Annotated in this window: 166 protein-coding genes and 3 riboswitches (1 of these 169 cut by a window edge); of the genes, 59 read left to right on the plus strand and 107 right to left on the minus strand. The window is 42.0% G+C overall.

All coding sequences use genetic code 11. From position 1 onward, the window contains the following. Positions 1-55: 55 nt before the first annotated feature. From D1164_RS09105 to D1164_RS09240, 25 genes are all read right to left on the minus strand, one after another. Positions 56-487: a hypothetical protein gene (locus tag D1164_RS09105; protein WP_119349667.1), complete on the minus strand. Its 432-nt coding sequence runs from the start codon at positions 485-487 to the stop codon at positions 56-58. Between the two features lie 30 nt (positions 488-517). Next, the gene (locus D1164_RS09110) at positions 518-988 is read right to left on the minus strand and encodes a hypothetical protein (RefSeq protein ID WP_119349668.1); all 471 of its coding nucleotides are present in this window, start codon (positions 986-988) and stop codon (positions 518-520) included. Between the two features lie 237 nt (positions 989-1,225). Continuing rightward, positions 1,226-2,038: an SGNH/GDSL hydrolase family protein gene (locus tag D1164_RS09120; protein WP_206610967.1), complete on the minus strand. Its 813-nt coding sequence runs from the start codon at positions 2,036-2,038 to the stop codon at positions 1,226-1,228. 15 nt (positions 2,039-2,053) lie between these two features. After that, the gene (locus D1164_RS09125) at positions 2,054-3,205 is read right to left on the minus strand and encodes a sialidase family protein (protein ID WP_206610968.1); all 1,152 of its coding nucleotides are present in this window, start codon (positions 3,203-3,205) and stop codon (positions 2,054-2,056) included. A 20-nt stretch (positions 3,206-3,225) separates the two neighbouring features. Further along, entirely contained in the window at positions 3,226-4,383 is a 1,158-nt protein-coding gene (locus D1164_RS09130; RefSeq protein WP_206610969.1) for a sialidase family protein, read from the minus strand. Further along, a complete protein-coding gene (locus D1164_RS09135; RefSeq protein ID WP_119349671.1) occupies positions 4,370-5,164 on the minus strand; it encodes an SGNH/GDSL hydrolase family protein in 795 nt (264 codons plus the stop codon). Before D1164_RS09135 ends, D1164_RS09130 begins: the two co-directional genes overlap by 14 nt. 6 nt (positions 5,165-5,170) lie before the next feature. Next, positions 5,171-6,250 (minus strand): Kelch repeat-containing protein, encoded by a 1,080-nt coding sequence (locus D1164_RS09140; protein WP_119349672.1) that lies wholly within the window; start codon positions 6,248-6,250, stop codon positions 5,171-5,173. Positions 6,251-6,287: 37 nt separating this feature from the next. Further along, positions 6,288-7,595: a sialidase family protein gene (locus D1164_RS09145; RefSeq protein WP_119349673.1), complete on the minus strand. Its 1,308-nt coding sequence runs from the start codon at positions 7,593-7,595 to the stop codon at positions 6,288-6,290. A gap of 96 nt (positions 7,596-7,691) precedes the next feature. Continuing rightward, complete coding sequence (locus D1164_RS09150) at positions 7,692-8,855, minus strand: sialidase family protein (RefSeq protein WP_119349895.1); 1,164 nt, start codon at positions 8,853-8,855, stop codon at positions 7,692-7,694. Positions 8,856-8,871: 16 nt separating this feature from the next. After that, positions 8,872-10,416, minus strand: a complete 1,545-nt coding sequence (locus D1164_RS09155; RefSeq protein WP_119349674.1) for a sulfatase family protein — start codon at positions 10,414-10,416, stop codon at positions 8,872-8,874. Positions 10,417-10,505: 89 nt separating this feature from the next. Further along, a complete protein-coding gene (locus D1164_RS09160; RefSeq protein WP_119349675.1) occupies positions 10,506-11,981 on the minus strand; it encodes a RagB/SusD family nutrient uptake outer membrane protein in 1,476 nt (491 codons plus the stop codon). A gap of 11 nt (positions 11,982-11,992) precedes the next feature. After that, the gene (locus tag D1164_RS09165; protein ID WP_119349896.1) at positions 11,993-15,469 is read right to left on the minus strand and encodes a TonB-dependent receptor; all 3,477 of its coding nucleotides are present in this window, start codon (positions 15,467-15,469) and stop codon (positions 11,993-11,995) included. A gap of 177 nt (positions 15,470-15,646) precedes the next feature. Next, positions 15,647-16,657 (minus strand): FecR family protein, encoded by a 1,011-nt coding sequence (locus D1164_RS09170; RefSeq protein WP_119349676.1) that lies wholly within the window; start codon positions 16,655-16,657, stop codon positions 15,647-15,649. A gap of 126 nt (positions 16,658-16,783) precedes the next feature. Beyond that, positions 16,784-17,377 (minus strand): RNA polymerase sigma-70 factor, encoded by a 594-nt coding sequence (locus tag D1164_RS09175; RefSeq protein ID WP_119349677.1) that lies wholly within the window; start codon positions 17,375-17,377, stop codon positions 16,784-16,786. Between the two features lie 28 nt (positions 17,378-17,405). Next, positions 17,406-18,896 (minus strand): TolB family protein, encoded by a 1,491-nt coding sequence (locus D1164_RS09180; protein ID WP_119349678.1) that lies wholly within the window; start codon positions 18,894-18,896, stop codon positions 17,406-17,408. Positions 18,897-18,953: 57 nt separating this feature from the next. Continuing rightward, positions 18,954-19,952, minus strand: a complete 999-nt coding sequence (locus D1164_RS09185) for a GntR family transcriptional regulator (protein ID WP_147372114.1) — start codon at positions 19,950-19,952, stop codon at positions 18,954-18,956. After that, the gene (locus D1164_RS09190; protein WP_119349680.1) at positions 19,933-21,222 is read right to left on the minus strand and encodes a DUF6786 family protein; all 1,290 of its coding nucleotides are present in this window, start codon (positions 21,220-21,222) and stop codon (positions 19,933-19,935) included. Before D1164_RS09190 ends, D1164_RS09185 begins: the two co-directional genes overlap by 20 nt. A 328-nt stretch (positions 21,223-21,550) precedes the next feature. Next, positions 21,551-23,332, minus strand: coding sequence for an L-fucose isomerase (locus tag D1164_RS09195; RefSeq protein ID WP_119349681.1), 1,782 nt, complete (start codon positions 23,330-23,332; stop codon positions 21,551-21,553). A 553-nt stretch (positions 23,333-23,885) separates the two neighbouring features. Beyond that, positions 23,886-26,132, minus strand: a complete 2,247-nt coding sequence (locus D1164_RS09205; protein ID WP_119349683.1) for a TonB-dependent receptor — start codon at positions 26,130-26,132, stop codon at positions 23,886-23,888. 8 nt (positions 26,133-26,140) lie between these two features. Further along, complete coding sequence (locus tag D1164_RS09210) at positions 26,141-28,939, minus strand: bifunctional YncE family protein/alkaline phosphatase family protein (protein WP_119349684.1); 2,799 nt, start codon at positions 28,937-28,939, stop codon at positions 26,141-26,143. A 554-nt stretch (positions 28,940-29,493) separates the two neighbouring features. Continuing rightward, positions 29,494-31,107, minus strand: a complete 1,614-nt coding sequence (locus D1164_RS09220; RefSeq protein ID WP_119349897.1) for a sulfatase family protein — start codon at positions 31,105-31,107, stop codon at positions 29,494-29,496. Positions 31,108-31,333: 226 nt separating this feature from the next. Then, positions 31,334-31,747 carry a DUF134 domain-containing protein gene (locus D1164_RS09225; protein WP_119349685.1) on the minus strand — a complete coding sequence of 138 codons (414 nt, stop codon included), beginning with the start codon at positions 31,745-31,747 and terminating at the stop codon, positions 31,334-31,336. Between the two features lie 2 nt (positions 31,748-31,749). Beyond that, positions 31,750-32,823, minus strand: a complete 1,074-nt coding sequence (gene aroC, locus D1164_RS09230) for a chorismate synthase (RefSeq protein ID WP_119349686.1) — start codon at positions 32,821-32,823, stop codon at positions 31,750-31,752. A 90-nt stretch (positions 32,824-32,913) separates the two neighbouring features. Then, the gene (locus D1164_RS09235; RefSeq protein ID WP_241558272.1) at positions 32,914-33,501 is read right to left on the minus strand and encodes an FKBP-type peptidyl-prolyl cis-trans isomerase; all 588 of its coding nucleotides are present in this window, start codon (positions 33,499-33,501) and stop codon (positions 32,914-32,916) included. A gap of 233 nt (positions 33,502-33,734) precedes the next feature. Beyond that, positions 33,735-35,669: a DUF4465 domain-containing protein gene (locus D1164_RS09240; RefSeq protein ID WP_172594396.1), complete on the minus strand. Its 1,935-nt coding sequence runs from the start codon at positions 35,667-35,669 to the stop codon at positions 33,735-33,737. A gap of 106 nt (positions 35,670-35,775) precedes the next feature. Beyond that, positions 35,776-35,957, minus strand: a riboswitch (cobalamin riboswitch). 150 nt (positions 35,958-36,107) lie between these two features. Between D1164_RS09240 and D1164_RS09245 the strand changes: the two genes are divergently transcribed. From D1164_RS09245 to tssO, 10 genes are all read left to right on the plus strand, one after another. After that, positions 36,108-38,567: an ATP-dependent Clp protease ATP-binding subunit gene (locus D1164_RS09245; protein WP_119349688.1), complete on the plus strand. Its 2,460-nt coding sequence runs from the start codon at positions 36,108-36,110 to the stop codon at positions 38,565-38,567. 45 nt (positions 38,568-38,612) lie between these two features. Then, entirely contained in the window at positions 38,613-39,056 is a 444-nt protein-coding gene (locus D1164_RS09250; protein ID WP_119349689.1) for a type VI secretion system contractile sheath small subunit, read from the plus strand. A 34-nt stretch (positions 39,057-39,090) separates the two neighbouring features. After that, positions 39,091-40,476: a DUF5458 family protein gene (locus tag D1164_RS09255; RefSeq protein WP_119349690.1), complete on the plus strand. Its 1,386-nt coding sequence runs from the start codon at positions 39,091-39,093 to the stop codon at positions 40,474-40,476. A 40-nt stretch (positions 40,477-40,516) separates the two neighbouring features. Next, complete coding sequence (tssD, locus tag D1164_RS09260; protein WP_119349691.1) at positions 40,517-40,906, plus strand: type VI secretion system tube protein TssD; 390 nt, start codon at positions 40,517-40,519, stop codon at positions 40,904-40,906. A 134-nt stretch (positions 40,907-41,040) separates the two neighbouring features. Further along, complete coding sequence (gene tssD, locus D1164_RS09265) at positions 41,041-41,463, plus strand: type VI secretion system tube protein TssD (protein ID WP_119349692.1); 423 nt, start codon at positions 41,041-41,043, stop codon at positions 41,461-41,463. An 18-nt stretch (positions 41,464-41,481) separates the two neighbouring features. Then, positions 41,482-43,275 (plus strand): type VI secretion system Vgr family protein, encoded by a 1,794-nt coding sequence (locus tag D1164_RS09270; RefSeq protein WP_119349693.1) that lies wholly within the window; start codon positions 41,482-41,484, stop codon positions 43,273-43,275. Positions 43,276-43,299: 24 nt separating this feature from the next. Beyond that, on the plus strand, positions 43,300-43,590 hold the full coding sequence (locus D1164_RS09275) for a PAAR domain-containing protein (RefSeq protein ID WP_119349694.1): 291 nt from the start codon (positions 43,300-43,302) through the stop codon (positions 43,588-43,590). 72 nt (positions 43,591-43,662) lie between these two features. Continuing rightward, positions 43,663-44,580, plus strand: a complete 918-nt coding sequence (locus D1164_RS09280; RefSeq protein ID WP_119349695.1) for a hypothetical protein — start codon at positions 43,663-43,665, stop codon at positions 44,578-44,580. Between the two features lie 154 nt (positions 44,581-44,734). Continuing rightward, complete coding sequence (locus D1164_RS09285; RefSeq protein ID WP_119349696.1) at positions 44,735-45,616, plus strand: TssN family type VI secretion system protein; 882 nt, start codon at positions 44,735-44,737, stop codon at positions 45,614-45,616. Continuing rightward, positions 45,600-46,256 (plus strand): type VI secretion system TssO, encoded by a 657-nt coding sequence (tssO, locus tag D1164_RS09290; protein WP_119349697.1) that lies wholly within the window; start codon positions 45,600-45,602, stop codon positions 46,254-46,256. The genes D1164_RS09285 and tssO overlap by 17 nt, the downstream gene beginning before the upstream one ends. An 18-nt stretch (positions 46,257-46,274) precedes the next feature. Here the strand turns inward: tssO and D1164_RS09295 are convergent, their stop codons facing one another. The 8 genes from D1164_RS09295 to D1164_RS09330 all read right to left on the minus strand — a co-directional run bounded on the left by D1164_RS09295 (position 46,275) and on the right by D1164_RS09330 (position 59,831). After that, positions 46,275-49,649: a PKD domain-containing protein gene (locus D1164_RS09295; protein ID WP_172594397.1), complete on the minus strand. Its 3,375-nt coding sequence runs from the start codon at positions 49,647-49,649 to the stop codon at positions 46,275-46,277. A gap of 53 nt (positions 49,650-49,702) precedes the next feature. Further along, complete coding sequence (locus D1164_RS09300; RefSeq protein WP_119349699.1) at positions 49,703-51,541, minus strand: type VI secretion system baseplate subunit TssF; 1,839 nt, start codon at positions 51,539-51,541, stop codon at positions 49,703-49,705. A gap of 49 nt (positions 51,542-51,590) precedes the next feature. After that, the gene (locus D1164_RS09305; protein WP_172594398.1) at positions 51,591-52,019 is read right to left on the minus strand and encodes a GPW/gp25 family protein; all 429 of its coding nucleotides are present in this window, start codon (positions 52,017-52,019) and stop codon (positions 51,591-51,593) included. A 20-nt stretch (positions 52,020-52,039) separates the two neighbouring features. Continuing rightward, entirely contained in the window at positions 52,040-53,176 is a 1,137-nt protein-coding gene (locus D1164_RS09310; protein ID WP_119349701.1) for a hypothetical protein, read from the minus strand. 45 nt (positions 53,177-53,221) lie between these two features. After that, a complete protein-coding gene (locus D1164_RS09315) occupies positions 53,222-54,172 on the minus strand; it encodes a type VI secretion system baseplate subunit TssG (protein ID WP_119349702.1) in 951 nt (316 codons plus the stop codon). Between the two features lie 297 nt (positions 54,173-54,469). Further along, complete coding sequence (locus D1164_RS09320) at positions 54,470-55,510, minus strand: DUF5074 domain-containing protein (RefSeq protein ID WP_119349703.1); 1,041 nt, start codon at positions 55,508-55,510, stop codon at positions 54,470-54,472. Next, positions 55,507-57,462 carry a TonB-dependent receptor plug domain-containing protein gene (locus tag D1164_RS09325; protein WP_172594399.1) on the minus strand — a complete coding sequence of 652 codons (1,956 nt, stop codon included), beginning with the start codon at positions 57,460-57,462 and terminating at the stop codon, positions 55,507-55,509. Before D1164_RS09325 ends, D1164_RS09320 begins: the two co-directional genes overlap by 4 nt. 5 nt (positions 57,463-57,467) lie before the next feature. After that, complete coding sequence (locus D1164_RS09330; RefSeq protein WP_119349705.1) at positions 57,468-59,831, minus strand: T9SS type A sorting domain-containing protein; 2,364 nt, start codon at positions 59,829-59,831, stop codon at positions 57,468-57,470. A gap of 72 nt (positions 59,832-59,903) precedes the next feature. Next, a riboswitch (cobalamin riboswitch) is annotated at positions 59,904-60,084 on the minus strand. A gap of 78 nt (positions 60,085-60,162) precedes the next feature. Here D1164_RS09330 and D1164_RS09335 point away from each other — a divergent pair. Further along, a complete protein-coding gene (locus D1164_RS09335; RefSeq protein ID WP_119349706.1) occupies positions 60,163-62,496 on the plus strand; it encodes a TonB-dependent receptor in 2,334 nt (777 codons plus the stop codon). 94 nt (positions 62,497-62,590) lie between these two features. Here D1164_RS09335 and lgt read toward each other — a convergent pair whose 3' ends face one another. Continuing rightward, positions 62,591-63,409: a prolipoprotein diacylglyceryl transferase gene (gene lgt / locus D1164_RS09340; protein WP_241558273.1), complete on the minus strand. Its 819-nt coding sequence runs from the start codon at positions 63,407-63,409 to the stop codon at positions 62,591-62,593. A gap of 57 nt (positions 63,410-63,466) precedes the next feature. Further along, positions 63,467-66,787: a preprotein translocase subunit SecA gene (gene secA / locus D1164_RS09345; RefSeq protein WP_119349707.1), complete on the minus strand. Its 3,321-nt coding sequence runs from the start codon at positions 66,785-66,787 to the stop codon at positions 63,467-63,469. Between the two features lie 407 nt (positions 66,788-67,194). Between secA and D1164_RS09350 the strand changes: the two genes are divergently transcribed. The 4 genes from D1164_RS09350 (at position 67,195) to D1164_RS09365 (ending at position 71,258) form a co-directional block, all read left to right on the plus strand. Next, positions 67,195-68,160, plus strand: coding sequence for a LuxR C-terminal-related transcriptional regulator (locus D1164_RS09350; RefSeq protein ID WP_119349708.1), 966 nt, complete (start codon positions 67,195-67,197; stop codon positions 68,158-68,160). Between the two features lie 197 nt (positions 68,161-68,357). Then, positions 68,358-68,924 carry an NADPH-dependent FMN reductase gene (locus tag D1164_RS09355; RefSeq protein ID WP_119349709.1) on the plus strand — a complete coding sequence of 189 codons (567 nt, stop codon included), beginning with the start codon at positions 68,358-68,360 and terminating at the stop codon, positions 68,922-68,924. Next, positions 68,921-70,171: an MFS transporter gene (locus tag D1164_RS09360; RefSeq protein WP_119349710.1), complete on the plus strand. Its 1,251-nt coding sequence runs from the start codon at positions 68,921-68,923 to the stop codon at positions 70,169-70,171. The genes D1164_RS09355 and D1164_RS09360 overlap by 4 nt, the downstream gene beginning before the upstream one ends. A 148-nt stretch (positions 70,172-70,319) precedes the next feature. Further along, positions 70,320-71,258 carry a ketopantoate reductase family protein gene (locus D1164_RS09365; protein WP_119349711.1) on the plus strand — a complete coding sequence of 313 codons (939 nt, stop codon included), beginning with the start codon at positions 70,320-70,322 and terminating at the stop codon, positions 71,256-71,258. A 115-nt stretch (positions 71,259-71,373) separates the two neighbouring features. On the opposite strand, the gene D1164_RS09370 is transcribed toward D1164_RS09365, so the two are convergent. The 25 genes from D1164_RS09370 to dacB all read right to left on the minus strand — a co-directional run bounded on the left by D1164_RS09370 (position 71,374) and on the right by dacB (position 108,489). Then, entirely contained in the window at positions 71,374-74,946 is a 3,573-nt protein-coding gene (locus tag D1164_RS09370) for a family 78 glycoside hydrolase catalytic domain (RefSeq protein WP_119349712.1), read from the minus strand. A gap of 339 nt (positions 74,947-75,285) precedes the next feature. Then, on the minus strand, positions 75,286-75,624 hold the full coding sequence (locus tag D1164_RS09380) for a type II toxin-antitoxin system RelE/ParE family toxin (RefSeq protein WP_119349714.1): 339 nt from the start codon (positions 75,622-75,624) through the stop codon (positions 75,286-75,288). Beyond that, entirely contained in the window at positions 75,618-75,863 is a 246-nt protein-coding gene (locus D1164_RS09385) for a hypothetical protein (RefSeq protein ID WP_119349715.1), read from the minus strand. The genes D1164_RS09380 and D1164_RS09385 overlap by 7 nt, the downstream gene beginning before the upstream one ends. A gap of 547 nt (positions 75,864-76,410) precedes the next feature. Next, on the minus strand, positions 76,411-77,730 hold the full coding sequence (locus tag D1164_RS09390) for an ATP-binding protein (RefSeq protein WP_119349716.1): 1,320 nt from the start codon (positions 77,728-77,730) through the stop codon (positions 76,411-76,413). 23 nt (positions 77,731-77,753) lie between these two features. Further along, complete coding sequence (locus D1164_RS09395; protein ID WP_147372116.1) at positions 77,754-78,602, minus strand: hypothetical protein; 849 nt, start codon at positions 78,600-78,602, stop codon at positions 77,754-77,756. 19 nt (positions 78,603-78,621) lie between these two features. After that, positions 78,622-79,593 (minus strand): tetratricopeptide repeat protein, encoded by a 972-nt coding sequence (locus tag D1164_RS09400; protein ID WP_172594400.1) that lies wholly within the window; start codon positions 79,591-79,593, stop codon positions 78,622-78,624. A gap of 12 nt (positions 79,594-79,605) precedes the next feature. Continuing rightward, positions 79,606-83,583, minus strand: coding sequence for an eCIS core domain-containing protein (locus tag D1164_RS09405; RefSeq protein ID WP_206610970.1), 3,978 nt, complete (start codon positions 83,581-83,583; stop codon positions 79,606-79,608). Positions 83,584-83,603: 20 nt separating this feature from the next. Next, positions 83,604-85,160: an OmpA family protein gene (locus D1164_RS09410; RefSeq protein WP_119349719.1), complete on the minus strand. Its 1,557-nt coding sequence runs from the start codon at positions 85,158-85,160 to the stop codon at positions 83,604-83,606. 35 nt (positions 85,161-85,195) lie between these two features. Then, positions 85,196-85,540, minus strand: coding sequence for a hypothetical protein (locus tag D1164_RS09415; RefSeq protein ID WP_119349720.1), 345 nt, complete (start codon positions 85,538-85,540; stop codon positions 85,196-85,198). Next, positions 85,540-87,495: an eCIS core domain-containing protein gene (locus D1164_RS09420; RefSeq protein ID WP_119349721.1), complete on the minus strand. Its 1,956-nt coding sequence runs from the start codon at positions 87,493-87,495 to the stop codon at positions 85,540-85,542. The genes D1164_RS09415 and D1164_RS09420 overlap by 1 nt, the downstream gene beginning before the upstream one ends. Before the next feature lie 40 nt (positions 87,496-87,535). Next, positions 87,536-89,065, minus strand: coding sequence for a contractile injection system tape measure protein (locus tag D1164_RS09425; protein WP_147372118.1), 1,530 nt, complete (start codon positions 89,063-89,065; stop codon positions 87,536-87,538). A 1-nt stretch (position 89,066) separates the two neighbouring features. Further along, the gene (locus D1164_RS09430; protein WP_119349723.1) at positions 89,067-93,170 is read right to left on the minus strand and encodes a PKD domain-containing protein; all 4,104 of its coding nucleotides are present in this window, start codon (positions 93,168-93,170) and stop codon (positions 89,067-89,069) included. A 10-nt stretch (positions 93,171-93,180) separates the two neighbouring features. Further along, positions 93,181-95,910: a hypothetical protein gene (locus D1164_RS09435; protein ID WP_119349724.1), complete on the minus strand. Its 2,730-nt coding sequence runs from the start codon at positions 95,908-95,910 to the stop codon at positions 93,181-93,183. Then, positions 95,898-99,098, minus strand: coding sequence for a baseplate J/gp47 family protein (locus tag D1164_RS09440; protein ID WP_119349725.1), 3,201 nt, complete (start codon positions 99,096-99,098; stop codon positions 95,898-95,900). Before D1164_RS09440 ends, D1164_RS09435 begins: the two co-directional genes overlap by 13 nt. A 12-nt stretch (positions 99,099-99,110) precedes the next feature. Then, positions 99,111-99,518 (minus strand): GPW/gp25 family protein, encoded by a 408-nt coding sequence (locus tag D1164_RS09445; protein WP_119349726.1) that lies wholly within the window; start codon positions 99,516-99,518, stop codon positions 99,111-99,113. Positions 99,519-99,527: 9 nt separating this feature from the next. Then, on the minus strand, positions 99,528-99,821 hold the full coding sequence (locus D1164_RS09450; protein WP_119349727.1) for a PAAR domain-containing protein: 294 nt from the start codon (positions 99,819-99,821) through the stop codon (positions 99,528-99,530). A 1-nt stretch (position 99,822) separates the two neighbouring features. Next, the gene (gene vgrG, locus D1164_RS09455) at positions 99,823-101,568 is read right to left on the minus strand and encodes a type VI secretion system tip protein VgrG (RefSeq protein WP_119349728.1); all 1,746 of its coding nucleotides are present in this window, start codon (positions 101,566-101,568) and stop codon (positions 99,823-99,825) included. Between the two features lie 2 nt (positions 101,569-101,570). Continuing rightward, a complete protein-coding gene (locus D1164_RS09460) occupies positions 101,571-102,287 on the minus strand; it encodes a CIS tube protein (RefSeq protein WP_119349729.1) in 717 nt (238 codons plus the stop codon). A 1-nt stretch (position 102,288) separates the two neighbouring features. Next, complete coding sequence (locus tag D1164_RS23760; protein WP_172594401.1) at positions 102,289-102,447, minus strand: DUF5908 family protein; 159 nt, start codon at positions 102,445-102,447, stop codon at positions 102,289-102,291. A 1-nt stretch (position 102,448) separates the two neighbouring features. Beyond that, positions 102,449-102,880, minus strand: coding sequence for a phage tail protein (locus D1164_RS09465; RefSeq protein ID WP_119349730.1), 432 nt, complete (start codon positions 102,878-102,880; stop codon positions 102,449-102,451). Positions 102,881-102,883: 3 nt separating this feature from the next. Then, a complete protein-coding gene (locus D1164_RS09470; protein WP_119349731.1) occupies positions 102,884-103,318 on the minus strand; it encodes a phage tail protein in 435 nt (144 codons plus the stop codon). 34 nt (positions 103,319-103,352) lie between these two features. Continuing rightward, on the minus strand, positions 103,353-105,272 hold the full coding sequence (locus D1164_RS09475) for a phage tail sheath family protein (RefSeq protein WP_119349732.1): 1,920 nt from the start codon (positions 105,270-105,272) through the stop codon (positions 103,353-103,355). Between the two features lie 19 nt (positions 105,273-105,291). Next, a complete protein-coding gene (locus D1164_RS09480) occupies positions 105,292-106,167 on the minus strand; it encodes a hypothetical protein (RefSeq protein WP_119349733.1) in 876 nt (291 codons plus the stop codon). Beyond that, positions 106,164-106,760 (minus strand): DUF4255 domain-containing protein, encoded by a 597-nt coding sequence (locus D1164_RS09485; RefSeq protein ID WP_119349734.1) that lies wholly within the window; start codon positions 106,758-106,760, stop codon positions 106,164-106,166. The genes D1164_RS09480 and D1164_RS09485 overlap by 4 nt, the downstream gene beginning before the upstream one ends. 289 nt (positions 106,761-107,049) lie before the next feature. Next, on the minus strand, positions 107,050-108,489 hold the full coding sequence (gene dacB, locus D1164_RS09490; RefSeq protein WP_119349735.1) for a D-alanyl-D-alanine carboxypeptidase/D-alanyl-D-alanine endopeptidase: 1,440 nt from the start codon (positions 108,487-108,489) through the stop codon (positions 107,050-107,052). A gap of 54 nt (positions 108,490-108,543) precedes the next feature. On the opposite strand from dacB, the gene crcB reads away from it, so the two are divergent. Both crcB and D1164_RS09500 read left to right on the plus strand, forming a co-directional pair. Then, positions 108,544-108,924, plus strand: coding sequence for a fluoride efflux transporter CrcB (gene crcB / locus D1164_RS09495; protein WP_119349736.1), 381 nt, complete (start codon positions 108,544-108,546; stop codon positions 108,922-108,924). 11 nt (positions 108,925-108,935) lie between these two features. Further along, on the plus strand, positions 108,936-109,295 hold the full coding sequence (locus D1164_RS09500; RefSeq protein WP_119349737.1) for a DUF190 domain-containing protein: 360 nt from the start codon (positions 108,936-108,938) through the stop codon (positions 109,293-109,295). An 85-nt stretch (positions 109,296-109,380) separates the two neighbouring features. Here the strand turns inward: D1164_RS09500 and D1164_RS09505 are convergent, their stop codons facing one another. Next, positions 109,381-110,067: a hypothetical protein gene (locus D1164_RS09505; protein ID WP_119349738.1), complete on the minus strand. Its 687-nt coding sequence runs from the start codon at positions 110,065-110,067 to the stop codon at positions 109,381-109,383. Positions 110,068-110,141: 74 nt separating this feature from the next. Further along, positions 110,142-111,617, minus strand: coding sequence for a proline--tRNA ligase (gene proS, locus D1164_RS09510; protein ID WP_119349739.1), 1,476 nt, complete (start codon positions 111,615-111,617; stop codon positions 110,142-110,144). Positions 111,618-111,719: 102 nt separating this feature from the next. Here proS and D1164_RS09515 point away from each other — a divergent pair, with 102 nt between their 5' ends. From D1164_RS09515 to D1164_RS09530, 4 genes are all read left to right on the plus strand, one after another. Then, positions 111,720-113,087 carry a hypothetical protein gene (locus tag D1164_RS09515; RefSeq protein ID WP_147372120.1) on the plus strand — a complete coding sequence of 456 codons (1,368 nt, stop codon included), beginning with the start codon at positions 111,720-111,722 and terminating at the stop codon, positions 113,085-113,087. Between the two features lie 52 nt (positions 113,088-113,139). Further along, positions 113,140-114,636 carry an OmpP1/FadL family transporter gene (locus tag D1164_RS09520; RefSeq protein WP_119349741.1) on the plus strand — a complete coding sequence of 499 codons (1,497 nt, stop codon included), beginning with the start codon at positions 113,140-113,142 and terminating at the stop codon, positions 114,634-114,636. A gap of 343 nt (positions 114,637-114,979) precedes the next feature. Beyond that, positions 114,980-116,290: a DUF5723 family protein gene (locus D1164_RS09525; protein ID WP_119349742.1), complete on the plus strand. Its 1,311-nt coding sequence runs from the start codon at positions 114,980-114,982 to the stop codon at positions 116,288-116,290. A gap of 115 nt (positions 116,291-116,405) precedes the next feature. Beyond that, positions 116,406-117,680, plus strand: a complete 1,275-nt coding sequence (locus D1164_RS09530) for a DUF819 family protein (RefSeq protein WP_119349743.1) — start codon at positions 116,406-116,408, stop codon at positions 117,678-117,680. A gap of 49 nt (positions 117,681-117,729) precedes the next feature. On the opposite strand, the gene D1164_RS09535 is transcribed toward D1164_RS09530, so the two are convergent. Genes D1164_RS09535 through D1164_RS09545 form a run of 3 tightly spaced genes read right to left on the minus strand, consistent with a single transcriptional unit; the run spans position 117,730 to position 123,022 of the window. After that, a complete protein-coding gene (locus D1164_RS09535) occupies positions 117,730-119,418 on the minus strand; it encodes an MBOAT family O-acyltransferase (protein ID WP_119349744.1) in 1,689 nt (562 codons plus the stop codon). A 1-nt stretch (position 119,419) separates the two neighbouring features. Beyond that, positions 119,420-120,853, minus strand: a complete 1,434-nt coding sequence (locus D1164_RS09540) for a GDSL-type esterase/lipase family protein (RefSeq protein WP_119349745.1) — start codon at positions 120,851-120,853, stop codon at positions 119,420-119,422. Positions 120,854-120,886: 33 nt separating this feature from the next. Next, entirely contained in the window at positions 120,887-123,022 is a 2,136-nt protein-coding gene (locus tag D1164_RS09545) for a S9 family peptidase (protein ID WP_119349746.1), read from the minus strand. Between the two features lie 133 nt (positions 123,023-123,155). Here D1164_RS09545 and D1164_RS09550 point away from each other — a divergent pair, with 133 nt between their 5' ends. Continuing rightward, positions 123,156-124,301 carry an MFS transporter gene (locus D1164_RS09550; RefSeq protein ID WP_119349747.1) on the plus strand — a complete coding sequence of 382 codons (1,146 nt, stop codon included), beginning with the start codon at positions 123,156-123,158 and terminating at the stop codon, positions 124,299-124,301. Between the two features lie 68 nt (positions 124,302-124,369). Here D1164_RS09550 and D1164_RS09555 read toward each other — a convergent pair whose 3' ends face one another. Further along, a complete protein-coding gene (locus D1164_RS09555; RefSeq protein WP_119349748.1) occupies positions 124,370-126,196 on the minus strand; it encodes a vWA domain-containing protein in 1,827 nt (608 codons plus the stop codon). A gap of 201 nt (positions 126,197-126,397) precedes the next feature. Between D1164_RS09555 and D1164_RS09560 the strand changes: the two genes are divergently transcribed. The 8 genes from D1164_RS09560 (at position 126,398) to D1164_RS09595 (ending at position 132,222) form a co-directional block, all read left to right on the plus strand. Then, complete coding sequence (locus D1164_RS09560; protein WP_119349749.1) at positions 126,398-126,985, plus strand: RNA polymerase sigma factor; 588 nt, start codon at positions 126,398-126,400, stop codon at positions 126,983-126,985. Beyond that, positions 126,982-128,262, plus strand: a complete 1,281-nt coding sequence (locus tag D1164_RS09565; protein WP_119349750.1) for a carboxypeptidase-like regulatory domain-containing protein — start codon at positions 126,982-126,984, stop codon at positions 128,260-128,262. Before D1164_RS09560 ends, D1164_RS09565 begins: the two co-directional genes overlap by 4 nt. Continuing rightward, on the plus strand, positions 128,259-129,005 hold the full coding sequence (locus tag D1164_RS09570) for an SDR family oxidoreductase (RefSeq protein WP_119349751.1): 747 nt from the start codon (positions 128,259-128,261) through the stop codon (positions 129,003-129,005). Before D1164_RS09565 ends, D1164_RS09570 begins: the two co-directional genes overlap by 4 nt. Before the next feature lie 127 nt (positions 129,006-129,132). Next, entirely contained in the window at positions 129,133-129,351 is a 219-nt protein-coding gene (locus D1164_RS09575) for a transposase (RefSeq protein WP_172594402.1), read from the plus strand. 17 nt (positions 129,352-129,368) lie between these two features. Then, a riboswitch (TPP riboswitch) is annotated at positions 129,369-129,465 on the plus strand. Between the two features lie 64 nt (positions 129,466-129,529). Continuing rightward, complete coding sequence (locus D1164_RS09580; protein ID WP_119349752.1) at positions 129,530-130,249, plus strand: class I SAM-dependent methyltransferase; 720 nt, start codon at positions 129,530-129,532, stop codon at positions 130,247-130,249. Position 130,250: 1 nt separating this feature from the next. Further along, entirely contained in the window at positions 130,251-131,306 is a 1,056-nt protein-coding gene (locus tag D1164_RS09585) for an AIR synthase family protein (protein ID WP_119349901.1), read from the plus strand. Further along, on the plus strand, positions 131,297-131,947 hold the full coding sequence (locus tag D1164_RS09590; protein ID WP_119349753.1) for a thiamine phosphate synthase: 651 nt from the start codon (positions 131,297-131,299) through the stop codon (positions 131,945-131,947). Before D1164_RS09585 ends, D1164_RS09590 begins: the two co-directional genes overlap by 10 nt. Then, entirely contained in the window at positions 131,944-132,222 is a 279-nt protein-coding gene (locus D1164_RS09595) for a Trm112 family protein (RefSeq protein ID WP_119349754.1), read from the plus strand. Before D1164_RS09590 ends, D1164_RS09595 begins: the two co-directional genes overlap by 4 nt. Before the next feature lie 98 nt (positions 132,223-132,320). Here the strand turns inward: D1164_RS09595 and D1164_RS09600 are convergent, their stop codons facing one another. Beyond that, a complete protein-coding gene (locus tag D1164_RS09600) occupies positions 132,321-133,124 on the minus strand; it encodes a DUF4249 domain-containing protein (protein ID WP_147372122.1) in 804 nt (267 codons plus the stop codon). Positions 133,125-133,187: 63 nt separating this feature from the next. Further along, positions 133,188-135,512, minus strand: a complete 2,325-nt coding sequence (locus tag D1164_RS09605; protein ID WP_119349756.1) for a TonB-dependent receptor — start codon at positions 135,510-135,512, stop codon at positions 133,188-133,190. Positions 135,513-135,637: 125 nt separating this feature from the next. Between D1164_RS09605 and D1164_RS09610 the strand changes: the two genes are divergently transcribed. Beyond that, positions 135,638-137,794 carry an elongation factor G gene (locus tag D1164_RS09610; protein ID WP_119349757.1) on the plus strand — a complete coding sequence of 719 codons (2,157 nt, stop codon included), beginning with the start codon at positions 135,638-135,640 and terminating at the stop codon, positions 137,792-137,794. A 72-nt stretch (positions 137,795-137,866) separates the two neighbouring features. Here the strand turns inward: D1164_RS09610 and D1164_RS09615 are convergent, their stop codons facing one another. After that, positions 137,867-138,157: a DUF721 domain-containing protein gene (locus D1164_RS09615; RefSeq protein WP_119349758.1), complete on the minus strand. Its 291-nt coding sequence runs from the start codon at positions 138,155-138,157 to the stop codon at positions 137,867-137,869. Beyond that, positions 138,154-139,260 (minus strand): DNA replication/repair protein RecF, encoded by a 1,107-nt coding sequence (recF, locus tag D1164_RS09620; RefSeq protein ID WP_119349759.1) that lies wholly within the window; start codon positions 139,258-139,260, stop codon positions 138,154-138,156. Before recF ends, D1164_RS09615 begins: the two co-directional genes overlap by 4 nt. A 178-nt stretch (positions 139,261-139,438) precedes the next feature. Here recF and D1164_RS09625 point away from each other — a divergent pair, with 178 nt between their 5' ends. Together D1164_RS09625 and ribH are read left to right on the plus strand one after the other, a co-directional pair. Continuing rightward, the gene (locus D1164_RS09625; RefSeq protein WP_119349760.1) at positions 139,439-140,125 is read left to right on the plus strand and encodes a tetratricopeptide repeat protein; all 687 of its coding nucleotides are present in this window, start codon (positions 139,439-139,441) and stop codon (positions 140,123-140,125) included. A gap of 55 nt (positions 140,126-140,180) precedes the next feature. Further along, a complete protein-coding gene (ribH, locus tag D1164_RS09630) occupies positions 140,181-140,669 on the plus strand; it encodes a 6,7-dimethyl-8-ribityllumazine synthase (protein WP_119349761.1) in 489 nt (162 codons plus the stop codon). Positions 140,670-140,734: 65 nt separating this feature from the next. Here ribH and D1164_RS09635 read toward each other — a convergent pair whose 3' ends face one another. From D1164_RS09635 to D1164_RS09650, 5 genes are all read right to left on the minus strand, one after another. After that, complete coding sequence (locus D1164_RS09635; protein WP_119349762.1) at positions 140,735-141,118, minus strand: hypothetical protein; 384 nt, start codon at positions 141,116-141,118, stop codon at positions 140,735-140,737. A gap of 153 nt (positions 141,119-141,271) precedes the next feature. Continuing rightward, positions 141,272-141,967 carry a phosphopantothenoylcysteine decarboxylase gene (locus tag D1164_RS24020; protein ID WP_317126926.1) on the minus strand — a complete coding sequence of 232 codons (696 nt, stop codon included), beginning with the start codon at positions 141,965-141,967 and terminating at the stop codon, positions 141,272-141,274. Continuing rightward, positions 141,940-142,500, minus strand: coding sequence for a flavoprotein (locus tag D1164_RS24025; protein WP_241558274.1), 561 nt, complete (start codon positions 142,498-142,500; stop codon positions 141,940-141,942). The genes D1164_RS24020 and D1164_RS24025 overlap by 28 nt, the downstream gene beginning before the upstream one ends. Positions 142,501-142,514: 14 nt before the next feature. After that, positions 142,515-142,847 carry a DNA-directed RNA polymerase subunit omega gene (locus D1164_RS09645; protein WP_119349763.1) on the minus strand — a complete coding sequence of 111 codons (333 nt, stop codon included), beginning with the start codon at positions 142,845-142,847 and terminating at the stop codon, positions 142,515-142,517. A 3-nt stretch (positions 142,848-142,850) separates the two neighbouring features. Further along, a complete protein-coding gene (locus tag D1164_RS09650) occupies positions 142,851-143,708 on the minus strand; it encodes an outer membrane protein assembly factor BamD (protein ID WP_241558275.1) in 858 nt (285 codons plus the stop codon). A gap of 88 nt (positions 143,709-143,796) precedes the next feature. Between D1164_RS09650 and D1164_RS09655 the strand changes: the two genes are divergently transcribed. Beyond that, the gene (locus D1164_RS09655; protein WP_119349764.1) at positions 143,797-145,050 is read left to right on the plus strand and encodes an aminotransferase class I/II-fold pyridoxal phosphate-dependent enzyme; all 1,254 of its coding nucleotides are present in this window, start codon (positions 143,797-143,799) and stop codon (positions 145,048-145,050) included. 61 nt (positions 145,051-145,111) lie between these two features. On the opposite strand, the gene D1164_RS09660 is transcribed toward D1164_RS09655, so the two are convergent. Next, positions 145,112-147,130 carry a thioredoxin domain-containing protein gene (locus tag D1164_RS09660; RefSeq protein WP_119349765.1) on the minus strand — a complete coding sequence of 673 codons (2,019 nt, stop codon included), beginning with the start codon at positions 147,128-147,130 and terminating at the stop codon, positions 145,112-145,114. 157 nt (positions 147,131-147,287) lie between these two features. Here D1164_RS09660 and D1164_RS09665 point away from each other — a divergent pair, with 157 nt between their 5' ends. Next, positions 147,288-147,809 carry an FKBP-type peptidyl-prolyl cis-trans isomerase gene (locus D1164_RS09665; RefSeq protein WP_119349766.1) on the plus strand — a complete coding sequence of 174 codons (522 nt, stop codon included), beginning with the start codon at positions 147,288-147,290 and terminating at the stop codon, positions 147,807-147,809. Positions 147,810-147,891: 82 nt separating this feature from the next. Here the strand turns inward: D1164_RS09665 and D1164_RS09670 are convergent, their stop codons facing one another. Then, the gene (locus D1164_RS09670; RefSeq protein ID WP_119349767.1) at positions 147,892-148,644 is read right to left on the minus strand and encodes a DUF4197 domain-containing protein; all 753 of its coding nucleotides are present in this window, start codon (positions 148,642-148,644) and stop codon (positions 147,892-147,894) included. Between the two features lie 123 nt (positions 148,645-148,767). Further along, positions 148,768-150,603, minus strand: a complete 1,836-nt coding sequence (locus D1164_RS09675; protein ID WP_119349768.1) for a YgiQ family radical SAM protein — start codon at positions 150,601-150,603, stop codon at positions 148,768-148,770. A gap of 108 nt (positions 150,604-150,711) precedes the next feature. On the opposite strand from D1164_RS09675, the gene D1164_RS09680 reads away from it, so the two are divergent. After that, positions 150,712-152,511 carry a GNAT family N-acyltransferase gene (locus D1164_RS09680; protein WP_119349769.1) on the plus strand — a complete coding sequence of 600 codons (1,800 nt, stop codon included), beginning with the start codon at positions 150,712-150,714 and terminating at the stop codon, positions 152,509-152,511. A 3-nt stretch (positions 152,512-152,514) separates the two neighbouring features. Here the strand turns inward: D1164_RS09680 and D1164_RS09685 are convergent, their stop codons facing one another. Then, on the minus strand, positions 152,515-153,084 hold the full coding sequence (locus tag D1164_RS09685; protein WP_119349770.1) for a cupin domain-containing protein: 570 nt from the start codon (positions 153,082-153,084) through the stop codon (positions 152,515-152,517). A 499-nt stretch (positions 153,085-153,583) separates the two neighbouring features. Here D1164_RS09685 and D1164_RS09695 point away from each other — a divergent pair, with 499 nt between their 5' ends. The 4 genes from D1164_RS09695 (at position 153,584) to D1164_RS09710 (ending at position 156,699) form a co-directional block, all read left to right on the plus strand. Next, a complete protein-coding gene (locus tag D1164_RS09695) occupies positions 153,584-153,946 on the plus strand; it encodes a four helix bundle protein (RefSeq protein ID WP_119349772.1) in 363 nt (120 codons plus the stop codon). Between the two features lie 610 nt (positions 153,947-154,556). After that, the gene (locus tag D1164_RS09700; RefSeq protein WP_119349773.1) at positions 154,557-155,489 is read left to right on the plus strand and encodes a DUF368 domain-containing protein; all 933 of its coding nucleotides are present in this window, start codon (positions 154,557-154,559) and stop codon (positions 155,487-155,489) included. Then, complete coding sequence (locus D1164_RS09705) at positions 155,486-156,229, plus strand: shikimate dehydrogenase family protein (RefSeq protein WP_119349774.1); 744 nt, start codon at positions 155,486-155,488, stop codon at positions 156,227-156,229. Before D1164_RS09700 ends, D1164_RS09705 begins: the two co-directional genes overlap by 4 nt. Next, a complete protein-coding gene (locus tag D1164_RS09710) occupies positions 156,226-156,699 on the plus strand; it encodes a low molecular weight protein-tyrosine-phosphatase (RefSeq protein ID WP_119349775.1) in 474 nt (157 codons plus the stop codon). The genes D1164_RS09705 and D1164_RS09710 overlap by 4 nt, the downstream gene beginning before the upstream one ends. A gap of 8 nt (positions 156,700-156,707) precedes the next feature. On the opposite strand, the gene D1164_RS09715 is transcribed toward D1164_RS09710, so the two are convergent. Continuing rightward, on the minus strand, positions 156,708-157,415 hold the full coding sequence (locus D1164_RS09715) for an MgtC/SapB family protein (protein WP_119349776.1): 708 nt from the start codon (positions 157,413-157,415) through the stop codon (positions 156,708-156,710). Between the two features lie 351 nt (positions 157,416-157,766). On the opposite strand from D1164_RS09715, the gene D1164_RS09720 reads away from it, so the two are divergent. Further along, a complete protein-coding gene (locus tag D1164_RS09720; RefSeq protein ID WP_119349777.1) occupies positions 157,767-158,003 on the plus strand; it encodes a hypothetical protein in 237 nt (78 codons plus the stop codon). A gap of 87 nt (positions 158,004-158,090) precedes the next feature. Here D1164_RS09720 and D1164_RS09725 read toward each other — a convergent pair whose 3' ends face one another. The 6 genes from D1164_RS09725 to D1164_RS09750 are packed head-to-tail and all read right to left on the minus strand — an operon-like array spanning position 158,091 to position 163,677. Next, positions 158,091-158,834, minus strand: a complete 744-nt coding sequence (locus D1164_RS09725) for an RraA family protein (protein WP_119349778.1) — start codon at positions 158,832-158,834, stop codon at positions 158,091-158,093. A gap of 43 nt (positions 158,835-158,877) precedes the next feature. Next, positions 158,878-159,651, minus strand: coding sequence for an SDR family NAD(P)-dependent oxidoreductase (locus D1164_RS09730; RefSeq protein WP_119349779.1), 774 nt, complete (start codon positions 159,649-159,651; stop codon positions 158,878-158,880). A gap of 1 nt (position 159,652) precedes the next feature. After that, positions 159,653-160,477, minus strand: coding sequence for an SMP-30/gluconolactonase/LRE family protein (locus tag D1164_RS09735; RefSeq protein ID WP_119349780.1), 825 nt, complete (start codon positions 160,475-160,477; stop codon positions 159,653-159,655). Positions 160,478-160,483: 6 nt separating this feature from the next. After that, positions 160,484-161,674 (minus strand): enolase C-terminal domain-like protein, encoded by a 1,191-nt coding sequence (locus D1164_RS09740; RefSeq protein WP_119349781.1) that lies wholly within the window; start codon positions 161,672-161,674, stop codon positions 160,484-160,486. After that, positions 161,661-162,428 carry an IclR family transcriptional regulator gene (locus D1164_RS09745; protein WP_119349782.1) on the minus strand — a complete coding sequence of 256 codons (768 nt, stop codon included), beginning with the start codon at positions 162,426-162,428 and terminating at the stop codon, positions 161,661-161,663. The genes D1164_RS09740 and D1164_RS09745 overlap by 14 nt, the downstream gene beginning before the upstream one ends. A gap of 1 nt (position 162,429) precedes the next feature. Continuing rightward, on the minus strand, positions 162,430-163,677 hold the full coding sequence (locus D1164_RS09750; RefSeq protein ID WP_206610971.1) for an MFS transporter: 1,248 nt from the start codon (positions 163,675-163,677) through the stop codon (positions 162,430-162,432). 299 nt (positions 163,678-163,976) lie between these two features. On the opposite strand from D1164_RS09750, the gene D1164_RS09755 reads away from it, so the two are divergent. The 16 genes from D1164_RS09755 to D1164_RS09830 all read left to right on the plus strand — a co-directional run bounded on the left by D1164_RS09755 (position 163,977) and on the right by D1164_RS09830 (position 188,606). Continuing rightward, the gene (locus D1164_RS09755; RefSeq protein WP_119349783.1) at positions 163,977-166,973 is read left to right on the plus strand and encodes a SusC/RagA family TonB-linked outer membrane protein; all 2,997 of its coding nucleotides are present in this window, start codon (positions 163,977-163,979) and stop codon (positions 166,971-166,973) included. Positions 166,974-166,993: 20 nt separating this feature from the next. Continuing rightward, positions 166,994-168,436 carry a RagB/SusD family nutrient uptake outer membrane protein gene (locus D1164_RS09760; RefSeq protein ID WP_119349784.1) on the plus strand — a complete coding sequence of 481 codons (1,443 nt, stop codon included), beginning with the start codon at positions 166,994-166,996 and terminating at the stop codon, positions 168,434-168,436. 118 nt (positions 168,437-168,554) lie between these two features. Then, a complete protein-coding gene (locus tag D1164_RS09765) occupies positions 168,555-170,996 on the plus strand; it encodes an alpha-N-acetylglucosaminidase TIM-barrel domain-containing protein (protein WP_119349785.1) in 2,442 nt (813 codons plus the stop codon). Beyond that, on the plus strand, positions 170,974-173,427 hold the full coding sequence (locus tag D1164_RS09770) for an alpha-N-acetylglucosaminidase TIM-barrel domain-containing protein (RefSeq protein ID WP_119349786.1): 2,454 nt from the start codon (positions 170,974-170,976) through the stop codon (positions 173,425-173,427). Before D1164_RS09765 ends, D1164_RS09770 begins: the two co-directional genes overlap by 23 nt. A gap of 1 nt (position 173,428) precedes the next feature. Next, entirely contained in the window at positions 173,429-175,678 is a 2,250-nt protein-coding gene (locus D1164_RS09775) for a hypothetical protein (protein WP_147372124.1), read from the plus strand. A gap of 27 nt (positions 175,679-175,705) precedes the next feature. Next, positions 175,706-176,770, plus strand: a complete 1,065-nt coding sequence (locus D1164_RS09780) for a hypothetical protein (protein ID WP_206610972.1) — start codon at positions 175,706-175,708, stop codon at positions 176,768-176,770. Positions 176,771-176,825: 55 nt separating this feature from the next. After that, the gene (locus D1164_RS09785; RefSeq protein ID WP_119349788.1) at positions 176,826-177,872 is read left to right on the plus strand and encodes an alpha-amylase family protein; all 1,047 of its coding nucleotides are present in this window, start codon (positions 176,826-176,828) and stop codon (positions 177,870-177,872) included. A gap of 15 nt (positions 177,873-177,887) precedes the next feature. Then, positions 177,888-178,643 carry a sugar isomerase domain-containing protein gene (locus D1164_RS09790; RefSeq protein WP_119349789.1) on the plus strand — a complete coding sequence of 252 codons (756 nt, stop codon included), beginning with the start codon at positions 177,888-177,890 and terminating at the stop codon, positions 178,641-178,643. A gap of 15 nt (positions 178,644-178,658) precedes the next feature. After that, the gene (locus D1164_RS09795; RefSeq protein ID WP_147372126.1) at positions 178,659-179,387 is read left to right on the plus strand and encodes a hypothetical protein; all 729 of its coding nucleotides are present in this window, start codon (positions 178,659-178,661) and stop codon (positions 179,385-179,387) included. A gap of 10 nt (positions 179,388-179,397) precedes the next feature. Next, positions 179,398-180,474, plus strand: a complete 1,077-nt coding sequence (locus D1164_RS09800; RefSeq protein WP_172594403.1) for a Gfo/Idh/MocA family protein — start codon at positions 179,398-179,400, stop codon at positions 180,472-180,474. Between the two features lie 12 nt (positions 180,475-180,486). Beyond that, entirely contained in the window at positions 180,487-182,313 is a 1,827-nt protein-coding gene (locus D1164_RS09805; RefSeq protein WP_119349792.1) for a sodium:solute symporter family protein, read from the plus strand. Positions 182,314-182,376: 63 nt separating this feature from the next. Further along, a complete protein-coding gene (locus tag D1164_RS09810) occupies positions 182,377-183,804 on the plus strand; it encodes an alpha-amylase family glycosyl hydrolase (RefSeq protein ID WP_119349793.1) in 1,428 nt (475 codons plus the stop codon). 39 nt (positions 183,805-183,843) lie between these two features. Beyond that, positions 183,844-185,193 carry an endo-1,4-beta-xylanase gene (locus D1164_RS09815; RefSeq protein ID WP_119349794.1) on the plus strand — a complete coding sequence of 450 codons (1,350 nt, stop codon included), beginning with the start codon at positions 183,844-183,846 and terminating at the stop codon, positions 185,191-185,193. Between the two features lie 55 nt (positions 185,194-185,248). Continuing rightward, the gene (locus D1164_RS09820; protein ID WP_119349795.1) at positions 185,249-186,799 is read left to right on the plus strand and encodes an endo-1,4-beta-xylanase; all 1,551 of its coding nucleotides are present in this window, start codon (positions 185,249-185,251) and stop codon (positions 186,797-186,799) included. 248 nt (positions 186,800-187,047) lie between these two features. Continuing rightward, positions 187,048-187,764 carry a deoxyribose-phosphate aldolase gene (deoC, locus tag D1164_RS09825; protein WP_119349796.1) on the plus strand — a complete coding sequence of 239 codons (717 nt, stop codon included), beginning with the start codon at positions 187,048-187,050 and terminating at the stop codon, positions 187,762-187,764. A gap of 41 nt (positions 187,765-187,805) precedes the next feature. After that, complete coding sequence (locus D1164_RS09830) at positions 187,806-188,606, plus strand: hypothetical protein (protein WP_206610973.1); 801 nt, start codon at positions 187,806-187,808, stop codon at positions 188,604-188,606. Positions 188,607-188,696: 90 nt separating this feature from the next. On the opposite strand, the gene D1164_RS09835 is transcribed toward D1164_RS09830, so the two are convergent. Then, entirely contained in the window at positions 188,697-191,795 is a 3,099-nt protein-coding gene (locus D1164_RS09835; RefSeq protein ID WP_147372128.1) for a DUF5107 domain-containing protein, read from the minus strand. Between the two features lie 104 nt (positions 191,796-191,899). Between D1164_RS09835 and D1164_RS09840 the strand changes: the two genes are divergently transcribed. After that, complete coding sequence (locus tag D1164_RS09840; protein ID WP_119349798.1) at positions 191,900-193,174, plus strand: hypothetical protein; 1,275 nt, start codon at positions 191,900-191,902, stop codon at positions 193,172-193,174. 414 nt (positions 193,175-193,588) lie between these two features. Next, positions 193,589-193,861 (plus strand): hypothetical protein, encoded by a 273-nt coding sequence (locus D1164_RS09845; RefSeq protein WP_119349799.1) that lies wholly within the window; start codon positions 193,589-193,591, stop codon positions 193,859-193,861. 146 nt (positions 193,862-194,007) lie between these two features. Here D1164_RS09845 and D1164_RS09850 read toward each other — a convergent pair whose 3' ends face one another. The 20 genes from D1164_RS09850 to D1164_RS09945 form a co-directional block, all read right to left on the minus strand. Continuing rightward, positions 194,008-195,525, minus strand: coding sequence for a sodium:solute symporter family protein (locus D1164_RS09850; protein WP_119349800.1), 1,518 nt, complete (start codon positions 195,523-195,525; stop codon positions 194,008-194,010). Between the two features lie 454 nt (positions 195,526-195,979). After that, complete coding sequence (locus tag D1164_RS09855) at positions 195,980-198,073, minus strand: hypothetical protein (protein WP_119349801.1); 2,094 nt, start codon at positions 198,071-198,073, stop codon at positions 195,980-195,982. 142 nt (positions 198,074-198,215) lie between these two features. After that, a complete protein-coding gene (locus D1164_RS09860) occupies positions 198,216-198,947 on the minus strand; it encodes a GDSL-type esterase/lipase family protein (RefSeq protein WP_119349802.1) in 732 nt (243 codons plus the stop codon). Between the two features lie 202 nt (positions 198,948-199,149). After that, on the minus strand, positions 199,150-200,793 hold the full coding sequence (locus D1164_RS09865; RefSeq protein ID WP_119349803.1) for a RagB/SusD family nutrient uptake outer membrane protein: 1,644 nt from the start codon (positions 200,791-200,793) through the stop codon (positions 199,150-199,152). Between the two features lie 18 nt (positions 200,794-200,811). Further along, the gene (locus tag D1164_RS09870; protein WP_119349804.1) at positions 200,812-204,213 is read right to left on the minus strand and encodes a TonB-dependent receptor; all 3,402 of its coding nucleotides are present in this window, start codon (positions 204,211-204,213) and stop codon (positions 200,812-200,814) included. A 114-nt stretch (positions 204,214-204,327) separates the two neighbouring features. Then, positions 204,328-205,335, minus strand: a complete 1,008-nt coding sequence (locus D1164_RS09875) for a FecR family protein (protein ID WP_119349805.1) — start codon at positions 205,333-205,335, stop codon at positions 204,328-204,330. 70 nt (positions 205,336-205,405) lie between these two features. Continuing rightward, complete coding sequence (locus tag D1164_RS09880) at positions 205,406-205,966, minus strand: RNA polymerase sigma-70 factor (protein WP_119349806.1); 561 nt, start codon at positions 205,964-205,966, stop codon at positions 205,406-205,408. Between the two features lie 297 nt (positions 205,967-206,263). Continuing rightward, positions 206,264-206,782, minus strand: coding sequence for a hypothetical protein (locus D1164_RS09885; protein WP_172594404.1), 519 nt, complete (start codon positions 206,780-206,782; stop codon positions 206,264-206,266). A gap of 27 nt (positions 206,783-206,809) precedes the next feature. Then, positions 206,810-208,357: a Gfo/Idh/MocA family protein gene (locus D1164_RS09890; RefSeq protein WP_119349807.1), complete on the minus strand. Its 1,548-nt coding sequence runs from the start codon at positions 208,355-208,357 to the stop codon at positions 206,810-206,812. Positions 208,358-208,430: 73 nt separating this feature from the next. Then, on the minus strand, positions 208,431-209,378 hold the full coding sequence (locus D1164_RS09895) for a hypothetical protein (protein WP_119349808.1): 948 nt from the start codon (positions 209,376-209,378) through the stop codon (positions 208,431-208,433). Between the two features lie 154 nt (positions 209,379-209,532). After that, a complete protein-coding gene (locus D1164_RS09900; protein ID WP_119349809.1) occupies positions 209,533-210,372 on the minus strand; it encodes an alpha/beta hydrolase in 840 nt (279 codons plus the stop codon). After that, positions 210,369-212,066, minus strand: a complete 1,698-nt coding sequence (locus tag D1164_RS09905; RefSeq protein WP_172594405.1) for a right-handed parallel beta-helix repeat-containing protein — start codon at positions 212,064-212,066, stop codon at positions 210,369-210,371. The genes D1164_RS09900 and D1164_RS09905 overlap by 4 nt, the downstream gene beginning before the upstream one ends. A gap of 322 nt (positions 212,067-212,388) precedes the next feature. After that, a complete protein-coding gene (locus D1164_RS09910; RefSeq protein WP_119349811.1) occupies positions 212,389-214,047 on the minus strand; it encodes a RagB/SusD family nutrient uptake outer membrane protein in 1,659 nt (552 codons plus the stop codon). A gap of 19 nt (positions 214,048-214,066) precedes the next feature. Further along, positions 214,067-217,321 carry a TonB-dependent receptor gene (locus D1164_RS09915; RefSeq protein ID WP_172594406.1) on the minus strand — a complete coding sequence of 1,085 codons (3,255 nt, stop codon included), beginning with the start codon at positions 217,319-217,321 and terminating at the stop codon, positions 214,067-214,069. Positions 217,322-217,515: 194 nt separating this feature from the next. Beyond that, a complete protein-coding gene (locus D1164_RS09920; protein WP_172594407.1) occupies positions 217,516-218,502 on the minus strand; it encodes a FecR family protein in 987 nt (328 codons plus the stop codon). Positions 218,503-218,656: 154 nt separating this feature from the next. Beyond that, a complete protein-coding gene (locus D1164_RS09925; protein WP_119349814.1) occupies positions 218,657-219,283 on the minus strand; it encodes an RNA polymerase sigma-70 factor in 627 nt (208 codons plus the stop codon). 416 nt (positions 219,284-219,699) lie between these two features. Further along, positions 219,700-221,649: a GDSL-type esterase/lipase family protein gene (locus D1164_RS09930; protein WP_119349815.1), complete on the minus strand. Its 1,950-nt coding sequence runs from the start codon at positions 221,647-221,649 to the stop codon at positions 219,700-219,702. A 390-nt stretch (positions 221,650-222,039) separates the two neighbouring features. Beyond that, on the minus strand, positions 222,040-225,039 hold the full coding sequence (locus D1164_RS09935; protein WP_119349816.1) for a T9SS type A sorting domain-containing protein: 3,000 nt from the start codon (positions 225,037-225,039) through the stop codon (positions 222,040-222,042). A gap of 373 nt (positions 225,040-225,412) precedes the next feature. Then, positions 225,413-228,898, minus strand: a complete 3,486-nt coding sequence (locus D1164_RS09940) for a T9SS type A sorting domain-containing protein (protein ID WP_119349817.1) — start codon at positions 228,896-228,898, stop codon at positions 225,413-225,415. A 131-nt stretch (positions 228,899-229,029) separates the two neighbouring features. Beyond that, a protein-coding gene (locus D1164_RS09945; protein WP_119349818.1) for a T9SS type A sorting domain-containing protein crosses the window boundary here: on the minus strand, positions 229,030-230,686 show its 3' portion. Its footprint extends 332 nt past the window's final position; only the last 1,657 of its 1,989 coding nucleotides appear in the window; its start codon lies off the right edge, out of view; it ends in the stop codon at positions 229,030-229,032.

Below are 230,686 nucleotides of genomic sequence, written 5' to 3' on the forward strand. Positions count from 1 at the left end.
AAAATCCGTCCTCCATTTTTTGATTTATCATTTCTCTGGTTTTTTTATAGTTATCTTATGGTTTTTTTATGGTTATCTTACAACTGGCATTATCGCAATCAATCTCAGAGGTATATGTATACCCCAGACCCTCGGCAATGGGTTTATACAGTGCCGGGCAATGGTCGCAATAAGAATGATAGGGGGTCATATGTTTAAGCTCCAGAAGCATCCCTTTGGAAGGGCACTTGTGCAAATCAATACTGAATTCCCCTTTGTCTTCATCCAGTATCATGGTAAAATCGGCTGCTTCTTCATTCAGCGAATGAGACCAGTAGTCAAAAGCTCCGGCCAGCCCTTTTTCCTGCATCAGTCTTTGAAGCGAATCCGTTAAATACAAATCGGATAACTCGCTCCAGAATTTTTCCAACTCTTTTCTTCCCCCCAGGTTTTCAATAAATTTAAAGCCCTCGCTGTAGGCCGGGATAAACTCCGTACATGAAATCATTTCTTTTTCCTTTTGATTTGGTGAATACTTTTACTTCCTCCTGAATACCTGTTTGCAGGCCCCTGTTTCTTCATCGAAATATTCCAGCTCGTATTTAAACGGGGTATTCCTGCACACCCTTTCATAGATGGTACGATACGTTTCAACGTAATAAGGACAGGGCGTATCCCCTTTCTCCTTAATCCGGGTGATTCCGGGACAGGCGTCCTGTTCTATCTCCAGGATGTTCTCTCCGCAGTGCATTTTTACCGGCCACTCTTCTTGGGCATAGATATCCGTAAAGTAGTTGTTAAGCGCACGGATGCTGCCCGACATCAATTCATCGTTGACAGGCTTATAGTAAGCATCAGCATACTGGGTTAAGTAGTTGACCATCTCCTCCCTGCCAAAATTGTTGTAAATGTACTTTAACAATATATTCATTGACACGTGAAAGTCCTTGTGCAGATACTTGTTATCCGAGGCTTTGCGTGTCATCACCTTTCTGCCTTGTGAATTCATATTTTTATTGTCTTGTTAAAAGAGCACGAATATATAATTATCTTTTCTTGATAATATATTTCAAACTCTGTTTATTTAGGCATTGTCACGAAATAACTTGACCGTCCAGGCTTGTTCTTTTGCACGCTAACTGCGTTAAAAAGCCTCGCCGTAGCTGTTGCTATGTCTGTGTTTTTTGCCTTGTTACCGCACAAAATAACGTCGCCTGTTTTGTTCAACTTATCTTGTAATAATACCTTAGTGTTCTCCTTCATAATAGGGTGCGCCACATGTAGAGGCGTTCGGATCAAAAATGGATAGCTCTTTAAACATCAGCCGGGCTATTTCAGCATGCCCCTCCCCGTTTGGATGAAGCGGATCATTCAGCCATTTTTTAAAAATGGCCGTTTCTCCCCGGCGCTGAATTTCATTCTGCCAGTAAGTATAATTGTCAATGAGTACAACTTTCTTTCTTCCGGCCAGCTTTTGCATTACCGATACATATTCATCTATCCGTCTTCTCTCCTGTGCCTTTTCCTTAATAATAACATTGGGAGTATGGAACACAGGGATAGCCTTTAACTCCCGAATTAAAGTTACCAATGAATCAAGGTTCTGTTCAAAAACACCGGGACTTATATCCCGGGATTTTGCACAATCATTTGTTCCAATCATCAGAGAAACCACATCCGGATTAAACTGTCCTATTCTCCAGTCAAAATCGTCCAGAATATTCTGTGTTGTATTTCCGCTAATACCGGTATTAATAATAACATCTCTCACACGCCCTATTTCCCATCTAATCCGTTCTGCAAAAACTTCGGGGTAAGATCTGAAACCATGGGTATGCTTTGCACCATGGGTGATGCTATCCCCGGTAAAAATCCATTTAACGGGCGTTTTCCCGTCAAGTAATTTCCTTAACGCAACAATGTCATCTCCTTCCCTGGTATTGGAAGTATGAAACAGGGAATTTGGAAAAGCAAAGGGCGGCAGAAATAAAGCCGCACCCAACATCTGAGATGAAATGTTTGCTAAAAATCTGCGCCTCGAAAATTTACGTTTCTCCATTAAGTTTTGTATAAACTATTTATAGATCCATTTATTATCCAAAAGGGTAAGGTCGGTGACAGACAGCCCTGTTCCCTGCGACCTGCTGCCGGCACAGTTGCTCAGCAAAACATGCTTTTTATCCACAAAGTGAATAGCAATATAACAGTACCACCCGTCCGGGTCGTCGTTTACATTTTTAATATAATTCCAGGTTTTTCCCTCGTCTTTCGAAATGGCAGTTGTCAGGGGCGTTCTTTTTCCCTTTATCTCAGGGTTGGAACCATCGTTATTGTTCCACACCAGCAGCCAGTCACCCGTTCCGGGAATCCTCTCAATGGTAGCAGGAGACAGCGGAGAAGGAATATTACTCGCTTCAACATGGCTCCAGGTTTTCCCTTTATCAGAAGAATATGAGAGTTGCTGGAATCCTCCACTTGCCCGAATGTACATCATGATACGTCCGTCTTTCATTTCAATCAAACCGGGCTCCTGGGTTACAACATCGGTAGTATTGGGAACCTTCGCACTGGATGTCCAGGTTTTTCCATTATCGTCAGAATAATAACTGAATAGATCGGCCTGGTTTTTCCACTCTCCACCGGGGGTATGCAAGGCAACAGCCATCATCAACCTCCCGTCTTCAAGCTGGATAACCCGGTCGTTATTCAATACGAAGTATCCTTTTTTATCTGTAATGCAGGCGACAGGTTCGCTCCAGGTTTTTGCTTCATCTTTTGAAATACGCATCATGGGAATACAATCTACAGTCGAATTTTTTCTAAGGTAAAACAATGCTATTTCTCCGTTTTGCAACCGCAACAATGAAACAGACATCACATTCATTCCCCCTTCATTTTTTACAATAACTTCATCCTCTTGTGTCCAGGTTTTTCCCCCATCTTCAGAAAAACGACCAGCAAGAAAAGCGGGATCATGATCACCGCCAGACCCTGCGGTATAGTGGCTGTAAACAAACAACATTCTCCCGTCTTTTAAATTTACAAAATCGCCTTCACTGTTACGGGGATTATTTTCAGAAGGAGATAATTTTAAAACTGTTTTAGGTTCATTAACACGGGCATTTGCTTTTTTTGTACCCAAAAAAGCTCCCCATACAACCACAGCTAAAGTAAAAACAACCAAATATTTCAAATGACTGTTTTTCATAAATTTTGATTTTCTCATTTCATTAAGTTTAAAACTATTTATTGATTATATATCCAATTCCTGCTAAGTTTTGAAATATCTGTAACAGATAATCCTGTTCCCTGCGATCTGCTTCCGGCGCAATAACTTAACAATAAGTTATCCTGGTCCACAAAATGGATTGCAATATAGCAATACCATCCGTCGGGATCAATATGAATATTCTTAATATAATCCCACGTTTTTCCCTCGTCTTTCGAAATGGCAGTTGTAAGGGGCGTTCTTTTTCCCTTTATCTCAGGGTTGGAACCATCGTTATTGTTCCACACCAGCAGCCAGTCGCCGGTTCCGGGTATCTTCTCAATGGAAGCAGGAGACAGCGGAGAAGGAATATTGCTCGCTTCAATGTGGCTCCAGGTTTCCCCTTTATCTGAAGAATATGAAAGTTGTTGAAATCCTCCGGTTGCCCGGATAAACATCATGACACGCCCGTCGTTTAATTCGATAAGACCCGGTTCCTGGGTAATTAAATCCGTTGTATCCGGCACCTTCGCGCTCGATGCCCATGTTTTCCCATTGTCATCAGAATAATAACAGAACAACTCACCCTTTTCCTGAAAATCGTCACCATTGTTGTTATGCAACGCTACCGGCACCAATATCCTTCCGCTCTCCAACTGTATTACCCTGTCGTTATTCAATACAAAGTACCCGCTTTTATCCGTAATCACAGAAATTGGCTCGCTCCATGTTTTGCCCTCATCCTTTGAGATACGCATTTGAGGTGTACAATCCGTAAGTGAATTCTTTCTGCCATAAAACAAAGCAATATCCCCATTTTGTAACCGCAACAATGAAACAGACATCACATTCCTGCCACCTTCATTGGGAACAACCGTTTCATCCTCCCGGGTCCATGTTTTCCCTCCATCACTGGAATAACGGGCGGCAAGGTGCGCTGGTGCATGATCACTCGAAGAATCGCCGCTAAAGCGACTGTATATATAAAGAATCCGGCCATCCTTAAGATTCACAAAATCGCCTTCGCTGTTACGTGGATTGTTTTCAGAAGGAGATAATTTCAGCACCGTTTCGGGTCCTTCGATATCTGAACCTTTTTTTGTACCGCTGGAACAAGCGAATACAGTTAAAAAAACAGAAACTAAAAACATTGCCTTTTTCAGGTGGTTAAATTTTAATGAGCTACCTTTTTTCATCGTTATCTATTTTTACAGTTTTTACAATTGCTTTGGTTAACTCGCGGGCAATCAACTCATGTCCCAAATCATTGGGATGGACACCATCCAGCATGAGGCCCTCGTAACTTTCTCCTGTCCTTTTTTCATAATCGACAAACAGTTTGTAATTATCAACCAGCCCCAGTTTATACTTATCGGCCAGGTTCCTGACAACCCTTACATATTTCAGCAACCTTTTATTTTGAAAATTCTCATACCTGTTTCCCAAAATATTAGGTGCAACTAAAATTACTTGTGTTCCTCTGTCCCGGAGCTGATTTATCATATACTCCATGTTTTTTCTGTACATACCAAGAGGAATTCTCGATTTACCATTCCGTTTGTTGCTGTCTATATGGGCATCATTTGTTCCAAAACCGATAATAACAATATCGGGATTGTATGCCAGTACATCCGACTCAAACCGGTCGAGTGCATGTTTAATCTTAAATAGGTTATTGTCTGTTATATGCCCGGTGTGGCTTCCCGGTATTCCTGAATTAATTACCTCTGCCGTAATTCCGTGTTCCTGTAGATCTTCCGGTAAACGTTGGGCATATACTTTGTCAATCGTTTTTCGTGTAGCTGTAATTGAGTTTCCAAATGCAACAATGGTTAATGGAGAAGGAGATACTTGAAGTTTTTCTTTACTTTCCGCCTCTTTACTATTTTCACCTTTTACTGTTGTCAGGAATGGGTACCCTGTTACCGTAATAACAAAGAGGACCAAATAACTTAGCACTTGACTGGACCTTCTCATAGAAACTTACTTAGTCAATGATTTAATTTCGATAACAGAAACTTTTTCTGTCCGGTTTTTATTTGAATCGGGCTCTCCTCCAACCAACCAATAATGGTTTTCATTCACTTTTATCAAAGGAGCAGTTGCCGAAGGAATAATCAAATGGCCAACTTCTGTCATGCTAGAATTGTCCGGATCGATTATCCAAATACCATCGTGTACCATTCCATCTGCCCTGCCTGTTACTAAAAGATGTTTTTCATTTACCGGCTGGGCTACCCAGGCGTACCCTTTTAATGGCAAATCGGTTAGTTGCTTCCACTCGTCCTTTTCCGGTGTATAGCGGTACAAATCGTTGAGAGGCTCCAGCGGGGAAAATCCCTTCAGTCCCCCTATCAAATACAGATATTCTCCGCAGGCAACCAACGCAGACAATACTCTTCCGGCCCCGGGGACAGCCTTACATTCTTTCCACCCCTTTTCAATATAATTCAGATCCAGGCACCACATGCTGTTAATTGATTGGTCTTTTACAGAACCACAGGTTACATAAAATGTATTATTCAAAATAGCTCCTGCCCCGAAAATCACAGCTTCCGGCAAATCTGGCAAAGACTTCCATTTGCTTTCTTTGTTTAGAGCGTTCAACCAATAAACTTCTTTTGACCCTATTTCTCCATCACCCGTTCCGCCTGCCAAATAAAGGCCTGTATCATTGCAGCCAAACGCTGAATATGCCAACGGTTTGGGCAAACCAGGCCCTTCCATCCATTGCCCATCTTTGTATAAAACCGTGTTCTTCAACCAGTATTTCGTCGCTTTATCTTTACTCCAGTTCGTTCCACCAGCAACAATTATATGGCCATCTATTATACCCCCTGCATGGCCTCCCCGGGCCCACTCAACCGGAAGAAAAACTCCATCGGTAACAGAACAACTATATTTTTCCTTTAAGTCGTTTTGATTTACTCCAACTAATTTCATGTTATTTTCCCCTCTGTTTTTATCCTTAGCGATATAATGCATACCATTTCCGGGAATAATACAGGCGATAAAAAACCCCACAAAAACCCAAACTTTCATTCTTAAGCTAAACCCATTCATATTTAAAATAAATCACAATTTTCAACTGCGTTATCCTTCAGCTAACTACTATTTTACAAGACAAAATTCGGTAAACCTCGTTCTCTTTATCAAACTGTCCGAAAATATAAAGCCATTCGTTATCAGTTAATTTCAGGAATTGCCCATTCATTGCATTATAATAGTTATTAAACTGATTTCCTTCCGGATCTTTCTGAATTATGTATTCAGACTGCCATGTTCTTCCTTCATCAAAACTTCGGGCAAAGTGGAGTCCGTATAAATCAGGATTTGGCAAATCATACAGCTCCCGGGAATATGGAACCCTGCAAGCATGCAGCAAAGAACCGTCGGGTAAGGTTAAGCCAACCGCGGCGGCCCCTGTCCCTGCAATGTTTGTCAATTCATAATCCGACCATGTTTCGCCCCTGTCATTGCTTTCAGAACGAAAAAACCAGGTATCTTTGGGGCTTTCAGCTAGTCTCCCCAACTTTTCTCTTCCGCGAATAATAGAAACCAGTTTACCTTCATCCGTCAGAAAAAGACTCTGTTCGTTAAAACCGGCAACAACTTCGTTTCGATCCCTGATATTTTCGTCCCCCTCATAGGCGACATCACTGTATTTCCATGTAATGCCATCATCGTCGCTAGTAAGTACGCCACACCTCCAGTTCTCCCCTTTGTTTTTGGCCCCCCAGATTGTAAATATAATTCTGCCGTCGGGTAATTGCATCCCGCCGGTAACAAATTGCTCCCCCAAAAAAGTTCCACTGGAATAGCGGGTGTAGTTCCAATCTGGTGACTCCTTACTCTTTCGACCTATATTTAAAGTATGCGCTCTCCACTGCGGATCTTTTAATGCTCCCGAGCCTTTTTCTCCTTCAATAAACTGGTCGCCCGTAGAGATTAAAGTTCCTTTCCGGGTCGGTCCAAAAATGGTTAACCGTAACGCCTCCTTTTCCCATTCGTCAGGATTAACAAGAAGCTCTTCACCAAACAAAACCGGCTCAGACCATGTTTTACCCATATCTTTTGAACGGATTAAAAAAGGTCTTTTCCCGGTAGTCATGTCTCCATAAGTTCCTCCGGTAAAAACTCCAATCAATTCATTTTCAACAAGAATAAAACTGCCCCAAATCGTATTAAATCCCCGGGACTGGCCATCGTAAAAAATCCGGTAATCTTTTACCGTAACCGTTGTCGCTTTTTTCGGTACTGACTGACAAGACACTATCAGGAGAATAAAAACAGAAACAGGAAACACATATAAATGCTTGCATAAACAAACGAACTTATCCCTTTGCAAATAGTTTCCTACTAAAATCCTTTTATTGAACTGAGCTCTGTTTCCCCTGAATATTAACATACCTGATGTAATTTAAATTAAAAAAATGATTTTTTATCGCAACACCGAAGCTTTAGTCCTTAAACTTTTACAAAAAATATAAATTCTGCTTTCCTATTAAATAAAATCTTTCTCATACAGCTTAAAGCTCAGATAACCGCCAAACCCGGAGTAAGTAGTCGTTATCCAAATTTCCCCTGGTCGCGCCTCAAAAACCCGGGGATATGCAAGCCTTTTCACTTTGCTCTCCGGCGTTATACGGGCAACTACAACAGGCTCGCTCCAGGTTTCTCCATCATCATCTGAAAACATGATAGATAATTCCTCCCGGTTATTACTGTGCGCAACTTCGGATGACACACCATCGCCCCCGCTTAAAGGATAGGAATCTTTTCCTTCCGGATAAACCCGGTTCCATATAAGAAACAATCTTCCGCTTTGCAGTCTTTGCAAAAGACCGGGGGCAGAACTGGCGTCAATTTTTGTTGGTTTAAATTTTCCCCATGTCAACCCTTCATCTTCGGAATAAGCTTCCCAGAAAACTCCCCAGTTGGTACGCATCAGCATCCATACTCGCCCATCGTTAAGTTGTTCTATCGTGGCTTCGGTAACCCCACTATGATGGCCAACGCCTCCCAAATCAATAACATTTGATCGAATCCAGTTTAAGCCGTTTGTTTTTGATGTATAAGTAACTACGGTATGATGACCAGGATTATGTCTCATCATCATAGAAGTAAATATAATATTGCCATCTTTTGTTTCTATAATATCCCTGTTTGCACCGGTCCATTCATCATGAAGCTTCTGAAGATCCTGCCACGTTTTTCCTCCATCCAGGCTCCTGATTGCATACGTAGGAATGGTTGCACCCGGTGAGTCAGCAAGTTCTGAATTCCAACTCCAGTTTGCTCTTTCTTTATCATTGGCAAAGGCCAAAATAATTGTACCGTTACTGGTTCGAAACAGCACCCGCTCTATACGGATTTCAAACCGGCTTGAATCCGGGAATATGGAATATTTTGTCCATGTTTTTCCTTCATCTTTGCTTATGCAACTCATATTTTTCTCTATCGTCAGAATACTTTTGTCGTCCAAACGAACAAAAGGTCCTGTTTTCAATCCTGGCAGTTCCTCTGCTTTATCATGAATCCAGTACCCGGTAGTTGTAATTTTACCTTTTTGTTCTGTTGAATTCTGACTTTTTACATTATCATTTCCAAAAAATATAAATCCTGTGAGCAAGATACTTATTGCCAGTATTTGTTGTTTCCTTTTCATATCATTTATTTTTTTGTTAAAAACTATCACTTCTCCCTAAAACATATTCTCCGAAATATTCAGGGTATCGCCACTGGAAATCTGAATCTTTCTGATAACTATGGTTGGGGAAAAATTTATTTACTGAATCCACTTCTTCTTCCAGCATTTTCAGATTTTGTAATTCAAAGAGGGGATCTCTGCTATCTTTCTGCCAACTAAATAAAACGGTTTTCATTCTTTCCAATTCTTCTTTATAGCGAGGATTTGATGCAAGCTCATGAAATTCCCAGGGGTCGTTTAACAAATCATATAATTCAAAATCCGGAGGATTTTTCCATCTCATGTACACCTCTTGCATCTCAGTTTCCAGGGCCATTATTTCAGCAGAGGTGGTTCCCGAAATAACCTCAGGATAAATATGATCTGTATAAACAGAATAGTACGGATCCTCCCTGCCAGCATGAAGGTTATAGATTAATTTATACCGTTCCCCCCTTACGCTCCTTCGGGGATAAAAGAACATGGCAGTAGAGCCTAAACCATCCGCAAAAAGGTATTTCCGCCAGTCATCTTCCTTCCTGCCTTGTGCAAGGCCCAAAAGTGACCTGCCAGGCAGATTTTCATCGGGTTTGAGCTGAACGGCATCTAAAATAGTAGGAAGTATATCAATTGTTGAAACAAGGTTTCGTTTCACCTTACCTCCTTTTTTTATATGCCCGGGCCAATAAAATATTAAAGGAATCTTTAATGCTCCTTCGTAATTGGTCGTTTTACCTCTTGAAAACTGAGCCCCATGGTCACTCAAAAAAACAATCAACGTATTCTTTAACTTTTTCACCGAATGAAGGGAATCCAATAAAATTCCAACTGCTTCATCTAATCTGTCAATACTATTATAATAGTCAGCAGTAACATCTCTAAGTCTTTCTGTATTTACCCCTAAAAAAGGTAGGGTTTCTGTTACATCACCACCCTCAATCGGGTTCTTTGGCATACCTTCAACCTGACGCAACAAAGGAAAATGGGCATCGGGGTAATTCACCATTAAAAAATAGGGAGAATCTTCTGATTTTGTAAACTCAACCGCCTTAGCAGCATAGCTACTTAAATCTTTCTTCTCAAAGTTTGAGCTGGTCAGTTCGTGGAAATCAAACGGAATGGCAGATTCGGGATTAACATGTATTTTCCCTAAACATCCGGTCCTGTATCCTAAACTTTTTAAATAGACGGGTATTGTTTTGAATGGTTTATACATTCTGAATTTATGAGTGGCCAATCCCATTTGTCCATTTTGGTGCGGATAAAGACCGGTAAAAATGGAACTTCTGGATGGACTACAAACAGAATAGGTTGTGTAAGCATTTTCAAACGTTACCCCGCTGGAAGCCAGAAAGTCGATATTAGGGGTTCTTACAACAGAATTGCCATAACACCCTAAATCTTGGCCATGATCCTCCGAAACAATTAAAAGTATATTTGGAAGAGTTTCGGTCTCCTTTATTTTATGAGCTTTATCGCAACTTTGAAATGTGATAAAAAGAGTAAGGAGTCCAGCGATATAATGGTGATGCCCCAACATTACATATCAGATTTAGGTAAACAAAAGTTATCCAGATGAAATATCTTCATAATACATAAAAACACGCCACCTGGATAACTAAAATGCAACTAATTATATCCTGGATTTTGTGTTATTCTAGAATTTAGACTTATTGTTTGCAGAGTAATTGGCCACAGCAATAAATAAGTATCACTATCTCTTCCTTCCAGCGATGGAACTTTTTCAAAGGCTTTACCGAACCGCACCAAATCCCACCAGCGTTTGCCTTCGAATGCCAGCTCAAATAATCTTTCCTGAAGAATGGCTTCATCATTTTCTTCTTTTGTTCCATTTACAAACATATATTCGGCATACTTATCACCATAAGCTCTCTGACGAATTTCGTTCATTTCATCTGAAGGATCCTGGTTCAGAGCATTTTTAGCTTCTGCTTTCATCAACAGTAAATCAGCATACCGGTAAATAATAACATCATCTAAAAACTTCCGTATGCCGCCATCCACAAAACCTCTGCCTTTCAGCACAATCGATGTTAAAAAGGCGGAAGAACCATCTTCTTTCGAATAATAAATATTAAGAAAGCTTCCTGCCTTCCTTTGGTCATCATCACTAAACTGGTTTCTTATTAACGCCGTTGGAGCCCACCAGTTAAATCCTCCAGGAGGGCCAATTATCTCTCTATCCTGCTCGTTAATCGTAGAACTAACATCATTGGCATTAATATACATATCGGCAAAATAATTATTTGAAGCCTCAAGATCCTTAAAATTGACGGCCAGAATTACTTCCTTGTTACCTTTATTTGTATAACTAAAGATATCCTCATAATTATCAAGAAGTTCAACATCAGAATTGGCAGCATCATTCAAAGCAGTCAATGCAATATTAATATCCGAATCTCCGCCTCCCATTCTTTTGCCAGTCCAAAGATACACTTCCGCTTTTAGCATATTTAAGGCCGGTTTGGACCATATACTGCGGTTTGTATTATAACTATTATCAGCAAAAAGATTATTTGCCTGGTCTATATCGCTTTTAATAAATTCGAATATTTGCGCTACTGCTGTTCTTTCTTTAAATGTAGTTTCAGAATCATACCCTTCAATTGGCTCTGTTACCAGGGGAAGATCTCCCCACGTTTTTGCCATTACAAAATAGATATAGGCTCTCATGGCATATCCCTGAGCCACTATTTTGTTCTTGTCCCCCTCATTTGCAAATTCAATATCGGGTACATACTTAATAACCAAATTGGCATAATCAACAATCCGAAACATTTGCCGCCAATGCAGGTCGGCGTTAGATTCAGTTAACGTATTTTCAAAATACTTAATCCGGAAACTGGCATTTTGTAACCCGTGCCCCATAAGTTCGCTTCGGGCAGCCCCCAGTATTATTAAATCGGTCCGGGCAAACGTACGAAACTGGTTATACATACCATACAGTCCTCCTAATGCATCATCTTCTGTTTGCCAGAATGAATTTACCGTTATTACACTTTCGGGATCCGTTTCAATTAAATCCTTACATGAGTAATTGATACCAAGGACTAATATTAAGCTGATTATTAATATCTTTTTCATAATGTAGTTTTTTAAAATGATGCTTTAACTCCAAACTGTATCACCCGAGGTAATGGATATCTTCCATGGTCAATCCCGCCTTCTTCAGGAGAAAAGCCAGTGTAGTCAGTAAAATATTTCAAATTATTTCCTGTGACATTCAATCTCAGATTTTGAAGTCCGATGTCTTTATAAAACCTGTAAGGAACCTGATAGCTCAATGTCAGTTCTCTAATGGCCCAATAATCACCTTTCTCATAATTCTGCGAACTACCTGCACCATTATTTATATTACGGGGATCCCCTCTCCAATAGTTTGCCTGTGCAGCCTGATCTGCCCAATAGTAACGCGGAATATCCGTTTTATCCCCCTGATTTAACCAGGATCTCAGCACATCTGTTGTAGCATTAATATCCCCAACAAACTGGCCATTCATATTAGCCCGGGTATAATTATAAATAGTATGCCCGGTTGAATAATCCATTCTTAAATAAAGACTTAATCCTTTATAGTCCCAGGTACTAGATAAACCACCTGTCCATTTGGGATAAATATTTCCCATATAAACCCTGTCTTTCGTATCTATTATTCCATTATCGTCTTTATCCAGCCAGGCAACATCGCCACCAAATTTACTTTTGTCAGAGCCAGCCACCAATTCATCGTGAGGGCCAGCTGCCGCTTCTTCATCGGTAGCATACACATAGAGATACTTGTATCCATACAGTTCACCTAATCGGCCACCTTCCTGTAATCCACCTCTCCATGCATAATCACCCAATGAGGTATCATATATATAATATCCCCCAATCCGGTTATTGTCATTATCATTTTCCGGAAGCTCCAGAATCTTATTTTTATTGAGCGATGAATTAATTGAAACATTCCAGCTGAAATCTTTTTTGTCGATTACATTTACGCCTAACTCAAATTCAACTCCACTGTTTTCCAGACTCCCGAGGTTCGTATAAATACTGCTAAATCCAGACAAATAGGGAAGTGCCAATGAAGTAATCAAATTATCAGTTACCCGGTTATAATAATCAAATATAAACTGCACCTTATTGTCAAAAAGACCAGCATCAAAACCAATGTCCATTGTTTTTGATTGCTCCCATTGCAACGATTGGTTAGCCAATTCAGAATATTCTACCGCAGCTATCCCGTCATAGGTTGCACCTACGCTGTATTGTCCCTGTGCCTGAAAATCAGATAAATTACCCAGGTTACCATTTACGCCATAACTTGCTCTCAATTTGAATCTGCTTATCGTACTCAGGTTTTGCCAGAAATCTTCGTTGTGTAAATTCCATCCAACAGAAACTCCCGGGAAAAATCCCCATTTATTATGATCTCCCAGGTTCGATGCCCCGTCATAACGGGCATTTAATGTCACCAGGTATCTTTTTTCAAAGTCGTATGTTATCCTTCCAAAATAGCCAAAAACAACTTGCTCACTTCCATAGCTATACACACTAACCGGTTCTGCAGATGCATTCATGGTCGGAATTAAATCGGTAGCAGCACCCTTCCCTGATGCGCTTAAACTCCGGTTTTCTTTCTCGAAATAAGAAACCCCCAGCTTAACTTTTACATTATGTTTATCCATAAATATGTTATCATAACTTAATGTTGCATCAAACTGCTGTTGTCCCCATTTTGAGAATAAACCTGAGGCCTCGCGGGAATCCACAAATTGTGTAGGAGTGTTGTAGTATGCCTTCCGAAAAGCATTATTTTCAAAGATTTTATAAAACAAAGATGCCGTTGGTTCAAACGCAAGTTTAGGTGTAATTTGCCAATTCATTCCCCCGGATATTGTTATTATATTTTCTTCATTTTTACTATATCTTCTACTCATATGATATTCTGGATTACCCAACGAACTGTTATTCCCGGGCGCAAGAGTCCCATCTTCGTATTTATACTTTGCTGTTGGGGGTGTGGCGATAGAGCGCTCAAACAAATTATTTATACTATAAACTTCGTTATCGCTTGAACGACTGAAATTTAACCCGCCATACACATACAAATTATCCTTTAACTGAAGCCTTCCATTCAAATTTGTTGTCAGCCTTTTATAGTCGGTATGAATAGCGATACCTTCTATATCAGAATAACCAATCCCCATATTAAACGTCGCTTTCTCACTTCCTCCTGCGAAACTCAGGTAATGGTCATTTGAAATCCCTGTCCGGAATAAAATATCCTGCCAATCGGTATCCGAAAAAATAATGGTTTTGGACGGGTCTAAGGGATCTGGCATACTCTCCCAACCTTCATTCAATTTATATTCATTTTCCGATGTAAGATACTGAGGAGTAAATGCGGTATTATTTGTTAAATCATTTCCAATACCCTGTCCATGTGAACCTTCTAACCATGGTAATCTTTCAGGATGTTTTTCTCCGATTGCTGCCAAACCTAATCTTCCATAATAAATATAATCTCTTGCAGAAAGCACATCATATTTATCCCGAAGTTGTGACATGCCAAATGTGTAGCTGTAACTTATTACCGTTTTCCCGGCCGCTCCTTTTTTTAATGTTACAATAACAACACCATTAGAGGCACGAGCCCCGTAAATAGCAGTGGCTGCGGCATCCTTCAAAACCTGCATCGATTCAATATCAGATGTATTGATACCATCCATGTCTTCGCGAATCACTCCGTCAATAACATACAAAGGAGTAGCGCCATCCGGGCTGTTGATTGAAGTTCCTCCCCTAACAATAATCCTGGGGGAAGCACCGGGTTGTCCGGAGAGAGTCTGAACACGTACGCCTGAAACGGTACCTTGCAGCGCGGAGGCTGCATTCCCGAAAGTGGTATTTTCCAAAACCTTTGTATCCAATTTTGTAACAGAAGTTGTCAATATTTCCCTGGATTGGGTTCCATACCCCACTGCCACAACCTCATCCAGGCCAATTGTTTCTTCTTCCATAACAACAGTTAAAGTCGTTCTGCCTTCTAATGGTATTTCCTGTGTTCTCATCCCTACAAACGAAAACACCAGTATAACATCTTCAGGAATGTTTGCCATTGAATATTCCCCGTTTGCATTGGTTACGGTTCCCTGAGTTGTTCCTTTGACCACCACCGTTACACCAGGTAAAGGCTGGCCGTCAAAGTCGGTTACTTTCCCGGAAACCGATCGCTGTTGTCCTGTAACCAACAAATTATTCACCTTCAAATTGTTGGTATACATTGCTTCCGGATATAAAATAATATGCCGGTCATAAACCCCAAATTCAACCCCGGTTCCGGCAAAGATTACCGTTAAAGATTCTTCGATGGTTTTTTCCTGGATTTTAAACGTTACTTTCCGATCAAGATCAATAAACCCTGGGCTGTAAGCAAACCGAAACTCTGATTGGTTTTCAATCGCATCCAATACTTCGGCCACCTTCGCATCTTCCATGTCCAGCGAAAGCCTGGTGGTTTGACTGTACACACTTGCAGATAATTGCATCAGCCCTGCAACTAAGAACAAAAATGTCAATTTCATAAGCCTTAAACATTTTTTCCAAACCTGTCTGTCCGGCAGACAGGAATGAAGGATTTTTCCTTCCGCAATTCGGATTTTCTTCATAATTTTACATTGATTTAGTATAACAATCTATTTACCTCTTGCCGGAGGTAAGTAACAGGCCGGAGGTGTTGCCGCACCACCGGCTTTTTTTGTTTACCTTCGGACTTCTCTCATTTTTTGTTTATCTTCTTTTATCGTAATAATATGTCCCACCTGTTCTATTTTTACCGGTGTAATTCTCTCCATCAGATGTAAAATATCTTCCAACCCTTCATTCTGAATAGTGAAAGTATATCTCAGATCCTTTACCCCGGGAGTCAGTTCAAATGGCTGATTGTACCGTTTCTCCAACCGCTCCACCACCTCCTTAATGGGCAGGTCATAAATATTTATTATCCCTTCTTTCCAGGAAGTGTAGCGGGAAGTATTTACCATACCTGCAGTATATTGATTATACAGCGTATTGACCCGAACCCTTTCTCCTGGTTTTACATTACAAAAAGCATTGTCTGATTTGGGATGAAACAACTCCACAGAACCTTCTTCCAGCACCACCTCAACCGAACTCTCCGGAGAATAGGAATTCACATTAAACCGAGTTCCCAAAACCTTCACCTTTAATTCACCGCAATCAACAATTAATGGAATGGCCTTATTTTTCACCACATCAAAATAAGCTTCTCCTTTAAGGTTGACTTTCCTGTTGTTTGCAGCAAAAAAATTATTGTACGTGATCTTCGAACCGGAATTAAGCCAAACCACTGAACCGTCGGGCAACTCCACTTTCGATATCTGCCCGTTTTCTGTTACCACACCGGTATAGGTTTCAGGGACACCTTCAACTTGTGGGTCATTGGTAAAAAACCAGGCCAGACTTCCGATGCTAACCAAAAAGAAAAAAATGGCAGCTGCCCGTAGAAATCGATGCATCTTCCGGGTTTTCTGCCATTGATCATAACTTTTCTGCCAAAGTTGTGACTGGAGCCGATCCCAGCTTCTCTCGCCACCATCGGGAAACTGGTCGTGCCCCAGACGATTTTTCCAGTCTAACTTTAAACGATTAAATTCCAAATGATTTTCCTTTTGCCGTAACCATTCCAGCAGTTGCTGTAATTCTTTCCCGGTAGCACGGCCTTCAAAATATTTACTAATAATTTCTCTCATGATGAATGTTCTAAAAGGAATACAATCTCATACATAAAAACCCTACCCCCCAAGAGAGAAAAAAATGCAGCGAATTTCGATTTACTGCAAAAACAAAAAACGCGAATCGGAATTCGTGTCACCCGGTTATTCCAGCAGCATCGCAACAAGAACAACCAGAGTCGGATATTGCTTCATCAATTGTTCCCGGATCTGACTTTTGGCTTTTGCTATTTGTTTTTCTATCATTTTCTGGCTGATGCCCAACTCTTCAGCTACCTCTTTTTGCTTTCTTCCTTCGAGCTTGCATTGCACAAAAACAGTCTTCATCTTGTCAGGAAGATTGTTTATAGCCTCCCGAAACGACAGGACAAGCATTTCTTCGAGGCTTTTTTCTTCCTTTTCGTTTAAATCAAGTTGGTATAAATACTGCAATTCCTGTACATCCAGATTGTCCAAAGAAATTCTTCCCCAATCCAGCCGACTACTTTTCAGGTAGTTTAGGCAACGGTTACGCACCATCACAAAAAGCAGGCTTTCAATTCGCTTTCCTGTATTGATAGATTTGTGCTTTTCCCAAAAGGTTAAAAAACTTTCCTGGACAATGTCTTCCACTTCACTCTCATCCGAAATAAAAAGTTTACAATATCCTTTAAGGCGTGGATATAGCAAACGAAATACTTCACGAAATACTGCAGGGTTTCCTTTTTTTAGTTCAGACTTGGTTTTTACATCGAACATGTGCCGAAAATAGAAATTTTTTCACAATTCAATACGTGTAACTTACGAATGCTACCTTTTTTGAGTCGGGACTCCAGGATGGTACGTTTATAGTTCCCTGTCCGCCATAAAGAAAGGCAACGGATTTTATTTTGCGATCGGTAACCGACATTAACCGCAACATGACCCTTTGGTTTCGGGGATGGGAGCCGGCCGGAACTTCAGGCAAATAGGAAATCATCATCAGCCACCTGCCATCCGGAGAAGGGTGTGCAAACCAGTTCTGAAATGCATCATCAGTTACCTGTTGCTGCTCCGAACCATCGGGTTTCATACACCAAATTTCCATACTCCCGCTGCGTACCGAGTTAAAATAAATGATTTTTCCATCGGGAGAATATTCTGGTCCGTCATCAAGGCCTTTGGTTGTGGTAAGCCTGATTTCCTCCCCTCCTTCTGCCGGAATTTTATAAACATCGTAATTCCCATCTCTTTCGGCACAATAGGTCAGCCATCTGTCATCGGGCGACCAGCCATGCCAATAGGAAGGCCCTTTGGATGTAACCTTTTGGGGAGTACCTCCCTTCAACGGAACCGTATAAATTAGAGAATGTCTTTTTCCATCCTGGTCCGTATTATTACTGATTGCTAACATTTTGCCATCAAAAGAAATACCATGATCATTGTTGATGGAAGTTGCAAAACCGGTATTTATCTTTTCGGGGGTCTGTTTTTTTAAATCATATTTATATAAAATTCCTCCTGAATTGTAAATCAGGAACTTTCCGTCCCGCGACCAGTTTGGCGCTTCAATATGGGTTTCGGTTTCGTAAACCACCCGTCGATTACCGGTTTCAATGTTCAGAACCTCAAGCCTTGATGGAGATGGTTTTTGGTAGCCATTGTCTCCTTCCACAGCCGGTTTTTCCAACCGGACATTCCAAAATTGCGCCTTTTCAACCACTTTTTCGTTGTGCGAAGAAATAAACATCCCGGCTAAAACAGAAGAAGACATTTCCAGCTTAACCCTGCCAACTTCTGTCAATGGCTCCCCGTTCTTTGATAATCTGAGAATAAATTCATCGTCCTTTCGTTCCACCTGCACAAAATCAGGCACTTTTATTCCGGAAGCAATTTCCAATGTTTCATCGTTATCTTTTTCCCTGTACTGCAAGGCAGTAAATCCATCGCCATGAATTGCTCCATCCATATAAACAGCACCTTCTGTTTTCGAATTTCGAATCATTAACCCCATTTTCCGGTGAGGCTCAACACCTTCACCTAAAAATTTAAGATTAGCTGAAAGGATAAAATCTCCAGATACTTCCTGCGATACAAAATAAAACGCATCGCGCCCGTACCAAATATTGTAGCCTGATCCATGAAGAATAAACTGCTGTTTTTCCTTATCAAACTGAAAACTTCCCTTCAATTCAGGATTTCCGATGTCCATTCCGGAAAACCGCTGAAACATTTGTTGTGCCTGGATTGAACCCACTGTTGAAATCAGAAAGATCACAACGAACGCTACATCTTTCATAAAGGTTTAATTTTCTATGTTATCCCTTGCCTGTTACTCGTTGTAACAATCACCTTCTTATAATGACTCCCTCAAAATTAAAGAAGTTGGAAGAACTCGCGCTATTTTCTGTTTATTTTTTATAAAACCGGCTGCCAGGATTCCCATTTGTTCAAAGTTAGTGGAGATAACAGAAATTCCTCCTCCCACAATCTGTTTCATGGGAGTGTCGTTATAAGAAAGTACCCCTACATCTTTTCCGGGTTTAAAATCATTCTTTCGGCAAGTTTTAATCACCTCGACCAAATCAGCATCGCGAATGGTAAACCAAACCTGTCCTTTCCTGATTTCCGGAGATTGTGGTCGTTTGACTGTTTTAAAACGAATGTTATGTTTACGGCAAAAACGTTGGGTAGCCCAAACTGTTTCTGAAGGATGAGGGGTTTCTTTTTCGTCATAAACCAATACTAATTCATCATATTTTTTCAAGCGATGCCATCCTTTCTCCAAACAGCTTTCGACCGACTCCCCGAAATTCTGGATAATATAACTTACTGTTTCTGATAAAGGAGCTCCCATGTCAAGGATGAGCAATTTTTTAGGATCTATTTCTTCCAATGCCGGGTCTATCCCATCATGGTCAATATTCATTACTACATATGAATTGTAGCGTCCCAAACTGTTACGTATGAGTTGCTGAAATACCTCACGGTTGTAATGATGAAAAAGTAAATCAACAGAATATGTCTGGGGCAGATTTTGTCTGAACGAATTGTATAACTGCTCCTTAAAAGCGCTAAAATCATCGAGCAGCATAAACACTTTGTACGATTCTCCAGCTACATAATACCCTTTGGCAAGAGTTGATTCAACAAGTCCATTCTTCTTCAGCGCACTGTATGCCTTGAACACCGTATCACGCGAAAAGCCGCTTTCTGCGCTCAACTGATTTACCGATGGCAGGGCATCTCCTTCCTTTAACTCACCATTTCCTACAGCTTCAGTTATGGAGTGGACCAACAGCTGCATTTTGGTCTGTCCTGTCTGTTCCAGTATCTTAAAGGGAAGGCCTGGCACCGAAAACACTTTTAATTTCGTTCAGCGGAACATTAAAAACCTGCCGGCATACTGCATCCAACTCTTCTTCTTTTCCCTCAAAATGAAAAATGGACTGTTTGTATTCGGCACTTTCATTCGGATCAAGAGCCAATGCAGGCGAAGATGACTCCAACTCATAATACGATCCCCATTGTTCGCCACTTTCCGATGGACCATCATTATACGCATTAATCACATCACCTTCATAAGGATTCTTCTGATGTTCTTCCCAGGACGAATTAACATAGTCTGCCTGATCATCAGGAATATCACATTTTACAAGGGTCAAAACGTTGTTTTCTGAATCGTAGCTTCCAAAAACCGGTTCAGCCCGCCGCGGTGGAATCCCTATTTTGCCACGTTGTTGCCCGTCTCCTTTAAAATAGATCATCCCGTCGTCTACCTCCAAACGGTCATCGGGAATTTTACCAAAATAATCGTCTTTTACAATATAATCAGACTTTACATTGGCTTTGTATGGAAAAATCATGGTTAAAGAAGGGGAAGAAGGAAACATCCCAAGAAGCCACACAGAAAGCAAACCGGTTTCCTTTTTCCATGCTTCCTGTCCAATATTTTGAAGTTCATTAATTGATTCGTATCCTACTGTTTTTACATTTCCGGGGAGTGTAATACCGAGTTTTGTTTCAATCTGTCCTTTTCCCATTAATTCCACACGGCGGGTCAATTTAAAATCAAACTGAAAGTCACTGTAATTTTTCACCTGCATCGATTTCAAAAATACAGCAATCGAGTCAGTTGCAAGAAATACATCAAAGGGTTCGGTATCCAAACATGCCGGTGTATTCCAGTTCTCCAGTTTAAAAGAGCTTTTGGGTTCAAAAAACAGGGAAAACTGTCCGCCCTCCGGCCCTAACCAAAATCGCTCCTCACCACCTACAGGGTTAAATTGTTTCAGCACCTCGCCCGATTCAATCAGGTCATGGTTAATCCACCCGTAACTTTTTCCTCCCATTCCGTTGGATGTACTAGTCATTACCCTTCCCTGATATTTTAATGAAAGCATCAGGCGCGAATCTCCGTTTTTCAGTTCAACCGGTTCGGCATATTTTTTTAAAAAACCTGCATCGTATCCGTATGTGCCCTTTTCATATTCTTTCATTAAATCAACTTGCTCGGAATCCAGACTTATAACTTCCTGTCGGGGTATTTCTTCTTCCTGCTTCCATTTAAAATTTGTACAACCTGCCAGGAATATTAAAAAGACTAAAATGGTCAAATTTCTCATAACAATTACAATCAAAACATATATGGTTGGCCGCAAAGATAGAAATAAAGTAATAACAAAACGGTTCCTATTTCCGGCCTGCAGAGTTTAGTATTCAAAGTTTAATGTTTATTATATATAAAACTCCCTTTCCAACATTTCTATTTCCACATCACCCTTTTCAATCCATGAAAAAGACTTTGAATAGAACTATTCTGCCAGTTAGTTATGAGATATAATGAAAAACGTCATCTAATTCATGACGCAAAACAGAACAAAAAGTACCCCGAAAAGCTGAAATAATTCAGATCTTTTCGGGGCAAATTTATATAGAGGTATTGTAATCTGGTTATTTATAAAGCGGACCAAATTGCTGGCACGCACGGTAATCAGCACTTTCCTTTTCTTCGCCGAATGCATTCCATGCACTGGGTCTGAAAACCTGCTCTTCATCCACATTATGCATACAAACAGGGATGCGAAGAATGGATGCGAGCGTGATCAGATCGGCTCCAATATGTCCGTAACTAATGGCCCCGTGATTGGCACCCCAATTGGCCATTACCGAATACACGTCTTTGAAAGCTCCTTTACCGGTAACACGCGGCACAAACCAGGTTGTAGGCCAGGTAGGATTAGTCCGATTATCCAAAATTTCATGAACATCATTATCCAGTTCTACTGTATACCCTTCTGCAATTTGAAGTACAGGCCCCAGTCCTTTAACCAGGTTTACACGCGACATGGTTACCGGCATTTGCCCGGCAGTTTTGAACTGGCTGGAATAGCCACCTCCCCTGAAATACTCCCGATCAGCAGGACAGAAACGCGTATTTTCAAGGCAGCTTTTTACCTCTTCTTCGGTAATATCCCAAAATGGCTTCATCACCGGATTGCCTTCGCCGTCGTGTTGACGGGCTGTTGCGTCAAGCGTTGTTGATCCGGAATTAATCAAATGAATAATACCATCTTTTGCCACCCCGGTAAGCTCTTTTCCGGTAACCCGTTTTACAGCATCCGGGCTCCAGTAGGTGCGTACATCTGAGAAAATTTGTGCCGTGTTGGTCAGCAGGTGTCCAAACAACATAGGAACTGCATTGAGGCTGTCGTTTTCTGTAGCAAATACAAAGGCTTCACGAATGCCATTCCAGTCGAAAGAAGTATTCATTATCACTTCCGGGAAATCGCCGTTAGGATAATAGTCGGTCCACTGGCGTTGTCCCTGGAATCCTCCGGCAATTGCATTTCGCCCCAACGATTCTTCACCAAAACCAGCGTCTTTCAGGTTGGGGTTTCCAATCATCAGATCCCGGAAAATGAGGGTCATTTTTACCACAATCTCCCATTCCCAATCTTTACGTTCACGATCAACCTGAACTTCGGGTTTATTGTAGTCATCGCCTTCAATACAATTTTCTTTTGTCCATGCCAATGCCTTTTCGTACTCATCTTTGTCATAAATTCCCTCGTCAATCCGGCGTTTCACTTCGGTCATATCCACAAATTCAGTACGCATTCCAAGGTATTCCTGGAAAAATTCAGGATTTACCATCGACCCTGCGATCCCCATGGAAGTATATCCCAGGGAAAGGTATGATTTTCCTTTCATTTGCGCGACGGCCAGGGCAGCTTTCACAAAACGGAGAATTTTTTCTTTTACATCTTCGGGGATGGTTTCATCACCGGCATCCTGCACATCATGGCCATAAATACCAAACGCCGGTAACCCTTTCTGCGTATATCCGGCCAATGCTGCCGCCAGATAAACAGCTCCCGGACGCTCTGTGCCATTAAAGCCCCAAACCGCTTTCGGTATCCAGGGATTTGCATCCATCACTTCAGTTCCGTAACACCAGCAGGGCGTAACAGTCAGCGACACTTCTACCCCTTCGCGTTCAAACTGGTCGGCACACATAGCAGCCTCGGCCACTCCGCCAATCGTTGTATTCGAAATCACACATTCCACTTCTTCACCTCCCGGAAACCGAAGGTTCTCCTGAATAAGCAAAGCCGCTGCTTTGGCCATATTCATCGTTTGTTGTTCCAATGATTCACGAACACCCCGTTCGCGACCGTCGATTACCGGACGGATTCCTACCTTAGGTAACCTCCCTATTAATCTGCTTGCCATTTTATTATTTTTTGAAAATTTATGATTCTTTCAATACATACAAACTCATCAGTATATTAAAGAAACAGTAACACAATGATTATCAGAAAAGTCTTGTAACATGCACCTACCAGGGAATACCTGAAACGTGTACCTCTCATTAAACTGTGCTGAACTGTGCTGCAATATATAAAATTCTTTTTAGAATTCTTACAAATATTTTAGGCTGTACTCTTCATAAATTTTCCAGTACAGGAACAAAATGTAACCTAAACTCCTGCTTCTCAAAACAGCTGCACGAAAATAATAGGGAGACGGATTGCCTACCCCGATTTTGATACAAAAAATGAAACTTTTGACTTTTTGAAGCCCAATCGTTTTGACTTGAAAAAATACTCCATTAAATATTTCCAATCAGAATATTTCAGAAATTCAATTGAAACATTAAAACAGAAGAAACTGACTCCACTGATACACCAGCCGCTTATTTAAATATCCCCGCCTGAATTATGTTGCATTGTAGGTGTTTAATTCTTTTGACGAATGTCATAACGTGTAAATTTCACATCAGGCTCTAGAATTCAACCATTAAAGAGCTCCAGAAAGAACGGCCATACGAGTCAATTCCCGACCCATGAGTCCGGTATGCCTGGTTAAAAATATTTTGCAACCCTCCGTTAACCGAAAATTTTTTCCATAAATACCCTGCTTTTAAATTTAGAACTTTCCACCCAGGCGTTCCCTCTTTAGGAATGCGGTGGTCGTCAATATCGCCACCTGACAGCCTGTCTTGTTTTGCTGCAAATAGGAATTCCATTTCTCCAAAAATTGCTGATTTGTGATATTGAAGTGCCAATTTCCCGTTTAATGGAGGAATACGTCGCATGGGGGTATCGTCTTCAAGGTTTTTGCCGTAAAGCCATGTCAGGTTGTTAACAAATGAAAACTGCCTGTTGAGCTTAAAACCCGATTCAAATTCTATTCCTGAGATGTTCGACCGGGCTATATTTTCTTTTTTATAAACACGATCTCCATCAATGTATTCACTGCCCATGTAAGTCGCTTCAACTCTTTCAATCTGGTCTTTCAACCGGGTGCTAAATGCGTTCACTGCCATCGAAAAGCGCTCAGATGATTTTTTGTATCCGCCCTCTATGGTAAAGGCTTTTTCAGGAGAAAGGTCGATTGAAGGAATTTCAATTCCATAATCGAATAAACCAAAAGAGCTAATGTCATTGATATTCGGGGCCCGAAATGCGGAATGAGTCGAAAGAATGAATTGCTGCTCAGGTGAAGTGAAGTATTGTAGTGAAATGTTTCCTACCAACGAGTTGGGTTTAATTATCACTTTTCCAAATTCATCGTCTGTCGAATGAATGCGAAAGGTGTTAAAGCGTCCGCCAAAATTTACGTGGAATTTCTTCAGCTTCAGGGTATGCTGAGTGAAAGCGGCAAAACTTAGCATCGATGAGTTGTCCGGATAAAGTCCACGGCAGGTATTTTTTTCTCCGGTTTGAGTATTTGTTTCGGTTTTCCCCGATTCCACATTGTCGGAATAAAATTCGGCTCCGCTGACAGCTTCCCATATTCTGCTGAATGCAGAATAGCTTTCCAGTGAGAGCCCGTTGGTTTTAACCACATCGTTTTCCATCGTAAACGTAGCTGAATTTTCTTTTTGCTTTTTTCGGGTTTCATCGGAATATTGGTTCGAAACCGTAAGCTTCATTTTTTTGAGCCATGGGTTCTCGCTGAAATGCTCTATTTTGGCATAAGCCAGACGATGAATTTGGGGATCGAATGAGTATAACAGATAGCCACGCTGGGCGACTTGATCGTAACGGCCTACATCATTTTGAATGAGGTATTGGTAAGCTGATGTAATTTGCCAGTTGCTGTGAAAACGCATTTTTGCTTTCAGGGTTACGCCGGTTTCGTCGTAGCCCGAAGGACGTTCGTAACCAAGATCTCCTCCGGCAAAAATATCGCCGAAGTTTTTATAATTTACATTTCCCGAAACCGCAATATTTTTCGATTCGAATGATAATTCACCCAGGCCGGATTCTTCCATTCCTTTGTTCATGTATTTCACTTTGCCCCGGCCTCCCAGCCTCGGTTTCCCAGGGGCATATTCCGGAGAACGCGTAAGTACATTTATCACCCCGCCCAATGCATCGCTTCCATATAGTACTGAACCTTTGCCACGGATTACTTCCACATGATCAACCGAAAAAATATCGATGGTGTTGAAATACTGGTTTGGCCCATAACGAAAGGTCGCGTTGTTCAGTCTGATCCCGTCAATTAGCAATAGTGTTTGGTTGCCGGTAAGCCCCCGAACAAAAGGTGAACCTCCGCCATGATTAGTTTTTTGCATCCATACTCCTGTGACACCTGACAACGCATCTGCCATCGAACGGGGTGCATTGATTTTTAATTCCTGCGGGGTAATAACAGAAACAGCATCGGGAGTTTGGAAGGAAAGCAGCTCATTTCTGGAAGCTGTTACCACAATGCTTTTGTTTAGTTGAACTGAAACCGGTCGGAGCCGGATTTTTTGGTTTTTGCAGGAGGTTACTTCCTTTTCCTGTGTTTCAAAGCCCAAGCATGAAATTCGAAGAGAAATTTTTCCCGTGTCTAAAACATCTATAGAGAAAAACCCGCTATCGTTAGAAACGGTTCCCATCGTTGAATTTTTAACTGAAATATTTGCATGAGACACCGGTTCTTGAGTGTCACCATTTAATATAATTCCTTCGATGGATTGTGAAAAAAGCTGCATTGTTAACAATGCAGCTAACAGCATAATCACAATTCCCTTCATATTTTTTGTTAATTTTCTTTTTCTCTGTTTTTTAACCGATATTCCTCTCTTTCTTTGCTCTCCCTGATCATATCTTCTTTATTATCCATTTGTGGTGATTCCTCCAGTGCTTTCCAGTCAAAGTTTTCATCAAACGGATCAAGGGCTTTTTGTGGGTCGAATATCCGTGAATCAACAGGAATGGCGCTGTAAGGTGTAAAATCAGGTTTGTCATTAAAGAAGTCATGCAGGTCATTGGCTCCTGCGTCATATTGGTTGAGATACGGCATTTCAAGAATATTCCAGAAGGTTTTAAAAATACTTCCAAAACTGTAATGTACATGGCTCACATAGTTTTTCTTTACCCAGGGAGAAATGACCATCAGAACACTGCGGTGTGCATCTACGTGATCCACTCCGTTTTGTGCATCGTCTTCCGTAATAACAATCATCATATTTTTCCAGTATGGTGTGTGCGACAAAAATTCAACTATGCGTCCTACTGCCAGATCATTGTCGGCCATGTAACTTTCCCGGAACGGATACCCGGCTTCAGGCCGGTCACTTGCCCCATGGTCATTTGGAATAATAACTGTTAAGAGTGCCGGCATGGTATCTTGTCCGTTTATCCATTTTTCGTTGAATTCTCTTTTGAACATATCTATCCTAAATTGATCAGGAATAGCGGTATTGTATGTAGGATACTGCTTTGAGGTGTACTCCCAAACGGGTTGGGGTAGCGGAAAATTAATATAATGTTTTACCCCTTGGTATTTGTAAGTTGCATCGTAAACTGCTGGTTCGAACATGATACTGAAACCAAAATTAAAAAAGTCAATTTCATTACGTTCAAGATGATCCCACATAGAGCCTGCCTCGTTGTAATCTTCCGGATAAATGGCGCCGGCAGCACCATTCATTCCATATACCCCGGGGGCTTTCGAGTTGAATCTGAATCTGCGGTTTCCGCCGTAGCTCGCGGCCGTACTGGTTTCGCACCATTCGTTAGGATATGTATTTACCAGCCAGCGGTGCCCGTCGGCCGAAACATCCGCGTCCACATAAAAGTTGTCGGAAATCGCAAAGTCGCGGGCAAGCTTCAGGTGATTCACCATCACATCGACATTTTCTACCGATGCCGTATTGCTTTGGTTGTGAAACGATGCCCCTTTCCCGTACCTTGCCAGTACTGCCTCTCCTTCAGCATTTTCTATTTGCCCGAAGATTTCATCGTAAGTTCGGTTTTCTTTCGAGATGAAAACAATATGTTTTATCGGGCTCTTTTTTTCGCCAGGATAAAGCGGTATAGGATTGTTTTTTCGTTCTGCAAATTTTTCAGAAGAAGCTTTTTCAAAATGAAAATTGTTTGAAATGACCTGAGTTGTATAGGCTTTTAATTCTTTCTCCGACGGAATATCGAGCACTTCTACCGTTCCTTTCATCAGTGCACCAATATAACTTCCTTCCGGTCCGCGTTGGAATGTAGAGCCTCCATTGGGGCCACTGCCAAAACCTTTGGCATTTGAAACAATTAGTTTCTTTCCGTCGTTACTCACTTGCAGTTTTGCAGGAAACCATCCGGTGGGAATGTATCCCAGTACTTGCAGTTTTATGGCATCAATAACAGCAACTGCATTTATCCCTGAGCAGGCTACAAACAATTGTTGATTGTCGGGAGAAAGTGCCATTCCAAAAGGAATAACCCCGCGGAACTGCTTCACCCGGCTGTCGGGTTTCAGAAAAATAGTGTTTACTACTGTATCCTTTTCGATGGAAATTACTGAAATATTATCGTTGGTGCCATTACTTACAAACACGTAATCACCGGTCGCCACCAGCGAATTGGGGCTGGCTCCCCCAACAGCAGGGATGCCTTCCACCATCGCCCCCACCAGATGACCGGTTTTGGTTTTGGCAATCACTTCGGGATGCTCCGGATTTTTTAGGCTTACTGTAAATACCGAAAAGGCTTCCGGAGAATTCATTTCTCCCAGTCCCGGAATGTCTAAACTGTCGTTGTGTATGCCTTCCACCATTTCGTCACTTCCGTATGCAAACGCAGGATATTTCAACGCTTTCTCCACGACATTCCCGGAAGTAATGCCTTTTATCATGCTGTACTGAAACATGCCTACATTGGCAACATATACCTTTTTTTCATCGGGAGAGAGACAAATACCAAACGGGTAGCGACCTACCGGCACATTGTGTTCCAATTTCCCGGTTTCGGTGTCCGAAATCACCATCCTAAATCCAATCTGATCGACAGCATACAATTTTTTACCGTCTTTCGAAAGCACCAGATCTCCAATATAGCCATGAGAGTAATCCACACTATCGGAAACAAAAGAGCAATCAATGAATCCCTTTCTTTCTCCGGTTTGAATATCGAAAATATAAACTTTGTTTTCCTGTCCTCCCGCTACGTAAACAACACTATTGTCTTTTGAAACAGCAAGCCCCATAAATACTGATGCCAACACACCGCGATCGGTAGCCGGGCCCGGAGGAATTTGCTGCACTTCCGGATTTTCTGACAATATATTCCGGATAATGGTAATCGACAGGGGACTAGTGCCTGAATTGGCTGTAACCACTGTGCTCCCGTCGGGGCTGAGTGTTAGCCCGTAAGGATGGGGAGCTACTACAATGCTTTTGCCAGCGGGCGTTACCAACCTTCCGTTGGGAATTACTGTAGTTCCGGTTTTGTCGATACGGGTAAACCGTTCTCCGGCTGGTGCAGAGATGACCCAGGGATCAATTTCAGGCTTTGTGGTACACGATGCCAGAAAAAGAAGAACAACAAGGTAAAGAAATGTATTTTTCATAAAGCTAAATTGTTTGTTTAAAATGATGATGTTATTTCCCCTTTTTGCCAGGGTAATACAATTAAAAAGTAGAAGAATTCTTGTGGAAAATTAGTTTTCATTGATTTGATTTTTCAAATATAGTAACTTGCGGCTATTATCCTTTTCTATTGTATTTAAAATAAGGTTTCTGGTTCCATGCAGAATTAGTTAAATGAAGTTGAATAAATATCTGTAATAAAATAATTATAAATATTCTATACTTTCCAACGAGTAGAATTCGTTTCAAAACGTACTAATATAGTCTTGAATGCATCACCCCATGCGCTGGTTCTTTCAACAATAAATCTACATTTGTAGAATAATTCAGCAAATAAATAGTCGCTTGTTATTCCTTTTCTCCGGTTCTGGTTATAAGAACAGGGTTTTCGAATCATTGACACAACTTCAAAAACGGCTCAGCGACTTTGTCGTAACCCAAATACATCCGGGAACTGTGAAATCAATTACCCACGATGAAAAATACCTCAGCACTTTCAAGGCTCAGTTCGAAGTATAAATAATATAATAAAAAACTATTCTGCGGGGTTTGGAAATTCCCGCATTGGGCTGTAGCGAATGTACGAATCAAATATCTCCTTATCGGGTTCCACCACACGCGGGTCTTTTGATTTTCTCAACTCTGCCATCAATGCCTGTTTCAACTCTTCTTCAATAGTTTCATACCCTGAAACACCAGCCAGGTTTGTCAAATTATAAGGATCTTCTTTTACGTTGAATAACTCAAACTCAGCCCGCCTGGAGTGAGCCCAGTTAAAAAACGGACGAATATCCTCGTTCTCCCAATTTTCAATAATGAACGATTTTGTGGGAGCCGCATCAATGTCGGTAAAGGCCCATTCGGAATGATGCACTCCATTCTCGTCTATGCCATACATTGGAAACAGTTCTCCTCCAGATTTCGGTTTTATTCGTTGGGGTGCCCCTGCCGGCCAGCGTTCCGGTTTTATATTCCAAACCAACAGGTATTCCTGGCTGCGGATAGCACGCTGCGGATAGCCCCAGTTCAGATAACGGGAAGAAGAGTGGCGTTCACGGCCGGAAAAAACATACTTTTTCGAAGGATCCACCACGCCCTGTTTCTTTGATTTCAGAATGTGTAAAATACTCTTCCCGGAAACGGGCAGCATTCCTTCTGCATTTGTGCCGGTTATTTCCAGAATAGTCGGAGCTAAATCGGAAAAACTCACTACATCATCCACAACCCTGCCACCGGGAAATGCTTTCGGGTAACTTACAGCAAACGGAACATGAATTCCATATTCATAGCAGTTAGCCTTTGCACGGGGAAACGGCATCCCGTTGTCTGCAGTAACAATAACAATGGTATTATCTATTTCTCCTGTCTTCTCAAGGTATTCCAGCATACGCTGCAAATGGAGATCAAACCATTCAATCTCAACGGCATAATCCAACATATCGCCACGAATGATTTCATCATCGGGGAAAAAGCCGGGGACTTTTACATCAGCTGTACTCTTTTCAGTTCTCTTCCATGAATCCTGTTCGTAGGCGCGGTGTGGCTCATAAGCGCCGTACCAAAAGAAAAAGGGTTTGTCGTCACGAACATTTTCCATAAAATATTTGAAGTTTTCAAAATAATTCACCGGGCCAATTTCATCAGCTGTACGTTCATCGCCGGCCGCTCCCTTCTCATAGCGGATATTGCTATGGGCAATACCGGCTGCATCAGTGGCCCTCCAAAGGGAATCATTTTTATCGCGCGCATACTGAAAAGGCGAAACTCCTTTCCCCGTGCGTCCGGTTACATATCCATTGGCATCCAGCAGATCCACAAAAGGCACATATTTTTTCATCCAGGAAGAGGCATGTTGTCCCGACTGTTCGTTTTGCCAATGGTAGCGACCTGTAACAATAGCGCTTCGGGAGGGCGCGCACCCCGGCGAACCGGCAATACAATTTGTAAAATAGATGCCTTCGCGGGCTATCCGGTCGAAAGCCGGTGTATTCACAAACTCACTCCCTGCAAAGCTGGTGTGGACAAATGTCTGGTCGTCGCTGATAGCAAACAGAATATTGGGACGACGGGGTTGTTCTACCTGCTTTTGATTACATCCTGCCAGGGAAATAACACATAAAGAAATGACAGAAAGAAAAAGTATTTTCATTTTTGACTCATTTGTTTTACTCAGAACAATTCCGATAAAAATAACCAAATCAAAATGAAATACCTATGGGTAAACGGGATAAATTTCTTAACTTGTACATCTGAGTGCAATGGGCTCTGGTTTTATCACAACTTAGATGGACGCCACCGGGTAGAGGCCCGGTGGCTTTTATCAGGACAGGGACTTTTTTAAGTCCCTGATTTTTTAACGGTCAAGAATAAATTATCTACTGCGAATAGTATGCATTAAGAGTAATTACTTCGCTGGAACTACAAACCGGGCATTGCGGCTTGTCTTCAACATAATCATTGAAACTGGCCTGGCAGTCATTGCATTTAAACCAGTTTTCATCAAAATAAATATCACCGCCCCTGAAAATAATGTCACGCCCTTCAACAAAGGCAGTGGCCACCTTATTACGGGCTTCCTCATATATACGGGTCAGTGTGGGTCTGGAGACATCCATGTGAACGGCAGCTTGTTCCTGTGTAAGGTTTTGGTAATCGAGCAACCGGATAGCCTCATACTCTTCGAGCCGAAGAACGACTTCGTTGGATTTACGGCCACGAACGCCGTAAACCGACATCCCCTTAATGACAGGGGGAACCTGGATTCTTCTGTTTCTTTTTCTTCTGGGCATTTTCAAACTGAATTTAGTTTACTCAATAAAAAATGATCCGCCATAACCAAAGCGGCCATGGCTTCCACAATAGGCACTGCCCGCGGCAAAACGCAGGGATCATGCCTTCCTTTTGGGTTAATTGTTATTTCGTTGTTGTTTTTATCTACTGTATGCTGTTCTTTTAACAGCGTAGCAATGGGTTTGAAGGCTACATTAAAATAAATGTCTTCTCCATTTGAGATTCCACCCTGTATTCCTCCCGAATAGTTGGTTTTCGTATGAATACCTTCTTCGGTCCGAACAAACACATCGTTATGCTGCGAACCGCTCCATTTGGTTCCTTCAAATCCGGAACCGTACTCAAATCCTTTTACGGCATTAATGCCAAGCATGGCAAAACCGAGGTCGGCATGTAGTTTATTAAACACCGGCTCGCCCCAACCAGCCGGGACTCCCTTTACCACACAGGTAATTACACCGCCCACCGTATCGCGGTCTTTGGAAGCAGCTTCAATGCGGGCAATCATCTTTTCAGCCGTCTCAGCATCCGGACAGCGCACCATATTTTCCTCTGCTTTTGTAAGATCAAGTTCGGCATAAGACTTTTGTAATTTAACTTCGCCAACCTGCGAAACATAAGCCCGAATAGAAATACCTGGTTGAGCCAGCACCTGCTTTGCAATAGCACCAGCCACCACACGGGCAATGGTTTCACGGGCAGAAGAACGTCCTCCGCCACGATGATCGCGCGTACCGTATTTTTTTATGTACGTATAATCGGCATGCGACGGCCGGAACACATCCTTTAAATCGTTGTAATCTTTCGAATGCTGATCTTTATTCCAAACAGCAAAGGCAATAGGTGTCCCCTGGGTTTTTCCTTCAAAAATACCTGAAAAAAACTCCACCTGATCGGGTTCTTTACGCTGGGTAGTAATTTTAGACTGCCCGGGCTTCCGCCGCGCCAGATCATTTTGAATGAGTTCCAGATTCAGTTCAAGTCCGGCCGGACAACCGTCAATGATGCCTCCAATTCCTCTACCATGTGATTCACCGAAAGAGGTTAAACGAAATATATTACCAAATGTATTCATACCGAAAAAAATCCCGTTCCCTTTTATATTAAATCACAGTAAGGAAACGGGATTAAATTAATTATTTTGAACCAATAATCAAAATCTTAATTAACAACCACAACCACAACCGCCGTGATTATGATCCTCGTGGTCGGAACCGCAACCTCCATCGTCGGAGCCGCAACCTCCATCACCACATCCACAACCGCCTCCTGAAAGTATTTGTGCCAGCTCTTCATCCGACGCCTCACGCACTTCCAGAACTTTTCCGGCAAAGAAAAGGTCTTCACCAGCCAACGGATGATTAAAATCCATCTTAATCGTTTCGTCGTTTATCTCCAGTACCAATCCATTCAGGCGTTGGCCATTGCTACTCATCATTGGCACTGTATTTCCTACAGAAATCAGTTCATCATCGAAATTGCCGTCAACCAAAAAGACATGTTTGGGCAATTCCACGATTGCATCCTGATTTACATCACCATACGCGTCAGTTTTGGCTAATCGGATTGAAAAATCTTCCCCCGTCTTCAATCCCGACAGGTGCGATTCAAATTTGGGTAACATAAGGCCTGCACCAAATAAAAATTGCAGGGGCTTTTCTTCTGTTGCCCGTTCAATAACCTCTCCCCGCTCATCTTCGATATGTAAATCGTAGGTTAGCGTAACCATGGAATGTTTTGAAATCTCCAGCATAATTTCACCTTATTATAATTTTTAATCTCTAAAAGTATTTGATGCCTGACTGGTTTGTGCAATCAGGCGGGAAACTTCCAGGAAAATGATATTCCTATCGTTATTCATGGTTGTTTCTCTTTTCAATTTATGTGCAAATTAAGTGTTTTTATGTGACAGAACAAAATACCTTTCTATCCTTTTCTGAGAAATTTAACAAAGAAGCAGATCAAAATGTTGTCTGACAAAAAAAATCAATATTTAAGTACTTTTTGTGTTAACCTGTCTCTGTCCGTCTTTACAGACAGAAAATACAATCCGGCAGGAAGTTCTTTCAGGGCCGAAATACCAACCCTGCTTTGCCCGTTCAGGGATTGCTGATAAAGTATCCTTCCTGAACTTTCGGTTAAAATTAACTTCTCTGCGTTTCCGGGAACGTCAATAAAAAAAACATCTTTTACTGGGTTTGGATAAACATTCAGGTCAACAACTTCTTCTGCAACCGGAACAGAAACAGGAAATGTCATTATCACCTTAAAGGAATGCCAGACTTTCTTGCCATTCGACGTTCCGGAGATTGTTACCGTAGCTTCACCAGTCATTCCTTCTGTTACATTCAATGCCAACATGGTTTTCCCGGGTTCTCCCGGTTTTCCTGCCGTCACCACTGAACCCGTTATCAGAACGGGATTATCGATATATTCCAGCTTTAGTTCAATGGATGAATCGTCATTGTCAGGATCGGTAAATACCGAATCCAGTTCTACATAAAATACTTCATCCGAAACATTTTTATTGTCGAGCGTAGCAACCGGATTTTTGAGCACTGGTGGTAAATCCTGACGGTTTACCTGGTCGATACAAAAATAAGCCGGTGTGTTCATCCCCCAGTCGCCTAAGTCCGAAGAAGAAAGGCTGAAACGAAGCCCGGCAATTTGTCCCAGAGAAGAAAGGTCAACCCATTCCCAGCTATCCAAAATAAAATCTTCCGTATTATTTTCAAACCGGAAATCAGCCAGGTAATAATCGAACATCCCCGTTGTATCTCCCTTTTCCGAAATTCCTGCAATGGTTACTTTAAACCAGTCGGGATCGTTTCCATCCGCGCCGCCAAATTTTTTGGAATAGGCGTCGCCCTCCTTCATAGACAGATAGGCATACGTTGAGTTTGTTATATAAAAACCAGAAACCATTCCCGTTTCAAATTCGATTTCAGAATAAGGAGACGCATAGGAAACAGCATATGCATCGCTCCCCAGTGCCCCGTTTCCCGGAATGGCGCTGTACTGGTTATCCCATCCGGGCGTTTCATTGTTGGTGATTGTTGAGGCAGCAAAGCCAGCCCAACTGCCCCATGCACTGGTGTAATTATTTTTGAAAGAAAAACCGCCACTGGTGAAAGCTCCTGCACCATCAGATCCGTTGTAAAAACTTTCTGCGCCCAATTCCAAATCTTCCATTCCGGCTTCGGCAATTACGGCACCTCCGGGCGCAATTCCATTAAAATCGTCGATACAAAAATAGGCAGGGGTGTTCATGCCCCAGTCGCCCACGTCAGTAGATTCCAGGCTGAACTTCAACCGGGTTACAACACCCAAATCACTCAGGTCTACCCATTCCCAGGTGTTTACCAGGTAATCCTCATCCGGGTTTTCAGCTCTGAAATCGGCAAGAAAAAATTCCACCGTCCCTGTTTCATTTCCAAAAATGTCAACTCCGGAAACAATCAGCTTAAAATAATCCGGTTCGCCACCGTCAGCCCCACCGAATTTTTTGGAATACGCATCGCCATCCTGCATGGAGAGGTAGGTGTATGTGGAGTTCGTCACATAAAAACCGGCCTGTTCTGCCGGGTTTTCCAATTCCATTTCCAGCTCTCCTGCTAAAAAAGCTACGGCATAATTTTCCGAACCTTCCACACCGCCGGCAGTAATGGCACTGTACTGATTCCCGTAGCCTGCCGTGGTATTATCCTTCACATTCGAAACAGAAAAACCGGCCCAGCTTCCCCAGGCGGCATTGTAATCATTGGGAAACCAAAAGCCACCGCTGGCAAATCCCCCGGCCCCGTCAGAGCCATTGTACCAGGAACCGGGTTCCAGGGTAAAATCATCAAATGTTGCAACTTCCCGGGCACTTGCAGAAAACAGGGCTGCCCATAAACCCACCATCAGATAAAATTTTTTCATCGTAAAACTTTTTGTGATAAAACAAATCATTTTACAATACCAAAACTATGGGAAAAATATTAAGGTAATTTACCTCCAGCTTTTGATCCCGAAAGCTTACGATATTGTTTACTATTTTGAAATGTCAGGTCTTCTGGCTTACCCCGATTGGCAACGGCCTTCCCGTCCCTATAAACAGAGGAACAGTGGCGTCAGTTGTTGCCAACATGAAAGGATTACAGCTGCGGGTACAGCTCCGGATTTACACCGGATTCCCTAAAAGCGCATAACATAAATAATTTTACTTCTGCGCTTCAACTCTTTTCAGAGAACAATTCGGCCGTAAAAGTAGCTAATTTAAAAGAACTGTTGCATTAAAAAATAAATTTTTGTAATTTACGTAACGATTGTTTGAACAAATCTTCTAAGACAAAACATTTGAACTAAAAGTTCTACATCATGACATTTACCGGTGAATTAAAACAGGCAATTAACATTGCACAGTCTATTGCAAAAGAGTATTCGAATGGTGAATTCTCTCCGGCACATTTATTAAAAGCATTGTTACATAAAGATATTGGATTGACAGAATTACTCCTGGCCCTGGAACAGGATATCTATTACCTGGAAGAGTGGGCAGAAGTTCGGATTGAAGCCTGTTCCAAATCGGGAAATGTCCATGAAAACCCTTCGGGAGATAGTCAGGTACAAGCGGTTTTCAGGGAAGCAGATAACATAAGGCTTAAGTTGTCTAAAGAAGAAATCGATCCGGTTTCTGTATTGGCTGCATTGAGTACACCGGGAGTTGGTTTTAGTTACGAGCAGTTAAAAACTTTCACCCTTACCCAAAAACAAATTATTGACTACCTCCTTGAAGACAGTGAATTGCAACATGCAGTAGGTATTGATGATGACAGTAAAAATGAAGAAAAAAAACAAAAGCCATCACAAAATGCCCTGCTTAAATACTGTACGGATAAAAATGAAGAAGCCCAACAGGGAAAACTCGATCCGGTTGTAAGCCGCGATAATACAATACGGGAAATTATTGAAATACTTGGTCGCCGTAACAAAGCGAATGTGCTGATTGTGGGCGATGCAGGAGTAGGAAAAACTTCGTTGGTTAACGGTTTCACCCAAAATGTTGTTGAAGAGAAAGTGCCCGGAAGTTTACTCGGCGCTGTTGTTTTTGAGTTAGACTACGGAGCGTTGATTGCCGGAGCTTCTTACAAAGGTGAAATAGAAGATCGTTTAAAAAAGATTATCTCTGAGATACAGCAATTTGACAAAGCCATACTCTTTGTCGACGAAATTCACATGCTGCTTGATAAACAGGGAGGAACGGCGGGGGCCGCGAACCTGCTAAAACCGGAACTTGCCCGGGGAAACCTGACTATTATTGGTACTACAACCATTGAAAATTATACCAAATTCATTGAAACCGATGAGGCTTTTAACAGGCAGTTTGAGTTGGTAAAAGTTGAAGAGCCTGACGAAGAGACTGCCAAAAGGATGCTGAAAGAGATTGTTCCGAAATATGAAGAGCATCACGGACTAAAAGTGGACGAAGAGGTAATTACCGAGGCGATCCGTCTTTCGAAAAGATTTCTGAAAGAACAGCTACTTCCCGAATCGGCCATTGATTTGATTGACCACACCATGGCAGGAGTTCGGCTCATGGCTGATATATCGCCTGTAAAAATTGAAAAACTAAAGGCCGATTTAAACCAGTTTGCCGACGATAAAGAGGCTCATTTTGTCGAGCTGCAATGGTTTAGTTCCGATTTAAAAAATCAAATCTCTCCTATCCTGTTTTCCAAACTCGACGAGGAAGAAAACGGATTGCCTCTGGAATCGGGAACGGAAACATTCGGTTACTGTCAGAAAGTACTGGATAAACTGGAAGAAGTCGCAAAAGAAAAGGTAGAGTCTTTAAAAAAATCAGATATCGGGGCTATTGTCTCGGGCCGTACCGGAATTCCTCTCGGAAAAATTCAGTCGAAAGAGCGGGAAAAACTTCTGAATACGGAAGAGCACCTTCGCAAAAGGGTCATTGGACAGGACCATGCGTTGAAAAGTATTGCCGAAGCTATTCTTGAATCGCGTTCAGGGCTAAATAAAGCCGGGCAACCTATTGGCTCCTTCTTTTTCCTTGGCCCCACCGGAACGGGAAAAACCGAACTTGCCAAATCCCTTGCAGAATTCCTTTTTCAGGATGAATCTTTTTTAATCCGTTTCGACATGTCGGAATTTAAGGAAGAACACTCCGCCGCTTTATTGTATGGCGCCCCTCCCGGTTATGTTGGATACGAAGAAGGCGGGCTACTGGTAAATAAAATCAGGCAGAAACCCTATTCCATCGTATTATTCGATGAAATTGAAAAAGCACACTCCTCTGTTTTCGATATCTTTTTGCAAATTCTGGACGAAGGAAAACTTCACGACCGGCTTGGAAAAGAAGGAGACTTTTCCAATGCACTGATTCTTTTCACCTCCAACATTGGCAGCGATTATATTGTAGAATCGTTTAATAAAGGCGAAATTCCTCCTTCAGATACTTTAATGGAAATCATGAGCAACTATTTCCGGCCTGAGTTTTTGGGAAGGCTGACCGAAATCGTTCCGTTTGCTCCCATTAGCAAAAACAATGTGGTTAAAATATTTGACATTCATTTAAAAAGCCTCCTGAAAACACTCGACGACAAAGGGGTACAACTTGAAATAGATGACAATGCCAAAGAAAAGCTGGCACTCTCCGGATATACTCCCAAATATGGAGCACGCCCTATAGTCGGGGTTATCCGTTCGCAACTCAGAAGGCCCTTATCTCAGATGATTATTTCAGACAAAATAAAAAGGGGGTCGGTAGTCCGGCTGTCGCTGGATGAAAATGAAAAGGTTGTTTGGAAGACCGATTAGCCTAAAATTGTAAAACGAATTATTAACAATAATAAAAAGTACAGTATGCAAACTTACGGAATTGGCGGGACTGAAGTCCAGGGTGATGCAAATGAAGCAATCAGCGAAATTGCCCAAAACCGAACTTTAATGGTAGAAAAATTAACAGCCGATGCCCCTTTCAAACCAGAAATTGTGGAAGGGCTGACATCGATTGACGATGTGTTTAACCATTTCCAGCCTTCGGTTGATGTTGAATTTGAAGATGCCGATGGCAACGGGAAAGATGAAACCCTTAATTTCAAAGGGCTGGCTGATTTTGGCATAAACGGCATAACGGCCCAGAGTGATTTTCTGAAAGACCTGACCAGCCAGAAGGAACAGTTTCTAAAAATTGTAAAGCAGCTAAAAAGCAACAAACTTTTGCGAAAGGCGCTCGAAACCAAGGAAACAAAAGAGGCAATGCTGAATACAATTTATGCTTTGATTAAAGAGATTGAAGAAGCTTAGAACAATAAGAATCTGTAACCTTAAAATTGAAAAAATGGCACCACAGGAACAACAACAAAATATTGAACAATTCAGGGAAAAAGTAGTAGAAAAAACGAGTCAGGTTGAAAAACCAAAGGAGCTACTCCAGGAAAGCCTGGCGCAACTGTCAAAAGTAGGCGGGTTTGATTTAATGGAAGTGGCTATTGACGGAGCGCAAAACCTGAATCCGGAAAGAAAAGCAAGGAAAAGAATTTTCCTTTCCGAAGAATCGAAAAAGGAGGAAAGGGAACAGTTGAAAAAAACACTCCAGCTTTGGGCCGCTGTTCTTTCCTCATCCGACAACGTGATGGAGATGGTCGAAAGTTGTGAGCAAAGTGCGCAGCGGGCAGAAGAAACCCTCACAAAAAACCTGGCCAAAGCAACTGAAACCATTAAAGATCTGGAAAAATCCTACCGTTCGGTTGCCCTGTTCTTTAAAAATACCGGCAGTAATAAAATAAAGAATGTAACCTTTATGAACGCGGATGCGGAACAGCTGAAGGATCTGGACGATACCCGTTTTATAGATGCTATTCAGGATGAACTTGTAAATAATTACGACCGGCTTGATTTGCGCGACAACTACAGTTTGCTGGTTGTACCGGGATACCTGGGCTCAAACAAAGTAGTAGAAAAATGGGCAAAAATAGCACACGAAAATAAAGTGATGCTGGTAACCGATTTCGAACACCTCGACACTCCCGACGATGTAATGGAAATGTTTGAATCAGCCAACCTTACCGGCGGTGATATGTACCGCGCCAATGTGCTAATGACCTGCAACTACCTTGTTGGACGCGACAAATACAAAGAGCTTGGAGAAGAAGAAGAGCTTTATCTGCCTCCTTCTTCTGCCCTGGCCGGAACAATTTACCAAACCCTTATGTCGCAAGTGGCCGCCGGGAAAAAACATGGTAGTCTGAGCGAAGTGGACGGGGTATGTTTCGACCTGAAAAAAAGTGAAATTGCCAACCTCGAAAAACTGGGACTTGTACCGATGGTGAACGAATACGGAAAAGTGATGGCTTTCTCAGCCAAAACACTTTTTAGTGGCGATAACCTCGGACTTCAAACCTATTCGGTGGTGAGGGTTTTCGACTATGTAACCAAGGTGCTGATGGACTTCTTAAACCGCAGAGCTTTTGAAAATTTCAATACCAAAACCCGGAAAGAAATCCTGAGCCAAATCATCCGTTTCCTCGACAACATTACAGGCCCGGGCAAACTAATTGAAAAATTCTCCATTAAACGGTTTGAACAAGATAAAAATCAAAAAGACAGAATATATCTCGATATTCATATGACCCCCTATTTCCCTGCCAAAAACTTTATGATAAAAATGGACGGACAAAAAGGCGATGACGGAAACGAATGGGACACTGAATATGAACAAAATTAATTTTATTATTCATTTGGTTTAACCTTAAAATTTAAAAATTATGTCATTTAAAGCAACACTTGACGTGGACGGTAATCAATACCGCGTATTGAACTGCAGCTACAACTTGCATCAGGATTATGACAACACCGGCAGGCCCTCATCCATTACACGTGGAGGAGTGGTAAACCTGGTAGTAGAATCAACAGACGACACCAGCCTATTTGAATGGATGTGTGACAGCTACATGAAAAAAGATGCCAAAATTACGTTTAATAAACGCGACGAGGATTCCAAAATGAAAGAGCTCGAAATAACTGAGGCATATATGGTTAGCTACGAAGAATCATTCGATGACACAGGAAGCGGTGCCATGGTTCAATCATTTTCGCTTTCGGCCAGGAGCATCAAAATGGGCAATGGCGAACACGAAAATGAATGGGCCGTATAAAAATTGATGCTTTTAATTAACGAATAAAAGCCGGATAAACAGTCGGTTTATCCGTTTCTTAAAATTGGAAAAGTTGGTTATGAAACCAACTCTTGTAACATTGCTGGTTCGCTAATCAATTTTAATGTAAGATTATGTCATTAACCGCACGCCTTCATATAGAAGGCCACGAAAAAGAGCAGAGGGGGATAAAAGTTTTGTCATGTGATTACAGCTTTTCCCAGGACGTTGAAAACAATGGGCTAATCAGTTCATCGGTTCGTGCAGGGTTCATCAATGTCTCCATTCCGGGAATCAATGATGCCGAAATTGTTCAGTGGATGGTAAGCAGGAATATCCGGAAAAAGGGCAAAATCTCTTTTTTGGGAGTCAATGAATCGGGCGTTCCTCAGGAAAGTAAATCGATCGAGTTTGAAGATGCAATTCTGGTAAATTATAGCGAAGCATTTATCGATGAGTCGGATATGGTGATCCACCTAAGTATATCCGCACGCAAAATCACTTTATCGAACACGAAATGGGAAACCCAGTGGGATACAGACGAAAGTAGAGTTTAATATTAAAATTTATGAAACATGTCGCTACTTTCAAAGATTGACATTACCATCAACCAGAAGCCATTAAAAAACTTCCAGCAGGTTTCCATTAGTCAAAACCTTTATGGGATCGACAGGTTTGAGATTATCTGCCGTTACGATGCATACGAAGAGTTAGATGGTTTCTTAATCGAAAAAACAAAAGATTTCCTGGGTCTTCCCATTGTTATTCAAACAAAAACAATGGTAAAAGACGAGGAAAAAGACGGACTTAATTTTCGTGGATTTGTTACGGAAATCCAAAGTTCACGGAGTGCGATGGCTGATTACGACCAGATAATTATTTCAGGAGGAAGTTCTGAAATAGCTTTAAACCGTAAACCGACCAACCGCGCTTTTATTGATAATACGCTGGAAGATATCGTAAAAGAGGTTTTAAAAAAGTATGATCTCAAGTCAAAGATTTCTACCCGGAATAAAGAACGTTATCCTTACATTGTCCAGTTTGAGGAGAGTGACCTCGATTTTTTGAGACGATTGTCCATCAGGTATGGCGAATGGTGCTATTTTAATGGGCAAGAGTTCATTTTTGGAGAAATCCCTTCGGGGTCAAAATCGCATAAACTTACCATTGGCTCTAACCTGAAAAACTTTAAATATGAACTCAGGACAAACCCTGTAAAGTTTAGCCTTTACACATTAGATCCTCTGAAACTGGATGTTCATCAATACAAATCAGGGAACTCAAAAATTGAGGGAAACCTGAATATGTACGGAAAACATGCCCTCAAAATGTCTAAAAATCTTTATACTGAAGAAGGAAGGGATTACTACGAACATTTGAATGTGGATGAATCTGAATACAAAAAAGGGATTAATTTGGTAGGAGAAACGGAGGAGGCTGCAAATGCCATTAAGCTTACGGATTTGTCCGGAACATCAACAAACGGATTTCTTCAGGCCGGAGCGCTGGCAGAGGTTGACTGCCTGAAACAGGATGGTAAAGGCAAAATTGATTATGGGAAGTACCTGATTACTTCGGTACAACACGAAATGGATAATGCCCTCTCCTACCAGAATAGTTTTACGGCAATCCCTTCAGAAACTTCCATTCCTGAAAATACCGATCCCTATTTTGTTCGAACATCCCCCAGTCAGCTGGGTATGGTAGCCGATAACAAAGATCCCAAAAAGTTGGGACGGGTAAAAATAAGCTTTTGGTGGATGGAAGGGAAACAAGCTACTCCCTGGGTAAAAGTAACAGCACCTTTTTCGCATAAAAAAGCTGGTTTTTATTTTGTGCCTGCTGAAAACTCAAGAGTGTTGGTTGGTTTCGAAGATGGAGATGTAGAAAAACCTTACTGCCTGGGAACCCTATATGATGAAGATTCAAACCCTGACCCTGCCTGGGCTGGAAATACAAATGAAAAGAATGCAAAAATACATGCGATACGCACTTTTGCAGGGAACACAATTGAATTTCACGACACGGACGGGGAAGAACAAATAAGAATCTACGACACAAAGGGAAAAAACGAAATTACACTTAACAGTGCAAAGGGAGAAATAACCATAAAGGCATCAGATAAGCTTACACTTGAGGCGGACGAAATCGAAATTAAAGCAACCAACGGCATAAAGATTGAAGCCGGCCAGGGATTAGAGCAGAAAGCGACGGACATTACCACCGAAGCGACATCAGCTCTGAAGCAAAAAGGATTGACCATTGAGGCCCAGGCCAATACTTCATTTAAAGCCCAGGGAAGCGCCACCGCTGAGATTTCTTCAAGCGGGCAAACAACGGTGAAAGGCAGTATGGTTATGATTAATTAAAGTTCAACAAAAAAATTCAGAAGAATGCCACCTGCAGCAAGATTAACAGATATGCACACCTGCCCGATGGTAACGGGAACAGTACCTCATGTGGGCGGACCAATAATAGGTCCGGGCTGCCCTACCGTACTCATTGGTGGCATGCCTGCTGCCTGTGTGGGAGATGCGGCCACCTGTGCCGGGCCTCCTGACAGTATAGTTATGGGATCTGCTACTGTTTTGATTGGAGGAAAGCCTGCCGCACGAATGGGAGATGTAACATCGCACGGAGGAACCATTGTAGCCGGAAACCCAACTGTTATGATTGGGGGATAATTATATGACAGAAAAGCAAAAATTCTCACATATCCAGTATTGTAAATACAAGGGTATAAAGAAATCTGGTATATGATTTCTACGCTTGAAATAAAGCTGCTTAAAGATTTTGGGTTTACCAGTTATGCCCATTTTCAAAAATCTTTAAATATTCCTCCAAAAGGAAGATACAGAATCTACCATTTCAAGTGGCGGCTAATCATGATGTCCAAATACAAACTAGTCAATTCTCCCATAAAAAATGCGGTTATTACATTTTTTACACAATACGAAGATTATGTAATTAAAAACCAAAAGGGCAGTCTGGCAAACTGGCCTAAAAATGCAAAAGATCAATCTGAGTATTTGTTTGAACGACTGGTAACTCCCTGGAAACTAACAAAACATGGCAGTCTTTTGTTTTCCATAAAAGATCCCAGAAATACACTTTGGTTCAGGGCGTTGGATTTGCAGGAATTATTCAAAGCGCTGGATATTTGTTACAAAGAGTCCAAAAAATCAGGCGCAAAAGTAAAACCCTGGACATTATCCCTTAAATGGAATGAATGTGTAGCAACCTACAAGCAGAAAAGAAAAAGAGGAATTCTATGGGTTGGAAAAGATTATGATGTCGCCCTAATGCTCTGCGATAACATCATCTCAACATGGGATACAAAAACAGGAAATTGGAAACCGTGGAATAATGCCTGGTCGCGACTGGCCCACCAAAAGCTTTCCGGCATTATCAAATATGGATACATTGCCACTCCCAAAAACCAGGGTCTCATAAGCGATTCAATTATGAAAGGACTTGCTGCCATGCCCGGAACGCAGAAAAAAGAGGCCAGGTTTGATGATGTTTCAAACTTTGTGTTTAAAGAAGGATTATCAGGAATGAAACAAGCAGCTTTTATTATTGCTACCGCTTTTGCTGTGGGAGGATCCCGGGCGGCAAAAATTATCAACGGGTTTCATGAGCAGCATAGCATTCCAAAATGGTGGAAAAGATGAATGTATATTCTAACAGGAAGCTTTAATCACCCAATTTCCGTAATCGAATGACAAATGAATTCAATACACAAAAGGTTATTCTTCAAAAAAATCCATCCTCTTAGGAATTTAAATGATTCTTTCCTATTTTTATAACCTATTAAATTCATTGTAAATGAGCGGTACAAGTTTGGCATTAAAAATAGGTAGCCTCATTCTCGGATTGGGCGCTTATTTTGTTCTTTTCAAAAAGGTCAAGGGATTAAAAAAATACGGGATATCCAGTTTATTCTACGTGCTGGTGGTATCTATAATCCTTTCTTTGTCAACATTATTTCTACTCATAAAAACATCGACGGGAGAAATTACCAGTCTTATATTCGGACAGATTATTATCCTCTCAGTAGGTACACTCCATGTTTTTTTCGCAAAAAAACTACTTCCCTGGTATGGGGAGCAAAATTTTGGAATGCAATTGGTTTTTATTATTTGCACCCTGCTTTTCGGATATTTTTTTTCCAATCTTTCCCTCAGTTTTATCGTAGATTCTGATATTGAGTTTGTTTGGTACTTGTCTTTATTATGGTTTCTGGTACCGGTATTGTTAGACAGCACAATTGCCAAATTGCTGGAAGTTCCTCCCAGAGAATATAAAAAATGGCAGTATCCTGTGGATGTAACCATTGAAGATCCGACAGATGAAGAGATGGAAAATCCGGTTGTCATAAGTTTTGTGTTTCAAAAAAGCTCTTTGGCTTCTGAAGATACCACATTCAGGGCAAAGGCGCCACAGGAAATGACACTTGGAAGGCTCTTTTACTTTTTTATTGATGATTACAATAGCAGACATCCGGAAGCCCCTATCTCCATAGTGGATGAAAATAAACAACCAGACGAATGGATATTTTTCAAAGTAAAAAATAAACTCCTTCGACTAAAAAAAGCACTTGACCCTGACGATTCTATTTTTAGCAGCCGCATAAAAGAGAATGATGTGCTGATATGTACCAGAGTTAGTATGAACGAAAATTTTTCAAAAGATGAAGCCACTGAATAAAAAAGAACGGAACAAAGCATTTTATAAAGTTGTCGGTTTGTTCCTCATAAGTTTTATTATTGCAATTCTGCTTGGTTTTACCACCATGAATGCGGGCAGATTATCGGAACGCCAGTCAAAAGGGGAACTAAATAAACTGAAAAACCACCTGAAATTTCAGGAAGAGGTTTTTGCACCGAACGTGGGTGAAACAAACGTGCTGCTCTCCAAAATTCCTACATCTAAGGAAACGGGTGAAAACCTGGAAGTACTGAACCAGGATATTGCGGCATTACTGAGTCAGACTAAAAGCCAGATAGCCGAAGAAGAATCGTGGGAAACAAAAATGTACCAGGATGTTATTCAGTCGCTTTCCAATCTTCAGTTGGCGCTTAATAATCAGATAGAGCTCAGGGAAGAGATGGGTGATGCAAATAGTGCGGGACAAAAACTACAGGAGTGCATTGCAGAAAGAGATCGGCTTCAAACGCAGGTCAATTTACTCCAGGCTGCCAGTAGTGGTGGTGGTGGCGGTGGTGGCGGCGGAGCCAACGTTGCCCAACTGGAAAAAAATCTTAAAGAAGTAAATAAAGAGTTACTCAAATGCAACCTTGAAAACAAGGCGTTAAAACAGGAAATAGAAAAAATCAGGAACCGTTAAAATCAAAAGCACCCGGCATTATTTGTTTAGTTTCCCCCATGGATCGGTTTTTATAATCAAAGCCTTCATCTTTCCATTCACTTTTTGAGTGCCTGCAATTAAATACCCCCCATCTTCTGCGTTAACCAAATCCATTACAAACTGATCTCCCGGAAGGGAAAGGACTTCGTACCTTATCAATTCATTCCCGGATTTATCTACCCAATAGAGCGTAATGTCGTAATCAGAACCGGAATAACTATGACTGGCTATGGCATATCCATCATCAATCTTAATCATCGAAGGTTTGTATCTTAACACATCATCACTTTTTACCGAGCACGGTAGCAGGTTGGCACAGTCTGTAGGGCCACCATCTTTATCAACCAATGTAAAACTTATTTCATACATGTTACTGCGGATCTCTTCGCCTCTCAAAATGGCAAAACCTCCCTGGTAAGAATTTTCAATATCACATCCTATAATGTTCATTTCAGAACTAATCAAATGGATATCGCCATGCGCCCTCCTGTCTATTTTTCCAAAAAGGATAAGCAACGGTGATTTATCCTTCTCCTGCCAGTATCCGGTAATAGCAAATCCGCCATCGCTTGTTGGAATAATGTCGGTAAACATTTTGTTTCCCACGTATTTGAATGTCCGATCAGTAAACGGAACTATCCTCCCTGATTTATCTGCCTTTTGGAAAGAAATATCGAGTGGATACCGGCCCCCAACGGTATTGGCCGCTATTCCCAGTTCATTGTTTACAGCCAAAGCCAGTTGCGGATAGGCAAAGTCGGTTTTAAAATTTTGGTTTTCCTGAAAATATACAGGCTCCCCGGTTTTTAACGCGGGGTCAATTTCCATAATAAGAAGTTTACCGGACGGATCAAGGCCAACCATCATAAAGCTGGTTGCCTCCTGCGTCGGGATTATTTCGTAAACATAAAAATCAAAATCTTTACGGCCCGTTATTTTCCCGCTATTATCCAGTTTCAACACCGATGATCCCTTCCCATCCTGCTTCATTACAGCAAGGTATTCGTTTCCGGGTAAATTAACCAATGAAAGAACATTTTCATTTTCTTTATCAAAATCGTCCGATTTAATGTAGGTCGAATAGCTACTCTTAAAAGATATTTCTTTCGACGCCTGGGCTACCTCTCCCGTCTCTGAATTAGTTGCTTCAAGTGTAACAATATAATTCCCGGGCATCTGATAATAATGGCTGGGAGCCAGAGCAGTTGACTCATTGTTGTTCGAATCAAAATCGCCAAAATTCCATTTGTAAGTATCGGCATTGGAAGAGAGATTTTTAAATTCAGCCGTCAGCGGTGTAAATTCGCCTTTGAGGTTTATCTCAAAATCGGCTATGGGCGGTGCCTTTGGCTTGCTAACAACAACCGTCTTTTCAAAAACATCCTCCTTGCCAGAACTCTTGCTAAGCACTGCCAGCGTTACCTTGTATTCTCCCGGGCTTTGGAAAACATGCTCCGGATTCTTTTGGATGGATACATTTGAACTGCCGGAAGAAGGATCGCCAAAATCCCAGGCAAAACTATCGGCATTTTCAGAAGTATTTGAAAAAATAATTCTGGCCGGCGCCACATTTTTGCCCTCCGGAATTTCAATATTGAATCCGGCAACCGGCGACACTGCCACCTCTTCCTTTACTTGTTGTACTTCTGCAACTTCTGCCACCTCTGCCGATTTCTCTTCTTTTACCGGTTTGGGCTGACCGGTAACCACCACAAAATCAGTAAACGTATCCGTTTGATCAGCATTATCATTTTTGACAGTCAGGGTAACCTTGTACCTTCCCTCTTCAGAATAAATATGAACCGGATTTTTTAACACCGAAGTATTTTCATCAGAGTCCGGATCACCAAAATCCCAGGAAAAACTGTCGGCATTTGATGAACTGTCAGTAAACTTTACAATTGCCGGGGCCGGGTTATTATTATTTTCAACAATAAACTTAGCCGTTAGCGCAATTTCCGGCACAGACGGTGAAGTAACAACAACCCAATCGGTTGCCACACTCTCCCTGCTAAAGCCTGGACTTGAAGCTGTTAAAACAACCTTGTATCGTCCACCTTTTTTATACGTATGCGACGGCTCCTTTTTATCAGAAGTGTTCTCCTTTCCCGATTCCGGATCGCCAAAATCCCAGAAGAACCGGGTGGCATTCAGCGAATTATTATTAAAAATGACGGTAACAGGACCAATCATATTGTTGTTACTGACGGAGAAACGGGCCTCCGGTGGTTTGGGTAATTCATTGATGGTAATAACTTCTGAAAATGTAGCGGGCTTTTTCATCCCTTTGCCCCACGCCGACAATTGCACTTTGTAGGTACCTGGCTCCGAAAAAAGATGTGCCGGGTCTGTTTCTTCCGAACTGTTTTTATCGCCTGATGAAGGATCCGCAAAATCCCATCTGTATCTTTCTGCATTGCTGGATGTATTTTTGAAAGTTACGGTGGACGGCGCGGTTTCAGAAGACCTGGTATAAATAAACCCGGCTTCTGCAACCTTTTCTGATTCGACCACTACATCTTTTGTGATGGTATCAGTCAGGCCGCTAAAATTGTTCTTTACAATTAACTGAACCTTAAAGGTACCGGCATTTTTATACTTAACTGTTTCCTCTTTACTGTCTGATTCATTTTTACGCCCCAATGATGGGTCTCCAAAATTCCACCGATAGCTGTCCGCATTTTCCGAGGTGTTTTTAAAACTCACTTTGGCCGGTGGCAATTGGTTATTGTTGATAATATCAAAATCAGCGGTGACAGGATCATGCGTTTTAATTTCAATACTCTGATAATAGGTGCTTTCCATATTAAGCTGAGTATTCCGCGCAGTTAAGGAAATGGAAAACACACCTCCATTTTCGTAAATGTGCCTGGCATCTTTTTCAAACGACAGGTTTCTGACACTGGAAGTAGGATCTCCAAAATTCCACTGGTATTCGTTGGCATACGAGGAATTATTTGAAAATACCACTTCGCAGGGTGCAAATCCGTTATTCCCTACCGAAACGATTTTGAAAATTGCCTGCGGCTCATTCTCTTTGTATGCCAAAACTTCCACACTCACATTCCCAATATCCCCGCCAAAATCATCTTTGAAATACCACACAATTGCTTTCTCCCGGCCCGGACTAACATTGTTGCCCACATCACCATAAGCAGAAGAGGTTTTCACCTGACTTCCTCCGGAAGTAATAAACAAAACAACGCTAAACGACTTTGCCTCGTCCGTTTGGACCAGATCATAAGAGATAAGTAGTTTCTCGTCTGCCAGACTTTTGGAAACATTTGTGGCATAATTTTTCTGAGACATTACTGTTTTCCCTGCAAACAGCAACATTAGCGTTAAAGCAAAATAAGTTATACATCGTTTCATTTTCCCATATTTTTTAGCTATTCCACAACCATCTAAATCATTTCCGCAAAACATTATGTTGTAAAAACCCGGTACGGCAACAGATTGATCGAATCCTGTTTTAACCTGACCTTCAATGTTTCTGTTTTATGCCATAGTTCATCGCTTGTTAAACTGTTCTTTTCTTTAAACAAGAGGTGAATATCCAGTGTACGAACCATACCCTTTCCGGGCGAGTGTCCCAGTTCCACCCCCTTTTTTATCTCTACCGACTTTACATTGTTGCCAAATAATTCATAGCAGAGGGCTTTTATATCCTCAGCGGTAACAATCCTCCCTTTTGACAACAAAGACCGTCTTAAGGTATTCAACTTTTCTTCTTTTGTCAGTTTTTGCCTTCCTCCAACTGAATGGGTAAAAAGTTCCAGGCTTTTATCGTCCAAATCAACTCCCCTTAAAACAGAAAGACGTGACCCCGGACGAATATTATTTGCCTGTTCTCCGGCCACGGACCAAAACTGTACATTGATTTTATCATAATCAGAATTTGACTCCATAATAAGATATGAATTCAAATCATTGGCTACACCCGATGTATCAATGCGTTGTTGTAACCGTGATATAATCTGGTCGAGCTGTTTGAGCTCAAACGAAATCAAATCGGCTCCTTTCACAGAAAAAGCTGCCGCTTCGTCTCTGACCAAATCAATAAGATGCGCGATAGTTTCCCTGGCATCACGTGAATCAAAGCGTGCAATTCCTCCCTGTCTGACCAGGTATGTATTTTCACCCTCTGCACCATCCATCGAACTGCGCGGCGAATAAACCAGATCCCTGCTATCTGAAACTCTGGCTACGTCAAAAAATAAATCGTCGGTCAGCAACGGAATCACATTGGTTCCTTTCACAATGGAATGGGTATATTCATTCAACTCCCTGTTTACCAACGGAAAGCAATTCAAAGAAACCACCAAATCATCTATTTCCTCATCCGAAGCAGCCTGCGCCATATCAATCTCAACCCAAAGAATATCTTCGCTGAAAACATCCGGCTTTTCCTCAGAGAAATATTCCCCAAGCAAATTCGATGTACCCTCCAATCCGGCAAAATCCTTTAACAAATAGTCACCGTCTGACAGAGTCATAAAATTCTTTTCGTAAAAAGCATTAATAAATCCGGTGGCTTTAAATGAAATATTATTCTCCTTCTCCAGCAGGCGGGTAAGTGAGTTTTCAGAATCCGGTTCTGTTCCTGTTCCGTTTTGGAATAGCACCTCTTTCCCATTTATTTTCCATGTTGCATTTTGCAGTGAATGATAAAAACGCTCCTCCAGCACAAGATTTTTGAACGTGAAAAACAGCGTCAGCCCATCTAAAATTTCAATCAGCGGATCCATTTTAATTCCCAGATACAATGTGGAATTCCCGGCAGTGCTTTTTCGGGACGTTTCGGCCAGTATTTCCTTAAAACGGCCATCCACTCCATATAAATGTTTTCCGGCAAACAGATATTTAATTTCGCCGTTAAAAAGCGTAGTGCGTTTTGCCGGAGTAAACCAGATATCTTTTTTTGTGGCACCTTCCTTCCCGGGCAACTCCCTGGAAAAACTAAACTGATAATAATCATTTATCGTTACGCGGGCTTGCAATGGTTTTGCATAAGCGATGGCATGGGCAGGAAAATGGGTAAACATATTCTGCCTGAAAAGTACCTCAAGTAATTTGTCCACAACCCGGGCATCTGCCCTTTCTATCTCACGCGATGTATTGTATAGTTCTTCCGCAAGTGCCCCTAATATTAACCCCAGTACCGGATCAAATGAATTAATATCCTGTACATCGGGATAGCCCCAAATTTTTGAGGCATTTCTAATCATTCTTCTTTTTATGGAATCAATGGTATCAACCGGCATCTTTTCTGACTATTTTATTTTGATGAAAATCTCAAACAAGCATTTACACTTAATAGGAAAGCGGGCCAATGAAAAATGTTTCGAAATGCTGAAATGGTTCATTCGTTTTATCAATGACCCCGTTTATTATCATCTTTATTTGTGTCTTTATTCTTTTATTATGAACTTTTGTACTTATTTCAACCTGCTCAATTTGCAATTCAATAGACACATTTATTAACCTCTTCTCATTGTTACGAATAGAATCAAGAATAGATTTTTTCAGTTCATCTTTTAAATAATGGGTGTTGTAAATATTCTCGAAATCGTAATCAGAGATTTCTGTACCAAAAAACGGGTCGTGCCTGACTTCCCTGTATGAGGTAGCCGTAATTAAATGGATCATGTTATGGATCGATTTTTTCAGGTCGATCCGGCGAACTTCTTTTTGACTGATAATTTTGCTTATTGCAACCGGTATGTCAAGATAATCAGGCACGATCATTTTTTTAAGTTAGTTTAATCTGCTAAAAAGCTCCGTTTCGGCTTCTGTTCTTTTACAAAAATGTTGGTTTCCTTCTTTTTGCCAATGTAAGCCAACGACTCCAGCTTATCGAACAGAAGAGCAATAATCTGGATAAACTCAGTGAATTGTTCCACGCTAAAAAGGAGATCAAAATGCCGGTATTCAAAGTTGATACAATACACCAGCAATTTTTCAAAATCGCCCTGTTTCAGTTCCGACCAGTTGGTAAAATAGTTTAGCAGTTCTTCTTTGCTTGCTGCGGCATTTGAATCAATGGTATTTCTAATCACCCTGGCGGCGTTGGCAATATACATGAACAGATAAATTGGCGGCAAATCAGAAATCTCCCATTGCAAACGCAAATGATTCTCTGTTACATATCGGAGCAGGTTTTCTGAAAGAGACAGCACCGACCTGGCCAGGCTGGTATCCTGCTTTTTTTCATTTACCTTCCGGATAATACTTAGCAGATCGAGTTCGAGCTGACTAAAAAACTTCCCGGCTGATTCATAAAAACGTGCCAGTTCCTGATGGCTCTTTACCGTCATGCAGGGGGGAATATAGTCGTCATAAATTTCGGGAGTCCCGTTTTCTATTTTTAACTTCCCGATAAAAAATGAAGCTGGGTGAACTCCCTCTTTTGCCAGCTGTTTTTCCGACATAATACTTACTTTATAGGACGGAACGGCAAAAGGATACCGGGGTGGATCCTCCCGGGCATCCAGGTCTCCAAATGGCTGGCGGTTAAAGGGATCAACCGACAGTAGAATAAAATAATCATCCCCTTCTTCTTTGGCTGCCAATTCCAACTCCTTGGAAATGTCCACCTCCAGTTCAGGCAACTGATGTTCTTCCAAAATTTCAATTCGCGTGCCCCCCTGGCAAACTGCACGGCATTGAAAAATTTTTACCTTAAGAAACTTTTGGTTGTCAATTTTAATCACTGTTTTTTCTGCCCCTTCCGATTCAGCGCCCACAGGGAGTAATCCGTAATTTTTACTGTTCAAAAACAATCCCAAAACATCATTTAACCTGTCAGTAAATGCATTTTCCTGCTGAATAAAATGCTCTTTACTGATGTTCATTCCGTTTTCCCAGTTGACACTTAGGTACTTCAATTTTGGCGACATAATTTTATGTATGATTTAGTTATTTATTTTCATCTCAAAAAGCCACTACAGGACTGTGCTGTAACCCAAAAGCGAATTTTTGGTTTCCGGATCTAAAACAAAAGTCTTTTGCTTCTTGTCCGATACCAACTGGGTCTCAACATCAAGTTCTACCGGCATAAAATAACCGTAGAAACAATTCAACAGCCTGTCAGCCGCCCGGTTTTCAAAAAAGTCCCTGACATGGGTATTTTTCAGCGGCCCCACCTTCACCACCAGTCTGCCTATAAATCCCGAAGCCTTTTTACCGATAACCATATCTTTTCCCAGCTTTGACCAGCCTAAGGCGCCCCCCCGGGGTTTATCCTCAACTTCCGAACCGTTGAGCTCTTCCGGTTCCCAGGGGTCAAGTTCAATACTTACATCTTCTCCCAGAATGCTTTCAAGGCAACGGGCAGTGATATTGTAATTCCCGGCAATCTGATGGGCATAAGGCAAAAGCTTTATTAATCTCGAGGCGTACAACGGAGGAATTTTCCTGTCGATTTTCCAAAACCCCGGAATTAGCCCATTCAAAAAATCGGAATACAGTCGCCGGAGTACCTCTGTTTCTTTCTCTACCACATTCACATTCTGAAAAAAAATCTCATGTTCGAATGGTCTGAAAAATTTACGAATGGATTTCTCCTCCCCTTTAATTTTCATCGACTCTTTTGCCATATCATCCCCCGAAGCATTTTTGTTATCGGAGAAACTATGGAAAAGAGCCTCGGGAAGGCCATCGTATATTCCGGCTCTGTTTAAATGAACACTCAGCGACTCGTCGCCGTTTTCGAAATCCTCCACCTCACTTCGGTCAATATCAAAAGACCACTTCCGTTTAAAAGGCCCGTCGAATACCGCCAATACATCCTTTTGAGAAATATTGTCTTCTCCTAGCAGGCAAGAAATAACATATTCTGCCCTCAAATCAAAAAGCAAGGTGTTAATATATTCCGATTTCTCTTTTAAGTTCACTTAACTAGTTGTATAATATATCTTTTGTTTCAAAAAAGACCTTCTTTAATACAAAGGATTTAAGCGCCAATACATCCTTTATCAAGCGGGAAATACAAAAATTAATATGCCTGTTGACCCTTCTGAAGCAGGATGTTCATTTTGTTCAACAATTTAAAAAAAAATAGGGAATAATAAAAAAGAAATTTCGCTGCTTATTATTGCCTGCTTTTCAAGGGAATTCCGACCATTATCCGGAAAACCTTCACAAAAATTACATTGATTTTACTAAGTGAGTATGCTGTATTTGAGGCTATTTCATCGAAACATAAAATCGGAAGGGTTTATCCCTGCTTTAAACGAATCAATGACAGCCCCTCCCGGAGAGTAACGGTAAACAATGGCATCCTGGGTGTAGTCGATGGCATCGGAAACATATATTTCACCGTTCACCGGGTTAATACCAAAACTATAAAAAAGCTTTTTCCCTGCCGGAATGAATACGGAATCAGGCAGCTGTCTGCTGTTCACGGGCATTTTACAAATTCCTTTGTTTATGTAAAAAAGAGTATCGCCTGTTCCGTCTATTTCAAGGTCTGAGGGAAGCGCACCGGTTTCAAAACGATAAATCTGCTCTACTGTAAAAGTTAGTGGGTCGAGACGGCTCAGCGCCGGAAGGTCATTTCCTGCCGGAGAACCTTCGTAACCTCCGTCAGAGAGTACCCAGATTTTACCGTTCTTATCCACTTCCAAATCTCGTGGTTGGAGCGGAACCCTGATTTTGGTTATCATCTGATCGGTTTCGGTATCGATGACCAAAATATTTTGGTCAAAAGACCATGATGATACAAAAAGATATTTTCCAACCTGTACCATCTGTTCCGAGGAGTGTCCTTCCAGTTCGATACTACCTGTAACTTCCAGGGTTGAAGGATTAAACAGGGTAATATTCCCGGCATACAAATCAGATATATAAGCTTTCTCATCCGAAATAAAGTGAATATAACGTGGCGAATTTAGCCCTTCTACTGCCCCCTTAAATTCAACTGTGCGGGCATCCACCACATAAATTTTACCTGAGTTGTTGACCACTAAAAACAACTGGTTGTCGCGCAATGCCAAGGATTGTAATACATCGCCCAGGGGGGCGTTATTCCGGGCATAAAACAACTGGTTTGTTACAGTTTTCCTTTCGGGATGATAAAAGGAAAGCGAACCGTTCCCGTACATAAAATTCCCCTCACAGGCAATAAAAACACCGGATTCGGTGTCAAGATCAAAAAATACAGTTTCGACCGGCTCCTCACTGCATGACCAGATTACTGTCAGCAAAAAAGCTATTTTTATCCAATGCTTCATTCTTTTCGGTATTTGAATGCAACAGAAAATGTATAAAAGCGACCAGGCATAGGGCGCCACAAAATACTCTGATAATTCAGATCAAACAGGTTTTCAACGGCACATTTCAGGTTCAGCGAAAAATCCTTCCACAAAACCTGTTTACCAAAACTTAGCCGGCTCAGCCAGTAAGGATTCAGCACCTGCTCAAAATCCGATTCCTGATTGCTCGATCTGGTGAACCGCTTCCCTATCCCATTCAAATCGTATTTCAGGGTAAATTTTTTCCAGGTGCTGCTGAAATAGATTCCCCCTTTATGCTTCGGAATGTAAATCAACTGCTTGCCACGCGATTCATCTGCCGAACGTTCGGCATTCAGGTTAACAGTACTGGTAAACGCATAATTCCCTCCGGAACGAAACCGGAATTTTCGCCACTCCAGATCTGCGGTAAAGCTGTATTCGATTCCCTTCGACAATACGTCTTTTACATTGTTTGCTTCCCAGTAGTAAGCTCCGTTGGAAGCAGGGCGCCAGATAATCCAGTTTTCCACCTTCGACAAAAACCCGGTCAGTTCATTTGTAAAGACAACTTTTCCTATCCGAAAATCGCCGGCCAGGGAAACATCTCCCGTATAACCATCTTCGGGCAAAAGGTCCGGGTTACCACCGGGCAGCCAGTACAAATCATTGAGGGTAGGCTTGTGGTAGTTCCTGGCCACATTCGAACGTAAAATAACGGGCACTTCTCTGAAAACCTGCCACTCAACGCCGGCAGCAGGAATGAGCGGTACCACATGTTTGTCATAATTTTCGGATCGTATTAACACAAAAGCTGCCAGCCGTTCCGATGGTTTAAAGTGCAAATTGAACAATAGACTGGTTTCCAGCCGGTTTTCCTTGTATCCCCCGCTACTCACATTGTCTTTGGCCTCCACTTCATGGTAATTAACATCGACACTGACCGTTGCAAAGTATTGGTCGCTGAACTTCCTGAAAATCCGCAGGTGGTTCAGAAAACTTGTTTCCGAACTTTTGGAATCTGCATTTACAAACTGAAATTCCGGAGTTGCCCGGTAGTAGTCGAGTCGTGTAGTATTCAATCCGGAGAAAAAATGGTAATTCAATCCTTCAGAGTATTTTTTCCAGTCGTATTGCACTCTGAATTGCCGATCCTCCTGGTACTCTTCACGTTCACTTCCCTGGTAAGACATCAGCTGCGGCAGGTTGCGCTTGCTCTCCTGGTACCACAGCCGCACCCCCGACACTTTATTTTCAGCATGCCGAAGATAAAACTCCTGAAGAATACCGGCTTTCCGGTAATCAGCATTTTTCAGGGTATCATTTCTTTTGGGGATAACTCCCGAGTTGTAAAACGGGAAATCGTTTTCGGAGCCTTCATAAAATATTCTTGTAGAAGACTGGAATTGTTTCCCGCCCATTCCCAGTTTCAAAAACGATTTTCGCGAATGGAAAGAGCCGGTTTCGGCCATTCCCTCCAGATGCAACCGGGTACGCCAGTCAGGATTATTGCCTAAATGAATACTGCCGCCCAGGGCCCCGCTTCCCTTCGTAAGGGAACTGCCGCCATGCAACAGATAAATTTCATCGGTAAAGAATACCGGAAGCAGCGACAAATCAGCAAACCCGCGCATGGGCGAGTTCAGGTTCATGCCGTTCCACAGCACCTGGGTATGGGAGGCTGCTGTTCCACGAAAACTGGCAGTGGCTGCCGAGCCCCTTCCATAGGACTTTACAAAAACCGGTGAATAATCGGAAATCAGTTCCGAAAGATCGGTAGTCAGCGAAGAAACCCTTTGCAGCGAATCGGTGCGGGTAATTTTTAATCCTGCTTCTTCTACCCTCTTTTTAGCCAACACTTTTACCTCCTGTATCCGGACGGTATCCGTAAAGTTTTGGCCGTTTACAAATACACAAACCACTGAAAGGAGCAAAACCAATAATGTTTTCAATCCCCTCATTTTTTGATGATTTTGTGTGTTTCGGCCTCTCCTTTTTGAATGATTACAAGGTAATACATGCCAGATGGAAGTGAGGAAAGATCCATTTTCACCAAACCGGAAACAAGCTCTTTTTCAAAAAGAACACGGCCCGTAGGGTCAAGAATACGGGCACTGGTACCGCGGTTACCAGCAGTCTCAACTCCTTTTCCACCCTGAATAAACAGGTTATCCTCAACCGGATTTGGATAGGCTCGAAAAACTTTCCGGGCTATCGGGACAAGGCCTGTTGTTAACTTTTTGGAAATTAAAACAGCGTTACTCCCCGAGCTAACAATCAGCGGAGGTTCATTTTCCAACGTAAAAGCCACTTTCCCCGTTTCATCCGTGAAATAAGTACTACCCGCCGTAACTTCTGCATTTGAAACCGGGACAAAACCAGATTCAGAAATTACATCATTTGCCAGGCTGCACGATGTTTGTTCCAAGGTTATTTCAACCTCCTCACCTGTGAGCGCCGAATCTTTGCTGCTTAATAGCCGTGTGTAATTCCAGTCTTCGGAGATACCGGGTACGTGGTATAATGCAACGGTGTCGCCGTCTGCGATTTCTTTTTGGTCGAAAGTATTCAGAAACTGCTTGCTGTTCCAACGGGCAATCCAGGAGCGGGCAAATGCCGCAGGTTCGATTTTACCCCCCCAGCCGTAAGTGAAGAGGCCACCTTTTTCTACAGAATATAAATAAAGCTTCCCACTGGCAGCGTCATCGTCCCTGAAGCGGAATGCTGCTTCTGCTTTCTCCAATCCGGAAGCCAGCGCATGAAAAAGTGTCGGTTGGTTTAAACCGGAATAGTCCGATTGCCGGTTTTCCACCGCCTCATTCAAATTGCCTGCTTCTACTTCTATCCATTGAAAAGGCAACAGGTTTTCATCTTCCGTCATCAGCGTGAAATACACCCTGATTTTATCATCCGCTGAATACACATTCACCCGCACCTGCTTTTCAAGCGGAAACCCCTCTGCCGAGCATGTAAGTATTGTCTCTCCCGGCTGAACAGCTACAAAAATGAATGTACCTTCTTTTTCAATTACTTTTCCAACCAATGTATTGGAAGATAAAAACTGAACCGGCACACTGATCTTTTCCTGTTCATTATCAAAAACCTGCACATCCAAATCTATCGAATCTCCGGGGTACACCGATGAAAAATCGGACAGTAACCGGATAGAGTCTGGTATGACCACTTTCAGGGTTGTATATTCCACTTCCTCCCCGGCCGAAATTTCCAATACCGCCTCACCAGATGCATGTGCCAACAGCTTCCCTGTGGAGGCAATACGTATCACATTTTCATTTTGCGAAACTACTGAAACGGGCGTATTGATATTTCTGCCTTTTTCAAAATACCTGGCCTCCAGTTTCAGCGAATCCCCCTTCAACATTTTTAGCGGATGCCGGTAAACCACCAGCCGGTTTTCTTTTCCTGAAATTTCGGGACGTGGCTTAACGGCTTGCACCCAGGCCACATCAGTAGAAACTTCCCCCAACCATCCGATGCTTGCAAGATTCCCCGAAACAATTTTCACAAAATGAATGGAATCCAAATCCACGTAATTCCCCTGGGGGTCTATGGCCCAGGAAATGTCAACAGGATCGCCGCCCGCCCCTTCTGTTTCTATCGTATAAGGATTATCGGGTAATGTCACATCCACGTTTTGTTTACGCGGATAGGCATCGGCATACCCAAATACCGGAGGAAGTATTTTTAAACTATTGAGGTTGGAGCTGTCTATTTCGGTTGGGAACATAGTCCCTTCAAAAGTAACTGACTCCTGCGGATAGCCGGGAAAATTTTCCTCCAAGGGGTAATACTCCTGAAGATTAAAACTGTTGGCCCTAATCCAGCCGGTTTCACCCAGGTTATCTTTCCAGAAAATATCCCGGGTATCGGTCTTAAAATAAGTTACTGCGTAATTTTTCTTTGTTTTCGGATGAGCATGATGACTTCCGGCAATTTCGTACCAGGTTTCATCAGGCTGCCCGTTCTGGTTTTCGTCTGCCATCACCCAAATCACTCCGGGCTCTGACGATCCGGCAAAGGCATTCCCGAAAACAGTAAAGTCGATCCCGTACGGATTATCCGGGTGATTAACACAGGCCTTTTCAAAACCCAGTACAATGTACCCGCCAAAACTTCCCAGCGAAACCATTTTGGTGGTATCCCCGGTCATTTTTTGGGCTGCCTGCGGCGTACCAATGTTTTCCATGTTCATGTGCTGTCCCGGCGCTGGCCGGTACTCAATAAGGCGTTTAGCCGCACTTTGCGAAAAGCCACACATGGCTGACGCCATAAAAACAGATAGAATTGTAATTTTTTTCATTCCCCTTGGTTAAATTCATAAAACACGGGGAAATAAAAAGTCAGGTATTTAAACCGTCGCTTTTATTCCCGAAAGCTTTTTTTGAAAATGGCAGGTCTTCTGGCTTACCCCAATTGGCGGCGGCCTTCCCGTTCCAAAAAGATCCGGACAGTGGCCATTTTTGCTACCAACATGAAAGGATTACAGCTGCGGGTACAGCTCCGGAATTTCACCGGATTCCCTTTTATTATTTACCATTCACGCCACAAAAATAATAATTCTGGAACAAAATTCTATTTAGAATGTTTCCAAATAATTACGTTGATACTTTAACTTAAAATAGAATTTGAAAATGACAAAACTTAAAATATCTTTATTTGCCCTTGCTATTTTTATAAACTCTTTGACAGTCAAGGCTCAGCAGGAAACAGACGCAGTAATTATCGGGCATGTTGTTGCCTATGGAGAACACATCCCGTTTGTCAATATTTATCTTGAAAATACCAATTATGGAACAACAACAGATGCCACCGGTCATTATATGATGATTGACCTTCCGGAGGGCAAATTTACACTGGTAGCCAAAATGATTGGGTATAAAACAGAAAAACGTCCGATAACATTAAAGGCAGGAGAAACCATTGAAATAAAATTCGAATTGGAGGAAGAGGTAATGAAGGTGGACGAGGTAGTAATTACCGGCACAAAAACGTTTAAACGGCAAACCGAAAGTGCAGTAATTGTGAACGTAGTCGATTCCAGAACCATCAAAAACATAGCGGCACAAACTGTTTCGGAAGCGCTGAATTTCCAGCCGGGGCTGCGCATGGAAGTAGATTGTCAAACGTGCAACTACTCCCAGTTACGAATGAACGGTTTGGGCGGCGCCTACAGCCAGATACTGGTAAACAGCCGGGCCGTTTTCAGTCCGCTGACCGGACTTTACGGACTGGAACAACTCCCTTCGGAGATGGTGGAACGCATTGAAGTAGTGCGCGGCGGGGCTTCTGCTTTGTATGGTTCCAGCGCTATTGGCGGTACCGTAAACATCATTACACGGATGCCCCAGCGTAATTCATTTGAAATTACTTCCAACAATACCGTTATTGGCGACGGTTCGACCGATTTCAACCTGAACGGAACCCTTACTGCCCTTTCGCAGAAACGAAATGCAGGCGTGGCGCTTTACACTTCACACCGCCAGCGTGATGCGTATGATCACAACGGAGACCGTTTTTCAGAATTGCCTTCCCTGACCAATAACTCTTTCGGATTAAATTCTTTTTTCAGACTGGATGAAAAGCAGAAGCTTGAAGCCAATTTATCAAGTATGCACGAATACCGCTATGGCGGTGAAATGACTGACGGCCCTGCTTATCTTGCGCGGCAATCGGAAGAACGCACACACGATGTGCTTATGGGAGGCGTGGATTATGAACTGACCAGCGAAGAAGGAAACAGAACTCTGGCGCTATACACTGCAGGCCAATACACCAAAAGAAAACATTTTACGGGCATTGCACCCGACGAAGGGCCAGACCTTCAGGATTACAACAACGACCCACCCTACGGGAATTCAAAAAACTACACACTTCAAATGGGAGCTCAATTAAATCAAACTGTACAGGACTTTATCCGCGGCACCAACACTTTCACTTTTGGTGCCGAATATGTGGTAGACGATGTTTTTGATGAAATTGAAAGTTACGAATATTTAATTGATCAAAACTCGAGAAACCTGGGAGCCTTTGTGCAAAGCGACTGGATGCTTTCCCGAAAAGTAACTTTACTTACCGGTGTGCGGGCCGACAAACACAATTTTGTGGATGCCCTTATTGTAAATCCCCGCATTTCGTTTTTATTCAAACCAGGACTTAACGGACAGTTTCGCTTATCATGGTCCACCGGTTTCCGCGCGCCCCAGGCATTCGATGCCGATATGCACATTGCCTTTGCAGGCGGAGGGATTCAAACCATTCAACTAAGCGAGGACCTGAAAGAAGAACGTTCGCAAAGCTGGAGTACCTCTTTCAACTGGGACCGGCCAACAGAAAAACACATTTACGGGTTCACCCTCGAAGGATTTTATACAAGGCTGAAAGATGCATTCATTCAGGAAGAAATAGGAACTACAGAAAAGGGAAACTCTATTCTTGAAAAAAGAAACGGTGGGGCAAGCAATGTCTATGGCGCAACGCTCGAAGCACGTTTAAATTACAACAGAAAGCTGCAGGTAGAAACCGGCGTTACATTGCAAAAAAGCATCTATGAAAATCCGGTGGCCTGGTCAGAAGAACTGCCGGGCACCAAAGATTATCTTCGCACACCCGAATCTTACGGTTACTATACATTTACCTGGACACCCGGAGACCGTTTCAGTACAACCCTTTCAGGTATTTATACCGGCTCAATGCTTGTGCCTCATTATGGAGCAGCGGAAGATCCCGGCACGCCGGAACAGGATATTTTATTTCAATCTCCTGAGTTTTTGGAAACAAACCTGAAACTTGCGTACACTTTCGAACTGCAACGGCTGGATTCCTCCATCGAATTATTTGGCGGTATCAACAATATGCTGAATCAATACCAGGACGATTTCGACAGCGGAAAAAACCGCGACAGCGGTTATGTGTACGGGCCGGCCAGACCCAGAACATTTTTTATCGGACTAAGAATATTTAACTGACGGGTAGAACAAACTGAAATTCGCTCATAAAAAAAGTGATAGCATGACTAACAATCATACTATCACTTTTTTTTATATCCTGTTGAATAACAACCTATTTCCTCTTTTTATATACTTTCTCCGGCAATTTCAACGCCCGAACAATCAAAAATATTCCAACCAAAACAAAAGGTAAACTGAGCCACTGCCCCATGTTCAGCGCCATGCCAGCTTCAAAAGTTTCCTGATCCTCTTTTATAAATTCAATAAAAAAACGGGCAGAAAATATCAATACAAAAAATGCCCCGGTAAGCAACCCTTCTTTGTTTTTGGAGCGGGTACGCCAGTACATAAAGATTAATACTCCAAAAGAAATAAAGTAAGCCAAAGCTTCATAAATCTGGGTTGGATGTTTTGCCACAGTTTCGCCGTTGCGTTCAAAAATAAATCCCCACGGTAGGCTGGTTTCAATGCCGTAAATTTCGGAGTTCATTAAGTTCCCTGTCCGGATAAATGCCCCAACCAAAGCAGTAGGAACAACGATACGGTCGATAGTCCACAACACATTACGTTTGGTAATTACCTTTGCATGGATCAGCAAAGCCAGAATAATTCCAATGGCCCCTCCGTGGCTGGCCAGTCCGCCGTGCCAAACCATAATGATTTCTTCGGGGTGCTGCGAGTAATAATCCCAACCGTAAAAAAAGACATGCCCCAGACGGGCGCCAACAATGGTTGCGATAATGATGTAAAAGAAGAGGGAATCAATCCACTTTTGCGGAACATTTTCCGACTTTAACATCCGTTCGCCAATGTAGTAACCAATTAAAAAACCGGAAGCGAAAAGGAGTCCGTACCAGCGAACTGAAAGCGGCCCCAGGTTAAATATTTCAGGATTGGCATTCCAGTGGATAAAATTCAAAAGGTGCATCATTTCGTATTTATTTTGTATGGATATTACATCATTTTGGATAAAAACCGGGGGCAGAAACTATGCCCCTCCCCTGCCATGGCATTGTTTGTATTTCTTTCCGCTTCCGCAGGGGCACGGGTCGTTACGGCCCACCTTTTTCTCCACGCGAACGGGCTGTGGCCTTGAGCGCTCTCCGGTTTGCACATTGGCTCCTTCCATAGGATTCTCCACTCCGGGCAGATCTGATTTTTGCGTTTTATAGCGGCTCATATCTGTCCGTCTTCGTTCTTCTGCCTGCCGCACCTGGTCAGAACTTTGAATGGGTATATGCCCTTTCATCAGGGTAGAAACCACATCTTTGTTTACCTTGCTGACCATCATTTTGAAAAGGTTGAATGATTCGAACTTATAAATCAGCAATGGATCTTTCTGCTCATAGGTTGCATTTTGTACCGACTGCTTCAAATCGTCCATCTCGCGTAACTGCTCTTTCCATGACTCGTCGATGGTATTCAGCACAATCTGCTTCTGGTAAGACTTAACAAGCTCTTTTCCTTTATTCAGGTACGCCTTTTCAAGGTTACAGACAATCTGGAAAACCCGTTTACCGTCGGTAATGGGAACAACAATATTTTTATAAACCTCCGATTTGGTTTCATACACATTTTTGATGACCGGGAAAGCCTGTTTGGATATAATATCCACCTTCCGCTTATAACCTTCAATCATCTTTTCATAAATACGGTCGGTAGTCTCTTGTGCCGAGAGTTGTTTAAATTCTTCTTCTGAAACAGGAGACTCAATGGAAAGCAACCGCAGCAATTCCATGTTAAAATCTTCAAACTGATCGGAACCGTAATATCCCTCCACCAGCTCTTCCACTGCGTCGTACATCATGTTCAGCATATCTACCTCCAGACGTTCGCCGAACAACGCATGCTTCCGTTTTTTATAGATGACTTCGCGTTGCGAGTTCATTACATCGTCGTATTCCAGCAACCGTTTACGAATGCCGAAGTTGTTCTCTTCCACTTTCTTTTGCGCCCGTTCAATGGACTTGGAAATCATAGAGTGCTGAATCACCTCACCTTCTTTCAATCCAAGGCGATCCATTACACCGGAAATTCGATCGGAACCAAACAAACGCATCAAATCGTCTTCAAGGGAAACGTAAAACTGCGAGGAACCCGGGTCTCCCTGTCGTCCGGCACGACCGCGCAACTGGCGGTCAACCCGTCTCGAATCATGCCGTTCGGTACCCACAATAGCCAATCCACCGGCTTTTTTCACTTCAGGAGACAATTTAATGTCGGTTCCACGGCCGGCCATGTTGGTGGCAATGGTAACCGCTCCTGAACGTCCTGCTTCGGCAACAATCTCCGCCTCGCGGGCATGCAGTTTGGCATTCAGTACATTGTGCTTAATTCCCCTGATTTTTAACATCCGGCTAAGCAATTCCGAAATTTCAACCGAAGTTGTCCCGACCAATACCGGGCGTCCGACCTTGTTCAATTCCACAATTTCATCGATAACCGAATTGTATTTTTCACGTTTGGTTTTGTACACCAGGTCTTCTCTGTCGTCGCGCACTATAGGCCGGTTGGTAGGAATTACAACAACCTCCAATTTATAAATATCCCACAATTCTCCGGCTTCTGTTTCGGCCGTACCGGTCATTCCTGCCAGCTTGTGGTACATCCGGAAGTAATTTTGTAGGGTAATAGTAGCAAAGGTTTGCGTTGCCGCTTCCACTTTTACCCGCTCTTTAGCCTCAATGGCCTGGTGCAGTCCGTCGGAATACCGGCGTCCCTCCATAATACGGCCGGTTTGTTCGTCCACAATCTTCACCTTGTTGTCGATAACCACATATTCCACATCTTTTTCAAACATGGTGTAGGCTTTCAGCAACTGGTTGATGGTATGCACCCTTTCCGACTTCACGGCATAATCCTGCATCAGCTTGTCCTTCTTCTCCAAAAGCGTGTCGTGCGAATGGCCGGCATTCTCCAATTCAGCCATTTCAGCACCCATGTCGGGCATAACAAAAAATTCCGAATCGGCCATACCCTCTGAAATCAAATCAATTCCTTTGTCAGTAAGCTCTACAGAATTGAGTTTCTCTTCAATAATAAAAAAGAGAGGGTCGGTAACAATATGCATGTTTTTATTGTTGTCCTGCATATAAAAATTTTCGGTTTTTGTCAGGACAGCCCTCATGCCTTCTTCACTGAGGAATTTAATTATCGATTTGTTTTTGGGCAACCCTTTGTGGGCGCGCAGCAATAATAATCCTCCTTCCTTTTTTTCCTTGTCGGTAGCGTCTTCTTTAGTCAGCAACCGCTTGGCATCAATAAAAATATGATTGACCAAATCACGCTGGGCTTTATATATTTTTTCCACATACCCTTTCAGTTCCTCAAACTGCTGATCTTCTCCTTTAGGCACCGGCCCTGAAATAATAAGCGGGGTACGTGCATCGTCAATCAATACGGAGTCCACTTCGTCCACAATGGCGTAGTGGTGTTTGCGCTGTACCAAATCTTCCGGGTTGATTGACATATTGTCGCGGAGGTAGTCGAACCCAAATTCATTGTTGGTTCCATACGTAATATCCGCATTGTATGCTTTTCGGCGCGATTCAGAGTTGGGCTGGTGTTTATCAATACAGTCAACTGTTAGTCCGTGAAATTCGAAAACAGGCCCCATCCATTCAGCATCCCTTTTGGAAAGGTAATCGTTGACAGTAACCACATGCACTCCCCGTCCGGCCAGGGCATTCAAAAATACAGGCAAGGTAGCTGCAAGCGTTTTTCCTTCCCCCGTGGCCATCTCGGCAATTTTCCCCTGGTGCAAAACGATACCGCCAATGAGCTGTACATCGTAATGAACCATTTCCCAAAGAATTTCTGTACCGCCGGCCACCCAGCGATTTTTCCACAACGCCTTGTCTCCGTTTACCGAAATACTTCCGCGGGAAGAAGCCAGGTCTTTGTCGTATTCACGGGCAGTAACCTCCACTATTTCATTCTCAAAAAAGCGGCGGGCGGTATCTTTTACCACGGCAAATGCAGTGGGTAGAATCTCGTTCAGCACAACCTCTATTTTCTCATTTATCGTCTCTTCCAACTTGTCAATCCGCTCATAAATCTTTTGGCCCTCCTCAATTTCGGCCTCTTCTGCCTGCTCTTTCAGCGTCCGTATTTCATCCTCTTCCGGCTTAATTCTTTCCTTTATAATCTCCCTCAGTTTGTCAGCCTCATTTCTTAGTTCATCGTTTGAGAGGGAAACCAAACGCTGGTATTCCTGTTTAATTTGTTCCACAATCGGCGATATTTCCTTAATATCCCGTTCTGATTTATTCCCGAGTATTTTCCCGAGCATCTTGGTCACAAATGCCATATTATAATGCTGTTAATTTCTATTTTAATAATGTCTGTGCAAATTTAGTTAAATGAACAGGGTAAAAAAACGGAATGAAATACTTTTCATGAAAAAAGATGTAAAAATGACATCGGGATGTTAGAGCATTTATTCAAAAATGAATGTGTTTCCCTCCATATAAATCCGACTGCATTCATATTGTTTTTTTCTGAACCTTCAACAAAAACCATCGTTGAGTTGTATTCTACATTACAATGAATACCAGGTTTCTAAATATTTTATACAAAAGAAAGCTGAACCGGGAAAATGAAGCGGAGCAAAGCACTAAAAGAATGTACAAACATATCCAACATAAATAATTATAGGGAACACCGGTCAACCAGCTGTTCTAGCACAAAAATGAACCAGGGAATAAAAAAAATAAGATGAACGACAAAGAATATTTCTCGCATTTATACGAAATTGCCCGCTACCTGAACAAGGAGTTTTCCCTGCACTCGGCATTGCGAAAAGCACTGGAGAAAACGGTTGAATTACTCCGCCTGGAAACGGGTTGGATTTGGCTGGTACAGGAAGACACCAAATCGGTTTACCTCGCCGCTTCCTATAACCTGCCTCCGGCGCTTAGCCGATACCCCGAACGGCTTTCGGGACGCTGTTTCTGCATCGACCGGTACCTGGCAAATGGCATTTCGAAAGCGCGGAACATCAGTGAAATTACATGTACCCGTTTGCAGAATATCTCTTCCGGCACACGTGGACTAAAATTTCATGCCACCATTCCTATTACCATCGATGGCCGGAAAGTAGGGCTAATTAACCTGGTGAGCAAAGAGACACAACAACTGGATGAAAAGGCTCTTTCCATTTTAAATACCATCAGCGAACTGCTGAGTATCGCCATCCGGCGAACCCGGGCACAGGATTTACAAGTTAGGAAAAGCACAACGAGCGAAATGTTGGTGCTTGATGTATTGAACCGGGTACTGGAACCGGGAATGGAAGAACTGGTTGCCAAACTAAAAAAAATCCAATCGTTTGCAATAAGAGGAGACAGTATACTAGTGTCGGACCGCCTGAGTGAAACGATCCGGGAAGCAGAAGAGCTTTACCGGCAACTTTTTTTCATACAGGGAGAAACACAGGAACAGGCAGTTGATCAGAATGCAGAAAACAATTTGCATTATCCTACCTCCCCTTTAACAGCCCGTGAGCTGGAAGCGCTCACACTGGTCAAAAAAGGATATACCAATAAACAAATAGCCGAACAACTTTTTATTTCGGAACGTACGGTCAAATTTCATATTTCATCTATTTTGTCGAAACTGCTTGCCCACACCCGTACAGAAGCAGTTGAAACAGCAACCCAAAGGGGATTGCTGGGGGTTTAACAATCCACTGCTTTCGGTTCTGTTGGTTTCATTTTCTTCTTCATAAAGCCTGAGGAAAGCGGAAAACACGTGCCATTTTTATATTTCAGAAAACGACACCTGTCCTATCGTACAGGTAAAATTCTGGCCTTTCGACCGTTTTTTCAGGGCTTTTTCCTTTTCATCTTTGCAATCATAAAGAAATAAAACAGAAAGCTATGAAAACAGTTATTCTTTTAGGAACAGTAAGAAAAGGAAGGCAGTCACACAAAGCGGCTCATTACCTGGAAAGAAGGCTTCAGGCTCTGGGCATTGAGACCGACCTGATCGATCTCGCGAAAACCCCGTTGCCGATAGCCGGCACCGAAGAAGCCGAAACACCTGAAGCAAAAAGGGCCATCGCGCACATTGGAACACGCATAGAAGAAGGTAATTCCCTGATTTTTGTAACACCGGAATACCAGGGAAGTTTTTCGGGTGTATTAAAAAATGCACTGGATCATTACTGGGCAGAATTCCAAAAAAAACCAGTGGGCGTGGTAGCCTCCTCATCAGGTCGAATGGCAGGCATCAATGCCTCCACACAGTTGCAACATGTAATCTTAAGCCTGGGCGCTTTCCCCATGCCCAACAAACTGCTTATTTCAGAAGTTCATACTGCTTTTGATGCATACGGTGAACCGAAAGAGCAGCGAATCGTTAGAAGTACTAATAAATTTTTGGATGAACTGCTGTGGTTTGCCAGTGCATTTTGTCTAAAAAAACAAAAGGAGGTAGTCGTATGAACCCAAACCGCTTTTACACAAGAACAACACTGTTGCTCATCAGCAGCTTAACCGTAATGGCAGGGACAACAATTGCCCCCACACTTCCATCCCTTCAGTCACATTTTTCTGAAATAGAAAATGTTGGATTCTGGATTCGATTGATTCTTACACTGCCCGGACTATTTATTGTTATGGCATCGCCTGTTGCTGGGTACCTGTTAGACCGCGGCAACCGTTTGCGCCTGCTAATCCCGTCTATGATTTTATACGGACTTGCAGGCAGTTCGGGCCTTTACCTCGAATCAGTGGGCGCTATTCTGGCCGGACGCGCCCTGCTTGGAGTGGCAGTGGCCGGAATTATGACCAGCGCTACCACCCTCATTGCCGATTATTACGACGGACCGGCCCGTTCCCGGTTTATGGGCTGGCAGGCTGCATTTATGAACTTCGGAGGAGTCGTTTTTCTTACCGCAGGCGGTGCACTGGCCGAACGGGGCTGGAGCTGGCCGTTTGCCATTTACCTTTCAGCCCTTCTGATGGTACCACTTGCTTTGTCCGCTCTTTCCGGCCCGAAGAAAATACCAGGAATAACAGAAACAATAAAAACCGGGAATAACGGAAAAACCGCAGCAGATTCTTCCCGGCTGCTGATTTTTATTTATGCCATAGTTTTTAGTGCAATGGTTGTTTTTTATTTTATTCCCCTTCATATCCCCTACTATCTGGAGAAACTGGCAAATGCAGGCCCCACTTTAAGCGGCATGGCCATTGCGCTGGCCACTTTTTGCGGCGCCATAACCTCCTTTAGCTACGGAAAAATCAGAAGCCGGTTGGGATATCTCCCCATCCTCGGGTTAATCTTCGGATTGATGGGCACCGGTTACCTGACAATCGCTCTGAGCAGCAGCTATCCTGTAGTGCTTGCCGGGCTTGCAGTCAGCGGTTTGGGAATGGGGCTCATGTTTCCAAACATGAACGTTTGGCTTACCACCGAAGTTTCCCCTTCGGTCCGCGGCCGGGCGATAGGTGGCTTCACAACAGCTGTATTTCTCGGACAGTTTGTTTCACCCTTCGCAGGCCAGCCCATAGTGGATCAGTTTGGACTTGTAAACCTCTTTGGAATAGCAGGTATTCTGATGCTAAACCTTGCGCTCGCATTTGTGATATGGAAAAAACAGATTCTCGATAGTATCATGCAAGTAAAAAAAGAGCCGATTGTAGAAACGGTTTCGGTTAAAACAAGATCCCGAAAAATTTCAGGGTAGCACCGGGAATAATTAAACGGAACATGATTTACATTCTTTTAAACGCTGAAAATTAAAAGCTTAAAATACAATGCCTGTAACAGGTTAAACTATATCAAAGAGTATCTGTACATTTGGGCGTTAAAAAAGTAAACACAAATAACAAAAAATGAAGATTACAATTGTAGGTACAGGTGGTGTTGGAGGCTATTTTGGCGGGAAACTGGCAAAAGCCGGATTCGATGTTTGTTTTATTGCCAGGGGAAAACACCTGAACGCATTAAAAAATAACGGACTTACCGTAAAAAGTATCCTCGGGGATTTTCATGTTGATGATATAAAAGCCACGGATAAAATCAGGGAAGCCGGACAGGCAGATTTGATAATTCTGAGTGTTAAAGCGTGGCAAATAAAAGAAACAAGAGATGAGTTAAAACACATCATGCATAAAAACACCGTCATCCTTCCCTTGCAAAACGGAGTGCTGGCCTCCGGTGAACTGGAGGAAACCATTGACCGGAAGCACCTTGTTGGCGGCTTGTGCCGTATTATCAGCAAAATAGAATCGCCCGGCGTCATAAATCATTTTGGAGTAACCACCCCTACCATTGTTTTCGGGGAATTGGATAATACCGATTCGGAACGACTGCAAACCCTTAAAGCTGCTTTTGACAAAGCAGGAATCCATGCGCTGGTTACCATGGATATCGAATCGGAACTGTGGAAAAAATTTCTGATGATTTGTGTGAGCGGACTATTGGCTGTTACCCGAACCACCTATGGGGAGCTCCGGGAGCTAAAAGAAACCCGGGAGATGATGATTGATTTGTTCACTGAAATTTACACCCTCTCACAACATATTGGAATTGCGATGGAGGCTGATTTTGTTGAAAAAACAATCTCTATAATAGATAGCCTGCCTTACGATTCTACCTCATCACTAACCCGGGATGTATGGGAAGGAAAACCGTCGGAGATAGACTACCAGAACGGAACCGTGGTAAAACTCGGGGAAAAATACGGAGTGGATGTTCCCATCAACCGGTTTGTGTACAACTCGATTTTACCGATGGAACAAAAAGCACGGAAAAACAGCGGAAAAAGGTAAAAGGGTTTATAAAACAAAGCACGGATAATATATCTGCGCTAGCTACTAAACCACGCGATACAATCGCGCGGGAGCGTGGCAGTCATTTTCCCTTGTTGACAGAATGATTCCACTATTAAAAATGAGTTATAAATTTGTAGTTACCAGAATTTAGCAAATAAACCGCTTTACCGTTTTCGAATTTGACCAGCGAACATCCATCGGTATCAATTACGTCATTTTCCGATTTTGCAGGCAGATATAATGTAGCTGAAGTATTTGCCGGGACTGTGGTCTCGTAAATAAGTTGTCCGTTTAATACCTCCCATTTGCTGTTTATCCTGCCATACATTGAATCGTAATAACCTTCTGCCCAAGTCATTTCTCCGGTTGGATCAGGTGTTGGCTGCAGAATAAAATTTTGAAAACCTGGCTTATCTCGCTGAATACCGAGAGAATAAGCAATCATCCACTGACCAACAGCGCCAAAAGAATAATGGTTGAATGAATTCATGCTATTGTTTCCGCCAAAACCATTTTCTACAGTGTAACCGTTCAGGCGTTCCCAAATGGTAGTAGCCCCCTGATCAACAGAATATAACCACGAAGGATACTGATCGTTTTGCAGTAATTTGTATGCATGCTCATTATAACCATTATCGGAAAGGGCTTTACTTACCCAGGCTGTTCCTATAAAACCAGTCATTAACGAATATTCAGGACGAAGTATACCCTCATCATCCACATTTTTTCTTTCGATGGTTTCCACCAGGTTCTTTGCCATTTGCGGTACAACTATATCATCGAAAGCGCCCAAGGCCAAACCCACTGCATACGATGTTTGTGTATCAGCCAGCCTGAATTCCGGTTTTGCCAAACCTTTGGGCTCACGGCCACTGTCAATCAATCCCAAGGTTTTTCCGTCTTCGTTAATAAATGTGTTGTTAAAGAATGCTTTTCGTGCGTTGTACATTTTTGTATAACGCGCCGCATCTTCCGTTTTCCCCAACACCTCAGCAACATTTTTTATAATATACAAGTCGAAAACATGGTAGGCTGTTGTCAAGAAAGGTGTTCCAAGTATGTTATTTTGAGGTCCGAGCCAGTCACCCAGTTGTCCGTCGCTGATAATTCCTGTTTCCGGATTGATAGTTGTTTCCAGATAATCAATGTAAGCCACCATCGCATCATAATGCTCTTCCAGTAATGCAACATCGTTATATTGCTGGTAAGTTTCCCAGGGAACAGTAATTCCGGCACTACCCCAAAGAACACCACCAAAACCTCCTCCAATGGGCGCAATATCGGTAAACCTGCCTCCTTTTTCCTGTACATCGCGCAAGGCAAACATATGTCTTCTCAGAAACTGGTCGGAATTGGAAACATAGGTTGCTGTTCTTGAAAAAACAGAAATATCTCCCGACCACCCCATGCGTTCATTTCGTTGCGGACAGTCAGTGGGTAAAGTCAGGAAGTTATCCACATTCGACCATACAAGATTTGACCAAAGTTGATTCACTTTTGGATTTGATGTTCTATATTCCGCAGTAAGATTGAGTACCGAACTAATGGCTACTCCCTGAACGGCTTCCAGCGGAAGTGGTTTTTCAATTCCGGTAATTTCAATGTACTGGTAGCCGCGCGAAGTAAACTTTGGCTGGAAAACCTGTGCTCCGTCTTTCATAATGTAAATATCCTGACAAAGGGCTGCGCGGTAGTTTTCGGTCATAATCATTCCCACATTATCGCCCGATTCCAAAAGGTCGGGATAAAGAATTTCAGCCACTCGCAGAATCATAGTATCTCTTGCTTTTCCATTGGAAATGGAAATCCGGGGTACACCCACAAAGTTTTGTCCCATGTTGTACACATAAACTCCCGGGCGCACTTCTTCCATACTTTGTGCGGTTAATATTTTAAATTCTCCGGCGTTGTTTCCAATCTGTCCAATTAATTTCATATCATCGAAATTAAATTTTGAAATTGAACCGTCGCGTTCCCTTTTTTCACCAGAGAAAGTGGTCCCCTCAAGTGGAACCACTGAAGCATTTTTCCATTCAGAATCATCAAAACCAACATTGTTCCAACCCAAAACTTCTGCTTCTCTTGTAGCGTCGTAAACTTCGCCTAAATCCAGACTACTGTAAACAATCGGTCCTTTATTGTAAAACTTCCAGTCCTTATCGTTGGTAGAAATTATCTCTTTTGTTCCATCACTGTTATTAATTACCAATTGCGCAAGCAGCGACTGCCGATCTCCAAAATGATTCCAAACGGAACCAAAACTCAACAGGCCGCTCCACCAGCCTTCAGCCATCATCGCCCCCATTGCATTTTCACCGTTCCTAATCATGCTGGTTACATCGTAAGTTTGGTAAAAATGAGATTTATTATATTGAGTTTGTCCAGGATTGTAATGATCATTTCCTACCTTTTTGCCATTGATAAAAACTTCATAAATACCACGGGCAGTAACATACAAACGGGCTGAAGCTATCTTTTTGGTGGCTTCGAATTCAGTTCTCAACATTGGAATCGCATTGCTACTTGGGTTGGCAACGACAAATGTGCCACTCGTTCCACCATTTATAATAAAAGCATTGTTTTCTACTTTCACTTTTCCGGCAAAAATTCCATGATATTCTCCCGATAAATTTTCTTCAAAAAGAGTATTGTTGGGAAGCCTGTCGTTAAAAATTTCAACATCGGAGAAAGCGGCTTTTTGTCCTGCATCAACAGTAAAACCGATGTCACAAACTAATCCAAACGGCAGATAATCGCCGCTATTTCCCATCGGGTTCAGGTTGAATGAAGTATTAGATCTTGCATTTAAATCATCCACATAAAAATCGGGGGTGTTATTTAATACAATTGTAATTCTTCCAAAAGCACTTCGGATTGAAAAGTTATGTTTATCGTATTTATTTTTTGAATTGATAACGGATGATTTGATTTTAAAGCTGGTTAAAGGAATATCAGGCGTATCTTTTCGTGTATAGCCTGCGCGATAAATATTTAATTTTGCTAATCCGTTTTTCGAACCATCAACATCCGATATGTCTAATTCCAGCTTTATGTAACTTTCATTTGGCTTGTTTTCAAGTTGGAAAATATTTTTGTACTTGTCCATTAAACGGATGTCATTTGCCCCATAAATAAATGCAGCTTTTGAACTTCCTTCGGCAATGGCAAGCGAATATTTCATTCTGAAAATAATTTGGTATTGCGAATAGAAAACCAGGTTATCATCAGCCCCCCCAATCCATTGGGCGCCGTTCCACGCTAACTGAGATGGGTTCATCAACCCGGTTTCAAACCAGGAACTTGCTGCATGTTTTTTACTATTCTGATCCCAAACCGTAACAGTCCATTCATACCTGGTAGAAGGCTTCAATGCTGAACCGGCATAGGAAATGGCAAGGGCCGAATTTTTCATTACTTTATCTGAGTTCCAGACTACTTCTCCTGAAGTATCTTTCACTTCAATTTGGTAGGCGGTTTGGTAAACTCCACGTTCGTTTTCCGGAGCTTGCATTTGCCAGCCAAACCTTGGATTTTCAACATCGATTCCAAGTGGAGTTTTCGTGTATTCAACCGTTAGATTGTTGATTTTTAGTTTTTCACTGGAACAACTTAAAAAAATTGAAATTGTGATTAGGAGAATAACAAATTGAAAAACTTTTGATTTTACATTTTTAATGACGGACATTTTTATTTCAATTTAGTTGGCTGAATTAGAAAAAATCAAAGATATGAATTTAAAACACTTGTTTTATATTGTTCAGTTTTATATTTCAAATGTCCTGTCCTTCGCTGCCGCGCGATTGCATCGCGTGGAATTACTTAACAACAATCACATTATCCAGTATTCCTTTTTCACACGCGCTGGTGCCGATTTGCAATCGGTACCATTTTATAGTAAATAAAGCACGGGCTGATTAATGGAATTGTTCTATTCTATTTTTTTGTTTTTACAAAACAAAGCACGGATAACATATCCGCGCTAGCTACTAAACCACGCGATACAATCACGCGGGAGCGTGGGAAATTAATCTTCAAGGTCTCTTTTCAAACTCTTTTTCATCTTCGAAGGGTGCTGGCTGGTATGGAACACATCAACAATAATTATGTATTCTTCGGTTATTTCATAGATTATTTTGTAATTCCATTTCGAAACAGAGCGATAGTTTTCGGGTTCATCAACCAGGTATTTTTCAACTGAAAACTTTTCGGGGAAGTCGTTCAGGCTGTGGGCAAGTTTTACCAGTTCTTTTTTAACTTTCCTGGCTGCCATTACTGAGTCTTCAGCTATGTAGTTATAAATATCGTCCAGATTATTTTTTGCCAGCCTGTCCCAATGGATGGGAAGTTTCTTTTTCCTTACCAATTTTCAATCTCCTTTTGCACTTCTTCCTGTGTGATATAATCCCCGGACTTTACCCTTTGTGAAGCGGCTTTTGCCCTTTTTACAAGGCTTTCTTTTGTTATCGGCGAGCCATCAATATTATAACCAACGACACCAGGTTCTTTATATTCTTTACTCATAGCATATACCATTTTCAAAAACCTTTCATCTGCGTGGTCTATGTAATCGTGAAGCTCTTGTCTTAATTTTTGTACTCCCATAACTTTCTTTGCTTTCTACAAAAGTAACGATTAATATTCATATTTGGTTTCTGTTTTGCGGGAGCAACTTTGGAACTTCATACTGCAAATCCAATGCAAACAAACCATTTCGCCGCGCTGGTGCCGATTTGCAATCGGTACTTTTTTATAGTAAACAAAGCACAGGCTGATTAATGAAATTGTTCTATTCTATTTTTTGTTCTTACAAAACAAAGCACGGTTAATATATCCGCCTTGCTACCGCGCGATTGTATCGCGTGGGATTATTTAACAACATTATCCAATAGCCTTCACGGGCGGTATTTTCCAGACCTTCCGGAACAGGCATCCTCCACGCTGGTGCCGATTTGCAATCGGTACCATTTTATAGTAAACAAAGCACAGGCTGATTAATGAAATTGTTCTATTGTTTTTACAAGCAAAGCACGGATAACATATCCGCGCTAACTACTAAACCACGCGATACAATCGCGCGGGAACACCTTTTTGTGGTGAACCCAAAAACATGCAACACATCCGGCAGTTGTGTGAATACTCCTAAAGTACCTTATTCCAGGCGCATCATTTTTCCTTCTTTTTCGTATTCTTTCTGAATGCCCTTCAAAAGGTCGTCGGCCAGAATGGTTTTTGAATTTTTCCCCAGTGTTTGTAACCCGGCGTACTGAATAACATTTACGATGTTGGCACCGGTTAAATGATACTTCCTTGCAATCTCCTCCACCTTTATTTTATGGTCAAGTTTTGCCACAGGGGGAAGGTAGTTTTTCCAAAGCTTTATACGCTCTGCCATATCCGGATTTTCAAACTCAATGATGGAGTTGAACCGGCGGGTAAATGAAGGGTCGATATTCGCTTTCATGTTGGACGCAAGAATCACCAGTCCCGCATGTGACTCAATTCGCTGCAGCAGGTAGGAAACCTCCTGGTTGGCATATTTATCGTGGGCATCGCGGACGGTGGTACGTTTACCGAATATGGAATCTGCTTCATCGAAAAACAGTATCCAGTCTTTGTTGGCTGCTTTGTCAAACAATTTGGAAAGGTTCTTTTCCGTTTCCCCGATGTACTTTGAAACTACCATCGACAGGTCGATGCGGAACACGTCACGCTTGGTATATTTTCCCAGCAGGCAGGCGGTGAGTGTTTTTCCGGTACCTGACGGGCCATGAAACAGCACCCGGAATCCCGGTTTGATTTTCCCGTGCATCTGCCAGCCATTCAGTAACTCATCGCTGTATTTTAGCCACGTTTCAATCTCCATAATGCCCGACAATGTTTTTTCCTGTAGCACCAGGTCGCCCCATTCCAGTTCGGTGGTAATCCGCTGGGCCGGAAAATCACTGCTCAGTTGTGGTTTCGAAATTTTACCCGAAGTAAACAAATCCACATACTCCTCATCGAGAATCAGCCGGCCGCTCATTCTCGGTTCGCCGTGTCCCGGCCGTTCAAGATAAAGCACACTTTTTCGGGAGAACACATGATCTTCTTCAAAATAGCGGGAAACTTCCATACGCTTTTCCACATCCATTCCGGCCAGCACGTACATCACTGTCTCGCCGGTGGGTAAAATACCCCGGTGGTTTTTCCCTTTCACTCCCCCAAACTCAGGGAAATCGCCCCCATTGGGCAGATAGGCAGAAATAACCCCGCTAAAAAAACCCGGATCGATATGCGGAACCAGGGCCAGCAATAAAACAATAACCTCTGACGTAGTAAGTTTATTTTCGTGGATAAACCGGATCAATTCCGCACCGTTCGGGCCTTCGAAATGAAATTCGGGGTCAGGGACATTGTTTCCTTTCATCTCCTTCTCAAGCCGGTTTCGGATTGCCTTCCTCAAAAATTCAAGCGCTTTCGAGTTGTTCATTTAATTCTGTTTGATACCATATTTTAACGATTCGGTTCACTTTCTGTTTCTGAATTACGAATCGTTCTTTTGAGTAAAAATGATTTTACTTTACTCAAATTCTTTGTAACCTCAACATCATTTATCTCAATAAATTTCGGATTAACCTCTAACAACGGTTTTTCTTCTTCTTTTTCTCCCTCCTCCCCGGAAGAGGCTTCCGCTGTCAGTTGATCATGGAGGATAGCCGAAGGATTTGTTAATACTGTTGAGGGATCTATCAGGGTTGTTGAGGGGCGGGTTGCTGTTTCTCCTCCGGAACCGGATGTTTCCGTTTCTGCAGGACGCACCGCTGTTTCCTCTGCAGGCTTTGTTTCTGTAACGGCCGGCCTGGATTCTTCTTTCAACGGGGAAACTCTTAACCGTTCCTGCACTTCTGCCAGCTTTTTAATATCACGCGCTTCCTCGTTGGCCGTTCCTGTGGTTCCGTCCTTATCCAGGGCTTTATCAGCCAAAGAGGATGCTTTTTTGTTTTCTCCCAACAATAAATACGATTTGCTGATTTGCACAATATCCTCGGGAGATGAGGCCCTGTCTTCCAGTTTGGCTGTAAATTCTTCCACTTTCTTTTTTGCCAAAGAATCTTCCGGATTTTCCATGTATTCTTCCTGGTATTTCGTTAAAGTAAACCGGTCTTTCGAAATGGATACTTCCTTAATACTCGGGTAACCGATCATGATAATCGGAAAAATGAAAAAGAAAAATAGCTTTTTAATCTGTTCTTTCTTTATAATATAAAACAGCAAGCCAATACTTAAAATCAGGAACAGGAGCACACCAAGCATCAGGAGAGTTATCTCGTACAGTAGCAATCCATCAAATAATTCTGTCATTTCACACGCTTTTAAAGTTTTATTCACTCATTTTTTCAAATAATCCGGCTGCTTTATCCCTAAAAGGGTGGTTGCCGGTTTTCAGCACGTTTAAAATTTTTTTTGCTTCCGGAAGGTTTTCCTTCATTTCCATCAAAGTTAAGGCTTTATAAAACAATGCCTTCACATTTTCATCCTCCTTTGATATAACATAATCCAATTCGGCCAGCGCTTTCGATCGGTATCCGTTGGCCAGTAAAGCCACGGCCTTATCAACCCTTACTTTATGATTATTTATGTTCAATTTCAACAAATAATCCCAATGCATTACGGCCTTGTCCAGTTGCGAAAGCGCCAGGCAAATTGCAGCGGCCAGTATTCTGCAAGATTCATCTTCGGGTTTAACAGCCAGCGCTTTTTTGACAGCCGAGTCAGCCAGCCCGAAATTGTTCTGGGTGAAATGGATCAGTGCGGTGTAGTACCACACCATCTCCTGGAACTCATCGTGTCCGGCGGCTTCAGAAAGCACCGCCAACGCCTGCCGAAATTCCCTGAGGGCAATCAGGTCCTTTGCCAGTTGAATTTTGTAGTAAGACTCACGACTGAAATTTTCAACAATATTCTGCCAGATTTTTACCGACTTAAAATATTTTTTATGAAACTGGTACAACCCTCCCAGGCTCTTCCATGCCAGAAGTGAATCCGGGTTCAGTTCCACACTTTTCAGGTAATTTTCCTCTGCCTTTTCTGGTTGGTTCAGGTTTGCATAGACATGACCAAGGTTTAGAAAGTAAGTGGGGTTTTCTGTTACCCCAAGAGCTTCTTTAAAACATTTTTCCGCCTCGCGGTACTTTTTTTCCTGAAGAAGTACCATTCCCAGGTTGTTAAGTGTTGTCGGGTATGTTGGAGAAATCTCCAGCGCCTGCCGGTATTTATTTTTGGCTTCGCTGAAATTTCCGTTCAAAAATAATTTAACGCCTTCATTATTCAGTTGTTCTACCTGTTTTTCCATTGTTGCATACATTTAATCAAAAATATCGTCCTTAATATCCCGTGCCAGTCCTTTTGCCATGTCCACCACATCGAGGTCGGGATAGATAACTTCTATATCGTCGAATGACATATCGAACGGTTCTCCTTCCCGGTAGTGAACGGGAAACACAATTCCGAACTGAATATCAGGCCCCCAGGAGAACGAAGCCAGGTTGTAGCGCCAGGTTTCAGAAATGGAGGTCACCCACAGGTCGAGGCTTGCGCGGGCGAATGCATTGATGTCGAAGGTAAATTTCGGATTGACCGTAACCCTTCCCGTGGCATCCAGTGCCAGGCCGGTTTGCGGGCTCCAGTTCACATCTACTTCTGCGGCCGCCTCTCCTTCCAGTCCGAGAGTTCCGGCAATTTCGATGCCGCCGGTCAGGCTGGCAATCCCCACACTGACGCCAAGACCCAAATCACCCCTCAGCGTCAGGCCGGCATCAGCAGGAATGGCAAATTCACCATGTCCCGAAATAGTTGTTTCCTCTTCCCTGTCGGGATTGTACGTTACTTCCCCGTACAAATCGCGGAGCTGACCGGGCCCGAAACCTGCGGAAAAATCAAGTCCGCCAGTAATTCGGGCTACCAGCCCGATACTTCGCGGACCAAGCGGTATGGCAAAAATGGGGATTTCAATGGCAGGCACCCTAAACAGGTTGCGGTCGATGGATTTCCGGTCAAATACATCCACCGTGTCGGGCAGGCCAATCCGGCCAGTCACCTCAATTTCACCGTTCGGTAAAAACTGAACGCCTGCCGTGGCCTCCAACCAGGGTGTCAGTGTCAATGTCAGGCTGCCGCCGCCGTAAACCCGCATGGTATCGTCCGGGTCGCCTGCAGGTTCGCCGTCATCGCCAATGGGCCGGTTTGTGGCGCCAATGTTTACAGTTCCCGACAACATACCCCTGCTGTAGGCCGCCGAGCCTTCGATGGTCAGTGCGCCGTTATCGTAGGAAACCGATAAAGAACTGTCAATTCCCGGAATATCGGGCTCTGCCGTGCCGGATACACTCACATTGTAGCCCTCTTCACCGTTTTGTTTTGCAATAGTGGCCGAAACATTCCCTCCCCGGATGCCGGGAATGTCGTCCTTTAAATCAAAATCGCCGCTGATGGAAAAACCTTCCTCGCCATAAACAACTTCCATATTTCCCCGCTGGATACCCGGAATGTCGAGTTCTGCCTCGCCCGATGCCGTAAAAGTATTCTCGCTGTAACTTGCCGTAATGGTGGCACTTTTCACTCCCCTCACTTTTCCGTCGGGGATGCCGATGGTACCGCCAATAGTCCAGATGTTTTCCTTGTATTCCACGTTGATTTCCGCCGGATCAAACAATTCTGAATCGAAGTTGAAAGCGCCTTCCAGTTCAAAACCTCCGGAAGAAGAAGCCCCGGCTCCAATGTGACCTTCGCCAACATTATCAATTCCAAAATCGACCTGCCCTTCAATAAAAAATCCCCGTTGGATTCCATATCCCAGGCTCAGGGTAACATCCGAAACGGAAAATGGCGGAGGCATATCCAAATCACCGCTTGAAAATACTTTCTGAAGGCGAACATCATCTTCTGTAATAACAATTTCAACATTCGCTTTTGAAATAAAAGGAACGGATGGAAGCAAGGTACCCCGGCCAACCAAACCCGCTTCCGTTATCTGAAGGTGGTCGATTGTGAAGGGACTCAGCATTTCAAACTCAGCATTGCTCGTATTTAAGAAGTTTTTCAAGTCCGCAGACCTCAAAAACCCGGCATACGTGGTACCCGGCATTTTATATATGGGCCAGTTAAAATATTCAGGCAACCTGAAAATCCTTTTTTGCCCTTCCACCGATTTAAATTTAAACGGCTGCCCCCTCAGGTATCCCCTTTGTCCCTCTTCCACCTGGGGATTAAATTCCATGAGTTCGGCATTAAAAAACTTCCCGTGCATGGTAAGCCTTGGCCTGAACATATTGGTGGACAGTTCTTTTGTAATAGCATTTGGATCTTCCCAGCTTATTTTGGTCCGGGACCCCAGGTTATCTCCCCAATACAATACATAGCTGGAAGACGAACCTATTTGGTTTGCCAGATCGAGGCTGGAAGGATGCGGATCAAAAGGCAGCGAAGGGCTGGGCTCGGGATCCTGAAAATCATAAAAGTTGATTTTTCCCCTGCCTTTTTCCCTGTTCATCAGGGCATCGATATGGTTTCCGCTCTCAATGTCCGACTTAATCCAGGTGTTAATGCCGGGCGGATTGGAAGCGTCGGTGAAACTTCTGTAATGAATATCAAACCGCGACTTTACCTGGTTGGCCAGCGTTGCATTGATCCTTCTGACGTTTAACCCTCTTGCTGCCAGTGCATTTTTCAACTGCTCATCCGACCGTATTTTATCCTGAATAGCGCCGTCAACATTTGTTTTTATGGTATTTCCTGAAGTTTGGTTTGCTTCGGCAGAGAGCAAAAACAGGTTGTCAATCTGCCCCGCAGTTCTGACTCTGGGCCAGCCTTTCAGTTGAAGTTCTTCTTTGTGGTCAATCTGAAAATATTCTTTCTCCCCGGAATTTTCCAGCCAGAAAGGTACTTTCAGGTTCTGGGCAATTAAATTGGCATCTCCGTTCCGTTCAAAATCCTTTTTCTTACCCTGCGAGGTAACAGAACCCGAAATACGGTAAAGCCGGTCGTTTTGTAATCCGCCGTCCAGCAACTTTTGCCGGGCACCTTCGTGGCTCACATTGGAATCCCATACTCCCGACTGTTCCGGATCGTTCTCTCCTTCCCTACCGCCTCCGCTGTATTCCCGCGCCCGGAAGTTTCCGCTTCCAGACATAAAGCTTTTTTTGAAGGAAGGGATTGGGAGTTCATCAATAAATATTTTGGGTGGATTCGCTGTAAAATCATAATTATCGCCCGTTTCCGGAACTTCGGCTTCTTCTTCCCCCTCCTGCCGCTGAACTAATTTAGGCTGTACCGAGGCGCCCTGCTGCACTGTATGTGTCAGCTCATGGGCAATAAGGTGCTGGCCCGATTCGGAGGCTGGATTAAATTTTCCTTCGTTAAAATAAATATCGCTGCCGTGGGTAAAAGCCTGTGCCCCGATTTGCCGGCTCATTTGAGCGGCACCGGAATCTGTATGAATACGCACATTGCTAAAATCGGTTCCAAACCCCGATTCCATCTGACTTTTTACACCGGAAGGCAACGGAGAGCCACTCCCTTTACTTCCGTTTAAACCGGATTCAAAACCGGCGGGAACCACAGGCGTACTATCGGATTTTGCCTGAACCTGCCCTTCTTTCTCTGCCATCACCGGCTGCATTTCCTCCTCCTCCGAGAGCTGTACCTCCCGGGGCTCTTCTTCCTCCTTTTCCTGTTTTTGAATCACATTATCTGCCCGTTTTGGCAAAACCGGTTGCCCGTTTTCCGATTGGCGTTGCAATGTTTCACCTTCTGTATTCAAGGCCTGCAGCGATTCACTCTCTTCCCCGGGTTGTTGCCGCACTGTCTCTTCCTCTTCATTGGCCTGGCTTTGAACCATTTCCTCTTCCTCCCCGGCAGATTGCATTTGCAACGGTTCCTCCTCTTTTTCCGGTTGCATCTGCAAAGATTCTTCTTCTTCCGCCGCCTGCTGCTGAACGACTTCTTCCTCTTCAACAGGCTGCATCTGCATCATTTCTTCCGGCTCTTCCTGCCGTTGCAACAAGGGGGTAATACTTTTATCAACCGGTTTATTTTGAACAAGAGACGGTTGGCCCGAATTTGCCGGAGGGGGAACAGAAGGTGCAAAAAAAGGCTGCTCAGACACCGGGGAACTATCCACCACCTGATCGGCCACTTTGTCGGCTTCCACCTCATACTTATCGCCGGGTGTTCCCACATTTAGCTTCGGCTGAAAAAAAGTTCCTTTTCCCTTTTCGCTATTTTGAAAAAGGGAGGTGTTATTCGATTTATTTCCTTTGCTATTTTTTGTTGCAGCCTTAAACATTCTCTTTCACTTCCATTGGTTTATAATTCACTTTCCCTGTTAATCTGCACCGACCAGATAAACGGAACATACGAGTATTCAGAACCGGTAACATAATGTTGCAGGTAATACATGGCAGACAAACCCGGCAGATAACTCCAGGCGTCACTTACCCCAGCGCCATAATGGTCGAAAATGCGGTAAGTGATGTCAATATCCCCGGATGACAGGTCTATATGGGCTTCCAGCCGCTGGTATCCGCCCATCACCGCCCAGGAGAACATACTGTCTGTGCCGCCGACATAATCGGGCCGTGTACGGATCAACTCTGCCTGGCATTCGAATCCGTGCAGCGAATGATGTTCATTAAAATAGGCTCTTACCGAGGTTTCAAATTCACCGGCAAATTCAGTAAATGCATCTGTTCCGCCAATCTCTCCGGCCATATCACTTCCGGTGCCAAAATGAATTTGTCCGCCACTTCCGGTGATGAAATTATTAAAGAGCCGGTTGTCGTCAGAAGTATCCACACCAAAGGTCCCGGTAAAAAAGCCGATATAATAATCGGAATAGGCCAGGTCCTCTCCCAAAAGATTATCGTATACCCAGATATCCGGACTTCGATCATCCGGCCGGTGTTCCAGCTTGTCCAAATCATGGTCTGCATCGCTGTTAATATCGCGCCCGTCGGAACAGTCCATCACGGTTACTGAACCGGATATCGGCAGCGGATCAAATTCCATGCAGGTTACCGTCGGGAAAAAGGTTACCTCTACCCGCCGGTTGTATTCTAAGGTTTCATATTCCAGGCTTTCCCCATGCCCAATCGGTATCATTTGCGATCCAGGTATTCCGAATGCCGCCAGCAGGCTTTTGACCCTCAAGGCCCGTTGCACCGACAAAGCCATGTTGTGCGTGGAACCTCCTTCTTCGCTGGCGTACCCATGAATAAAGATAACACCATCGGGGCCCGTCATTCCCAAATAGCTTTGAATCTCATGCAAAAGCAGCATAAAATGTATCGAAGAGTTAATCTCGCTGTCGTTTCTGAAATCGGCCGAGTCGTGCTGGAACCAAACTACGGTTTGTGCCCTGCTGATGGATTCGCCGTCTTCACAGTCCGAATCCGGGTACCTGCTAATCATGTCCGAAGCTCCGGTTTGCTCAATTTCCGGAGCAGCCGTTTCTTCTTCCTCCAGAGACTGCACAAGCGGCTCCTCTTCACAGTCAGTGCATTTTTCCTGTATCAACTCCCCTGTATTTTCATCATCAGCCCCAGCCTGAAGAACCGGAGATACCGATTCCTCCAAAGGTTTTTCGCTGATTTCCTCCTGCTCCGGAGAATCCTCTGCCATGGAATTTTGAATTGCTGAAGACGGGGCAGAAGCAAAAAAAGGAGAAGGCGAAGGGGCATTCAGAAAAGTATCCTGGTTTTGGGTTCTCTCCAACACCTGATCGGCCACTTTATCGGCCTCCACCTCAAATTTATCGTTGGGTTTTCCCACATTCAGCTTTGGCTGAAAAAAATGCGTATTCCATCCACCTCCCTGAACAGAGGAAGAATGTGAATTCGTTTTTGTATTTCTTTCCGCATGCATCAAAGCTATCTATTACACTAAAAATGGTACATCATTTACTTCGAAACCGTTATTTCCTTCCTTTGAACTGTTTCCTTCCACCGGAGTTCCACCCTGATATTTCCTGTTTGTTCAAACAAGGCGTCACCCAGCGGCCACTGAACCGTTTTACTTTTCCCGGGCTGTACTTTCAGATTAATAATCGTTCCATTTTGCACAGCCAAATCCCACGCAATATTCTTTTTATCATTTACATACAATTCTGTTTCCGATATATTGAAATAAACCGGACTGTCGCTTTCATTTGTCACATTCAGGCCAATCATAAAATCAGCAACCTCGCTCAACTTCAGAGTATCCGAGCTCACCAGTAATTTAATATTTAGACTTTCATTACTCATTAAAAAACCACATTGTTGATGAACCTGATAACAGAAGCGCCGGCTTTGGTAATCATCATTGTTCCACCCGGGAACATAAAAAAGGCCTGAACCGTGTTGGTAAATATCCGGCCCTGGGCATCGGATTCCCCGTCTATTTTATACCGGTTGGGAACAACCCATTCGAATGTTCCGAAAGAGAAAGGGGCCGGAACCGCATGCCATGAAGCATGATCCCGTAGCCCGGAATTGTTGTCGTTAAACGGCAGGTAGTCGGGGTTTGGATTGTGGAAAATGGTTGCTGCGGCAAACTGGTTAAAGTACCCCGAAACATTAGTTGCCGGGCCCGGAACCTCCAACCACTGGGTCCGGCCAAAATTCACATTCAATGGATTCACTACCACATCTGTAATCATACAGGCCCCCGCCGTTCCGGCCGGAATAGCATCATTCCTGTTCACTGTCATGGCCAACGCATTGGGTGCAATTACGGTCATCGGCATAACACGCGTACCGCCTGGTGTAGTGACCGTAATGGTAGGTGCGGTTGCCACAGCCGGCGCTTCCCACACAATATTGGAACCGGTATTCAGCCCGATGATGTGGCCATCAGAGACAGACCAGGTGCCCGAGGTGTTAGCTGTAAACCGGACACGCTCTCCTACCCCCACTGTTGTACGGGTATCCGGCGTTCCGTCCGGGGCGCTTTTTATGGTTTCCGACGTAACAACCGGCGGCGCTGTGGGGGGCGGAAGTACAGGTACCGGGGGCGGAAGCGCCGGAGCCCCGCCGGTATATAAAGCATTCAGGGCCGACATGGTATTCGGTCCCAAAACGCCGTCGGCCGACAAAGAAGATGATCGCTGGAAATCCATTAATGCCCGGCGGGTTTCGTTGCCGAAAATACCGTCCACACCAAACTGCGGCAGCGGGAAACCGGCATCAACCAATGCCTGCTGCATCAGTGAAACAGCCGGGCCGGAATCTCCCGAACTTATATTTCCTTCATCATCGTAAACCGCTTCCAGGTCGGCATTGCCGGAGAAACGAGCCGCTGTCAGATCGTGGCCGTCGCCAATTGTCATTTGCAATTTGGCCGGAATCATTCCTTTTTGCTGAATAGTATGCGTTAATTCATGTGCCAGAAGATGTTTCCCTTCCTGCGACTGCGGGTTGTATTTTCCTTTATTAAAATAAATATCGTTTCCGTGGGTAAAAGCCTGAGCACCCAGTTCCCTGCTCATCTGTTCCGCCTGCGTGCCGGTATGAATATTTACATTCCCGAAATCGGCGCCAAAACCTTTCTCCATCTCATGCCGGGTATTTGTGTCCATTTTATTTCCACTTCCGGCGCCATTTCTCAACTGACTTTCTGTCTGTGGATTAACGGGAGTCTGACCATTGAGTTTGGCTTGCACCGGTTCTTCTTCCTCTTCTGCCACCTGCCCGGCAACAAAAGCCCTATCTTCCGGTTTCTCTTCTGCTTGTGCCTGAGGTTCTTCCTCTTCAGCCTCGGGCTGCATTTGAGCCATTTCTTCCTCCTCTTCCTGAGATTGTATTGCTTCTTCCTCTTCCTGCGCCTGCACCGGTTCCTCTTCCTCCTCTTCCTGAGATTGTATTGCTTCTTCCTCTTCCTGCGCCTGCACCGGTTCCTCTTCCTCCTCTGCCTGCATCTGGATATTTCCCCATTGTTTGGTCTGCAGTTCTTCTTCCTCCTCCTGTTTCTGAACCAGCGGAGTTATACCTTCGGCAAGTGGTTTTTCCTGAACAACTCCGTTTTGTCCCTGAAAAAGAGATGATCCCGGGGCACTGAAAAAACCGTCTGTACCAGATTCAGTACGGCTCACCACTTTATCGGCCACTGCATCGGCTTCCGTTTCATATTTATCGCCCGGTTTTCCTACCGACAGTTTTGTTTGCAAACCAAAAAATCCGGAACTCCCCCGTGCTCTAAAAAAAGGAGAAGTCTTTTTCATTCTCCTTCGTGTTTTTCTAGATGTTTTTGTTTTCATAACATTACCAATCAACGTATAACAACTCTTTCAGCCACGGTATTTTTACCAGCGAAATATTCCATGCCAGTTTCTCCAACAGGATATCCTGTGCTTTTCTTTCCACAACCAGTTTGTAATTCTTTTCCTTTTTGAATAATTTTCCGTTGCGCTGCAGAAACATCTGGCGCAAGCCGTCCGGGGAGGTGTTTTTCAGGGCAGCCCAATGTTTGATTACTTCATCTAAAAGAAGGTTGGCTTCATTTTTTTCATGTTGTGTAAGCAGGCTCTCTCGTGGAACAGGTGTCTCCAACGGAATTCCACACAAAAACTTACCAAAAACCAGGTTGCCTTCAAAAAAATCTTCCTCCCCGGTGGCCAGATAGTGCACCATTTGAACAGCCAGATGACGCCTGGCTTCGGTTATAATTCCTTTTTTATTCGTTATTTCAATTGTTCTGAAAAAGGGTTTCAAAAAAGGATGTAGTAAAATCAAACCTGCATTGGATACGGCTATTTCTCCTTCTTCTTCCAAAAAAGCAGAATTTCCCCTATCCTTTTCCAATGCCGAAATATCTTTCAAATTCCCCTTTCCATTCGTACTCTCTTTCGGCACAAAAGCCTCGTTCGTATCTGATTTTAAATCAGCCGGCTTTGGTTTTCCAAATTTCGGGAAGTGGCTCAAACGACGAATCTTTTCCAGCTCGTCCTTCCTTACGGGTTCTACTTTCATCAGTAAATCAACTACTTTACCCAATATTTCTTTTACTTCCGAAACAGCCCTTTCCTTTCTTTTTTCGGATGCAGAACTTTCGGCATTGTAAACCATCTGCAACAGATCGCTGGCCGTTTGCAACACGTGTTTTTCGTGGTGCCCTGTTGAAACCAGCAATAAAAATTGCAGGAACCGGCGACGAAATTGCGAAGTTTGCTTTTCAGTATTAGTCAACATCCATTTCTTCACGTCCCGGAATTCGGGAAAAATTTGAAGGAGAAAATGCTCCGCAACTTCCGGTTCGAACTGAAGAACAAACCGACTGATAGCCTCCGTTTTCTTTTGCAACACTGCCCTCAGGCGGTCAGAAAAATTGCTCTCTGTCAAACTTTTTTGCCAGTTCTGAAGATCTGTTAGTTCCGCAATGTACTCCTCCTTTCCAAACCAGGGCAGATACCCGTTTTCAAGAAAAAATAAAAATGTATTTTCCCTGTTTCCCGTTGTCGAAATACTTTCGACCTTTTCTCCTTCAAAGGTTTCAACCTTCTTACCATTAACAAGACCTACCGAAGATTCCAGTTTCTCAGCCAGTTTGCGGGTAATTTCAGGTTCAATGTCTTTTACATTGCTAAACCGGAGGGGCGCAATTTCCAAGTTTAACGAATTAAAACGCACCACCCCTCCGGTATAATCAAACTGATCCAAAATTTTTTCGAGCCGCGGGAAAAGTTCTTTTTCCAAAAATTCTCCAATATCATTTTTAATGGCATACGCCGATTCCTGGCTGTCGGTATTAATTTCCACAACCATCTTTTCAATGATATGGGTTGGCTCACTCAAATTATACTAAATTTTCTTCTAAGATTATTTTTACATGCTCTTCCAGTATTCCTTTTCCGGCCACTCTTTCTGCCCATGCATTCATAAACTCGCGCAACGAATCAGGAAGTTTCACTTCACGTTCTTTTAGGTTCCGCAAAATGGAAATTATCTGTTCAAACATTCTTCCCAGAATATCTTTTGATGCATCGAGTACATCATTATTCTGACAACCAATGACATTGTAGAACAACCGGAGCTGCAAAGCGAAGATCCGTACCAGATTTTGGAATTCTTCGTTTTCAGGGGTACCCGATAATTCAGCAACCATTTGCGATGTCTGAATCAGTAATTCGAGGAAAAGAGATGGCAATTTTCCATTATTGTTGCCATTCAGGAAGTTATCCACATCGTTGAGTACTCCGTTGCTAAACTCTTCCGTGCCACCGTACAATTCGCTTGTCGACATCCAGATTGGCACAACAAAATTGGAGCCGGGAAGATTCAATTCCCCCAGAATTTTAAGGTCTGCCTCCATCCCGGATTTTGCTCTGTCCAGACAAGTATCAACCGGTGGTTCCACTTTCGTTTCAAACGTTATCACATCGGTAGTGACCGTACCGCAGAACTCACTATTTGCTGCAAGTACCAGGCTCCACGTTGTCGGACTGTTTGGAGTCAATTCGATTACCACAGGTGAAGTATCACTTCGCTCAAACTTTTCTTCATTAACACTCCAGACAAAAGAAATAGCACCTGTTGAATTGTTGGTAAGAATTAACTGGTTGCCTTCCTGTCTCGGTTCGAAAGCAGCAACCGGTCTAGCATGCACGGTGGCAATGATGCCGGATGGCTCCCCGTTCACGGTAAATTCATGCCCGCCAACACCGGCATTTGCCGGCACAAACACAAAGCCACCAGCTGATGTTGACTCAACTCCTGCGCCTTCTATCAATACATCTGCACCTTGGGGACTAATTGTAAACGGATGTCCGGTTTTATCGCTTTCACAAAAATCTCTTCCGTCTAGGTCAACCTCAATGACCTCCTCGAAAAGTTCTATTTCATGTTCTGCCGTCCCGGAACATGATCCATTGGATCCGGTAACTGTTAATTTCACCACAACAATATTCTTTTCCGTTCCCGGCAACTCGTCGTATGCATGGGTTGGATTTTGCTTTGCGGAAGTGGGACTGCCGTCACCGAAATCCCATAAGAAGGAGGCTCCCTCAATATCGCCGAACGGACTAAAAGTAATTTCCTGGTTAAGCGGTACTCTCTCAGGGGCTTCAAAATCAACCTGCGGCGTTTTGAAAACCGTCAGTTCCGCATCGGTAACCTGCTGGTTCACTGTAAAGCCAATAGGTTTTCCTAACATTTCTTCCGGAAAAACAGCCGGGTCGATGGTAATTTTACCATTTTCAATAGTCAGACCTGCTGTTTCAGGATCAGCCACTACGGTGCCGTCTTCCGGCGAAACTTCATACAGAATAGATCCTGTGTCCGATCCGATACACCACGTCTCTTTCTCAAGCCTCAGCGTTGCCGGACGCCGGGGAACAATAAAGTTCACCGGTGCGCAATCGGAACAACACAAGTAAGGCAATGAAAAGTCGGCTACCACTGTATTGTTGGGCACTTCGGAAATCTTCAAAAATTCGGCAGCCGCTGCCCTGGAAATAATGGCCTCGCGCCTGGCTTTGGTTGCCCTCGTTTTGTTCAGGTAAACCAATACAAACGTTCCCCCTGGCTGCACGCCAGCTTTGTGCTCCGCACCAGGATGTTTTTCGATGAACTTCGCCAGTTGAAGACGAAGCAGAATACTTTCTTTGCGTTTATTTATTTCTTCAAACAGTATCTCCAGTTTTTTACCGGAACAGCAAACAAACGAAAGCTGGTTGATCAACAGATCCATAAACAATTTCAGGCTCTGGGTCAGTTCGATGTTCTGGTAACGGTTTTTCAAAAGTTTAACCCGGGAGCAAAGCTCTTTTAACGTCAGTTTATACCTGTCGACCGTGTTAACCGTAAAGTCCTGTAATTTTCCGGGCATTTTCACCACCAGCTCATTAGACCATGCCAGCAGTTCAATGGATTGGTCAATTACAAAGGCTTTCATTTCAGGTTGCTCAGCCCATACCTCGTCAGAAATCTGCTCTTCCACCAACGCTTTGGATTTGGCTATCACATCGTTGACCGAACCGCCTTTTGTTTCCTCAAATGCCGTTACCAGCACACTGCCGAGGGCATCTTTTTCTGTGGTCAGGTTATCGGGAATTATGGTACTGTTAAATGCCAGTGTCTGACCGCCCGCAATATCCTTTGATACACTTTCGCGGGCAGCAAATACTTTATCACCCGTAACTCCTTCGAAGTTGGTAGTTAAACGGGAAGTAAACGAAGTATCGCGTGTTGTAAAAGCCTTGGCCGCCACCCGATGGGTCAGTACCGGATCTTTAACATTTGTACCAGGATTTACAAGACTGAACCCTGAAAAGAACTTTGACACTTCCCCAAGGATACACTCCTGTTCGGCAGTCCAGGCACGCAACATTACCTGTAAATCCTCAAATTCACAATCATAATCTTCAATATTCAGGTCTTCCACGTTCAGATTTACCGACAAGGCTTTTACGTCGAATGCCAGCCCGTACTGTTCCTTCTGACCATTAATTTCCTCGAGCGCTGTTCTGTAATCTTTTCCCTGGTGACCTTCAATCCGGTAAAAATCGAAGCCGTCGATGTTGTAATTGAGCGGGTTCTGAATGTGAGGCCAGTTTGCCAGGTTTTCCCGGTGGTAGCTCAGATTGGTATTCTGGGCATTCTTTTCCGTTTTAAAATAATTCCAGTATTCCAGCAATTTAAGGTTAACATCGTAATAAAACGGGATGGCCCGATCGCCCAGCGCCACCATTCTTCTGGAAGGGGTAATCTTTATTTTTCCCTCTTTTTCACCAAACTCTTTGATTATTTCCACCAGTCGAAGAAAAAGTTTTCTGCACTGTTCTATTTTTCCGCCGCCGCAAGCCAGCGCAGGCGACTTGTAAAACCGGTGCCGGAAGTGTTTTACAGGACTGTCGATTTCGTCGAGACTACCAAGCAGTAAATGTTTCGGAAAGGCATGAATGTCGGGACAACACTCTTCTTTCAGTGAAAGCAGGAGCGCCTTAATTTCCATATAGGTGTCCACTACATCTTTAAAACAATCGTAACGATACTGTACATTAAACGGTAAACTAAAACTGCCAAAACCTGCAATCTCTTTCAGTTTACCCAACGTTGCAGGCAGGGTATTTTTAGGCAGTTTTATTTGCAGTATGGAGTTAAAATCCTCTGCAATTTTTGTGATTCCGGAGGAGAGGTTACTTAAGAGCGTTTTGTTATTTATCGCTTTATGAAAAGCCAGTTTAAGGCTTTCATAATCCGATGAATTGTTTGGATTTAAAATGACCCGCGGTACGGCCACATCGGGCAGATCGAAATATTTATCGGCCATATCGTATTTGGAGAACAGGGAATCGTTTTCGGCGATGTAGGTGGCATCTTCTTTGGAAACCAGCAATACCCTAAGCCGGGCCACCTGCTCCACTCCCTGGTTGTCGCAATCAACGGTGGTACATAAATCCCCTTCTTTTGCGTACCCCTCAAGATAAAGCAGCACCACCTTATTTTCCAGGTCAGGTAGTTCCCCCAACGGATCTTCTTCTTCGGTTTGTCCAGGCAGAATTTCCCACAAATCCATCAGAGTCTCGGTTTCGCCCCCATCCTCTGTCCTTCTGAAAAAGGCATAGTTGGCAAAGTTATCCTCGAATTTTCGGAAATGGGTAAATTTTATTTCTTTTAAATCAATGGATTTATCTGTTGAAAGCGGAACATTTTTACGGAGCAGGATCAGGTCTCCATCTGTTGTAACACCCACTCCCTGGGAAATGGTTACTGTTTTCGCCGAATTATTATACTTCAGCTTAAAACCACAAACAACTCCCACTCCATTCAGGAAAACCCGCGACAACCGGTGTTGGTCTTCAAAATAATTGATAAACCCGTTCAGTTGATCCTTTGTCAATACCTGGTTATCGACAAACGTATGGTACTGCGTGGTAATTTCAGTTAATTTCTCTGCCATAGCTTATTTATTAAATGTTTCCAATGTTGGTGCGGCCAAGGATAATCCTGCCCTCCAGTTTTTCATCTTCATCATCGCAATCGATCAGTTTTCCCGTAGGATAAACCGAGTTCAATTCGTTTAATATTTTTATAAATTCTTTTAATGTATCTGCATCGTGTTCCTGCCCCAGATTGGTTTTTGCCAGCAAGAATTTTTTGTAAGCCGTTTCAAACCGGAGCATATCATTCTCTTCATCGGGAACCTGTCCTTTCCGGTAACCAACCCAGCAAATCCGCGCCAACACATGTGCAGGCAACTCTTTCCGAATGAGTTCTTCCAAAAAATTGCGAAAATCTGTATTGGCAAACCGATAGGTCCAACCGGGTAAAACCACGGTAACCCTAAAAGAATAAGGATCGATTGGGTGGCAGCCGTCGCAATCATCGTCGCAGATAGGGATAAAACGATCCAACGGCACTAATTCAGAAGTTACGTCAGGGCGAAGAAGAATATGTTCCACCAAAAACATACCTTCTTCGCTAAATACTCCTGTCATAAATGTAATTATTTCAAGAAGAGCCTCTTTCATCTCCTCCTGAGTTTCCCGGTAAGTGTACTGACGGGCAATCACCCAGTCTGTGCCGTCGGGATCGGCCTCCCTGTTAAGCACATTAAAAGAGTACTTCCCGGTATCGGAAATTTGTATTTCAAAGTTACCCACCACTGCTTCGTCGGGAACCTCACTTTCAAAGGCTTCCTCAATTGTTTTGGGCGAAGTTTCCACAATTTTCACCACGGCCCTGTACAATTCATTCTGAGCCTCCTGGGGAGTGGTATAATTTTCGGTAGCCGAAAGAATGATATCACCTTCCTGATCGTGAACCCGCCAGCGGAAAACCGTTTCCCCGTCAGAATCAACCAAATCGTAAATTTCGATAAACGACCCCGACAAGTCTCTCCGGGAATAATCTTTTATCCCTACAAGCCGGGCAATACGTTTCTGCACTCCTGCCACATTCTGTGTGTCCCAAAGCATTTCTCCGGGCTGCCGGTAATAATTGAAAGCACTGCCGCGCTCCCGGCTGGTTACATCGTAATCTTTTATAAAGCTTTGTTTCGACTGAAGAATAGCGTTGTCGGCATAATTCCCGTAAAGCTGTTTCATCAGAAAAGCATAGTCTGTGAACTTCTCAGCAAACCGGGACATCAGATGGTCAAGCAGTTTATTTTTGCGCTCCACGTTATTGTCCAGGTCACCGATTAACTTCTCAGTCAACTCTTCCGGATTGCCGGCAGGATAATCCGATACCAGTTGGTCAAAGTCCTTTATATCCTGAACAGCCTGTGTAAAGTATGTTTTTTTCCATTTATTATCGACTGAAAGCAGGTCTTTTACTTTTCCGAGATGGGCAAAATAGGAAGCCAGCACCTGGTCGAAAAACAGCAGGTATCCTTTCAACTGTTTGGCCTGTGATTTTCGGGCAGTTTTTACGCGCGACGGCAGGCCATTCCGGCCAATGCCGTATGTATCGGGAAAATCGTTTTGGATGGTGGTTGTTTCGCTGGTACCCAGATACACCCCTTCCGGAACTTCAATTTCCATTCCTACCTTTGCCAATTCCTGGGCTTCCTTTTCCGCTTTCTTAATTTCATCGAGGTAAAACTCCACTCTTTTTTTGTTGACATTTACCGGCAATACGCTTTTAAAATAGCTGTAAGCGCTGTCAATGCAACGTACCGGCTTTTTACCCGGCTGCACACAAATGATCCATTCATCCGATGTATCCTCCGGATTTTTACAGTCATTGATCGAAATATCTTTAATAATTTTTACCCCTTCAATGGCCATAATCAACTGCATCAAATCCGACAAACGCACCTCGGTACGCAAACTGGCGGCCTCCAGCTCTGCCGGATCGATGAACCCGTTTTCCAGTAAAGGCCCCTCAAAAATCTCATCAGAGGGATAGCCTTTCTCCAGCATTTGTTTCAATGACCAAAACTTTAATGAAGGAGAAAAATAGTTGTCGATGGTATGAATTACTTTGGCATGCACCAGTTCCTCATCAGATTCCGGGTCCAGTTCAATGCTGGCGCAAACGGAAATGGGGTGCGTTTTCACATCCTGAATATCGATCAGGTCTTCGCACAAATTACGGTTGGCATGAAAACGGGTCCTTATTTCATCTTTTATCCGGTCCTTTTCCGCTTCCTGCAACTCTTCCGTCGGAAATTCCTCTTTATCCAGATCGTCAAAATCAACAATAACAGTATAAAGCCCTTTCAGGTCGAAATGCTTTTTATAATCTTTATGAACGGTATCAAAATCTTTGGCATTGTATGACAGTTTGCTGTTTTTACAATCGACCCAAACCGTTTTTTTATAGGTTTTCAGCCAACAATTTTTAACGCCTTCAATGTCGATAAACAGTTTCCGGTAATCGGCCTCGCTCACAGCTTTTGTTGGTAAAATCTGCGATGCCCTGAAAAACTGCTCTTCGATATCCGATGCGGTTTTGTCTTCAGGCGCCAGGAGATTTTCCATCGGCAACTCAATGCGCGCACCAAGGTCGGTCAGCGCATAGCTTAGCATTTCAAGTATGGTAATTCCCGGATCGTGCGCATTGTAATCGGTCCAGATGTCGCTTGCCAACTGTTCTATATATTCCAATCCTTTCCTGCGCAGGAAACCATAGTCGAGATCGTCACCCGTGGCAACGTTTTTCTTTATCGTGCTATATTTTTTCAGCTCTGGCATGTTTCTTCGGTTTCAATTTTTGTTGTGCAACTTTTAATATCCGTGCTAATCTGATGCTGTTTAGCCGAAACCAGAATTGCTTTCGGACTTTCAGGAGATACACTTTTCGTATTGGTTTCTCCTCCCTTTTGCAGTTTTACATCGGCCACATAATCGACATATCCGAGCTTTTCAATGTAGTTTATTACGGTGCTCCGGTGAAGGGTGACGCCAAAACGGATCTCGGCGCTCCTTTCGAATGCCCATGGCGACAACAGGCGCGTAATATCTTCATTCAGTTGTTTTTTATAAAAACTTTCATCAAAACCATCATAAAACTTCACCTTCAGGTTCACGGTCACCTCTTCGTAGTCAGGATTCCGCACCACTGCATTTACATGAAAAGAATTGAGTTTGTTGATGTAGTCCTGCACCTCATTCAGCAATGCCTTGCTTACCCGTGGCTGGCAAATGTCGAACACATTTTTGTTTATAATGTCGGGAATGACAATCACCAACACATCTCCCGGCGCCAGGAAAGATGTTTCGGAAGTGTGATTCAGGCATTTCACCTTGTGTATCCCCGAAAACTGCTGTAAAATAATATGCTCGTAATCCCAGAGGGTTATTGTGCGGTTTTTATGCCTCAGGCGTTCACTTACGCGCCGGTAATATTTTGCATCCGACTCAAGCGGCACCCCGCCAAACGAACTGAAAGGCTGCGCTACTCCTTTTACCGTAGAAATCCGCTGCACCAGCTTGGAGATGGTTTCTGCCTCCAGGCCTTCTTCGAGGTGCGACAATTCGTTTCCATTATTGGTAAAACCAGCCAATACTGCCTGAGCGTAAATGGCAATGGCTTTACAAACCGCATCGTAATTCTTATGAATTTTCGCTTTCACCCACACCAACTCCGAAGGAAGGCGTGTATTGTCGGTGTTTGCCCCTTTGGGAATTGAAAACCGGACAATACCTGATTTCAGAAAATTATCGGTTTCGTTGGACACCATGTAATCGGAGTTCAATGGCTTCCATTCGTTGCTGTACAGCACCGACCATTCCACCTTCTGTTTTCCCACAAACGAATCAGCTTCCGGGTTTTCACTTCCTTCCAACACCTGAACCAGCAATGAAACCTGCTGCTGCGGCAATACATTTTCCAGTCCGATATACAATTCCCCTCCTTTACAGTATGTGGGTACTGCATAGATTTTTTTATCTGCCGCACTCAAAAATGAAAGCTGATTTTTCAGGAACGGATGTTCCTCCGACTGGCCAAAAGGATGTTCGTGAAACACCTTCAATGCATTCTCCTGAAAAGCCTCTTCTGTTGAAGTAAAATCGGAACTGGCAGTGGCAGTATAATTCAGGCGGATGGTTTCGACTAAAGGCGTATAAGGTTCATTGGGGATCAATGCATTCGGATCTTCACTGGCCAGGGCAAGGGCATAAATCCGCGGAAAGAGTTCATGCAAAAATGACTGGTCGAGCGACAGGCGTGCCGGCCCGTTTTTTCCCGTCTCATACCCCGCATTCGTAATGGAAAAGCCGGTAGAAAAACCATCTCCATCTTCATTAAAGAGCGTGAGTTTTCCCGGAAGCGTTACCCATTCCTCTTTATTCCTTATTTCGATCAATGCCTTAAAATAGTTGTTGTCGGTTACAATCAAGTTGTCGGGGTTGTTATCCACTATTTTCAAAGCCTCTTTCAATTGAGAAGTGAGGTCGTCTTTTTTCTTCGCCATTATTTGCCGAGCCAGTGCTTCCGGAAGGAAAATCCCGTCGAGATAGCCCGATGAGCTGGCCTGAAAAAGATAATCGGTCCGGTAAGCAAAATACAGGTCGACAAAGGCATCGTAACTTCCCAGCTTTTCCGGGGTGTTTTTCCAGCCGATTTCGATATTGAAAGTTTCCCACTCTTTTTTGAAGAGTTCGGAGTAGCCCATATAAAAATTAGAACGTTTCACCGGCTGTGTCCCGAACGGGTAAAATGGTTTGGCTGCATTCAGCGTACCGATATCGCTTTCCAGTTCAAGGCTTTCAATCCTTCTGACATCAATATCGACAGTTATTGTTTTTATTTCTTTTTCTACCAACCGGCGGTAAAGTGTGTGCCCGTCTTCATTTTCTGTTTGGATTAACACCCGGCACACCGGTAAGCCGGCTTCAAAATTTTCTCCGTGTATTTCCGAATTGTAAGCAACAACCGGTTTTTCATCTTTCGGAATCTGAAAGGCGAGTGTCAGTTTTTTGGTGGCCACATTCAGGCCTGAAGAATAAATGGCTCCTCCGTCCTCTTCTGTAACCTGCGCCTGAACCTTAAATGGTCCCAGCCACTCTTTTTCCCCGCTACAGTAGATTTCAATATTTTCCGTTAACATAGAAACCGGAAACGAAGCAGGTGCATTATTAAATTCAATGGTCAACCTTACATTTCGCTCCCCTTCCTTCATTTGCAAAACCTCAGAAGCCAGGGCAAATCCAAGATGTGCATCGGGAAGTTCGGGATAATCCGGGGCATTGTAATGGCCAAAAGGCCACCATTTAATATCGTCGTCGGGAAAATCGCCTCCCAGACCGTCAAAGGAAGCCGCATTTTCGGCAGCTTTTATTTTACTGTTATCATGGTCATTATATACATTTCTTAACCGGGCAACCTTCATTTTATTGGCAACAAACTCACCCTGAGTTTCATAAATTCTTTTTTGCCCATTGGCATCTTTGCCCCCGTCAAGATCGGTACCGTCCTCTGTTTTTACTTCCACACTGCTTTTAGCCAGCTCAAAAATCACGTGTACTTTATCGGGCGTTGGCGGAAGCTTTTCAATTTTCAGAATATTTTTATAATAGAAATCAAGGTGCCTCCAGGTAAGTTTATTGAACCGGTTTTTGGTGAGTTCGAGCATCTGCACAAATGCTACAAACAGCGCCAGGTGGGGAGAAATTTCACTTCCCTTGCCCACACTTTCGAGGAACGCTTCAATTTCTTCATCCTTTTTAAAGAACTCCTCCCAGTTCCCTGCAGGTGATGTATCATCATTGATGCCGAAATAATTTACATGCGCTGCAAAACGGTATGCAAACTGCATCCATTCTTTCAGGCTGAAATTATTCAGTTTTACCGAACCGGGGCTAAGCGCCTTAATATACCGCTGCTCCTGATCGGTTCCTTCACGTGTCAATGCTATTTCCTTGCCGCAATTAGCCATATTTTTCTCAGGTTATAATTCGTTCCCCTCTTCTTTATAAAAAGGGTAAACCATGTTCATTCTAGAGTTGGTTGCCCTAATGGTGTAATCGATGTTGATGAGTAATACACCGTTCAGTTCGTCCGTCGGATCAATATTGATTTTATTGACATCGATGCGCGGCTCGTAATAGAGAATGGCAGTTCTGATTAAATCGATTACATACGTTTTTAATGTCAGGTTCAGCGGATTGAACAACAGCTCGTCGAGGTTACAGCCATAACCGGGAACCATCACCCGTTCTCCCAGCCGTGTTGACAGCAGGATTTGCAGGCTGCTTTTGATGTCAGCCTCGTCTTCGAGCATTTTAACCGCTTTTGCTTCCCTGTTAAACTCCGGGGGAAAACTCCATCCCCTTCCCAGAAACGATTGATTTTTCATAATTTCTTGTTAACCTCCGATTAAAACTGTTGGAGCACCGGCCATAATTGTTCCGCCGTGTGCCGTTACATCTCCCATTCGTGCGGCAGGCATTCCGCCAATCAGGACGGTTGCCGATCCCATAACGATACTGTCAGGAGGGCCGGTACAGGTAGCCATGTCTCCTACCCGTGCGGCAGGCAATCCGCCAATTAATACGGTTGGATCTCCCGGTGGTAAAATCGGGCCTCCCACATGGGGTACGGTTCCCGTTACCATCGGGCAAACGTGCATATCTGATATTCTTGCTGCCGGTTTTCCCATTCTAATTTATTTGAACCAGTGAACCCTTTATGGTAGCCGTGGCGCTACTGGAAAGTTCCACTCCTGCCGAACCTTCAGCCTTTAGCTGTGCTCCGGCTTTTAAATCCATGTTTGTACCGCTTTCATGCGTTGTATCGGTAGATGATTTTACATTTAAAGCAGAGGCACTTTCAATGGTTATTCCTTCAGAATTCATCTCAATGAAGTTTCCGTTTTCATCTTCCAGTTTTATTCCACCATCGGCATCACTGATTATCATTTTATTTCCGTTTGGCGTTTCCACAGTTACGCTCACCTCATCGTCATTAAAAATGAACTTCATTTCGCTACGGGTCACAAAACCTTTTTCGTGATTATCGTCAGAAGCCACCAGGGGCGCTGGTTTGGCACTACTGTTCATCATGCCCAGAACGACAGCGTCATTCGGATTCCCGTTAATAAACCCTACAATTACCTCATCTTCGATTTCGGGCCGGAAGAACGATCCCCGGTTTTCGCCGGCATCCAGCGTAGCTACCCGGGCCCAGATTCCCTGTTCCTCATTGTCGACAACAGGCAGCCTCACCAAAATCCGGTCCTCCCCGTCGGGGTCCGATTCAAGCTGGGTAACAATGCCTATTTGCAGGCCATTCACTGCAGCCATCAGTCCGGCAGCAGGAAGATCATTGATATCGGTCGTTTCTGTAAACCACTTTGGGTTGATCCCAAACTGTGCATCCACCGTCCAGTTTCCCTCTGCAATCTGATGGCGAACAGCAGAAATGAACACCTTTCCATTAAAGCGGTCGCCCACTCCCTCCAAGGTCAATGTCGTGTTTGGCTTTACGGCAGGAATTCCCTGGAATTTTACCCGGCCCCTAATTTTTGCCAGTTGGTTAAACAGGTTTTTGGCATTGGCCCACTCCTGTAAGGCAGAACTGTCGCCACCGCCGTTTTTTAACTCCAGGTTTTCTGAGCCGATAACTTCCGATAAATCTGCCGGCGAAAGATTGCCATTAAGGGAGACTCCCGGATCATCTGCTTCGGCTTCCAGGAGTTCCTGCCCGGAAGCATTCCATCCATAGGAAGTTACTTTGGAAAACTGGTTCCGGGCATCAATTTCAGCGTCGAAATCCAGCAACGTGGCACCGTAAGACACAGTCTCCACTGCCTCCTGGTCTGTATCAGGTTTTTGAACGGTAATTTTTCCGTCGTCCACCACGCAGATTTTTCCGTTGGCCTGAGCGCGGGCAATACAAAAATCCCAGTCGGATACATTGTACTGCACCAGTTCTTTATGCGGAACATCAGTGGCTTCAATGTCCTTCTCCAGCCCATAAGCGTCAATAATTTCTTCCATTATTTCGCTGTCGGTGTTTTCGTAGAAGTATTTGCTTTTCCGGCCAACAGTAAGCTTAACAGCCTTGTCTTTACATTCCACAATCAAAAACGACTGGTTTGAACGAATTTTCAGGTTATGCCTGATCACAATACCTTTAAAAATGGTTTCCTCATCAGAATGATAACCTGCCTTTACTTCAATTTCATTCCCCGGAACAAATAAATCCTGATTACTGACGGTGAAGTCCTGCGACGCCGGATCTCCGTCACGCAAAACAATTTTGGCAGTGGGTATCCGGTTGATCTCTTTTTCCACACTGATACTCAAAGCCTGCACCGAACCGGAAAGTTCTTCTCCTGCGACCAGAATTTTGAAGGTAACCAAATCGGCTGATTGTGCTGTATTTATAACTCTCTGTACCGCCATAATCAGGACACTTTTTCAATGGGAGGAAAGAAAATTTTCTGTCCCACGGACAACTTTCTGAAATTGGTAATCTGATTGGCCTTTGCCACTTCGAGGTAATATTTCGAATCACCGTAAATGCGGAAAGCCATGAGCGGCAGCGTGTCGCCCTCTTTCACCTCCCTGATGTGGGTCAAATCGGGTGAGCTGTTGTTCTCCTTCGCCACGCGAAGATCATCTTCCACAAAACCTTTAAATTTAGCTCTTGCCACAGCCCGCAAAGGGGTTCCGTCGGGTTTGAACAGTTTAAACGTAACGTCCATTTCCGAAAGGGTTCCCTTAAATAACAGTGTTCCCCACGAAATGATCAGGTAATTTGGTTTGTGCTCATCCCCGTTGTAATCGAAAATCACCTTCTTGAACTGCTCGATATCGTCGATAATCCCGTTGCCTTCGTCGCTGAATGTTTTATCGTCAGCCGTTCCGGGCTTGCCATAATCGACAATTACACCGGTCCGGTCAAAAACAAACTCCAGCTCAAGGTCTTCCGGAAGCGCTTTGTTAAAGCGTGGCGAAGTGGCACTGGTACCGGATGCCTGATCTTCATTTTGCTCAATCTTGTAGTTGAACTTGTATTGTTCAGGATTCAGTAACGTTTTAAATTCGCCATCGCCTACTTCTTCCGTGAACTGTTCGTCCTTATACGCTTTAATTCGTAATTTTATCAGTTCTCCGCTCATATTATCTTTCCTCTTTTTTTGAAAGGATTTCCATTACCTGTTCCACACAGGCCGCAATAATTTGCTCCTTTTCCTGCTGCTTTGTTTTTCCGGGATTCCCGGCAGGAGGTTTATCTTCCACATTAATTTTAATGTGCAGTTCTTTTATCTCGATAGGCATTTTACTTCACATTGAAATAGTTGTAAGCCAACTCTATGGTTTCTATGGCGATTTTGCTCTCTTCGGCGTTAAAATCGGCCATATTCCATTTTACCGGGTATGCATGTACTACATTCCAGGTTACCAGGGGCTCGTGTTCTTCGTTAAGCAAACTGATGGTCAGGTCGGCAGGGCGAATATCAAAATTCTCCACCGCGTCGCGGCACCACTTTATCAACTCAGAATCTACGAGCAACCCGCGCTTCAGTACCAGGTTCGGATATTTTGTCCTCACCGGCAGCTTGTGCTTAAACCTGTTTTCACCCCCTTCGGCAATTTCCTCGGTATCCAGGTCGACCGTCAGACCGGAAACAGATTGAAACTCGAATTCACCTTTTATATTGGCTATTTCAACCTTAAAATGAAAACCTAAAGGAGGATAATAATTGGCCATATTTTATTCGTTTTGAATGGTTAGCCCTTCATGAACCAGTTCCATCGACTCAATGGCTACTTCGTTGCCGTCTGCCTTCAGATCGGTTGACTGTACTTTTGTCGGCCAGGCATTTTTCACCTTCCAGGTCACCACCGGTTCATGCTCTTCATTGAGCAGGCTGATGGTAATATCCCTGCGCTCGATGGTATTCAACTGCACGGTGTTCCACCAGTTGTAATATTCATTGTCGGTGGCAAAAGTGCCCCTTTTGAGCGTAATGTTGCTGAATTTTTGCATACCGGGCATTTTCACTTTGGAATATTCCGGGCTCGCGCCGTCGCGGTATTCTACTACTTCGGTTTCTACATCCAGTCCGGAAACTTCAGTAAAACCAATTTTTGTTCCGCCCCATTCCACCTGGAAATGGAACTTAACCAATGGATATGTTGTTGCCATAATTTATGGATTTAAATTTTTAACATTCAACTAATTAGGATTCCTGCATTTTGTGAGAGAATTTCAATATGATAAATTCAGCCGGACGAACGACTGCCATACCGATTTCCACATTCATGTAGCCATTCAGGATATCCTGGGCAGTCATGGTTTGTCCCAGTCCAACCCGCACATAAAATGCATGTTCCTGCTTGGCACCTGCCAAAGCGCCTGCTCTCCACTGTAGCGTCAGGAAGTTTTCGATCATCGCCCTCACTTTTACCCATGTATTGGCATCGTTCGGTTCAAAAACAAACTGAGAAGAGGCTTTTTTAACCGACTCTTCCACCATATTGAAAAAGCGGCGAACAGAAACGTAGCGCCATTCATTATCGTTTCCGGCAAGGGTTCGAGCCCCCCAAATGAGAGTGCCTTTTCCGGTGAAAGCGCGAATTGCATTGACAGATTTTCCGGCTACGGTATCCACATTCAGGCTTTCCTGATCTTCATGCGTTACATTTACTGTGGGCCCTTTGACCGCCGTAATACTTACATTCGCAGGAGCTTTCCAAACACCCCGTTCATTGTCCACCATGGCATAAATTCCGACTGCCGCACCACTGGCTGGCAGAACCACTCCCTGGTTACTAATGGCATTCACAATTCCCTTATAAACCCCATCCACTTCCTGCAGAGTTTCCGTACGGTTTGCCCTGGAAGCTTCCAGTTCAGTATAAAAATCAGATACCAGTTTTATCAGCTTTCCGCCAAGCGCTGTAAAATAAGGCGCTGCATTCGCTGCAGTTGAAGTAGCTGTAAATATGTCGTTTGCGTCCGTTGCCGGCGCAGCAAAAGTCAACGGGTTAAAGTCTGCTGTAAAGTCGTCTGAAATCAGCGCGTTATCCCAGGCAGGAGACGGTGCATCGCTGTTCGCCGCCTGACTGAAATGGTTGTAGTCAAACAATGTTTTCAGTAATCCGTGAAAATTGGAATTGGCTACCACAAATTTGGCATGAATGCTTGCCGCCGAATTTTGGTCGTTGGTGTCGTTATCGGTAAAAGTCAGGTCGAAAAAATCTTTTGCATACCCATACAAATCATTGGCGTAGGTTTCCAGCAATCCCCTGTTGTTAATGGTTCCTGCAGAAGGGGCAGTCAAAGAGGACTCAGCGGCAATATCGGTATCAATATTGTCAATGGCCGTTACAATATCACTGTTAAACAGCGCTGTAATATCTGGAACGGCAGCACCTCCTTTTGTGTATGTTCCTCCCACAATCGAATCGTAATCAATTTTGAAAGGCAGGGTTGTCCTTATCCACGGATAATAGGCTGCGCCGTACTTCAAATAATTCATCCCCACATTGTCTCTGAAATCGGCAACGGGGTCAGTTGTAGGAGTAATTTCTTTTTCTCCGTCCACCATGTCGAGTACAGCGAAACGATCCTGTAATTTATTGCATTGTGCAAGCATTGCTGCGTGTACTTCACCTGCCTCGGCAGCACTTAAATGTACTGATTCAGGTATCACGAGCAGCGTGGGCAAATCTTCTTTTTCAAGCGAAGCCAGACCATCCAGCAGTTCCTGTTTGTCAACGTCGGAAGAAAGGGAATTGTAACTCCCCACCGATACGATATAACAATCGCCGCCGCCGTTGGCATAAAACATTCTGACCGAATCGTAAAGCAGGTTTACCCCGTTTACTTTTGCTCTTTTTACCGAATTGTCGGTATTAAGCTCAATTTCAACGGTAGTGGGTTTAGGCGCCCCGCCGAAGAAAAATTCATATTCGGGCAGCGAACCGATTTTTATCGGCTTAATGATTCCCTCGTCGTGATAATCGACGCCTTCAATCAGCGCCATCTCCGTATAGCCCACAAAGGCCGGGATGGCAGTTTCAACTTGCGCTACCGAAGGCGGAAATTTGGAAATTTCCTCTACGTAAACGCCTGGTGTTTTGTAAGCTGTTGCCATAATTCATTGAATTTAAATGTTACATGTATATTTCAGAATAGATTGTATCGTCCGAAACATCCGGCTTAATCAGGGAAACACCGGGATTAGGCAATTCAATCCCGTCCAGTTCAATGGAAATGAACCCGTTCTTTGTAAGCGGGTGTTCGGTTTTTGTAATTAAAACTTTTGAATTCCCGTTTTCCTTCTTCACATCGTCGCCACCTGTAACCTGCTGGTTGGCATCAAAAAGATACCGCCAGATGGTGTTACGGTTTTTAAAAACCACTTCGAAGGTTTGGGCTGGGTCCTGTATTTCATTTTGTGCATTTGTTACATGAAGCGAACTGTTGTCTCCTTTCATAAAAATGCGAACCAACCCAAGAAGATTCATTTTTTCACTGGGTTGTAACTGCTCCAGTTCAGCATTTTCACCATCTTCGGAAAGGATAAAGTCTTCATCAACATGAAAATTACCTCCTGCTTTATCAATCAATGGAAAACTGTTCGGTTCCGTTGCCAAACGCCTGTTCGACAGATAATACATTTTACCGGCATCCTCCAGTTTTAAATCGGTATAATTGTAGAACCTGGAATCTTTTATTTGAACTAAAAAGGTAAAGTCCAGATCGTCGGGCAGTGAAATGAATGGCAAGGCATCATTGTTTTCATCTACCTTGGACCACACAGTAAAACCCGAACTGATTGTTTTAAAAACAAGGTTATACCCGTTCAACTTTTGCCGGGTAGCTTGCGTAGGATGAAGGCTGAGGAATGTTTCAAAATCATAATCTTCCAATCGGTTCAATTGTTCTTCCTCATTCATCGAACTAAAATCGTCTGTACCTTTATCAAGAAAAAAACGGTGAAGTATTTTCGTGCGAAAAAGTTCCCGGTATAGAATGGAATAGCTCATTGTTTCAAATCATTTAAATCTCCACCAATGTGTGTAATAACTCCGGATGAAGCCAGTTTTTTGCCCTGTTCAATCTGAATAAGCTGAATTCGGTAAATGGCAGAAGGCAATTGTCTGCCACCAAATGTTCCCCAAACATTGTTCAGTTCTTCGAATGAGGGCGTATATAATTCGAGAATAAATTTGAAATTATCAAGTACGTCGAACGACACATTTGTACGATCATATACCGTATTGGCGGAAGTGAAAACCTTTCTTCCCTGGAAAAATTCGATCACCTTCGAGATACTACGCAGCGATTTATCATAGGTCTCGCAGTTCGCACTGATCAAAAGGTACACATTTAAATGTACCGGCGGATTTTTATATTCGGTTTTATCGTTTTGTATTCTAAAGTGGGGTGTATTTTTCAGTGTGGTCTCTTCTTCCAGTTTCAAAAGAGACATAACTACTTTTCCGTCCAACCTCGAAGCATCTTCACTCCCCGACTCCCAAAGAGAGATATTCTCCAAAACGACTATTTTTCCCAGCCCGATCTCCGAAAAGTAATTTTCAAGCTGTTCTTTCAAAATTTGTAACGTTTCGTAAATCATACGCAACACGTTTTATTTTCAGAATTCATCATCTATCCAGTTCACCCTTTAAACTTAAAATTTTAAGACCTTTTTGTCTTTTTTAAGTCTTGTTTTACGGCTCACAACGATTTTCTCTGATTCTTATTTTTCAACTTAATGGTTTTGTGCGCAGAAAACTTTTTCGGTTTTATACGACTTAATGGTTTCGGAATGCAAGTTACGGCAAGAAATAATAAAAGTCAACAGTTAGGAAAAAAAAACCAAAAAAAAATTACAAGTAGCTTCATATCAACAACTTAAAATAAATCTACATTTTTTGAAGCCCGATAAGTAATTTCTCTATTTCAGAAATCAATTGTACAGATGATCCGGTAAAATGATTTACCATAATTGTAATGGACAAGTGTTTTCCACCGGAGGTTCGTACATATCCGGAATAACATCGAATCCGCGTCATGGAACCGCTTTTAATCCGCAATGCCTGTTCCGGAAAATGCTGTTGACTGAAATGATAAAGTGTCCCCTGCCCTGCCGTAGGTAACGACTTAAAAAAAGAGTCACGGTTTTTACTGTTGTTTTCCATATAGCGCAAAACCGATGAAAGAAATGCCGGTGAAACAACGTTAAAATGAGACAACCCACTGCCGTCTTCCATTAAAAGCTGCCGGGTATCCAGCCCCCTGTTTTTCCAGAATTCAGTTATTATTTTCAATCCTGTTTCCCTGTTGCCTGTACCGGTTTTTTCTGCTGCGACCTGCTTCACCAGTTGTTCGGCAAATAAATTTACACTTTCCCGGTTCAGAACTTTTACTATTTCAGAAAGTGTGGGAGACTCTGTCATATAAATTTGTAAAAAAGCTGATTTTTCAACTGTTTCGCTTCTGATCTTCCCGGTGATAAAAACACCTTCGCGGGCTAAATGATGTAAAAAATCGTCGGCTAGTAATTTTTCAGGGAAAGGATTGGAAGCTTTAATGCTGAATGACTTGCGGTTTCGGGGAATGGTGCCCCTGACAATCCGCTGACCATTATGCGGGCTTCCAAAAACATAGGCCAAATCGCGGTTTTCAACAGATGACAGCACTTCGTTTTTCCATTCCATTCCTTCCACCTTCGGATTCACCGAAATAATTTCTGTAGGCTGTCCCGCTTCCGCAGGCGACCGGAAAACGATACGAAAAAGATTATCGTACACCGCAAGGGCACTGGTACCGGCACCATAATAATTTCCCATATCTTCCCATATCCAGGTAGGGGGAATTTTCTCCGTATCATAAAGGGAGCCGTCTAAAACCAGGTTTCCCTCAACCCGCTTAATACCGGCAGCTTTTATGCGCTGAGCCCACGTTTCCATAAAATGGGGATGGAAATAATCATTTTGAAAATATTCGGAACCAAGGGCCGGATCGCCTCCGCCAATAACCACTATATCCCCTTTTAAAATTCCGTTTTTTATGGTTCCGGTGTAACCAATCCGGGTTTGGAAACGGTAATCCGGGCCTAAAATCTCCAGCGCTGCTGCCGAGGTTACCAGTTTCAAAACCGAAGCTGGTATAAATAACTTTTTATCATTCCGCTCAAAAACCGGGTCTCCGGTTGCCAAATCGGTTACGGAAATTCCAACAGAAGCCTGCCTGTACTCAGGCCGATCAAGAAATGCCTTCACTTGCTTTTCAAATGACGATTGCGCAAATAAATGGCCATTCAGAAAAAGAAATGAAAAAACAATGAAAAACCGTACCTTCATTTTTTCTATTTTTAGAATTCAAAAATAACAGAATATCAGATTAACAGAAAAGATATGTTACGAACTGTAATGTTGGTAGGTGCCGGAGGATTCATCGGAAGTGTAATGCGTTATCTCCTGCATTATTATGTAGAGAAGGGATTGGCAAGTACTTTCCCCTGGGGGACCCTGATTGCCAATGTGGTTGGCAGTTTTATTATCGGGATGGTTTTTGCCCTTGCCGAAAAAGGGAATTTAATGAATGCAGAATGGCGGATTTTCCTGGCAGTGGGTATTTGCGGAGGGTTTACTACATTTTCGTCGTTTGCCTACAACAACTTTACCATGATAAAGGAACAAGCCCTTGGTTCTTTGCTCCTGAACGTAGGAGCAAGTTTATTTTTTGGGATTCTGGCTGTTTACCTGGGAATTATTCTTATTCGTGTGATATTTTAAAATGTAAAACCATGAAAACAGAAAACAGGGCCGGTATTCTGAAAATCTACGTGGGCGAATCGGATAAAGTACATGGCCGCCCGTTATTCGAGGAAATTGTTTTCGAAGCCCGCAAGGAAGGAATGGCCGGTGCCACGGTATTTAAAGGCATCATGTCGTTTGGGGCCAGTCATTCGGTACATACCATGAAAATTTTTGCTTTGTCCGGAGATTTGCCCGTTGCAGTGGAGATTGTAGATACCATTGAGAAGTTGCAGGATTTTGCCGGACGTGTTAACGAATTGATGGATCAAAGCAAAAAAGGAGGATTGGTCATTCTCCATGAAGTAGATATTCTTCGGTACGAAATGGGAGAAAAGTATAAGAAATAAGCGTTATCTCTGAACTTCGGCAGAAGGATGCTTACACTCATCAATGCGTGGTTAGAAACCACGCCACCCGCTAATTGAGTAACACCTACACGTCGTCTGAGTTAAATACAAATCCCAGTCTTTTTCCCGTTGTCATTTTGGAATGGCTGATTTTCTCCCGCATTTGTTCAACGGTAGCCAGTTTCACATGGTCGTAAGGGGGAACCAGCAAATCGAATTCGATACAGTAACGAATTGCCGTTTCCACAATCTGCCGCAATATCCCCGGCGAAATGGTATCGATGGCAAAACTTTTCACATTCTCTTCTGTCTGACGTTTCCCTTCCACAAAAAAGTGGTTGTCTTTATTCACAAAAATACGCGCCACCAGATATCCCAAATCCTTTTCCCGGTTGTACCTAAAAGAATCTGCCAGGAAGTTATAGATATTGATCATGCCACAGTAAGAACGCAGCGGATCGTCCTGAATGTAAGGAGATTTTAACACCGGATGTTTGTTATCGAACTCAAAAACATTGGAGTGCATACTGAAAATGAGTAGATCACCGCCAATTTCAAATTCCACTTCAAAAGGGCCCCGTTCCCTGAATGCAGGAAAAACAGAAACGTCAATCTGATCCTTTAGTGTTGTAAGGTAATCTTTTTCCAGTGACTTCAGCACTTTCTTCAGAATCTTGAATGTTTGCAGGGTATTTTTATAAACCTGCTGCTTGACAGTGGATTTAATAACATAAGCCTCCAGTAGCGAAGCCCTAATTTCCTTTTCAGTCATGATCTAGAATTTTGAACTAAAAATAAAAAAAAAGCAGCCCGGAAGAGCTGCCTTTCTATAAAAAAATCTTTCAATCAATATGCGACGGCGAAAAGGACCCGCTGTTTCGATGGTTTTCCGGAATAAACACAAACTCCTTCTTCCTGCTCATTTTGAAGCGGAATACAACGGACAGTCGCCTTGGTTTTACTCTTAATCAAATCTTCTGTTTCCGGCGTCCCGTCCCAATGTGCCGAAACAAAGCCCCCTTTATTTTGAAGGACTTCTTTAAATTCATCCCAGGTATCAACTTTTGTTGTTTTTTGGGCACGGAATTCAAACGCTTTATTATATATACTTAGTTGAATCTCATTCAAAAGATTTTGGATATAATCAGCAATTCCCTCCATGGACACCACATTTTTCTCCAGGGTATCACGGCGGGCTACCTCCACCGTACCATTTTCCAGGTCGCGCGGTCCAACCGCCAATCTTACAGGTACCCCTTTGAGTTCGTATTCGGCAAATTTCCATCCGGGCTTTTTATTGTCGCTGTCGTCAAACTTCACCGAAATACCTTTTGCTTTCAGTTCATCAACAATTTCATTCACCTTGCGGGAAATGGTTTCCAACTGTTCCGCTTTTTTATAGATAGGAACAATAACCACCTGGATAGGCGCCAGTTTTGGAGGCAATACTAACCCGTTGTCGTCAGAATGGGCCATAATCAACGCCCCCATCAAACGGGTGGAAACCCCCCATGAAGTAGCCCATACATATTCTTCGCGCCCCTCTTTATTGGTAAACTTCACATCAAAAGCTTTTGCAAAATTCTGTCCCAGAAAGTGAGAGGTTCCCGATTGCAATGCCTTTCCGTCCTGCATTAGTGCTTCAATGGTGTACGTATCAAGAGCTCCTGCAAACCGTTCATTTTCGGTTTTGTGTCCCTTAATAACCGGAAGCGCCATAAAATTTTCGGCAAAATCGGCGTAAACATTTATCATTTTAACGGTTTCCTCTATGGCTTCTTCTTTGGTGGCATGTGCTGTGTGACCTTCCTGCCAAAGAAATTCAGCAGTACGCAAAAACAAACGCGTCCGCATCTCCCAACGTACTACATTGGCCCACTGATTAATGAGCAATGGCAAATCGCGGTGCGACTGAATCCAGTTACGATATGTATTCCATATAATTGTTTCGGAAGTAGGGCGTACAATCAATTCCTCTTCCAACTTCGCATCGGGGTCAACCACTACCCCGCCCTTCTCTTCATCATTTTTCAGACGGTAATGGGTTACCACGGCACACTCTTTGGCAAAGCCTTCCACGTGGTCGGCCTCTTTACTAAAAAACGACTTCGGTATAAACAACGGAAAGTAAGCATTTACATGCCCGGTTTCTTTAAACATCCTGTCAAGTTCGGCCTGCATTCTCTCCCATATTGCATAACCGTAAGGTTTAATTACCATACATCCCCTAACCGCAGAGTTCTCTGCCAGATCAGCTTTAATGACCAAATCCTGGTACCATTGAGAATAATTTTCACTACGCGGAGTTAATTCTTTCGCCATTTTTTCTAAATTGGTATAAAATTTGCTTTTTTGTACATGATTATTCAGAGTTCACAAAGAAAGTAAATATTATTGACATTAAATAAACCGGGAGGACGAGTTATGAAATCAAGATTGACAATTTTAATGATGGTTGCACTTTTTGCAGGTGCATGTACCTCGGGGGGTTATGTCACACGAACATACACAGATGACATTTATTTTAACCCGGGCGATGTTCCTCCACCCATTGTTGTGGAAGAAAATGAGGCAGAGCAAGCTGAAGTTGCAGAAAAATCGGGTCACCGCATGATTATCAGCAATATTGAGGAGAATGAAGAAGGTTCACAAACGATGAACAATTACATTTTTGAAGGAACCGAAAGTGATGCCGATGCGCTTACATATAATATGGATCAGCTCGATATGTATGGAACAGATACTACTGTTTATTACAATGATGATGAAGTAAAATATGTAATAAACAATTATTATGACGGCGATGCCATCGACTATGCTTACCGTATCCGTCGATTCCATCGTCCACATTTTTACGATCCATTTTACTGGGACAGCTGGTATTACGATCCTTATTATTATGATCCTTACTACTCTTCATGGTATTCCCCGTCCTGGTCCTATGCATGGAATTGGGGATATAACTGGTATTATCCTTACAGCAGCTGGGGATGGAACTGGAGCTTTTCACCTTTTTACAGTTCCTGGTACGGTCCTTATTCCTATTATGGATGGGGCCATCCTTATCATTCCTGGTACGGACATGGTGGCATCTATGTAGACTCGGACAACTACCGTTATGGTCGCAGACGTTCAACGGCTACTTCCGTTTATGGTAATGGCAGAGGACTCAGAAGTACATCAGGAGTCAGGTCATCGGCCACAACAACGAAAAGCGCCCGCACAGGGGAGAGAACCCGCTCCACGGAAAACACCCATGCAGCGCGCAGAAGTAATTCCGCATCGGGAACCAGAAGTGCAGCAAACAGTGTTCTTACCGAACGCAGAAGGACATCATCAGGCAGAGATGCCAGCAATCCGGCAGTAAAAAGCGGTACGAGCAGCACCAGGTCAGGCAGTCAAGCCTATACCCGGCCCAGTAGTACTTCTACACGAACTTATACCAGGCCGTCTTCAAGAACAACCACAACCCCACGGGTGGTTAAACAAAGTTCAAATTCCCGCTATTCTGCTCCCCGCTCGACATCGAGCTACAACAGCACTTACCGCTCCACTTCAACATACAACAGGAGTTCAAGTAACAGTAGTTCTACAAGAACATACAGGGCGCCTTCTTCAAGCTCCACAAAATCGGGCAGTACGTACAGGAGCGCCCCGTCGAGAAGCAGTAGTAGCAGCAGCGGAAGTTACCGCAGCAGCGGTTCATCATCGAGGAGCTACAGCAGTCCGAGCAGTTCCAGCAGCTCCGGAAGTTCAAGGTCTTCTTCGTCATCGTCAGGGAGAAGAAGATAAAAAATGGATGACCGCCATTAAAAGTGATTATTAACGAAAAACAGTTTAAGCCATGAAAAAATTCATAACATTATTGAGTTTAGCTATTCTAGTACCTTTTTTTACTCAGGCGCAAGGGTTGGTTGATGCGTTACGCTATTCCGATTTTCAGGTTCAGGGAACAGCAAGGGCCGGAGCTATGGGAAATGCATTTGGCGCCCTGGGAGGAGATTTCACATCGGTGAGTATCAACCCTGCAGGCCTTGGTCTTTACCGCTCATCTGAACTGGTCTTCACCCCCACCTTTGGAAAAACGCAGGTAGAATCCACTTATCGTGGCAACCTGATGACCGACAGTAAATACAATTTCATGTTTAATAACCTGAGTTATGTGGCCGCCCTTTCAAACGATAATCAGGGAGAAACAGGTTTGGTCAATATCAATGTGGGAATCGGTTTTAACAGGCTGAAGGATTTTAACAGAACGGTACTTGCAGGTTCCGACAATATGAATAGTTCATTCCTTGATTACCTTGCAGATAATGCAACAATTAATAACTGGGGTGAATTTTATGAAGATCTTGCCTGGGAAACTTACCTTTTATGGGAAGACCAAGATAATGAAGGTGTATATTTTCATGATTTGGAAGGTGCTTACGGGCAAAGTCAGCGAAAAAGTATCTCACAACAAGGTTATATAAACGAATATTCTCTGGCTGCGGGACTTAACTTTAACCACAAGCTTTATATCGGGGTATCGGTAGGTATCGTTGATGTTTACTACAAAGAATCTTCTCAGTTATTAGAATGGGACGCCCAAAACAATATCGATTTGTGGGATGAAATGCAATTTGACTCTTACCTGCGTACCAGCGGAACAGGCTACAACGGTAAATTAGGTATTATTTATAAACCCACCAACGAATTAAGGTTAGGCGCCTCGTTGCATACCCCCACTTTTTATAACCTGCACGACGTATTTGAAACAGCGATGTACTCCAAAGCAGCCAATGACGAAAGCGAAATGGGAAGCCATGAAGCTTTCTCTCCATACTCCGAGTATGATTACGATTTGGAAACGCCGTTACGTGCCACCATAAGCGCAGCTTACATTGTTGCAAAAAAAGGATTAATCAGTATTGATTATGAATTTACCGATTACGGTTCGGCCAGTTTGCGACGCGGCAGTGATGGGCACAGTTTTGTGGATGAAAACAATGACATAGCTGAAGTGTATAAAGCAGTGGGCAACCTCCGGATTGGAGCGGAACTTCTGGCAACCAGCAATATCAGCCTGCGTGCCGGCTTTGAAAATTATCCGTCTCCCTTTAATTCGGAAGCGTTTGACGAGTCTCAGCCCAATGCCGATTCCAAAATGAATGTAATTTCTGCCGGACTCGGCTACCGGACTGGCGGATTCTTTTTCGATGTAGCTTACAGGCATGTACAAAATAAAACATTTGACTTGCTTTATCCGACTCCCCCAACCGATTTCTACCCGGTACCGGAAATGGCAACTTTCGAGACAGTTAAAAATAATGTGATGTTTACGTTGGGGTTCAAATTCTAAAGAATTCCATACATATAATTGCCATAAAAGGTACAGTCCTGGGATTGTACCTTTTCTTTTTAGGATTGTTTTACGCATGAAATGGCGCACATCCTTTCTATATTCTCAAATTTGTTGGAGAACTGTACCGCATGAATGCCCGCCCTGGAAATATTTTTCTATAAGAATTGTATTAACTAAATGTGATACATTATTATTCAACATTCGGTTTTTATTGCTTCCATACCTCCTGACCAGCTTACCCTTTTATAAATTTTATTGAAATTATGTTTTAAAAAAGTAAAATAACCTATGGTACTCATTCTGAAATTTTGTTCCTTTAGGTCCTAATTCACAGAATAGTATGAAGCGGACTATCATTGTAATTTCAGTACTTATCCCATTCCTGACACATGCACAAAACACCCTGTATTTTATGGACCGGCTACCTCAAAGTAGTAACTATAACCCGGCTATTGTTCCAAATGCCAGGTTTTTCATTGGTCTTCCCGGTCTTGGCGGATATTCTGCACAGGCCTACAATTCCGGGTTTCATTACAACTGGCTTGATAACTTTATTGAGTCGGTTGGAAACGAAGGATACAATCCCGATGCAGTCGTCCGGTCCATTGGAAACTATAACCGTTTCTTTTCTGAAACCCGGGGCAATATTCTTTCTTTTGGCTTCAAACGAAAAGAAAAGGGATACTTTTTGTTCAATGCTTCAATAAACAGTTCATCAAAAATGGAGGTCGCGTCAGATATTGTCTACCTGCTAACCGATTTTGATGATATTGCACCCGACGATTTTCCCATAGTTGTTGATGATATTGATCTGCTTACAAACAACTATTTATCGCTGGGTTTCACTTATTCGCATATTATCGATGATAACCTTACTCTCGGAATTACCCCGCATATAAACTTTAACCTGATGGGAATTCAGACCAAAAATATTAGCTACTCGGTAAATCGTCAAGAAATGGGAAATGACGATTATGACTATGATCAATCTTTTACCGGGGAGGTAATACTGGGATTGTACGGAGAAATAAATCCGGATGCTGTTGAAGGAAATATCCTTAACCTGGAAGAGGGACTTCTGCCCGACAACTGGCCTGAAAACACACGATTCTCTGACCTGTTTAGAAACAAAAGCCTTTCTTTGGATATTGGCGCCACCTATAAATTAAATGAATGGATGTTCTCTGCGAGTGTCCTGAATATTGGGGCATCGCACTGGAAAACAAACGGCTATATTTTAAACGGGAACAGCAATGATGAAATTACAATAAGGGAAAATGAAAAAATTAAAATCGGGATCCCACCCCAAATATACCTGGGGGCCAAAAGGCAATTTTCCGAAAAATGGAATTACGCTTTCTTATTCCATAACACTTTTTACAAAGGAGGCTCCAATGCCTCGGCAACCCTTTCCCTGAACGGAGAAATCGGAAAAATACTCTCTACCTCCGTTAGCTATACCGCAGGATACAAATTTGATAATATCGGGTTGGGATTCAGACTGAGGTTCCTCCCCGGAACAGATCTGTTTTTTATTACCGATAATGTCATTCAATCCATCAACTATAAAAATGCTTACCGGTTGTCGGCAGCGGTTGGAATAAATCTTTCTTTCGGCATAAAAAACGAAACTCCCGGCGTTGACGGATAACAACCTTTTTCGGTTCCTACCAAGCCTTGATCCTTGTTGGGAGTTTGGTAAATGCAGAATTTTACAAATAAATAATTTTTCTTAGGTTTGCTTTTTTTCAGCAAAAACCAAATTTATGTGGATTACAGTTACCTTGATTATATTCTACCTGTTTACTCCGGTCCTTCTTATTTACCTATGTAAAATCTCGAACACACTCAACAGGATAGGTGCCGTTGTTTTGGCTTATGCTGCCGGTCTTATATTGGGAAACATTGGAATTATGCCGGAAGCCAGTGAGGAGCTTGCAAGGCTTATTGGTGCTACCAGAAACTTTCTGCCGGAGGATGAAATGAATGAATACATACTTTCATCCCACTTTGTTGAAAGCGATATAATATATAACCAGGTTGCCCAACTTCAGGAAATTGTGATGAATTATACCATTCTCATTGCACTGCCGCTTCTTCTCTTTTCACTCGATTTAGGAAAATGGCTTAAGAATGCCCGAAGTGCCATTTTATCGCTGGTACTGGCCATGATTTCGTTGCTCATTTCCGTTTTTATCGGCTATTATCTCTTTGCCCATAATATTACGGAATCAGCCAAAGTTACTGGAATGCTCATCGGGGTTTATACCGGCGGGACTCCCAATCTGGCGGCCATTGGAACCGCACTTGATGTCAGTCCGAATACATTTATTCTGACGCACACCTACGATCTGATTATTGGCTCAGTGGCATTACTTTTCCTTATGACCTTCGCACAACGGCTTTTTAATACATTCCTTCCCAAATTCGGAGTTATCAGAAAAGCAGAAAATGTGCTGCGCATGGAAGATACAGAAGAAAGCAACGACATGGATAACTTTGACGGGTTGTTTCAACGGAAAAACCTGCCCGGAATAGGAAAGTCACTCCTTGTTTCCGTCATCATTTTTGCCATTGGCGGAGGCTTATCCTTTATCGTCCCCAAATCAGCCCAGGTAATTGTTGTTATTCTTACTATTACCACGCTGGGGCTTGCTGCATCGTTAATAAAACCGGTAAACCGGCTGAAAATAAGTTTTCCCCTGGGAATGTATTTTATCATTGTCTTCTGTCTGGCTATTTCATCCCTGGCCAATTTGCGAAATATGTTCCAACTGGAATTTCTCGAACTATTTTTGTATGTGCTTTGGGTGGTTTTCGGATCGATGATAATCCATGTGGGACTGGCCCGCATCTTTAAGGTAGACACAGACACCACTATTATTGCCATTACGGCACTCACCTACTCCCCGCCGTTTGTTCCTGCTGTAGCGGGCGCTTTAAAAAATAAAAATGTAATTATTTCAGGGCTCACCATCGGAATACTGGGATTTGCATTCGGTACATACCTGGGAATTTTTATTGCAACGGTATTAAAGTGATACCATAATTCCGAGGACTTTATCACAAATCAAATTGTGGTAAAAAAATTTAGAACTGGAAATAAATAAACGGCTGCATATCTGCAGAAACAGACTGGTAAACAATAATTACTACAATAGCTGAAATCACCACTTTTGCCCAAAACGGAGCAGCCACAAAAGCATCCTTCAGGCGGTCTTTCCATTTCTGGCTCACCCAATGGGTAAAAAAGCCAAAGAGCATCATTAAAAACACTCCTTTGTAAGCCACAACAACTTCAGGAATAATGTGCCAATCCATGTTATTCGCAATCTGGTGCATCATGCCATTAACTACCTGCATCGATTCCGACCGGAAAAAGATACGCGTAGCTGTAATAAAACAAAACGTAAGGGCAATTTTCCAAAAAGTTGCCAGCCAGTTTGTTTTCATTTCCCACGGACTGATTTTTCGCCAGAATTTATACACTACCAGCCCCACTCCGTTCAGTCCGCCCCAAATAATAAACTGCCACGAAGCGCCGTGCCACAAACCGCCCAGTAACATGGTAAGCATAAGGTTAATGTTTGTATTTATACTGCGTTTTACCCCCGGGAAAATATAAGACAGCAAAGCAAACATTAAAACAGCACCGGCAAAAATGGGAATAAGAATAAGCTTGCCGGCAAGCAGCACCACAATAGCCAGTATAATTCCCAGGCTGATGTAACTAAAAACAGACCCGCTGCGATTACCGCCGATAGGAATGTAAAGATAATCCTTCAACCAGGATGAAAGCGACATGTGCCAGCGTTTCCAGAATTCACCCACATTTTTCGCTTTATAGGGCGAATTAAAATTTTGCGGCAACCGAAACCCCATGAGCAATGCCACACCAATGGCAATATCGGTGTAACCTGAAAAATCGACATACACCTGAAGGGAATACCCAAAAAGCGCCATAAGGTTCTCAAAACCTGAATGGGAAAGCGGTTCTGCAAAAACACGATCGACAAAGTTAACTGCAATATAGTCGCCAATAAAAATCTTCTTTACCAATCCTTTCAAAATGATATAAATTGCCCAGCCAAACTCCTGTTTTGTAATGTGATAATCTTCGTAAATCTGTTTCACAAACCCTGAAGCCCGCACAATAGGGCCGGCAACCAGTTGCGGGAAAAATGACACATAAAAGCCAAAATCAATGAGGTTATTTACCGGCTTGGTCTCCCCCCGGAAAACATCAACAGAATAACTGATGGTTTGAAACGTAAAAAACGAGATACCCACCGGCAATAAAATCTGGTTTACATTGAAATGGGTGCCGGTAGCCTCGTTCATCCATATGGCCAGGTAATTAACCACGTGCATATCTGTTCCCAGCAGTGCATTCAGGCTTTCTGTAAAAAAGTAGGCGTACTTGAAATAAGCCAGCAGGGAAAGGTTGATGACAACACTCAGCGTCACCAGTATTTTCCGCACCACCTCTTTTTGGGAAGAATAAATCCACTTCCCGATAAAAAAATCGGTAAGGGTACTGAAAAGAAGGATAAAAAAGAAGAAGCCGCTGGATTTGTAATAAAAAAAGAGGCTTACGGCAAACAGGTATCCTGCTCGCAAACTGCGGTTCCGGTTATTGTAAACCAGCGAATACCCAACCAGCACAACGGCAAAAAACCCCCAGAAAAAGAAACGGGTAAAGATCAAAGGCGCTGCGGCATTATATTGAAAAATGTTCCGAAAAAAATCACTCCATTCTATTTGCTGAAAAATCTCCATATTATTCTTTTTCTGATTTTTCCTGCAAATGGGTGCTGTATTCAAAAATCAGCGCATTATAAAACATATTGGCAATAAGCCTGGCACCGCGCATTGAAAAATGCACATAATCGGGACGCGCCAGTTCAGGCTCTGCATTCACCCACGAAGGCATGCTGTTATAACCTCCCATTGCTTCGTACATATCCCAGAAGGCACAATCAGATGAGAGAGCCGCCTCCTTTAAAACCTCCACCACATAAGGCAGATGCTCATAAGTTACATACCGGTCTTTTTCCTTCGTCGACATATCACCCGGGCCGATAACAATGATGGCTGCCTCCGGACAGGTTTGCTTCAATCGCCTGATTTGCGCGCTGAACCAGCGACCGTATCTTTCAATATCCTCCTGGCGGGTGATGTAAGGCACTACATTCCCTCCAAACTGAAGGATGAACAGACCGGGATTCAGCTCCTGATAAATTTTAAGGCTGTGCTCAAAATCATTGCGCGTAAAAAAAAGCCCGGAGCTACCACGCAGTGCAATATTATCAACAATCACGCCCCGTTGCGAAGCCAGTTCCATTCCATAAATATCCGGACTGTCATACCCACTAAAACGCAGCGATACCCGGCCTGTTGTGTCGGGTAAGTCTGCTTCCGCTACGGCAAAATCAACGTGTGCTTTCAAGGTATCGGCCAGTATAACAGAATCGCCGGCCATCAGCTCCATCTTTACAGGACTTTTAGCGTTCCCATAGTAAAGCCGGAAATGCTCATACGTACGGGCCCGTTTAAACGAGACGGCCGTTTTCTCAATGCTCAGGTCCGCTTCATAATAAATGGTATCCATCACCGGAATGGTATCGCTCACCAGCGGCGCAAACCGTGAGAAAGCAGCCATCATACCATATTTGTTGTGTTCCACGAGCGAATCGATTTTCCCGTAAAGCGGAAAACGTTTCCAGTTTCGGCTGTTATTTTGGGCTGCGCTTAAAATAAAGTCGTAAGGCTGGAGGGCCGGCCTGAGCCCGATACCGGACCCGCCAAACCGCTTCTGGAGTTTATCCCTGACGAACGCCGTTATGCGGTCCCCTTCAATCTGGCTGTCACCGTAATGCATGATGCGCACCAGTTTATCCGATTCAAACCGATCGAAAAAACGATACAACTTCAGGCGGGCAGTATCGCCCATATCTATCAGGTGGATTTTCGCAGCAAGGGAATCGTAGTCAGCTTTCAGAACGGACTCATCACCGGAGCCATCTTCCTGAAACAGGAGAGAATCGATGCTGAACTGTTCCTCTAAAATTTGTGAGACATCAACATATCCAGGGCCTTCATCCAGAAACATCTCTTTAAAAGAAGGCATATGAAAAATAAACTCACCTGTTTTAATCCCTCCGGAAGGAGTCATCCACATGGCAGCTGCCAGCAGCAGGAAAACTCCCAGCATAAAGGATACTATTTTGAAGGGCTTTATCAAGAATCACAAATTTTCAAAAAAATAGCGGCTTACTTTTTCCATCAGGTGCAACCGGTCTTTTCCTCTCACATTGTGAGGGTGGATTGGATAAACGAAAAAATCGACCTGTTTGCCCTGTTTTATACATTCCCGCAGAAACTTCATGCTGTGCTGCATTACCACCACATCGTCCTGTGCTCCGTGGATGAGCATCAGTTTTCCATCCAGGTTTGCCACATGATTTATCATATTTGTCTCTTCATATCCTGTTACGTTTTCCTGCGGTCTGTCCATATAACGTTCGCCATACATCACTTCGTACATGCTCCAGTCAACCACCGGGCCGCCGGCTACTCCCACCTTAAAAACTTCCGGGTGGCGCAACATCAGGTTCAGCGTCATAAACCCGCCGTAGCTCCAGCCATGTACGCCAATCCTTTCTGTATCCACAAAAGGCAGTGATTTCAGGTATTCTATGCCCTTCATCTGGTCTTTGGTTTCCAAAACACCCAGTTGCCGGTGCACAGCCGTTTCAAAGTCCCGTCCCCTGTTATTGGTTCCACGGTTATCCATGGTGAATGCAATGTACCCCTGGGCGGCCATATAATACTGCCACCAACGGGCGCTGTTGTGCCAGCTTTTATCTACCAGTTGTGAATGCGGCCCACCATACACATACACAATCACCGGGTATTTTTTCGAAGGGTCGAATCCAACAGGTAAAATCAATCGTCCGGTCAATTCTGTCTTTCCGTTGGCCGACGGAACAGATACCAGTTTATTTTCTCCCAGCACAAAATCTTTTAACGGATCAGATGCCTGGTGCAGGGTACGTATTTTTTTTCCTTTTGCAGAAATCAAACCGGTTATCGAAGGAATCTCCGGTCCGTTGAATGCATCGATTATAAAACTTCCACCCGGGCTAAGCATCCCGCTGTGAATCCCTTCTTCTTCCGAAAGCTTTTCCATGTTTCCGGAGGCTGTCTCCACCCGGTACAGGTGCCTTTCCAGCGGACTTTCTTTTGTCGCTTCCACAAAAAGATACTTCTCCTTTTCATCCAGTCCCAATATACCGGTAACCTCCCACTCCCCTTTTGTTATCTGTTGAAGAAGTTTACCATTTGTATTGTATTTATACACATGAAACCATCCGTCTTTACGGCTCAGGTAATAAAATTCATTTTCATTCACTTTCGAAAACCGGATGGGATATTGCGGCTCTACATATTTTTTATCTGTTTCCTTAAAAAGTGTTTTCTTCTTTTTGCCGGACTGCACGTCATAACAATTGAGTTGCATCTGATCCTGCCCGCGGTTTAGTTCGAACAGGTAAACATGCTTTTCATCGGGAGACCATGCAAGGTTAGTCAGAAAATGCTCAGGGTCGCCTCCAGTATCCAGAAAAACGGTTTCACCGGAATTGATGTTGTAAACTCCCACTGTTACATGATGACTATTCATTCCTGCCATGGGATATTTTACCGGGGTATGTTCAGCCACGCGCCCCATAAAATCGACCAGCGGGTAATCTGTCACCATTGTCTCATCCTTCCGGTAAAAAGCAATATAGTTTCCTTCCGGAGAATTAAAAATACCGTTTGTGATCCCAAATTCACTGCGATGCACCGTTTTGCCGTTTACAACACCATTGCCGCCATCGTTGGTAATCTGAATGGTTTTCCTGTTGGAGAAAGTAACGAATAAATTATCGTCAACAGTAAAAGCGACAAATTTTCCCGGCAGGTTGAACACAGCATTCTCCGCTTCAGCCGGAAGCTTTATTTCAACCTCAGGTTTCTCTTCTTCTGGGTCGAAAACAAAATAACGATCATTATGCTGTAAAAGCAGCCACTTATCGTTTGCCCAGGAGTACCCGGCCAAATGACTGATTGTATTATTATCATCCAGTCCCAGTGCAGAATTGAGTTTATTCAGGCTGATAACTGTAAACCGTTCTCCGTTCCGGGCATCTTCGCCCCAAAGGGTATCGTTTTCAATAAAAGTAAAAAACCGGTCATTTTTCCAGGAAAGACCTTCCGGTGTTTCGGGGTTCAAATATGTATAACGGCCAAGAATGGCATCTTCCAGGGTCATTTGCAATTGTTGCGCCCCAACGGTGGTTGAAGCCAGCAATATAAAAAGGAGAAGCACTTTTTGCATTTTTGGAACAATTACTGTTTAAACGACGAAAATAGTGAAAGCAAACGTTGTGGAAAAGAAAAAATGGGAAACCGGCCAAAAATCCGGAATAATCTCCCGATTAAAACCCTACTTTTGTATGTAAAGCTGTTATATGGAAAAAAGAAACCTGACCATTATCTTTCTCATCACATTAATGGCTGTAATGGGTGTTGCCAGCATTACACCCGCTTTTCCTTCCATCATTCGCCATTTTAATATTTCGCCTCCCCAGGTCACCAAACTGATAATTGTGTTTACTTTCCCCGGTATTTTCCTGGCACCGGTAGTGGGTATCCTGGCCGATCATTGGGGAAGGAAAACCATTCTGCTGCCTTCGTTACTCCTTTTCGGGCTTGCCGGCACAGGGTGTTTTTTTACTAAAGACTGGGAAATACTGTTGATTCTCCGTTTCTTCCAGGGGATTGGGGCGGCATCGTTGGGTTCGCTAAACGTGACGCTGATTGGCGATCTTTTTTCGGGAGAAAAACGCACCGAAGTGATGGGATTTAACGCCAGCATCCTGAGTGTAGGAACCGCTGCCTACCCGTTCATTGGAGGAGCTTTGGCCATGGCAGGATGGCAATACCCATTCCTGCTGCCGTTTCTGGCAATCCCCACGGCTTTACTGGCTATTTTCTACCTGAAAAATCCGGAACCCGGTAAACCGCAAAAGTTAAAAGATTACCTGCGCCGCACCTGGAAAAATATCAATAAAAAAACAGTGTGGGGCCTTTTTATTATTAATGTATTGCTTTTTGTGGTTTTGTATGGCGCTTACCTCTCCTATTTTCCTCAACTGATGGAAGAGCGATTTGGCGCCACTGCCTTGCAGATTGGACTGTTTATGTCAGGCTTTTCATTGGTCACTGCCATTACTTCCTCTCAACTAAAACGCATAAACAGCCGGGTTACACCAAAAGCCCAACTCAACATAAGCTTCATGCTCTACCTCGTTTCCATGCTTATTTTGTCAGTAACCAGTGAATGGTGGCATCTTATAATACCGCTCATTACATTTGGACTGGCCCACGGGATGCTCATTCCCGGCATACAAACCCTTCTAGTGGGGTTTGCACCATTAAGCGAACGGGCAGGTTTTATGTCAATTAACAGCATGGTATTGCGATTGGGCCAAACATTCGGGCCCCTATTCATCGGGCTTTTTTATACCTTGGGCGGCACAGAAATCGCATTTGCAGGAGGAGCCATTGTTTCCCTGGTAATGTTGGTGGTTTCCCGGTTTATGGTAAAAATCTAAGTACCCTATTCCCAGTACCCCGGACGGGATTCGAACCCACCCGGGGGTGAAATCATTCCGAAAATTCCTTATTCTTCTGCCAGAAGGTGCAAATCATCCACAGTTTTCACCAGTTGAATAAACCCGGCACGGTAACCTTCCTCATCGGCTCCTTTTGCATTCCGGGCCAAATCCAGGACAGAAGCAATGGTGGTGTTTCCCATAAATGATGAATTGCGCAGTAACATTCCAAAGGAAGCCACCGCCGCAGAAAACCGGAAATCATCAGACGTTTTTTTCTTCAAATTATTTACAACATGCTTTTCCAGTAACCTGCTTTTATGCCCGTCCGGCTTTTTGTACCGAAGTTTTATAGTCAGCAGTTCATCAGAGGGAGAGCCGACAAGCGGTTGCGAACGCTGATACCTCAGTAAATCAACAGATGGTGCGGTTTCATCCGACCCTGCCGGAATAATTTCATACAACGCCGTTACCGTGTGCCCTGCTCCCATTTCTCCTGCATCTTTGGTATCGTCATTAAAATCTTCGTCATTCAGCAACCGGTTTTCATATCCCACCAAACGGTATGCTTTTACCTGCTGCGGATTAAACTCCAACTGAAATTTAACATCTTTGGCAATGGTAAAAAGCGTTCCGCCAAACTCACTGATAAATACTTTACGGGCTTCCTGAATGTTGTCAATATAAGCATAATTGCCGTTGCCTTTGTTGGCAATGGTTTCCATTTTATCGTCTTTTATATTGCCCATTCCAAAACCCAGCACCGTAATAGACACGCCGTTTTCACGTTCTTTTTCCACCAGCCGCTCCATTTCGGAAGTACTTGAAACGCCCACATTAAAATCACCGTCGGTAGCCAGAATAATCCGGTTATTGCCTTCTTCCATAAAATTTTCGCCGGCCAATTTATACGCCAGCCTCAACCCTTCGCCGCCCGCAGTAGAGCCGCCTGCATTCAGGCGATCCAGTGCGTCCAGAATCGTTTTCTTTTCACTGCCCGGAGTGGCCTCCAGCACTTTTCCGGCTGCTCCGGCATAAACAACAATGGAAACCCTGTCCTCCGGACGAAGCTCATTTACCAGCATTTTGAAAGCCCGTTTCAGCAGAGGCAATTTATTGGGAGAACTCATGGAACCTGAAACATCGATAAGAAATACCAGATTCGAGGGCGGTAGTTCCGTATTGTCAAAACTTTTTCCTTTCAATCCGACGTGCATCAAATAATGATTTGGGTTCCACGGGCACCCGGCCAGTTCAGTTGTAACGCTAAACGGGTGCTCCCCGGTCGGCTCCGGATAATCATACCCGAAATAGTTGATCATCTCCTCCACCCGTACCGCATCCCCCGGTGGCAGCAGGCCCTGGTTGATAAACCGCCTGACGTTGGAATAAGAAGCATTGTCCACATCGATGGAAAAAGTGGACAACGGATTTGCTTTTGCATTTCTGAACCCGTTTTCCCGGATGGTGGCATAATTTTCAGTGTTCCAGTCGGGTGCAGGCATATACCTTATATCTTCCGAAGCAGAAAAAGATGATACACTGCTTGTTAACTGCATTTTTGCGCGGGAACCATGTCCTACAACCATTATTTCCTCCATGGCAACATTTGCCACCTTCAGCATAACATTTATTATATCTTCCTTCCCGATTGATATCTTCTCGGACTCCATGCCCACAAACGAAAAAACAAGCATTTTATCGGAAGGCAAAACTTCCAGCCGGTAAAAACCATGAATATCTGTTAAAGTGCCCCGGTTACTGTTTTCAATAATTACAGAAACGCCCGGCAACGGCTGACCGGCTTCATCTGAAACAAAACCGCTGATTTCCCTTGCAGAAAGTATTCCAAAGGCTGTCAGCCCAATTATCAAAATCGACATAATCTTTTTCATAATAAATCTTTTTTAAATTGTTTTCATTGTCAGGATGCAGGGAAAAACCGGATTCCATAAAATTTTAAAAGAATTTTTTTGGGGGGGGGATCAGCGAATTCCTATTCGCTGACTACGACAACGGGCAAATCGGAATTCGCTGATCCCCGGGAAACAGAATTTCTTAAAAAAGCCATACATTTAGGCTGAATTTTAAAAACCATGCAACTCATTCCGTTTTATCGAAAGAAAAAGGAGAAACCCGACAGTGAACTGCTGGGCCTCTACCTGGAAACCCGGGAGCCGGAAGTACTGGGAGAGTTGTATGCGCGCTACATGCACCTGGTATATGGTGTGTGCCTGAAATACTTTAAAGAGCCCGAAAAGTCAAAAGATGCAGTTATTCAGATTTATGAAAAAATCCATCTGGAAATTCACAGGCACGAGGTAAAAAACTTTAAAAGCTGGCTTTACGTGGTTACAAAGAATCATTGTCTGATGGATTTACGTAAAAAAAAGCCGGGTGAAACAGTGCGGGTTTCAACAGAAGAAGAATGGGGTTTATTTATGGAAAATGAGGCAGAATTGCATCCTGTTGACAGAACTCCGGATGAAATGCCCGAACAGGCGTTGGAAAAATGTATAGAAAGATTGAAAGCGGAGCAACGTAAATGTATCGATCTTTTCTACTTAAAAAACAAGAGCTACCGGGAAATTTCCGGTGTGCTGGAAATGGAAGAGAAGAAGGTTAAAAGCCACATTCAAAATGCCAAGCGAAACCTGAAAATTTGTATGGAAGAGAAAAAATGAAAACGAAAAAAGAACATATCAGCGCGGAAGATTTCAGAAGGTATATGGAAGACCGGATGAGCGATGCCGAGCGTAACCGGTTTGAAAGGGAACTGCAAAAAAATCCGTTCGAGGCAGAAGCGCTGGAAGGATTCAGCCACATTCCTGTTACAGATATGCAAAAAGATTTACAGGAACTAAAACATAAAATCACTTCTAAAAAACGCAGAAATAAGTATAGTTACTGGGCGGCGGCGGCTTCATTGCTGCTCATTCTCAGTGCAGGAGTTATTTGGTATACCCTGAATGAAAAACCGGTTATTCCGGAAGTAGCCCAAACCACTACACAGCAGAAGCCGGATGAGCAGGAGACAAACGATAAAACAGCACAACCAGCCGACGCTGAAGACACAGAAATGTTACAGAAAGAGACCAATGCAACGGAACAGTATGACCTCAATGCAGTTGAAATGCCGGCACAAAAACAGCTGAAATCTGATTCCGGCACAAAAAAGATGGCTGCTGCAGAAGCACCTTCTTCATCCGTAAAAGGTATAACCGAAGGACAAACTCAGATGGAAAACCACGAAGAAGCAGCAGAAAGTATTTCACGTTCAGAAAATAGTTTCACCCAACAACCCGCCTATTCACTCCTGTCTTCGGAGCCATCCATTCCCCGCCACATGCAAATCATGCGTGGAAAAATTGTTTCGGCAGACGACAGCACCCCATTGCCCGGAGCTACAATATGGCAAAAAGGGACGCAAAATGCCATTGTTTCCAATGCAGAGGGAAAGTTTGAACTGAATACAGTTGGCGATAGCAGTAACCCTGTAGTAGCCAGTTTTGTGGGCATGGAAACGGCAGAAGTTCAAACGGCAACAGACAGCTTCCAGGTTATTGCCCTGCAGCCGGAACAGATTGCTCTCGATGAAATTGTTATAACCGGCCACGGCACGCAGGCGAAAAGAGAGTTAACGAGCAGTGTCAGCACGGTAAAAATATACGAAGATACCAAGGCCCGGCCGGAAGCCGGAATGGACTCGCTGAATAGCTACCTGGAAAAGCAAGCCGTGTTACCCGCAGATTATCCGAAAGAAAGGGAGGTTGTTAAACTGTTGTTAACAATAAATGAGTACGGGGAAATCACAAAGATGCTGAACCGGAACAAATCCGACTCACTGCTTTTCAACCAGGCAAAAGAGATCATCAGAAACGGCCCGGATTGGCTACCGGAAGTGAAAGACGGAGAACGGATCGTTTCAGAAAAGAAAATGAAAATCATATTTAGAAAATGAGAAAAAATATCATCGTAACCGGCGGTGCCCAGGGAATCGGGAAGATTGTTTCACTGCATTTACAGAAAAAAGGATTTCATGTTTCGGTTTTTGAAAACGACCGGCAAGCCATTAAAGAGTTTCAGCAAGAAGTGCCGGCAGATACTATTTCTTTTTATCCCTGCGATGTTTCTGATGAGCAGGAGGTGAAGGCGGCAATCCGGCAGTCGGCAGAAAGGGTTGGCCGAATAGACGGGCTGGTTAACAACGCGGCCGTTGCCGCCAACAAACCACTGGCCGAACTTACTTTGGAAGAGTGGAACAGGGTAATTGGCGTCAACCTGACCGGCGGTTTCCTGTGTGCCAAATATGCAGCGCCTTTTCTCCAAAAATCAAACGGCAGCATCATTAACCTGTGCTCCACACGCGCTTTTCAATCGGAACCAAACACCGAAGCCTACTCCGCCAGCAAAGGCGGTGTTTTTGCACTCACACACGCCCTGGCCATGAGCCTGGGGCCGGAAGTACGTGTTAACTGCATCAGTCCCGGATGGATTGATGTTTCGGCTGTAAAGAAAAAAGCAAAAGCCCGGCAAATTGAAATCTCAGAAGCCGACCACCTGCAACATCCCGCCGGGAGGGTTGGCAAAGCAGAAGACATTGCCCATATGGTATTGTTCCTGTTAAACCCGGGAAACAGTTTTATTACCGGGCAAAATTTTACTATTGACGGAGGCATGACACGCAAAATGATTTATGTATAGAAACACATAATGGGTTTGAACATTTATTTATAAATTTAACCCAAACCTGACAGTTTTTTTTTAAACCTGTCAGGAAAACCCAACAAAATGCAAAAGTTTGAACCATTAACACACGAACATTTCTACCATGATCTACAACCGGGGAATTAACAGTTGCAACATTTTTGCTGAAAACGAAAACTACGAATACTTTTTGCACCTGTACGATAAAAACATTTCCCCCGTAGCAGAAACGTATGCATGGGCGCTGATGAAAAATCACTTCCATTTTTTGGTGAAGATAAAACCGAAGGAAGAGGTACCGGCTGCAGCTGGTCATTCAAACCTGTCAGGTTTTATGAATTAAAATTCTACCTTTGCCTTTCTGATAGCACGGGGTGCCCACTCAAAAGTAAGGCTGAGATTACACCCGTTACCTGATTTGGATAATGCCAACGTAGGGATGCGGTATACAATATTCCATTTTGCTCCATTCCTTTGGTTTATCCAGGCGAATGGAGTTTTAGTTTATAAACAACGTAAAAATGGAAATTAGAAAAAAGTCTTTTGAATTAATTCCTCAAAACCAGCAAAACTGGCAAAACAGGCCGGAATGGTTTTTCAACCGCGAACACACCGATACGTATGAACAGTGGTACGAAGGACGCTACAAACGGGCCGAAGTGTGGCAAAAAAAGGTGATGGAACAACTGGTATCCAAAGACACCCGGGTAAAAACCCTGCTTGAGTTTGGCTGCGGAACCACCCGCTTTACAAGGTGGTGGAAAGAAATCGGTATTGAAGCCACAGGCGGTGATATTTCCCCGCTAATGTTATCGCAGGCCATTCATTTATTTGACGGAGACCTGGTTATGGCGGATTCGCATTACATGCCCTTCAAGGATCACACCTTCGATTCACTGGCATTTATTACCACCTTCGAGTATTACAAAGATCCGGTAAAAGTCATCAGGGAAGCAGCCCGTGTAGCGCGGTACGGTATTGCAATGGGAATGATGAACCGCCATTCAACCAAGGTAGTCAGAAGGCGGGTACAACAACTGTTCGGGAAAAACCCGTTTTATATTACCGCTACATTTTACACTCCTCAAATGCTGATAAAAATAATTCACCAGGCGTTGGAAGGAAGGGAATATTCGGTGGAGTGGTCGTGTACCGGACTGCCAAAGTGGTTTCCAGTGCAGCAATGGAGTTTGCCATACGGCGATTTTTTCGGGCTATATGTACGATTTAACGATGTTTGAAATGGATAAAATGCTGGGAAAAACAGACCGGAACCTGATAGAGCAGTTGATATGTGCCAAAAGCGGGCACAAAAGAAAAGAAGTAACAGTGGGGCCCCAATTTGGCGTGGATGTTTCCATTGTGAATTTACCGGGCAAAATGGCACTGGCTGCCACCAGCGACCCGCTGTCGCTTATTCCTTCGCTGGGGTTGGAAGAGTCGGCCTGGCTGTCGGTTCAACTTCTGGCAAACGACATGGCTACAACAGGTTTTGCCCCGCAGTATGCCCAGTTTGTGCTGAACCTTCCTGCCGGGTTTTCCAAAAATGACTTTAAAATTTACTGGGATTATATTCATACTTTTTGTGCCGATATTGGCGTTGCTGTGACCGGAGGCCATACCGGTTTTATTGAAGGACAAAATTCCACCATTGCGGGGGGCGGAACTTTTTTCGCCATTGCCCCCGAAAACCAGTTGCTTGTTTCCCGCAACGCACGCCCCGGAGACACCATTCTGGTTACCAAAGAGTGCGCTCTTTCCTCGGCTTCCATTCTTGCCCTGAGTTTTCCCCAAACAATCAAAAATAAGCTGGGAGTGGAAAATCACCAGAAAGCATGTGACCTTTTTTATAAAACAACATCGTTACTAGATGGACTGGTGGCAGTGGGACACATTCCGCGGTACGATGATGTAACTGCCATGCATGATGTAACAGAAGGCGGGGTGCTGGGCGCTATTTACGAACTGGTCAGTGCTTCGGGTAACGGTGCAGTGGTGTACAACCATAAAATCCCTGTAGAGCAGGTTCAGCAAAAAATTTGTGGGTTGTTCGGCATAGATCCCCGCTATAGTATCGGTGCCGGCTCTATGATTATTACCTGCAAAAAGGGCTCGGCGGCAAAAGTGATTGAACGTTTGACCGCAATAAACATCCCCTGCTGCGAGGTAGGCGAAATAAAAGAAAAGGAATCCGGCATTAAACTGGTAGAAAACAAAAAGAAAAAAGATCTGGAGTACAAAGAAGAAGACCCGTATTGGGCAGCATTTTTTAAAGCATTAAAAGAAGGATGGAAATAATAAAAAACAGAAGAACCATAAAAGCGGGTGTTTACCTGGTTATTGATCCGGCAATGGACGAGGCCGTTCTGGTAAAAAAGCTGGAAGATGCCCTGCAGGAAGAAATAGCCGCGTTGCAAATCTGGGATCATTTTTTACCACACCAGAACAAGGCAAAACTGATGGAACAAATCAGCGCTCTGGGACACAAAAAGAATGTGCCGGTACTGATTAACAACAGATGGGAATACCTGAAAAGTACTCCGCTGGACGGCGTTCATTTCGACCAAATCCCGGAACATTATAACAAAATAAAACAATCTGTGAACCGGCCATTTATTGCAGGCCTGACCTGTAACAACGACCTGTCGGCTGTTCGCTGGGCAACCGAAAATAACATCGACTACATCTCCTTTTGTTCCATTTTTCCGTCAGCAACCGACACAAGCTGCGAACTGGTAAACTTTGACACCATCAGGGAAACAAGAAGAATAACATCCATGCCTGTCTTTCTGGCCGGAGGGATAAAGCCTGAAAATATAAATAAACTTAACGAACTGGATTTTGAAGGCGTGGCGGTAATATCCGGTGTGATGGGAGCTGATAGTCCTTCCCAGGCAATAAAAACATATTCGAAACAATTAAAAACGAAAACGACATGAGACAAATAACAGCAAACAAACTATGTTGTCCTTTTGACAAAGCAGATTTAAACCTGACCGTAATCACGAAAGATACAGAAGAGAATATTATCGAAGGATTTTTTACCTGTAACGAATGCAAACGCCTTTACCCAATAGTAAAAGGAATTCCTGTAATGAACCCCGATGAATACCGGGAATTCAGACTGGAACAACCCTTACTGGAGCGATGGCAGTCGCACCTGAAAGGCAAAACAGTGGAGAACTTCCGGGTACTTACACAAGAGAATAGCTAAGACTCATCACATTCCGTTCGAACATAAATTGCAGAAACCTAAAACGGAACCTGTTGTACATTGCTGGGGAGAAAGCCTCCGGAGGATTGCAGCCAACTTTACGGCTCAATAACAATCGACTTCGTATCGTGAGACCAGGCCGAAAAATACCCCAATGCCCCGTTGGAGAAATTGGACACCGGGTTTGCGGGTGCCGGAGATCCCGGGTTGATATTGGCCATCTCCCGGAAGGTGGTAAAGTACTCCCAGGCATTTTCGTCGATGGCAAGCATCTCCACTCTGGCAGTGTCTCCGGCCTTAAACGTCTGTCCCTGCAGGCGAACCTGGATACCTTTTCCTTCCAGCCCGCTGTCGTCGAAAACAACGATATCAGAGGTTTCGTTCAGTAACTTTTCGTTTTTAAAGATTCTTACCCGGAAATAATTCTTTTGATCCGGCGGGTCTGAAAAATAGAGCAGAATGTGGTAACCGCCATCAAAAAAACGGTTTTTGCCGTAATATTTGTATCCCAGTGAATCAATCTGCACTCTTTCATAAAGAGTTGAAACTGCTGTGTATTGAGTCTCTCCCACCGTTGCTGTCAACCGGTATGTTTCTCCCGGGAACACCTGCAATCTTTTCCGTTTGTATACTCCCTGCCCCTTCTCTTCAATATTTATACGCAACCCGGTCGCGGTCTCCAGAAACACTTCCGCATTCTCCACCTTTTCAGACGGCTGGGTACCAAAATAACTTCCCGTCTTCGAAATGTTAACTTCCAATTCTCCTTCGAGGTACGACAAATTCCCCTCAATAACCACCGCCGGATCTGCTTCGTTCAGGTCCACATCAATTACCTTCTCACAACTGTAAAGAAGCAGAAAAGGAACCATTAGGAACAATATGTATTTTATTCTAATCATGCTTTCAAAAAAATCATCTCTTTCATCCCTGACCAATTTTACTACTGCAAACGGCAACTTCTGCTAAAACTTAAACCGGTAGCTTACAGACGGGATGGCCTTAAACAGAGAAACCTGTACTGCTTCCGTTTCACCCGGATTATCCTCCTTAGTCCTGAAATCAATAAAATAGGCATTTTCACGGGCGTACGCGTTGTACACTGAGAAACACCAGCTTGATTCAAATTTATCTGTTTTTTTACGTAACCACACCAATCCCAAATCAAGCCTGTGGTAATCGGGCATCCGGTAACCGTTCCGCTCGGTATAGTAGCCAATGGTTTTCCCGTCAATTTCATATTTCCCGCTGGGAAAAGTTACTGCATTTCCGGTATAAAATACCCATGTGGCCGAAAGTTTCAGTTTTGGCGTGATGTCATACATTGTAACCAACGACACATCATGTGTTCTGTCGTGGCGCGCAGGAAACGGTTTTCCGTTGCTGATTTCATCAAACTGCCGCATGGTTTTTGACCAGGTGTAACTGAGCCACCCGTGCAACCTGCCCACATTCCGTCTTACCATCAGTTCGGCGCCATATGCCCATCCCCTTCCAAACACCAGTTCCGATTCCACGGTGGAGTTAAAAATCAGGTCGGCGCCGTTTTTATAATCAATCTGGTTTTTAAAATCTTTATAATAAACTTCCAGCGACGATTCGAACGTGTTATTACTGAAATTCCGGAAATACCCCAGTGAAACCTGATCGGAAATCTGCGGCTTTACGTTGTTGCTGCTTGGCAGCCACAAATCGGTAGGTGTAGTGGTGGTAGTATTGGTAAGCAGGTGTAAGAACTGGTGCATCCGGTTGTAGGAGGCTTTCAACGAACTTTGATCGTTGATGAGAAAATTGGCAGAAATGCGTGGTTCCAATCCTCCCTGTGTTTTGAAAAACTCACGGTTTTCCACTTCAATGGTTTCAACCAGTTCCCCGTTCTCATCAAAGGTGTAAAACTCGCCCGGCCCGATATTGGAAAACAGCGCCAGCCTGACACCGTAATACAATCGTAATTTATGAGACAGCTTTTGTGAATTAGAAATATATGCAGCCCATTCCAGCGCATTACGCCGCGAGATATTTTCAGGAGGAATAAAAACCGCCCCCTCGTTTACGGTAGCCTCTCCGGGCAAAATAGTATGACTCACCACATTTGCTCCAAACTTCAGGGTATTGGAAGCGTTGGCATAAAACGAAAAATCCTGTTTCAGGTTTAAATCCTTTATTTCAGATCGAATGGCCACATCAAAATCCCGCCTAACCGAAATATTATAAGAATAGTTACTAAAAATGAGAGAAGTATTTGAGAATAACCGTTCGCTGAAAATGTGGTTCCAACGCAATGTGCCGGTCAAGCTTCCCCAGTCAAAACCAAATTCATTTTTGTATCCAAAATCGTCGCGCCCCAGGTAACCCGAAAGGTATATACGATTGCGTTTATTCAGTTTGTAATTGGTCTTCAGGTTCAAATCATAAAAATAAAGATAGGTATCCCGGATATCGTCATCTTTTGAAAAGTTCAGGAACAGGTCTGCATAAGTACGCCGGCCACTAAGCATAAATGAACTTTTATCCTTTGCCAGCGGCCCTTCTACCGTCAGGTTCGAGGAAATCAGCCCCAGGTTTCCGGAAACACCGTATTCTTTCAGGTTTCCTTCTTTCATCTGGATATCGAGTACCGATGAAGCCCTGCCGCCAAATTCCGCAGGAACTGACCCTTTCAGAAGATTGGCATTTTTCAATGCATCGGAATTGAAGACCGAAAAAAATCCCAACAAGTGGGATGTACTGTACACCGGCGCTTCGTCAAGTAAAATGAGATTTTGGTCAATTCCCCCACCCCGCACATGAAATCCGGAATTACCTTCGCCGGCCGGCTTTACTCCCGGCGTCAGCTGTATGGTTTTCAGCACATCGGGTTCTCCAAAAATCACCGGAATACTTTCGATCTGCTCGGGTATCATCTGTATATTCCCCATATTTACAGAGGTTATATTCCTGTCGGCACGCTGGCTCTTTACTTCCACATGGCTCAACTCAAAACTAGCTCCTTCCAATTCGATATCCAGCTTCCGGTGTGCATCAAGTTTTATCGGGATTACCTTCGTTTTGTATCCTACAAACTGAAAAAGAATGGTGTACTCCCCTTCCGGCAGCGACAATGAATAAAAGCCATAATTGTTGGAAACGGCGCCGGTACCTCGCAAACTTTCGACCAGCACGGTGGCTCCAATCAGACTCTCACCAGTTTGCTCATCGCTAACGTTACCGCTTAGTACATACTTTGGTTGAGCAACCAACGGGGACAGAAAATTAGTAAACCAAAAAAATATAATGATTTTTCTCAGCATGTCTATCTATTCGGGGCCAAAAATAACAATAAACTTGATCGTTAATAAATAATTATTAATTTTGGTGACCTTTTTTCCAGGAAATTGTTAAGAGGGCCAAAAATGAATCAAAAAACAAAAATAACATGAAAGTTTACAAAACTGAACAAATCAGGAACATTGCACTAACAGGTAATGCCGGCAGTGGAAAAACCACCCTTGCAGAAGCCATGCTGTTTGAGGGTGGAGTGATTAACCGCAGGGGGGAAGTAACCTCAAAAAATACGGTTTCGGACTATACCCCTATTGAACAGGAATATGGCAACTCCGTACTATCTACGTTATTATATACTGAATGCAAAGGAGTAAAGATAAATATACTTGATACTCCCGGTATGGACGATTTGTGCGGAGGCGTGGTATCATCGTTAAATGTAACCGATTTATGCCTGGTAGCAGTGAATGCCACAAACGGTGTGGAGTCAGGAACTGTGGCAGCTGTGCGCCATACTGAAACGGCAGAACTTCCGTTCATGTTTGTTTTTAACCAACTTGATCATGACAATTCCAATTTTGACGCTGCCCTGGAACAGTGCAAGGCAAGTTTTGGAAACAAAGTAACCGTGGTTCAATACCCGGTAGATGCCGGCCCTGACTTTTCTGCCATCGTTGATGTGCTGAAAATGAAAATGTACAAATACGGGCCCAATGGAGGAAAACCTGAAATACTGGATATTCCGGATTCGGAAAAAGACAAAGCAGAAGAACTGCACAATGAACTGGTAGAAATGGCAGCCGAAAATGAAGAAGCACTGATGGAGCTCTATTTCGACAAAGGTTCACTTTCAGAAGAAGAAATGCGTAAAGGGATGAAACTGGGTATGCTGCAGCGCGATCTGCTCCCGGTGTTCTGTACCTGCGCCAAAAAAGATATGGGTGTGGAAAGGCTGATGGAATTTATCGCAAACAACGCACCTAATCCAAAAGAACGTCCCATGAGGCCTGTGGTTGATGGGAAAGAGCTGAAAATGGATGAATCAGACAGCCCAAGTCTGTTTGTATTCAAAACAGCTGTAGAATCTCATGTGGGAGAAATTACCTATTTCAAAGTAATGTCGGGCAAAATAAAAGAAGGGCTCGACCTTATCAATACCAAATCAGGAAACAAAGAAAGGCTTTCGCAGGTATTTGCCTCGGCAGGTAAAAACCGCGAAAAAGTGGAAGAACTGGTTGCCGGAGATCTCGGATGTACGGTTAAACTAAAAGAAACCAAATTTAACCAAACACTTGCCACTAAAGAAGCCGACACAAAATATGAACCCATCAAATTCCCGGCATCGAAACATACCGTTGCCATGAAGGCCGAAAATGAGTCGGACGATGAAAAAATGGGCGAAATACTAAACCGGATCAAGTTTGAGGATCCCACATTTGTTATTGAATATTCCAAGGAGCTTAAGCAATTGCTGGTACACGGACAAGGTGAATATCACATGAATGTGTTAAAATGGTATTTTGACAACGTTCACAAAATCGATGTAAATTACATTCAGCCTAAAATTCCGTACCGGGAAACAATCACCAAACCAGCCCAGTCTGACTACCGTCATAAAAAGCAATCGGGTGGCGCCGGACAGTTTGGCGAGGTGCACATGATTATCGAACCTTATTCGGAAGGCTCAGAACCGAAAACAGCCTTTAAAATTGCCGATAAAGAATATAAAATGTCCGTCCGCGATGTACAGGAACACAAACTTCCCTGGGGTGGTAAACTCATTTTTACCAACTGCATCGTCGGTGGTTCCATTGACGCACGTTTCCTGCCTGCCATATTGAAAGGAATCATGGAAAAAATGGAAGAAGGACCGCTGACCGGTTCTTACGCCCGTGACATTCGCGTGTATGTATACGACGGAAAAATGCACCCGGTAGATTCCAATGAAATTTCGTTTAAACTTGCCGGGCGGAATGCTTTCAGCAAAGCATTTAAAATTGCCGGACCAAAAATTCTGGAGCCGATTTGTAACCTCGAAGTTTGGGTTCCTTCTGACCGGATGGGAGACACAATGAGCGACCTGCAAGGACGACGCGCTATGATTATGGGCATGGGCTCGGAAAGAGGCATGGAAAAAATCAGCGCCAAAGTTCCACAGAAAGAGATGTACAGATATGCAACCTCGCTGAGCTCCATTACCGGAGGCCGGGGCGTTTTCAACATTGCATTTGACGGATATGAAAAAGTACCTGCAGAAGTTCAGGATGAGCTGTTAAAAGCTTATGAAGCTGAGCAGGACGAAGAATAAACCAAGACCATTTTCTAATCCATTTTACTATAACCAAAAGCCCTGGTTCGAAAGGATCAGGGTTTTTTTATGTCATTTAAAAACAATCTTTTCTATCATCTCGTCTCCTGCCAGTTCGTTGAGACGGGACCGGATTTCTTCCCGCATCATAATCAGTTCATTTTTTACCACTGAGGAACTGATTTCTACGTATAAAATTCCTTTGGACAAGTATATGTTACGGGTGTAACTGGCGATGGTTTTTCCCAGCAATGTTTCCCACGACTGAACCACATCCACTTCCTTCAACTTCTTTTCCATGTGCATTTCACGGATATACTCGCGCAGCACATCGCCCAATGATTGTGTATTACTTTTTCTCATACCAGCGTTTCTACAATTCCTGAGTTCACCTTAAAAATCCGAAAATCAGCATTCATTTTTTTTATGATTGCATCGAGATGTTCCCGGTTTGTATCCGTAATAAAAATTTGCCCAAAATCGTCACCCGAAACAACCTTTACAATTTGCTCCACCCTGTGCCGGTCAAGCTTATCGAAAATATCGTCGAGCAACAAAATGGGGGTCATTCCTGCTATTTCCCGGATAAATTCGTATTGAGCCAGCTTCAGCGCTACCAGGAAGGTCTTTTTCTGTCCCTGCGACCCCAGTTTTTTTATCGGGTATTCCCCAATTTTGAAAACCAATTCATCTTTATGAATCCCAACGGTGGTATATTGCGCTGCCCTGTCAGCCGGCAACGCTTCTTTCAACAGATTTTCCAGGCTGTTTTCATACAAATCCGATTGGTGAATTAGTCCTACCTGCTCATTTCCCTGTGAAATAAAGGAATAATATTCCTGAAAAACAGGCACCAGTTTTTCTACAAAAACCTGGCGTTCGGAATGGATACGGGTTCCGTAGTCTGCAAGCTGGCTGTCCCAGATGGAAAGCAACTCGGCATCAAAATACCTTTCGACCGAAAAATGTTTCAGCAGGTTGTTGCGTTGCTGTAAGGCCCGGTTGTATTTCAGCAAATCGTCCAGGTAATTTTGATTGTATTGTGAAATCACGCCATCCATAAACTTACGGCGTTCGTCGCTACCGCCAAGAATCAGGTTTGTGTCCGACGGGGTTATCATAACCAATGGCAGCAAGCCAATATGTTCCATCAGCTTTTTATACACTTTTGAATTGCGTTTAAACTGCTTTTTCTGGCCTTTTTGTAATCCGCAGGAAATAACTTCAGAAGAATCGAGCCGTCGGTAATTTCCATTGAGTATAAAAAAATTTTCATCGTGATTAATATTCAGTTGGTCAACCGAATTGAAAAAGCTCTTGCAAAAAGAAAGATAATAAACGGCATCGAGTAAATTGGTTTTCCCCGCGCCATTATTTCCTATCAAACAATTGAGCCGCGGAGAGAAGGATACCTGAATATCTTTCAGGTTTTTAAAATTCACAATGGAAATTTCTTCAACATACATACACAAACCTCCTGTTCAAAATACAAAACTAACCAAAAAACGCCGGGCAGCGAATAACTGCCGGTAAATTTGAAAATATACATTCTCCTAAGGATTAAAGTTCAAAATTATAGTTCTATTTTCGATTCAGTTTATAAAAAAAAGCTATTTTTGCGGCACAATTTTGAAAACGAACGACATGGCAAAGAAGAATGCTCAACAAGCCGATAATCTGCAGGAACTGGAGAGCGCACTAACAAAAACGGAACATTTTATTGAAAATAACCAAAAAACAATCACTTATATAGTGGGTGCCATTGTTTTAATTACAGTTGCTTATCTGGGGTTTAGCAAATTTTATATGCAACCCCGTAATAAAGAAGCGCAATCGCAAATGTTTATGGCTGAGAACTATTTTGAACGAGACTCTTTCAATCTTGCCATTAATGGCGACGGTAACTACCTTGGGTTTCTGGATATAATCGATGATTACGGGATGACGAAGTCTGCCAACCTGGCAAAATATTACACCGGAATCTCGTATCTGTACCTCGGACAATATGAAGATGCACTGGATTACCTGGGCGACTTCAAAACAAAAGACATTTTACTGAAGCCTATTGCTGAAGGAGCCAAAGGAGATGCAAAGCTCGAACTGGGCGACACGGACGGCGCTTTAAATCATTATAAAAAAGCTTACTCGATAAGCGATAATGAATTAACAAGTCCGGTTTATATGATGAAGGCAGCCAAACTGCTGGAATCGATGGATGAGTTGGAAGATGCCCTTGCCCTTTACAAAGAAATTAAAAGCAAATATCCGGATACAACGGAAGGACAAAATGCTGACCGTTATATTGCAAGGGTTGAAATAAAACTGGGATAAATAACTTTTTTAAAATATCTGCCCCTCCCTGCGAGGGGCTTTTCTTTAATAAAAAATGGCAACAAAAGACCTCTCACAATACGATATTGAATCTGTACCTTCTGCCGAAAATATGCGTTTTGGAATTGTGGTAGCCGAATGGAACTTTGAAATAACCTCGGCGCTTGCCAACGGAGCGGTAAACACGCTAAAAAAACACGGGGCAACCGATGAAAACATACGGGTTAAATATGTGCCCGGAACTTTTGAGTTACCTTTGGGGGCGCAGTATTTTGCCGAGATGGAAAATGTAGATGCCATTATTTTACTTGGTTGCGTAATTCAGGGTGAAACCCGCCACTTCGACTATATTTGCGACGGAGTAACCCAGGGAACCATTGATTTAAACCTGAAATACAACAAGCCTTTTATTTTTGGTGTTCTGACAACCAACGACGAGCAGCAGGCCAAAGATCGTGCGGGAGGAAAGCATGGGAACAAAGGTGATGAAGCTGCCGTAACAGCCATTAAAATGGTTCATCTGAAACAAAACTTTTCAGACTAAAAACAAGAGGGCTCATTTTTAACAACAAGCCCTCTCTAAAACACCAAAATAATTAATATTGAAAACTACCTTCTTCCCCCGGGACGCCGGTCTCTCCAACGCGCCCTTCTTTCTTCCTGAAATTTTTCATATTTTTTCCACTGGTCTTCGGAAAGAATTTCCTTCATCTTTTCATCCTGCCCTTCCCTGATTTCGCGCATTTTTTCACGCATTCCGTCAGGAGCCCCGCCTTGCATTTCTTCACGCAAGGCCCGCATCTTTTTCCCTGTTTCGAGATTTAATTCATACACCTGTTTTTCCTGTTTTTCATCAAGGCCAACAGCCTCTTTAATTTGCGCTGTCTGGCGCTTTGCCATTTCCTCGGGGTTCATGCTCCGCTGTCCGGGCTGGGCCAAACCAACCATGGCAATCAGCATCAAAGACATCAACATTGTTCCAATTTTTTTCATCGCAGCTTTTTTAAAATTAATACGCCTTTGACGCGCACCAATAAAAAAAGTTTAACAGTACTTGAAAAAAAGTTCAACACAAAAAGTAAAAAAAAATGATTCAGGTTGTCAGAAAAGACACCCCTGTCTGTCAATCAGATACAAACCTTCCGGCTAATCGTAAAAAAGATCTGTTGTATTTTTGGAGAAAAACGAAATCATCATTTCGACAATATCTGCCGCTACTTCCTTTTTCGACTTTAGCTCAAATGCTTTCCGTCTGTTGTTTTTTCCAAGGAGGGTAATTTTGTTGGTATCACCACCAAACCCGGCGCCTTTATCGTTGAGCGAGTTCAGTACGATAAAATCGAGGTTTTTCTTTTCCAGCTTCTTTTGGGCATTGGCAAGTTCATCTGTGGTTTCGAGGGCAAATCCCACCAGCAATTGACGTGCCTTCTTCATTTGCCCCAAAGCGGCTGCAATATCTTTGGTTGGTTGCAGTTCAATGGTCAGATTTTTTTTGCCGCGTTTTGTTTTTTGGGAATCAGGATTGGCCGGGGTAAAATCGGCTACCGCAGCAGCCATAACTGCTCCGTCGCAATGGGGAAAATGTGTCACGCAGGCCTGATACATTTCTGCGGCCGATTCAACCGGAAGAACTTCAATTCCTTCTTTGCGGGTAGAGACAGCCACAGGCCCCGAGACAAGAACAACCTTTGCTCCCTGCCTGGCCAATTCTTCAGCAATGGCATACCCCATTTTCCCGGAAGAATAATTCCCGAGGAAACGTACCGGGTCTAATTTCTCAAAGGTAGGACCGGCGGTAACAAGAATTTTTTTATTCAGCAGTTTTTTTTTTGGCTGAAGAATTCAACCAATTTTTCGAGAATATTTTCAGGCTCTTCCATTCTCCCTTTTCCTTCCAGACCACTGGCAAGCTCCCCTACAGCAGGATCAAGTAAAATATTCCCGTATTCTTTTAAAACAGAAATATTTTTTTGGGTAGAAGGATGTGTGAACATGTCTAAATCCATCGCGGGGGCGATAAAAACCGGACATTTTGCCGAAAGGTAAGTGGTAATCAGAATATTATCAGCAATGCCGTTAGCCATTTTCCCAAGAGAAGAGGCAGTGGCCGGGGTAACCAGCATGGCATCTGCCCAAAGCCCTAAATCAACATGACTGTGCCAGGAGCCATCAGAAGAACCAAAAAATTCACTGATAACCGGCCTCCCCGACAAAGCAGAAAGGGTTACCGGTGTGATAAATTCCTTCCCGGCCGGTGTAATAACCACCTGCACCTCGGCGCCTTCTTTTACCAGCAACCGTAAAAGAAAAGCTGCCTTATAGGCAGCAATGCTTCCGGTAATTCCCAATATTATTTTTTTCCCCTGAAGCCTCATGGGTTCTGAAAATGCTAATTCTGTTTACTCTCGCGTGCCGGATTCCGGTGGTAAATCTGTCCTTCTTCCAATTCCTGGAAAGAAATGAGCGTTGGTTTCGGGAGACGTTCGTAAAATTTGGAAATCTCAATTTGTTCCCGGTTTTCAAAAATTTCTTCCAGATTATCGGTATAAGATGCAAACTCCTGCAACTTCTGGTTCAACTCTTCTTTCAATTCGGAAGAAATCTGGTTTGCCCTTTTAGCCAGAATCATCACGGTTTCATAAATGTTACCGGTTTCATCCGACAAAACTTCAAGATCACGTGGGACCGTAGTCGGGGCTGCTTTTGTTTTTTTATAATCCATTTTCTAGTAAATATTTGTTTCTTGTTGTTGTTCGTTGTAATTCAATAAATCAGCGACCGTTTCGTAAAACCTGTCCACTTCCTTCCGGTGCTTACTTTCAGGGAACTCATCCACAAAAGAAAAATACTCGTCCAATGCGCTTGAGAGCCGTTCTGTTTTTTTCTCCTGTACACTGTTGACAGCCAAAAGGTACTTCGATTTGAGTAACATATACATCAACTCTTCGCGGTACTTGCTGTCGGGGTAATCCCTCAGGCCATTTTCAAGAGCCACAACGGCTGCCTTATAATTATCAAAATCATAATAAAGCCTGGCGTTTAAATAAGACTTGTACACCAATTTATCCCGAAGTTCGTCAATAAGGCGGTTGGCTTCATCCACCCTGTCGCTGTATGGATAAAGGTTAATATACAGTTGAAGTGACTCTATCGCTTCTTTTGTAACCGACTGGTCGAGACGGGGTTTTGGCGACAGCAGGTAATTACAATACCCCACCATAAACTGAGCTTCTTCCGCATACTCACTTCCGGGAAACTCTTTCAGCAATGATCTAAAATAATGGGTCGCCATCATATAATCCTTTTGCCCCATCGTACTTTTAGCGTAAAAGTAATATATCTGGTCCGCCTTACTGGTTCCCCGATATATATTCACCAACTCCTGAAAAAGAGTTCCGGCTCTAACAAACTCACCCTCTTCATAATACTCGACCGCCTTTTTGTACTTAAACTCATAGTCGGTACTTTTCAGGATTTTATTGTAATCACCGCAAGCTGAAACCATCAGCACTACGATAAAACTTATAGTAAAAATTCTCGTTTTCATAAACATGGCGCAAAAATAACCTTTTTTTAGATACATGTAAATCCAATTAGATGAATTTAACACATTTGTCAAAGTTTTAAAAAAGTTTACATTTGCACTCATAAAATCTTTAAACTTTCGAGTCGTGGATATATTTCAAAAATTCAGGGCCAACCAGGGGGATATTGGTCAGCACATGAGTAAAATACATGGCTACTTTGCATTCCCAAAACTGGAAGGTGAGATCAACGCGCGCATGAAGTTCAGGGGCAAAGAAGTGCTAACCTGGAGTTTAAACAACTATCTGGGACTGGGCAACCATCCCGAAGTAAGAAAGGTGGATGCCGAGGCTGCCGCCCAATATGGATTGGCTTATCCGATGGGGGCCCGGATGATGTCGGGGCAAACTTCGAAACATGAGGAGTTGGAAAGGGAACTGGCATCTTTTGTTGGTAAACCGGATGCATTCCTTCTCAATTATGGTTACCAGGGTATGGTATCCATTATTGATGCAGTTTGCGGACGGAATGATGTAATCGTGTATGATTCTGAAGCACATGCCTGCATTCTCGACGGGGTGCGCCTGCACATGGGCAAACGGTTTGTGTATCCTCACAACAATATGGAAAACCTGCGGAAACAATTGGAGCGGGCGACCAAACTGGCTCAAAAACAGGGAGGCGGAATTCTTGTTATTACGGAAGGAGTATTCGGAATGTCGGGAGACCTCGGAAAACTGGATGAAATTGTAAAATTAAAAGAAGAATTCCAGTTCAGGTTACTGGTTGACGATGCCCACGGTTTTGGAGTTATGGGAAAAACAGGCGCCGGTGCACCCGAGTTTTTTGGTGTTTCGGATCAGGTTGACCTGCACTTCGGAACATTTGCAAAAGCCATGGCCGGCATTGGAGGTTTTGTTGCCGGCGAAACCGATGTGTGTTATTACCTTCGCTACAACATGCGCTCACAAACATTTGCCAAATCATTGCCGATGCCCATGGTAATTGGCGCCCTGAAAAGGCTCGAAATGCTTCGTTCTATGCCTGAATTACGGGAAAAACTATGGACAGTTGTCAATGCACTGCAGTCTGGATTAAAAGAAGCCGGGTTCAACCTGGGCAAAACCAATTCACCGGTAACCCCGGTTTATATGCAGGGCGGACCGGCAGAAGCCACGAATATGGTATATGACCTGAGGGAGAATTATGGAGTATTCTGCTCTATTGTAGTTTACCCGGTTATTCCAAAAGGGGAACTCATTCTGCGACTTATTCCCACTTCGATGCATTCGGTTGAGGATGTCAATTATACTGTAAACGCCTTTAAAGAAGTAAGAAAAAAACTGGAGGGTGGCAAATATTCCAAAACAGAATTTGCAAAAGTAGAAGTAGATATGTAAACAATATATTTCCTGAACAAAAAAGCAGGGTAGCTACCCTGCTTTTTTGTTACCGTAAAAGTTAACCCACGAGTTGATTTATGGCCAAATCCACCACTTCTTCGGGCAATTGACAACTCCCATCCCGGCAAACATAAATCAGTGTTTTATTCTTGACATACCGTCCCTCCAACAACGGCACTTTACTTTTTCCGTGAGAAAATGCCCAAAGCACATTGGGGTGAAAATCAGTTTGCATTTCCAAAAATCTTTTTTCCGCATCCTCACCGCATATGGCAATCTCAAAATAAGACGTTGTAAGTTTTAACATCAGCTTTCCCCAATTGGCAAAAGCCTGGGGATATTTAGAAAATTGTGGCGTAATATGTTGAAGCATTTTTTGTACTACCGAAAGATATTCGGATTTGCCCAACATAAGATACAATTTGTGAAGGTTATTGGCCATAACTGAGTTGGCCGCCGGGATGACATTGTCCTCCAGTTGAAAAAAATTGGTTGTAACTGATTCTTTCTCTTTTGATGAGAACCAAAACAGACCTGATTCCTTGTCATAAAATCTATTAAAGGAATCCTCAACCAATTGTTCTGCAGTATGTAACCAATCCTGTTGCCCCGAAATTTCAAACAGAGAGATAAACGCCCGGATAACCAGCGCATAATCTTCCAGGAATCCGTCAACCGATTTTCGTCCCTGTTTCCAGGAATGAAACAGTGCGCCATCCGGATCCATCATATTCTCTACCAAAAAACGGGCATTTTTCCACGCAAGAGTTTTAAACTTCTCATCGCCAAAAGCTTTGTATGCATCGGCTAACCCCTGAATGACCAACGCATTCCAGGAGGCAAGCGTTTTGTCGTCAAGTCCCGGTCGAACCCTTTTACTGCGGGCCTTGAGCAAAAGCTTTTTCCAGTATCCTACTTTTTCTTTTAATTCCGCAAGGGTTAACCCATGTTCCCGGGCAAAGTCTGAATCGGAATTATCGCGTAACAAAATATAATTTCCCTGTTCCCAAAATCCTTTTGAGTTGATGTTAAAATAGCGTGCAAACAAATCAAAATCTTCGTTCAAAAGATCTTTTAATTCAGATAATTTCCAAACGTAAAATTTCCCTTCTTCTCCTTCACTGTCAGCATCAAGCGATGAATAAAACGCTCCTGTTTCATCCATCAAATCCTGTTCGATAAAACGGACCGTTTCATAAACCACTGATTTATACTCTTCCTCTTTAAACAACTGGTAACCTCTGGAGTAAACGCTGAGCAGCTGACCATTATCGTACAACATCTTTTCAAAATGAGGCACCTTCCACTTGTCGTCTACCGAATAGCGGGCAAAGCCCCCACCTGCCTGATCATAAATCCCGCCACGGGCCATTTTTACAAGGGTAAGATTTATAAAGTCAAGCACCTTCTTATCTTTTGTTATGAATCCGTAGTACAACAAAAAATCGAGATTCACAGGCATGGGAAATTTAGGGTACCCTTCCCTTCCCCCGTTTTCAGAATCAAAATGTTCTTTCCAGCTATCCACTCCCATGTTTATCAATTTACTATCAACAGGTATTTCATTTTCTACTACTCCCGGAAACGAAACCTGTCCAATCCCCTCCTGAAGGTTTTGGGCGTATTCCAGGGTCTTCTCCCGGTTTTCATTCCAAAATCGGTACACTGCCAGAATATTGTTTATCCACGTCTCTTTCGGGAAATAGGTCCCGCCCCAAACAGGCCGGCCATCAGGCAAAGCAATTACATTGAGCGGCCAGCCTCCCTGCCGGCCCATCAGATGAACAGCGGTCATGTAATATTGATCCACATCCGGACGTTCTTCCCTGTCCACCTTGATACAAACAAAATGTTCATTCATCACCCTGGCAACCTGCTCGTCTTCAAAACTCTCGTGTTCCATAACGTGACACCAGTGACAGGCAGAGTAACCGATACTTACCAGAAGTAATTTATTCTCCTCCTGCGCTTTTTTTATCAGACTTTCATCCCACGGATACCAGTTTACCGGATTGTGGGCATGTTGCAAAAGATAAGGCGAAGTGGAATACGCTAAAGCATTGGTATGTTGTTCCATTTTGGTGAATGTATTTTGAAAACTCGTTCTACTCTTCAAAACAATAAAAATAGCCTAAAGTTTTACCTGCCTGGGTAAAGTACTCAACTCCTTTGTCAGGGAATGATTGTCATATTCACTGAAAATTGTAACTTTCGGGCCTAAAAAGTATCGAACAATGCAAAAACTTTTGATAAATATTCCACTCCTCATTTTGGGAGTTTTACTTTTGGGAGGCGCTGTTTCCTGTTCAGAAGAAGAAAAAACACCTCGTACCAGAGAGATCGAAATGGCTGAACTGGATTCGCTTATCAGAATGCTGGAAAACGATGGGGAGGATATTGACACCACTGATTTATCTGTTTTCTACATCATAAGAAAAGAGGGGGAAGGGCCTTTTCCAAAGGCCGGAGATTCATGTTCAGTATCATACATTGGTTTTTTACCCAATGGAGCCAAATTTGAAGATTCCAGAGATATATATCCGGGAAAAATCTGGAATTTTAACTACATGCTAAAAAAAGAAGTCCATGAAGTTATCGGGCTGATAGATGGTATCGGACATGTAAACGAAGGAGGGGAAATTGAAATATATGTTCCGTCTGACTTAGCTTACGGCTCCAGGGGAACGGCCAACGTTCCGCCTTATACCACTTTGGTTTACAGAGCCACCTTAAACGAACTAAAGCCCAAACTCTAAAAGTAAATCATTTACAGAACCTGATTTGAATCCTGCAAATTTACCGGCTGTTCGGGTCTTTTCTCTTTGGCTGCGGCAGATTTCACACATCAACCGAACCAAAAACCCGTTTAAGTAAACCAGTGACCCTGGCTGCCGGGTTTTCCCGAATCTTCTGTTCTTCCGCTTCAATTTTCAGAAACAAACCATCGAGGGCTTTTCCTGTCAGGTACTCGTCAAGGCTGACATCAACCGGTTTTAATCCGGCCACCTGTCCCAACACAGAACCGGCCAGTTCGTTCCACTTTCCAACGAGTGTATTCCAACTTTGTGATGTTGACACATTTCCTACCAGCTTTTTATCAAGCGAAGCCTGAATCTTTGGTCTGTAGAGATCGAATAAATTGTTATAGGCAGTGCGGTGCAGGTACTGCGTAGCCTCATTGTTTTCGCCCTTTAAAATACCCACTGCATCGCTAATGGTCATACTTCTAATGCTGTTTACAAAAATAGGCTTGGCTTCCGATGCAGCATTTTCAGCAGCACGGTTAATCCGAAGTAAAACATCTTCGAGCAACTTTTCGCCTCCGGGCACCTTCCCAATATTTTTAGTGATAATCTCAGCTTCCGGCGGCAACAAAATTTTCACCATTTCATCTTTATAATATCCATCGGTGATACCCAGAATATCAACGGATTTACCGGTTCCTACTATGAGCGCCTCTTTTAGCCCACCCGCAATCTCCGATTGAGTCAGGGGCCTTTCTTCATCGAGGGTTTGCTGTGCTATCTGCACGAGTTCGGCACACGATGAAAAAATGAATAAAATAAATAAGACTGGTACCAATTTCTTCATTTCAATCTGTTTTTTTGAACGATAAAAATAATGAGATTAAACCGAAAACCTGCTTTTCGTGTAAAAAAGAATCTGGCTGGAGTTAGCGAAGAAATTATCTGACATGAGATGCATTCCCCCGAATCAGCGAAATATTTTTTTTATCATATCCTGCCTACCCTGCGATTTTAAATCCCGGATGATGGCCTTTCGGTATTCACGCTTATACCAGAAAAAAAACTTTCGCTGTTCGCGTTTTTCATTTTGGCTGCGGGCAGTATAAACTTTCTCCATCGTGTAAGGATGATAACCGGAATAGTAAATAACCGTTGCCAGCGTCATGGGTGTAGGAGTAAAATCCTGAACCTGCTCCAGCCTGAAATCCAGATTTTTCGTTTGAATAGCCAGGTTGGCCATATCTTCAGACTTGCTCCCCGGATGACTTGAAATAAAATACGGAACAAGTTGCTGATCCAGATTTTTCTCCCTGTTTATTTTTTTAAATTCTTCATTCAGTTCTTCAAAAAGCTTAAACGAAGGTTTCCGCATAAACTTCAGCACTTCGTCGGAGGTATGTTCCGGAGCCACCTTTAGCCGGCCTGAAACATGGTGTTCAATCACCTCACGTAAATATTCCCGGTTCGTTTTATCAGTTTCTTCATTTCCGGTTTTCTCCAAAATCAGATCATAACGGATTCCACTTCCGACAAATGCTTTTTTTATATTCGGGTTTTGTCTGACCTTTTCATATAAATCGAGCATGGGTTTATGGCTCGTGTCCAGATTTTTACAAACGGTCGGAAATATACATGAAGGACGTTTGCATTTTCGGCAAATATCTTCATAGATTCCCTTCATTTTATACATGTTGGCGGAAGGACCGCCGAGGTCGGAAATATACCCTTTAAAATCGGGCATTTGGGTTACTTTTTCCACCTCTTTCAATATGGATTTTTCAGAACGGCTGGCAATAAATTTTCCCTGGTGGGCGGAAATGGTACAAAATGTACACCCACCAAAACAACCGCGATGAATATTCACAGAATGGCGGATCATTTCATAAGCAGGGATACTCCCTTTGCCTTTGTACCGCGGGTGGGGTAACCGGGTGTAAGGAAGATCATACACACGGTCTATCTCCTGTTCCGAAAAGACAGGCCATGGCGGATTCGTTACTACTTTCCTGTTTCCAACCCGCTGCACAAGCTTTTTAGCCTCCATCTTATTCGATTCCTCTTCAATGTGCATAAAATTCCGGGCAAATTTTTTCTTATCTGCCAGGCAATCTTCATGAGAGGCAAGTTCCAGTTCGTCCCACTCTTTTTTGGTTGCATACCGGGCATCCTCCTCCACGCAAAAAACAGTTTGCGGAATTGTGGTCAGATTTTCTACCGGCACACCCCGCTGCACAAGCCGGGCAAATTCTACGATGGCCTTTTCACCCATCCCGTAAAAAAGCAGGTCAGCACCAGACTCCACCAGGATAGAGGGCATAAGTTTGTCCGACCAATAATCGTAATGAGTCAAACGGCGTAGGGAAGCTTCTATGCCACCAATGATCAGCGACACTTCAGGGAAAAGTTTTTTCAGAATATTGGAATAAACAATGGAAGCATAATCGGGTCGCTGTCCCGTTCTGCCACCAGGAGTGTAGGCATCATTGGATCGACGCCGCTTATTGGCGGTATAGTGGTTCACCATCGAATCCATATTTCCTCCGGTTACGGCAAAAAATAAACGGGGGCTCCCCAGTTTTTTAAAGTCACGCAAATCGTCCTGCCAGTTTGGTTGCGGCACAATGGCGACCTTTAGTCCCTCTGCTTCTAAAATCCTTCCAATAATGGCCGCTCCAAAAGAAGGATGATCAATGTATGCATCGCCCGTAAAAAGAATAACATCGGGCTGGTCCCACCCCTGCATTTTAATCTCTTTCTGCGTAGTGGGCAACCATTGGTTGTAATTTTCTAAGCTCTTTACCATAATTTCCCGCCAAGAATAGTAAATTATTTCCGGTTTTGATAAAAAAACATACTATTTTTGCTTTTCGGATTTTTACAGGTTTTCCGTGGAAAGCTCAAAAAAAGATCAATGGAAATACTTAAACTAAAGGACATTTTCAAGGCTCCTCCTGCCTTTTCTCTCCTTGGAGGTGATTATTTCGCCAAATTTCTGATGTACATTCTCCGGTTCAACAAACTAAACAAAATCTATGAACAAATTGCATCGAAAGAGGGCATTGATTTCATCAATGAAATCATTCGTATTCTTGAGTTCAAAATTGAATTCGATGAAAATGAATTAAAAAGAATCCCCCGGGAAGGCCCTCTGATTGTGGTTGCCAATCACCCTTTTGGCGGATTTGACGGGTTGCTTCTCATTAAGTATTTGTCGCAGGTGCGTCCTGATGTAAAGGTAATCGGCAACTTTTTGCTTCAAAAGGTTGATCCGGTTTCCGGTTACTTTATCAGCGACAACCCATTTGGTGATTCTGATGCGGCCATGCCGGGAAGCCATAACAAAGGAACCACAGAAGCCATCGATCACCTGAAAAAGGGCGGAGTACTTTGCCTCTTTCCAGCCGGAGATCTGAGCACCTACGGAACCTTCGACAGTATTAAGGATCAGGTCTGGCAGTTCTCCATGGTTAAATTTGTGAAGAAAGCCAGGGTTCCGGTCCTTCCGGCCCATTTCCAGGGAACAAACAGCCGGCTATTCCATCTGTTTGCCAAAATCCACCCTTCGCTGCGGCACGTCAGGCTGCCTTCCGAACTGCTGAGCAAAAGGCATAAAACCGTCAAACTGCGCATGGGCACTCCCATAAAAGTGGAAGACCAGGACAAATTTGGTGATGTTTACCAATTTGGACGGTTCCTGAGGGCGAAAACCTACAGCATGGAATCAAGTATTGAAGTTAAACGCTTTTTCAATTACAACCTGAAACCACAACACAAACCCGAAACGATTATCGACCCGGTACCCAAAGAAAAAATCCTGGAGGAAATCCAGCAAATTAAAACAGATTATACTCTATTCAATCTAAAAAACTATACCGCATTTTGTACTCCTTCTGAAGAAATTCCGAATATTCTGACCGAAATTGGCCGGCTGCGTGAAATTACTTTCCGCGACGTGGGCGAAGGAACCAACAGGAATATTGACATTGATGAGTTTGACTTGTATTACCACCAGATGTTTATTTGGGACGAGGAAGAGGAGCGCATTGTAGGCGCTTACCGTATCGGGAAAGGAAAAGATATTCTGGAACAGTATGGAAAGCGCGGTTTTTACCTGCAGTCACTCTTTCGTATCAGCGACGATTTTAAACCCATTCTAAAAGAAAGTCTTGAATTGGGGCGCTCATTTGTAATAAAAGAATACCAGCGAAAACCCATGCCGTTGTTTCTGCTGTGGAAGGGAATTCTATATTTCCTCCTGAAAAATCCCGAGTACCGCTACCTTATTGGACCGGTAAGTATCAGTAACAACTATTCCAAAATCTCAAAAGACCTCATCATCCGGTTCATCATGCAAAATCACCTGAACTGGAAGATGGCACAGTTTGTAAAACCACGCAACAGCTACAAATTTAAGAGCGACAAACCCGACATCAACATCCTTATGGAAAATATGGAACGCGATATCAATCGGCTCGACAAGGCTATTGGTGATTTGGACGAACTCAACTCCGGGCTTCCCGTGCTACTGAAAAAGTACATAAAACTGAACGCAAAAATTATCGCGTTCAATGTGGATCCCAAATTCAACAACTGCCTCGATGGTCTGATTGTGCTCGACGTAAACGACGTTCCGAAAAACACCATCGAATCGCTTTCGAAGGAAGCCAACGACGGGTCCATCCTGGAACGGTTCTATACACACAGGGAGTAAGGGTTATTTCCAGATTTCAAACATTTTTCCGGTTGCTCCAAAAGCCGGGTCATTTTCAGGGAGAGAAACAAGGGCAATATTTTGTTTCGCTTTTTCAAACTCAGGTTCTTTTCCGTACATCATGTCCCAATTCTGCCCGGCGGGGTACGCACCAACCACGGAAAAGCCACCCCCTGAATTAATTAATCTGTGCGCTGTGCCCGCCGGTAAAACTACCAGGTCTCCCTTTTCAATTGTCACCGGCTCGTTCCCCGGACCTCCAAGCTGAACTTCTGCCCAACCCGCGTAAACCCCCAATGCCTCATGAGCCGTGGAATGGTAATGTTGAAAATTATAAATACCATTCCTCCAGGAACCACCCCAATTATTCTCCCTAAAAACCTTTTCAATTTCCGAAGCGGGATCAGGACCAGAATAATGAAATACATTCCGGTAGAGTAAAACCGGTAATTCCGGATTATTTGGAAAAAAACCGTTTTCATCCAATTGCAAAACGATTACTTCATTTTTTTGCGCGTACATACTACTCATAATGAATAACAAAACCACATGTAAAAGCCATCTATGCTTCATTCTCTAAAGTTTACCCCATCAAATTTTATAACAATTTATCCTTTCTTTTTGTTATTTTGGCGTTCTTTTTTAAAACGATAATTTGGAGTGCAGCCAGGGGAACAATATAAACTTCTTCTTGAAAGTGATTGGAATAAACAATATCCAATACGCAATAATGAATACTCAACTAAATTTGGATATTGGACATTGAGTATTTTACATTGGATATTTCCTAAAAGAATAAGAAATAATCAATATCCAATATTCAATAATAAATACTCAATTGTAACACGAAGTACAAAACAATTTGGATATGAGATATTGAATATTTTACATTGGGTATTTCCTAAAGAGATAAAAAATAGCCAATATCCAATAAACAATAATCAATACTCAATTAAATTTGAATATTGGACATTAAGTATTCTAAATTGGACATTACCCCAAAAGGTAAGAAATAGCCAATGTACCATAATGAATCCCCAAATTGTAAAAATCTAATCTTAAAACTAAAACAATGAAAAGAAAATACGATTTAGAAGAAAGATTAATTGATTTCGTGCTCAAAATTGATGAAATCATTGAGCAACTACCAAACACAAAACTTGCAAATCACATTGCAGGACAATTGATTAGAAGCAGTACCTCTCCTGCCTTAAATTACGGGGAAGCACAATCAGCTGAATCACAAAAAGATTTTATACATAAAATGCAAGTTATTTTGAAAGAACTCAGGGAAACAAGAGTATGTCTAAAAATTATTATAAAAAAACCTTTACTGGAAGACTACATCCTGTTGCCCGTTCTTTCAGAAAATGAAGAGCTAAATGCTATTTTTGCCCAAAGTATTAAAACGGCAAAATCTAATATGACAAAATGAGAAACAGCCAATATTCAATAAGTAATATTGTGAACCCAATTAGTAGAAATACAATTGGAAATTGGATATTGAATAGTCTGAATTGGGTATTTCCTGAAAGGATAAGAAATAACCAATATACAATACACAACAATCAATACTCAATAATAACACGAGGCACAAATCGATTTGGATATTGGACATTGAGTATTTTGCATTGGATATTTCCTGAAAGAATAAGAAATAAACAATATCCAATACACAATAATCAATACTCAATTATAACAAGACGTACAAAACAATTTGGATATTGGACATTGAGTATTTTACATTGGATATTTCCCAAGAGTATAAGAAATAGCCAATATACAATACACAACAATCAATACTCAATTATAACACGAAGCACAAACCGATTTGGATATTGGACATTGAGCATTTTACATTGGATATTTCCTGAAAGAATAAGAAATAAGCAATATCCAATACACAACAATCAATACTCAATTATAACACCAAGTACAAAACAATTTGGATATTGGATATTGAGTATTTCACATTGGGTATTTCCCAAGAGTATAAGAAATAGCCAATATTCAATAAGCAACTATTATAATTCAACAATACTAACATGAATAGAAACACAAAAAACTATCTTTTACTGGTACTAAAAGGCATGGGAATGGGAGCAGCCGATGTGGTTCCCGGAGTGTCAGGAGGAACAATTGCTTTCATCACCGGCATTTATGAAGAGTTAATCAATTCTATCAAGTCGGTGAATTTGAATGCTCTGAAGCTTTTTTTCTCCGGAAGATTTGCCAGTTTCTGGAAGGCAGTTAACGGGAAATTTCTTGTAAGCGTTTTACTGGGAATCGGTATCAGCATCTTTTCACTGGCCAAAGGGCTGGAGTACCTGCTTCACCACTACCCTATTCTGGTTTGGGCATTCTTTTTCGGTCTGATTGTGGCTTCTGCCATTTATGTAGCTCGCTCTATAAAAAAATGGAACACAGGAACTGTTATTGCCGGAATTGCCGGAATTGTAACAGCCTATTTTATAACTGTCATTTCGCCTGCTGAAGCAAACACCACTCTATGGTTCATTTTTGTTTCCGGCTCCATTGCCATTTGTGCCATGATTTTGCCCGGTATTTCAGGAAGTTTTATCCTGGTACTTCTGGGGATGTACAAATTTATCCTTTCCTCAGTAGGCGATTTGAATATTCCCGTCATACTGGTTTTTATGGCGGGCGCTGCCATTGGAATTATTGCATTTTCCAACCTGCTGTCATGGCTTTTAAGAAAATTTCATGACCTTACCATTGCTGTGCTGGCCGGGTTTATGGTTGGATCGCTCAATAAGGTCTGGCCCTGGAAACAGGTGACTGAAACATTTGTTGACCGCCATGGCGAAGTACGGCCGCTGGCCGAAAAAAATATCCTTCCCGGAACCTATGAACAACTTACAGGTAGCGAATCATGGCTTTTAGGAACTATTCTTTTGGCCGTGGCAGGATTTGCCATTATTTTTGTGGTCGAAGGATTAACAAAACAGAAAAAATGAAGAAGTACGGACTGATTGGTTACCCGCTGACCCACTCTTTTTCAAAACGTTTTTTTACCGAAAAGTTTGAAAAAGATAATGTGGCAGCTTCCTATGAAAATTTTGAAATAGTTGAAATTTCCCGATTCCCTGAAGTCATTGCTAATAATCCGGCATTGATTGGCCTGAATGTAACGATTCCATACAAGGAACAGGTAATACCTTTTTTGGATGAACTGGACGGAGCAGCTCAGGAAGTGGGGGCGGTAAATACTGTAAAAATTACCCGGGAAGGTGAAAAAACTTACCTGAAAGGATTTAATACCGACACCTGGGGGTTTGAAACTTCCCTGGCTTCGCTGCTGAAAGATTACCATAAAAAAGCGTTGATTCTGGGAACCGGAGGTGCTTCAAAGGCCATAAAATATGTACTGAAAAAACGGGGAATTGAATTTATTTCGGCATCAATTGAAGAACTACAGGAAAATGAAATCCGCTACGAAGAAATTGATGAAAAAATGATGGCCGAAAGACTGCTTATTATTAACGCGACCCCACTGGGCACCTACCCTAAAGTGGAAACTTTTCCTCCCATTCCTTATGAATATATTACCGGAAAACATTTGATGTTCGATCTGGTATACAATCCGGAGTTAACAAAGTTTATGGAAAAAGGGAAAGCGCAGGGAGCCGCTGTAAAAAATGGTTACGAGATGTTATTGCAGCAGGCTTTAAAGTCGTATGAAATTTGGAATGTATGAATAAAAAAAGAATTCTATTTGTTTGTTTGGGAAATATATGCCGCTCACCCAGTGCAGAAGCAGTTTTTACGGGAATGGTAAATAAGGAAGGTCTCAGTGACCAGTATGAAATCGACTCGGCCGGGACCGGGGGATGGCACGTAGGAGAACCTGCTGACCGCCGGATGCAGAAACATGCTGTAAAAAGAGGGTACGACCTTACCAGCATCTCACGAAAGTTCAATCCGGAAATGGATTTTGATCGGTTTGACTTGATCATCGGGATGGATGATGAGAATGCGCTCTCGCTAAAAAATATGGCCCGTAGCGAAGATGATTTAAAGAAGATCAAAAAAATGACAGACTTCAGCAAAGAATGGAGTTATACTGAAGTGCCCGACCCATACTACGGAGGAGAAGATGGTTTTGAACTGGTGCTCGATTTATTGGAGGATGCCTGCAAAGGGCTGCTTGAAAAGACAAAAAAATAAACTTATCGCTACGGAATAATTTCTACTGTAACAGAAACAGTTCCGGGTAATTCTTCCAGCGAGTCTACCAACTTGTGTACATCCAAATGACGGGTCACGCCAACAAGAAAGGTAACCTTATCGGTTGCCTCGTTAATGTTTCGATCGAAACCGGTTGAGGTAATCTTCACGTCAAATTTTTTGAATACTGTTTTCGTTAACTCAAGGTTAGAATATTTCTTTTTGACAGTCAGTTCAATTTTACGGAGAGTTCGTTCTTTAAAAACCCGCTTTTCAAAAAGATCCATGGCTGTTAGTGCAAACAATACCACGGCAACACCAATCAGGCTAATGGAGTACATCCCGGCTCCCACTGCGAGTCCGATAGCCGCCATAGCCCATATGGAAGCTGCCGTAGTCAGCCCCTTAACATTAGCGCCAAACTTCAGGATTGCTCCTGCCCCCAGAAAACCAATACCCGAAACTACCTGGGCTGCAATACGCCCGGGATCGCCATTCTGAAACTGCGGAAACGTTTGCGGAATGTAAATAGAAATGAGCATCACCATAGTAGCGCCAATACTTATAAGAATGTGGGTACGTAATCCCGCCGGCTGATTATGCTTTTCACGTTCCACCCCAATGAGTGTCCCCAAAAGGAAACTGATGAGAAAACGTACCAGCGATGTTTCCCATGTTACTTCAGAAGATTCCAGTATATGAGCCAAGTATTCCATTTTTCTTTTTTAACAAACCGAAACTACAAATATTTCAATTATTTATGAAAATTCATGATTTATATTTTCCCCTAAATCTTATTTTTGCACAAAAATTATGACAGATATGAATTTTCACCAGAATACCATTTTAAAATTTAAACGTTCAGAACAGGACGAGAAGGGATTCTATTGGCTTAGGTGAAATTTTAAGATATAAAATCGTGCAACCCGGGCTGAAAAGTCCGGGTTTTTTGTTACCCGGCCCGGCGTTCTAAAAACAAAACACTGGTAAGGCGCATTGCCAGAATATGAATTAAAGTAAAACCTGTCGGAAACCATGCGTCAGGATTCCGGCAAAAAAAGAAGAACATGGAAAATTTAAAAGAAATTGTTCGCGGGACAACCGCAAGACTGTCGCACGCTTGCGAAGGTAAATTGTTTTACCAAATCCAAACAAAGAAACATTTGTATCAGCTGGAAATTAACAGCATGGACAAAGATTGGACAGCTACCTATCTTTTCCCTGAATTTAAAAGTATTACGCTGATGCGTTGGATTAGGAAAGGCAAAGAATCGGAGGACGGAAGTTTTATACAATTAAACTAGAAAATGATGGAATCCGAAAAGCTAATTCCTTTCGTTTATTTTGAATAACGACCGCCTGTAAATATCCTACAGGCGGTCATTCAAAAACTAAAAGTACCCTCCTTTTTTAACGATTTCATCAATGGAATGACCTCCCTTAACCCATTCATAAATCATCTTTTCATTTTCTTTAATTTCTTCCGCCCGAATAAGAACATCGTAAGCAATATCTCTTGGCACAACAAGCACACCGTCAATATCTCCAAGTACCACGTCACCCGGTCTCACAGTTACATCCCCTATCTTAACCGGAATCTGGTAATGTGTAATCTGACAACGGGCTAAACTCCCGTTGGAAATCCGGTATTCATAAAAAACCGGGAAATCGGCTTCCAAAATTTGATGTGTATCACGTATTCCACCATCAATACAAGCGGCCTTCACTTTTTTACTTTTTGCCGTTGCCGTCATTACCCCACCCCACAAAGTAGCCTTGTCATCACGACTTGTATCCCAGATAACAAAAGCATCTTCATGCATTTCATCCAGCATTTGGGAGCGATATTCCATTTCACCCTTAATTTGCACATTCGGAGAACTTTTTACGGTAAAAGCAATTCCTGCAAAAGTCTGGTATTCCCTCAGAGGTTTGATTCGTCCCGGCAGTGCCTGATCCAAAAAACAAAACTCGCGTAGTACATCATTTACCGCACCGGTATAAAGTTGCTCAAATCTGTGAAGCAATTCTTTATCCGGGATTGGAAACTTTTTATTTGAAATGGCTTCCCTGGTCTCAATCAGTTTTTCCAAATTCATCATCCCTATTTCCTTTTTATACTTATCGATACTCATAATATTTATATTGAAGTTTCCTCAATTATATGTCTTCCTTCGCTCAAAAATTTAATCCCATTCCTCCATCTACAAAAATGTCCTGACCGGTAATGTATCTTCCGGCGTCGGAACAAAGCAACAAAGTAGTTGCCGCACAATCCACCGGATCGCCAATAAAGCCAAGTGGTATTTTTCCCTCCACTATAGCTTTATACTTTTCATTCTGTAACACTTCTTCATTTCGAATGGTGGGGAATACACCCGGAGCCAGGTTATTAATGGTCACTCCGTATTTTCCAATCTGTGCTGCCAGGTTTTTGACCATGCTCAATTGCGCCATTTTTGAAGCAGCATACACAATCATCTCCGGATGGGGACGGGACTGCTGCACACTGCCGAGTGTAACAATACGCCCCCATTTATTTTTTTTCATATTTGGAAATAGTTCCTGAATTAAAAACAGTGCGGCACGGAAATTAATATTAATCTGGGCTTCAAATTCTTCCGATGTTACCTCATCCCATGCTTTGCGATACTGAACAGAGGCATTTAACACCAAAATATCGGGAGAAAGTCCATTCTTATCAAGAAACCGGGATATTATCTTTGCGGAATCGACCTGAGACAAATCACATTCCACCAGCCAACACTTTGCCCCTTTGTCAATAATTTCTTTTTTTGTTTGTTCCGCGAGGTCTTTATTCGAACGGTAGTTGATGACCAAATTGGCACCATATTCTGCCAAAGCAAGAGAGATAGCTTTTCCAATGCCCTGGCTACCCCCGGTTACCAAAGCGGTTTTTCCTTTCAGGTTAAATAATTTTTTTATTTCCATATCATCTGTAATAAATTGGTAATCCCCTGTTAAAGGCAGGATAAGAAATAACTTGTCCGTTTTCAGCTTCCGTTACAACAAGTCCCAGTTTGCCTGACGGGTCGAAAGCACAACTGGTAGGCCTGCTCCCCGGACAATCCAGATGCCCCGACAATTCTCCTTTTTTGTTGTAAATATTTATTTTGCTTTCATTAAAAACAGCCACATAAAGATTTTCCTCCTCATCTAAAGCCATTCCATCCGGTCCCCACGGTCCGTTTCCTGCCTTTGCAAAAAAATGTTCGTTTTTCAGTTCCCGATTCCCGGCATCCCATTCGGCAATCCAGAGTTGCTGTCTGTAAGTTTCGGCAAAAATCAGTGTTTTTCCATCTGCCATAAAAGCAAGTCCGTTGGTAAAGTATTTACCTGTTGAAATTATTTTTGCTTTCTTTTTATTTTGGGGCAAAACACATAGAGTCGCCACTGGTTCCTCACGTCCGTCGGCATGATCTGAAAATAACAAATTGCCATCCCTGTCAAAAATCAGGTCATTGGGTCGTTTTAACCTTTTCCCGTCTGTTGTCTGGTTACAAATAGTTTCAAATTTTTGATTTCGGGGATTAAAAGTCCTGATTTCCCCGCGCCCGCTATCACAAAACCATATATTTCCTTCCCTGTCAATCATGGCTCCGTTGGGTGTTCCGGCTACATCGTACCTCATAAGCTCTTTTCCATCCCAACAGGAGAGGGTTCCTCTTTGAATTTCGACAAACCAAAGATTACCGTCGGGATCGAAAACCGGTCCCTCCGGAAATTTAAGTTCTGATATGATACATTTATAATCCATAATCAATCAGATGCTACCCACAACCGGGAACCAGTCCGGACGGTATTCATCCTGGTGAAACCGGGCATAATAATCCCCCTTCTCTTCAAAATAGCGCTGGTATTTTTCCATTTTCTCTTCATCCAGTTCAACGCCAAGACCCGGCCCTTCTGGCACTTTAATACAGCCATCTTCGTATTTCATTAGTCCGCCTTTGATAATATCGTCCGTCAGGTAATGATAATGGGCATCTCCGGCAAATGTCATGGTCGGAATAGTTGATGCGGTATGAAGCATAGCCGCCAGTTCAATTCCAAACTCTGCCCCGCTGTGCATGGCAACCCCCAGGTTGAAGGTTCGACAAATAGCCACTAAATCTTTCACCCCTTTGGGGCCTTCCCAGTAATGAAGATCGGTCAGCACAATATCCACGGCCCCCATGCGGATGGCAGGCCCCAAATCGTCAAATCTATTCGGATACATATTTGTTGCAACAGGAATCCGGATTTGTTTTCGGACGGCGGCATTGCCTTCCAACCCCCATGCAGGGTCTTCAAAGTATTCCGGATTCAAATCTTCCATGATTCTTCCCATTTTAACTGCTGTGGTTACTGACCAGACACCATTTGGGTCGATTCGAAGTCCAAAGTTTTCACCCAGGTTTTTCCGGCATAGCTCAAGTACTCTGACTTCTTCCCTCGGCTCCATCACCCCCGCTTTCAGCTTCATGGAGTTCACCCCTAATTCATCATGAAGTTGCGCACAAAAATCAGCCATATCTTCTGCCTTTTTATCATGTCCTCCGCCAGGACGATCGTACCGCCAGAAAAGATAGGCAATGAATGGGATTGTGTTTCGTATCTGACCGCCAAGAAGATCGCTTAACGGACGGTTCAAAACTTTTCCCTGAATATCAAGGCAGGCTATTTCAATGGCCGCATAGAGACGGGCATTCGAAAGGTAATAAATGCTGCGAAGTACCTTTTGCTTGATTATTTCGAGATGAAAAGGGTCCAGCCCGATAATACGCGGTTTCAGCTTTTCAAAAGCAGCCCGCTGGTCACCTCCTCCAACTTCGCCAAGCCCTACAACTCCCTCGTCCGTAATAATCTCAATAACAGTACGAAGGAAATATCCGGGATGGACTCCTGTATTATGTCTTAGCTTTGCATTTAGTGGGATAGCAACTGTACGCGATTTTAGATCAATTATTTTCATCTCCGTAGATTTCTTTTCGATTGTTTAATTTTTCATTTATAATATCCCCCGTTTTTCTCAGGCTACTTAATATCTTCTTTTGCATTGGCGAGGTATAACGTGTTTCCGGCAAATAGAGCCCCAGGCTTGCTATAACTTTCTTCCCTTTATATATAGGGACAGCAACTCCCACAATATGTGCTTTTGAAACCTGTTCCGCCATTTGCTTTTTTTTGATTTTGTGTAGTTCAATTGCCAGGTCATCTTCATCCTCAATATCGGGCCAAATGTCGGAGGAAGGCAAACCATATTTTTGAATGAGCGTCTTTTGTTCCTTTTTATCCAAACAGGCAAGTATCATCCTCCCGGTTGATGTCCTATAGATTTCCTTTTCTTTTATATTAACAACCTGTAATTCATGGGTGCATTTAACTTCATGGAGAATAAGTCTCATATTCTCTTTTAATATGGATAAAATACAACTTTCATTCAACTCTTCGGAAAGCAGGTTCATCGGTTCCATTGCCGCAACAAGCAATTCATTCTTATAATGGTAATTCCCTGTCAAAAGATAAGCCATGGAACCGAGACGGTATCCTGTCATTCTTCCCTCCTGCTCCAAATATCCCCTATTTACAAGGGTTTTTATAATATTTGCACAGGTAGCTTTATTCAGATTCAACTGTCCTGCAATTTCGTTCAGGGTATAGGGTCTGGAACGATCTGTTGAAATTAGCTCCAAAATATCCAGAGATCTGTTTACTACTTGAATCATATCAATTTTTTATTAAATCATTTTTATAAAAAAATCTTACTGCAATAAAAATACAAAGAGCCGAGAGGATATAAACTACCGACAAAGCTGAAAGTCCCCAGGCTAATCCCAAAGCAGGTTTAATAATACCTAAAATATAGGGTGCTGCGGCTCCTGTGACAAAAGCAAACATCAACATTAAGCCTGTGGCAGTTGACCTGTATTTAGGCGCTATCACATCATATAATGCAGCAAATATATTTGAATCATAAATTCCTCTGAAAATCCCAAACAAAGCGAGGCTCACATAAACGACAAAAGGCGTGCTACTAACCCCCATCAGGAAAATAAACGGAGCCCCCAGCAACAAACCAAACGCCTGTACTATCCCCCTCATTCCGGTCACTTTCGATGCATAACGATCTGCAATCCGCGCACCAATTAACACCCCGAAAAATGCAGCAAGGTAATGATAAAAAGTAGAGTCGAAACCGGAACGGGCCAAAGAGAATCCAAAATCTTCGTGCAAATAGGTCGGCATCCAGGTCATAAACCCTACATTGACAAAAACCATCCCGGCAAATGCCAGTGAAAGCAGCAAAGCAGTTGGATTTTTAATAAAAATCCGAAATCCTTCTGTGAGCCGGATTGGTTCTGTTTTATCCTCTTTTATATTGTTTTTGAGAGGTTTGGAATCCTTTAACCTGAAAAATAGAATAATTGCCAATATTATTCCCAAACCACCAAACAGGTAAAATGCAAGCCTCCATCCATACTGATCAGCAATCCAGCCTGCACCATAACCACTTATCACAATACCGGCATACAAGGCAGTCTGATGAATGGACATCGCCGTGGAGCGTGTTTTATCATGATATTCTCCAATAAGTGCGTTGGCAGGAGGTGCGTAAAATGCTTCACACCCGCCGGTAAAAACACCCCTTAAAATAATGAGGTGGATTAACAGGGTGGACATTCCTGTAAACAAGGTAGCAGAAGTCCACATAAAAAGGCTGATAATTATTAAATACTTTTTATTGACCCTGTCGCCGATAAATCCGCCGACAGGTACTAAAATTCCATATGCCAGTGTTACAATGGCGGAAATCAGCCCCATATCCGAATCGGTAAGGTTCAGATCATCGCGTATAGCAGGTAGCACAACATTAAAAATTTGTCGGTCGGCCTGATGAAAAAAGAATGCAAACCAAAGCAAAAGGATTAATTCCCATTTATACGGAAAGGCTTTTGTCGAAATTGAATGCTTCATGGAAATCATTTTACATTGTAATTGTTTTGCAAATCTATATTCAGCATTGTAAAAAAACAACACTTTTTTGAAAAAAATTCAGAATAATCAATTATTTTCCAAAATAGATGAATTTAATATAAAACTCCCAGAACAGCACAAGTAACTCACCAACAACAAAATAAACCCAAAAAGGGCAATTATCACAAACTATGTATTTTATATTATAAAATTACTATAAAAAAAGTTTTACATTACTATTGTAATTTTCATCATAATGTCTTTATTTTGTAATGACAAATCAATAAAAACAATTACTTATGAAAAAATGGCTAAGAAAAATCTCAGTATTCCAGCTATTCGTTTTTCTGTCATGCTGGATTGTTTCAGCTCAAGAGCTTATTACTATTCAAGGCAAGGTATTTTCGAAAGAAGATAGCCCTCTTCCGGGAGTTACTGTGGTGGTCAAAGGTACCGCACACGGTACAGTTACCAATGAAGATGGCAACTATACCTTGACCAATGTCCCGGGTAATGCAACCCTGGTCTTTTCCTTTGTAGGAATGTACACACAGGAAGTGGCCGTTGGAAATAAAACAAATATCGATATCCGCATGGAAGAGGAGACAATAGGCTTGGAAGAGGTTGTCGCTGTTGGTTACGGAACCATGAAAAAAAGTGATTTGACCGGCTCGGTCGTTTCCGTTCAGAGCGAAGATATTAGCGCATTCCCTACTACTAATGTTGTACAAGCTTTGGAAGGAAGGGCTGCAGGTGTTCAGGTTACACAAAACACCGGAGAACCCGGTGGAAGTATCAGCGTAAGAATTAGAGGAACAAACTCCATTAAGGGAAGTAACGAACCATTATATGTTGTTGACGGATTTCCAATATCCGGAAGTAATCCAACGATATTAAATAACCTCGATGTTGAATCCATTGAGATTTTAAAGGATGCTTCGGCAACAGCAATTTATGGATCCCGGGGTGCAAACGGCGTTGTTTTGATTACCACCAAAAGTGGAAAAGCAGGACGCACCTCTGTTAGCGTAGAGACAAATTTTGCCTTTCAATCCATTCGTAAAAAACTGGATATGATGAATGCCAAAGAGTATGCACAATTTTATAATCTTGTTGCTGCGAATGATGGCTGGGGCCAGGCTTTCAGTCAAGAAGAAGTTAATTCCTTTGATGAGGGATTTGACTGGCAGGATTTTGTTTTTAAGGATAATGCACTACTGCAAAATCACAGTGCTACAGTGAGCGGAGGAAACGACAAAACACAGTTTTCTGTATCTGGCTCTTTATACAATGAAGAAGGAATTATAGAAAACAGCGGTTACGATCGTTATTCTTTTCGCAGCAACATTGGTCATAATATTAATGAGAAAATTCGTATTTCCGGTAATATTACTCTGGCCAAAATTAAAAGAGAAAACCAAAGTAGCAGTGGTGGCGGTCGAGGAACTTCTCTGATATCAGGTGCATTGTATCCATTTCCAACCGTCACTCCCTGGAATGAAGACGGCTCCTGGAGAAACCTGAAAACATTGTACCACTGGTCACCGGAAATTGTTAATCCGGCTTTAATGATTTATGAAACAAATTCCATTGTAAGGTCCAACAAAGTACTGGCAAATGCGGCTTTTGAATACAGCCCAATTCCGGACTTAACTCTTAAAATTATGGGAGGGATTGAAAACAGTGATGACAGAAGTGATTATTACCGCACAAATGATTACATCGGGACAAGTGCCTATGCCAGTGTAAGTACAACTCAGTTTACAAGCTTACTGAATGAAAATACAATATCCTATACAAAAACGATAGGAAAACACCGCATTTCTGCACTTACCGGTTTTACCTACCAGGATTTTCGTTCCACATCTTTGTACGGGAGTGGAACAGATTTCTTAAGCGACGTGCAAGAGTCATATGATCTCAGTTCTGCCAGCGTACCCGGAATTCCGGATTCAGGATACTCCCTTTCGGTTATTCTTTCCGGACTGGGACGTTTTAATTACAACTACGATGATAAATACCTTGCCACGATAAACTTCAGGGCCGACGGATCCTCCAAATACAGTGAGGGTAACAAATGGGGATTTTTCCCATCCGGTTCATTGGCATGGCGTGTTTCCAACGAAGGTTTTATGAGCGATGTTGATTTTATTTCAGATTTAAAAATACGCGCCGGATATGGAGAAACAGGCAGCCAGGCAATTGGGGCCTATGCCACACTGAATAATTTATACTCCGGAAAAACTGTTTTTGGCGGTGAGTACCATACCTATTTTGCACCTGGAACAAATCTTCCGGGCGATCTAAAATGGGAAACAACGGAACAGACAAACTTTGGGGTTGACTTTGGAATTCTGGATAATCGTTTAAGGATTGCGGCAGACTACTACATAAAAAGAACCCGGGATTTGCTCAACAGCGTTCCACTGCCACCATCAGGCGGATTCACTTCAACAATAGATAACGTAGGAGTTATAAGCAACCGGGGGTTGGAGTTCGAAATAAATGCCGATATATTATCCGGACCTGTTGAATGGACGGTTGATGCCAATATCTCATTCAACAGAAGTAAAGTAGAAAAACTGTATAAAGGACAGGATATTTTAGGATCATACATTAATGTAACACTTATAGATGATCATTTTAACATTCTTCGGGAAGGAGAACCTTTTTCCGTTTTCTACGGATACCTGGAAGATGGATATAACGAAACGGGAAGGCTCGGCAACTATAAAGACCTGACTGGCGAAGGCGATGTTAACGTTAGAGATAAAACCATCATTGGAGATCCCAATCCTGATTTTATTTATGGTTTAAACTCTTTGCTTTCCTACAAAAATTTTGATTTAACTGTTTTTATTCAGGGGAGCCAGGGAAATGACATATTTAACTTAGCAGGTCTTAATAATACGCTGGACGTTGGATTTGGAGGGAACATGCCGAAGGATGTTCTGCATAATCACTGGTCGCCGGATAATCCGGATGCCAAATACCCGATTCCCAGCCGTACTAACCAAATAAGAGTTTCAGACCGATTTATTGAAGATGGTTCTTATTTACGATTCAGGAATATACAACTTGGATACAATATCCCATTCTCCAAGTTAGGTATTACAGGTATAAAAAATGTGCAGGTTTATGTTGGAGGGAAAAATCTAATCACATTAACAAAGTATTCGAGGTGGGATCCGGAAGTGAACTCACTTGGTGGGTCCAGCTCTATCAACCAGGGAATAGATTACCATACCTATCCGGTTAATAAATCTGTTAATTTTGGAATACGTGCTGATTTTTAAAACTTCTAAACGATTAAATTATGAAAAAAATAATATTATTAATAGGAATTATCGTCGCATTTACATCTTGTGAAGATGTATTGAAAGAAGAACCAAAAGCAATAGTATCTGAACTTTTCTATAATTCGGCAGGAGATCTTGAAACGGCCGTCAATGCCATTTTTTCTCCTCTGAGGTCTTACAATTGTTTCGGAGCATTGTATCCATGGCAAACAGAAATTTACAGTGATTTTCAACTTGGCCGCGGAAGCTATGCTGTTCTGAATGAATATCAGGGACTCGACAATACGAATGTTACCCGAATTGGCTCAATGTGGACTCAGTTTTACCTTGCTATCAGAAACGCAAACCTGGTCATTGCAAACGCACCCAATGCGACAGTGGCAGATGCAGCGGTTATTGCGAAGTATACAGCTGAAGCCAGGTTTATGCGAGCGTTTACATACTCAGTAATGATACCATATTTCGGGAAATTGCCTTTACGTACAGAAGAAAACATAAAGGACACCGAAGTTCCTTTAAGCAGTAAAGAGCAAGTATATGATCTAATCATCGATGATTTGGAATATGCAGAGCAAAATCTTCCGGATGCTCCCAGTGTTGCCGGGCGCCCAACCAAATGGTCAGCAAAGTCTGTTTTAGCCCATGTTTATTTTATAATGGAAAATTACGGAGAAGCAAAAACCAAAGCAGAAGAGGTAATACAATCAAACAAATTTGCATTGGTTAATGTAGAAACAGTGGACGATTGGCAAAAATTATTTGGGCCTACGCTTATCAGTACATCGGAAGAAATATTCTATATAAAGAATAATAAGGAATCAGGTTGGAGTTTTATATCATTTATGCATCATCCTTCGGATCCGTATTATAATGGTAGCGGATTGTTTGCCTGCTATATGGATACGGTAAAATTATCTTCCCGCTGGGACAATTGGGATCCTAAAGACCTTCGGAAAGGACTTTATTATTCTTGGGAATTTGGACTAGGACCAAATACGATGTTAAACAACAAGTTCATGGACACGGATCACATTGGTTCAGGTGCAAATGATTATCCTTTTTATCGGTATGCTGATGTTCTTTTAATGTATGCAGAAGCTGCAAGCAGGGTTAACAACGGACCAACAGCCGATGCCGTAGAAAAATTAAATATGGTTCATCGCAGAGCCTACGGGAAAAATCCCGACCAACCTTCAGAGGTCGATTTTGAACTGGCTGATTTCTCCAGCCTTCAAAATTTCATAGATGTAATCGTAATGGAAAGAGGGTATGAGACCTATTATGAAGGAGGAAAACGTTGGTTAGACCTGTTACGCTTAGGGAAAGACTACGCCAAAAATATAATTTTGGAAGTACACGGTAAAACTGTTGCAGACAAGCATTTCTTATGGCCTATACCTTCTACGGAGATAGATCTGAATGATGCAATTGATGACAGTGATCAAAATCCGGGATACTAAAAAATTACTGTTCCTTTCAACTGAATTATAATTCATTATTCCCGGCCCTTTACCGGGCCGGGAATAATTTAACTGTCCAAACATTTTATAAAAATATAAATATCAACAGAATACAACAATGAAAATAGTTTTTCTAAGTGCGCTTTTCTTTAGTCTTACGATGCATATTGCATCCGGCAATCCCTACACAGAAAATCAATCTTCTTCCCTTAAAATTTGTATTCCTCCTACAGGTGAAAAAGCCTATGAAATAGCAGGACAAACCTTTGCCGATATGTGGGAGAAGGTTACAGGCGAAAAGCCGGCGGTTTATTATATGAAACCCGACCAACGCGAACTTCCCGAAGGTGAAGTTATCCTCATTGGGTCAGATGCAGTCAACCCGGTGGTTCATGAACTAATTCGTGAAGGAACACTCGAAGGCCTGAATATTCAATATGGCGGAGATAATTACCGGATACTTTCCCTGTCTAAAAACAGAAACAACTACCTCATCCTGGCAGGCGGCAGTGGCCGTTCTACCATTTATGCTGTTTACGATTTCTTTCGCAAACAGGCAGGGGCTGAATACTTTTGGGACGGGGACATTATTCCGGCCCGGCAACAAATACAATTATCGGGAATTGATGTACTGGAAAAACCACATTTTGAATACCGGGGGATTCGCTACTTTGCACACCGCGGGCTGCATCGTTTTCAGGCTGAACACTGGGACCTGGAAGACTGGAAAAAGGAAATTGACTGGTTGATGAAAAAACGATTCAACCTTTTTATGATGCGCACAGGAATTGACGACCTCTTTCAGCGGGCATTCCCCGAAGATGTTCCCTACCCTCCCGTTGATGCACAGGATCCTGATGCAGAGCAACGAAGTTACAACGACCGCACTTCATTCTGGCCTTTAAAATACCGCGGGGAGCTCCGCAAACAGGTGTTGCAATACGCAAGAGACAGAGGCTTGCTTCACCCTGAAGATATTGGAACTATCACTCACTGGTATTCTCACACGCCAAGTTCATTTTATAAAAACAATCCGGATTTTCCGGTTATTACAAATCAGCGTTCCGGCTATTCGCTTCCAACCCATGCCATTTGGGATATTGAAGCTCAGGAAACATGGGACGCATACTGGAAATTAACGGAAACACATATCAGGGAATTTGGAGCCAACTCCCCACGCATGTTTCATACAATTGGAATGGCAGAACGGGTTTTTGGAAAAAGCGACAGAGAGAATCTGCAGAGTAAATTGTATGTGTACAGAAAAACACAGCAAAAACTCAGGGAACATTACCCGGACCAGCCATTACTAATTGGTAGTTGGGATTTTATAGGATGGAAATGGACCGACGAAGGCGTACAACAGTTAATGAGTGAATTTGATCCGACCCGCACCATCTTGCTCGATTACACTTCTGACAAAGATGATAAAGTAACGTATCGCGACTGGGATGTACATAATAAATTCCCCTGGTTTTTCGGAATATTTCATTCACTTGCAAAAAACAGCGACATCCATGAAGACTATAGCATTCTTACCCCAAGACTTAAAGAAGCTGCAGCCGACCCAAAGTGTATCGGGTTTATTACCTGGCCGGAAATCTCGCACAGTGATACCTACCTTTTAGAATATTTTGCCGACAATAGCTGGCAACCGGATAAAACAGAAATTGAACCAGCAACGAAACATTTTTGCGAAAAACGGTATCGTGAGGAAACAGAAAAAGAAATGGAACAAATCTGGGATGAATTTTTAAATGTTTCCCAGACACTCCATTGGGGGCTGCCTGGCAGTACCATTTTATTTTGGGAGCCTCAATTCCGGATTTTATCCAGCGATGGTTTTATTAACCATACTCCAGAAAACATAGAAAATCTGAATGAAGATTTAAAACGGGTAATGACCGGGTTAACAAATGCACCTGAAGTTCTGAAAAAATTGTCTCTTCTGACAGCAGAGAATTATGATAATACATTGTGGAGACGCGATGTACTGGATATGGCAAGAACTATTGCCAGCAGGGCAATATTTGCCTCGCTGGCTCAAGGGACCATGCAGGTAACAGCATCGGAAAATATGAAAAGCAGCGAAAAAGAGATCAAGAGGATTTCTAAACTCAACCAGCAATTAATGGCATCTCTTAGTAATATATTGGCCATGTCCGATGATTTTTCGATGTACGCAAGTTTACAACGACTGGAAAAAGCGGAGCAACTCAACGGAATCCCTCCAATATTGAACCCGCATTCGGAGCAGGCATTAAAAGGAAATGCGGAAAACAATTACTGTCGTAGTCACCACTATGAACTGGTAGAATATGTTTACCGACCGGAACTGGAATTTTACTGGGATTGGTTTCTTAAGCGTATCAAATCAGATACTGCGTCAGAGTGGGAACGCCCGGCAGAATTTAAAGAACAAGAAAAATTGATCGAAGACAAATTTTACGCAACTCCGCTATCGGAAATGGCACCGGCAGAGTCCCGTACAGCAGAAAACCTTACAAAAATTTTAAATCATCTAGAAGAACTGGTCAATGAACTTCTTGAAGAGATATAAATTAACAATAAGGTTATTCCCTTTATTGGTATTATTCATAGGTATCGTTTCCCCCGATACCTATGGTACTACGAACTCATCAGGAATAACGATTCTTGTTCCCACTACAGGTGAAAAAGCCTATGAAATAGCAGGACAAACCTTTGCCGATATGTGGGAGAAGGTTACAGGCGAGAAGCCGGCGGTTTATTATATGAAACCCGACCAACGCGAACTTCCCGAAGGAGAAGTTATCCTCATTGGGTCAGATGCAGTCAACCCGGTGGTTCATGAACTAATTCGCGAAGGAACACTCGAAAGCCTGAATATCCAATATGGCGGAGATAATTACCGGATACTTTCTCTTTCTAAAAACGGAAACAACTATCTCATCCTGGCAGGCGGTAGTGGCCGTTCTACCATTTATGCCGTTTACGATTTCTTTCGCAAACAGGCAGGGGCTGAATACTTTTGGGACGGGGACATTATTCCAGCCCGGCAACAAATACAATTATCGGGAATAGATGTACTGGAAAAACCACATTTTGAATACCGGGGGCTTCGCTACTTTGCACACCGCGGGCTGCATCGTTTTCAGGCTGAACACTGGGACCTGGAAGACTGGAAAAAGGAAATTGACTGGTTGATGAAAAAACGATTCAACCTGTTTATGTTGCGCACAGGAACTGACGACCTTTTTCAGCGGGCATTCCCCGAAGATGTTCCCTACCCTCCCGTTGATGTACAGGATCCTGATTCAAAACAAAGAAGCTACAACGACCGCACTTCATTCTGGCCTTTAAGATACCGCGGAGAACTTCGCAGACAGGTCCTGCAATACGCAAGAGAACGGGGGCTGATTCATCCGGAAGATGTGGGAACAATTACTCACTGGTACTCTCCAACACCATCCTCTTTCTTTAAAAACAAGCCGGATTTTCCGCTAATGGAAACCGGAAAAACAAATTATATGTTCCCGATGCATGCCGTTTTTGATATTGAATCGCCAATGGCATGGGATACTTACTGGAAATTAAGCCAAACACACATCAGCGAATTTGGAGGAGGTTCACCACGAATGTTTCACACAATCGGGTTGGCGGAAAGAAAAATAGGGAATGAACGGGAGAACCTTCAGAATAAACTTTTTGTGTACAGAAAAACACAGCAAACCGTGAGGGAACATTATCCCGATGCCCCTCTACTTATTGCAAGCTGGGACTTTTTAGACAGGTGGAAGGATAAAGATGTGCAAATGTTACTGGAGGAATTTGATCCTCAACGAACAATTGTTCTGGATTATGTAGCAGATAATATAAGTAAAGTATCATACAGCGACTGGGGCTTAAAAAATAATTTTCCCTGGATATTTGGAATTATACACTCTTTTGCCAACAACAGCGACATTCATGGAAATTATGAGGACATTATCGCTCCCCGGTTAAAAGAGGCCCAAAAAGATAGTATGTGTGTCGGATTAGTTGTATGGTCTGAAATTTCCCACAGCGACACCTATCTGCTTGAATATCTTGCAGACAATAGCTGGCAGCCTGACAGACCGGAAACGGAAGAGGCAACCAAACGGTACTGCACTTCACGTTACCCGTCTGAAATACAACAAGAGATGATCGGATTATGGAAATCTTTTCTTGCCCTGTCGCAGAGTAATAACTGGGGAAAAACAGGAGGAACAGTACGGGAACCGCAGTTTCGTTTGTTAAGCAGCACAGAATTGATTAACCTGACGCCTGACCGCCTCAAAAAACTGGAGGCTGATTTGCAACATTTACATGCCGGACTGAAACAGTCTGTTTCGGTTCTTAATGGGTTAACAACCATTGCAGATGAAAATTACGAAAACCCTTTCTGGTTGCGGGATGCAATTGATATGTCCAGGACAATAGCAAGTAATGCACTATATGCTTCTTTGGCAAAAGGAGCAATTCAAATGGAAGCGTGGAGGGTGCAGGAGGCTGGTTCGAAAGACATCCGCAGACTTTCAGAATTAAGCAGGAAATTATTGTCGTCATTAAATAATATTTTAGCAATGTCCGACGATTTTTCAATGTATGCAAGCCTGCAGCAACTCAGAGAAGCAAATCAACTGGAGGGAATCTCACCCATGCTGAATCCTCATACAGAGCAGGCATTAAAAGGAAATGCAGAAAACAACTATTGCCGCAGCCATCATTATGAGCTGGCTGAGTATGTGTATCTTGCGGAACTGGATGCATACTGGAACTGGGTATTCAAACGGATCAAATCAGGAGAACGATCAGAATGGAAGTATCCGGAGGTATTTGCAGAGCAGAAAAAAATTATCGAAGACCAATTCTATGCAACACCACTGTTGAAGATGGCGCCAACCAGGTCCCACCACAATGCAAAAAGTTTTGCAGACACATTGAATTATTTGGAAGGATTGATAACAGGATTACTAAAAGAGATATAATATGCTAAAAATCATTAAATATATCTTTTTTGCTGTGTGTATAATCGGGCTACAACTTGTGACCTCTGATTGTACACAATCAAATAAAAAAATAAAAACTAATTCTCCCCCCAGTCATTTAAGTATGATATCCTCGGAGCCTATGTTTTGGTCCAGAATTGGGTTTACTCAAAATCCCACCAGGCTTGATTCATCGGGTAATCCTCTTTTTTACGATAATGACTTTAGTACCGCGATAAGAGAAAATAGTGCATTTGAAAAAGCAGGTGTTAAAATTTTTACCAGTATTATTCATAATGGGTGGACAGGTGTGAATAAATATAATTATACTGCTGTTGACAGTACCCTCAACATACTACTTAAAGGGCATCCTGATCGCTATTATTTACCAAGAATCAAGTTAGATGTACCAACTGAATGGGCACTGGAAAACCCAGAAGACTTATTTGTGAATTTTTACGGACCTCGCGATAAGAATGATATATTAACGTTGGCTGAAAAATTGGAAAAATATTGGGATACGGCAGGCTGGTCTGGAGGGGTTCCGGTTAATGAAGGATTAGTAGGATTACAAAGTTTTTCCTCTGCAAAATGGAAGGAAGATGCAGGGAAGGCTTTAAAACGATTAATAAAACATTTAGACGCTAGTCCCTATGCTGATCAAATTATTGGTTATCATATTGCATTTGGGGCTTGTGGCGAAACAGTTCGTTGGGGAACGTGGTCAATGAGTGATGTAGCTAAAGGTGATTTTGGAATCAATCACCGCAAAGCATTTTATAACTGGTGTTTAAAAAAATATGGAACACTGGAATCGTTACAAGAAGCCTGGTCTGATTCAATTCTTGATGAAAATAATTTTGAAGTACCATTCCTTTTTGATTCACTGAAAAACAAAAACTGTTTAAGAGATTTTTTTCTGGCGAGAGAGGAAGATCAGAGGAAAATCGATTATAATGTTTTTTTGTCACAAACAACTGCAGATGCAATAGAATATTTTGGGAAAATTGTCAAAGAAGAAACAGGAGGAAAACCGGTAGGTTCCTTTTATGGATATTTATTTGTGCAAAATGCTGCATATTCAGGACAGCTAGCTATTGATCAACTGTTAAATTCCTCCTGGGTTGATTTTCTAACCCTTCCTAAAGCATATTATAGGAGTGCTCCTGGGTGGGCCGGAGGGGAGCAGGGCCCCAGTCTTTCTTTCTCAATGAAAAAAATATTTATTGACGAGCTTGATAATCGTACGCATTTGAGTAACCCCGGGGATATATCCAGGGCAAATAATATGGAGGAAACCAGGTCAGTTTTATGGCGTGAAGTGGCGAAGAATCTTTCTTACCGTAATCAAAACTGGTGGTGGATGGATTTAGGGTCAGGATGGTTTGACGATAGTTTAATTATGGATGAGATATCAAAGCTTGTGAAATTAAGCAAATCTGTCCGTGATAGAAAATGGAATAACATTAGTGAAATATTATATGTTATAGATGATCATAGTTTTTACCGAATGAACAGTAGCTATGGTTTTGTCAACGGCTCCAGGGGTGGTATCATAAATGAAATGGAATCTGAACTAAAATTAGTTGGGGCACCTGTTGATATATATCGACTTTGCGATTTAAATGATATTACACTATCACAATATAAACTTATTGTTTTTGCCAATGCTTTTCATTTTGAAAAAGGGCAATGGGAACGAATACGCAACAGAATTCCTAAAACAGCAACCATAATATGGAATTATGCCGCCGGAATACGAAACCCTGACTTTTCTGTAACAAATGTAAAAGAAGTAACTGGATTTTCAATTGAACCATATTCGGGTACAAAAGTTGATATTTCCAATGGATATAATATTTTAAATGATTTTCCATTAATTCAAATTGTTTCTGATTCTGAGCAGAGTGTACTTGATAAATATCCTGATGGGAGCATAATGACTTCTTTGAAAATTAACAACGAAGGGGGCAAAACAATATTATGTGCTTATCCTAATCTAAAAGCAAGCAAGCTACGCGAGATGGCAGTTGATGCCGGATGCTATATGTATGCTCCATTAAATTGCACTGTTTATGCTGACAATCGCTTTATCGGTATATTTCCTAAAGAGGCGATTCATTATAATCTATCTCTCAAAGAGAAGGTTAACGTAACCGATGCAATTATCGGGAAATCATGGAATAACATTGATGAAATTCCTGTAAAAATGGAAGCTAAGGGTGCAAAATTTTTAGTTATTGAAGAATGAACAGTATAAATAATTAAAGCATTAATCATGACCGACAGACGTAATTTTATTAAACAGGTATCAGCAGCCGGGGCGGCAAGTTTCCTCCCTCCGGTGGTAACATCGTTTCCATTTGCGATGAACAATTTGAACCAGTCCCCGGCAAAAGCTGAAAAAGTTTGGGGATGCCTGCTCCATCTGAGTTTCAACATGTGGGAAGAATACATTTCACCTCACCGGCCGTTCAGAGGATTCCGTCCGGATCTTGAGTTAAGCGAACCATTATGGAATGACGCTGTGCAAAAGATGGCAGATGAGGGGGTAAATATGATTGTAATCGATCTGGGCGATGCAGTCAGATATGACAGTCATCCTGAGATAGCAGTAAATAATGCCTGGTCCACCAGCCGGCTAAAAACCGAACTCGCTAAAATGCGAAAACTGGGACTGGAACCAATACCCAAAATGAATTTTTCAGCCGGGCACGATACATGGATGGGCGAATATTCCAAAATGGTATCTACCGAAAAATATTACCAGGTTTGTTCTGACTTAATCTCAGAAGTATGCACCCTGTTTGATAAACCTCGTTTTTTCCATTTGGGAATGGATGAGGAATCCTATTCTCATCAGACCTATCAAAATCACATTGTTATACGGCAAAAAGATGTATGGTGGAAAGATTTTTATTTTCTGGTTGATGAAGTGGAGAAACAGGGAGGAAGAGCCTGGATTTGGCCCGATTACATGCTGTGGAATAATCCGGATGAGTTTTTCAAAAAAATGCCCAAGTCGGTAGTTCAAAGCAACTGGTATTACGGAGAAAATTTAAATCTGAATCAACTTAATGAACGAACTAAAGTATATGTACAGGCCTATCTTGACCTTGACGCTCACGGATACGACCAGATTCCTACCGGAAGTTATCATGCAGAAAATGAAAAGAATATCATGAACACGGTAAAATTTGGAGAGCAAAAACTGGGAGCAAAACATCTGCTCGGATTTTTACAGACATTCTGGAAACCAACCATAGAGGAATACCGTGAGCGCATTTTGAAAGGAATTGAATTAGTCGGTGAGGCAAAAAAAGAATTTGAAAAGGGAAACTGACTTCCTTCTTCAAACTTCAAGAAAATAAATAAAACCTTGAAAAAGAAACTAAATAATGAGTGTAAAAGAGACAGGGGTAAGTTACTACGGACTAAATTACCCGGAACATGCAGAGAAAGATTTTAAAGAGATGATAAGCCACAACTGCAATGCGGTTATCCTGGCACTTTCCGAGTTTGATATTGACTTTTGGTTCCCAAACATTGTTAAAATTACCAAAGTCGCAAAGGACTTAGGGTTAAAAGTATACCTGGATACCTGGGGCATCGGCAAATGGTTTGGCGGGGAGCCCCCCAGTGTTTTCCTGACCAATAACCCGGGGAACAGGCAGGTTTCGGCCTTTACCAACGAACCTCTTCCGGCTGCCTGTTTTAATACAAAAGCATTCAGGGACTATTTTTATGGTCTCTGTGAGAAACTGGCAACCGAAGTAGAGGCCGACGGCTTTTTCTGGGACGAACCCCATTACGCCCTTCCCAAAAGTTATGCTTCCATTACTGGAGGTGCCGGCGATGACTGGTCGTGCCGCTGCCCTGTATGCCAGGAACAGTTCAGGGCACTGTATGGCTACGAAATGCCCCGGGTAATGACCAAAGAAGTTATTGCCTTCAGGGAAAACAATGCGCTTGAAATTTTGGCACACGCTTCTGAAAAGATAAAAAGGATTCGCCCGGAAAGTCGCATTGTCTGCTGCGTACATGCCACAATTAATACCTACTATGTAAAAGAAAACAGGGGCTACGACGACTGGGACAAAGTAGGCAAAACAGATGCCTTTGATGTGTTCAGCACCACCATCCTGAATTATAACCTGCCTCGCAGTTATTTTAAGTCCATTACGCAACGTACCGTTGACATTGCAAAAAAATACGGCAAAGGTTCGCAGCGGTGGTTAATGGGCTATTACAACGAACCGGAAAACCTGGAAGAGATAAAGGATATCACCCGCCTTTACAGCGACATGGGCGTTGAGAGCCTGTTTGCCTGGACATACCGGGGAGGCCACGGTACCGTACTTGCCGCCCCGCGTGCCCTGGAATTATGGGATATGCTCGGGGAAGCCTATGGCGAGGTGTTAGATGACAAATACAAAATCAAATAACTTAAGGATAATATTATGGAAGCTTCAGACTTGGGATTTTTGGAAAAAGCAGTGGAGCTGCTGAAAAAGGTAAAAGAAAACCAATCAGAAAATATGGACAAAGCCACCGACCTGATGGTTGGGGCTATTGAGCGCGATGAGCTGATTCACGTATACGGGGGCGGCGGGCACACCACACTGGTAATGGGCGAAATGTTTTTCCGCGCCGGTGGCCTGGCCAATATCAATCCCATCATGGAAACAGGCCTTTCTGTGTTCAACCAGGCACTAAAATACCTGGAACTGGAACGTACCGTAAATTACGGAAGCGCCATCGTAAAGTACTACCCCATTCAAAAAGGAGAAGTATTTATTATTTTCCACAATATCGGGATTAACCCGGCCACCATTGATGCAGCGCTTGAAGCCAAAGAAAAAGGGGCAACGATTATTGCTGTTAGTTCTTCGTACTGGCAGAATGAAATGCCGGAAGATCATTTTATCCGGCACCCCAACAAAATGAATTTATTCGATATCGCCGACGTTTGCATTGACGACTATAACCCTACCGGTGATGCGCTGCTGAAAATTGACGGACTGGATACACCGTTTGCCCCGGTATCCAACATCGTTGATTTTTACATTGCACACTGGCTGGAAATCGGGACCATAAAAAAATGTGTGGAAAAAGGGATTACACCGCCGGTTTGGTCCAGCGCCAACACCCCGGGCGGAGATAAAATCAATGCCAAATACGTACAGAAATACATGCCCCGCGTAAAGTGCTTGTAGTAAACAGATAAAATAATGACAGATAGTAATATAGAAAGCGCATTAAAACAATTAATGCAAAAATATGAAGTAAAAGGCCATCCCCGGTTGAACCTGTTGCCGGGGTGGCATTTTTTAGGGAAAAAGCTGAACGAGCATGATGTTCCCTTGCTAACATGGCGGTCGAACCGCCGGTTTACGGAGTTGCAGAAACTTGTTTCGGAACAGGTGGTTGAAGATGTCAGCATGCTGCGTTTTAGCAGTTTCGGAAGTAACGAAGAGTGGAGCCTGGAGGCATTAATGTACCGGGAGTTTGATCTTTGCGAATTTATTAGCGGCAGTAACATTGTTTCGCTTCATGCTGTTTTTAGCGATAATTCGACCGGGAATATCATCGTAAAACTTGCAAGTGGGGTTATTGGAAGTATGGAAGTTGGGGTACAGGCCCCTGTGGGCAGGCGTCTGCTTGAGAGGCACGAAATTATAGCCCGGCGTGGTGTGGCGAGCGATATGGTGGTTGATACGCAGGTTCCCCAAAGTTCGGTTTATACCTTTACCCGTGAAGGTGAATCCGTTTACAAGGATGTTGACAACGAACTGTTCGGACTGGATGAATTTCAGGCTGAGTGGGTCCGGGCCGCATTTGAAGTACAGAAAGAACCGGGACAGTCGGAAGACCTGAAAACCCGGCATGCCCGGTTGTCGCGGTTGGTAGATACTGCTCTCATGTCAAATTCCGGTAAACAGAAAATGGAGGTCATATAAAATGGATAAGATGAAACCAGTTAAAATCGCAATATTATCACTCACCCACGGACATACCCGAAAATATTTCCAAACCCTGAAGGAAAACCCCGGCCTCGAATGGATTGCCGTTTCTGCCGAATCAGAAAAAGTAAGGGATAACTTTCTAAAAAATAATTACCAGGTTCCCTGCTACATGAGCGACGAGGAGATGTTTGAAAAACACCCTGATATAGAGGCTGTAGTGATGGCCTCGGCAAACAGCAGGCACATTGAACAATTCAGGATGTGTGCAGACCGGGGAATACATATTCTATCAATGAAAATACCTTCTTTCAATATGAAGGAGTACGATGAAATGGTCGAACTTGTGGAAGCCTCAGGAATTGTGTGCCAGGTAGAACTCGAGCTGCATTATAACCCGGTGGTAAACAGGATACAAAATCTTTTTTCACAAAACAAACTGGGAAAAATATCCGGGTTCAATGCCACCAATATCACGCTTTCCCCGGTATGGGCTTTTCCCTGGCAGGGAGTGCCTGAACAGAGTTACGGAAAACGGCTTCCCTTGTCTCCTGGAGATAACCGTTTCAGGGGCGGGGCACTTTGCGACCATCCCCATGTTTTCGATATGATTCGCTGGCTTACCAACAGTGATTTTGAATACATTTTTGCCGAAGCAGGGCCCAATATCCGGAAAGAACTGGAAGTAGAAGACATTCTCCTGGTAAACGGAAAAATGAAAAACGGGGTGAGCTTTTTGTTTGACCCGTCCTGGTCACGGATGGAAGAACGGCTGGAAGTCCCCGCTCCGGGCTGGGAGGTGTTTCCCAAACGTATGGAGGTCAATCTTACTATCAGCGGAGAAAACGGGGTGATGCTCGCCGACTGTTTCGGCCCAAACGTTTATCATAACGGCGCACCTCACAACAGGTATACCGTCCATTATACTTATTTTGACGAATGGATTGGATTAATGGATGAATTTATCCATTGTATCAGAAATCAAAGTTTTCCAAAAATAAATTTAAAATGGCATAAAACAACCATTGAAGCGATGAATGCATGTTATGAAAGTATATATACCGGTCAACCTGTATATTTGTAAAAATCCGGTATTATGATAATAAAAAACATTGACTGGATCATTATTATTATTTTTCTGTTCTGCTTAACCGTAATCGGGCTAATTGCCAGCAGAAAAGGGGGAAAAGACTCGTCCAGCTACTTTCTTTCAGGCCGAAACATGCCCTGGTGGATTCTAGGCGTTTCCATGGTGGCAACTACTTTCTCTATTAGTACTCCCAATCTTATCACCGACATGGTTCGTTCCGGCGGAGTGGCTCAAAACTGGCTATGGTGGTGTTTCCTGTTGTCAGGTATGCTTACTGTTTTTGTGTATGCCAAACTGTGGAACCGTTCGAAGATCATGACCGATCTTGAATTTTACGAAATCCGGTATAGTGGAAAAACAGCGGCCTTTTTAAGGGGGTTCAGGGCAGTTTATCTGGGTTTCTTTTTCAATATTTTAGTTCTGGCTACAGCTTCGCTTGCATTTTTAAAATTTGCAGCAATAATGCTGAATGTTAATGCAGTAATCGTGTTGGTTGTGATATCGGCAATTATCCTTTTGTACAGTACAATCGGAGGATTAAAATCTATTCTGTGGACCGACTTCTTCCTTTTTATTTTTGCAATGCTTGGCGCATTTCTGCCTCCTTTTTATATTATAAACTCGCCGGAGATTGGAGGGATGTCAAATTTCTTCACACACGAAGCCATTCAGGGAAAAATGAATTTATTGCCCGATTTCTCTGATCCGGCGATGATGATTACCATTTTTATCATCCCACTAACAATCCAGTGGTGGGCATCCTGGTATGCAGGCTCCGAACCGGGAGGAGGAGGCTATATTAGCCAAAGAATCCTTTCTGCAAAATCGGAAAAACATGCGGTTGGGGCTACCCTGTTTTTTAACCTGCTGCATTATGCTATCAGGCCCTGGCCCTGGATATTTGTCGGTTTGGCTTCGCTGATTCTGTTTCCCGATATCCAATCCATGATTGATCATTTCCATGATGTTCCGGCAAAGTATATTCAAAACGATATTGCCTATCCGGCCTTGTTACGTGAATACCTTCCTTCCGGAATTTTAGGTCTGGTACTGGCATCATTAGTGGCTGCTTACATGTCAACCGTTTCTACTCAGATTAACTGGGGAGCGTCTTATCTGGTAAATGATTTTTATGCACGGTTTATAGATACGAACGCATCTGAAAGAAAAAAGGTACTGGTTGGCAGAATATGGACAATCTCTTTAATCGTCCTGTCCATTATTCTCGCTTTATATCTTGAAAATGCGCTGCAGGTTTTCCAATACATGCTAATGATTGGAGCAGGCACCGGGTTAATTTATTTGCTCAGATGGTTTTGGTGGAGAATCAATGCCTGGTCGGAGATATCGGCGATGATTGGGGCTGCTGTATTTTCAGTAGTTGTGATAATAATTGAGCAATCGTATCTGATAAAAATAGATGAAAATACCATCCGTTTATTTGATATTGAAATGAATCTTGCATTCTGGGATGCCATTAAGTTTGTTGCCATTGTAATCTTAAATACCATTGTCTGGCTGGTGGTAACATTTTGTACAAAACCTTCCGACAATGAAACCCTCATCCGGTTTTATAAAAAGGTAAAGCCAGGAGGACCCGGATGGGATAAGGTTGTTTCTCAAATACCTGAGGAAGAAAGTGGACACAAAACAAACCGGGATTTACCATTAGGATTACTATGTATGAGCCTGGGTAGCATCGCCATTTTCAGTCTTCTGTTCTCAATAGGGCACTTTTTATACGGAAACTTCATGTACGCGATAGCCCTGTTTATTCTTTTTGCTCTTTCTTCTGGTTACCTGTTTAAAGCATGGGGGAAACTTTTTGATTAAAATATGATGAAAATCAATTGAATATAATTTATGCTAAAGAAATAACAACTAATAACTACTGACATGAACAGAATTATATTTCCTCTTTTTTTGTTTTTCGTATGCTTGCAGATTTCTTCCTGCCGGCAACAGCCTGGTTCGGAAGAGATGAAAGCCAGAACGGCTCCTGACTGGATTACAAATGGTATTATCTACCAGGTACAGCCACGTGCCTTCACTCCCGAAGGTACCCTAAAGGCTGCCACTGAAAAACTTTCACATGTAGCTGATTTAGGTGCCACAATCGTTTATTTGTGCCCGGTGTTTGAAGCAGATGATGATACGGACACATTAACCTGGAGCCCCCGGCAGAAAGCATCAAAAATGAACAACCCGCGAAATCCTTACCGCATGATGGATTATTATCATGTTGATGCTGAGTATGGGACAGATGAAGACCTGAAAGAATTTGTCAGGGAATCGCACAGGCTTGGTTTACGGGTAATGCTTGATATGGTTTATTATCATTGCGGAGCAAATGCTGTGTTTTTAAAAGAAAACCCTGATTTCATTAAACGCGATGAAAAGGGTAATTCTGTAACCGGGGAGTGGAATTGGCCGGAATTGAACTATAAAAACCAGAACTTGAGAGAGTACCTTTATAAGAACATGGAGTACTGGGTTAAGGATTTCGATGTAGACGGATTTCGTTGTGATGTTGCCTGCCGGGTCCCTTTGGATTTCTGGGAGACGGCACGTGAAAGACTGGAGAAACTCAGGCCGGATATTGGAATACTTGCCGAATGTGATGAGACCTCCAGACCAGAAGACCAGCTGAAAGCTTTTGATGTAAATTACAGTTTTCAATATTACAGAACGTTAGATGCTGTTTATAAGGGGGAATTACCGGCGAAAGCTTTACGAAGCAAATGGAATGAAATTACGGAAATAGTTCCTTCCGGGGCTCGTTTTATACATTATTTTGATAACCATGACATTTCAAACGACGATTACCACAACCGGAGAGAAACACGCTGGGGATTTGCCGGCTGCCAGGCTGCTCTGGCGCATATTTTTACACTCGACGGCATTCCTTTTATTTACAACGGACAGGAAATTGCCGATACTGCCCGGCATAGTATTTTTGGACGTGCTCCCATTTATTGGGCAAATGCTGAAACTCAAACAGGACAGGAGCGCTTCCACTTTACACAGAAGTTATGTGAAATATATAAAACTGAAAAAGCTTTCACATACGGCAAAATGGTATGGCTTGACAATGATCAACCCCAATCAGTGGTGTCTTATCTTCGGATTTCAGGTGGTCAACAGATTCTGGTAGTTATTAACTTGTCCGATCAACCCCGGCATGTCCAGGTGCTGGGACTTCAAAATTCAGAAGAACAGCCATTCAGCGTTTTACTCTCCAGTGATGCAACCGGCACCCCTCAGGGTAAATTCGATATTCGGAGCTATGGGATTTGGATTGCAAAAAGGGAATTGAATGAATGACCAGGCCTAAAATTTTGACTATTTTAAAAAAGTTGTATCATGAAAAAGAAGCATTTACTATTATTTATCATCCTCCTCCTTTTCAATAATTTACCGGCACAGCAGAAGAGCTTCAATAATATAATGTCCAAAGGTTATTTAGAATTTTGGAATAGCCAGGTTCAGCGTAAAATTGATGAGGATATTGAATTAAACCGAAAAGCAAAAGCAATCCTAAAACTGAAAGGGCTCCCGATTGGTACAGAAGTAAAAGTAGAGCAAATAAGCCATCATTTCCTGTTTGGCGGTAACATATTCCTTTACGGAGACTGCGGAACGCCTGAAAAAAATAAACGATACGAGGATACTTTTGGTAATTTGTTCAATGCAGCTACGGTTCCGTTTTACTGGAAAACACTCGAACCGGAACAAGGCAAACCGAGATACAAAGCCGGTAGTTCCTATGAATATCGCCGTCCGCCAACCGATCCGGTTGTTGATTTCTGCGAGTCAAAAGGAATCAATATGAACGGTCATGCTATTATTTACGGTATGCGTCGTTGGGGCCATCCGGAATGGATGCCGGAAGACCGTAAAACAATGGAAAAACATTTTGAAGAGCATATCCGTGAACTGGCAGAACGGTATAAAGGAAAAATTCAACGATGGGATGTGGTCAATGAGCCGACAGATCAGGCAAACAGGGGAATAATGCCGGATGATTATGCGTACAAAAGCTTCTTGTGGGCGATGAAATATTTTCCGGATTCAGTAAAAATGAATATCAACGATTCAGATATGCACTGGGACATGACCCTTTATCGCAGGTATTTGGAAATCGTGCGCAATTTACTTGACCGGGGAATAAGAATAGATGATATTGGGATGCAAATGCACATTTTCAATCCGAAGGAAACAAGCAGGATTGCTGAAGGTGCAGATATTTTAACCCCGGAGAAAATTTATGAGAGACTGGATTATATGTCAGGTGCCGGCAGACCGCTTCATGTAAGCGAGGTTACAATTAGTGCACCGGACCATACAGAGGAAGGAAAAGCCATTCAGGCAGAAATAGCAAAAAACCTGTACCGGCTGTGGTTCAGCCATCCTAATGTAATGGGAATTACGTGGTGGAATGTAGTTGACGGAGGTGCAGCACCCGGAGAACCATCTATTTCGGGAATATACGATACTGCATTAAACCGGAAACCAGTGTACGATGTACTTGACAAACTTATTAACCAGGAATGGAAAACAAGTATCGCGCTGAAAACTAATGATGATGGCATTTTGACATTCCGTGGATTTAAAGGAAAATACCTTGTCCATTGGAAAGATCAACATGGAAATTCGCAAAAGGATGAATTTTATTTAAAGGAAGACGGAGACGGACTTTCTCTGAATGAATAATTTCTGAATTGTATATTTGTAATTGAATAACAGTGAGAATATTGAATTTTGAAATATGAAACGGTTACTACTTTCTTCATTTATTGCGCTCTTTTTTAGTTATTCAGGAGCCCAGGAGACAATTGAGACCAGCAGCTACAGGATAGGTACCAGTAGCGAGACAGACAACATTATGAGCAAAGCTTACTGGGATCTGTGGAACCCGGAGGTTCAGGCTAAAATTGATCATAACATAGAACAGTTCAGAAAAGCAGATGCTGTGCTGGACTTTGAAAACCTGCCTCCCGGAGCTGAAGTAAAAGTGGAACAAATTTCACATGATTTTATTTTTGGAGCCCATATCTTTAATTTTAACCAGTTAGGAACTGTTGAACGTAACCAAAAGTATAAGGAGCTTTTTGGTACGCTTTTCAACTCGGCAACTATCGCTTTTTACTGGAAGCCATTTGAAATGCAACCCAATCGTCCCCGCTTCAAGGGAGAATACTGGGATACGGAAGAATACTGGAACCAAATAAAGGACCCCAACAAAGAGCCGCACTGGCGCAGACCAGCTACTGACCCGGTTGTTGAATTTTGCGAGAAGAAAGGCATTAGACTACATGGCCATACCATTACCTGGGGCACAAGAAAATGGCAACACCCTGAATGGCTGTTCGGGGAATTTTGCCCCGAAGAAGAGAAGGAAAAAATCAACAGTTTAAGCAGAGAAGAATTATATAAACTCACTCCTTCGCAAATAGAAGAATTAATCCCAACCTACTCACAAGAAATGAATCGCCTGATGAATAAACGCATTGTAGAGTTGGCAAACTATTACGGAGACAGGCTTCACAGCTGGGATGTAGTCAATGAAAGTGCCACCGATTTTGGGTTGGGACGAATGATTCCCGGAGATAAAATTTGCAAAAGCCATTATGGTTTGATGCCGGGAGATTATACGTTTGAGTCATTTAAAACGGCCAATCGTGTTTTCCCCTCCAATGTGCGGATGAATATCAATGATTATAAAAATGATGCGGACTATACAAACCAGGTGATTGATTTACGTGACCGGGGTTGCAAAATCGATATAATGGGATCGCAGATGCACCTGTTTAACCCGCAGCAATGCCTGGATATTGCCAATGGGAAAGCCATTGAAACTCCGGAAATCGTTTGGAACAAAATGGAAACATTAAGTAAAGCCGGGCTACCAATCCACCTGAGTGAGATTACCATTACTTCGCCCGGGGACGACAAACAGGGTCGTGAAATCCAGGCAGTAATAGCACGAAACCTTTACCGTCTGTGGTTCAGCATTGAAAAAATGATGGGAATTACCTGGTGGAACGTGGTGGACGGATGCGGGGCACCGGGAGAACCCACCATATCCGGTTTATTCACCCGTAATATGGAACCGAAACCATCCTTTTATGCCTTGAACCAATTAATCAATGAAGAGTGGAAAACCAAACGTGTAATTAAGGTAAGAGAGGATGGAACAGCCACCTTCAGAGGATTTAAAGGTTGGTACATTGTTTGCTGGAAAGACAAATCAGGAAAAATTTATAATACAAAATTTTATTTAAAAAAAGATGGAGATGGTTTTCAGACATTTCAATAGCTGTAAAATCTTTTTCAAGGCTTGCTAACCGTTGCTTTTAGTGGATTGTTGTTCATTACTCTTGGTCAGAATAGTACACCCAAAATTTTTAACAACCGGATTTCCGTTTGAAGCGGGCCTGGGAAAATTGAGTTCTGCAAAAAAATGTTAAGAGTGACAAAAAAGGTACATGGGTGAAAATTTGATATTAAATAACTTATTTTGACTTATGAATTTGATACATTGATAATCGCATAATTAATTGAGTAATGAACGAAAAAGTAAAAGAACTCGCTAAAATGATTGACCATTCAATTCTTCATCCCACACTCACCGATGAAGATTTGAAGAGGGAATGCGAAACGGCAAAAAAATACGATGTGGCTTCGGTTTGTGTAAAACCTCATGCTGTAAAACAGGCGGCTGAGTTGCTGAAAGGAACGGATGTTCTGGTAGGATGTGTGATTGGTTTCCCGGCGGGAAATTCGAAAATCGAAGTAAAGGTTTTTGAGGCGGAGACGGCATGTCGCGACGGGGCTGTTGAAATCGACATGGTCATCAATATCGGAAAAGCGCTGCAGGGCGACTGGGGTTACATCGAAAAAGAAATCGATGCTGTGACGAAGGCTTGCCATAAAAACGGCGCAATTGTGAAAGTAATTTTTGAAACAGACTACGTAACCCGGGAAGCGGATATCGTCAGGTTGTGTGAGATTTGTACGAAAGCGGGAGGCGATTACGTCAAAACTTCCACAGGGTTTGGTTTTGTTAAAGGCGATGACGGAAAATATACCTATACCGGCGCCACCATTCCAAACCTCGAATTGATGAAAAAAAGCATCGGGCCAAAAGTCAAAGTCAAAGCAGCCGGCGGCGTCAGAACACTCGACAGGTTACTTGCCGTTCAAAAGGCCGGATGCACGCGGTGCGGAGCAACAGCGACAGAAGCTATCATTGAAGAAGCAATTGAAAAGTTTAGAGAATGACAAGTGGCTTTGAGTCAAAAAATTCATTTAATTTTAATATCATGTTGAAGACTTTTTTATTAAAAACCATGTTAATTGTTGTTTTTGGTGGATTTGCAATTATCACTGAAGCGCAAAATAATGAACTTGTAACAGACGCCGACAGTAAATATTTCCGGTTAGTTCCGGGATCGGAAAATTCGACATTCAACCGGGTGGAACTATTTTCCGATATTGATACAACCTGGGAAAAGTGGAAAATCAGAGGTTACAACTTTGGGTTTAACCCTAAAGTTACCCCGATGTACACAACCGTGAACGGCATACTGAGTACTCCTTACATGATCCAGGTCAGGGGAAATGAGAACGAAAGAAATAAAAAGCGTTGGGGATTTCACGTTTTCGAAGGATATGCCAATGACGACATGTCGAGAATAACCATGCTGGTCAATAAACATGTGGAAATGGGAAAACCGGTTGCTGAAATGTATTATTACGGAACGGTTTATAACCATTCAGACGATGCGTACAACTGGTTCCGGATTGGTTCGGATGTCAAACAACACTCTTTCCTTTTCAGCCGTGACAAGGCGGTATTTTATGGTTCTTTAAAGCTTTCCAATGCACTGACTCTGGGGAATATCGGAAAAAATAATCTCCGAAAAGAAATACCCGAGGGAGACGATGAACAAAATGCAGAAGAAAGCGCTAAACATGTAAATTTCAGAGAATTAAAAAACTCAGGAGACGGCACCATTTTTTATGACAGCGACAATCATATTGTTGCCATAAAAATTGAGGGGAAATGGATGAAACTTAAAGTGGAGGAGTTACCCAAAGGTGTTTCGTACGATTTCGATTAAAGAATCACCTTTTCGAAACGATAGAAATAAAAAATACCGGAGATTGTAATCTCCGGTATTTTTTATTTACACAGTGTATGGGACTGGGCTTTATTCCATTTCCAGAACTGCCAAAACCAACGGAAAAGCAGGGTCCTTACTCCATGTTCCTAAAAGCGATCCTTTCGTTTCCTCTTTTATTTTTAACAATATCTTTTCAGCTTCTTTTTCATCTCCACTGTATTTCGATAAACTCCAGCGTGCAAATAAATTTTGGGGAGCTTTTTCCACCCACTTCATAAGCCATTTTCTCCCTTCTTTTTCATTACCCGACTCTTTTAACAATACAGCCCCCAAATACATAATCGAATTGAAATGTTCATTATTCCTCGTATATTGAATAACCTTTTGTTTTAACTCTTCAGCCTTTGCGGTATTCTTCTTTTTCGCCCAATAGATACTTTCAAGATAGTCTGAAATCCTTTCGTCAGCATTATATGGTTTACCTGCCCCCAGGTTTTCAGGCCAATCTCTTGACTGATTGATAAGCGCTAAAACATCTTTGTTCTTTTTTAATTTCTCTACCGCATCCAGGATACAGGCTTTCCAGTAAGTATACCTGCCGGAACTTGCCCCTTCGCTTGGAAGGATTGTCGTATTCTTCAGAAGATCCAAAGCATCTGCATATTTCCCTGCAATTAAAAGGTTTCCGGCATATTGATACGACAAAACAAAGTTATCCGGAAATTTTGATGCCCCTTTTTCGATCCATTCAAATGCTTCATCAAAACGAGACTGCTGCTCATAGTAATAAGACAACTCCTGATAAGTTCTCCATTCATTTTTATCAAGCTCCCATGCCCTTTTCAGGTCGGCTTCTCCATCATAATCAGGCACATTGGCATTCAGCTTGTCGCGGGTTAAATAGAAAGCAAAATAATCCGGTTCATCTCCACACTCTGCAAAATATTTTTTTGCCTCATCCACCCTTCCTTTTGACCAGTAAATTAATCCCAGGTAGTACTTTGTTTTCCAGCTATTATTGTGCATTAAGGCCCATTGTAAAACCTCTGCGGTCTCTTCACGGAACGGATAAACCAACTCCGGCGATGCCATAACTGCTTTTTCAAGATACTTGCTGTCTTTTAAAATATAGGCAAGCCAATAATAGATAATGGGTGTAGGTTTCGTTGATTGAAGCATTTGCACCGCTTTTTCTTCCAGGTTCAGCTGGTAATAGGCAATTGCCTGCTCCAAACAAATTTCAAAAGGCATCTCAAAATGGAGTACTTTCTCAAAAGCATAATTTTTTTCGAAGCGGGCAAAGGTATTTAAAGGGTCAATCGTTAAAATCTCATTCAGGATTTCCGTTTTATCCTCTTGTTGCCCCATTGCCTCATACACAAGAGCCTTTACTTTCAATGCATTAATGTTATTGCGGTTATACTCAAGTGCCTGATTCACATACTTCAGGCTTTTGCTCATGTCGCCACTGGCAAAATATACGGTTGCCATTTGTGTTTTGGCTACAGATCGGTATTGCATGGAACGGGCCGCCAGTCCAAATGCTTCAAGTGCATCATATTTTTTCCCCAGCTTTTTACTGACAAGACCATAAATGTAATTGGCCCCGGGATCGTATGTATTGTTCGACAAGGCTTTGTAAGCAAAAGCTTCTGCTTCTTCATACAGCATACTTCTGTAGTGCAGGTTTGCCATTCCGGTTAAGGCACCGGAATGAAACGGATCTTTTTGCAGTACTTCTTCGTACTTCACTTTTGCCCCATTGTAATCCCTTTGTCTTTCCAACTCTACCCCAGCCGTAAAAACAGCATCTGTTGATTTCCAATCAAAGTCTTTACTCATTTCTGCGGGCCTGGACAATTTTTGTTCTTTTCTTTCTTTGGTATCATAAGAAAAGTAATTCCCGATTTCTACCTGAATATCATTGATATTATCCATTTCAAATGATTCCAGGACAACTTCAGTGGGTTTTAAGTTAATTTTTCTTTCTACCACCACCTTATCATTCACTTTTACAATAAGATTATCCACTATTTCCTGGTTGGCACAGAACCCCACTTTTACCTCACGTCCGTTTTGTTCCACATTCAATGAGCCATATTCATCGGCTTTAACCATTCCCCCAATTTCTTTTACAGGAAACCAAAGTTCAGAAAACTTATGCTCGGTACCTTCATCAAAAAACATATGCTTATAAGGGGTTAGTGTACTGTGAGCGCCAGCCTGGTTGTACAATAAGCCTGTTTGTATTTCGCTGTACTGAACATTTCCCGGGTCTGTGAGCAGGTCTGTCCAGATGGCTCCCTGCCTCGATATGGCCCACATCCATATCTTTTTGCCCGGTTTGTCATCGTGTGCCGCCCAATGACCTAACCCAAAATCCTTATTCCTGAAATAACAGAGAAAATGTTCGGCATACTCTCCCGTTACATGGTAAGATTTGTCCCCTCCGAAATTATTATTTTTATACAGTGAAATATCTACTCCATTTTCATTTACCGGCCAGGAGAATGCTTCTCCTCCATGTCCGATTTGCCTGGTGCCCGGAAAATGGTACTCAAGGTCGTCAGTAGCATCTACCGATGCAGTCATCCAATTATATAAAGAGGTTTTTAGGTCGTAAGGGTTATACCAGATTGCATTTGTTTCAAAGTAGGATCTGTCGGGGTGAAGACGGATTTCTACCCTCCATTCCGTGCGCGAAGTCAAATCCGGAGCTCCCACGATACAACTTACGCTGCCGTCTTCATTTTCTTTGAGAATATAATTTACCGGGGAAGCGGTGGACGGGGCATGCCCGATAGTTCCGAAATTGAACTCTATTCCCCCGGAGGTCCAGGGCCCACGCATGGCAATGTCGCGGAACTTCATCACCTTGTTGTAATATATGAACTCCTCCCCTGTCGACTTATCGATTGCCCCCAATACCTTGCCCCCCACTTCCGGCGCAACCAATACTTTGATATAATCGTTTTCCAGGGTAACTATAGTCCACTCCTTCTCCTTGGGAGTGTTGGTAAAACCATCGAACCGAAAATACGGGTAAACCTTATTAACCCTTGCCACCGGGCTGGGATCGCTAAAGCCGTAAGTTCGGAACAACTCTTTACTTTCTTTTATAACCGCCTTTTGGCCAAACAACACATGGCCTGCTAATAACAGGACTACTAATGCAAACAATCTCATAATACAATATTTTCTTTCTGTTTGATTTGATTTTAATTGTTCTCTAAAGCTATGGTTATTTTTATATTTTTGAGTGTCAAAATTTTTGCAAAATTTTTGCAAACATGGATGAAGTCCGCTTAATTAAAATATGCCTGCAATTAGTTACTCAGAAGCTGGAATGGAGAGTCAGCAATGAGTGGACAGATTTCGATTATAAAAAATTAAGACAACTTATTTTTGATGCTTCAGGAATAAACATAAGCACCCATACGCTCAAACGACTTTTTGGAAAAATCCAGTATAAAAAAGAATACAACCCTCAACTCGCTACTAAAAATGCTCTTTCAATTTTTATCGGATATAAAAACTGGGAAGATTTTTCCAAAGCTCATCATAATCTGAACAGAGAGTCGGCACCAAAAGAAAAGAAAAAATTACCCGGAAAAAAACTCCTGATTTTTGGGTCAATAGGGATTCTCTTCATTCTTGTTGGGAGTTTAGTTACTGTCTACCGTCAACACATTAAATCCAACAAGAAATACAATTTTACTTTTTATACTGAAAAAAAAGCGGAAAGCATACCCTTTACTATTCCCTATCATTATGATATCAGTAAACTTAAAACAGATAAAGTATTTCTGGATTTTGGGTACAGCATACTATCTGATAAACAACGGTTTTCTCTTGATAAAACAAGAAACAACTTCAACCATTGTTTTCAAATACCCGGTTGGTACAAAGTAAGCCTCATTGCTGACGAGGATACCCTGAAGTCCATCTATACCCACGTTCTTTCAGATGATTGGGTGACATACATTACAGACAACGTTAATCCGAACCCCTGGCTGGATAATATGCTAACAGACAATAAACAAAATGGATTTCTGCGGATAACTCCACGGCAGGCTTTTACCTGTGGAATAGATACCACCTCAACCTACCGTGTAACCCACATGCTGATCAAAGAATTTGAAATTCCGGCTGATGAGCTGACCTTTGAGGTTCGTTTCCGGAATTCATCTGAAGATGGAGGACTTACATGCTACGATTCCCAGTTTGAATTAATTGGAGAAAACAAAAGGGCTACCATTACTTTTGTAGAAGAAGGATGCTACCGTTACGCTAATTTTGTATTCAGCGATGTAAAAAAGATGGGGGAATATGATGACCTGTCCGCTTTCAGCCAGGAAATCACTCAATGGAGCACCCTGAAAATAAAGGTTGCCGATATGAACTCAGAAATTCTTTTTAATGATAAAACAATATACCATTGTCAGTACAACACCCCCCTTGGAAACCTGAAAGGCATTCTGCTCATGTTCAAAGGAAGCGGAACAGTAGATTACGTTCGTTTGTACAACAGGAATAACGAATTGGTCTATTCGGATGATTTTTAGAGTGAACTTATTGGATTCTCAATAAAGTTATCAGTTTACATGTTTTTGTCACCTCTATTCATGACCCTTCTTGCTTTAACCACTGAGGGCGCAGAGAAGACACAGAGAGCCGCAAAGGTTCTATTGCCAACCCAAATATTTTTTTGGATTGAACATTGAATATTCTTGAAGAGAAACAAATTTTCAATAATCAGTAAAGGAACTCATTACGTATTTGGAAATTGAGTGTCGGGTATTCTGCATTGGCTATTTCCAAAACGCAAAGCAATATTTTAATCCTGTCTTCATGGCTTTCCTTGCTTTAACCACAGAGGACGCAGAGAAGACACAGAGAGCCGCAAAGTTTCGATTGCCAACCCAAATGTTTCTTTTGGATTGAACATTGAATATTTTTAACACCGAACCCTTAATCAAGTGAGTACTGAAAAAAACTACACCGAAAACAAAGCAACAATCAGGATGATGTGGCTTAACAGGTACATCCTGCATCCTGTTGGGGCGTCCTGCAAGCATGTAGGGCGCCCTGCTTATTTTTACCCTGCCCTGCATGGATTTTATGCTTTCCTGCGCAGCAGTATTACAAAATATAAAAGCAGGAAGGGTGAAAAGGCCGCAGGAACAACCCAAAACGCTGCAGGATCAAAAAAAAGGCCGCAGGAAATGCACAAAGTGACGCAGGATGGGTAATGAAGTTGCAGGATACAGTTTTTAAACGATTTACCATGCTGACACCAACAGAATATAGATCGAATACTTCGTCTACGGGTAACAATATTTAAAATATTAAAAGCAGTACCCCTCTTTATCACAGTTAAAAAAGGAACTAACTCCCTCTAGTTTAAGCACTCAAGATATTTATGATATTCTTTTTTCCCAAACCAGGGAGCTCCCACTTTATTAAAAAAACGAACCTTTTTTAATAAATATTCCTCGCTGGGTTTTTCAAAATATGAGATAATAATTCCAATTAAAATGATTGCCGGGCAAATTATAACATAATAAAAAAACATCCAGTCGTTCAAATCATATCCACTGGTTTGATTGATTACGAGTAACAAACCAAACCCAGAAACAATTGAAATAACAGTTGTAATCCAAACAGCCTTTTCTCCGGTTTTCCACCATAAAAATCCCCCTAGTGCAGGAAAAAATAGTGATGCCATAATAATATTTCCGACAAAAAGTGTATTAATAACCTGATCAACAATTGTTATAGAAACAATTATTGTAAATAGTGCTATAGACAATGTCATGATGCGTGAAAAACGTAATAATTTTTTTTCTGTAGCATCGGGATGCATTATGCGTTTATAAATATCATTTGACGTAATGGATACAATATTGTTCCAGATTGTTCCCATAGTAGTCTGTCCGATTGCAATTATTACAGCCAGCAAAAGTCCACTAATTCCTACCGGAAGCCAATTGTTTATTGCCATGGCCAAAGCTAATTGAGGATCTGTCAAATCAGGAAATCCAACCTTTACATATGCTGCTACCTGAATTGAAAAGGCATAAACAAAAACTATCAATACTGCTCCTATTCCCATACTTGCATAGGCTACTTTTTCATTTTTAGCAGCAGTCATAAGTTGCGCATACCAGGGAGATTGCATATAAATTAAAAACAATAAAAAATAAGTTGAAAGGATAAAACTAAAAGGCAATTGAGGATCATTCCACATGCCAACCGGATTTATACTAAGATATTTCTCCTCAAAAACCTGTTCTATTCCTCCTAAACTAATCGCATGCTCCCTTGTAAAATACCACATTAGAGGCAAGGCAACAAGTGTTAAAATAAAAGATAAGGTATTTGTATGAGCAACAGCAGTAAGTCCCCCAATAACACTGAATATAAGCACAGTAATTGATATAATTATGACAGTAGTCGTTAATGATATTCCCAGACTGGAAGCAAAAATAAGTCCGACAGCCCTCAGATACGCGGGAGAAAAAAACAGAAGCAGAATTACAATCATAAAGGTGGCTAATAATCTAAAGCTTTTATTATACCTGATTTCAAACAACTCAATTATTGAAGTTGCATTAATCCTTTTCCACCTTTTGGCAACAATGAAAGTATAGGCCATAAAACCGATAAATGAAGCAAGTAATATTAACTGTGAATAAAACCCAGCCTTATAACCGAAACTGGAAAAACCGACCATGGTGGCCGTATTAAATTCGGTCATAACTATGGTTGAAATAAGAACAAATAAGCCGAGGCTCCTACCCGCTACCAAAAAATCTGCACTATCATGCACATTTCTTGACTTCCAAATGCCATAAAAGATAATGACTACAATATAGCTTATTACTATTACTAAATCTATCGAACTTATATTCATGGTTTTTTTAATTTAGAATCATTTGATTTATTTATATCAGTAGTTTTTAGTTGTTTTTTATTCAAAATTTCTGGTAATGTCCTTTCCTAAAACAGCTTAACAGATTTAACTTTTATTTCTGAAAGCTGTACATGTTTATTCTGTATTTACTGGGCTACAAAACTATTTTATTTTTTATTCCTGCAAATTCTTTCCTGTGTTTATTTAACTCCTGCCGATGATTACATTTTTCTGAGACATGCGGATTTAAGGCAAAAGCTAGAGGTAGAAGGGGTATATTTTACAACAAGGGAAGCCACTAAAAAAACAATACCAATTCTGGATTGGCATTGTCTGAAATCAGTTCTTAGTAATAATTGTAAAAGGGTCCAGCTATAAAATAGCCAAACCCTCGATATCTTTTTACTCTCTTTGTGAAACAGTTCTATTTTCTTTTTTTTTGAAAAAATCCTGATTAATCACAAATTTTCAGAATGGCAGGTTTCATTATGTCTAATTGCAAATTGATCCTGTAACCACTTTTCAACTTTTCGTATTTAGTTTTTTCCCATGTACCTTCTTCATTTAAACATTCAACATTTTTACCTTCCCACTCAGGAGCAACTTTCAAAGAAAAGGAATTGAAGGTATCTGAGGAGAGATTAGTTAACGTTACTATTGCATAATTTGCTGAACGAGATTTATTAACAATACAAAATACATTTGGCAAATCCTTCACAAAAACAGGCAAAGACTCATTAGCCAACCATTCGATGGTTTGGCACATTAATTCTTTCTTTTTATAGTTAAACATGCCGGAAGACCTATTATTTGCATTAAGTGCAGTAACAGCGATCCTACCTCCCTGACTATTCTGAAATCGATACATGGCAGGCATAACTTTTTTCTCTTCCCCATCCAAAAAATCGGTAATAATCTCAGCGTTCTTTGCGGGTTTCAAGACAAAGAATAAACCACTTTCAGTACCAGCAGGAGCATGAATATTATTGTACATCAAGTCACCTTCAATATTAAGAAAGTCAGATGTGTCGCGTATCCCTTCATAACAAAAATTGGCTTCTTTACCTGTGGATACCCTTTCTGCTCCAATAAGTTTTCCCCAGCCTTTTTCATATAACGAATAGGCTGCTTCTCCGTCCATCATTACATTTCCGGTAAGTAATCTTTCTATTTCTTCATCATCCATCATATCGGTCATGTTCCCGGATATAAACCTGACATTCCCGTTTTTTGACGTGTAAGGAATACCCAAACGACCCAAAACAGAAACCCACCGTGCTCCGGAATCAGTATGCGGACGTCCTGAACCGGCATACGGGTTAACAATATGGGCGAAAGGTTTATGAACAACTTCAACTCCGGTTACGTCACAATTACTGACTGCCCTCTTCAAAGCATTTAATCGTTTAGTTTCAGAATGATACATTTTCAAATATCCCTCTTCCTCCGTTGGGTTATCCAGGTATTGGGTGGGATAAAACAATAAATCATCAAACCCATAAGATATTGTAGCAGTTATTAAACTTTTCATTTTTGCCGCAGACATAAAAAAGCGGTTGTGGGGATATGTATCTGATTCGTGAAAACATTCAAAACTATCCGGTAAATGCTGTTTGCTGTATAAAGCGTGAAAAACATTATCCGGTAATGACTGTGCATGATCAGAGCCATAACTTGTACCATAAAGCCTTACAGAAGGCCGGGTATTTCCGGCAAATGCCTGAGTCACGGCTTCTGTAAAATCGCCATCGAAATCAGTCATGCCCGATTGGCACAACATAATTCGTGTTTCCGGGGCTATCTCGTCTATTTTTTTTCGAATCAGGCTCGCAAGATTTGAGAGTGAATCACGGGATAGTTCAGCCCATGCCTGGCGTAGTTTTATACTTTCCGGTGTAACTTGTTGAAATATTTCAAACAACTCCTCTCTGGAGTAATATTTATTTTGCCTTTTAGCAAACTCAGCCAAATGTAAAGGACAAAAACAACCAAATTGAACTTCAGGAGGCTGGTGGCTCAATTCATAATCATCCTCAAACTGCACCATAAAAGGATTACTCATTTTCACCACAGTTGCTACATTCTCACTGAAATCTTCCATATATTTTGGGTCGATTGGGCAAAGCGAAATCGAAGATATTTTTCCTGACAAATCCGTAATATACTGGAAAGGCGCTCCTGAACCAGATCGAAGAGAAGGTGCACACCACCACCCAACTTCAATATCATAAGATGAGAGTTGCTGCTTTACATATAAAACTTTCTCCCCTATTTGCCGGTAAACTTGCGATGCAGGATAGCCGAAAAGTCTTACATGCTCCATGGGATCGGTCAATAAAAATCGCCGTAACCCAAACCTCTTTTTTATCTCTATCATTTGAGATAGCATCTCTTCTTTTCGGTTCATAAAAAAATTGAATGGGACAATAGGATCAATTCCGCCAGTTAATTCCCTGCCGCTTGTATATTCCCCTTGCGCAAACACACTTCCTGAAGCCAAATAAGCTGAGCCCAGGGCAGATATTTTAATAAAATCTTTTCTTTTCATTTATTAATTATATTATTAATTTTTAATGGGTTATAAGTATGAATGGATAAATAATATCCTTAGCTTTAGTCTTTTACAATTTTCCTGTTTTCTTAAACATTCCATTGTAAAGGCAGAGTTATTGACAGTATACTGTTTCTAATCATTCTTTTACATCGCTTTCTATTAATTTTTTCCAAATTAAATATCCTTGCCCTTTCAAATGTAGCCCGTCAAAAGAAAGCTCCATGTTGAGATTGCCATCTGGATTTAAAAAACTATCGAATAGATTAATATATTTTGCTGACTTTTTATCTGCTATTTTTTTCAAATTATTGTTTAAGACTATTATAGAATCATTATTTCGCTCCGGATGGTTGTTTGTTGGCAAGACACTCTGAATATAGATTTTTGTTTTTGGAGTGGATTTGTTAATTCTGTTAATAATCTTCTCGTAATTTGCACAAATCTCTGATATCCTAATATTTAATGCCAAATCGTTTGTACCAATACTAAGAAATATTTTATCCGGATTAGATTCAGTTATTTCTGTTAATCGTTCTAAGAGTCCTTCAGTATTATCACCTCCAATCCCCCTATTCTTAATTTTGGGATTAGAAAATAATTCAGCCCATTCGCAACCAAAAGTTATGCTGTTCCCGACAAAAACAATTTCATTTGAGTCATTGGGTAATATGTCATAAAGAGATTTTGTTTCTTTCCAATGCTGGTATTTTTTATAATACCAGTATGGCTTTTCAGATAATAAATCTGGCTTTTCTGATCGAAATTTGTTTTTTAAATATGGACTCCCGCCTTTTTTATATATTTCATAACTAAACAGGATTAAAAAACTGATGTTTAATATAATTGAAAACGCTAAAATTTTTTTCATATTCTATAATACATTTGTTTTTACAATTACCGCCAACAGCATTATACCGGAAGCATTAAGGCTCATCTGAAAAATTAATTGTAATAATACCCCAAGTAGAAATTGCAACTAATAAATAAATATCTATCCTACTTGGGGTGTTAAAACTGATCTGAAGAATCAATTAACTAATCTGTATTTAACTGACATTTTTTTACAATCGTCAATATCCTGGATTTTGTTCCAGTTTAGGATTTCTGTCAATGGCAGATTGTGGTATTGGCAAGAGGTAGTTTTTGGACGGATCAAAAGTCACCTCTCCTTCAGCAGCAGGAACTCTTGTATAAGTTAATTCACCATCTACCTCTTCAATAAGCATTGCATGGAATGTACCGTTAAGTTTTTCTTCTGCCATTTTCAGACGTAATAAATCGCGCCAACGTTTATTTTCAAAGGCCAGTTCCACCCTTCTTTCCTGATGGATGGCTGCCCTCATTTCATCCTGAGACAGGCCTTCTGCCAATGGAGGCAGCTCAGACCTTTCCCTGACACTATTAATGGCCTCATAAACTGACAGATCAGGCCCTACTGCTTCATTCTGAGCTTCAGCGTAGCTTAATAACACTTCCCCATATCTGAAAATAATAAAATCAGCACTGCTTAAGTTATTTCTTCCGGCAACAGCATATTTAGGATTCATTCCTTTCTTTAAATAATATCCTGTCCCTGTTGCTTCGTTCACAGCACTTAAATCTATTTCATTCCCGCTGCCAACTCCTTTTCTCGTGTATATTATATCGCCATTCCATTCTCCTCCATCAAAAACAATAGATTGATAAAAACGTTTTTCACGATTTGCATACGGGTTCTGAGGATTATAACCAGATTCCGGATCATAAATCAGCAAACCATTTGCCATAAAATACTCATCAACAACTTCCTGAGTAGGATTCAACAATCCCCATCCTGTCATAGAGCCATTCGACATTCTGGTTCCACGCAGTCCTTCATGGCTACTTGCTAATCCTGTACCCCCTAAGTGATGTTTTGCAAAGATTGTTTCAACATTCCCATTATTTTCTTCGAAAAACATGGTGTTGTAATCCGGGAATAACTCATAGATTCCCAGATCCATAATTCTTTTATATGTTGCTGCTGCCGATGCCCATCTGTTCAATTCATTATTTGTATTATACAAAGGGCTGGCCCAAAACAATTCGCAATAACCTTTCAACGCCAAAGCTGCCCCCTTGGTCGCCCTTCCTTCAGACGATTCCAACGGAAGATCACCGACAATTGCTTCACATTCATCAATAATGAATTGAAATGTTTCTGCTGCGCTATTCCGTGGCCTGAATATTTCATCTCCCTGTTCCTGATAATTCAGGACATTGGTTATAATAGGGAGTCCTCCGTGAGCCGTACTCATCCACATATAGAAATATGCCCTCAAAAACCTGGCCTCTGCCAAACGTTTAACCTTCCAGTTTTCGTCAAATTCCCTTTCATTGACTTTTTCAATAAATAAATTACATTTTCTCACAGAAGAATAACTTCCCCAGAAATGCTGGACATTATCAGGATTATACGCCGCATGAGCGTATATTGTCCAACTGTATAGCCCTGAAACCCCATTCAATGCATCGTCACTCCAATTCTCTTCAGCGTCGAATTGAGTATAATAACTGGATATACCCGAATATGCATTATTTAAGAACAAGTCAGCCGTTGACTCATTTACCCAAAGTGTTTCATCGCTTACAGATGATTTTGGAGTAAGATCAAGGGATTCGTCGCATGATGACATGAGAAGCACCACAAATAAACATATAGTTAAATGATAATATGTATGGAATAAAATTTTCATAATAATCTAGTTTATAAGTTAAAATGTTAGATTAACGCCTATTGAAACCACTTTCTGTTGCGGATAGGTATTCCCCCTGTTGTATTCTATCTCAGGGTCAATATTTTTAAGTTTTGTCCAGGTAAACAGGTTTGTTCCTGATAAATATACAGTCGCATTGGATATTCCTATCCGATTAGAAAAAGTAGGAGGCACTGCATAGGACAGAGTAATATTTTTTAGCCTGAAATAACTAACATCGTATACCCAGTGAGAAGATCTTTGAATATTATTAGCAACGGGACTTGGAGTAATTCTGGGATTCCGTGCATTGGTATTTTCAGGAGTCCAGTAATCAAAATTTGACTTATAAGCTGACATCCCGTTATGAAATGGCCAAACAGCTTCTTTTTCGAAATAGAAATCGACAATTCCTGTACCCTGAAAAAACAGGTCAAGTCCAATATTTTTATATTTGATTTCCGGAGAAATGCCGTAGATTATTCCAGGGGTAGAAGGATTTCCAATCACAACTTCATCCGTTCCATCAATTTTACCATCATTATTCGCATCTTTATAACGTATATCTCCCGGATAAACTTTACCCCAGGGTTGTGTGGCTATTTCCGGTTTCAGGTTACCTTCAGAATCAAAATCATTGGATTGAAAATACCCTATCGATTCGTATCCGAATAGAGTACCCAGTGGTCTGCCTGTCCTTTTTCGGTTAGGGTTATTATATGTAGCATCTGATTCAAATACTTCCAGTAACTTATTTTTTGCATAGGTAAAAGATCCGGATAGAGTAAAATTAAAATCTTTAAATAAATCATAATTTAATTCCCCTAAGAATTCAATTCCCTGGTTCTGCATGACTCCGGCATTCACCTGGCTTAATCCAATGCCATACTCGTAAGGCGTTATTATAGTAGGAGAGACAAGCATATTTGACCTTTTTTCAAAAAAGTAATCTGCTTCCATTTTTATCCTACCTTCATTAACTGCTAATTCTATCCCTATATTTGTTTTTTTAGCCCGTTCCCAGGTAATATCCTTATTGGGTTCTGCGTTTTCTCTGGCAACAGAAACCCCACTGCCTCCAAAAACATAACCAGGTCCGTAAATATTATACAATGACATGTACTGGTATGGTACCCCTGCCAGTGCTCCAACTTCACCATAAGAAGCCTTTAATTTCAGATTATATAACCAGGATAAGTTTTGAAGGAATTCTTCTTCTGAAATCCGCCATCCTGCAGAGAATGCAGGGAAGAAACCAAATCTTTTCCCGGGAGCAAAATAATAATGTCCATCATAACGCCCGGTGATTTCTAACAGATATTTCCCGCTAAAATCATAGTTCAACCGATAAACCAAACCTACTTGCTTTGCTTCGTCAGAAATGCCGCCAGTTGCCATATCATCATTTGAAGAACTCCCCATATTTATTTCATCAATAAATACATCATAATTCTTTCGGTAGGCACGCAAACTGGCTGACTTGTTTTTTTTAGCCTCAATAACGCCAAGCAGTCCAATTTTATGTTTTCCAATTTGTTTATTATAATCCAATTTTGCCTGATAAGTTAACTGCTCATATTGATTCCATGTTTGATCCAGTATTGGTTTTTTATCGCCAAAAATTCCTTCAGTAATAACATATGGTGTTTGGGACGTATTAATTGTTGCCAAACGGACAGGTGTTTCCCATATTTTATTATTGACCCAACTTGGATCGTATGCCATAAGCCCGGTTAATTTCAGACCAGGTATAAATGGAACATCCTGCTCAATTGACAATTGTGTAAAAACGGTTGAATACTTTCTTTGATCGTAACCACTGCTGGAAAGAGCTGCTGATGCATGTGCCCCGGCCATTCCATTGCTGTACCATAAAGGACCAAGTCCCATATGCGCATATTTTATCAGTTCGAAGATCCTATCGGTACTCCAGCTAGGTAAATCTGAAGGAGGGCGCGAAGCTTCTTTGATACTCCCATTAACTCTCAATGCGACATTGGTTGTATGTGTTACCTTAGCATCAATATTCATTGCCAGATTATATTGATTGGCATTAGCTGAAACATATTTTGTTTGCCACATTCCATCCTGGTACATATATCCAATGCTTGCGTAGTAATTTATACTTTCATTACCACCAGAGAATTCAATATTATGTTTTGTTAATGGTGAATTACTCTTAATTAATCCGCCATAAAGATCATTATAAGGAGGAAATGCATCGGGATCAGAACCATCTTTAAGTTTTTGGAGGACTTCATCACTATATGGTTTGGATTGCCCAATATTTAGTGCTCCCTCATTTTTCAAAATAGCATATTCATAACTGTTTACCTGATCAGGTAGCACTGTGGGATTTTGAAAGCCTATATAGCCATGGTATGTTAAAGTTGGCTTACCCCCCATCCCACTTTTTGTTGTAACTAAAATAACTCCATTTGCTCCTGCCACTCCGTATGGCGCCACTGCTGCAGCATCTTTCAAGACAGTTATTGATTTAATATTATTGGGATCCAGTTGTTGGAAACTTCTTGGAACACCATCGACTACTAATAAAGGAGATGTTGAACCGGTAGTAGAAATTCCCCGAATATTAATTCTGGCACCATCCCTTCCCGGTTCTCCTGAATTTTGTTTAGTGATAACACCAGTTAATCGTCCTCCAATACCTGCACTTAAATCGGTTACCGGAATATTTGTTAACTCTTCGCCTTCTATCGCTGCAACTGAAGATGTTAAGGATGTTTTTTTCTGTGTGCCATACCCAATTGCAACAACTTCCTCAATACCAATAGCATCAGCAACCATCGTTACATCAATGGTGATCCTGTTTAGCACTTCCACTTCCTGCGTCCGCATCCCCACAAAAGAGAACACCAACACAGCATCTTCCGGAATACTAGTTATTGAGTATTCCCCAACACCATTGGTAACCGTTCCCTGCGTGGTACCTTTAACCACAACGGTTACACCGGGTAGGGGCTGGCCGCCGGTGTCAGTAACTTTACCGGTAATTTTGAGATTTTGTTTTGCAAATTCGTTAGCAATCTGACCTTCATTTTTTTCCAGAATTAAAATATAGCGGTCATAAATTTCATACTCGAACCCTTTATTTTTCAAGAGATAATCCAAAACCTCTGAAATAGATGCATTATTCACTTTAATTGAAAGATTCGACAGGCTTTCAATTTCATCACTTTTATAGAAAAAATAGAACTCTGTTTTTTCTTCAATCTTGGTCAGTATCGACTTAAGAGCAGCATTTTTCATGCTCAGGTCAAAACGGGTGACCTGAGAGTAGGATTCTGATGCACTGGCAGAAATAAGCCCTACGAGAATAAATACCCAAACAAATTTCATCATCAGCAATAATTTACGCCATTGCCATACCCGGCAACAAGCCATGTCATTTTTTTTCATAAATTTGAAATGTTTTTAATAATTTAAATAGTTGTTAAACTCATTGACGGTGGAAGTGGTGGGCACTTTCACCGTTTTTTTTAATGTAATTCCTGATTACTTAACCATAGGCAGTTATTTTTTATAGATTAGTATTTCATCCTTTTTATCTTTATGAATTATCAGTTTATATTCCACTCCATACATTCGTTCCAATATTTTCAGGAAAAGATCCAGCGGTTTATTTTTAATGATAGTTCCGGATATTTTTATGTCTCCTGTTTCTTCATCCATGAGCTTAATATCCAGATTGTACCACCTTTTTAGAATCTTAATTAAATCAGAAAGTTTTGTTTCATTCAGCAGCAGTTTACCGTCAATCCAATTCGTATAAAAATCAGTATCTACTTTTTGAATACTAAAGCTTCCATCAAACTTGCTCATGAGAAGTTGCTCCGACGGATGCAAGGTTGCCAGCAGGTTACCTTCATTGCTTTCCACAGTAACCTTACCTTCTATTAAAGTAACCGCCATCGTAGGTTCATCTTCGTATGCAGCCACGTTAAAAATGGTTCCGTAAACCTTTACAATTCCAGATTTTGTTTTTACCTCGAACGGAACTTCCTCATTGCCTGTGACATTAAACTGCGCCTCTCCCGTAAGCTTTACCGACCTCTTCCGGGTATTGAAAGTTGCCGGGTATTCGAAGACTGTTCCGGCATTTAACCAGACCTTTGTTCCGTCGGATAAAGTCATTTTGCCCATTTGCCCCCACTCCATTTCAATCCGGTTATTTGCCACGTCCTGTATTTCGGGAATAAATACTTTGTGTATGAGTATTCCGATAATAAGTGCTACCAGGAATACAGCAGCGTATCGTGAGAAGTGAATAAAAAGCCTTTTAATACGGAAGCCACTGCTGATTTGGTTATGTATATATTTCCAGTTTTTTTCTTTATCAATTTTCCGGATATAAAAACTGTTTGAGGATTTAGAATAAATCTGCCTTGCCTGCCTTAGCTTTTTTTGGGCTTCTTCGGTATCTTTTATTCTTTCAAATTCTTCTGCTTCTTCACTACTCAGACTGTTATGAAGTTTTTTAACAACCAGTTCCCAAACGCTATCCGATTCAATTTTATTCATGTATACATTTACTATTACATATAAAAGACGCAATGGCAAATTAATACAGTGACAGCAAAATCAAAATATTTTAATTTTTTTGAAAAAAAAGCCACAATAAAAAATCATTTGTGGTCAACCTGTCCCGCAAGAAGCGATAAGCCCGGGTCATTTGTGTATTCACAGTATTTACAGATATGCCCAGCACTTCAGAAATTTCCTTGTATGATTTTCCTTTAAAAGTAGCCAGTTCCAGTATCTTTCTCCGTTGTTCGGGCAATTCTTCAATTAATTTATAAACCCGGAGAATACTTTCGTCTGTTTCAAGATTGTATTCCTCAATCGGTGTATTCTCGAGCTTATCAATAATTGTATTTATGTCTGTTTTCCGGCTTTCCGGGGAGCGTAAATAACTGTAAATAGCATTGCGAACCGAAAACAAAAGGTAGTGTTTTATGGATGATTCAATCCCGATATCATTTTTCCGCTCCCAGATTCTAACAAAACAATCGCTAACAATATCCTGAGATAATTCCAGATTATTAACCAATGAATTTGCATAGAGACACAGCGATGAATAATGTTCATCGAAAAGCAGACGGAATGCCTGTTTATCGCCTGATTTTATTTTGCTCCAGATTAGTTTATCCATTGGCTCATATTGTTTACAATGTTAATAATAAATTTAAGCAGGATGAAATCATTTATAAAAAAGGTAACATTTTAAAGTAAGCCCCATCTCCGGAATTCGGATTAAAATCAATAGGATTTTTCCCAGTCCAATTATTCCCGGACGTTCTTGAATTGACATAAAAAAACAGACGTCTGTAAATTATGTGATTTACAGACGTCTGTTTTTTACGTCCCCCTTTTCCGGGGTAGAGACCCTTGAATTCTATCTGCGGGACTCAATCTTTTAAGCCCTTCCAGTTTATCCCCAGTCAGCTATTCATTTTTTATTTCTTCCTGAAATCATATTTTTCACTTCGGACAAATACTTATCTAAACCAGTAATATAGCTCGAAGGAAATACCAACAGAACAACAAGCGCCCCAATTTCAATCAAATTCTTATTGACAATCCAATAGCTCCCTTCTGCAACCACATTCTGATCCAAACCGGCAAAAGGGGGATACGCCATGTAGTATAAAGCCAAAAGCAATATCCCAAATATTTTACATGCTTTTGAAAACAAACCGACAAACAGTCCGAAACCCACTAGTGCCAGCCCCCAGGCGTTCAAAAGATCGACAATACTTAACACAACATCCTGTTGCGCCAGGTTTTTGAAAAGTCCGGAGAAAGGGCCTGTTGCCCCTTCCAAATAAGCTCCTGCAGACCAGCCGGGGGTATAAATTTTTACCAATCCTTCATATAAAAAATGCCAACCTATCAAGACTCTCAAAAAGGTTAATGCAAAAATCTGCTTGCCAGAATACCCCATCTTTTTAACAATTTCTGTTCCCATCAAAATAGTTTTATCTAGTTTTTAAACCTACCCTCCAATTATTACCTTTTCATTTGATTTGTCCCACCTCACAGGCTTTTTGTGTACATACGCCAAATTAGCAAGATTAAAAGTCACGGCTTCCTCAAACCCCTGATCAATATCACAACTGGGATGTCCATGTCCGCGTATAGCATCAAGCCATTCTCTAAGATGAAGGTAGGTTCCATCAATAACTTTCCCATCAATAAAAGTCGGGCCAAATCCCCCTTTCATAAACGCCCGGGATGTGGCCGTTGAAATAGCATCAATATCGGTACTGGGGGCATAATAGTACATTGGGTCGGAGGGGTCAATTTTAATGTCCTTAAATTTTTCTGATTGTTTATCCTTATACATAAGAATTGCTCCGTCAATATCGATGGTGGCTTCCGAGCCTAGAATCCGCGATTCTCTGTACACTTCGTTTTTCAGCGTCCCGTCATAAGTCATGGTAAGTCCTTTCTCCGGGTAACTGAATATTGCGCTTAAAACATCAGGCATATCCCCATAGCCTTTATAATAATACTGGCCTCCCAATGCAACTACGGTTTCAGGAATTCCCAAACCCAACACCTGGTTGACACAATCATATCTATGCGTAAAATCGTTGCCTGTAACACTTGTTCCATAGTCGCTGTACCGTTGCCAGGAGAAATATCTTTTGTGTTCAAATTCATGCCAGGGCGCTTTACCCAAAAATTCCTTCCAGTTGATATTATTTTTATTTCCGAGATGGTGATCAAATGCTTTGTCTCTTATCCAGGCCCCGAAAACTGTATTTCGGTTTGTAAAAGTCTGGACCATTGTAACAGTACCCAAAACGCCCTTCTCATATAACTCACGGGCAATTTTGAAGCTCATCTGCTGGCGGTTTTGATGCCCCAGCTGAAAAACGATGTCAGACTGTTTAATGGTATCTCTCAGCTCAATGGCTTCTTCAATAGTGTGAGTCATTGGCTTTTCGAGATAAACATGTTTCCCTGCATTTGCCGCAGCGATTGCAATTGAGGCATGGGTATGATCGGGCGTAGCAATAATTACGGCATCAATGTCCTTGCTGGCAATCATTTCCCGATAGGTAGGAAACACTTTTATCGGACTACCTTTTTTATTTCCCTTTTCTATGCCTTCCTGTTTAAATGGAATAAACTCGCCGCCGCGTTTAGCATGCACTTCAAATGTGTCACATACTCCCACAAAATCTACATTAAGGTCATCATACCCTTCATAATTTTTCAGTCTGCCGGTAAGTTGCCCTTCTACCCTACTCTCTTCCAGTGCCTCCGGATGTGCAAAGCCAAGTGTATTCAGCAACCGTTCTCCCCGCCATCCATTGCCTACCACTCCAATCCGTATGCGTTTTTCATCGTGGGCAGTCGATGGAGATAACTTTTGCCTGGGAGCTTCAAGTTCTCCTATCCCCAGAACCTTCTGGTAATCTTTACTTTTCTCACTTATTCCTTTCGTAATATTATTTTTAAAGCCAAAGGCGAAATACCCTAAAAAAGGGATTGTTGCCAGGCCTTTTAAAAAGTCTCTTCTTAATACATTCATAATTCATAAAATTAAACCAGACTATATCTTTTTTACTTCTCTGTTTGGGGTAGAAACATATTTGAAGTGTTGACTATTTGAAAATCATTTTTTTTGAATGGGCCACCACTGCAATCTTCATTTTGTAATAATCGAGCATGGCCTGTTTTGCCTCATCGTATGATGTTTCAGGGCTATCCATAATATACGTGCAGTCTTCAACCACAACTATGGCAAAACGTGTTCTCCGGGTATCTGAACCTGCAAGCAGGTTAATTCCCGTATCGCGATGTAACATACATTCGTTTAAAGATCCTCCTGTGTATAATATTACTTTAATCCCTTGTTTCCACAATACATATCTGAATTCGTTGTGAGTGGAAACAACAAACTCATCCTCCAATGGAGTTAAAAACCGGGAAATGTCCCTCTTGCTTTTCGGTGAAAAAAAATACGCCGGGGCTGATCCTTCGCTTCGATTATTACGAATTAAATCATAATACTTATTATTACTTTCCGGCCAATCTAAAAAGACTGGAGTTGATTTGGATTGGGGATACGATTCCATAACCTTTGCAACAGTATCTCTCAGGGTATAATACTGAGGGTATTTATCAACCACAGGATGGTTGGGGGCATGGATAACTGTTACCCCTGATTTTCTGCATTTTTCCAATAGTTCCTGTAAGTTTTTTAAATATCCCGATGCCGGCTCTCCTTCTTCCGGATCGTTATTATTCCAGGTATCAACAAGCACAACAGCCAGCTCATTAACAGGCACTTCAAGGGTGCCATTTCCCTCCTCTTTTATCAGTTTCTCAACGCCGCATGAATCTTTTGTTGTTCTGAAACTGGGCAAAAACTTAAATGGAATGGAAACGATACCTTCTTCCTTTTCCGTTTTTTCTGTAGCCTGATCTACAGGAAGAGCCGTTGGCTCCATATTGGGTACTGCACTTACCTGTTGATAAAGAAAAACCTGTGCTACCATCAGCAGACACATAACAACCACACCCCTGTTTGTTCTTTCTTCTTTTTTCATTCCAATTGTACTTATCTATTATTTTTACTTTACATGTTTCACTCACTCTACAACTACTTCTATTGCGCCATTAGACATCCTGCAGCTAAATATACCCTTTTACTGGCTTAGATGGAAACGGTTTTCCTTTCTGCGAAATCTTTTCCTGCTCACATCAGCGGTTAATCTGAGCGAGCCACTTTTCAACCAAAGCAGGCCATGTTTCAGCAGCTACATTCCCCGGCCGCATCCCATATCCATGGCCACCGTGAGGCATTATATGCAATTCGCAGGGAATTCCTGTTTCGAATAATTTCCGGGACAAGGTCAGGCATCCAATGTTTGATATGTCATCATCTGCTGTACAAAACATAAAAATATTTGGATATTCTGTCTCTACCGGGTCAGGAAACGATAGTTTTTCGGTGTCTGTATGCAGCTCTCCCGGATAAATTAATACAGCAAAATCCGGGACGCTGGAAAACCTGTCTGCTGAATCAATCAAAGAACTAGTATTTTCAGAAGGGATGCTAAAAGTATGCGCGGACAGATTTCCACCAGCCGAAAATCCCATTGCCCCAATTTTTTGGGTATCCAATCCCCATTGGTCAGCTTTGCTTCTTACTATTCGAATAGCACGCCGGATATCCAGCAAAGCCTGATCTTTTTTATGAGGAACACTGTATTGCAAAACAAAAGCAGTTATCCCAAGACGATTCAACCACTCCGCAACTTCATATCCTTCCTTATCGATACTCAGATGCCTGTAAGAACCACCCGGGCATACAATGACTCCCATACCATGCGCAGCCGGAACTTGAGGATGAAAGGCAACTATTGCCGGATTTGTTACATCTGTTAACCTGTTTGCATTGTCTCCCCGGTCAGGCAATAACGTTGGATTTTTTTTCTCAATACCCTCCCTATTTTCAGGCCATAAGTATATAGTATCTTTCTCCTGGGCATAAACAGTAACGCCCAAAAAGAAAAACAGTAAAAAATAGAATCTCTTCATCTGTTTTGAAGTTTTACTATTTTCAAAATTTCGTTTTCACTGGAAGCCTCTGTTGAAAATTTCATAAAATACAGCCCTGTGGGCAGCAAGGATATATCAACAGAACTATTTGCAGATAATCCCTCTGAGATAGTCAACAGCTGTTCACCAGTTGAATTGAAAACCTCTATTTTTTTTACGGCTTTATCGGAATTATTCTCATTCTTAAAATATACCAAACCGGAAGTAGGATTTGGGTAAGCATCCAGTTTATATGCAGGAATTAAAGAACTGCTGCTTACCGGCCCGGCATACTCAAATGCCCCAATATCAAATGTACCGTCAGTCCTCAACGATCCGGCAATATCATGTTGCAAAATTTCGGGAATGTTTAAACCCGCATTTATAAGATTGCTGTTTTTAGAAAGAGAATAATCGTGGCCGGAATAATCGCTAAAATCATCGGGAGTTGCTACCACATTTGAATGGGTTACAGATGCTGCTTCTGGTTTCGAATTTACAAATGCACAATTTTTCATTACAAAGCCTGCAGGATCATATCCTCCGGAAGCAGGAGTAAAATATTTATCATCCGGCCGTTTATCAAAAGTACAATTGTACAAGTGTACCTTTTTTATATCCCTTTCAAACCAAACAGCCTGTTCGTTATTGTAAGCAATACTGTTTGTTATTGTTACAATAGCTCCCTCAGCCCAGTAATATCCTGACCATTCATAAGGTCCCCGAAGACGGAATGCAATTTTGTTGTCATGCAATACGCAATTTTCAATTATCGCCTCAACATTGTGTTTAATATTAAATGCAGCCCTGTTTTTTATAAACACCTTTCCGTCTTCATTTTTATAACCATAAGCCTCCACATTCCGGATGGTTATTTTAGGACGGTATACATTTATATCCTGCGAAGGATCTGTTTTCGTGTCAATGGCATTCTCCCCGGGGCATTCCCCTGCTTTAAATTGTGCCTCATTTGCAGGAAGCGGGCCTGTCCACAACACACAATCCTCAATTAAAACATTATCCCACAAGGGAGTGGTAAAAGAAGGATCAACCTGGATACAATCGCCGGATGTGTGGTGAATATTACAGTTGCGTATTGTAATATTGGTTGAATTTTTAATTTCAATGCCATGGGCATCTTTGGGATTATTAAAATCGCTTCTTAAAAAATAATAAATCTCACACCCTTCAATTAATGTATTGTCTGCAAATTTTAGTGAGATCCCCTCGTTGGTACCACGTCTGATTATACAGTTTTTTATCACATTATTATTGCCACTTTCAAGGTTTATTAATCCCATGGAGGAATAATTCCCGTTAAGAATTAATCCATCAAAAACATAATAATCTTCCCGGATGAGAACCACAGCGTCGTTCTGATTTCCAATGGTAATAGAAGGCCTGTCGCCCGGATCATCCGCTTTGATTACAATTTGTTTTCCCAATTCACCACTGTTAAAAAAATGGATTGGCTGACTAATGTTATAATCCCCAGGCATCACAAATAAGGTATCTCCGGCCTGTAGTAAATTCCTAATCTGGTAAAAAGAGTTGAACGGATTGCTTTTGGTTCCATTGCCATGGGAAGCAACATCGTCAATATAATATGAATTTTGCCCGTTGACCACAGCGACGGCATGAATATTTAGCCACAAGAAAATATATATCCACTTATCCCGGAATATTCTTTTCATCTGTTTCATTTTTAAGTTTATATGTTATCGGATTGAATGAGTAAGGGATGCAAAATTGTTTCATTTTGTGTGAATGTTATACTCAATAATTATTGCATCGTTTCTTTTCAATGGTTTTTATTTCACACACACCAATTGAAAAATTCTCAATAACCAAATTGACAAGAACAAAGCAGCACCCATCTCAGAACCAATTCCTTAAACAGAAGACAATTTATTCAAAACATTTGAACAGGACTTGTATATTAAATTGAAAGAGGTGCTGCTATGAATGGAGTAAATTACAGGCAGGTATTTAAATACCTGCCTGGTCTAACCTAAACTAACTACCATATCCTGGGTTTTGCGGATAATTTCCACTGTTTAAATCAATAGCTTCCTGCGGAATAGGTCTTAATAATTTCAGGTTTCCATCAATCCCTTCAAAAGGATTGATCCCGTTATGGAACCAGCCTCTGATTTCCCTATTGTACAATTTGGTGCGTTCAACAAGGGTTCCGGTTCTTGCTAAATCAAACCAACGATGATACTCTCCTATCAGTTCACGTGCACGTTCATCAAGGATTAAATCAATATCAACATCGGAGGGGGTTACCTCCATTTGGCTTTCTTTTCCCGGTTTAGCAGCTCTTTTTCTCACTTCATTAATCTTTGCCGCTGCTTTTATATTATCATCCATTTTGAAGTATGCCTCAGCTGCAATCAGGTAAGTTTCGCCAAGCCTGGCAAGAAAAATATCCCTGGTACTGCTGCTTGTTCCAAAGTCGGAAGAAGGATCATCAAATTTCCTTACGGTGGGAACAGAAACACCAACAATACCTAAAGGACCAGCCCACCAGATATCACCATATCGCCAGATCAAGGCTTCTGCACGATGCTCTATGTTTTCATTCCTCCAGCTTGTGGTATCATCGAATGCCCATGGTAGCACATAGTAATAGAGGGCATCCAAGCTTTCGGCATCTTTATCATAATAGTCATAATACTTATCGTAGTACACAGTCATAAAAGACGCTTCCCACCGGGAGTCATTCTCATTAAAAAGGTCAAAAACATATTTGGTCGATACCAACCGTGAACTTCTGTAAGGATACTTTTCTGAGGCACCTTCTCCTCCGTAATATGGCCCAAAGAAAGCGGACTGCATGTTACCATCCTGTTTTGGATCAAGCATGGAAACCCTGTCGTACTGAATGGAAAAAATTACTTCCGGATTCTGTTCGTTTCCGGGTCTGAATACTTCCTCGAACGAAAGGTCAAGCCCTTGTCCGTTAATTGCTGCTTCTGCATAGGAGGCAGCATTTGAAAAATCATCGGCTTCCGCATAAGACTGATACCCTCTTGTCAGGTAAACTTTTGAAAGAAGGTGACGTACAGCCCTTTTGGTTACCCTGCCAAACTGGGTCTGTGTTTCAGGAACCAGGGCCAGGGATTCTTTTAGCTCATCAATAATAAAAGTGTAAACATCAGCAGCCGAAGGGCGATCAAAAGCCGTTACAGGCTCACTAATCATATCCGTTACAATGCTTACTCCGCCAAAACTCTGAACCAACAGGAAGTAATAGTTGGCACGTAAAAATCTCAACTCCCCTTTCATCTGTTCCAGACCAGATACTTCTTCTGTCAGTTCGTTATAATACAACCCGGTATTACACATTTGAATTGCCTGATAGCAATCGCTAAAAAAGCTTTTCACATAAGAATCTTCAGAAAGCAGGTTTCTGTATTCACTTATTCCTTCGGGCTGTTCCGAACGACCTTCTTCATACATATCTGTGCCGGCACAAAACAGGTAAGGCTCCCCTCCATACACATCTCTTAAAGTAGAATAACAGGAACTAAATAAAGTGGCATAGCCGGACTCCGTCAGATAATACTCATCAGCAACCACATTTGATTTATTATCTTCAACCAGAAAATCCTGGCATCCTGTAATGAATAAAGTAACTATCCCTACTGATATTAATAATATTTTTTTCATTGTTCTAAAATTATTATTGTTAGAATTTTAAGTTCACTCCGAACTGATATGTTACAAAGCTGTTACCACCTCTTCCAAATGACGCACTCGCCCATTCCGGGTCGTAGCCATCGTATTCGGTCCAAACAAAGGGGTTAAGAACATTTACATATAACCTTGCATATTTGAGGTCGTATTTGCTTAAAAGTCTCTGCGGGATGGTATATCCTAAAGTTATATTCTTCATTTTTACAAATGATGCATCTTTATAATATCCTACAGATTTCCAATAAGGACCTGCATTCCTTACCATGGGATATTCATTGGAATAGTTGGCCGGATAAACGGTGTTCTCAGGAATATAATAGCTCATGCTAATTTTATTTCTTCCCCGGTCCGTAAAGTCAGTAAAATTCCGGTGAAAACTGCTATAAACATGTACCCCCTGACGTGTTAACAAAGAGGCACTTGCGTCGAACCCCTTGTAACGTAGGGTTGTGTTGAAACTACCATACCAATCGGGATACCTGCTTCCAATAATTCTTTTATCATCAGAATTTATTGCATCATTATCATCTAAGTCTTTCACTTTTGCCTGTCCGGGCAACTGACCGTATTTCAGGGCTTCTGCTCTTTCATCTTCCTGCCAGATACCATCAAACACATAAGTATAATTTACACTAACAGGCTCTCCAATAAACCAGCTGTTACCTATATCATCCTCCGTTCCACCGTACAATTCAACAATTTCATTTTTGTTTCGTGTAAAAGTAAAAGTAGTCTCCCAGGTTAGATCCCGGGTTTCTATGTTTATTGTTCTCAGCAATAGTTCAATTCCTTTATTACTTACTGAACCAACATTGTCAATCAATGATCCCCATCCTGTTTCAACAGGAAGTTTTCTTGTCATCAACAGTTCGTTTGACAGCCTGTCATATAAATCAACTGCACCGGATATTCTTCCCTGAAACAAGCCTATATCTACCCCGAAGTTCCATTCTCTTGTTCTTTCCCAGGTCAGGGATTTGTTAACAATTCCATTGGGAGCATACCCTTTTGCTATTTCTCCGCCAAAATCATAAAAAGTCTGGGTACTCGAAAGCAACTGTGTGGTATATGGATCAATATTATTATTTCCGGTATAACCATAACTAATCCTGGTTTTCAGGTTTGATATCACATTATTGTCTTCCAGGAAGCTTTCCCCGGAAACCCTCCAGGCAATAGCTGCCGACGGGAAAGACGCCCACTTGTAACCTTCGGCAAGTTTGGATGAACCATCCCAGCGATTAGAAACAGTGACCAGGTATTTATCACTAAATGAATAATTGACCCTTCCCACAAAAGAAAGTAAAGTCGATTTCAGAAATGCACTACTAATTTGCTGGTAGCTTTTAGCAGTACCCACATTATGGAAAAGGGAGTTATATGGAAGGTTTTCAGCCCTGATATAACTTGCTTCCTCCCGGAAATAATCCACGCTGTAAAGTCCCAGGAGATCAAGTTTGTGTTCATCTATCTCTTTAGTATAAGTAACCTGGTTGTCCCATATAAATGAAAATGATTGATCATGATTTATTTCCGCAGCGGGATCTTCCTTTTTTCTCTCTTCGGTAAGAGACCCATAATACCTGCCTCTTCTCCTGTGGTCTATTCTTGGTGCAAATGTCGATTTTAACGCCAATCCTTTCACTGGTGAATATTGTAAAAACACATTCCCCAACCCCACAAACCTCCGGGTATTGTCTTTTGAATTTTCCATATCCAATAATGGGTTTACTGTTCCTGTTGTTCTAAACCCATCATATTGAGCTGGCTGGTAAAGTAAGTTTCCAAGAGAATCATAAGGCGATGCAATGGGAGGCAACCTGAATGCATTAACATATGAATTACTACTTCCCAACTCCTGTTCTGAAACTGCCAGGTTAAGATTCATCCCTGTCTCCCACTTTTCAGATATTTTATGGTAAATATTAGCCTTCAGGTTATATTTATCCAGTGATTCGTTAATGATATTCCCTTTTTCATTTTGGTATCCTGTTGCAATAACATACGAAATACCATTCTCGCTTTTGCCTGCAATAGAAAGCCAATGGTTCTGCTGGTTTCCGGTTTGTGTTACCACATCGGCCCAATCTGTAAATTCCTCATCGGTAACCCGTTGCCTCAAAAACGGGCTATAAATCCAACCTCCAACAGTTTCATCATAATCCGTGTTTTTTAGTATCGCATTACTGATGTAAGCATTTTGTCTGTATTTCCACCATTCCAGACCGCCCATAAAATCGGGCATACGGGCTACTGATCTAACGCCATAATATCCGTCATACGAAATGGTAGTTCCTGATTTTTTAATACTGGCTCCCTGTTTGGTAGTTATAATAACCACACCATTAGAACCTCTCGAACCATAAACGGCCGAAGAAGAGGCATCTTTCAAGATATCTATTCTTTCGATATCCTGCGGGTTCAGGTAATTTATATCGCCGGTAACAATTCCATCAACCACATAAATCGGGCTACCTCCTTCCAGTGAATTAACCCCCCGTATATTAATCGAAAATTCAGTACCAGCCCGACCGGAAGATGCACCAATATCAACCCCGGCAACTCTGCCTTGTATGGCTTCCATTGCATTTACTGAGCCCTTTTGGGCAATAGTCTCAGAGCTTATACTTCCAACAGAACCGGTCAGGTCAATTTTTTTAACTGTTCCATAACCAACAGCTACTACTTCTTCCAACCCAATCGTTTCTTCCTCCATGCTCACATCGATTCGGGATTGTCCGGCAACAGCCACCTCCTGAGCTTTCATTCCCAAAAATGAAAATACCAGGGTAGCGCCTTCGGAAATGTTGGAAAGCGAGTAATCCCCTTCGGAATTGGTAACCGTACCTTGTGTAGTACCTTTTACTACCACGGTAACACCCGGCAGTGGCTGCCCACCGGGGTCAGTCACTTTCCCGGAAACCTTTTTACTCTGCTGAGCCTGCCTGTAAACATCCTGAACTTCAGGTTTTACTTTCAGGACGATAAAATCGTTTTCAAGAATTCGGTAATCAACCTCTGACTTGTTGAAAAGATGATTTAACACTTCATCAATTGTACTATTCTGAAAGTTGACATTCTTTTTTTCAAGAACATTTAATTTACCTTCTTCATAGAAAAACCGAAACTTACTTTGCTCTTCTATTTTCTTGAATACGTCTTTAACGGTAATACTATTCTCCTTCAAAGTAAACCGTTTATTTTGTGAATAAACAGAAGCCGTGCTACTCAATACACTTATAAACATTAATAAGAGAAAGCATTTCATAATTAATAACCCCTTTCTTAGCAACCTGTAAAATTCAGATTCCCCATTTTTTTGTTTTTTTTTCATAGATTTGTAATTACAAGTTAAACATTGTGCCTTTACTACTTTACTCAATTTAGGCACATTAATTTATCTCTGCGACCGGAAAATACAGCCAATATTTTCCGGTCTTTTTATTTCGAATATAAAAACACTACATCATCCTCCTGCTTATATTTAAGGGACGATGCAAATTCAAGTGCTTCCAGTACAATATCTATATTGTTATCCTTTATTGAACCGGTGTACATATGTTTTTTCACTTCCTCGTCGCCAAAAACGACTTGTATATTAAACCTCCGTTCCAGTTTTTTTGCCAGTTTTTCAATTGTTTCACCCTTTACGGTTAACTGGCCCCGGGTCCAGTCAGAAAAATGTTTGTCGGGAACTTCCAGTTTCGATGACTTCCCGGTAACTTTATCGTATTTCAACGCTTCGCTGGGTTTTAAAACAAAATAGTCATCTTCAACCTGAACCTGAATTTTCCCGTTTTCCAAAAAGGTAGTGATCGATGAATCCTCCAAATAGTTGCTTACATTAAAGCTTGTTCCAAGCACTTTAATCTTCAGATTACCTGTTTTCACAATAAAAGGGCGGGAAGCATCATGCTCAACCTGAAAAAATGCTTCGCCTTGCAGGGAAACTTCCCGCTCATCAGCTGAAAACGACGGTACAAATTTTAAAACAGAGCCGGCGTTTAGATTCACTAAAGAACCATCTGGTAAAACAACATTTGAGCGCTCTCCGTTCGGGGTAATTATTTCGGTAAAACCCGTGTCGGGGAGAATATTATTCCGGGAACTGGAAATAAAATAACCGATTGAACCGGACAAACCAACCAAAAAGAATGCTATGGCTGCATATTTTAGCCAAAGGGTCCTGGTTTTTGTCCTCTGATCTTTGATTGTTAATTCACGTATACGAGCCATTATCCTCCGTATCTCGTTTTCCTTTTTCTGCTCGTCAATCTCATTGTCAAGCCCCGTCAAAATCCAAATATTTTTCAGCGTTAAAAGTTCGCCCTTTCGTTGTTCAGAAACGGAACTCCACTCCCGAACAACCTCTATTTCCTTTTTGTTTGCCTGGCCTGAAATATATTTGAACAATAATTTTTCAGTCATTTGTTCCATTTACATTTAAAACGAATGGAAATCAAAATACCCTGAGTCAAAAACTCAATTTTTTAAAAATTTCTGAAAAACATATATTCAAAAAAAGAAAATACGCCACAAAAAAAATAATGTAACCAACTGAGAAAGAATGACAATTCCAACACTATTCCTTTAAAGAGAACACGGGCATATTTTTTAAAATAAGGAGCAGAAAGTTAAACGAACCTGGGAATTTTTGTTGCAGCGCCCCGCGGATAGTTTTTAAGGCTTTTGTAATGTGACTCTCAACCGTTTTGGGTGAAAGCTGAAGCATTTCACTTATTTCCCTGTTTTTTAGCCCATTTTTTCTGCTTAACAAAAATACTTTCTGGCATTGTTCAGGCAATGAGCAGATGGTTTGGTCAATTTCGGTTTGAAACTCTTTGGTAAATATATCATCCAGTACCGGGGCGGATAATGCTTCAAAACTTTCTGACAGTTGCATGTATTCCTCACTTTTATCTGTGCGGTACTGAAGGAGTAACTTCTCTCTACGAATCAAATCAATACATTGGTTACGTGTTAACGTGAACAGATAGGCGTTTAAAGAAGTATTATCCGCTAAATTGTTTCTGTGTTCCCATAATTGCAGAAAAACATCCTGAAGCACCTCCCGGGCATTTTCATCATTATTCAAATAACCTTTTGCAAAATTGAATAGTTTCTTATACCAGTGCTCCATAATTTTTTTAAACACCTGTTCGTTCCCAAGCTTTAAAGCCGACACATATATACCATCGTTTTTCAACATCAACTGCTATAAGATTTATGCCATTTATAATTCCTTAGAAAATCCAAAATAATAACTTTTTATTGAAATATGCGAATCAGAGTTGATATTAGCTGGCTATCAAAAATTCAACCCACTCCGGGATTGCCTCTTTACCCTGTATTGCCTTCCCTGAGCTTCGCACGGGGCTATTTTTATTTATGCCCTTCAGGCACTTCATTATCCCGAAAGGGATTAAACAATAATTACCACGGGTTTTACCCGTGGTAATGAAGCGGATACGAGAAGAACCCCAAAGGGGGTTCAACCCTGCGTATGAATTATATTTTTTTTGTTACGCTCTCTATTCGCTTGGGTATTTTACAACATAATATGAAACCATAATAGCTCCAATTTACCTTAAAGTAATAACTTCTAAAAGAATCTAAATGGCCTGTTTAGTAGCGGGGATACGTTTTAATTACTTTAAAAGACTTAAATAATAAATCCTCGTTTGATATCCTTAGGATATATATCCCTTCAGCATATCCTGAAGTATCCAGGAATATTGTTCCGCCTTTATTATGAATTAATTCGAATACTTTATCGCCTGTGGACGAATAAACAGAAACAATGCTATGTAAAGGTACATTTGCCACAGAAAGGGTATTATAAAAAGGGACAGGGTAAACATTAATATTGCCTATATCCAACCCCAATTCATTATTGTCTGTAACTAAAGGAGAATCGTAAAGGATGCGTATTGCGCCAATATAAAAGAATCCATAACTATTTGTATTATTAGCACCTTTCTCAACACTTAGGGTAACCCTCCCGTGGTCATCCGGCACAATATTATTTATAACTGCCATTTTATAAGTGCTATTTGCTACGTTTAAATTAGCTGTCCCTGAATTACTACCAACTATGGTATACTTTGTATCTCTGTTATCTGTAGCCTCCCTGGAAGCAAATATTTTAAAGTCATATTCAACATCTGTATCAAGATTTTCAAAAATAAAACTACATTTTGGGACGACCTTCCCATTAAATTCTTCTGTATGCCCATAGTAACTGTCAGAACTGGCGGTTGCGGGAATTTCCAGTGATGCATCAGGTGTAGTAGTACCCGAGGTGTTGACGGCACTAAAAATATCATTTACATAGGCAATAATACCGGTAGTATTTCCTTTTGAATCGATTAATTTTATTTTGGAATCCGGATTGTTGTTTGCAGCGGTGAAGTTATTCCAGTTTGGTGTCGACAGGTTTTGATTAGAGCCACAATCAATATTAATAATACCTGAAAGATTGCCCGTTAATGAAGATTTAGGATAGCTCACCTGGGGATCCTTCCACGAGATGAAGTCAAGGCAAACACTGCCTCCTTCATCTGAACACCTAACCTCAACACTATTTTCACCTTCTAAAAGATTTATGGTAACTTTAATTCTGTTCCAAATTTCTTCCGATCCGGTTGGCATAAAATTAAGAGTTTCAGGAATAATATCTCCGTTAACGAACAACCTGGCAACCGTTATACCATCCTTATTGGAATACCTGAAAGTTAAATCAACACTTTTATTTACTTCTGAAATAAGTTTATATGTAGCTGATGCGCCTGTATTTTTTGCAAAACGGATAAATCCATCGCCTGAATTTCCGTAAAAATCATTAAATATGTCAACACCTGAAGCAGAAATATACTTCTCTGCCTGGAGATAAGAATCAGAAAGGAACTCCAAAATTTCAGCATCTACAACACGTTGGAATAATATGCCATGGGCAGCATCATTCAAATGTACATTATCCCCACTATCGTAAATAGGATTAATTGTGTTATTTTCAGTAGCAATTTCAGTCCAAAAATCAAGGGTTTTATCCCCAAAATGTGTATAGGTGGAATCCCTCATATCAGTAAGTAGTTTTATACGGGTTTGATCGAAACTTCTTGGCTGAGTTGTACTTATCCAAACCGGAACATTTGCTGTATTGGCATGTTTCATTATGGTATCGTAATTTCTTAATTGGTCTGTAACAGGTATTCCTGAAAAAGCATCATTGCTGGGAAGATTTATAATAATAGCATCCGGGTTATAGTTTAAAGCTTTTGTAATATTTCTCAAATCGTCCGGAGTGGCTTGACCAGAAGGGGGAATATAACCTGTCGGCATAATATTGTAAGTCCTGTAACCTCCTTTCGCTAAATTAATGACAGAACTTTGTGAATTAACCGACTGGATATATCTTCTATAACGATTAACCCATGTATTGTCACTATCAGAGGGACCGGAGCCGGCTGCAGTCGATGACCCCAATACTACAATTGTCACAGCTTTATCCTGCGCGCTAAGGGAGTTGATAAATGGGAAATAACAAGTAATAATTAATAATATTATCTTCTTCATAATGAATAACCTTATTTTCAAACTTTTATACACTTAAGATCCAGACAAACAATTATTTCGAAACAGGATAAGTGGAATATCAAAGTGCTTATTAGAAATTGTTCAAGTTTTATTCCACGGTACTATATTACTTTGATTTTCAGTTTTACCCCAATCCTGGAGGGTATACTGAAAACTCTATCCTAGTGTCTGGCAGGAATCTACTCCCTTTAGAGTCGGGGTCAGACAAATTGATTTTATTAACAAATTATTATGTACATTGGTTAGACTGGTGTTCTAAAAATAACCACCCGGCAAAGATTCCGGGTGGTATTTTCAACATACATACTCCTAGAAAAACTCCTAAAGCAAAAGAGTATTAATTTAAAATCACAAACAGTTTCGGTCAGCTTACCTCTTAATAATTTTATATGCTTTTATTTTGGTATCATTATCTGATATTTTAAGAATATAGATACCTGCTTTAAGATCTGAGGTGTTCAGGGACATTTTTCCACCCTCATTATTTCTGGTTTCCAATATCTTACTTCCAGTTATTGTATAAACTGAAACGGTGCTATACAACGGGACCTTATCCAGCATAATTATATTATCGAAAGGAACCGGATACACCGAGATTTCATCATCATCAAGCTTCAATTCATCATTTGAGGTTATCGCGTCTGACAGAATACGTATGGCTCCAATATAAAAGAATCCCGTGCTATTATCATTTGCATCACCTTTTTCAACATTTAGGACTATTTTACCTTCTGCATCAGGAGTGATATCAGAGATGACCGCAACTTCAGATGTATTACTGGCGACATTGAGATTAGCTGTTCCGGTATTTCCACCAACTACGGTGTATTTTGTATCCCGGTTATCTGATGCGGTTCTTGAACCAAATATTACAAAAGTATATTTGGAGCCTTGTTTAAGGTTCTCAAACCTAAAACCTCCCGATGGAATAACTTTCCCATTAAATTCTCCGGTATGCCCATAGTAACTGTCGGACGTAGCGTTAACAGGCATATCTATTGCTGCTGCCGGCGATGTAGTACCTGCCGTATTAACGGCACTAAATGGATCATAAACGTAAGCACTTATACCAGTCATTTCCCCTTCGGCATTGACTAACTGAACTGTTGTGCCATCAGTATTGTGGGTAATACTAAAGTTGTTCCAGTAGGGTTGTGCCAGTGTTGCACTATCCCCGCAATCAATATTAATCAAAGCATCCAACTCCATAACAGTAGTAGTTGTATCATAGGCAATACGAATTGCCCCGATGTAAAAAAATCCTACACTATTATCATTGTTTTCTCCTTTTGAAACGTCAAGTGTAATTACGCCATTACCATCCGGATTGATATTTTCAATCGTAGCAACTTCAGATGTATTGCTGGCTGCATTCAGACTTGCAGTCCCCATATTTTGACCAGTAACAGTGTACTTTGCTTCACGATTATCTGTAGCTGTCCGGGAACCAAATATTGTAAAACTATATGCTGTATTTGGATCGAGGTTTACAAACTTGAAACCTCCTGTTGGGACTTCTTTTCCATTAAATTCCCCTGCATGTCCGTAATAACTGTCAGAAGTTGCGCTTGCTGGCATGTCCAGAGTAACGTCAGGAGTAGTAGTTCCTGAACTGTTTACTGAACTGAAAGTATCATATACATAAGCATCTATCCCGGTTTCATTCCCCCCGGAATCAATCAATTGCATTACAGAGTCAGGATTATTATGATTAGCTGTAAAGTTATTCCAATTGGGTGTAGTCATGTTTTGATCGGAGCCAAAATCAATATTAATGATTTTTACAGGTCCCAAATCCGGTTCAACCAATACTCCTACATAGGGAGTAGCAGGCACAGTAATGCCAGCTAAGCTATAAAGCGCATTTCGCCAAAGTGTAAGACCGTTCGTGGTAAAATTCTTTCCGCCATTCTTACTGATTGCACCAAAATTCTGCCCAAAGGAAATCATCCTTGCTTGTGTAGTTTCAGAACCAATTTGCGTCCCGGAAGGTATATCATTAACGAATATACTGGAAGCTGCATCTGTAATTTCAGCTGCCTCGCCTAACAGAGTACTCGTATTCGACATTGTAACACCCCGGGCATAGTTTAATGCTTTTGTTCCGCCAGCACCATTATCATCGGCAGTTTCTTTGAATACCGTAAATTTATTATCTGTAAAAGTAATACCATTAAACAATTCATTGGATTGATTTGCCGGATCCACTTCTATGTCCTTACCAGCAATATCTCCCCCTCCGGTTGGGCTGCCACTGGCAATGGCCCTGCCATCTTTTAATGCGTAAACTTTATTATAAACGAAAGGAACTGAAATTTGAGATAATGCTGCTGAACCTGTTGGCGATAAAATAGAAGCAGTGGAGCCAAAACTTTCCTGAACGACGACTAATTCGAAGCCTGTTAAATCAACAGTAGCATCATCTGCTACCGCAAAAACAGTTACATCAAAGTTTACATCTTCCTTTAATAAACGAATTATGACATCGTCATCTGTTGTAGAAGCTGTTGCATCCATTGTACGGTTAGAAGTAAGGTATGCAACTTTTGTAGGTTGAGCTGCCCCTACAGGTGTAGTGGGGACAGGAAGCCTGGCTAAGCTGTACAGCGCATTACGCCAGAGTGTGATTCCGTTATCGGTAAAATTTGTGCCATTATTTTTACTTATCGCACCAAAATTTTGCCCAAAGGCAATCATTCTTGCCTGTAACGTTTCAGATCCAATTTGTGTTCCGGCCGGGATATCGTTCAAAAATATAGTTGTTGCCGCATCTGTAATTTCACTCGCTGTCCCGAATAAAGTATTTGTATTGGACAATGTAACATCGCGTGCATAGTTTAATGCTTTCGTGCCGTCAGCCCCTGTATCATCAGCTGTTTCTTTGAATACATCAAATTTGTTACTTGTAAAGGTGATGGCATTAAACAATTCATGAGACTGCTTTGCCGGGTCTACTTCTATGGTTGTGCCTACAATTTCTCCTCCCCCGGTTGGGCTGCCACTGGTAACGGCCCGACCATCTTTAATTGCCCAAACTTTATTATAAAGGAAAGGAATAGAAATTTGTGACAGAGCAGCTGATCCTGAGGGTGATAAAATACCAGAAGTTGAGCCAAAACTTTCCTGAATAACTGCTATATCGAAACCATTCAGGTCAACAGTCGCATCATCTGCTACTGCAAAGACTGTTACGTCAAAGTTTGCATCTTTTTTTAACAATCGGATTATCGCGTCATCATCTGTTTTAGAAGCTGTTACATCCATTGCTCGATTAGAAGTAATGTATGCAACCTTTTTTTGTGCGTTACTGACAGATATGGCAAATACCATTAGTAAAACTGTGAATAATTTTAATGTAGAAATTTTCATCGTTAATTGATATTAGGAATTATAAAACTTTTAATCAAATTTTTGAGGTTTTACTGAGAATCAACTAAGTGTAGTCTAAGTATCTCAGGTGTCTTTTTATCCGTTTGAAAAACTATCTTTAGTCGGATAAATTTAGTTCGGATCTCTTTTGAAGACAAAAGTCTATACATCTCAGGAGTCTAGCCCGAGTCAAAAATTACTTCTTTCATGTTCTTTCATTTTTATATTAGTATTTATTCTTTTCCAAATATTGTAGCCATATAAACTATGATTCTCTCTTCAGTGACCTTCATTGTTGTTAATTATGATTGAATCCCGATCGTCGTGATGATTCTCAGGATCCAATCATTCACTTACATCATATCACAGAAACCTACCTCTTAAGTATTTTATGCAACTCCAACCTATTTCCCGTCTTTATTTTCAGGATATAAGTCCCCGGAGGCATCCCATGAAGATCGATTTGGGAATTATTACTTTGAGGTGTTATCTCAAGTATTTTTGTACCTAAAAGATCATACATTAAAACTTTACTTATCTTATCATTGGCTGATATATTAAGTTTGTCATTAACCGGGTTCGGATAAACTTTAATCATAGCCTCCTCAACTTCCTTTTCTGCAACATAATTCAGCTGTGCCGACTTTAATGAAGTTACCGGGGTTGTCGGTACAGTTAAACCTGCCAGGCTGTAGAAGGCGTTACGCCATAAGGTAATTCCTGCACTTGTGATGTTTGTTCCATAATCTTTACTCATTGCCCCAAAATTCATCCCAAATGCAATCATTCTGGCAGATAAAGTCTCTGAACCTACCGTTGTGCCTGCAGGTATATCGTTTAGAAATATTGAATTTGTTGTATCTGTAATTTCACTTACTGTGCCGATCAATGTAGTGGTGTCTGAAATTGTCAGATTATAGGTATAATTTAAAGCTTTTGTTCCTACTCCTCCATAATCACTGGCAGTAGTATCAAAGACACTAAATTCATTATTGGTAAAACTAATCCCATTAAACAATTCGTTCGATTGATGAGCAGGGCTGACCGTTATCGCCAATCCTGACGCATCTCCGCTTGAACCTCCCCCACTGCTAACGGCTCTATTATTTTGTAAAGCATATACTTTATTGTATATAAATGGGATGTTTATATTTGCCAGCCCGGCAGAACCTGTAGGCTTCAATATATCGGCTAAAGAGCTAAAACTTTCCTGCACAACAGCAATGTCGAAGCCCGACAAACTTATTGTACTATCACTGCCTACAGCGAACACCGTTACATCGAAATTGTCATCCGCTTCCAATAGACCAATTATAGTATCATTTGTGACGGCAGTTGCACTTGTATCCATGGTTTTATTGTAAGTAATATACGCGACCTGGATATTAGTAGTGTCTGGTACAGCCGGAACAGTATCATTAAGACCAGCCAGGCTGTAAACAGCATTATGCCAAAGCCTTAAACCATTACTTGTCATATTTGTACCATAGTCTGCGCTTATCGCTCCAAAATTCATCCCAAACGCAATCATCCTTGCCTGTAATACTTCTGAACCTATTTGTGCCCCGGAATCAAGGTCATTTATAAATATTGAATGCGTTGTATCAGTAATTCCGGTTGCTGTGCCCAATAAGGATGTTGTATCTGAGAGGCTTAACCCATATGTATAATTTAATGATTTGGTTCCGTCACCTCCATTATCATTTGCGGTTGAATGGAACACATCAAATGCATTATTTGTGAAAGTAATACTGTCAAACAATTCATTAGACTGGAATGAAGGGTCGACTGTAATGGACAAGCTTGAGATATCGGCACTGGTACCTCCTCCTGTATCAACAGCCCTATTGTCGCGTAAAGCATAAACCTTATTATAAATAAATGGAATATGGATATTTTCCAGCCCTGCTGAACCGGTAGGTTTTAAAATATCGGCAGTTGAACCAAAACTCTCCTGTATAATTGCGACGTCGTAACCTGTAAAGTCCACTGTTGCGTTATCCGCAACCGCAAAGACGGTTACATCAAGATTTTCATCCGCCCTTAACATTCGTATTATGGTATCATTATCAGTACTGGTTGCCGTGGTATCCATTACCCGGTTTGAAGTTACATATGCAATCTTTACAAGTGTTGTATCCGTAGTTGTTGTGTCAGCGCATGTTGTATCTGCAACGAAGGTCGAATTCATAAGCGCATAGGCCCATTCCTCAATGTTTGTATATCCATCATTATCGCCATCGCAATGTGGGTTTGAAGGAATACCTAATGTGTGCCTTGTGGGTGTATAATTCAGTTCGATATAAGGTGCATCCTGACCAACATAAGTCCCATTGGCTATTCCAAACACCGAAGCATCTCCTCCTATAACAATTTGTTGGTTAGCCCCAGCTGAAGTAGTTTGAATAATAATATGATGACAAAGCGGGTTGGGATGATCTATAGCCTCAGTACCCGATGGTAACTGTGCATTAATTGCACTTAACACCTGACTTTGATTTGTTGTATTGGTGGTTAAATTTATTGATGTACTATTTACCGTAAAGCTAACATTGTTGGCACTAAAGTCATAACCATTTAGCATATTGCCATCTCTTGTTAACAATCCATCCAGAACACTTAGATTATATGCTTTTGCCGGTTGAGCCCTTGGACTGTTCAAATAATCTTGCTCTCCAGCTTTTAATTTCACAATAGCCAGTGAATCAAAGTAATCCCTATTCCATGGTCTACTTCCTGAATTCACTAAAACGCTATCAATAACATCATCCGCAGGGACTATATTATATTCGCTAATATCAAGTACATTGGACGCAGAATTATCAGTAAAGATTGCATCTACATTTGTTGAAGGCATATAAGAGAAAACACATTGTCGTTCAGTGAACCCGGAATCTTTCCTGATACAATTATTGTCGTTCATATAAATTGTACTCGAGGTATTCAGCCCCATCCTCCAATAACTGAAATATTCAGATTTGGAATCAGTCATTGAAGGTGTTGGGTAAAAATTATTTCCGATAAATGCCCCGTTATTGCCTGTAGCAGCAGCTGAGACATCAACTCCTGTAAGTGCATAACCTGTAGCATAATTATTGATATATATGACCGAATCAGTAATGATATGAGGGAACCGGTTTGTAAACCACCCAAATAAGTTATTATATATTGAAGCCCTGATTGGTGACCTTACAATTGCCCCAAAACCATGAGCTTCCGGTTCATTTGGTGCACTTTCATTCGCATGATAAGAATAGTGTAAAGCTTCATATAATAAACAATTTGAAATGGTAAAATTCCCACTGTACACGCCAAATAGTTCATCTGATCCCCAGCTAAAAGAACAATGGTCAAGTACAATATTATAACTTCCTGATAATGCTGTAAAACAATCCTCAACATCAACAGTACCATCCGGTCTAAGGTAATCGCCATATCGGATAGCAATATTTTGCATTAAAAGGTCGTGTGAATTAAAATAAACGGCCATTGACTTTATTGTAATTCCGGGATCAGGTGCAGTTTGCCCATAAATATTGATATAGGGGCTTGTTATTTCAAACCAACGGGCAGCACCGCTACTATAATCTATTACACCTCCAACTTCAAAAACAACTATTCTCGGATAGGTTTGGGTTACAGCCCATTGAAAGGAGCCACTATAAGTACCTGTTTGCAAAACTCCTGCATAAAGGGTATCCACAGTTAAAACAATGGGTTCTACTTCGCTGCCGTAAGCACCTCGGGTCTCTGTACCATAGCCAACTGCCCCGGGGAATATTCTTTGCCCTTGAGATGTTATCCATACAGACAAAAAACTCATCAAAAGAATAATAAATTTTATGTTTAGATTTTTCATGATTTTAAAAATTTAGTTTTGGTATAAACACAAAGATTTTCTTACACTTCATTACTTTCTTTTCATTGGCAATTGTTTTAGGTTGAATATTTTATTGTTCCACTTAATTTTCATATCCACATAAAAATGTATCAATGAATAATGATTGATTTAGATACTCTGATATTTGTGCCTGACAACACATTCAGATTATAAAGGCCCGGAGAAAATTCAGAAAGGTTGAACTCTTTTGTGGTGAATTGTTCCGATCTTTCAAATTCTGAACTATATACCGTCTGACCAGAAACATTTGTAATGGTGATCTTTTTGATATATTCACCGTTCTGTAAATTCGATACATTTAAGAAAAACTTTCCATTATTAGGATTAGGGTAAATGGAGATGTTATTCAAAGAATTGTTATTGCCATTACCAATCTCAGTGGTGGAAGATATTATACCTCCGGGATTTGCGATGCTGTAGACCCATTCTTCAATGTTGGTATAGCCATTTAAATTATCATCTGAATGTGCATTCGCAGGTATATCCAAACTATTACGTGCAGATGGATATTCATAATCACCATAGGGTGCATCTTGCCCTTTATATGTGCCACTGGCAATCCCGAATACCGAAGCATCTCCTCCAATAACAATTTCCTTGTCACTACCAGGTGTAGTAGTTTGGATAATTATATGTTTACACATCCGGTTTGGATGGTCAATGGCAATGGTTCCTTCCGGCAATTGTGCATTAATAGCGTCCAGTACCTGGCTTTGACTTGTTGTATTTGCAGTTAGGCTTATTGTAGTCCCGTTTACCGTAAAAACTACGTTATTCGCACTAAAGTCATACCCATTGCCCATATTCCCGGCAGTGGTTTTCAAGCCATCCTGAGGACTTAAATTATAAGCTTTTGCAGGCTGTGCCCTGGGGCTATTCAAATAATCCTGATCACCAAATTTCAATTTTTCAAGAGCTAATGCGTCATAATAGTCTCTATCCCATGGCCTCATTCCGGAATTTATTAATATGCTGTCAATTACATCATCGGCAGGTACTATTTTGTACTTACTCACATCCACAACATTTTCTTCCGGGTTGTCGGTATAAATGGCATTCCGTTCTGTTTCACTCATGTAAGTGAATATGCAGTATCTCTGACTCTGACCTTCGTCGCTCTTAATACAGTTATTATCATGCATGTATATCGTACTTGAAATATCCAGGCCATTTCTCCAGTAAATGAAATATTCTGATTTTGAACTGGTCATTCCCGGAGTCGGATAAAAACTATTCCCAATAAATGCCGCATTATTGCCTGTTGCTGCTCTCCTGACATCTGCACCTAAAAGTGCATAGCCTGTAGCATAGTTGTTAATATATGCAATAGTATCAGTCCGAAACAAAGGAAATCGACTGGTGTACCACCCCAACAAACAATTATAGATAGTTACATTGGTGGGAGAACTTACTATTGCGCCAAATCCATGCGCCTCAGGTTCATTCTCCCCACTCTCATTGGCGTGATATGAATAATTTAAAGCTTCGTATGTTAAACAGTTTGATAAAGTGAAATTTTTCCCGTACGAACCAAATACTTCATCTGCCCCCCAGCTAAATGAACAATGGTCTACCACTGCATTATAGCTTCCATCTAATCCGGTAAAACAGTCTTCAGGCGAGATAGTACCATCTGGCCTTGGATAATCTCCATAACGAATAGCTATGTGCTGCATTAATAAATCATGCGACCTAAAGTAGATACAAACTGATTTTAAAGTAATTCCGGGGCTGGGAGCTGTTTGC

The sequence above is a fragment of the Mariniphaga sediminis genome (genome assembly GCF_003573545.1).
GTDB lineage: Bacteria > Bacteroidota > Bacteroidia > Bacteroidales > Prolixibacteraceae > Mariniphaga > Mariniphaga sediminis.

Coding starts and splice junctions, on each gene's coding strand:
- D1164_RS09105 (WP_119349667.1), bottom strand. CDS start 487: ATGATTTCATGTACGGAGTTTATCCCGGCCTACAGCGAGGGCTTTAAA.
- D1164_RS09110 (WP_119349668.1), bottom strand. CDS start 988: ATGAATTCACAAGGCAGAAAGGTGATGACACGCAAAGCCTCGGATAAC.
- D1164_RS09120 (WP_206610967.1), bottom strand. CDS start 2,038: ATGGAGAAACGTAAATTTTCGAGGCGCAGATTTTTAGCAAACATTTCA.
- D1164_RS09125 (WP_206610968.1), bottom strand. CDS start 3,205: ATGAGAAAATCAAAATTTATGAAAAACAGTCATTTGAAATATTTGGTT.
- D1164_RS09130 (WP_206610969.1), bottom strand. CDS start 4,383: ATGAAAAAAGGTAGCTCATTAAAATTTAACCACCTGAAAAAGGCAATG.
- D1164_RS09135 (WP_119349671.1), bottom strand. CDS start 5,164: ATGAGAAGGTCCAGTCAAGTGCTAAGTTATTTGGTCCTCTTTGTTATT.
- D1164_RS09140 (WP_119349672.1), bottom strand. CDS start 6,250: ATGAATGGGTTTAGCTTAAGAATGAAAGTTTGGGTTTTTGTGGGGTTT.
- D1164_RS09145 (WP_119349673.1), bottom strand. CDS start 7,595: ATGTTAATATTCAGGGGAAACAGAGCTCAGTTCAATAAAAGGATTTTA.
- D1164_RS09150 (WP_119349895.1), bottom strand. CDS start 8,855: ATGAAAAGGAAACAACAAATACTGGCAATAAGTATCTTGCTCACAGGA.
- D1164_RS09155 (WP_119349674.1), bottom strand. CDS start 10,416: ATGTTGGGGCATCACCATTATATCGCTGGACTCCTTACTCTTTTTATC.
- D1164_RS09160 (WP_119349675.1), bottom strand. CDS start 11,981: ATGAAAAAGATATTAATAATCAGCTTAATATTAGTCCTTGGTATCAAT.
- D1164_RS09165 (WP_119349896.1), bottom strand. CDS start 15,469: ATGAAATTGACATTTTTGTTCTTAGTTGCAGGGCTGATGCAATTATCT.
- D1164_RS09170 (WP_119349676.1), bottom strand. CDS start 16,657: ATGAGAGAAATTATTAGTAAATATTTTGAAGGCCGTGCTACCGGGAAA.
- D1164_RS09175 (WP_119349677.1), bottom strand. CDS start 17,377: ATGTTCGATGTAAAAACCAAGTCTGAACTAAAAAAAGGAAACCCTGCA.
- D1164_RS09180 (WP_119349678.1), bottom strand. CDS start 18,896: ATGAAAGATGTAGCGTTCGTTGTGATCTTTCTGATTTCAACAGTGGGT.
- D1164_RS09190 (WP_119349680.1), bottom strand. CDS start 21,222: ATGAGAAATTTGACCATTTTAGTCTTTTTAATATTCCTGGCAGGTTGT.
- D1164_RS09195 (WP_119349681.1), bottom strand. CDS start 23,332: ATGGCAAGCAGATTAATAGGGAGGTTACCTAAGGTAGGAATCCGTCCG.
- D1164_RS09205 (WP_119349683.1), bottom strand. CDS start 26,132: ATGAAGGGAATTGTGATTATGCTGTTAGCTGCATTGTTAACAATGCAG.
- D1164_RS09210 (WP_119349684.1), bottom strand. CDS start 28,939: ATGAAAAATACATTTCTTTACCTTGTTGTTCTTCTTTTTCTGGCATCG.
- D1164_RS09220 (WP_119349897.1), bottom strand. CDS start 31,107: ATGAAAATACTTTTTCTTTCTGTCATTTCTTTATGTGTTATTTCCCTG.
- D1164_RS09225 (WP_119349685.1), bottom strand. CDS start 31,747: ATGCCCAGAAGAAAAAGAAACAGAAGAATCCAGGTTCCCCCTGTCATT.
- aroC (WP_119349686.1), bottom strand. CDS start 32,823: ATGAATACATTTGGTAATATATTTCGTTTAACCTCTTTCGGTGAATCA.
- D1164_RS09235 (WP_241558272.1), bottom strand. CDS start 33,501: ATGCTGGAGATTTCAAAACATTCCATGGTTACGCTAACCTACGATTTA.
- D1164_RS09240 (WP_172594396.1), bottom strand. CDS start 35,669: ATGAAAAAATTTTATCTGATGGTGGGTTTATGGGCAGCCCTGTTTTCT.
- D1164_RS09245 (WP_119349688.1), top strand. CDS start 36,108: ATGACATTTACCGGTGAATTAAAACAGGCAATTAACATTGCACAGTCT.
- D1164_RS09250 (WP_119349689.1), top strand. CDS start 38,613: ATGCAAACTTACGGAATTGGCGGGACTGAAGTCCAGGGTGATGCAAAT.
- D1164_RS09255 (WP_119349690.1), top strand. CDS start 39,091: ATGGCACCACAGGAACAACAACAAAATATTGAACAATTCAGGGAAAAA.
- tssD (WP_119349691.1), top strand. CDS start 40,517: ATGTCATTTAAAGCAACACTTGACGTGGACGGTAATCAATACCGCGTA.
- tssD (WP_119349692.1), top strand. CDS start 41,041: ATGTCATTAACCGCACGCCTTCATATAGAAGGCCACGAAAAAGAGCAG.
- D1164_RS09270 (WP_119349693.1), top strand. CDS start 41,482: ATGTCGCTACTTTCAAAGATTGACATTACCATCAACCAGAAGCCATTA.
- D1164_RS09275 (WP_119349694.1), top strand. CDS start 43,300: ATGCCACCTGCAGCAAGATTAACAGATATGCACACCTGCCCGATGGTA.
- D1164_RS09280 (WP_119349695.1), top strand. CDS start 43,663: ATGATTTCTACGCTTGAAATAAAGCTGCTTAAAGATTTTGGGTTTACC.
- D1164_RS09285 (WP_119349696.1), top strand. CDS start 44,735: ATGAGCGGTACAAGTTTGGCATTAAAAATAGGTAGCCTCATTCTCGGA.
- tssO (WP_119349697.1), top strand. CDS start 45,600: ATGAAGCCACTGAATAAAAAAGAACGGAACAAAGCATTTTATAAAGTT.
- D1164_RS09295 (WP_172594397.1), bottom strand. CDS start 49,649: ATGAAACGATGTATAACTTATTTTGCTTTAACGCTAATGTTGCTGTTT.
- D1164_RS09300 (WP_119349699.1), bottom strand. CDS start 51,541: ATGCCGGTTGATACCATTGATTCCATAAAAAGAAGAATGATTAGAAAT.
- D1164_RS09310 (WP_119349701.1), bottom strand. CDS start 53,176: ATGTCGCCAAAATTGAAGTACCTAAGTGTCAACTGGGAAAACGGAATG.
- D1164_RS09320 (WP_119349703.1), bottom strand. CDS start 55,510: ATGAAGCATTGGATAAAAATAGCTTTTTTGCTGACAGTAATCTGGTCA.
- D1164_RS09330 (WP_119349705.1), bottom strand. CDS start 59,831: ATGAAAAAAATTACAATTCTATCTGTTTTTATGGCGTCAGCCATGTGT.
- D1164_RS09335 (WP_119349706.1), top strand. CDS start 60,163: ATGACAAAACTTAAAATATCTTTATTTGCCCTTGCTATTTTTATAAAC.
- lgt (WP_241558273.1), bottom strand. CDS start 63,409: ATGATGCACCTTTTGAATTTTATCCACTGGAATGCCAATCCTGAAATA.
- secA (WP_119349707.1), bottom strand. CDS start 66,787: ATGGCATTTGTGACCAAGATGCTCGGGAAAATACTCGGGAATAAATCA.
- D1164_RS09350 (WP_119349708.1), top strand. CDS start 67,195: ATGAACGACAAAGAATATTTCTCGCATTTATACGAAATTGCCCGCTAC.
- D1164_RS09355 (WP_119349709.1), top strand. CDS start 68,358: ATGAAAACAGTTATTCTTTTAGGAACAGTAAGAAAAGGAAGGCAGTCA.
- D1164_RS09360 (WP_119349710.1), top strand. CDS start 68,921: ATGAACCCAAACCGCTTTTACACAAGAACAACACTGTTGCTCATCAGC.
- D1164_RS09365 (WP_119349711.1), top strand. CDS start 70,320: ATGAAGATTACAATTGTAGGTACAGGTGGTGTTGGAGGCTATTTTGGC.
- D1164_RS09370 (WP_119349712.1), bottom strand. CDS start 74,946: ATGTCCGTCATTAAAAATGTAAAATCAAAAGTTTTTCAATTTGTTATT.
- D1164_RS09385 (WP_119349715.1), bottom strand. CDS start 75,863: ATGGGAGTACAAAAATTAAGACAAGAGCTTCACGATTACATAGACCAC.
- D1164_RS09390 (WP_119349716.1), bottom strand. CDS start 77,730: ATGAACAACTCGAAAGCGCTTGAATTTTTGAGGAAGGCAATCCGAAAC.
- D1164_RS09395 (WP_147372116.1), bottom strand. CDS start 78,602: ATGACAGAATTATTTGATGGATTGCTACTGTACGAGATAACTCTCCTG.
- D1164_RS09400 (WP_172594400.1), bottom strand. CDS start 79,593: ATGGAAAAACAGGTAGAACAACTGAATAATGAAGGCGTTAAATTATTT.
- D1164_RS09405 (WP_206610970.1), bottom strand. CDS start 83,583: ATGTTTAAGGCTGCAACAAAAAATAGCAAAGGAAATAAATCGAATAAC.
- D1164_RS09410 (WP_119349719.1), bottom strand. CDS start 85,160: ATGCATGCGGAAAGAAATACAAAAACGAATTCACATTCTTCCTCTGTT.
- D1164_RS09415 (WP_119349720.1), bottom strand. CDS start 85,540: ATGAGTAATGAAAGTCTAAATATTAAATTACTGGTGAGCTCGGATACT.
- D1164_RS09420 (WP_119349721.1), bottom strand. CDS start 87,495: ATGAAAAAGACTTCTCCTTTTTTTAGAGCACGGGGGAGTTCCGGATTT.
- D1164_RS09430 (WP_119349723.1), bottom strand. CDS start 93,170: ATGGCAGAGAAATTAACTGAAATTACCACGCAGTACCATACGTTTGTC.
- D1164_RS09435 (WP_119349724.1), bottom strand. CDS start 95,910: ATGCCAGAGCTGAAAAAATATAGCACGATAAAGAAAAACGTTGCCACG.
- D1164_RS09440 (WP_119349725.1), bottom strand. CDS start 99,098: ATGGCTAATTGCGGCAAGGAAATAGCATTGACACGTGAAGGAACCGAT.
- D1164_RS09445 (WP_119349726.1), bottom strand. CDS start 99,518: ATGAAAAATCAATCGTTTCTGGGAAGGGGATGGAGTTTTCCCCCGGAG.
- D1164_RS09450 (WP_119349727.1), bottom strand. CDS start 99,821: ATGGGAAAACCGGCAGCAAGAATATCAGATATGCACGTTTGCCCGATG.
- vgrG (WP_119349728.1), bottom strand. CDS start 101,568: ATGGCGGTACAGAGAGTTATAAATACAGCACAATCAGCCGATTTGGTT.
- D1164_RS09460 (WP_119349729.1), bottom strand. CDS start 102,287: ATGAGCGGAGAACTGATAAAATTACGAATTAAAGCGTATAAGGACGAA.
- D1164_RS23760 (WP_172594401.1), bottom strand. CDS start 102,447: ATGCCTATCGAGATAAAAGAACTGCACATTAAAATTAATGTGGAAGAT.
- D1164_RS09465 (WP_119349730.1), bottom strand. CDS start 102,880: ATGGCCAATTATTATCCTCCTTTAGGTTTTCATTTTAAGGTTGAAATA.
- D1164_RS09470 (WP_119349731.1), bottom strand. CDS start 103,318: ATGGCAACAACATATCCATTGGTTAAGTTCCATTTCCAGGTGGAATGG.
- D1164_RS09475 (WP_119349732.1), bottom strand. CDS start 105,272: ATGGCAACAGCTTACAAAACACCAGGCGTTTACGTAGAGGAAATTTCC.
- D1164_RS09480 (WP_119349733.1), bottom strand. CDS start 106,167: ATGAGCTATTCCATTCTATACCGGGAACTTTTTCGCACGAAAATACTT.
- D1164_RS09485 (WP_119349734.1), bottom strand. CDS start 106,760: ATGATTTACGAAACGTTACAAATTTTGAAAGAACAGCTTGAAAATTAC.
- dacB (WP_119349735.1), bottom strand. CDS start 108,489: ATGAAGGTACGGTTTTTCATTGTTTTTTCATTTCTTTTTCTGAATGGC.
- crcB (WP_119349736.1), top strand. CDS start 108,544: ATGTTACGAACTGTAATGTTGGTAGGTGCCGGAGGATTCATCGGAAGT.
- D1164_RS09500 (WP_119349737.1), top strand. CDS start 108,936: ATGAAAACAGAAAACAGGGCCGGTATTCTGAAAATCTACGTGGGCGAA.
- D1164_RS09505 (WP_119349738.1), bottom strand. CDS start 110,067: ATGACTGAAAAGGAAATTAGGGCTTCGCTACTGGAGGCTTATGTTATT.
- proS (WP_119349739.1), bottom strand. CDS start 111,617: ATGGCGAAAGAATTAACTCCGCGTAGTGAAAATTATTCTCAATGGTAC.
- D1164_RS09515 (WP_147372120.1), top strand. CDS start 111,720: ATGAAATCAAGATTGACAATTTTAATGATGGTTGCACTTTTTGCAGGT.
- D1164_RS09520 (WP_119349741.1), top strand. CDS start 113,140: ATGAAAAAATTCATAACATTATTGAGTTTAGCTATTCTAGTACCTTTT.
- D1164_RS09525 (WP_119349742.1), top strand. CDS start 114,980: ATGAAGCGGACTATCATTGTAATTTCAGTACTTATCCCATTCCTGACA.
- D1164_RS09530 (WP_119349743.1), top strand. CDS start 116,406: ATGTGGATTACAGTTACCTTGATTATATTCTACCTGTTTACTCCGGTC.
- D1164_RS09535 (WP_119349744.1), bottom strand. CDS start 119,418: ATGGAGATTTTTCAGCAAATAGAATGGAGTGATTTTTTTCGGAACATT.
- D1164_RS09540 (WP_119349745.1), bottom strand. CDS start 120,853: ATGCTGGGAGTTTTCCTGCTGCTGGCAGCTGCCATGTGGATGACTCCT.
- D1164_RS09545 (WP_119349746.1), bottom strand. CDS start 123,022: ATGCAAAAAGTGCTTCTCCTTTTTATATTGCTGGCTTCAACCACCGTT.
- D1164_RS09550 (WP_119349747.1), top strand. CDS start 123,156: ATGGAAAAAAGAAACCTGACCATTATCTTTCTCATCACATTAATGGCT.
- D1164_RS09555 (WP_119349748.1), bottom strand. CDS start 126,196: ATGAAAAAGATTATGTCGATTTTGATAATTGGGCTGACAGCCTTTGGA.
- D1164_RS09560 (WP_119349749.1), top strand. CDS start 126,398: ATGCAACTCATTCCGTTTTATCGAAAGAAAAAGGAGAAACCCGACAGT.
- D1164_RS09565 (WP_119349750.1), top strand. CDS start 126,982: ATGAAAACGAAAAAAGAACATATCAGCGCGGAAGATTTCAGAAGGTAT.
- D1164_RS09570 (WP_119349751.1), top strand. CDS start 128,259: ATGAGAAAAAATATCATCGTAACCGGCGGTGCCCAGGGAATCGGGAAG.
- D1164_RS09575 (WP_172594402.1), top strand. CDS start 129,133: ATGATCTACAACCGGGGAATTAACAGTTGCAACATTTTTGCTGAAAAC.
- D1164_RS09580 (WP_119349752.1), top strand. CDS start 129,530: ATGGAAATTAGAAAAAAGTCTTTTGAATTAATTCCTCAAAACCAGCAA.
- D1164_RS09585 (WP_119349901.1), top strand. CDS start 130,251: ATGGATAAAATGCTGGGAAAAACAGACCGGAACCTGATAGAGCAGTTG.
- D1164_RS09590 (WP_119349753.1), top strand. CDS start 131,297: ATGGAAATAATAAAAAACAGAAGAACCATAAAAGCGGGTGTTTACCTG.
- D1164_RS09595 (WP_119349754.1), top strand. CDS start 131,944: ATGAGACAAATAACAGCAAACAAACTATGTTGTCCTTTTGACAAAGCA.
- D1164_RS09600 (WP_147372122.1), bottom strand. CDS start 133,124: ATGATTAGAATAAAATACATATTGTTCCTAATGGTTCCTTTTCTGCTT.
- D1164_RS09605 (WP_119349756.1), bottom strand. CDS start 135,512: ATGCTGAGAAAAATCATTATATTTTTTTGGTTTACTAATTTTCTGTCC.
- D1164_RS09610 (WP_119349757.1), top strand. CDS start 135,638: ATGAAAGTTTACAAAACTGAACAAATCAGGAACATTGCACTAACAGGT.
- D1164_RS09615 (WP_119349758.1), bottom strand. CDS start 138,157: ATGAGAAAAAGTAATACACAATCATTGGGCGATGTGCTGCGCGAGTAT.
- recF (WP_119349759.1), bottom strand. CDS start 139,260: ATGTATGTTGAAGAAATTTCCATTGTGAATTTTAAAAACCTGAAAGAT.
- D1164_RS09625 (WP_119349760.1), top strand. CDS start 139,439: ATGGCAAAGAAGAATGCTCAACAAGCCGATAATCTGCAGGAACTGGAG.
- ribH (WP_119349761.1), top strand. CDS start 140,181: ATGGCAACAAAAGACCTCTCACAATACGATATTGAATCTGTACCTTCT.
- D1164_RS09635 (WP_119349762.1), bottom strand. CDS start 141,118: ATGAAAAAAATTGGAACAATGTTGATGTCTTTGATGCTGATTGCCATG.
- D1164_RS24025 (WP_241558274.1), bottom strand. CDS start 142,500: ATGAGGCTTCAGGGGAAAAAAATAATATTGGGAATTACCGGAAGCATT.
- D1164_RS09645 (WP_119349763.1), bottom strand. CDS start 142,847: ATGGATTATAAAAAAACAAAAGCAGCCCCGACTACGGTCCCACGTGAT.
- D1164_RS09650 (WP_241558275.1), bottom strand. CDS start 143,708: ATGTATCTAAAAAAAGGTTATTTTTGCGCCATGTTTATGAAAACGAGA.
- D1164_RS09660 (WP_119349765.1), bottom strand. CDS start 147,130: ATGGAACAACATACCAATGCTTTAGCGTATTCCACTTCGCCTTATCTT.
- D1164_RS09665 (WP_119349766.1), top strand. CDS start 147,288: ATGCAAAAACTTTTGATAAATATTCCACTCCTCATTTTGGGAGTTTTA.
- D1164_RS09670 (WP_119349767.1), bottom strand. CDS start 148,644: ATGAAGAAATTGGTACCAGTCTTATTTATTTTATTCATTTTTTCATCG.
- D1164_RS09675 (WP_119349768.1), bottom strand. CDS start 150,603: ATGGTAAAGAGCTTAGAAAATTACAACCAATGGTTGCCCACTACGCAG.
- D1164_RS09680 (WP_119349769.1), top strand. CDS start 150,712: ATGGAAATACTTAAACTAAAGGACATTTTCAAGGCTCCTCCTGCCTTT.
- D1164_RS09685 (WP_119349770.1), bottom strand. CDS start 153,084: ATGAAGCATAGATGGCTTTTACATGTGGTTTTGTTATTCATTATGAGT.
- D1164_RS09695 (WP_119349772.1), top strand. CDS start 153,584: ATGAAAAGAAAATACGATTTAGAAGAAAGATTAATTGATTTCGTGCTC.
- D1164_RS09700 (WP_119349773.1), top strand. CDS start 154,557: ATGAATAGAAACACAAAAAACTATCTTTTACTGGTACTAAAAGGCATG.
- D1164_RS09705 (WP_119349774.1), top strand. CDS start 155,486: ATGAAGAAGTACGGACTGATTGGTTACCCGCTGACCCACTCTTTTTCA.
- D1164_RS09710 (WP_119349775.1), top strand. CDS start 156,226: ATGAATAAAAAAAGAATTCTATTTGTTTGTTTGGGAAATATATGCCGC.
- D1164_RS09715 (WP_119349776.1), bottom strand. CDS start 157,415: ATGGAATACTTGGCTCATATACTGGAATCTTCTGAAGTAACATGGGAA.
- D1164_RS09720 (WP_119349777.1), top strand. CDS start 157,767: ATGGAAAATTTAAAAGAAATTGTTCGCGGGACAACCGCAAGACTGTCG.
- D1164_RS09725 (WP_119349778.1), bottom strand. CDS start 158,834: ATGAGTATCGATAAGTATAAAAAGGAAATAGGGATGATGAATTTGGAA.
- D1164_RS09730 (WP_119349779.1), bottom strand. CDS start 159,651: ATGGAAATAAAAAAATTATTTAACCTGAAAGGAAAAACCGCTTTGGTA.
- D1164_RS09735 (WP_119349780.1), bottom strand. CDS start 160,477: ATGGATTATAAATGTATCATATCAGAACTTAAATTTCCGGAGGGACCG.
- D1164_RS09740 (WP_119349781.1), bottom strand. CDS start 161,674: ATGAAAATAATTGATCTAAAATCGCGTACAGTTGCTATCCCACTAAAT.
- D1164_RS09745 (WP_119349782.1), bottom strand. CDS start 162,428: ATGATTCAAGTAGTAAACAGATCTCTGGATATTTTGGAGCTAATTTCA.
- D1164_RS09750 (WP_206610971.1), bottom strand. CDS start 163,677: ATGAAGCATTCAATTTCGACAAAAGCCTTTCCGTATAAATGGGAATTA.
- D1164_RS09755 (WP_119349783.1), top strand. CDS start 163,977: ATGAAAAAATGGCTAAGAAAAATCTCAGTATTCCAGCTATTCGTTTTT.
- D1164_RS09760 (WP_119349784.1), top strand. CDS start 166,994: ATGAAAAAAATAATATTATTAATAGGAATTATCGTCGCATTTACATCT.
- D1164_RS09765 (WP_119349785.1), top strand. CDS start 168,555: ATGAAAATAGTTTTTCTAAGTGCGCTTTTCTTTAGTCTTACGATGCAT.
- D1164_RS09770 (WP_119349786.1), top strand. CDS start 170,974: ATGAACTTCTTGAAGAGATATAAATTAACAATAAGGTTATTCCCTTTA.
- D1164_RS09775 (WP_147372124.1), top strand. CDS start 173,429: ATGCTAAAAATCATTAAATATATCTTTTTTGCTGTGTGTATAATCGGG.
- D1164_RS09780 (WP_206610972.1), top strand. CDS start 175,706: ATGACCGACAGACGTAATTTTATTAAACAGGTATCAGCAGCCGGGGCG.
- D1164_RS09785 (WP_119349788.1), top strand. CDS start 176,826: ATGAGTGTAAAAGAGACAGGGGTAAGTTACTACGGACTAAATTACCCG.
- D1164_RS09790 (WP_119349789.1), top strand. CDS start 177,888: ATGGAAGCTTCAGACTTGGGATTTTTGGAAAAAGCAGTGGAGCTGCTG.
- D1164_RS09795 (WP_147372126.1), top strand. CDS start 178,659: ATGACAGATAGTAATATAGAAAGCGCATTAAAACAATTAATGCAAAAA.
- D1164_RS09800 (WP_172594403.1), top strand. CDS start 179,398: ATGAAACCAGTTAAAATCGCAATATTATCACTCACCCACGGACATACC.
- D1164_RS09805 (WP_119349792.1), top strand. CDS start 180,487: ATGATAATAAAAAACATTGACTGGATCATTATTATTATTTTTCTGTTC.
- D1164_RS09810 (WP_119349793.1), top strand. CDS start 182,377: ATGAACAGAATTATATTTCCTCTTTTTTTGTTTTTCGTATGCTTGCAG.
- D1164_RS09815 (WP_119349794.1), top strand. CDS start 183,844: ATGAAAAAGAAGCATTTACTATTATTTATCATCCTCCTCCTTTTCAAT.
- D1164_RS09820 (WP_119349795.1), top strand. CDS start 185,249: ATGAAACGGTTACTACTTTCTTCATTTATTGCGCTCTTTTTTAGTTAT.
- deoC (WP_119349796.1), top strand. CDS start 187,048: ATGAACGAAAAAGTAAAAGAACTCGCTAAAATGATTGACCATTCAATT.
- D1164_RS09830 (WP_206610973.1), top strand. CDS start 187,806: ATGTTGAAGACTTTTTTATTAAAAACCATGTTAATTGTTGTTTTTGGT.
- D1164_RS09835 (WP_147372128.1), bottom strand. CDS start 191,795: ATGAGATTGTTTGCATTAGTAGTCCTGTTATTAGCAGGCCATGTGTTG.
- D1164_RS09840 (WP_119349798.1), top strand. CDS start 191,900: ATGGATGAAGTCCGCTTAATTAAAATATGCCTGCAATTAGTTACTCAG.
- D1164_RS09850 (WP_119349800.1), bottom strand. CDS start 195,525: ATGAATATAAGTTCGATAGATTTAGTAATAGTAATAAGCTATATTGTA.
- D1164_RS09855 (WP_119349801.1), bottom strand. CDS start 198,073: ATGAAAAGAAAAGATTTTATTAAAATATCTGCCCTGGGCTCAGCTTAT.
- D1164_RS09860 (WP_119349802.1), bottom strand. CDS start 198,947: ATGAAAAAAATTTTAGCGTTTTCAATTATATTAAACATCAGTTTTTTA.
- D1164_RS09865 (WP_119349803.1), bottom strand. CDS start 200,793: ATGAAAATTTTATTCCATACATATTATCATTTAACTATATGTTTATTT.
- D1164_RS09870 (WP_119349804.1), bottom strand. CDS start 204,213: ATGAAAAAAAATGACATGGCTTGTTGCCGGGTATGGCAATGGCGTAAA.
- D1164_RS09875 (WP_119349805.1), bottom strand. CDS start 205,335: ATGAATAAAATTGAATCGGATAGCGTTTGGGAACTGGTTGTTAAAAAA.
- D1164_RS09880 (WP_119349806.1), bottom strand. CDS start 205,966: ATGGATAAACTAATCTGGAGCAAAATAAAATCAGGCGATAAACAGGCA.
- D1164_RS09885 (WP_172594404.1), bottom strand. CDS start 206,782: ATGGGAACAGAAATTGTTAAAAAGATGGGGTATTCTGGCAAGCAGATT.
- D1164_RS09890 (WP_119349807.1), bottom strand. CDS start 208,357: ATGAATGTATTAAGAAGAGACTTTTTAAAAGGCCTGGCAACAATCCCT.
- D1164_RS09895 (WP_119349808.1), bottom strand. CDS start 209,378: ATGAAAAAAGAAGAAAGAACAAACAGGGGTGTGGTTGTTATGTGTCTG.
- D1164_RS09900 (WP_119349809.1), bottom strand. CDS start 210,372: ATGAAGAGATTCTATTTTTTACTGTTTTTCTTTTTGGGCGTTACTGTT.
- D1164_RS09905 (WP_172594405.1), bottom strand. CDS start 212,066: ATGAAAAGAATATTCCGGGATAAGTGGATATATATTTTCTTGTGGCTA.
- D1164_RS09910 (WP_119349811.1), bottom strand. CDS start 214,047: ATGAAAAAAATATTATTAATATCAGTAGGGATAGTTACTTTATTCATT.
- D1164_RS09915 (WP_172594406.1), bottom strand. CDS start 217,321: ATGTTTATAAGTGTATTGAGTAGCACGGCTTCTGTTTATTCACAAAAT.
- D1164_RS09920 (WP_172594407.1), bottom strand. CDS start 218,502: ATGACTGAAAAATTATTGTTCAAATATATTTCAGGCCAGGCAAACAAA.
- D1164_RS09925 (WP_119349814.1), bottom strand. CDS start 219,283: ATGTTGAAAAACGATGGTATATATGTGTCGGCTTTAAAGCTTGGGAAC.
- D1164_RS09930 (WP_119349815.1), bottom strand. CDS start 221,649: ATGAAGAAGATAATATTATTAATTATTACTTGTTATTTCCCATTTATC.
- D1164_RS09935 (WP_119349816.1), bottom strand. CDS start 225,039: ATGAAAATTTCTACATTAAAATTATTCACAGTTTTACTAATGGTATTT.
- D1164_RS09940 (WP_119349817.1), bottom strand. CDS start 228,898: ATGAAAAATCTAAACATAAAATTTATTATTCTTTTGATGAGTTTTTTG.